Origin of the sequence: Mesorhizobium sp. B2-3-11 (assembly GCF_006442215.1) — a bacterium.
Classification (GTDB): domain Bacteria; phylum Pseudomonadota; class Alphaproteobacteria; order Rhizobiales; family Rhizobiaceae; genus Mesorhizobium; species Mesorhizobium salmacidum.
Genome location: NZ_VFVS01000005.1, coordinates 57,672 through 281,790, shown reverse-complemented (window position 1 = coordinate 281,790; position 224,119 = coordinate 57,672). Strand labels below are relative to the sequence as shown.

Sequence of the window (224,119 nt, the reverse complement as noted above, 5' to 3'; positions counted from 1 at the left end):
CTGGCCGTGCCATGAGCGGCCGCCACGCTCACCGACAGCGTGTGCGTGTCGCTGGTGTCGACATCGCTGAAGGTGACGGTGCCCGATGAGGTGCGGGCGGCGGCGTTGTCATCGCCTTCCGAAACCGTGCCGTCGTCATGCGCCGTGATGGTCGGCTTGTCGTTGGTGCCGGTGATGGTGATAACCACATCGCGGGTGACAACACCGCCATTCTGGTCGTCGAGCGTGACCGTATAGGTCTCATGCACAACCTGGCCGGCCGCGAGCTTGTCGAGGGCCGAATCCGCAGCAGTGAAGGTCCAGGTGACCAAGCCGCCGGAGCCGGTACCGGTGGTGTCGGTGGTCTTGACCGCGTTGAGCGAGCCGAGCTGGCCGCTATAGTCGGTGCCCTTGAACACCGCCGAGGCCAGATGCAAGTCGGTAAGGTCGACGTCGCTAAATGCCATGGTGCCGGTCGCGGTCTCGATGGGTGTGTGGGCATCCTCGGTGACGGCGCCGACAAGCGTGGCAGCGCCAATCACCGGCTTGTCGTTGGTGCCGGTGAACTGAATAGTGGTCGTAGCCCAGCTCAGCGTGCCGTTGCCGAGTTGAACGGCGTAAGTTAGCTTGTCGGTAAGAACCTGGCCCTGCGCGAGTGACTGCAACAACGTGTTGATATCGGCGGTGTTGTAGTGAATCGTGCCATCGCTGGCTATCCAGATCTTGGCGCCCAAGAGGCTTGTGTCGGTTGTTCCGAGGGCTCCCCCACTATCGGTGGAATATGTCGCGTCACGCGTGAGCAGTTCTGCTGGGGCATATATCTTCGTCGCGGTCGTCGGACTGTCGGCGTTGTCGATGGAGTAGAGCTGTTTGGCTGCGCCACCCAGATCATTCGCCAAAACATTCAGGACAAGGACCCCAGTTGCATCTTCCGAATAGAGGAAGGTGTCGTCCTTTGCCTGCGGTGTATTGGAGAACGACGTCGTTGTGCCGCCGGCACCGGTGATCTGAGTAGCCATTTTCAACCCCTGTTTCTGTAGCAGACGCCCCAACGCCTGTTTGTTGATAGTCCTGTACGACCACGCTCTGTCCGAGCATCGATCCCAAAGTCGCCACGCAGCTGGGCCGGAAGCGAGTGCGGCGCACCATCAGCGAGCGCGCCGACAAGAAGTGCCGGCTGGAGCTTGCGGATGATGATCGCTTGATGGCGGCTGCGACGACGTTGGTCGCAGCGCTACGTCTCCCAACCCAATTGCATCGTCTAAAACGTCGGTTTCCGATCAAGAGATTTTAGACAATGCTTATATTAGGAGATTATTAACCCTATGACACTGGAAACGTCAACGTCGTAGTTGCAAAACAGTTAATAGTTAAATGTTGAAGCAAAGCCACGGCGGCGGAAGCCGCGCCCCTCGTTGAGAAAGCGCATCGAAGAACGTGTGACGCCTGTCCTATCAGCAACAATCACCACTCGCACCCAGGCAGCTACAGAGAAGGCCGAGCGAGAGAACTGACATTCTCACCGACGCCATGGAGGTGAGTTTAGGCTCTCTCTCAGCGTCTGCAGGAACCCGTTCGTCCGACCGCTGCGTCCTTGGCGGGCATGAAGCAGTGCAGCCACGTGAGTCGGCGGCGACGACCAGCGCGGGGAGCATAGCCCGCAATCTCCCTGCGCCAGATCATCAACCACATTCCACTCGCTTCGCACCATGACTATACGATGGCGATCAGCGGGCGCCGCCCTTTAGCTGCGACAACTATAAGCTCCGTCCGGCTTCCTTACGCGGCGCCGGCCTGAACGCCCTCCTGTTCGAGGTGAAATGCGCACCCTAGACAACTTAAAGGCAGAGACAATTGCAGTTTGGCCTACTGCGTTTGATCCAGCATAGCTGCAGAAAGCTGTACGTTGCTTCGATGCTGGTTCCCGGTTAGCGGATGGTGCGGAGCCCGCCCGCATCCTCGGCTGACCTATCCGAGAGTCTGACTGGCCAGAGCATAAGTTACCGGTGTAGCTGCACAGTCGACCGCAAAATCGGCGAGGCGTTTGCCCATCGACATGGTCAGCACCGTGTCGAAAACCGGCATTCCGCTGTGCGCCAGAAAGGCGGCGAATTCGCCGCTTCCCATATGCGTGTCCACCCGAAGGAAACTGCCCGAATGATCGGCGATGTGCGGCCGGACCACTGCGATGGCATCGGTATCTCGCTCCGCTAGGACCGGACCGATGACATGGCCGCGGCCGAAGGGCCGGCAGAGAGCGAAGGCCTTGAGCGCCCCGTCGCCGAAGAGCCCGTAGCCAACAGATTGTTCGAACAGCTTTTCGACAAGTGCCGCTCTATGCACCCCGAAACCGACCGCATCGAGCGCGATGATCGCCGGCAAGTGCTCGGCCAGCAGCCGACGCACCTCGCCACACTCCCTGTCTATTCCAGCCGCCGTGGCGGCGCGGGCAATGCCATGGCAGTGGTAGACGGTCTTCTCCGGCCTGAAGTCGAGCGAAAGATAGAGCCGCTTTGCCGCCCGGGTCGCATTGAGGCGCAAGTCGCGCCCGACCACGTTGTCGAAGACCCGCTTCATCAGCCACTGACCGGCTCCCAGCGTCTGTAGCCGCGGCGAGGTGATGACCATCCCTACCGTCGCGAAATCGTGGCCATGCGGGAACCACATGGCTGAGCCGAGCACCCGGCCGATCTCGTCGAGCGCAACGATCCCCCGTCCCGATTCGCGCAGGAATTGCCAGTCCTCGGCGCGATGCGGCCATCCGACGGATAGAGAGTGCGCGTGCAACCGGTCGAGTTCGACGCCTTCGATGTCGCCGATCCGCATCGAGAAGGCATCGATTTTCAAGCTTCCGGACGGCTTCAATTCCATGCCTCTGAAACATTGCCGATATGGAGAGGTCCCACAACGGCCTACCCTTCCCCTGCCGACGCTAACCAATCGGATCAATATGATCTGTTCGAAAGCCCGGCGCCAACGCAAGATTCAACTGAAACACTTCCGCTTTCGGCACGCAATCGCGAAGGAACGCTGACATTCTCGACCGTATCGGCCCGACGAACCGGAATGCCAAATGCCCAAACCCCAAAATACCTTGAGGTCTGGAATGGACGTCTTCGACATCCTCGGCCGTCTCGTCGCCTTTCCATCCGTGGCCGGCAAGCCGAACGGGGACATTGCCGGCTGGATCGAGGCCTATCTGGCGGAACAGGGAGCGAAGGTCACCTTGCTCCCGGGGCCGGAAAGCGACCGCTCCAATCTCTTTGCCACGATCGGCCCCGTAGATGTCCCCGGCTATATCCTCTCGGGCCACATGGACGTCGTTCCCGCTGGCGAGCCGCAGTGGAGTTCATCCCCTTTCGTGCTGCGTCCGGACGGCGAACGCCTCTACGGACGCGGCACCACGGATATGAAGGGCTTTCTTGCCGCTGCGCTGGCGGCGGTGCCTGCCCTGTCGCGGCTGCGCCTTGCGAGGCCGATCCACCTCGCCTTCTCCTACGACGAGGAGATTGGGTGCCGCGGCGTGCCGCATCTCATCGCCCGGCTTCCCGACCTTTGCGCAAAACCGCTCGGCGTCATCGTCGGCGAGCCGAGCTGCATGCGCGCCGTGCGCGGCCACAAGGGCAAGGCGGCCGCCCGCGTCACCATCAAGGGACGCTCCGGCCATTCCTCGCGGCCCGATCTCGGACTCAATGCCATCCATGCGATGTCCGAGGCGCTGAGCGCGGCTGTCAGCGAAGCCGAGCGACTGACGCACGGCCCGTTCGATCCAACCTTCGAGCCGCCCTACTCCTCGCTGCAGGCGGGTGTGGTGGCGGGTGGACATCAGGTCAACATCATTCCCGACACCTGCACGCTGGACCTGGAGGCGCGCGCCATACCTGGCGTCGATCCGGCGCGCCTGCTCGCGCCGGTCAAGGCGCGGGCCCAGGCCCTTGCCGCGAAGGGGTATCTTGTCGAGTGGACGCCGATGAGCGCCTATCCGGCACTGTCTTTGTCACAAGATTCAGGCTTGGTGGCTTTGCTGAGCCACCTGACCGGCGAAGCACCGCTCGCCGCCGTCAGCTATGGTACCGAGGCTGGGCTCTACCAAGCCGCCGGCATGGATGCGATCATCTGCGGTCCTGGCGATATCGGCCGCGCCCACAAGCCGGACGAGTATATTCTCGCCAGCGAACTCACTGCCTGCCAGCTTATGATCGAAGCGCTGGCTGTGCATTGCGCCGCCTGAAGGGGAACCGGATGACATTCCTGTTCAATTCCGATGCGCGGCGCGGCGCGATCTTTGCCGAAGCCTTCGCCAAGGAACTGCCCGACCTCCCTTTCGCGATGAATGCCGCGACGGTCGATGCCGACGCGGTGCGTTATCTCATCACCTGGACGGTGCCGGATAATCTCGCCCGCTACCGGAACCTGGAGCTCCTGTTCTCCCTTGGTGCCGGCGTCGACCAGTTTCGCTTCGATGCGGTGCCCGCGACGGTGAAGATCGTGCGCATGGTCGAGGAAGGCATCGTGCGCATGATGCAGGAGTACGTATCGCTGGCCGTACTTGCGCTGCACCGCAACCTGCCCGCCTATCTGGCGCGGCAGCGGGCCGGTCAATGGCTGGATATCCCGCAGATCCAGGCCGCCTCGCGCCGGATCGGCGTGCTCGGTCTCGGGCAGCTCGGTCAGGCGGTCCTCGACCGGCTGAAACCCTTCGGCTTCCCGCTCGCCGGCTGGAGCCGTTCGCCGCGTCAGATCGACGGCGTGACCTGCCACCATGGCGAGGTTGGGCTGGAGACGATGCTGGCGGCCAGCGACATATTGATCTGCCTGCTGCCGCTGACCGAAGACACGCGCGGATTTCTCGATGCCGATCTGTTCGTCAAATTACCGGAGGGCGCGGCTCTCGTTCACACAGGCCGAGGGCCGCAGCTCGACCATCAGGCGCTTGTCGCCGCGCTCGAGAGCGGCCACCTTTCGGCGGCGATAATCGACGTGACCGATCCCGAACCGCTGCCCGCGAACCATCCGTTCTGGTCGCATCCGAAGATCATCCTCACCCCGCATGTCGCGAGCGTCACCCAGCCGGAGACCGCGGCACGCGCCGTTATCGACAACATCCGGCGCCACCGTGCCGGCCTTGAGCCGATCGGGCTCGTCGACCGGTCGCGCGGCTATTGAGGTCCAACCAGAAAGGCCATCCCTTGTCCCTGCTCAAGACCGTCGATACCAACCCAACCTTTTCGCCGCGCGAATCCAGGGCGCTGCCAGAGCGGCTGATCGCCGGCGACCCTGCCTTCAAGACCTGGGCGCAGGATGTCGCCAAGGGCGATCTCGTCCGTACCGGCGTCTGGGAGGCGACGCCGGGTGAGACGCGCTCGATCAAGGGGGAGACTTTCGAGTTCTGCCACATTCTCTCCGGCGTGATCGAGATCATACCGGACGCCGGCGAGAGGGTGACCTACCGCGCCGGCGACAGCTTCGTCATGAAGCCCGGCTTCACCGGCGTCTGGAAAACCATCGAAACGGTGCGCAAGATCTACGTGACCGTCGGATAGCGAGGCACGTCCCCGCGCGAAAGATTTTGCCGTCCCTCATCCCTGGCACGCAACATTCGTCGGTGGCGGAACGCCGAACAGCGCATGCTGCGTGGCGCCACGCGCTAGGCTCCATCCGGTGCCGCAGAGTGGTTGTCGATGAGCCTGAGCTTCGATCCCGATACAATTCCCCTCCCCGTCGGCCATTTCATCGGCGGGGAGTTGATTCCGGCCGGGGGCGGGATAGAAATGCGTCGCCCATCGGACGGCAAATCCTATACTGACTGCCCCGTAGCCGGCCCCGACTTGGTCGAGCGTGCAGTGGAGAGCGCCAAGGCGGCACTGAAGGCCAGCAACTGGAGCGGCGTCCGGCCGCGTGAGCGCACCAAGGCACTCCAGGCCTGGGCCGATCTGATCGAAGCGGAAGCGGCAACGCTGGCCAGGATAGAGGCACTGAGCTCGACCCGACCCGTCGGCCAGCTTGTCGCTGGCGATATCGCGATCACCGCCGAGCAGATCCGCTTCTTCGCCGAGTTCGCCGACAAGGAAGGCAGCGAGCTTGTGCCGACCGACGATGCCAGTCTCGGCATGATCATGAGCGAGCCCTATGGCGTGGTCGGCGCGATCACGCCCTGGAACTTTCCCATCTCGATGGCCGGATGGAAGCTCGGTCCGGCACTGGCCGCTGGCAACGCGGTTGTGTTGAAGCCGTCGGAAATGACGCCCTTCTCGGCCGTCTATCTGGCGCAACTCGCCGTGAGGGCCGGCCTGCCGGCGGGACTGATCAACGTGGTGCTAGGCGATGGGCCAACCACCGGCGCGGCGCTGACCGGCCATCCCGACATCGCCAAAGTCTCCTTCACCGGCTCGACCCGCGCCGGCTCGGCGATCATGGAGAATGTGGCCCGCACCGGCGTCAAACCAATGACGCTGGAACTCGGCGGCAAGAGCCCCCAGCTTGTCTTTGCCGATGCAGATCTGGACAAGGCGGCGGCAGTGATCGCCGGCAGCGTCACCTTCAACGCCGGCCAAGCTTGCGTCGCCGGCACGCGCCTGATCGCCGAGAAGAGCGTGGCCGACAGGCTGACGGCCGCGATCCTGCAACGGATGAAGATGGTGCGGCCGGGCCCCACCTGGGACGACGCGACGCAGTATTCGCCAATCATTTCGGAACGGCAGCGGGCGCGTGTCGACGGCATCGTGCAGGCTGCGGTCGAAGCCGGCGGCGTATGCCTGACCGGCGGCGGCGTCGTGGACAGCCCCGGCTATTTCTACCAGCCGACGCTGATCGCTGACGTGGACAAGGCCAATCCCGCGATCGTCGAGGAAATCTTCGGCCCGGTCCTGACCGTCCAGACCTTCGAAACCGAGGAAGAAGCGCTGGCGCTGGCCAGCCATCCGATCTACGGGCTGGCTTCCGGCCTGTTCACGTCAGACCTGTCCCGCACCGTACGCTTCGCACGTAAGCTCGAAGCCGGCACCGTCTGGGTCAACCGCTACAGCCGCTCGCGCGACCATATCCTGCCAACCGGGGGCTACAAGCGCTCCGGCATCGGCAAGGACCTCGGCCGCGAAGCCTACCTCGCCAATCGCAGGACCAAGAGCGTCCTGATCAGCCTCTAGAGAGATGCCGATGAAGTCCTATTCGATCGCCCTGATCCCCGGTGACGGCATCGGCCCCGATGTGACCGCCGCCGCCTGGTCCGTGCTGCAGACGGCGGCCAAACATGCCGGCTTTGCACTGGCCGGAACCGAATTTCCCTGGTCCTGCAAATTCTACCTGGATACCGGCCGTATGATGCCGGAAGACGGCATCGAAACAGTGCGCGGCTTCGACGCCATTCTTCTCGGCGCCGTCGGCTGGCCGGCGCAAGTGCCGGATTCGGTCTCGCTGCACGGCCTGCTGCTGCCGATCCGCAAGGCATTCGTGCAGTACGCCAACATCCGACCGCATCGCCTGCTGCCGGGCGTCACGGGACCGCTGCGGGCCGAAAGCTTCGACATATTGTGCATCCGCGAGAACACCGAAGGCGAATATTCGGGCGCCGGTGGGCGCGTGCATCAAGGCACGTTGGACGAGGTGGCGGTGGAGACCTCGATCTTCACCCGCGCCGGCGTCGAGCGCATCCTGCGCTTCGGCTTCGAGCAGGCACGGGCGCGGCGCGGCAGACTGGCCTCCGTCACCAAGTCCAACGCGCAAAAATATTCCATGGTGTTCTGGGACGAGATCACGCGGAAGCTGGCAGCGGACTATCCTGATGTCACTGTCACCAGCTATCACGTCGACGCCCTCGCCGCGCGTATGATCATGGCGCCCGAGACCCTCGATGTGGTCGTCGCCTCGAACCTGTTCGGCGACATACTGACCGACATCGGCGCGGCGATCCAGGGCGGGCTCGGCTACGCCGCCTCCGCCAACATCAATCCTGACCGTTCGGCGCCGTCGATGTTCGAGCCGGTGCACGGCTCTGCGCCCGACATCGCGCATCTCGGTATCGCCAACCCGATCGCTACCATCTGGTCCGGCGCGATGATGCTCGAACATCTCGGCGAAACAGCCGCCGCCGGTCGAGTTATGAAAGCCATCGAAGCGACTACCGCGCGCGGCATTGGCACCATTCCCGGCAAGGATCGAACGGAGACCATCACGGCCGCCGTCAACGCCGCTCTCACCTGATTGCAAGGTCGTTTCCGATGAAAAGCCTGAACGATAAAAGTCTGTTTCGCGAAGCCGGCCTGATCGGCGGCAAGTGGGTTGCTGCCGGCTCCTGCAAGACGGTCGATGTACTCGACCCGGCGACCCAGTCGGCAATCGGCACAGTGCCCGACATGGCCGGTCCGGAGACCCGTGCAGCGATAGAGGCCGCCGCATCCGCCTATGTGGATTGGAGGAAGAAGACCAACGCCGAGCGCGCCGGCCTGCTAGAGGCCTGGCATGGGCTGATGCTTGCGCATCTGGACGATCTCGCGCTGATCCTGACGACCGAACAGGGCAAGCCGCTGGACGAGGCCAAGGGCGAGATCCGCTACGGAGCCTCCTTCGTCAAATGGTTCGCGGAAGAAGCGCGCCGCATCAACGGCCATACCATCCCCTCGCCGACGCCAGACCGCCGCATCATCGTGCTGAAGGAACCGGTAGGCGTTTGCGGCATCATCACGCCGTGGAACTTTCCCAACGCAATGATCACCCGCAAGGTCGCGCCGGCGCTGGCCGCAGGCTGCACCGTGGTCATCAAGCCATCCGAGTTCACGCCCTATTCGGCGCTGGCCCTCGGCCTGCTCGCCGAACGGGCGGGCATCCCTGCCGGCGTCATCAACATCGTCACCGGCATGCCAGCGGAAATCGGCAACGAAATCATGGCCAATGAGACGGTGCGCAAGATCTCCTTCACCGGCTCGACACGGGTCGGCTCGCTGCTGATGCGCGGGGCCGCCGACAGCGTGAAGCGGCTCAGCCTCGAACTCGGAGGCAACGCCCCCTTCATCGTCTTCGACGACGCCGATCTCGACCTAGCCATCGAGGGCACGCTGGTCTCGAAGTTCCGCAACGGCGGCCAGACGTGCGTCTGCGCCAACCGCATCCTCGTCCAGACCGGGGTCTACGAGACCTTCGCCGCGAAGCTCTCCGCCCGCGTCAACGCCATGACGGTGGGGCCGGGCACACAGCCCGGCGTCGTCATCGGACCGATGATCAACATGGCGGCGGTCGAGAAAATCAACCGCCACGTCGCGGACGCGCTCGCCAAGGGTGCTGCGATCGTCACCGAGAAGCAGGCCCTGCCGAAAGGATCTCAGTATGTCGCGCCGCTCGTGCTGACGGGCGCCACAAAGGACATGCAGCTTGCCGGCGAGGAAACGTTCGGCCCCGTCGCGCCGCTTTTCCGCTTCGAGACGGAAGAGGAAGCGATCGCGCTGGCCAACGGCACACCCTACGGACTTGCCTCCTACTTCTACACCGAGAATTTGAAACGCGCCTGGCGCGTCGGCGAGGCGTTGGAGTTCGGCATGGTGGGCTTGAACACAGGCTCGGTCTCGATGGAGGTGGCACCCTTCGGCGGCGTCAAGCAGTCCGGCCTCGGCCGCGAAGGCGCGCAGGCCGGCATCGAGGAATATCTCGAGCTGAAAAGCTTCCATATGGGCGGGCTGGGCTAAACCCTATCCGCCGGATCAGTGGTCACTGGATCCGGTCGAGCGCCTTGTAGTAGAGGCCAACCATCGGCAGGAACCACGGCTTGCCTGAATAGCCTGGAATGGCAGGCCACTCGAGCCCCTTCAGCGGATTGCGGTCCTCGCGGCCAAGCATGGCATCGGCCAGGATCATGCCGAGCTGGGTGGAAAGCTGCGCGCCATGACCGGAATAGCCCATCGCGTACCACACCCCGTCATGGTAGCCGGCGCGCGGGAAACGGTCCTTGGTCATGTCGACCAGCCCGCCCCAGCAATAGTCGATCTCGACCCTGGCGAGCTGCGGGAAGATGGCCGCCAGGCTTGCCCGCAATATCTGACCGCTCCTGGCGTCGGAGCGCTGGTCCGACGTCGCCGAGAAGCGTGCGCGGCCGCCGAAGATCAACCGGTTGTCGGGCGAAAGCCGGAAGTAGTTGCCGATGTTCATCGAGTTCACGCACGTCCGGTTGCCCGGCATGGTCGCGGCGATCTCGGTGTCGCTCAAGGGCTGCGTGGCGATGATGAAGCTGCCGACCGAAATGATCCTGCGGCGGAAATAGCCGAAATTCGGCGTCGTATAGGCACCGGTCGCCACCAGCACGGCGTCGGCGCTGATGCGACCCCGCGACGTGGTCAACTCATGCCGCTTGCCGGCCTGCTTGTGATTGGTCACCGCAGCGTTCTCGTGGATGACGGCGCCGTGGCGCGCGGCTGCCGTGGCGAGACCCGCCACATAGCGGCCCATATGCATCATGGCGCTCTTCTTCGACAGCATCGCGCCATGGAACGGCGAGCCGATCTCCGATTTAAGATCGGCCGCTGACAGCAGCGCCGTATCCGGATCCACCTCGGAATGGATCGCTTCGAAGTTGCGGGCGATCGAATCAAAATGCTGCGGCTTAGAGGCTAGCTTCAGCTTGCCGGCGCGGCGGAAGTTGCAATCAATGCCTTCCTCGGCGACCAGCGCCTCGATGGTGTCGACGGACTCGTCCAGCGCCCGGTAGATCGCGATCGCGCGTTCCTTTCCGAGTTCCGCCTTGGCCGAGAGGTAGCTGTGGGCAAGTCCGTTGTTTAGATGTCCGCCATTGCGCCCGGATGCACCCCAGCCCACGCGCTCCGCTTCCACCACCACCACCTTGGCGCCGGCCTTCGCCAATCGGCGGGCGGCGGCGAGTCCGGTGAAGCCGCCGCCGACGATGGCGGCATCGTAGTGACCCTCGACCGGGCCTTGCGCCGCGCCGGCAAAGATGGTGACAGTGTCGTGCCAGTAGGAGACCAGCTTCATCGGCAATCCGCCTGTTTTAGAGACCGACCACGCCTGGAAGGCCCGAAATATCCGGTATCTCGACATAGCCATAATAGGGGTTGGCTGGTTCGTGGCCGCGGTTGACCCAGACCTTGTTCTTGATGCCGAGATCGTGCGCCGACATCAGGTCGTAGCGGAACGAGGACGAGCAGTGAAGGATATCGTCCGGGCCGCAGCCCAACATGTCGAGCATGTACTCGAAGGCTTTGAAGCGGGGCTTATAGGCCTGCGCCTGCTCGGCCGTATAGACAGCATGGAAGGGCGCGCCGAGCTTTTCGACATTGGACATGATCTGCGCGTTCATCGCGTTGGACAGGATGACCAGCGGAATTTCCTTGGCGACCTTCGCCAAGCCCGCGGGGACATCGGCGTGAGGTCCCCATGTCGGCACGCGCTCATAGACCATCCTGGCGTCGTCCGGGCTGAAGGCGACGCCGTTGCGCTTGCAAGCGCGCTCGAGCGCATTGTGGACGACGTCGGCATAAGGTTTCCAGTCGCCCAGAATCTCATCCAGCCGGTACGCCGCGAAATTCTTGATGAACTCCTGCATGCGCGGCTCGTCGAGCCGGCTGCCGTAGAGATCGCGCGCCGCTTCCGCCATCTGGAAAAAGGTCAACGTGCCGTAGCAGTCGAAGGTGATGTATTTGGGCCTGAAGGAAGCCATGTCCGTCGATCTCCGGTGGAAGCACATCCGCGCTGGGATGTATTTCATCATAGAGCGGCAGGCGGCGACCCACCTGACCGAAATAGGCCTTCCGAAAGCAGAAAGTTCCGTATCCGCCATCCGGTTTGGCACGCTGTGGCATCTGGCGTGCCGATTGCGGCGCCGCGCACGGCGTGAGGCGCCCCCGCCGTGGATGACGCCAGCACAAGATGCGGCGCACCGCTTACGCTACGGCGAAAGATACTGTCGAAGCCAAAGCCTTCAGATGATCTGCGGCGCGCCGATGGTCGAAACTTGTCGTCAGACGGAAGGATGCCTCATGCTGCAGGGCGACATCGAACTCCGGGCCTTCGGGCCCGACCATATCGAGGGAGCCGTAGTGCTTTCTCGCCAGGAGAATTGGCCACATCGCCCGCAGGACTGGCAGATGGCGCTGCAGCTCTCGAACGGCGCGGTTGCGCTCGACGATCAGGGCCGCGTCACCGGAACTATCCTGGTAACGCCCTACGGCGCAGATTGCGCCATGATCAACATGGTGATCGTCGACAGGACTGTGCGCGGCAAGGGGCTTGGGCGCCGGCTCATGGATCGGGCCTTCGCCCTTGCCGGTGACCGTCCGCTGCGGCTCGTCGCCACAGCGGACGGCATGCCTCTTTATGAAAAGCTCGGCTTTGTGCCGTCCGGTACGATCCGGCAACATCAAGGTAGCGTTGCCAAGCTTGGTGCGCAGGGCGGCGTGGAAGCTGCGGACGCCGCCGATCTCCGGGAAATCAAGGCGCTGGACCGCGACGCCTATGGCGCCGACCGTGGAGCTCTAATCGATGCGCTGGCCGAGCGCGGCCAATTCGCCGTCATCCGCCGCGACGGCGCCATCGGGGCCTATGCCGCGATCCGGCCGTTCGGACGCGGCGAGGTGATTGGTCCAGTCATCGCGGGAAGTATCGACGAGGCAAAGGCCCTGATCGGCTTCTTCGCCGCCGCGCGCGCCGGTGCCTTCCTGCGCGTGGATACCGGCAGCGGAACCGGCATCGCCGGCTGGCTCGAGGAAATCGGCCTCACGCATGTCGGCGGCGGCGTAGCCATGGACCGTCCGCCCAAGACGGTCGCGGAACAGGCCAGGCCAAAAATTTACGCCCTCGCCAACCAAGCGCTAGGATAGTCGGAGAACAACAATGCTCGCCAATTCCCTGATCGAACTCGATCGCGCCCATCTCATCCACCCAGTCTCTTCATACCGTGGTCATGAGGCGCACGGCGTGCGCGTGTTGAAATCGGCGAAGGGCGCGACCGTGACCGATGCGTCCGGCCGGCAACTTCTCGACGGTTTCGCGGGGCTGTGGTGTGTCAATGCCGGCTATGGCCATGACAGCATCGTCGAGGCGGCGGCCCGGCAGATGCGAGAGCTTCCCTACGCCACCGCCTATTTCGGCCTCGGCTCTGAGCCGGCGATCCGCCTCGCCTCGGAACTGGCCGAGCGCGCGCCCGGGGATCTGAACCACGTCTATTTTACTCTTGGTGGATCGGACGCGGTCGACAGCACGATCCGGTTCGTCCGCTACTACTGGAATGCCAGGGCCGAGCCAAAACGCGATCAGTTCATTTCCATCGAGCAGGGTTATCACGGCTCGTCGGTGGTTGGCGCGGGCCTGACCGCCCTGCCCGCCTTTCACGCCGGTTTCGGCATTCCCTTTGAATGGCAGCACAAGATCCCCTCCCCCTATCCATACCGCAACCCTGTCGGCGAGGACGGCAACGCAATCATCGCCGCATCGCTCGCCGCGCTGAAGGCCAAGATCGAGGAGATCGGGCCGGAGCGGGTCGCCGCCTTCTACGCCGAGCCGATCCAGGGTTCGGGTGGCGTCATCGTTCCACCGAAAGGCTGGATCAAGGCCGTGCGCGAACTCTGCCGGGAGTACGGCATCCTGTTCATCGCCGATGAGGTGATCACCGGTTTCGGCCGCACCGGGCCCCTGTTCGCCTGCACGGAGGAGGACATCGTTCCCGACTTCATGACGACGGCGAAGGGCCTGACCTCGGGCTATGTTCCGATGGGCGCGGTGTTCATGGCCGATCATGTCTACGACGTGATCGCCGACGGCGCGGGCGCTTCGGCGGTCGGCCACGGCTACACCTACTCCGCCCATCCCGTCAGCGCCGCCGTCGCGCTCGAAGTGTTGAGGCTCTATGAAAATGGGCTTTTGGAGAACGGCATCAAGGCCGGCGCACGCCTGATGGCGGGATTGAACAGCCTGAGCGACCATCCGCTCGTCGGAGAGGTGCGCGGCCGCGGCATGCTTGCAGCGGTCGAACTGGTGACTGACAAGCAGATGAAAACACCGCTTCCCGCGTCGGCCATGCCGGCGCGGCGGGTCTTCGACAGGGCGTGGGACAATGGCCTCATCATCCGTGCCTTCGCGCATGGGGTCCTCGGCTATGCGCCGCCGCTGTGCTGTACCGACAGCGATATCGATGCGATCATCGAGCGCACGCGCCGAACTCTCGACCAGACGCTGGACGATCCAGACGTCCGCCAGGCCATGGCATGACGAGCGACGAATTTTTCGCATCTCGAAATATCGCCGGCGCAGACGATTTCGCAATTTTGTGCCGCGCACTCACGCCTTTTCGGCGAATCCAGCGCGGGGGAAGTGCCAGACTGCTGAGAAGACAAGGCCAGAAAGCCCGGATTTCCAGGCCTTCAAAAGAGACCGACGCCCCGGACAGCACGGAATTTTGTTCTGTCCAACACGTGCAATTCGGCCGCATGCAGAGGAGACCCAGTCTTGGCCAGGGGCTTTAGCGAGTTCAAATACATGACCTTCGATGTCGTCGGCACGCTGATCGACTTCGAAGGCGGGATCACGACCTGCCTGGCGGAAATTGCCGCCGAGGCCGGCGTTTCGGTCGATGGCGAGGAGGCGCTGGCCCTTTACCGGCAGGCCCGCTACATGCCCGATGCGAGCCTGTTTCCCGACGATCTCGTGCGTGTCTACACGGTCATCGCGCCGCGTCTCGGCCTCCCTCCCGAGGAGAAATACGGTGTGCGCCTGCGGGACTCCGCCCGTGCCTGGCAAGGCTTTGCTGACAGCGCGGCGGCATTGGCGGACCTTGCCAAGTCGCACAGATTGATCGCCATGACCAATGCCCGGCGCTGGGCGCTCGATCATTTCGAGAAGCGGCTCGGTTCGCCCTTCTTCGCCACCTTTACGGCCGATGATACTGGCATCGAGAAACCGGACCCGGCCTTCTTCCAGAAGGTTTTCGATTTCGTGACCTCCCGGGGCGACAGCAAGGACGACATCCTGCACGTCGCGCAAAGCCAATACCACGACATCGGCATATCCCGGGCGCTTGGCATGACCAATTGCTGGATCGAGCGCCGGCATGCCCAGAAGGGTTACGGCGGCACGATCGAGCCCGAGCGTTTCACCGCGCCTGACTACCACTTCACGTCAATGGCGGCCCTTGCCGCCGCCGTGCGGGAAAGCCTGAAGGAACGAACCTGAGCCCAAGCCCGGAAAGCCGCAGCAAGACGAGCATCCCGGAAAAACAAACAGAAAGGGGAATGATATGACCGACAAGATAACGAACTGGACCAGCGCAGACGATGCCATGGCCGAGAATGCCATTCGGCGGGGCGCGAGCCGCCGCGAACTCCTCAAGATGCTGCTGGCCGGCGGCGCCGCGATTGCCGCGGGCAGCGTGGTGCTTGGCCGTGCCACCAATGCCGTCGCCGCCACGCCGGTCTCCGGCGGCAGTTTCAAGGCAGCCGGCTGGTCGTCCTCCACCGCCGACACGCTCGACCCGGCAAAGGCGTCGCTGTCGACCGACTATGTCCGCTGCTGCTCGCTCTACAACCGCCTGACCTTCCTCGACAAGGATGGCAAGACGCAGATGGAGTTGGCCGAAAGTTTCGACAGCAAGGACGCCAAGACCTGGACCGTGAAGCTGCGCAAGGGCGTCACCTTCCACGACGGCAAGGACCTCACCGCCGAAGACGTCATCTTCTCGCTGAAGCGCCATCTCGACAAGGCGGTCGGCTCCAAGGTTGCCAAGATCGCCGCGCAGATGACCGGCTTCAAGGCGGTCGACAAATCGACCGTCGAAATCACCCTCGCCGATCCGAATGCCGACCTTCCGACCATCCTGGCATTGCATCACTTCATGATCGTGGCGGATGGCACCACCGACTTCTCAAAGGGCAACGGCACCGGCGCCTTCGTGCTGCAAACGTTCGAACCGGGCGTGCGGTCGGTCGTCTCCAAGAACAAGAACTACTGGAAATCCGGCAAGCCCTACCTGGATTCGTTCGAGTTCATCGCCATCAGCGACGACAGCGCTCGCGTCAACGCCCTGCTTTCCGGTGACGTCAACTTCGCCGCCTCGATCAATCCGCGCGCGATGAAGCTCATCGGCGGCCAGCAGGGCTTCGAACTGTCGAAAACCACCTCGGGCAACTATACGGACCTCAACATCCGGCTCGACATGGATCCGGGCAATAAGGCCGACTTCGTCGCCGGCATGAAATACCTCGTCAACCGCGAGCAGATCGTCAAATCGGCATTGCGCGGCCTCGGCGAAATCGGCAACGACCAGCCTGTCTCGCCGGCGAACATCTTCCACAATGCCGACCTCAAGCCGAAGGCCTTCGACCCGGACAAGGCCAAGTTCCACTTCCAGAAGTCGGGCCTGCTCGGCCAGTCGATCCCCGTGGTCGCCTCCGATGCCGCGACGTCGTCGATCGACATGGCGGTGATCATCCAGGCCGCCGGTGCCGATATCGGCATGAAGCTCGATGTCCAGCGCGTCCCGTCCGACGGGTATTGGGACAATTACTGGCTCAAGGCGCCGATCCATTTCGGCAACATCAATCCGCGCCCGACACCCGACATCCTGTTCTCGCTCCTCTACGCCTCCAACGCGCCCTGGAACGAAAGCCAGTACAAGTCCGAGAAGTTCGACAAGCTGCTCGTCGAGGCGCGCGGCTCGCTCGACCAGGCCAAGCGCAAGGAAATCTATGGCCAGATGCAGACCATGGTCTCCGAGCAGGCCGGCACCATCATCCCGGCCTACATTTCCAACGTGGATGCTCTCTCCAGCAAGGTGAAGGGTTTGGAGGCGAACCCACTCGGTGGCATGATGGGCTACGCAATGGCGGAATATCTCTGGCTCGAAGCCTGAGAGGCGCCTGCCAGGGACCGGACAGCCGGTCCCTGGCACTATTGCGCAACATGGCTTGGCCGAACGCAACCGCAGGAGCGCTTCCATGACGTCTGGGGTTCTAAACCTCGTGCTGAAGCGGCTGGCAATCGCGGTCGTTACACTTCTGATCGTCCTGTTCGCCGTGTTTTTCGCCACCAGCATGCTGCCTGGCGACACCGCGTCGATTCTGCTCGGCCAGGCGGCCACCCCCGAAGCCGTCGCCGGCCTGCGCGAGGCCATGCATCTCAATGATCCTGCAATCCTGCGCTTCCTGCGCTGGCTTCTCGGCCTGCTCCACGGCGATCTCGGCACTTCCTATGCCAACGAGATGCCGGTCGCGGCGCTGATCGGCGGGCGCTTCGTCAACACCATGGAGCTCGCCGGCATCACCACGCTGCTCTCGGTGCCCCTAGCGCTGACGCTCGGCATCACCGCCGCCATGTTGCGCGGTTCGCTCTATGACCGCACTGTCACCATTCTTGCGATCGGCGTCATCTCGGTACCGGAATTCATGGTCGCGACCCTCGCGGTTTTGCTTTTCGCCGTTTATCTCAAATGGCTGCCGGCGCTGTCCTCGGTCAATGAGGCGCATACGCTGACCGACATCGTTCGCATCTATGCCATGCCGGTGATCACGCTGACCTTCGTCATCTCGGCTCAGATGATCCGCATGACCCGCGCCGCGGTGATCGAAACGCTGTCCACGCCTTATGTCGAGATGGCGCTGCTCAAAGGCGCCTCACGCGGCCGCATGGTGCTCAAGCACGCACTTCCCAATGCGCTCGGGCCGATCGTCAACGCGGTTGCGCTGTCGCTGTCCTATCTGGTCGGCGGCGTCATCATCGTGGAGACCATCTTCAATTATCCCGGCATCGCCAAGCTGATGGTCGATGCGGTCGCGACCCGCGACCTGCCGCTGATCCAGAGCTGCGCAATGATCTTCTGCCTCGGCTATCTCCTGCTCATCACCGTCGCCGACATCATCGCCATCATGTCCAACCCAAGGCTGAGGTGACGATGGCACGCGTGGCGGCTTCCCGACGGTCCTTGCTGGGCCACAGCTACAATCTCGTGGGCGTAATCGCCTCGCTGGTCATCCTGGCGTGGACGCTGATCGCCATCTTCGCACCCGCCATCATTCCCCATTCGATCGGCGACATTGTCGACGACGATTATTTCGGCCCGATGCGTCGCGGCCTATGGCTCGGCTCGGACTATCTGGGGCGAGACATGCTCTCGCGGGTGCTGATGGGTGCGCGCTACACCGTCGGCATATCGCTCGCCGCCGTCTGTATCGCCTGCTTTTCTGGCGTCGTGCTGGGGATGATCGCGGCCGTCACCGGCGGCTGGCTCGACACCTGCCTCAGCCGCTTCCTCGACGCCATGAACTCCATTCCAAGCAAGCTGTTCGGCCTTGTGGTGGTAGCCGCGGTCGGCTCGTCGATCCCGGCGCTGATCCTGACGCTCGCCGTCATCTACATACCGGGCGCCTACCGCTTCGCGCGGGCGCTCGCCGTCAACATCAACACCATGGACTTTATGACCGTCGCTCGCGTCCGCGGCGAAAGCACCGCCTATCTCATCGGGTCAGAGATCCTGCCCAATATCATGCGCCCGGTGCTGGCCGACTTCGGCCTGCGCTTCGTCTTCATCGTGCTATTGCTGTCCGGTCTGTCCTTCCTCGGGCTCGGCCTGCAACCGCCGCTCGCCGACTGGGGCGCGCTGGTGCGCGAGAACATAGGCGGCCTGCCCTTCGCGGCTCCCGCCGTCATCGTTCCCTCGCTGGCGATCGCCAGCCTCACCATCAGCGTCAACCTGCTGATCGACAACCTTCCGCAGAAGATCAGGGACAGGGACGCATGACCAATCTCGTCGAGGTCAGGAATCTGCGAATCGAGGCGACGACCGATGCCGGTCGTGTTGTCGAAATCATCAAGGGCGTCAGCCTCGACATCGCCGACGGCGAGATCGTCGCCCTGATCGGCGAGAGCGGCTCCGGCAAGACGACGATCGCGCTCTCGCTGATGGGCCATGCGCGACCTGGCTGCCGGATTACCGACGGCGAGATCAATGTAAACGGCAAGAACATGGCCGCACTTACCGAAAAGCAGCGCGCCAGGTTGCGCGGCACCGATATCGCCTATGTTCCGCAAAGTGCCGCCGCCTCCTTCAACCCCTCGTCCACCATCATGGAGCAGGTGATCGAGGTTACGCGCATCCACGGGCTGATGGCGCCCGAGCAGGCACGAAAGCGCGCGGTCGAGCTGTTCCGGGCGTTGTCGCTGCCGGACCCGGAAGGGCTTGGCGCCCGTTATCCGCACCAGGTTTCAGGAGGGCAGTTGCAGCGGCTGTCGGCGGCGATGGCGCTGATCGGCGATCCCAAGCTGATGATCTTCGACGAGCCGACGACGGCACTCGACGTGACGACGCAGATCGACGTGCTGAAGGCATTCAAGTCGGTCATGCGGGCTGGCGGAATAGCGGGTGTCTATGTTTCCCACGACCTTGCTGTCGTCGCCCAGATCGCCGACCACATCGTGGTGCTGAAGGGCGGCGAAGTGCAGGAGACCGGCACCACGGCCCAGATTCTTTCGGCCCCCCGGCACCCCTATACGCGCGAACTGCTGGCTGCCTTCGAGCCGAAACCGCGGCAAGCACATGCGGACGCGGATGCCGGCGCGAAGCCGTTGCTGCGCATCGACAATGTGACGGCCGGCTATGGCGCGGTGCGGGATGATGGACTGCCGGTCATACGCGCTGTCGATTCCGTCAGCCTGGTCGTCGAGCAGGGGCGCAATCTTGGCGTCATCGGCGAATCCGGCTGCGGAAAATCGACGCTGGCGCGCGTCATCGCCGGCATCCATCCGGCGGCGGCCGGCGACATCGTCTTCGAGGGCAAGCAACTGGAGCGCGCCGCAGGCAAACGCAGCCAGGACCAACTGCGCGAGATGCAGATCGTGTTCCAGTATGCCGATACCGCGCTCAATCCGGCCAAGCCGGTGGAGGACATCATCTCCCGGCCGTTGGCCTTCTATCACGGGCTCGACCGGCAGGCGCGCTCGAAGCGCGTCAACGAACTGCTCGACATGGTTCGCCTGCCAAGGACGCTGCGCTACCGTCGCCCGTCGGAGCTCTCGGGCGGCCAGAAGCAGCGCGTGAACTTCGCGCGCGCCCTGGCGGCCGGACCCAAGCTCATCATCTGCGACGAAATCACCTCGGCGCTGGACACGGTGGTGGCGGCGGCCGTGATCGAACTGCTCAAGGAGCTGCAGAGCGAGCTGGGCCTTTCCTACATTTTTATCAGCCACGACCTCTCCGTCGTCGAAGCAATCTGCGACGAAATCATGGTCATGTACAATGGCGAGCGGGTGGAGCAGATCACGCCCGACGGACTGAAAGCGCCCACCCACCCCTATTCGAAGCTTCTGTTCTCCTCCGTGCCCAAGCTCGATCCGACGTGGCTCGATGGCCTCGTCCGCGACCCCGAACTGGTAAGCCAGTACGGCCATCGCTGATTACAAGGGAAACAGGCTGGGCAGCGGCATGTGTGCTTTGACAATGGGAGACTTCAGCACCACGAAGCTAAAACACTTGTCGATGCCGATATCCATGTCGGTGAGCCGCTCCACGGTCGCCTGATATTCGGCAATCCCACCCGTGACGAATTTCAAGAGGTAGTCGTAACGGGCGGAAACGCGATGGCATTCGACGGCCGCGTCAACCTTATCGACGGCGGCAAGGAAACGCGCGAAGTCGATCTGACGATGTTCTTTAGCGTGACTTCCGTGAAGACGGTGAGCGTCCGTCCCAGCTTTGCGATGTCGATCTGCGCCGAATAGCGCACGATATAGCCTTCAGCCTGCAGCTTCTTTACCCGCATCAGGCATGGGCTGGGGGAGAGACTGACCAGTTCCGCCAGCTCCACATTTGTGATGCGGCCGTTCTTCTGCAGCTCGTACAGAATCTTGATGTCGATCCGATCGAGTTTCATGGGCCTTGTCTACAATTGCGAGCAGAGCCGGTAGGCCTCATAGATCGACGAGTAGATGTCCCTGCTGGCGACCGCGTCTCCTATGCGGTGCAGGACGAACGATCCGGCAGCTTGGGAACCATTGTCCCCGTCCGTTTCCGTTCCCATCATCAGCGCTATGTCGGTGACTCCGTTGTTGACGGAGCTCGCGCGCAATTCCTGGTAGGTATCCTCCATTGGCACGGTGCCGCGCTCGACAATGAGTTGGGCGGCGGTCATTTCCATCTCCGCACCGGTGAGCTCATGCCGGAACGTGGCGGCGATGCCGTTGCCCTGGCGCGCTGCTTTGACCAGGCGCACATCGCTGACGATGCGGATGCGGCGTTCCGAGGCGCGTTTGCGAAAACTCACCCTGTCCGGATAGGGCGTCTCGATCGCCAGCGTGTCGTCCGCCATGGCCAGGCTGACCAGGCGCCCCGGACGGGCAAGATGCAGGGCGCAGGAAACTGCCGACTGGCGTCCGGTCTCATCGTAGATGAGCACGTCGTCCTTCGCCGGCACGACCCCGGTCAAGACATCCCAGACGCTGTCGCAATGTTGGGCGCCCTCCAGCCATTCCATGTCCGGAATGCCGCCGGTGGCGATGATGACCGTGTCCGGTCTCTCGGCGAGGACGATCGCTGCGTCCGCATAGGTGTTGAGGCGGACTTCGACGCCCAGGCGATCGAGCTCACCGGTACGCCAGTCGACTATGCCGATGAGATCTTTGCGGTCGACGGCAGCGGCCGCGACGAGCACCTGCCCACCAAGTCGCGCCCCGGCTTCGAGCAGGCTCACTCTGTGTCCGCGCTCGGCGGCGACCCTTGCCGCTTCCATCCCTCCCGGACCACCGCCGACCACGACCACACGTTTCAGCGTTTCAGCACGCAGGATGGTATGGCTGATGATCGTTTCATGGCCGCTGGCCGGGTTGTGGATGCACTGCACCTTCTTGTACAGGCAGTAGGATGCGCCGACACACGGGCGAATGCGTTCTTCTTCGCCGCGCATCACCTTGTTGACGATGTGGGGGTCGGCAATATGCGCCCGGGTCATGCCGACCAGATCGACAAGGTTTTCGCGGATCGCGTGGCGGGCCGTGGCCACATCCCTGATGGCCGCCGCGTGGATGACGGGCAGCCTGGTTTCTCGTTTGAACTGCCCGACCAGCGGCAGAAACGGCGCGCTCTTGGTGAACATGCCGGGCATGTTCTGCTCGGCCAGGGACAAATCGGTGTCCATGCGGCCGAATATGCAGTTGAAGAAATCGATATGGCCTGCCCGCTCGAACAGCCTGGCGAAGGCCAGGCATTCCTCGAAATCCGACCCGTCCTCGACCGCCTCGTCGATCACGAACCGGATGCCGACAGCGAAATCGTCGCCCACCGCGCGGCGGATCGCCTCGTGAACCATCAGGCCGAAGCGCGCGCGGTTTTCGAGTGAACCTCCGAAGCCATCCGTGCGTCTGTTGGTTCTGCGCGAGAGGAATTGCCCGATCAGATGGCCGGCGGTGACGGTTTCGACGCCGTCCAGACCGCCGTCCACGCAGCGCCTTGCCGCACTGGCGTAGTCCCTGACGATCCTGTCGATGTCGGCTGCGTCCATCTCCTTCGGAAAATTCCGGTTTCGCGTCTCGCGAACGCGTGACGGCGCTACGGGCGGCAGCCAGTTCCCGGCATAGGCGGTGGCGCGCCGGCCAAGATGCGAAACCTGGCACATGACGACGGCGCCGTGGCGGTGGATGCGCTGCGACAGCGACTGGAGATGAGGCACGACGCGATCGCTCGAAAGGTCCAGCTGACCGCCGCCCCAACTGGAGTCGGGCGAGGTCATGGCCGAGCCGCCCGCCATGGTCATCGCAAGGCCGCCATGCGCTTTCTCCTCATGGTAGCGCTGGTAGCGCTCCAGCGGCAGGCCGCCATCGTCCAGCATCGAGGCATGACTGGTGCTGACGACGCGGTTGCGGAGCGTCAGACCCTTGAGCCGAAACGGCTGAAGCAGTGGATCGCTGGATGTGCTGCCTGCTTGAGATCCCGCTACCTTCACGTTCTGCTCCGCCCCATTCATAAGGGTTATAGTTCGCCATTTCCAGGATTGCGGAAAGCTTGAAAATTGTTGGGGTGGTTATACGCTGGGCGTATGGCTGGATTTGCAAAACTCGTTCCTTCCGCGCGCGGACTTCTCGTTTTCGAGGCTGCTGTCCGGCTGGGCAGCTTCACGGCCGCCGCTCGCGAGTTCAACGTCACGCAACCGTCGATCAGCCGCAGCATTGCGCAGCTCGAGGCCGATTTCGGTGTGCCTCTTTTCACGCGGGGTCCAACGGGATTGGCCCCGACTGCAGAAGGACGTGCCCTCCATTCGGCTGTGCGGGAGGGATTTGACGGCATCGCTGAGGTGATCCGGAGGATGAAGCAGAACAGCGCTGCAAAGCCGGTGGTGACCCTTTCACTTTCGAGTTCTCTGGCAACCTATTGGTTCGTTCCCAGGTTAGGGGCATTCAACACGAGATTTCCTGACGTCGACCTGAGGTTCGAACTGATCGCGGGCGTTTTGCGAGGACCAGCCGAGAATGTCGACCTTGCCACGAGAATCCTGGCCGATGACGACACCCACTATCACCACTGGGCATTCTCGCCGGAAGTCATCGTTCCGGTATGCAGCCCATCCTATTTGTCGGCCCACGGTCGGTTGATCCATGCCGGAACCGGGGAAGGTCATGCGCTGCTTCACCTGACCGACGCCAAGGAGCAGTGGCTGGACGCATGGGGCAGTGTGGCGGACCGCAAGACCAGCAGGGCAAAGTGGCTCGAATTCTCGGACTACGCGGTCGTGCTTCAAGCCGCCATGAACGGGGAAGGCGTAGCGCTCGGCTGGCTCAGCAACGTTTCAAGGGCGTTGCTTCAGGGAACCCTTGTCCCGGCCTCGGACAGACAGATCAAGACGGGCCGGATCCATCAGCTGATTGCACCGCGCTCAAGGCCGGTACGGCCTGTCGTCTCCGACATCTGCGGGTGGATGATCGCCGAGATGCAAGCCGAATTGAAAGCGCTGCACCCGATATTGCGGCCGGACACCTTGTAGCGGGCGACAAGCGCAGCGCGCTCGTCGTTGACTACCTCGGAAACAGGCTGGGCAGCGGCATGTGCGCCTTGACGATCGGGGACTTCAGCACCACGAAGCTAAAATACTTGTCGATGCCGATATCCATGTCGGTCAGCCGCTCCATGATTGTCTGGTATTCGGCGATGCCGGAGGTCACGAACTTCATCAAATAGTCGTAGCCACCCGACACAAGATGACATTCGATGACCTGCTCGATCTTGTCCACGACGGCGAGAAAACGTGCGAAGTCCACCTGGCGGTGGTTCTTCAACGTGATCTCGGTGAAGACTGTCAGTGTCTGGCCGAGCTTGCCGATATTGACCTGCGCGGAATAGCCTCCGATATAGCCCTCCGATTGCAGTCTTTTGACCCGCATCAGGCATGGGCTCGGCGACAGATGCACCAGTTCGGCCAATTCCACGTTCGTGATGCGGCCGTTCTTCTGCAGTTCGTGAAGAATCTTGATATCGATCCGATCGAGTTTCACGGGTGGCCTCCGAGGAACCGTGCCGCAGCACAAAATGCTGCCCTGCTGATGACGGTCGACACTATCACAGCCCGCTGGGCTGTCCATCCGAGTGGACGCCGCTTGAAACGCAGGGACTCCCGATTCTAACGCGACTGACGGAATAAAATTCTGCTACGGCTACAAGTGCAGCAGCGGCTGCCTGCGCAACACGCTAGATTGGCGCTTCACGGCAGGGAGAACCATGCGCACGCCGCTGCAGCAAATCGAAACGACTGAGCAACTGCCGCAGTCCGCGGACGCGGTGGTGATCGGCGCCGGCATCGTCGGTGTCTTTACGGCCTATTACTTGGCCCGGCGCGGTCTGAAGGTCGCGCTTGTCGAAAAGGGGCGAGTCGGCGCCGAGCAGTCCAGCAGAAACTGGGGATGGTGCCGCCAGCAGAACCGCGACGCCCGCGAGCTGCCGATGGCAACAAGAAGCTTGGACCTGTGGGACAGCTTTGCGGCGGAGAGCGGTGAAGACACCGGGTTCCGGCGCTGCGGCCTGCTCTATCTCAGCAATGACGAGGCGGAACTCGCCGGTTGGGCGCGTTGGCGTAATTTCGCCAAAACCGCTGGAGTTACCACGCACATGCTCGACAGTGCCGAGGCCACAGCGCGGGGCCTCGCCACCGGCCGGAGCTGGAGGGGCGGCGTCTTCTCGCCGACCGACGGCACCGCCGATCCGTCGCGGGCGGCACCGGCAGTGGCCCGCGCCATCATCAAGCGTGGAGGCGCCGTCCGCCAGAATTGTGCCGCGCGCGGTATCGAGGTCGAGGGCGGGCGCCTGAGCGGCGTAGTCACCGAAAGCGGAACGATCCGGACGAAGCTGGCGGTCCTGGCCGGCGGCGCGTGGGCGTCCTCCTTCTGCCATCAGTTCGGCTTCCGCTTTCCTCAGGCGTCGATCCGATCCTCCATCCTGTCCGTCTCGCCCGGCGCTGAGGGCCTGCCGGATGCGCTGCATACCGCAAACATTTCGGCCACGCGTCGCGGCGACGGCGGCTACACGCTCGCCATAAGCGGACGCGGCCGCGTGGACGTCACGCCGCAGCAGCTGCGCTTCTCGTCGCAGTTCCTGCCCATGTTCCTGAAGCGGTGGCGAAGCCTCGCGCCCGGCGGTCTGCAGGGTGTGCGCTCGGGCCACGAAACGCTCCGGCACTGGCGGCTCGACCAGCCGACGCCAATGGAGCGGATGCGCATCCTCGATCCGGCCCCGGACCAGGCGACCATCCGCCTGACCCACGCCCGAGCGCTCGATCTGCTGCCGGCACTGCGCCAGACCAGGATCAATGCGGCCTGGGCCGGCTACATCGACAGCACGCCAGACGGCGTGCCCGCTATCGGCGAGATTGATACCGTTCCGGGTTTCTTCCTGGCTGCCGGGTTCTCGGGACACGGCTTCGGCATCGGGCCCGGCGCCGGGCACCTCGTCGCCGATCTGATGACCGGGTCGGAACCGGTCGTCGATGCGACATCCTATGATCCGCGCCGCTTCGATGGTTCGGTCTGGGGCAAAGTCGCCGACTTCTAGGATGTGATCCATGCCGACATCCGGGCCAGGCATTGGCAATCGCATCAGTGCTCCCGGAGAAACGCGCCGACAGGCGTTGGTCGGACAGGGGCCTGCGCGCGAAACCGGCCAACTGCATCTGGCGCGCAGCCGGCTCGTGCCGCGACGAGTTCGACGGCGGCCAACTGGCAATAGCGTCCCTGGCATCGGCCCATGCCGACGCGCGACAGCGATTTCACCCTGTTTGCTTCGCCGCCGCCAAAATCAACATTTTCGCGCACATCTCGGGCGGTCACATTCTCGCAGCGGCAGACGACCGCATCGTCGGGGAGCGCCCGCGCCATCGCCGCTGGCCAGGGAAAGGCGGAAGCCAAGCCGCAGGCAAAGCGCTCGAGCCGTGCAAGCTCCCGCAGATCGGCCGCGCTGGAGGGCGCTGGAAATCCAAGATCGGCAAGGCACGCCGCTGCAGCCAGACGCCCGGCGATCTCCGCCCCGTCCGCTCCCAGAAGACGAGCCCCATCGCCAGCCAGATAAACGCCGTTGCCAGCCCGCCCCATCTGGTCGGTCTTCGGCAGCCATTGCCGCCACCGCTCGTCATAGGTGAAGGCGCATCCCGCCAGGTCGGACAGATGCGTCTCCGCCCGCAGGTGCCAGCCCATGCCTATCGTGTCGCATGGCGTGAGGTGCTGCCTTCCGCCGGCGTCGCGCCAACACATCGCCGTGACGCCTTGCCCGTCGGTCTCGATCCGCTCGAGCGTCACGCCCGCATGGTAGCGGCCGCCGAGCCTCGCCCGCATGGCCAGGCCGCGCAGCGCGACCAACGGCCGGGCGGCAAGTCCAGAGAATCCGCGCATTTGCTGGCGCCAGGAAGAGGTATCCAATACCGCCGCCACATCGGCTCCAGCCTTGACAAGCTGGGCGCCGACCAACGTCAGCAAAGGCCCCGATCCGATCAGGACGATCCGCTGCCCCAGCGCCACGCCCTGTGCCTTGAGCGCGATCTGTGCCGCACCGAGGCTGTAGACTCCGGCGCTCTGCCAGCCCGGGACCGGAGCGACACGGTCGGATGCACCGGTCGCAAGGATCAGGCGGTCATGGAAGAGCACCGGCACGCCCCCCTCACCCAGCACGTGCAGCCGCCCCTCTTGCACGGCGATGACCGAGCTTCCCGCGCAATGGGTAAGCCGCCCCTCTGCGCACAGCCGGTCGAAGAGCGCATGCAGTGCGCTGGCCTTCGCCGCCTCCGACCCGTAGAGCTGCTCCGGCGTGCGGGTGAACCCGTCTGGCGGGCGCCGATAGATCTGTCCTCCTGCACGCTGCGCTTCGTCGATCACCACCGGGTGGAGTCCGGCCTCGACCAGCGTTGCCGCGGCCCTTATGCCGGCGGGGCCGGCGCCGACGATCACGATCCGAGGCGGCGGGGTCTCGCTCACAGCCAGCTCTCCGATGGCATCGTGCGCAACCGCATGCCTTCGCCGAGAAGTGTCGAGCACGCCCGCAGGCGCGGTCCCTCGTCCTGCCAGACCCAGCAATCCTGGCAGGCTCCCATCAGGCAGAAGCCAGCGCGCGGCTCGGCTCCGAACTCGGACTTTCGCAACACGTGCCCTGACGCCAGCATGGCGGTCAGCACGGTGTCGCCCGCCAACGCACTACACCTGTGTCCGTCGACATAGAAATGCACCTCTGCCCGGTCGAACTCGGCCAGTCTGACGATGCGGCCGGCGGTGATCATTCCGCCGCCTCTCGCACCGTGCCAGGACGAGGCAGTTCGGGGAAGCGCTCGCAGACAGCATCGAAGGCCGCCTGGACGCCTTCCGGTCCCCCGCGCCCCTTCATGCGGCGGAAGACCTCCGTCTTGGTGAAGAACCGCCAATGGATCGGCAAATCCCCCAGTATGGCAGTGAGCCGGTCATAGGCGTCCGGCGTCCACTGCGCTTCGTAGCCGTCGCGCTCCGGACCGAAATGGAAATGGCCGGCGACCGGCCCCTGCCGCGCGCGCAGTTGCTCCGTTGCCTGCTCGTCGATCTCGCCGCCGCGGATGACGACGCCATAGTCGCGTTCGGCAGCTGCCGTCGAAACGTAGCCGCGCCGCACATCCTGTGCGACCCGCCAGGGTTCACGTTGACGTGGGTCGCCGCGCCCACCGCCTCCGGCGGAGCGGATCTCGAGCACATCGCCGGGCTGCAGCACAGTGGTGTCGATGTTGCCCAGCCGCCGTTCGTGCTCGGTCCCCGGATTGACGATCATGTCCGACAGGCCGGCCGCCTTGCCGCCCAGCACGCCCCAGGGACGGAAGAAGCTGCGGTCGCGGTTGCGGGCCGTGATCCTGGAATCAGGGGCAAAGACGCGGAAGGCCATCTCGGTCGCCAAGCCGCCGCGCCAGCGGCCCGCGCCGCCACTGTCCCTGGCGAGCCCGTATTTCACGAATTCGACCGGGGTCTCGGTCTCGGTGATCTCGATCGGCGTGTTCTTGAGATAGGCGGCATCGGCGCCCGAGCCATTGGTGCCATCACGATGCGGCATCGCGCCGCCGCCACCCACCACGGGATTCACCGCCGTGATGACGGTCCGGTAGGTGCGCTCGTCCGTGGTCATGACGTTAACGATGCAGTTGTTGCCGGCCGGTGCCGCGGGCAGGCGTTCAGGCATCACCTGCGAGAAAGCGCCGAATATGACCGACCGCAGTCGGGCGCAGGTGAGCGAGCGCATGCCTACGGCGGCGGGGTGTACCGGATTCAGCACGGAACCCCGGGGCGTGATGCAGGTAAACGGCCGGGTCAGGCCGGTGTTGAGCAGGATCTTGGGGTTGAGGGTATAGAGCACGTAGTAGACCCCCACCAGCAGCATGGTGTGTCGCGGGTCGCCGCCGGAAGGTACGTTGAGCGAGGAGCCGAGCTGCGGATCGGAGCCGGTGAAGTCGAGCACCGCCGCATCGCCCTTGATCGTCAGCGTCAGCTTCAGCCGGCACGGATTGGCCTCGACGGAATCCTCGTCGGCATAATCGGCGAACTCCCATGTGCCGTCGGGCATGGAACGCAGCACGTCGCGCGCCTGCGCTTCCGCCTGGTCGAGAAGCGCAGAAACGCCTTCGATGAAGCCGGCCTTGCCGAACTTTCGTACCATTGCCTGGATCTTGCGCTCGCCGGTGTTGAGCGCACCGACCAGCGCTTTGATGTCGCCGATGTTAAGGTCGGGCTTGCGCACATTGGTGCTCATGATCCGCAGGATCGACTCGTCAATGATGCCCTTATTCACCAGCTTCATGGGCGGAAAGCGGATGCCTTCCTGATGGATTTCGGTCAGCGCCCGGCTGAGCGAAGCCGGCACCGCGCCACCCATGTCGGTGTTGTGGATATGGCCACCGGTCCAGGCGACGATGTCGTCGTCAACGAAGACTGGCTTCCACAGATGCGTGTCTGGCGCGTGCGTGGCGACGTGGCCGGAATAGGGATCGTTGGTGAAGGCGACATCTCCCGGCCGATAGTCGTCGACCATCGCTATCGCGCGGCGATACGAAAGCCCCGGGTACCAAGTGGCACCGAGTTCCATCGGCACGGCGAAGGTCGCGCCTGAACGGTCCATCAGCATCACCGTGAAATCCTGCGTCTCCTTGACGAAAGCGGAGTGCGCGGTGCGGTGCAGCGTGTGCGCCATGTTCTCGGCGGCCGCGCGGGCATGGTTCGCCAGAACCTGAAGGTTTGTCCGGTCAAACATGGCGTCACTCCGCGAAGGTCAGCAGAAGGTTGAGATGGCGGTCGACCCTTGCCTGCGCTCCGGCAGGAATGGCGAAGGTGGTGTCTTCCTGAACGACCACGGCAGGCCCGTGGAACGTGCTGCCTGGCACGAGGGTCTGCCGGTTGTGGAGGTCGACGGTCTCGACGCTCGCGCCCGTGTAGACGGCAAGACTGCGCGCCGGGATGGCCTGTGCGTCGATCTCGTCGGTCTCCGGGAGGGAGAGCTTCGGCCCCGCGCCCACTGCGGACAGCCGCACGTTTACGAGCTCGATCTCGGCATCAACGTCGTGGAAGTCGTAGAGCTGCTGATGGGTGAGATGGAAGGCCTGCGCGATGGCGGCCGCATCACCATCTGCCAACCATTGCGGCGACAGGACAACCTCGATCTCATAGCTCTGCCCGACATAGCGCATGTCGCAGGAGAAAATGAGATCCGCGGCCGCGTCGTGCCCCTGCGCCGCAAGCCAGTCGCGCCCCTCTTGCGCCAGCGCCTCAAAGGCCTCGTGAATTCCGGCGAGCGACACGCCCGAGAGCGGGGTGAAGATGGTGCGAATGAAATCCCCCCGCAAATCCGCCACCAGTCCGCCGAGCGCCGACACCACGCCGGGGCGGCGCGGCGCCATCACGCGCTTCATGCCGAGTTCGCGGGCAAGAAAAGCGCCGAGCATCGGCCCGCCACCGCCGAAAGGCATCAGCGTGAAGTCGCGCAAGTCGACGCCGGCGCGCGAGGCGAGCTTCTCGACCTCGACGAACATCTCCGACACCGCGATATCGAGGATCGCCTGCGCGGTCTGCTCGATGGGCCGGCCGAGCCGAGTGGCAAGCTCGGAGACCGCGCGATGCGCCAGGCCGGTATCGATACTGAGCTGGCCATAGGCCATCTCGCTGTGACCGAGCCATCCACACACCACCATGGCGTCCGTCACCGTCGGCTTGTCGCCGCCACGGCCGTAGCAGGCCGGTCCCGGCGTCGAACCTGCCGATTCCGGTCCGACCCGCAGCACCCCCTGCGCATCGACACTGGCGATCGAGCCGCCGCCGACTCCGATCGAGCTGACCGACACGGAGGGGATATGAAGTGGAAATTCGCCGATCAGCTCGCCGGTGCCGAACTGCGCCTCGCCGCCGATGATGAGCGCGAAGTCGGCCGAGGTGCCGCCGATGTCGAGGGTAAGAACTTTGTCTTCGCCTGCCTGACGCGCCAGCCACGAGGCGCCGATGACACCGGAGGCCGTTCCCGACAAAAGCATATTCACGCAGGCGCGCTTGCCCTCGGCAGCGTTCATCAGTCCGCCATTCGACTTCGTCAGCATCGGACGCGCCGGCACGCCACGGCTTTTCAACCGCTGTTCCAGCGCCGTCAGATAGCCGCAGACGCGCGGATGCACATAGCCGTTGAGGATGGCGGTCGAGCTGCGCTCGTATTCGCGGATGACCGGCCAGACCTCGGCCGAGGAAAAGACGAAGAGGTCGGGTGCAAGACGCGCGATCGTCGCCTTCACTGAGGCTTCCTGAGCGGCATTGCGCCAGGAATGGAGGAAGGACACGATGATGCCTTGCGCCCCGTTCGCTTTCGCCACTACCACCGCCTTTTCCACCGCCTCCATGTCCGGCGCCCGGGATTCGCTCCCATCGGCACGCATGCGGGCCGGAATGCCGAAAACCATGTCGCGCGAGATCAGCGGCTCCGGCCGTGCGCAGAACAGCGAATACATGTCCGGCATGCGCAGCCGCGCCATCTCGATGACGTCCTCGAAGCCGGCATTGGTGAACAACGCGAGCGATGCGCCCTTGCGCTGGATGATCGTGTTGATGCCAACCGTCGTACCGTGCACGAAGCGCGTCATACGGGCAGGATCAAAGCCTTCGCGTTCGGCCAGAAGCGTGAGGCCCGTCATAAGCTCGGCGCCCGGATCGTCCGGCGTCGTCAGCACTTTCAGCGAGGCGACGCGACCGGAGCGCGCTTCGAGCGCGCAGAAGTCGATGAATGTGCCGCCGATATCGACGCCGACCTTCCAGTCGGTTTCGTTCCGCGCCTCGTTGGCCGCGATGACACCATCCATGATGCGTCCCTTCCTGTCTGCCAACCAAAGCTGACACGACAGGATGGCAATGGTCCAAGACGTATGGAGAGGAATGATATAAGTCTTGCTTATGACCTGACACCGCCCAGCACGACGGAACAAGCGGCCCGGATCTGGTCGCGCATTATCTCATCGGCCCGCGAGAGAGCGCGTGTGCGCGACGTCAGCAGCGCGATCGGAAATTCCGGCCCATTCGCGAGCGGCCTGACGGCAAGCCCGGCAAACTGATGCCAGGGCAGCAGCGCGTCGACCAGGGCGACACCCAGGCCGGCCTGAACGAAGCCGACCGCCGAGATGGAAACATCGATTTCGAGCGATGGCGAAAGCGCCAGACCTTGCGCGCGGGCCGCGTGGGCCAACTCGTCGGCGGGGCGGGTGTTTCCGCGATAGGATATCAACTCTTCCCCGGCGAGATCGGCGAGGGTCAACTCGGTTTTTCCGGCCAATGCATGCCCGGCGGGCAGCAGGCAGGCGAAGCCGACGCTGCCGATCACCTCTGCGTAGATATCGGGAGGCAGCCGGTCGTCCAACGCCACGCCGAGGCTGGCATCGCCGGCGCGCAGCATGTCGACGATCGCGGCGATCGGCGCGCTATGGGAACGCAGCAGAATATCGGGATGCTGCGCGCGGAAGCTGGTGAATGCGCGCGGCAAGATAGCCATGGCCGGCGGCGGCGAGGCCGCGACCCGCACCAACCCCGTCCGGCCCAAACGCAGGTCGGTGGTCTTGCGGCGCAAGCCTTCCAGTCCCGCCGACAGCCTCTCGGCATCGGCGAAGATCTCGAGCGCCTCCGGGGTCGGCCGCAGGCGGCCCTTCACCCGCTCGAACAGCGTGAAGCCGAGTTCATCCTCGGTGTGGAGCAGGATCTGGCTGAGCGCAGGCTGGGAAATGTTCAGCGTCCGCGCCGCGGCGGTCACGGTGCCCGCGCGCATGACGGCGATGAACACTTCGAGCTGACGGGCACGCATTGCCACTCCATAGGCTTAGCTTATGGTTGTTGTCCAAACCCATCTTTGACGCAATGACGCGGTGCCGACAAGATCGGCGCCTTCAGGGATTGTTCGCTCCGCGCGAGATGAAGATGACATTTGGTCGAATAGCCATCATCTAGCTCTTTGTTGGAGCATGATCTCCTGGACAAACGGAAACCGTTTGTCCGAGAAAACCGGTTCCCACTTTTCGGGATCATGCTCTAGGGAATAACCATGGATGTGATCGTGCTGGGCGGTGGGCTGATGGGGACGGCTTCGGCCTATTTCCTCGCCCGGCGCGGCGCGCGCGTGACGCTGATCGAGCGCAACCGGGTCGGCACTGGAGCGACAGTCGCCTCCTTCGGCAACATCCGGCGCACGGGACGCCATCTGTCCCAGCTTCCACTCGCCCACCGCTCGCTCCGACTGTGGGGCGAAGCCGAAAAGATGCTTGGCCGCGACGTCGAGTTCCGTGCCACCGGTCATGTCCGACTGATCTTCGATGAAGGAAGCCTTGCCGACATGCGGGCCTATGCCCAAGCCGCGCAGCCCTGGGGCCTCGAGCTGGAAGAACTCGGCCCACGCGAGATTAGCGCCCGCTTTCCCGGCCTCGGCACCGACGCGATCGCCGCGTCATTTTCTCCGCATGACGGCAGCGGCAATCCGCGGCTGATCGCGCCGGCCTTTGCCGCGGCGGCCCGCAGACTGGGGGCGCAAATCATCGAGGGAGCCGAGGTCGAGAAGATCACCTATGCGGGCTCCGGTTTCCTTATTACCAGTTCGAAGGGCTCATTCGCCTCCGAGTGCCTGCTCAACACCGCCGGAGCCTGGGGCGCGCGCATCGCCGCTGAGTTCGGCGAAGAAGTCCCCCTCGACGCCCGCGGCCCGCAAATGGGCGTGACCGAACCGCTGCCGCATCGGATCCTGCCGGTGGTCGGCATCTGGACGCGCGATAAGGACCATGGCGCCTATCTGCGCCAGGTCGAACGGGGCAATATCATCTTCGGCGGCGCGGCCGAAAGGGTCGCGGTGGACCTCGATCCGGGCCACGCGGTCGCCGACCCCACACGCCTCCCCATGCAGTTGCGCGCCGTCGCGCGGCTGCTCCCGGCAATCGCGCATGTCTCGGTCATCCGCACGTGGTCCGGCTGCGAGGGCTACGTCAGGGACATGCTGCCGGTCATGGGACGCTCGGCGACGACACCCGGCCTGTTCCACGCCTTCGGCTTCAGCGGACATGGCTTTCAGCTCGGCCCGGGTGTGGGCGACACCATGGCCGAGCTCATCGCGACCGACCGTTGTGAAACGCCACTCGACGATTTCAGGATCAACCGCTTCAGCGCCGCCTGAAGGATTACAGGGCTCTGATAATCCTAGGACACGGCGACATAAATCACCCGGCCCCCTGGTAGTCTTTGTGACCAGCATCTCGATAAGGGCGGGTGCTTTCGAGAGGGCATCCAGTCCATCATGGACACAAGTGTGGCTGCCAGGGCAGACGGCGGGTCATCCCCTGCAGGCCCTAAAGACGGGTGATGGTACTTTTCTCGGACCTTGAGTCGCGTACGAAAAGTACCGTCAAAGGTACCGTCAGGTTGATCTTCCGCAATATCGCCACCTCAGACGATTTTGTGGAGAAATCTCACAAAATCATTAGCTTGAGCAAATCAACGGTCCAATTGATGATGCAGGCCGATGGTGACTAAATACCCTGGAGAGGATTTACTTTTGTTTTCAATGCACTGGATCGTATGGCGGCGTAATTTCGGCGGCGTTCGGATCGGCCTGAATCATTCCCACTCGATTGTGCCAGGCGGCTTCGAGGTCACGTCGTACACCACACGGTTGATGCCGCGCACTTCGTTGATGATGCGGGTGGCGGCGGCACCTAGGAAGGCCATGTCGTAGTGATAGAAATCAGCCGTCATGCCGTCGACCGAAGTGACTGCACGCAGCGCACAGACGAATTCGTAGGTGCGGCCGTCGCCCATCACGCCGACGGTCTGCACCGGCAACAACACGGCGAAGGCCTGCCAGATCGCGTCATAGAGGCCAGCCTTGCGTATCTCGTCGAGATAGATGGCGTCGGCCTCGCGCAGGATCTCCAGCTTCTCCCGGGTGATGCCGCCAGGGCAGCGGATGGCAAGACCGGGGCCTGGGAACGGATGGCGGCCGATGAAGCTTTCGGGCAGACCGAGCTCCTTGCCTAGCGCCCTCACCTCGTCCTTGAACAGTTCGCGCAACGGCTCGACCAGTTGCATGTTCATGCGCTCGGGCAGGCCGCCGACATTGTGGTGCGACTTGATCGTCACCGACGGGCCGCCAGTGAAGGAGACGCTTTCGATGACGTCGGGATAGAGCGTGCCTTGTGCCAGGAAATCGGCGCCGCCGAGCTTCTTCGCCTCGTCCTCGAACACCTCGATGAACAGCCGGCCGATAGTCTTGCGCTTCTTTTCCGGGTCCGACTCGCTCTCCAGCGCCGAGATGAATTTGTCGGAGGCATCGACCAGGATCAGCGGCAGATTGTAATGCTGGCGGAACATCGCCACCACACCGGCGGCCTCCTCCTTGCGCATCAGGCCGTGATCGACGAGAATGCAGGTCAGCTGGTCGCCGACCGCCTCGTGGATCAGAAGGGCGGCGACCGAGGAATCCACGCCGCCCGACAGCGCGCAGATGACCTTGCCCTTGCCGACCTGTTTGCGGATCGCCTCGACCGCGTGTTCGCGATAGGCGCGCATCGTCCAGTCGCCTTCGATGCCGGCGATGTTGTGGACGAAATTCCTGAGCAGCCGGGCGCCGTCGGGTGTGTGCACCACCTCCGGGTGGAACATGATGCCGTACATCCTGCGCTCGACATTGCCGAAGATGGCGAAAGGCGAGCTTTCCGATTTGCCGAACACCTCGAAGCCCGGCGGCAAGGCGATGACGCGATCGCCATGGCTCATCCATACCTGATGGCGCTGGCCGGTCGCCCAAAGCCCTTCGAACAGCGGACTGTCCTTCTCGATCTCGACGAAGGCGCGGCCGAATTCGCGATGGTTGGAGCTTTCGGCGACGCCGCCCATCTGCACGCACATGGCCATCTGGCCGTAGCAGATGCCAAGCACCGGCACACCGGCGTCGAAGACGATCTGTGGCGCGCGCGGGCTGCCGATGTCCGATGTCGAGGCGGGGCCGCCGGACAGGATCACAGCCTTCGGATTGATGCGCTTGAACGCGGCTTCGGCCGACTGGAACGGCACGATCTCGGAAAACACGCCGGCCTCGCGGATGCGGCGGGCGATGAGTTGGGTAAACTGGCTGCCGAAATCGACAATCAGGACGGTGTCGGTGTGGTTGGCTGTCGTCATGGCGAGCCTTTAGAGAAAGAAACGAGTCGGCGCAATGGGTTGCGCGGTCGCGCCGCTCACTTCGGCCCCGATGCTCCTGCCGATGCGTCGCCCCGCGCCGCGTCAAGTGTGCGCAAGGCGTCCATAAGCGCTGCGAATCGCTGCTCGCCGATGCGGTCGATATAGCCGCGCTCGATCTGAAGCTTGATGCGGTCGCCGTCGCGCAAGGCATCCAGACCCTTGCGGGTATAGCGCACAAGCTTGCCGCGCCCGTCCCGTGGATCGGGCAACCGCTCCAGCACGCCTTCCGCCTCCAGACCGTCGAGCAATTGCTGAACCGCTTGCTTGGAGGTGGCCGCGCGCTCGATCAATGCCGACTGGTGCGTGCCGTTGCGGGGGATGTGCCCGAGCAGCCCGGCGCGCGCCTCGCTGAACCAGGCGTGGCCGGCGGACCGCATGGCGGCAGCAAATTCCACCTGCCAGGCACGGCTCGCCTGCCATAGCCGCCAGCCGACATGATCCGGCGACGCTTCGGTTTTTTCGTCAAGCTGCTTGACCATTTATTCCAGACTCCATATAGTCAAGATACTTGACGATATTCATCCCGTCGAGGCTCTTTCGAAACGCGAACCCATGGACAGGTATAATGACGATACTGAACAGGGACACGCTGGCCATTATCATGGTCGGAACCACGCATGTCGTCGACATGGGCGGCAAGCACGCCTTCGTCCACTATGAAACTGAAGATCGGGCGCACATGCTCCTACCGGACGGCACACGCTTGCACGGACTTTGGGCGCTGCTGGACGACGGCTACAAGGTCGAATGGAAAGACGGCCCCGCCGGCGCGTGGAAACTCGATCATACACCGGGAGCGATCGATTATATCGACGCGACAGGCGCCGTGCGCGGACGCGTCTCACGCATCGATTTCGGCGATCCGCAGCGCCTGGCCGCTTGATCCGAAGAACAGTCAGCCCTCGAGCAGGCCGCCACCGATCGCCCGTTCGAGCGACTCGATCGCCACGGCCAGCTTCTCGTCGATGACGTGCAGATATTCCGTCCAGTTGTTGACATGGCGCAGATCGGCCGAGCCGTCGGAAATGCCGCGCAGGCCGATCAGCGGCACGCCGAACAAGTGGCAGGCGCGCAGGCAGGCGAAGGTCTCCATGTCGACCATATCGGCGTCGATCACGTCATAAGCGGCACCGGTGACGATCGCGCCGCCGGTCGAGAGCGTGGCGCTTCTGATACCTGGAATAACGAGAGGCAGTGGCACCGTCACCGGCAGGTCGAGGAAAGGCGTCGCGCCCTTCTCGAAGCCGAGCGGCGAAGCGTCCATGTCGCGATAGCTCACCGAAGCTGCCTGATAGATTTCAGCCTGTTCCAGCTTGCGGCTGCCGGCCGAGCCCAGCGAAACGACCAAGTCCGGAAGCGCTCCTTCGGCCTTCAACGCCGCGAGCTCGGCGCCCAGCCTGACGCCGGCCTCGACCGGACCGACTCCGGTCATCAGCGGCGTGAACAGGTTTTTCAGGTGCGGGCCGTATTCAGCCTCGACCGCCATGACGAAGAGAACGGATTTGCCCGACAGACGTGCCACTTCAACGGTCATGACGACCCCGACCCCCATTTGTTGCGACCACGGAAGGGAAAGGAGGCAACGTGCCCTCGCTGCCTGCCGGCCCTTCGCTATGGCTCCGTGCGTTCGTCGGACGAAAAGCCCATTCAGGGGGGTTTCGTCCGCTGCGCAGACCTCTCCTCACCCCGCGATACCGTCGCGACCAACCATCGTCATCATCGTGCCGGTCATGGTGGCGATCAGCTTGGCCTCGCCGTCGGCGGCGAAGGCATAGGCCTGGCCGTCGGCAACGATGATGGTGCGGCCGGGTTTGGTCACCGAACCGCGGAACAGAAAGCGTTCGCCCCGGCCCGGCGCCAGAAGGTTGACCTTGAATTCGATGGTCAGCACGCCGGAATTCTCAGGCATGAGCGAGAATGCCGCATAGCCGCAAGCCGAGTCCAGCGCCGTCGAAATGACGCCTGCATGCAGGAAGCCATGCTGCTGGGTCAGCGCCGCCGAATAGGGCATCTCGATCTCGATTATGCCGGGTGTCACCAAAGTCAATTCGGCGCCGATCGTCGCCATCGCCTGCTGGCGTGCAAAGGACGCCCTGACGCGATCTTCATAGTCTGGAGCCGGTACGATCTTCGCTGCCATCGCCGTTGCCTTCGTTTGTCTGGCAAAGCTTATTGCAGAGGGATCGGCGGCAGGCAATCTCAATTGCTGCACTGCAACAATTGGTCTCGTAGGCCGTCACCGGCCGAGTGGCCGCGAACTGCCGGCGGATGCGGCAGGGCTCAGTTGGTCCGGCGCAGCGCGCAGAAATAGAACCCATCAGTGCCGCTCAGCGCCGGCGACAGGGAAATATCGCCGCCAGCGCCGATCCGCGCCGCTGCTTGGTGGCCCGGAAAACGGCCGTCCCAGAGAGCGCGGTGATCGACCGGGGCAAAGCCGCTGCTGCGCTCACGAAACGCCATGACCTGCTCGCCATTCTCCTCGTCGAATACCGAGCAGGTGATATAGACCAGCAAGCCGCCGGGTTTGACATACATCCTGGCGGCATCGAGGATCGTCGCCTGCTCGCCCTTGCGGGCGTCGAGCTGTCTCTGTGTCAGCCGCCATTTGGCATCGGGACGCCGCCGCCAGGTACCGCTGCCGGTGCAGGGGGCATCGACCAGCACGATGTCCATGTGACCGACCAGCGGGGCAAGCTCGGCCGGCTTGGTGGCGACCTGCACATTGCGATTTTCCGAGCGGCGGATGCGGTCGAAGATTGGCGCCAGCCGCGCCTTTTCAGCATCGTGGGCAAAGATCTGGCCGTGATTGTCCATCGCCGCCGACAGCGCCAGCGTCTTGCCGCCGGCGCCGGCGCAGAAGTCAAGCACCTGCATGCCGGCCGTCGCGCCGGCAAGCGCTGCCGCAATTTGCGACCCCTCGTCCTGGACTTCGAACCAGCCTTTCTGGAAGGCCGGCTCGGCCTGCACGTTCGGGTGTCGGCCATCACCGTCGATCGGCGGGATGCGGATACCGTAGGGTGCGATCCGTGCGACACTGGCACCGGTCTGCTCCAGTTCGGCCAAGACCTTGACGCGATCGGCTTGAAGCGTGTTGACCCGGATGTCGAGCGGCGGACGCGTGGCCAGCGCCGCGCCCTCCTCGACCCATGTCTCGCCAAAGGCCCGTTCGAAAAGCGGTTCGCACCAATCGGGTATGTCGGCGCGAACCGCGGGCGGCGCGTCGGCAAGCCGGCGTTCCGCGATTGCCTGGAGTTCCGTGGCGCTGAGCAGCGGCGGCGCGAACTTGTCGCCTTCGAGCGCGGCGTTGAGCGACTGCCCCGTCTGGTTCCATTCAAGCAACAGCGCCCCGAAGCCGATGGCGCGCGGCGTGTCTTCGCCCAGCAACCAGCCGGCAGAGCGCTTGTGGCGCAGCGCGTCGTAGACGATGTTGCCGATCGCGGCGCGATCACCACCGCCGGCGAAGCGATGTGACAGGCCCCAATCCTTCAGCGCGTCGGCCACCGGCCGGTGACGCCGGCCAATGTCCTCCAGCACTTCGATAGCCGCAGCCAGCCGTCCGCCCAGTCGCATTCGTCATTCCATCAAATCGAGCACATTATCTCGGTCTGCTCTTAGAGCCTTTCACGTCCGGATTGAACCCCGCTCGGTCTCGCCGCGAGTGCAAGCTGGCCATGGTCGGCAAACCTGTCCGATCAGTAAATCTTCACGGCGGTTAGCAGTAGGCAAACCAGTAGATGCAAGATTTCTAATGTTCTTAACTGGCGCCCGCAAGGACGGCGTACGGTGCTACAGCTCTGCTTTCCAAGTTTTTCGGTTGGGAATACTCTTGCCGCCATGATTCGCGGCGCGGAAACCGTGGACCGGCGGATCGTCACGAGGAGAGGGCAATGAAGACTTATCTGGCGGAAGTTCTAGGCACATTTCTGTTGGTATTCATCGGTACGGCGTCCGTGGTGACGGGCGGCTTCGGCGGCGCGCTGCCGCTTGGCCAGGAAGGCATCGGCCTAGCATTCGGCATCGGCCTCATCGCGGCGGCCTATGCGATCGGCCCGATTTCGGGCGCGCATCTCAATCCGGCGGTGACACTCGGCGTCTTCCTTGCCGGCCGGCTGCCGGCCAAGGACGTCATCCCCTATTGGATCGCCCAGATCATCGGCGCCATCATTGCCTCGCTGGCACTGTGGATCATCGTTTCCGGCCAGACCGGCGGCCACACAGGCGGCTTCGGCGCGAATGGCTGGGACGAGACGAAATGGGGCATGAGCTCGGCGTTCCTGTGGGAGCTGATCGGCACCTTCACCTTCGTCACGGTAATCCTCGGCGTTACCGCTGAAAAGCACTCGACGGCTTTTGCCGGTCTGGTCATCGGCTTGACGCTGGCCGGCATTCACTTCGCCATGATCCCGGTCACCGGCACCTCGGTCAATCCGGCGCGCTCCATCGGTCCGGCGCTGTTCACCGGCGGTGCCGCACTCAGCCAGCTCTGGCTGTTCATCGTCGCGCCGTTGATCGGCGGCGCCATTGCCGGAGTCGTCGCCAAGGCGCGTATTTTCGAGAAGGATTGATTGCCGGAGCTTGAATGCAAAAGGCGCGGGCTACGGCCCGCGCCTTTTTTGTACGACTTTGAGTTCGGATCAGGCGGCGATATCAAACCGGTCGGCGTTCATCACCTTGGTCCATGCCGCGACGAAATCCCGGGCGAATTTCTGCCCGGCGTCCGCCGATCCGTAGACTTCGGCCAAGGCACGCAGCTGCGCATGCGAGCCGAAGATCAGATCGGCGCGGGTGCCGGTCCACTTGACGGCCTTGGTCCTGCGGTCGCGCGCCTCGTAGATCTCTTCCGCGCCCGGCTCGGAGCCGGCAGCCGGATCCCACACCGTGTTCATGCTGAGCAGGTTGACGAAGAAGTCGTTGGTCAGCTTACCCGGCCTGTCGGTGAACACGCCATGCTTTGACTGGCCGGTGTTAGCGCCGAGCACCCGCAGGCCGCCAACAAGCACCGTCAGCTCCGGCGCCGACAGGCCCAGCAACTGCGCCCGGTCGACCAGCATGGCTTCGACCGACATGGGCTGTTTGCCTCTGACATAGTTGCGGAAGCCGTCGACTTTCGGCTCGAGAGCGGCAAAAGAGTGGACATCCGTCTGTTCCTGCGAGGCATCCATGCGGCCGGGCGTGAACGGCACCTTCACGTCGTTGCCGCCATCCTTCGCAGCCTTCTCGACGGCCGCGACACCACCGAGCACGATCAGGTCGGCAAGCGAGACCTTCTTGCCGCCAGCGTTGAACTCCTTCTGAATGCCTTCGAGCTTGGCAAGCACCTTCACTAGCTCGGCCGGCTGGTTGACGTCCCAGTCCTTCTGCGGTGCCAGCCGGATGCGGGCACCGTTGGCGCCGCCGCGCTTGTCGGAGTTGCGGAAGGTCGAAGCCGAGGCCCAGGCCGTCGAGACCAGTTCGGAAACCGACAGGCCGGAGGCCAGGATCTTGGCCTTCAGCGATGCGATGTCCTGGTCGCTGACCAGTTCATGGTCGACCGCCGGGATCGGATCCTGCCAGATCAGCTCTTCCTTCGGCACCAACGGGCCGAGATAGCGAACGACCGGGCCCATGTCGCGGTGGGTCAGCTTGAACCAGGCGCGGGCAAAGGCATCGGCGAACTGATCCGGATGTTCGTGGAAACGCCGTGAGATCTTCTCGTAGGCCGGGTCGGCCCGCAGGGCGAGGTCGGTGGTCAGCATGGCCGGCGCGCGACGCTTTGAAGGGTCGTGCGCATCGGGCACCGTGCCGGCACCGGCGCCACCCTTCGGCGTCCACTGATGGGCGCCTGCCGGGCTCTTCGTCACTTCCCATTCGTAGTTGAACAGGTTGTCGAAGAAGTTGTTGCTCCACTTGGTAGGCGTCGTTGTCCAGGTGACTTCGAGGCCCGAGGTGATGGCATCGCCGGCAATGCCCGACGCATACTTGCTCGACCAGCCGAGGCCCTGCGCCTCTATGCCGGCGCCTTCCGGCTCGGCCCCTACCAGCGAGGCATCACCGGCGCCATGGGTCTTGCCAAAGGTGTGGCCGCCGGCGATCAGCGCCACGGTTTCCTCGTCGTTCATCGCCATGCGAGCGAAGGTTTCGCGGATGTCGCGCGCGGCGGCAATCGGGTCCGGCTTGCCGTTCGGGCCTTCCGGGTTGACGTAGATCAAGCCCATCTGCACGGCCCCGAGATGGCCACGAAGCTCACGGTCGCCCGAATAGCGCTCGTCGCCAAGCCACTTGGTCTCGGAGCCCCAGTCGACGTCCTGCTCCGGCTCCCAAACGTCGGCGCGGCCACCGGCGAAGCCGAAGGTCTTGAAGCCCATCGATTCCAGCGCGACGTTGCCCGTGAGGATCAACAGGTCGGCCCAGGAAATCTTGCGGCCGTATTTCTGCTTGACCGGCCACAGCAGCCGGCGCGCCTTGTCAAGATTGGCGTTGTCAGGCCAGCTGTTCAGCGGCGCAAAACGCTGCTGGCCCGCTCCGGCCCCGCCGCGACCGTCGCCGATGCGATAGGTGCCGGCGCTGTGCCAGGCCATGCGGATGAAGAGCGGCCCATAATGGCCGAAGTCGGCCGGCCACCAGTCCTGCGAATCCGTCATGACCTTATGCAGGTCCTTGACCACCGCATCGAGGTCGAGACTCGCGAATTCCTTGGCATAATCGAAGTCCTCGCCCATCGGGTCCGACAGGTTCGACTGCTGGTGGAGAACGCCGAGGTCAAGCTGGTTCGGCCACCAGTCACGGTTGGTCCGGCTGGCGGATCCATGCGCAACAGGGCATTTGCCCGCGCTGTTGTCGTCGGTTTTCGCGTCCATCTCTCACTCCAATTTTGCCGAGGTTTGATTTTGCCGAGGTTGATTTTTGCCGAGATTTTGGGGCAGCCAGCGGCCCGCGCCAATCTGGAACCACCCAGACTAGGCCACACTGACGATAAAAACAAATTGCCTTTCCTGTTTATTTCGATAGGATTTTCTTATGACAGGCTTGACTGCATGATCGGATTGACAGTTCGCCAGATGCATTATTTCGACGCGCTGGCGCAGACGCTGCATTTCGGGCGTGCGGCGAAACTTGCAGGTGTCAGCCAGCCGGCGCTGTCCTCCCAGATCGCAGAAATGGAGCAACGGCTGAACTGCCGGCTGTTCGAACGCGGCGGCAAGTCGGTGCGCATGACGGACGAAGCGGTCGCCCTGTTGCCTCGCATCGAGCGCATCCTGGCTGACATACGTGACGTGGAAACGACGGCCCGGCGCGGCCGCACCGCCATGGAGGGACGCTTCCGGTTGGGCATCATCCCGACCGTCGCGCCCTATCTTCTGCCGCGGGCCTTGCCCGAACTGAAGAAGCATTTCCCGGCCCTGCTGCTCGAACTGCGCGAGGCGGTCACCACCTCCCTGGTCGAGGACACCGCATCGCGAAAACTCGATGCCTTCATCGCCGCGCTTCCGCTCGACCATCCCGGGCTGATCACCGAAGCGCTGTTTCCCGACCGGTTCTTCCTGGCCGTGCCATCAGGCGATCCGGCCTTTGCCTCGCCGCCGGTTCCGCCTGAGAGCCCGGCGCTGGAAAGACTGATGCTGCTGGAAGAAGGCCATTGCCTGCGCGAACAGGCGCTGGCCGTCTGCGGCAATGTGCGGCCGGTGGCAATGGCAAGCTATGGCGCGACCAGCCTGACCACGCTTTTGCAGATGGTGGCGCACGGGCTCGGCGTCACTCTCATCCCCGAAATGGCGGCGGGCCCTGCCGGCACTATCTCCGATCTCAAGATCGTGCCGTTCCAGGAACCGATGCCGCAGCGCATGATCTGCCTAGCCTGGCGGCGCAACAATGCGCGGCACGGCGAATGCGTCGAACTGGCGAAGATCATCCGGGGCCTCGGTGCGGTGATGCTGGTGGCGTGAGAAGCGAACAACCCCGCGCCGGACCGTTCGCGCGTGCGAGAGCCGGGCTCGGCGCAGGGCCATCGGAGATGCGGAACCGACGACGTCAACCTGTCAGGGTATCGCGATGCCGGCATGGTGACTTCCCAACTGCCAGAAGGGTAGCCGAAACCGATCACGCTCCGCTTCGACGATATGGAAGCCCGCCGCCCGGATCAGCTGCAATGGGTCGCGGTTGAGATGGCAGCCGCCGGCGAGCCGGCCCCACAGCCGGTTCAGATGCTCCTGCCACCGGCGGCAACGCGGCCCTTCGGCCTGGCCGTGCTCGATGAAGATCAACCGGCCCGTGGGCTTCAGGATGCGCCGGATCTCGGTCAGCGCCACCTCAGGGTCCGGAATGGTGCAGAAGGCATAGGTGACGACAACCGTGTCGGCGAAGCTGTCGGTCAAGGGCAGTCTTTCACCGCTGGCCCGGATACAGTCGACATCGAATGGCAAGGAACGGGTCTTCGGTTCGGCCAGACCCAGCATCGTGCCGTCGGGATCGACGCCGACCACCCGTTTCACCCTGCCGGCGTCGTAATAGGGAAGGTTCAGGCCGGACCCGAAACCGACCTCGACCACAACGCCCCCCGCCCGCGGGATCAAGCGCCTTCGCATATGCGCGAAGGCGCTGGCCGAACAGCCGGCGTGGACGAGGTAGGGAGCAATGCAACGCGCGTACCAGGAGAGACAGGATTGGCACATGCTTCAGCCTCCTAGCCGGGTGCTGGCGGCACCGGAAGGGATGCCTCCGCCGGCAACGGGCCCTGATGTGCAATGGTGGATGGGAGTATTGACCAGTGACATTTCTCGCCCCAAGGGAGTCTCATGATCGGGCCCGATCGGCCCGACGTCGTGGGGATGGATAGAAGGCCGGCGTCCCCTCAACGTCCCTGGATGGCGGTGGTCGGATCGATGGAGCGATTGGAATTCCGATTTCTGGGTTTTCCGGAGTTCCGCTTGAACGGCCGGCGGGTGGAACTCGCCCTGCGCAAGGCGGCAGCCCTCCTCATCTATATCGCCGAGGCCAGCGGGCCGGTGGCGCGCGAGGTCGCCGCCACGCTTTTGTGGCCCGAGACCGACGACCAGGCCGCACGCGCCCGCCTTCGGCGGACACTCTATAAAATCCGCATCGCGTTCGGCAGTGCGATCATCGCCGCCACAGGCGGCTCCCTCAGCCTGCACCCAGCATTGTCCGCCGAGATCGACACCAGGGTTTTCGAGCATGCCTGCAATTCCGGCTCTCTCGACGCCGCAGCCGATATCTACAAAGTCGACTATCTCGCCGGCTTCTCGCTGCCGGACTGTCCGGAATTCGAAGAATGGGTCTTCTTCCGGCGGGAGACCTTGCGCGGCCGCTTGGTGCAAACGCTGGAGCGGCTCGTCGAAGCCAAGATCGCTGGCGGCGAGCCGCGCGGCGCGATCGTTCATGCGACGCGGCTGGCGGCACTCGACCCCCTGAGCGAAAGCGCGCACCGCCACTTGATCCGTGCCTACCTGGCGGCAGGCGACAAGGCGGCGGCGGAGCGTCAGATCGAGACGTGCATCCGGCTGTTGCGGGACGAACTCGGCGTAGCGCCGAACCCCGCCACGCTGGCCATGCTGCGCGAGCCAACTCAGGACACCACCTTGGACGTGCCCAGAACGCGCTATGTCGCGGTCGACGGCATCCACATCGCGTACCAGATCGTCGGTAGCGGCCCGACGGACATCGTGCTCGTTCCCGGCTTTATTTCGCATGTCGAGCGTATCTGGGAAGACCCGGGCTGCCGCGCCTGGCTGACCGCGATTTCGCGCCTGGGTCGCCTGATCCTCTTCGACCGGCGCGGCATGGGGCTTTCCGACCGCGTGGGTGCCCGTCCCACAGTTGAGGCGACGGCGCAGGATATTCTGGCGGTCATGAATGCGGCCGGCAGCCGCCGGGCTTTGCTCGTCGGCGCGTCGGAGGGTGGGCCGGGCTGTATCCGTTTTGCGGTCGAGCATCCCGATCGGCTGACAGGCCTTGTCCTGTGGGGCTCGCTTGCGAAAGGCAGCCGCGCGCCTGACTATCCCTACGCCTTGACCGTCGCGCAGTATGATCTTTGGAAGCAACGCCTGCTCGCGGGCTGGGGTGGCCCGGCGGAAATCGAAACCTTCGCCCCAAGCCTCGCTGGCGACCGTCAGGCAAGGACTTGGTGGGCCGGATTGCTCAGGGCGGCCTCCAGCCCGGGCGCGGTCGCGGGCCTGCTCGAGGCATTACGGGACGCCGATGTCCGTCACCTGCTGGCAAAAGTCTCCGCCTGACGATGGTCCTCCACCGTTCCGGCGACCGCGCCGTGCGCATCGAGGCCGGGCGGTTCCTCGCGGCCAGGATTCCCGGCGCGCGGTTCATCGAGGTCGACGGCGACGACCACTGGTTCTGGGTCGGCGACGAAAAGATGCTGCTCGACAGCGTCAGCGCGCTGGTGCGACGCGGCTGATCCGGCCTCACGCCGTCTTTTGCGTCACCAGTCCCAGCTCTTCCACCATCGCCTGACGCATCAGGAATTTCTGCGGCTTGCCGGTCACCGTCATCGGCAATTCGGTGCGGAAGCGGATGTGGCGCGGCACCTTGTAGTGGGCGATCTGGCCGGCGCAGAATGCCTTGATCTCCTGTTCGGTGGCGACCTGGCCGGGCTTGGGCACGATCCAGGCGCACAACTCCTCGCCATATTTGGCGTCGGGAATGCCGAAGACCTGGACTTCCCGCACTTTGGGATGGCGGTAGAGGAATTCCTCGACCTCTCTGGGATAGACGTTCTCGCCGCCACGGATGACCATGTCCTTGACGCGGCCGACAATGTTGCAATAGCCCTCGGCGTCGATGGTGGCGAGGTCGCCGGTGTGCATCCAGCCATCGCTATCGATCGCCTCGCGGGTCTTTTCGTCGTCGTCCCAATACCCCTTCATCACTGAATAGCCGCGCGTGCAAAGCTCGCCCGGCGCGCCGACCGCAATCGTGGCGCCATCGGCGTCGATGGCCTTGACCTCGACATGCGGATGGATGCGCCCGACCGTCGAGACGCGCTTTTCCAGGGGATCGTCAACGCTGCTCTGGAACGAGACCGGACTGGTCTCGGTCATGCCGTAGGCGATGGTCACTTGCGCCATATGCATCAGCGACACCACCTTCTTCATCACCTCGATCGGGCATGGCGAACCGGCCATGATGCCGGTGCGCAGGCTGGATAGATCGAAGGATGAAAAGTCCGGATGGTCGAGCATGCCGACGAACATGGTCGGCACGCCATAGAGGCCGGTGCAGCGTTCCTGCGACACGGCTTTCAACGTCAGTCCGGGATCGAAGCCTTCGCACGGGAAAACCATGGTCGCGCCCTTCGACACGCAACCCATCGTGCCCATCGACATGCCGAAGCAATGATAGAGCGGCACAGGGATGCAGAGCCGGTCTTCGACGGTAAGCTTGATGGCCGAGGTGACGAAATTGCCGTTGTTGACGATGTTCAGATGGGTGAGCGTCGCGCCCTTGGGTGCCCCTGTCGTGCCCGAGGTGAACTGGATGTTGATCGCATCGCCCGGCTTCAACCCCTCCGAGATGCGGTCAAGACTGTCATGCTCGTCGCGCCCAGCCATGGCCAGCACATCGCCGAAATTGAACATGCCTGGCGAGTTCTCCTCGCCCATGCGGATGACGATCCTGAGCGCCGGCAACTTGCTGGCCTTCAGTTTGCCCGGTGTTGCCGTGGCGATCTCCGGCGCCAGCGTCTCGATCATGCCGAGATAGTCCGACGTCTTGAAGTTGGCCGCCGTCACCAAGGCCTTGCAGCCGACCTTGTTGAGCGCATATTCCAGTTCGGTCAGCCGGTAGGCGGGATTGATGTTGACCAGGATCAGGCCGATGCGGGCGGTGGCGAACTGCGTCACCAGCCATTCCCACCGGTTGGGTGACCAGATGCCGACCCGGTCGCCCTTCTGGAGACCAAGTGCCAGGAAGCCGGCGGCCAGCGCATCCACCGTGTCCGACAGTTCGCTCCAGGTGAAGCGCTTGTCCTGGCCGACAAAGACGGCGGCATCGAGCGTGCCGTGTTTGCTGACGGTGTCGGAGAAAAGTGCTGGAATGGTCTTGTCGAGCAGCGGCACGCCGCGATCGCCCGAGACATGCGCCCTGCCATCCACGGGCGCGATAAAGACGCCGCCAGCACGCGCGCCTCGGCCGCGCAGATTGGTGGCGTTCTTCAGCTCGTCGAGATTGACCGGCATCGCTGTCTCCTCCAAGACTGGCCGAACCTATCAGCCTGCCGGGATGCTGGAAATCCCGTCGATGGTACTGGAGCCCCCTCCCTGAAGGATCGCTATGCGATCGCTGCCGCCATTTTCGCGACGATGTCGCGCAAGACGGCTTCGTCGACCGCGGCACGTGTCTTCCTCGAGGCCACAAGGCAGGCCTGCGACTTCAGCACGACGCCATCGCCCAGCACCTTGAGATGGTTGGCGCGCAGCGTCGAGCCCGTGCTGGTGATGTCGACGATGACGTCGGCAAGGCCGGCCGCCGGCGCGCCCTCGGTGGCGCCGAGGCTCTCGACGATGCGATAGACCTGGATACCGTGTTTGAGCGAAAAGAACTGCTGCGTCAGCCGCCAGTATTTGGTGGCGATCCTGAGCCGCCGGCCATGACGCTGGCGGAAATCGGCTGCAACGTCGTCGAGATCGGCCATGGTATCGACATCGAGCCAGATCTCAGGCACCGCGACCACGACATCGGCATGGCCGAAGCCGAGGCGGGCGACGATCTCTGCCCGCGCTTCCCAGTCGGCGAGATTTTCCCGCACAAGGTCCTCACCGGTAATACCGAGATCGACCGCGCCCTGGCCTATTTCGCCCGATATTTCGGAGGCCGACAGGAAAACCACTTCGACATTGTCCAGGCCCTCGACGCGGGCGTGATATTTGCGCTCGTCGCCGGGCAGGCTGACGGCGAGGCCAGCCTTGGCCAGCACCTCCAGGGCCTGCTCCTTGAGCCTGCCCTTCGACGGGATCGCCAGTGTGATCATGATGCCGCCCCCCGCAACGCCTCGATGCGGTCGAGCCACACCGAGAAGCCGACACCAGGGATCGCGGTCTTGGCGCCGAGCAGCGTCAGCAACCTGTCATAGCGCCCGCCACCGGCGAGGGGACGCTCGCCATTGGCGACCGCGATTTCGAAGACCACACCCGTGTAATAATCGAGCGGACGGCCGAAAGCGGCGTCGTAGCGGATTTTTCCCGAGGGCAAGCCATGCGCCTCGATCGCCTTGGCGCGGGCCGAGAATTTTTCCAGCGCGGCGCCCAGCGAAAGTCCGGCGCCGGCGGCGAAGGTTTCCAATGCGTGGGCTGCGCCATCGAGCGGCACGTCGATCGCCAAAAAATTCTTCAGGGCAGCGAAGGCCTCGTTCGACAGCCGCACGCTGCGCAACTCGGCTTTCTCGATCAGCCGCCGCGCGATATCCGACGGCGCGCGCCCGGCGGATGCCGACAGGCCAGCCTCTTCCATGCCGCCGGCAATGTGCTGGGAAAGACCGTCCAGATCGCCGTCGAGAACAAGCGCCGCGACTGGACCGGAGAGCTGGCCGTTGCGCGGCGGGTTGGCGAGATCGGCGAGTGCGGCCTCCAGCATCGGCGCCGAGCCGAAGGCGCGGGCCAGCCGCATGCGCCAGCCGCGCGGCAAGCCGAGCGCCGCCAGAACCGCCTCGAAAATCGCCTGGTCGCCAAGCGTGACGGCCAGCGGCTGGCCGGGCAGCACCAGCGATAGCAGCGCATGCGCGTCGGCCACCGAGCGGGCATCGGCTTCGGCCGTGTCGCGGTCGCCGAGATCCTCGATGCCGGCCTGGAAGAACTCATTGCCGCCCTCGCGGCGCTGGCGAAACACTTCGCCGAGATAGCAATAGCGGCGCGGCGTGCCGGCCTGGCTGGCTATGTGGTCGAGGCAGACGGGAATGGTGAATTCGGGCCGCAGGCAGAGCGTCTGCCCGGTCTCGCTTTCGGTGAGGAAAATGCGCCGGCGCAGGTCCTCGCCGGCCATGTCGAGGAACGGATCGGCCGGCTGCAGCACCGCGACTTCGACGGCATGTGTGTTGCGCGCAGCGAAGAGTGTGGTGATGTCGGCTGATATGGCGGGGTAGCGGGAGGTCATGGACAGGATGGGCGCGACGCGCCACCCTTCACACGATCGGCAGCCTGCGCCGCCAAAATTTTCTTCACCTCGGCGACCAGTTCGCCTTCCGCCACCGTCACCTGCGCCGGGCGCGCGGCGCGCCATTCGGCGTTATCCGTGATCTCCGCCGACATGCGGGCGCCTTCGATCAGGTCCTTGATCTGCAATTCGCCTTTGGCGCGCTCGTCGCCGCCCTGGATGACGGCGATGGGACAACCGCGCCGGTCGGCATATTTGAGCTGCGCTTTCATGCCGGCACCGCCGAGATACATTTCGGAGCGGATGCCGGCGGCGCGCAATTGCGAGACCATCTTCTGGTAGCGGCCGAGACTTTCCGTGTCCTTGTCCATGACCAGCACGACAACCGGCGCAATCACATCGGTGCTGTCGAGCTTGCCGAGATTTTTCAGCGCCGTCATCAGCCGGGAGACCCCGATCGAAAAACCGGTCGCCGGCACCGGCTCGCCACGGAAGCGCGAGACCAGGCCGTCATAGCGGCCGCCGCCGCCGACCGAACCGAAGCGCACGATCTGGCCGTCCTCATTGGGGATTTCGGCTAGAAGCTCGGCCTCGAAGACCGGGCCGGTGTAATATTCCAGGCCGCGGACGACAGAACGATCCATGGCAATGCGGTCCTCGGCATATCCGGCGGCCCTGACCAGGGCTTCGATCGTCGCGAGTTCGCCAACGCCCTCCTGGTAGACCGCGTTCCCGCTGACGCTGGCATCCTGGCCAGCCTGCGTATTGCGCGTGGTCGCCAGAAGAACGGCCTCGGCTTGCGTGTCATTCAGCCCGGCGCCCTTGGCGAAGTCGCCCTCGCCTTCCTTGCCACCGTCCCAGCGCCCCGGCCCAAGCAGAAGCCGGACCCCTTCCGGACCGAGCTTGTCCAGCTTGTCGATGGCACGCAGCACCGTCAGCCTGCGCCCGACATTCTCGTCACCGCCAAGTCCGATCGCCTCCAGCACGCCGTCCAGCACCTTGCGGTTGTTGACGCGAATGACGTAGTCGCCGCGCTTGATACCGAGCGCTTCCATGACGTCGGCCATCATCATCGCCATCTCCGCGTCCGCCGCCACGCCCGGCGTGCCGATCGTATCGGCGTCGAACTGCATGAACTGGCGGAAGCGGCCGGGACCGGGCTTTTCGTTGCGAAACACCCAGCCGGATCGGTAGCTGCGATAGGGTTTCGGCAGGCGCTCGAAGTTCTCGGCGACGAAACGCGCCGTCGGCGCGGTCAGGTCGTAGCGCAGCGACAGCCACTGGTCGTCATCGTCCTGGAACGAGAAAACACCTTCGTTCGGCCGATCCTGGTCGGGCAGGAATTTTCCCAGCGCATCGGTGTATTCGATCAGCGGCTGGTCGGCCGGCTCGAAGCCATAAAGCTCATAGACCGAGCGGATCGTCGCCATCATCTTCTCGACGGCGCGAATGTCTTCGGCGCTGCGGTCGGCAAAACCGCGCGGCAGCCGCGCTTTCGTCTTTTCCGATTTGTCGGCCATGGGATTCGCCCGGTATTTCGTGTTGCTGAAAGCTTAACAGCGTTGCGATTTTCGCAACGGGCGTGTCCTAACCGAAGAGGCCCTATGCGGCAAGGCCGGCGGCGGGCACGGTATCCAGGCGTGCGAGGGGCACGCGCGGGCGTTCTCCGAAACAAGCACGCACCGAAATGGAAACAATCCCGCCATCAGCCCGGCATCGTGCCGACACAATCGCGGCCGACATAGCATACCGACACGAAGGGGTTCGGGACATGACCAGCGCAACGACATTCCATGCCAACGGCGAAGCCGGTGAATTGCCGGCACGTCTGCGCCCGGCGGGCATCCATGCACCGAAAATGATTGGCCAGGCGGCCGGACCGTTCGATGTACCGGCCGACACCGGCAAGGATCCTTCCCTGCGCGACGCCTTGGTGACGGGCCTGCTGGTGATCTATCCGACAGTGGCTGCCGTGGCGGCGATCGTCGCCGGGCTGTTCCTGGCCGGTGCCAACGGCACCTGAACTGCCCGTAGCTATTTCGGCCGTTTGAAAGCCTTCCGTTCCTTCTCGACCTCCTTGCGGCACACACACCCCTCGAGATGATCGTTGACCATGCCCATGGCCTGCATGAAGGCGTAGACCGTGGTCGGGCCCACGAAGGTCCAGCCGCGCTTCTTCAGGTCCTTCGATATCCGCACGGAGACCGCGGTGGTCGGGTTGGCGCGCAGATGGGCGAGGTCGACGGTTTGCGGCCGTTCCTCCCTGCCGGGTTCGAACTTCCAAAACCAGGCGGCCAGGGAGCCGAACTCGTCGACCATTTCGCGGGCGCGTTTGGCATTGTTGATGGTCGAGACGATCTTGCCGCGATGGCGGATGATGCCGGCATTGCCGAGCAGGCGCTCGACGTCCCGTTCGGTGAAGGTGGCGACCTTGTCGAAGTCGAAGCCAGCGAAGGCCTCGCGAAAATTCTCCCGCTTGCGCAGAATGGTCAGCCACGACAGGCCCGACTGGAACCCTTCCAGGCAGATCTTCTCGAACAGCCTGCGGTCGTCGGCCACCGGCCGGCCCCATTCATGGTCATGGTAATGCAGATAGTCGGGCAGATTGCCATGCCAGAAGCAGCGCGCGACACCGTCAGGACCGGCAAGCAGGCCGGTTTTTTCATTGTTCATCCTGAAAATTCCATCCGTTAACACGCTTCCGCGCTGTCTTTACCGTGGCTTTACCAGATTCCTGAACCCGGCGGTAACCACACCAAAGGGTTTACTGACAGAACCGCATTTTACGCATTCCGATTCATGTTTCGGTTGCTGCTCGCCGCCAATGATCGCGCAAGCCGGGAGCGTTCTCGCCCGGTGTATTAGACGATCAAGGTGCGTTCCCGATGAAGAGAGTTCTGTTTCCCTTGCTCGGCGCCGTGGCTGTGTTTGCCGCCGGCGTCACACCCTCAACCGCCGGCGACCGCTATGCCGACAGACCGCCGGTGATGGTGAGCCCCGACCTTTCCGCGCCCTGGGTGCTGCAACTCGGCCATGCGCCGGGTATCGTTCGGCAGAACCGACAGGCCGCGCAGCCGCGCCAGCGCACCGCGCAGCCCGACCGCGTGCAGACGGCCGCCGTGCAGGCCCCGGCCAAACGCATGGTCATGCGCCCGCAGATCAATCCGGTCTACCTGCCGCAGGAAGTCGCCTATGAAGGCGCCCAGAAGCCGGGCACCATTGTCATCGATACCACGCAGAATTTCCTCTATCTGGTCGAGAAGAGCGGCAAGGCGCGGCGTTACGGCGTCGGCACCGGCAAGCCCGGCTTCGAATGGTCGGGCACGCACAAGATCACCAACAAGCGCGTCTGGCCGGACTGGCGTCCGCCGGCGGAGATGATCAAGCGCGAGGCGGCCAAGGGCCGCTACCTGCCGACCTATCTGGCCGGCGGCATGGAAAACCCGCTCGGCGCGCGCGCGCTTTATCTCGGCACCACCGAGTACCGCATCCACGGCACCAACCAGCCCTGGACGATCGGCGGCGCGGTGTCGTCGGGCTGCATCCGCATGCGCAACGAGGATGTCGTCGACCTCTATGAACGGGTCAATGTCGGAACGACTGTCGAAGTGATATAGTGATAGCGAATCAGCCGGTTAAGCAGTGTTGAGCAGTTTTTGACGCACTGTTGCCCTCAAGTCATAGCGCACTTTTGGAAGACGTGCTTAGACTGGCAGCGAGTTAACGGGGGACGGGCCGTGTGGGGATACGGCCAGTCACGAGAGGGCAGCGCGGGTAACCGGGCTGCCCTTTTCGTTTCACGGTGCGACAGGTCGCCCCGAAAGCACGGTGTTTCGTTTTCGGGGCTGATTTCCGGACCATGCTCTGCTATTGCAGTGCACAATTTCCCCACCAAAGGTTCGAACTATGTCCCCGTCCGACGACAGCCGCTATCTCAAGGGCGGGCCGGTTGCCCAGCGCATCATCGCCGCCGTGCGCGAGGACGCGGCCATTGCCAAGGCTGAGGGTTTCCCGCCCAAGCTGATCTCGATCACCGTCGGCGATACCGACGCGGTCGATGTCTATGTGCGCAACCAGCGTGCGAAGGCACAGCTCGCCGGCATCGATTTCGAGGAACGGCGTTTTCCCGCCACCATCACCGCAGGTGAACTCGAAGCAGCCATCCACGGCCTGAATGCCGATCCGCGCGTCACCGGCATCATCATCCAGCGGCCGGTTCCCGCGCATATCCCGATCAAGACGCTGCAGGCGGCCGTGCATCCGCTGAAGGACGTCGAGGGCATGCACCCGGCCTCGATCGGCAACATCGTCTACAACCAGCTCGACCTCGCGCCCTGCACCGCGGCGGCCTCGGTCGAACTGCTCAAGGAAACCGGCCTTGATCTCAAGGGGCTTGAAGTGGTCATCGTCGGCCATTCGGAAATCGTCGGCAAGCCGATCGCTTTCCTTCTAATGAGCGAAGGCGCGACCGTGACGGTCTGCCATCACATGACGCGCTCGGTTGCCGCCCATGCGCGGCGCGCCGACGCGCTGTTCGTCGCCGTTGGCAAGCCCAGGCTGATCAAGGCCGACATGGTGAAACCAGGGGCGGCCGTCATCGATATCGGCATCAATTCCGAAATTGGGCCTGATGGCACGAGCCGCATTGTCGGCGACGTCGACACCGAAAGCGTACGCGAGGTTGCCTCCTGGATCACACCTGTGCCAGGCGGCGTCGGCCCGATCACGGTGGCGATCCTGCTGCGCAACACGATGGTGGCGCTCAGCCGCCAGCGCGCGCTTTATGAAGCTACCTACGGCACGGCGGGCAGGCTCGCGGCCGAGTAGCGGTGGGCCTACCTACTCCGCCGCCACCAAGCTTTCTTCCAGAACGCCTTCCGGCTTCGGCCCGCCATAAGCCCAGTCGAGCAGCTTGATCGTATGCACCACAGGCATCCTGGCGGTGGATGCGATCTGCGTGATGCAGCCGATATTGCCGGTGGCGACGATCGAGGCGCCCGTCGCCTCGATATTTTTCACTTTGCGATCGCGCAGCCTGGCCGAAATCTCGGATTGCAGGATGTTGTAGGTGCCGGCCGAGCCGCAACAGAGGTGCCCCTCGCGCGGCTCGCGCACGTCGAAGCCGGCCTTGGCGAGCAGTTCCTTCGGCTGGCGGATGATCTTCTGGCCGTGCTGAATGGAGCAGGCTGAGTGATAGGCAACGACCGTGCCCGGCTTGCGCACCGGTTCAGGCAGATCGATGGCGGACAGATACTCGGTGATATCCTTGGCCAGCCCCGACACGCGCGCGGCCTTGTCGGCATAGGCCGGATCGAGCCGCAGCATGAAGCCGTAATCCTTGATCGTCGTGCCGCAGCCCGACGCGGTGATGATGATGGCGTCGAGCCCGCCTTGCTCGATGGCGCGCGTCCAGGCATCGACATTCTGCCTGGCCGAGGCAAGGGCGGCTTCTTCCCGCCCCATGTGATGAACCAGTGCGCCGCAGCAGCCCTCGCCCGGCGGCACCACGACCTCGACGCCGAGCCGGGTCAGCAACGAGATGGTGGTGTCGTTGATGCCGGGATCAAGCACCGACTGCGCGCATCCGGTAAGGATGGCGACCCGGCCCTTTTTCGTCCCCTGCCCAGCATGGACGCCCGGCAAGGCCATCGGCGAGGCCGCCGGGATCGACGCCGGTGCGAGCTTGAGCATCGCGCCGAGAGGCTTCAGCGCCGGAATTTTTTCGAACAGATCGATGAAAGGCTTGCCCAGCCTGGCCAGCTTGAGCGCGGCGCGGAAGCGTTGGGGATAAGGCAGCACGAAGGCCAGCATGGCGCGGGTCAGCCGGTCAAGCAGCGGCCGCGTGTAAGTTTCCTGGATATGAGCGCGGGCATGGTCGACCAGGTGCATGTAGTTGACGCCCGACGGGCAGGTGGTCATGCAGGCGAGGCACGACAGGCAGCGGTCGATATGGGTGACGATCTCCTTGTCGGCGGGACGGCCGTTCTCCAGCATGTCCTTGATCAGATAGATGCGCCCGCGCGGCGAATCGAGTTCGTTGCCAAGCGTCACATAGGTCGGGCAGGTGGCGGTGCAGAAGCCACAATGCACGCATTTGCGCAGGACCTTTTCGGACTCCGCGACATGCGGATCGGCAAGCTGGGCGGGCGAAAAATTGGTCTGCATCTCTGATGTCCTAGGCCATGCGGCCGGGATTGAGGATGTTCTTCGGGTCGAATTCCTGCTTCAGCCGCTGGCTGAGCGCCGCCAATGCCGGCGCCTGCGGCTCGAACACCGGCAGAGCCGCCCGATGGGAAGGGGTAGCGCGCACCAGCGTCGCATGGCCGCCGCCATGTTTCCTCAGAAGCCCGCGCAGCAGAGCGGCTTCGGGATCGCCCTCCTCCATGCGCAGCCACACCAGCCCGCCCTGCCAGTCGTAGAAGGCGCTGACGGCGGCCTGCATGCGCAGCGTCAGAACCATCTGATGCCCCTGGGCGGGCATCATCGAGACCCGCCAGACCGGCTTCTCGCTGCCATCGACGAAGGGCCGGCAATCCCTCATATCGCGCCAGATTGCCTTGGAGGTCTCCCTGGCAATCTCCTCCAGCGGCCCGGCCTTGCCGAGCAGTGTCCTCAGCGCGGCGATACGATAGGCGACGGAAGGACCAAAGCCCTCGACGCGCAGCAGCGTGGCGGCATCACTGCCGAGCGTGCCGCCGGCAACACGCGCGGCGATGCGCTCCGGCAGGTGGGCGGCACTCGACACTTCGGCGCTGGAACCAAGCGCCAAGGCCATGGCGGTGCAGGCGGCATCATCGAGCAGGCCACGAACGGCGAGCGTGACTTCGGTCTCGGCCGCTGGCAGCACCTTGAAGGTGACGTCGGTGAAGACGGCCAGCGTACCCCAGCTGTTGGCCATCAGCTTCGACAGATCGTAGCCGGTGACGTTCTTGACCACGCGGCCGCCCGACTTGAAGGCTTCGCCCCGGCCGGAAACGACATTGATGCCCAGGATATGGTCGCGCGCGGCGCCCGCCTTCAGCCGGCGGGGACCGGACAGGTTGGCGCCGAGCACGCCGCCAATGGTGCCTTTGCCCGGCTCGCCACCGAGCAACGGACCGTAGTCCATCGGCTCGAAGGCAAGCTGCTGGCCCTTTTCAGCCAGCAGCTTTTCGATCTCGGCCAGCGGCGTGCCTGATTTGGCCGACAGCACCAGTTCGGCGGGCTCATAGAGGGTCACGCCCGAGAGTTTCGACAGGTCGAGCGTGTGCTCGGTCTGCAACGGACGACCGATGCCGCGCTTGGAGCCGCGGCCAAGGATTTCGAGCGATATTTCCTCTGCCGCCGCCCAGGCAACGGTGGAGAGGACTTCATCTGAGGTGGTGGGGGTGAAGGTGGTCATATTCGCACCTGATTCCTCCCCCCGCTTTGCGGGGGCGAGGAACCCGAGTTCTGCGGCCCCATCATCTCAAAACCTCGGAATATCGGGAAATGCCATCTGGCCGCGGTGCACGTGCATGCGGCCGAGTTCAGCACAGCGACGCAGTTGCGGGAACACCTTTCCGGGATTGAGCAAATGGTTGGGGTCGAAAGCGCATTTGACGCGCATTTGCTGATCGAGGTCGACCTGGTTGAACATTTCCGGCATCAGGTCGCGCTTCTCGACCCCGACGCCATGTTCCCCGGTGAGCACGCCACCGACCTTGACGCAAAGCCGCAAAATGTCGGCGCCGAAGCTTTCCGCCTTGTCGAGTTCGCCCGGCACGTTGGCATCGTAAAGGATCAGCGGATGCAGATTGCCGTCGCCGGCGTGAAAGACATTGGCGACGCCGAGACCGTATTTTTCCGACAGCTCGCGCATGCCGGCCAGCACGCGCGGCAACTCCTTGCGTGGGATCGTGCCGTCCATGCAGTAATAGTCGGGCGAGATGCGGCCAACGGCGGGGAAGGCCGCCTTGCGGCCGGCCCAAAAACTCAGCCGCTCCTGCTCGGACTGCGAGATGCGGCACATAGTCGAGCCGTTGCGGATGGCGATCGCCTCGACCGCGGTGATGAGATGATCGACCTCCACGCTCGGACCGTCGAGCTCGACGATCAGCAGCGCCTCGACATCGAGGGGATAGCCGGCATGGACAAAATCTTCCGCCGCATGGATCGCCGGCCGGTCCATCATTTCCATGCCGCCTGGAATGATGCCGGCGCCGATGATGTCGGCGACGCACTGGCCGCCCTGCTCGCTGGTCGGAAAGCCGATCAGCAGGGCGCGCGCCGTCTCCGGCTTCCTCAGGATGCGCACGGTGACCTCGGTGACGACGCCGAGCAGACCTTCCGAACCGGTCATGACGCCGAGCAGATCATAGCCCTCGGCGTCAAGGTGGCCGCCGCCGAGCCGCACCACCTCGCCATTCATCAGCACCATCTCGATGCCGAGCACATTGTTGGCGGTGAGGCCATATTTCAGGCAGTGCACGCCGCCGGAATTCTCCGCCACGTTGCCGCCGATCGAGCAGGCGATCTGGGAGGATGGATCGGGGGCATAGTAAAACCCGTCCTGCTCGACGGCGATGGTGATGCCGAGATTGGTGACGCCGGGCTGGGCGACGACGATACGGTTGGGAAAATCGATCTCGAGGATGCGGTTGAACCTGCTCATGACGAGCAGCACCGCGTCCTCCAACGGCAGCGCGCCGCCCGACAGCGAGGTTCCGGATCCGCGCGGCACGACGCGAATGTTGCGGTCGTTGCAGTATTTCAGCACGCGCGAGACCTGCGCCACCGTCTCGGGCAGGACCACGACCAGCGGCACTTGCCGGTAGGCGGTCAGGCCATCGCTTTCGAAGGCTCGCATTTCGTTGGCGGCGTCGACCACGCCCTCGCCCGGCACGATGATGCGCATGTCGGCGACGATTTCGTTGCGCTGGCGCAGCGTCCCGGCGTCTGGCTTGGGCATGGCAAGGCCGGACATCGGCGCTTCCTCCACTCGACTGGTAAAAATGATTTACCAGCTAGCGGCATTTGTTGCAAACCCTCCTTTGGTGGCATCCGGGCGGCGAACGCGGGCAAAGCTTCCGCAGCGGCAATCTGCCGCTGCATTTCTATTGCGTTCGAAGCATGCGCGGACTATTCGCCCGGATGTTTCGCCGGCTCGGAATGCATCCGTCGCACCCTGCGCACGCCCCACCAGACCAGCAGGACGGCGAACGGCACCGAGGAGGCGGTGACGACCTCCGGCGCGAAGGTGTGGCCAAAAACCGATGCGCCCTTGGCGACATAGCCGATGAGGCCGACCACGTAATAGGAGACGGCGGCGACCGAGAGGCCTTCGACGGTCTGCTGCAGGCGCAGTTGCAGGCGGGCGCGGTTGTTCATCGAGGCGAGCAGGTCGCGGTTCTGCTTCTCGACCTCGACATCGACCCAGGTCCGCAGCAGCGTGGTGGCACGGGTCAGCTTCCGCGACAGATTGGCCTGGCGCTCCTCGACCGAGCGGCAGGTGCGCATGGCTGGCGCCATGCGCCGCAGCAGAAAGCCCGCCCAGGTGTCGTAGCCCTGGACAGGCTCCTCATCCAACGCCTCCAGCCTTTCCGTGACGATGCCGTCATAGGCGCGGCTGGCGCCGAAGCGGTAGAGGCTGGAAGCGGCATCGGCCTCCAGTTCGGCGGCAAGCTCCGTCAGGCCGGCGAGCAGCGTCTGGTTGTCGCGCGTCTCGGCGACCTTCATTTCCAGCGTCGTCTGCGCCAAGCGGTCCTCGATGCGGCGAGCGCGGCCGGACAAGGTGAGCGCCAGCGGCAGGCCGAGCATGGCAAGCGTGCGGTAGGTTTCGATGTCGATCAGCCGCTGCGACAGCGCGCCGGTGCTGGCCGGAGTGAGACCACGGTCGAGCACCAGCATGCGGGTCATGCCGTCGCCGTCCTGGCGGAAGTCGGTGACGATGGCCGCGCTGCCGCGTTCGACCAGCGAGTGACAGAGGCTGGTCGGATCGAAGCCGGCGATCAGCCTCTCGTTCGCCTGCGTCCATTTGCGGATCTCGAGCCGGATACCCGAGATGACGGTTCCCGGCGGTGAAAAGCCGTTGCCGAAAGGCGAATCCTCTTGCCCCCGGCCGTTCTCGGCCAACGGCCCTTCCCAGAGATAGGTCGAGAATTCCGTGTGCCGCTCCCAGCGCAGCGTGCCCTTGCCCCATTTCATCGCGTGGTGGCGGGCATGACGCTCGGGCGCGGCGATGCCGAGGCGGCGTGACAGTTCCGAAAGCACGGCATGGTCGACCGCGGAGCCGCCTTCGGTCATGAAGGAGAGTTGGACGAGCACGCGCGGCTTCTCGACCAGCGGATGCGGGCGGGCATGAACCTCGCCGAGCGCGCCGGGCCGGCCTTCATGCGCCGGAAAGCCCAGGACACTGCCTTGGCTGCGCGGCTGGAATTCAAGATTGGACGTCTCGTCCGACACGTCTGGTCCCCCTGGTTTCGACCCTTCGTGCAATGGCGTCCTCTTGCGGCAATCGGCGAGGGACGTAAACAGCAAAGTTTAGCCCGAGGCGATATGCCGGCGCGACGCGGAAATCGACCCGATGAGACGAATTGGATAAATAATTTGACCAGTTGGCGACGGAGGCATTAATCTGCGCGACATCATTCCGTTCTCCAGGCGCTTCCTTTGGGCGACATTTTCTCCAGGATCGAGCATTCGCGCACCGCCGACGAGGTGGTGCAGCAGATCGAAAGCCTAATTCTCGAAGGCGTGCTGCGCACCGGCGACCGGCTGCCCGGCGAGCGCGAGCTGGCACGCCAGTTCGATGTGTCGCGGCCCATTCTGCGCGATGCGCTGAAGGCGCTCGAAGGGCGCGGCCTGCTGTCGACACGTCCGGGCGGCGGCACCCACGTCGCCGACATTATCGGCCAGTTGTTCACCAAGCCGGTGGCGGACCTGATCTCGACGCATCGCAAGGCGGTGGCCGACTATCTGGAATACCGCCGCGAGATCGAAGGCATAGCCGCCGAATATGCGGCGCGGCGCGCCACACCCGAGGACCTTGCCCTACTCGACCGCATCATGGCACGCATGGACGAGGCGCATCGCACCGGCGACTTCGACGACGAAGCCGAGATCGACGTCGAATTCCATCATGCGATCTGCGAATGCGCGCACAACATCCTGCTCTTGCACACGCTGCGTTCCTGCTATCGGCTTTTGTCGGAAGGCGTGTTCCAGAACCGGCTGCTGGTGTTCACAGTGCCCGGCGCGCGCGAGGCGCTGCTGGCGCAGCACCGGGCGATCCACACCGCGGTCAAGGCCGGCGATCCGGCCGGCGCCCGCCAGGCGGCAATGGACCACATGACCTATGTCGAGCGTTCGATGGCGGAAGCCGAGCGCAGCGGCGACTGGCAACGCGTGTCGCGGCTGAGGCTGAGGCAGCGTTCGGAAGCCGGCGACAGCGAACCAGCGCGCAGGCGCTCCTAGTCAATTCGACCAAGCGGGGACCATCATGAGCGAAATTCTCACCATCGCAGACCTCAAGGATCTCGCGCGCCGGCGCGTGCCCAAGATGTTCTTCGACTATGCCGACTCAGGCGCCTGGACCGAGAGCACCTACCGCGCGAACGAGGAAGACTTCCAGAAGATCAAGTTCCGCCAGCGCGTGCTGGTCGACATGAGCAACCGCTCACTGGAAACGACCATGATCGGCCAGAAAGTGTCGATGCCGGTAGCGCTGGCGCCGACCGGCCTGACCGGCATGCAGCATGCCGACGGCGAGATGCTGGCAGCGCAGGCGGCAGAGGAATTCGGCGTGCCGTTCACGCTCTCGACGATGAGCATCTGCTCGATCGAGGATGTCGCTTCGGTGACAAAGAAACCGTTCTGGTTCCAGCTCTATGTACTGCGCGACAAGGACTTCGTGCTCAATCTGATCGACAGGGCGAAGGCGGCGAAGTGCTCGGCCCTGGTGCTGACGCTCGACCTGCAGGTCCTCGGCCAGCGCCACAAGGATGTTCGCAACGGGCTTTCAGCGCCACCCAAGATGACGCTGGCCAACATAGCCAACATCGCGGTGCGGCCTGGCTGGTGGATGGGCATGGCTGGCACGAAGCGCCGTACCTTCCGCAATATCGTCGGCCATGCCAAGGGCGTCGGCGACGTGGCTTCGCTGTCGTCATGGACGACGGAGCAGTTCGATCCGCAACTGTCGTGGAAGGACGTCGCCTGGATCAAGGAGCGCTGGGGCGGCAAGCTGATCCTCAAGGGCATTCTCGACAAGGAAGACGCACTGATGGCGGCCAAGACCGGCGCCGATGCGATCATCGTTTCGAACCATGGCGGGCGGCAGCTCGATGGCGCGTCATCGTCGATCATGGTGCTGGAGGAGATCGCCGATGCGGTTGGCGACAGAATAGAAGTGCATATGGACGGCGGCATCCGCTCCGGCCAGGACGTGTTGAAAGCGCTCTGCCTCGGCGCCAAGGGCACCTATATCGGCCGACCATTTCTTTACGGCCTGGGCGCGCTCGGCAAGGAAGGGGTTACCAAAGCGCTGGAAATCATCCGCAAGGAGATGGACATTACGCTGGCTCTGTGCGGAAAGCGTCTGGTCACCGACATGGGCAAGGACCAGCTCCGGCGCTAAGTCCGTGACATCTGACCACGGAGATATCAAGACCTTGGCGGAACCCGGCATCCATTTCCTCGACGCACGCGGGCCGGCCGGCGTGCGTCTCTACGCGATCGGCGACGTGCATGGCCGGCTCGACCTGCTGGCCGCCATGCACGGCCAGATCAAGGCCGAGATCGCGAAGGACCTGGTTGCGGACTGGCGCATCATCCATCTTGGCGACTATGTCGATCGCGGACCGGACTCCAAGGGCGTCATCAACTTTCTGATCGAAGCGCGCGAACGCGATCCGCGAAACATGATGCTGGTTGGCAACCACGACATCGGCTTTCTCGACTTTCTCAAGACACCCGATCCCGAAGGGCTCTTCATCCGCTTTGGCGGTATCCAGACCGCGCAATCCTATGGGGTGACGATCAGCAACGGCAGCGGCGTTTGGTTCGGCAAGGCGGAATCAGCCATGCGCAAGGGCCACCAAGCCCTGCTCGAAGCCGTGCCGCAAAGCCATGTTGACTTCCTGCGATCGTTGCCGTTCTCGGTGACGTCAGGCGACTTCTTCTTCTGCCATGCCGGCATCAGGCCAGGCATTCCCCTGGATAATCAGAACCCGCAGGACCTGATCTGGATCCGCGATGTTTTCCACGACCACACCGGCCTCTTCGCCAAGGTCGTGGTGCACGGTCACACACCAGTCCCGGAGGCGGAAGTGATGGCCAACCGCGTCAATGTCGACACGCTTGCCTGGCAATCAGGCATGCTTACCGCGCTCGTTGTGGACGGCGTGGACAAACGCATCCTGGAAATGTCGATAAAAGAGCCTTGAGGGCCTCGGCGCCCGAGGGTGTGACGGATGCCCTGGCTTAGCGCAGGGAGGCGGTGACGCCGTAGCCGTCGACGGCGTTGTGGTTGTTGGCCGCATCGGCGGCATAGATACCAAGACCGCAAAGCACGATGGCGGACAACATGGCAAAGGACAGAAGCGCTGCTTTCACGGAGGTCATCTCTTGTTGAGCCTTCTGCATCTGTGCACGAGGCGGTTACCAATGCGTTGAAAAGGACAAATCGCTTCAAAGTTTCCACGATTTCGCGCTTCTAGGCGTGTTCCGTATCGATGGTGTGTCGCGCGGGTCACACAAAAGGTTCATCCCGGTTGCACAGCCGACATAGAGCGCGCGCCTTCTAGGATGACGGCCGGACACAAGCCAAGGATGAAAGGGGTTTTCCCAGACGGATTCATGGCCGCGTGCCAATTATGTCACGCAGAACGCGAGGGATGGACGCTCAGGCTGTTTCGAAATTCGCTCTGACAGCCTCTCAGATCGTCGCCACCCAGGCACGGGCAATGGCGAGACCAGCAGCATCGGCGTCAGGGCCATTGCGGGCCATTTCGCCATCGAGCCTGCCGGCCCAGTCGGGATGGCGCGCGGCAATGATCGGCGCGAAGGAGGAGCTCCAGTCCTTCACCATCGGCCGGTCAGCTTCGAAGTGGAACTGGAAGCCGTAGACGGCGCGGCCGAGGCGAAACGCCTGGTTTTCGGCGACATCGTTGCCGGCGAGCCGCACGGCGTTTTCGGGCAGCACGAACGTGTCGTCGTGCCATTGGAAGATCGGGAACTTCTCCGGCAGCTCAGCCAGCACCGGATCGGCCCTGGCGTCCGGCGTCAGCGACACGCCGCGCCAGCCGAATTCATTGGCGCCGCCGATGCGGTTCTCGCCGCCAAAGGCACGGGCGACGAGTTGGCCGCCGAGGCAGATGCCGAGCACGGCGCGGTCCTTGCCGGCAAAATCGCGGGTCAGTTCGAGCAGCGCCGGAAAATAGGGATATTCTTCGTCGGCCAGCGCATTCTGGCCGCCGCCGAGCACCACCATGGCATCATGGCCGGTTGCGTCCTGTGGCAGCGGATCGCCCTTGTAGGGGAGGCGCACATCGAGATCGGCACCCGCTTCCGCCAGTGCCGCGCCGACCTGGCCGAGCCCGGTATTGTCGTAGTTCTGGACAACCAGCACACGCATCGAAAACCTGCTGACATGAAAAAGGTGCCGCGAGCGATATCATGACGCCGGCATTTCAGCCAAGATACGGGCGCGCGGAGAAAACTATGCCACTGCAGAACCGGGTCGATCCGTTCGGCGCCATCCACGCCGTGCCGGAGCGCGGCCTGTTCACCGGCAATCGCGGCATCATCCATGCCCCCGCGACAAAGACTCTCCTGAAAAAGCGCTGGGCGCTTCAGGCCTGGATCATCTGCGTGTGCCAATTCCGCAATGTGCGGCGCGAGCCGATGGGCCGCAACCGGGCCGGTGGCAAGGCCGGCTGGACCGAATTGTTCTTTCTCGACGAGGTGACGGCGCTCGCCGCCGGGCATCGCCCCTGCTTCTTTTGCCAGCGCGCACGGGCCAAGGATTTTGTCGGGCGTTTCGGCCAAGCCTTCGGGATTGCCGAGCCACGCGCGCCGCGGGTCGACAAGCGACTGCACACGGAGCGGCTGGCCTCGAGCGGCAAACGGCCTGTAGTCACAATGGACGCGCTTGCCCGCCTGCCCGATGGCGCGATGATCGCAGCTGGCGGCAACGCCTATGCCCTGCGCCATGGCAAGGCATTGCCATGGGCTTTTGCCGGATATGGCCCGCCGACCAGCCTTGATCGGTTCGAGGACAAGACGCTTGTGCTGCTGACCCCGGAAACGACGCTTGCCGTCCTGCGCCATGGCTTTCAACCCGTGTGGCATCCTTCCGCCAAGGCTTGACGCCGGCGGCCGCCTCGCCCATTCCTCGGCCATGCGCGCCAACTACAAGATGCAACGTCTGTTCGTGCCCGATGACCTCGGACCAGACATCGAGTTCGAACCCGGCCAGCAGCAGAGCCATTATCTCCTGCATGTGCTACGGCTCGCCGAAGGCACCGAGATCCTTGTTTTCAATGGCCGCGACGGCGAGTGGTCGGCGGCGATATCAGCGAAATCAAAGCGGTCGGTGCGGCTGAAGGTACTGGCACCGCAAAGACCGCAGCCGCCTTTGCCGGATCTCATCTATTGTTTCGCACCGCTGAAGCAAGGCCGGCTCGATTATCTCGTGCAGAAGGCGGTCGAGATGGGCGCCGGCATCTTGCAGCCGGTCATCACCCAGCACACGCAGGTGGCAAAACCGTCGATCGATCGCCTGCGCGCCAATGTCGTCGAGGCCGCCGAACAATGCGGCATCCTGGCGGTGCCGGAGGTTCGCGAGGCGGAAAAATTCGAGCGCCTGCTGACCGGGTGGGACAAGGAAAGGCGGCTGATCTTCTGCGACGAGGACGCCTCGACCAACAACCCGTTGCCTGCCTTGCAGGCGGTAAAGGAGAAAAAGCTCGCCCTGCTGGTCGGGCCTGAGGGCGGCTTTTCCGACGAGGAGCGTAAAATGTTGCGGGCGCTCCCCTTCGTGACCGCCATTCCGCTCGGGCCGCGTATCCTGCGCGCCGACACGGCGGCCGTGGCGGCGCTTGCGGCGATGCAGGCAACAATCGGCGACTGGTAGGACGTTGTCTCTCGCAAGAGGTGCTTGCGGGCAGTAGCCTTCAATTCCTCTTGACCTGTGGCTCAGGATTTTTCGCTTGATCGGCTACTGACATTTCGTCCATTTAGCGCCGGCGGTGGTCCAACCGCCTTTGAGGGCTTGACAATGGCGCGCGACACAACCGATTTCCGGCCCATCGAAGGCGTAGACGAGCTTGTCGAGCACCTGGCCGAAGGCAACAAGCCGCGTGAAAAATGGCGCATCGGTACCGAGCACGAAAAATTCCCGTTCTATGTCGATGGCAACGCACCGGTGCCTTACGGCGGCGAGCGCGGCATCCGCGCCATCCTAGAAGGCATGCAGAACAAGCTGGGCTGGGATCCGATCATGGATGCCGGCCGCATTATCGGTCTGGTCGAGCCGACCGGCCAGGGCGCGATTTCGCTTGAGCCCGGCGGACAATTCGAGCTCTCCGGTGCGCCGCTGGAGTCCATCCACCAGACCTGCCGGGAAGGCAACGCCCACCTGGCGCAGGTGCGCGAGATCGCCGAGCCGATGGGCATCCGCTTCCTTGGCCTCGGCGGCAGCCCGAAATGGTCGCTGGCCGAGACGCCGAAAATGCCGAAGTCGCGCTATGAGATCATGACGCGCTACATGCCCAAGGTCGGCACCAAGGGCCTCGACATGATGTACCGCACCTGCACGATCCAGGTGAACCTCGACTTCGAGAGCGAGACCGACATGCGGCGCAAGATGCAGGTGTCGCTGAAATTGCAGCCGCTGTCGACGGCGCTGTTCGCCAACTCGCCCTTCACCGACAGCCGGCCGAACGGGCTGCAGAGCTGGCGCGGCGACATCTGGCGCGACACCGACAACCAGCGCTCCGGCCTGCTCGAATTCTGCTTCTCGCCGGATTTCGGCTTTGCCGACTATGTCGAATGGGCGCTCAACGTGCCGATGTATTTCGTCATTCGTGACGGCCGCTATCACGACATGACGCACATCACCTTCCGCCAGTTCATGGCCGGGGCCGCGCGTAACGAAGTGCCGGACGGCCTGCCGACGATGGGCGACTGGGCGAACCATCTGTCGACTTTGTTCCCCGACGTTCGGCTGAAGCGTTTCCTGGAAATGCGCGGCGCCGATGGCGGTCCCTGGCGGCGTATCTGCGCGCTGCCGGCCTTCTGGGTCGGGCTGCTTTATGACGAGGCGGCACTCGACGCAGCCGAGGCGTTGACGTCGAGCTGGACCTACAAGGAAGTGCTGGCCATGCGCAACGCCGTGCCGGAGCTCGGTATTTCCGCACCCTTCCGCAACACCACGCTGCGCGAAATCGCGCGCGACGTCATGGCCATTTCGCGCACCGGGCTTAAGAACCGCGGCAAGAAGAATCGCGACGGCTACGACGAAACCTCGTTCCTCAACACGCTCGACGAGGTTGTGGCGCGCGGCACCACCAGCGCCGAGGAGATGCTGTCGGCCTATCACACGCGCTGGGGCGGCTCGATCGAGCCGGTATTCATGGAATATGCCTATTAACCCCTCGCATTGACGAGCGGCAAAAGCGGCTTCAATCGGGCATTGAAACGAATTAGGCTCTCTTTCGAGGATTTCCCGGAGGAGAAGCCGATGCCCACCTTGTTCGACATGCTGACGCAGGCCCAGAACGGCAATGGCATGCAGGCGCTTGCCCAGCAATACGGGCTTTCGCTACAGCAGACACAGGCGGCGGTCGCCGCACTGTTGCCGGCCTTTTCACAAGGGTTGCAGCGCAACACCGCCGATCCCTATGGGCTCGGCGCCTTCATGACGGCGATGGCAAGCGGTCAGCACGCCAAGTATTTCGAGGACGCAACACGCGCCTTCTCCCCGCAAGGCGTCGATGAAGGCAACGGCATTCTGGGACATCTGTTCGGTTCGAAGGACCTGTCGCGCGCCGTGGCCAGCCAGGCGGCGCAGGCGAGCGGCGTCAGCCAGCAGGTCCTGCAGCAGATGCTGCCCGCGATCGCCTCGATGGTAATGGGCGGACTGTTCAAGCAGACGACAAACCAGTTGACAGGCGGCCAGATGCAGGCTGCGGGAGGCTTCAGCGGCGGCAACAACCCACTGGGCGAAATCATCGAGCAGATGATGCGGCATGGCGGCATGCAGGCACCGGCGCCACAACAGCGCCAGGCACCGCCGCCTCAGATGGACAACCCGCTCGGCAAGGTCTTGCAGGACATGTTCGGCGGCGGCTCAGCGCAACCACAAAGCCAGCCGCAGCCGGCACCCGATCCCTATGGCGATAATCCGCTCGGCAAGGTGCTGCAGGATATGTTCGGTGGCGGCGCGCCGCAACAACCACAAGGTCCATCCCAGCCACAGCAGACACAGAGCCCCTACGGCGACAACCCGCTGGGGAAAATCTTCGAGGAGATGCTGCGGCAAGGCGGCGGCGACGGCTTCGGTGGCATGCCGGGCGGGCAGCCGGCGCCGCAACCTCAGGCACCGCAACCGCAGCAGCGTCAGGCACCACAGCCGCAGGCCAATCCGAGCGGCCGGCCAAGGAACCCGTTCGACGACATTTTCGGCAGGATGTTCGAAACCGGCGCCCAGCAGCGCGACGAGTACCAGAAGGGCGTGGAAACGATCTTCGACCAGTTCAAGCGCGACATGGACCGGCGGTAGCAGTTCAAACGTCCGAGACAAATCCATGAGCAAACGGCTGGAGCAGATGCGCCGCAATATCCGGAAACTCGTAACATTCATCGACGAGGCAAAGAGACATGACGGACAGACTTGAATTTCCGGTCATCATCGCGCCGCTTGCGATCGAGGACGGAGGTGGGTTTTCAGCCCTTGTACCAGATCTTCCTGGTTGCATGAGCGACGGTGAGACTCCCGAAGAGGCCATCGCAAATGTTCAAGATGCCATAGCGTCCTGGATAGAGGCCGCGCATGATCTCGGCAGATCGATACCAAAACCATCGCGAAAGCTGGCATTCGCCTGAGCAAAAAAGAAAAGCCCGGTCCTTGGGAGGACCGGGCAGCGTGCAGGCAGGCCGGCGGGGAACCGGCAGGGAGTGGGGAGCCTGCATGAACCTTGGTCGCGCTGAACCGCAAAAAGGTTCAACGGGACCGAAACTCGGCAATCAGGCCACCTTGCGGGCGATGTCCTCGATCGTTTCCACGCGATCGCTGGCGATTTCACGCAGGATTGCCGTCGGGTCGCGGCCAAACGGCACGTCGATTGCGACATGCAGGTCGGCGCGCGTCAGGCCGATGTCGGCGAGCTCGGCGTCCGACATCTCGCCAAGGCGGTAAAAGGCGCGGCGATTTTTCCAGGCGCGGTAGACGTTGGAGACGGTGTTGGCCACGCGCGTCGCAACGGCCGGACGCGAGGTGATGCGTGAGGTCTCGGTGGCGAAATCGATCGTGGTCATGTCGGTCTCCTTCAGACTCGAACGGACGAAACCCGACGATCGGCGCTGATGACAGCGGCCGTTCCGGCTTCGATTCACATGCCTTCATGTGGACAATGCCAATTTGCCATCGACCGATTGATTAATCCAACGAATGTTTTTAATCTTTGGCATCAACACCAGTGATGGATCACATCGATGAAAGCGCCGCTCGATCTGGATCAATTGCAGACCTTCATCTCGATCGCCGACACCGGCAGCTTCACCCGCGCAGCGGAAGAAGTGCACCGCACCCAGTCGGCGGTGTCGATGCAGATGCGCCGGCTGGAGGAACGGATCGGCAAGCCGCTGTTCGAGAAGGAGGGGCGCAGCAACAGGCTGACGGAGGAAGGCGACAAACTGCTCTCCTACGCAAGGCGGCTGCTTTATCTCAACCGCGAGACGCTCGCCGCCTTCGACGACCAGCGGCTCGAAGGCACGATCCGCATCGGCACGCCGGACGACTATGCCGACCGTTTCCTGCCGGAGATCATGGCGCGCTTCACCCGCTCCAATCCGCGCGTCGAACTGACCGTCATCTGCGAGCCGACGCCGGGGCTGGTTGAGCACATCAAGCGCGGTAATCTCGACTTGGCGCTGGTGACGCACAATGATGTGCGCGGCCAATCGGAGGTGGTGCGGCGTGAACCGCTGCTGTGGGTCTCCTCGGCCAACCATGCGACGCATGAACAGGAGACGCTGCCGATGGCCTTCGGCCGGCCGAACTGCATCTGGAGGCGCGCCGCCGTCGACGTGCTGGACCAGCAGAACCGCGACTACCGCATCCTGTTCACCAGCTTCTCGGCGACCGTGATAACCGCGGCCGTGCTATCCGGCCTCGCCATTTCGGTGCTGCCGGAATGCGCGCTCAGGCCCGGCATGCGGGTGCTGGGCGAGGCCGACGGCTTCGGCGCCCTGCCCGACTGCCGCATCGGCATCATGCGTGGCCAGACCTCGCGGCCGGAGATCGTCGATGCGCTTGCCCGCCACATCTCCGAAAGCCTGGACAACATCTCCGTGCCGCTCGGCGAGGAGACGGGGACGTTCGATTTCGCGGCCCTCGCCTTCGCCAAGATGAAGCGGAGCAAGTCGAACCAGATTCTGCCAGGCTGGTAGGATGCGCGTCATGAATATCGGGACTGACATGGCCGCCTTGACGTCGGCGCTCAACCAGCCCCCAATCGGCCGATGAGCGAAGCAGTATCCGAATCACGCACCAACGCCACCGAATACACGGTGAGCGAGATTTCGGGCGCGCTGAAGCGCACGGTCGAGGACGTCTTCGGCAATGTGCGGGTGCGCGGCGAAATCTCGGGCTATCGTGGGCCGCATTCCTCCGGCCATGCCTATTTCGCGCTGAAGGACGACCGCGCCCGGCTCGACGCCGTGGTGTGGAAAGGCACGATGAGCCGGCTGAAATTCCGCCCCGAGGAAGGGATGGAGGTGATCGCCACCGGCAAGCTCACCACCTATCCCGGCAAGTCCAACTACCAGATCGTCATCGACAATCTGGAGCCGGCAGGTGCCGGGGCGCTGATGGCTCTGCTGGAGGAGCGCAAGCGCCGGCTACAGGCTGAAGGGCTTTTCGACGCCGGCCGCAAGCGCCGGCTGCCGTTCATGCCGTGCACCATCGGCGTCGTCACATCGCCGACCGGCTCGGTTATCCGCGACATCATCCACCGCATCAAGGACCGCTTTCCGCTGCATGTGCTGGTCTGGCCGGTACGCGTGCAGGGCGACACGGCGAGTGCGGAAGTGACCAATGCCGTCACCGGTTTCAACGCACTGGCGTGGGACAGCCCCATCCAGCGCCCCAATCTACTGATCGTCGCGCGCGGCGGCGGCAGCCTGGAAGATCTGTGGGGCTTCAACGACGAGGCGCTCGCCCGCGCAGTCGCCGCCTCCGACATTCCGGTGATTTCGGCCGTAGGGCATGAAACCGACTGGACGCTGATCGACCTTGTCGCGGATGTGCGGGCGCCGACACCGACGGGCGCGGCCGAAATCGCCGTGCCGGTGAAGGCTGACCTCGAAGCGACGCTGGCCAGCCTCGGCGCACGGCTCAAGGCCGCGGTGCTGCGCAATTTCGAACGCAAGCGTCAGGCAGCCCGTGCGGCGGCGCGTGCGCTGCCCTCGCCCGATCAATTGCTGGCGTTGCCGCGCCGGCGCCTGGACGAGGCGACATCGAGGCTCGGTCGTGGCCTCATGGTTTCCACCGAGCGCAAGCGGGCACGATTCTTCGCCGTAAAATTGACGCCGGCAATGCTGTCGCAGCGGATTGCCGAGGCGCGGCGCACCAACGACCGTAATCTTTTGCGCGCGCAAGGGGCGCTGCGCACCCTGGCGAGAAGCCGGCGCGCGGAGCTCAATCGTGCCGCGGACCAGTTGCCAAAATGCGCCAAGGCCTCGTTGCAGCGGCACAGACAGCAACTGGCTTTGCTGCAGGGCCGCATCACGATCGAGCCGACAGTCCGGCGGCAACGTGTGCAAGGGGATATACTGACGGCTTTGACGAGACGCGGCGGTCAGGCGATGCTGCTCAGGCTGGAGCGGTTGCGCGGCCGCATCATCCAGGCCGACCGGCTGATGGCGACGCTTTCGCACAAGGCCGTCCTGGCGCGCGGCTTCGCGCTGGTTAAGGATGCCGACGGCGCCGTCATCAAGCAGGCCGCCGACGTGGCGTCTGGGATGGCGCTTTCGCTGGAGTTCGCCGATGGCACGGCAGATGCGGTGGCAACCAGCGGCGCGGCGCGGCCAAAGCCCGCTGCAAAGGCCCCAGTTGCCAAGGCTAAAGAACCCGGCAATCAGGGATCCTTGTTCTAAGAGCATGACCGACAATCCGCACCATCTGGCAACGCCGTCCGGCAAGCCGCGCGCGCGAAGCTTCAATATCGGCTTCGACGGAACGCCTGGGCCGTTCAACGCGATCACCGACGTGCCTAGCGTCGCGGCCGGCTATACGACGCTGATATCGGGCGATGGTCCGCTTGTCGTCGGCAAGGGACCGGTGCGCACCGGTGTCACCGCGATCCTGCCCAGGTCGCGCGCCGAGCTGGCGACGCCGGTCTTCGCCGGCATCTTCAGCCAGAACGGCAATGGCGAGCTGACCGGCTCGCACATCATCGAGGAAACCGGCGCCTTCAACTTCCCGATCACCATCACCAACACGCATTCCTGCGGGGTTTCGCGTGACGGCACGCTGCGTTGGATGAACCAAGTGCTGCCGGCGGCCGTCGACAGCGCCTGGGGCTTGCCCGTGGCAGCGGAGACCTATGACGGGTTTCTCAACGACATCAACGGCCACCATCTGACATCGGAGCATGTCGCCGAAGCCCTTGACGCCGCCGCCAGCGGACCGGTCGAGGAAGGCAGCGTCGGCGGCGGCACCGGTATGATCACTTTCGGCTTCAAGGCCGGTTCCGGCACGGCCTCGCGCATCGTCGCATGGCAAGGGCGCTCCTACACAGTCGGCGCCTTCGTGCAGTCGAATTTCGGCAAGCGGCACAATTTCACCATTCGTGGCTTGCGCGCCGGTTCCGAACTCACCGAACCGGCGATCCGCGAAACCACGTCGCGTGCGGAAAAGGGCTCAATCATCGCCGTCGTCGCGACCGACGCGCCTTTCCTGCCGCACCAGATGAAGCGGCTGGCCCGCCGCGTGCCGCTCGGCGTCGCCATGACCGGCGGCTTCGGCTACCACAGTTCGGGCGACATTTTTCTCGCCTTCTCGACCGCCAATCCTGCCGCTGCGCGGGGGCTGACTGGCCGCATCGCCAGCGCCGATTTCATTCCCGATGTGGACATCGACCCGTTCTTCGATGCCGTGATCCAGACTGTGGAGGAATCGATCCTCAACGCTCTTGTCGCCAATCACGACATGACCGGTCGCGATGGCAATTTCGTGCCTGCCCTGCCGAAAGCGTGGCTCAAAGAAAAATTTGGCTGAGAAGGGTACCAAAGACGAAAACGCGGGCCGAAGCCCGCGCATTCAGACAGGGTTGCCCCTGAAAATCTATTCCGCGGCCTTGCTGGAAGCCTGCTGGCTTTCGTCGGCCTCGGCCGCTTCCTCTAGCCGGGAAGCGATGAGTTCCTGGATGTCGCCGACTTCCTCCTGGATGTCCTCCAGCGGTATGCCGACCTCGGCCGCCTTGGCGGCGCATTCCCTGGCCAGTGTCTCGGCCTGCTTCTCGATCCTGGCCGGGGACTGGCAATGGACCTTTTCGCCGATCCATCCCCGCAAGAATTCGATCGCGTGTTCACTCATACTGCTATTCCCTTGCGGCAAAGCCGGTTGGTAATCCTAAACGTCTGCATCCCGTAAAGGATGCATGTTCCCATTCGAGCCGAGTCGCGGCCGGACGGCAAGCCGAAGCCGTCCAGGGTCCACAGAGCCGAAGGAATTCGAGGGGTGAAGAACATTTTCTGTTTCTGAAAGACCGTACCGTTGGCGGGATCTGCCCGCTCCAAGCAATTGCTTCTACCTTTTACGGCTTCCAGTCCGTTTCGCATCTCAATGGCTGTCGCTACAGCCGCCTTATGACGTTGCGCTTCAAGGCGCGAGCCATCGAAGCCGCCGCTATATAGTGATATCCATACACTATGTCGACTCTCCTCAAGGCCCGTGCACAGGAGCCATGCAAAAGTCGCATGGATCGCTGATCCGGTCAGAAGTTTTCGACCCACGGCCTGAGTTCCATTTCCCAGGTCCAGGCGCTGCGGTGCTGGCGGTGGATGGCGAGATAGGCCTCGGCGATCGCATCCGGCGATAGCCGCCGATCCTGCGGTTCGGACTCCTGTCCGGACGTGGCCGAGGCAATGGCGCCGTCGATGATGAAATGCGCGACGTGAACGTTCTTGGGCGCCAGTTCACGGGCCATGGACTGCGCCAGCCCGCGCAATCCGAATTTGGGCATCGCAAAGCCGGCGGAGCCGGCAAAACCCTTCACGCTTGCCGTTGCTCCGGTGAAGAAGATCGAGCCCGCCCCTTGAGCGATAAGCCGGCGGGTCGCCTGCTGGCCGACCAGGAACCCACCATAGGCCCCGACAAGCAGCGCCTGACGAACCGCCTCGGGATCGAGTTCGGCCAGCGGACCGCGGGCGCGGCCGCCGGCGTTGAAAACCACCAGGGAAAGCGGGCCAGTTTTGTCGGCGACATCGAACAGACGCTCCACCGACGTGGCGTCGGAGACATCCGTTGCCACGGCTTGCGCGCCGGTTTGCGCCTGCAATGCATCGAGCTTCTCGATATCTCGGGCGGCCAGGACAATTTGGAACCCTTCCCTGGCGAGAAGACGCGCGAGCGAGGCGCTCAAGCCGGAGCCCGCCCCGGCAATGACGGCGACATTGGATGTCATGAGACCTCTCCTTCTTCCACCAATTGCAATGGCTGGCAGATGTTGAACTCTGCCGGATCCACGCCGCACCGGCAACGCGCACGGCGGAAAGAAAAATGGCCGGGCGCGAAAACGGCCCGGCCAAAAGAAGGTCATAACCTTCAGAGGGGAACACCGTTCAGCGAAATGGGAGGAAAACACCAAACGGATTTGTCATTCTGAACCGATCCTTGCACGGGCACGACAAATGATTTTCTAAAATCGGTCCGAATTACGAAAAATTCGGTTCGTTCTGTATCAACTGGCTCAACCCGCTCCGGTTCCCGGCTGAAGCAGGTCCGCGTAATGGCGGCGCGCGACGTCAGGGTGCGAGCGCAACCGGCTTTTCAGCACATTGGTGCCGACATCGCGAAACAGCGGATTGTCCGGATCGCTGGCCGGCCCGCGCGCCTGCGCCGCCAATTCCTCCGGCAACTGGAGCAGCGGTATCGTCGCATCGAGCTTGGCGCTGAAGAAGAACGGCACCGAAATGCGCTCGATGCCGGCTGGCGGCGTCACGACGCGATGCACGGTCGCGCGCAAATAGCCGTTCGAGGCCAGTTCGAGCAATTCACCGATGTTGACGACGAGCGTGCCGGGAATGGGGTTCACATCCACCCAGCGGCCATCATAGTCGACCTGGAGTCCCTTGTTGTCATCCTGGAGCAGCAGAGTCAGGAAACCGCCATCCTTGTGCGCGCCGACACCTTGGTCGCCGCCGGTCGCCTCGCGGCCGGGGTAGCGCACGATCTTCATGCGATGGTTTGGTGAGTCTCGATAGATCGGGTCGAAGGCATCCTCGGGTTGCTCGAGCGACAGCGCAAAAGCTTTCAGCAGCCGAATCGCCACCGCTGTTGCCTTGGCCTGCCAGGCAAGCAAGGCCGGTTTAAGCTCCGGCAACGCAGCCGGCCATTGGTTCGGCCCCTGCAGCCGCGTCCAGGCAGGAATTCCCGGCCCTTGCGCTATGGGTTGGCGCTCGACGCCGATGTCGAGCTGTTCGCGCCAATCGGCCTTGCCCTTGGTCAGCTCGCCGCCGGCGCGCGTATAGCCGCGGAACTGCGAGGACTTGACCATCTCGATCGCGAGCTTGTCGGCCTCGCCCAAGGCAAAGAAGCGGCGCGACGCGGTGAGCACCTCGCTGATCTCCACCCACGAGATGCCATGCCCAGCCAGATAGAAAAAGCCGATGTCGCGCGAGGCGGAACGCAGATCCGCCAGAAACGTCCGGCGTTCCGATGCGCCTTGTTCAAAGTGGCTCAGATCAAGCACGGGTACTATTCTGGGCATATCAGGCTCCTTTCCTGGTTTTCTGCGGATGTTTGCCCATCCGCAAACCAGGACTGTTGGACTTGCGTGCACTCTCGGCGGTCACAACGCCAGCAATGCCTGCAAGTCTCATCGACTCCAGATTGCCAAGAAAGAAACGATCGGCCCTTCGAAGCCGCCGCGACGAACAATTTTTCCCCGCGCGCCGGCAAAGCTGACAATGGCCGCAATCATTCAGCAGGATGCGGATCGCCGCAACTGCGCACGGCCTCTGCCCTATTGGGCTGCCCTGAGCAGCATGCCGAAGAGGTCGCGTGGCTCGTCGGGATCGGCCAGCATGTCGAGCTCCTGGCAGAGGCCGGTCGAGATCAGTTGATTCCTAACATAGTGCAGCGCCGAAAAGTCCTCGATGGCGAAGCCGACCGAATCGAACAGCGTAACCTGGCCGGCATCGCGCCGGCCCTTAACGGCGCCCGTGATCACCTGCCACAACTCGGTCACCTGATGATCCGGCGCAAGCTGCTGGATCTCGCCTTCGATGCGCGTCTGCGGCGGGTATTCGACGAAGATGTCGGAGCGCAGCAGGATGTCGCGGTGCAGTTCCGTCTTGCCCGGACAGTCGCCGCCAACGGCGTTGATGTGCACGCCCGCTCCGACCATGTTGTCGGTCAGTATGGTGGCATATTGCTTGTCGGCGGTGACGGTGGTGATGATTTCGGCGCCCTCGACCACCTCCTGCGCGGTAGTGCAAGCGACCATGTCGAAGCCGAGGCCGGCGAGGTTGCGGATACATTTTTCGGTCGCCGAACGGTCGATATCGTAAAGCCTCAGCCTGTCGACGCCGAGCAGTGCCTTGAAGGCCAGCGCCTGGAACTCGGCTTGCGCGCCGTTGCCGATCTGTGCCATGCAGCGGGAACCGGCCGGCGCCAAATGCTTCGCGGCAAGGGCCGACATGGCAGCCGTGCGCAGCGCGGTCAGGATGGTCATCTCGGACAGCAATACAGGATAGCCGTTGTGCATGTCGGCCAGCATGCCAAAGGCGGTCACGGTCTGGCGGCCCTCGCGCATGTTCTTGGGATGGCCATTGACATATTTGAAGCCATAGACCTCGCCGTCGCTGGTCGGCATCAGTTCGATGACGCCCTCGGCGCTGTGCGAAGCGACGCGCGGCGTCTTGTCGAACAGCTCCCAGCGGCGGAAGTCATCCTCGATATAGCCGGCGAGTTCGATCAGAAACCGCTCGACGCCGATCCTGAGCACCAGCTTCATCATATGGTCGACACTGACGAACGGCACGATGTTGAGATTGGGAATCATCCTGTTTCCTTGCCGGTGCGCCGGTCAGTCCTGGCGATGCGCGTTGTACGCGTTCATCATCGCTGCGAGCACCGGATCGTCTTGCTCCAGCGCGTTGATCGCGCCGGCCGGTCGTACAGGCGCTCATCCTGCCTCATCTTGAACTTGGCTTGGAGACATTCGATCGGTGGGGCTAATCCGTGGATGTGAGGTTTGCGCCGCTTCATGCCGGTACCGATTCCCGCATGCGCCAGCGGTCCCTTGGCTGCTTTCCGTCAAGCTAAGGCTACTCTTCCAATTATGTCAACACCTCTTCATTATTGACCTTAATTAAAATCTCTGTAATAAACTCGACACAACGAGGCTGGGAGCCCAAGAGGCATTTTCGGGGAGGTCAATGGCGATACGCGATGTTCTGATGCGCGGGGATCTGGCGCTGACGCCATCAGAGGAGAAGATCGTCCGGCTGCTGTTGACGGACTATCCGACCTCCGGCCTTGGCACCGCCTCGTCGCTCGCGCGGCGCGCCGGCGTCAGCGATCCCACCGTTGTCCGGCTGGTGGTCAAGCTCGGCTATGAGGGGTTTCCGGATTTCCAGGCAAAGCTGCTTGCCGAGGTCGAAGCCAGGCTGCATTCGCCGCTGTTGATGATGGAGACCAAGCGGCAAAGCGATTCCAGCGACAGCGCGGTGCTGGCCTATCTCGATTCCGTCACCGCGGCTCTGCAGAAGACTACCGCCGCGACACCGGTCCAGACCTACGAGCGGGCCGCCCGCCTTTTGATGGAGGCCAAGGGCGAGATCGTGCTGGTCGGCGGCCGGTTCAGCCGCCACATCGCCGGCATGCTCGCTGGATATCTCGTGCAGTTCCGCACTGGGGTCAGCGATCTCGGTATGCTCTCTCCGCAGGCATTCGACACGCTGGCCGACCTTGGCCGCCGCGACGTGCTGGTCGTCTTCGACTATCGCCGCTACCAGCTCGATGTGATGGCGTATGCAAGGCAGGCGGCGGCGCTCGATGTACGCATTCTTCTGTTCACCGACCAGTGGCTGTCGCCGATATCCGATCTTGCCGAAGTCACGATCGTCAGCCCGCTCGAAGTCGCCTCACCCTACGACACGCTGGCGCCGGCGATCGCACAGATGGAGGCGTTGACCGCCCAGATCGTCTCCACGCTGGGCGATGACGCCCGGGCTCGCATCGAAAGGATCGAGAAAGTGCGGCACGCCAATGCGGTGACGCTCGACAGCGATGCGGAAGAGAAAGGCGCGCGTCAAACAGTTGGACCACGCAAGACACCCGGACCCAAAGCAGCAAAGCAGGACGACAAGGCATGACCCAAGCCCTACCCAAGCGAGACGAAGCCTTCCGTGCCGGCGAGACGGCGCTGCTGCTCGTCGACATGCAGCGCATCTGGCTGGAGCCGGGCGCAGACCCCTCGCATCCGGAGCGCGGCCCCGACCATTATTTCTACCGGCAAACATCCGCGCAGACGATCCCCAACCAGGAGCGCCTGCTGGCGGCGGCGCGTGCCAATGGCGTCGAGGTGCTGCACACCATCATCCAGAGCCTGACCGAAGACGGCCGCGACCGCTCGCTTGACCACAAGCTGACGCCGATCCATGTCGCGCCCAGCCTCCCCCAAGGCCTGCCGGTTGCATCGCTGACGCCGGTCGGCGACGAGATCATGCTGCCGAAAACCTCGTCGGGCATCTTCAACTCGACCAACGTCGACTACCTTCTGAAAAACCTCGGCATCCGCTACCTCGTCGTGGTCGGCGTGCTGACCGACCAGTGCGTGGACATGACGGTGCGCGACGGCGCCGACCGTGGCTATCTCGTCACCTGCGTGTCGGATGCCTGCGCCACCATCACCCAGGAGCGCCACGACATCGCGCTGAAGGCCTTCGGCGGCTATTGCTGGGTCACGGATACCGACACAGTAGTCGACCGCTTCACCGCTTTGGGAAGAACTGCATGACATCGACCGTCGAGCCCCTCGTCGCTGTCATCACGACAGATCTCTCCGCCATCACACGGGGTCGTTTCGTGGCCGAAAGCAGATTGCAGAAGACCGCAACAACCGGTGTCGGCTGGCTGCAGGCCAATCTGTCGATGACGCCGTTCAATTCGATCGTCGATCCCAACCCCTGGGGCTCGTCCGGCGACCTTCGGCTGATCCCGGATCTCACCGCGCGCTTCCGCACCGAACGGACGGGATCGGCGACGTCGTTCGACATGGTGGCCGGCGACATTGTCGAGCTCGACGGCAGTCCGTGGCTCGGCTGCACGCGGACCATGCTCCGGGATGCGCTGGCGGAATTGAAGGCGGCCACCGGCCTTTCCGTCATTGCCGCCTTCGAGCACGAATTCCACATTGCCGACGGCAGCTTCGCGCCGGCGCATGCGATGTCCTTTGCCGCGCTGCGCCGCACCGATCCGTTCGCCCCCAATCTGATGGCGGCACTCGAAGAGGCAGGCGTTAGCCCTGAAGTGGTCATCGCCGAATTCAGCAATGAACAATTCGAGGTGACGCACGAGCCGGCCGATGCGTTGACGGCGGCCGACCGTGCCGTCGCCATTCGCGAAATCACGCGCGAAGTGGCGCGCAATGCCGGCTGGCGCGCGAGCTTCGCCCCCAAGATCGCGCCCGATGCGGTCGGTAATGGCGTGCACATCCATTTCAGCTTCGTCGACGAAGCCGGCAAACCGTCAACTTACGATCCGGCGTGTCCTGGCGGCCTCTCCGCCAAGGCTGGCGCTTTCTGCGCCGGCGTGTTGCGCCATCTGCCTGGGATGACCGCCATGACGGCGTCGAGCGTGTCGTCCTTCTATCGCCTCAAGCCGCACAGCTGGAGTTCGTCCTACACCTGGCTCGCCGATCGTGACCGCGAAGCGTCGCTCCGCATCTGCCCAACGGTGACGATCGGCGGACGCGATCCGGCACGGCAGTACAATATCGAATACCGGGCAGCCGACGCCACCGGCAATCCCTATCTGTCGCTGGCGGCGATCATCCGCGCCGGGCTTGAAGGGCTGAAGGCGAACCTGCCATCGCCGCCGCTGGTCACCGGCGACCCGACGCTGATGAGCGAGGCGGAACGGGCGGAACTCGGTTTGGTGCGACTGCCCGAGACCTTGCCGGCGGCGCTGGATGCGCTTCTGGCCGACAAGACCGTTACGGGATGGTTCGCCCCGATCTTCATCGAGACCTTTGTCGGGCTGAAGCGGCATGAAGCCGAGCGCCTGGCCGGCCTCGATCCAGCTGCTATCTGCGATCTCTACCGGACGCTTTATTGATGACTTCGCAGGCCGAAAAAGACTCGCCCCCTCAAGGAGATTGGCCGGAAGCCGTCGAGGTTCTCAACGAGCACGGCCGTTGCGACATCGTCCTGCTGTGCGAGCATGCGTCCAACCACATGCCGGCGGAGTACGGCCAGCTCGGGCTCGATGCCAGCCATCTGCAACGCCACATCGCCTGGGACATCGGTGCCGCGGAGGTGACGCGCCTGTTGTCGGCACGGCTCGATGCACCGGCCTTTCTCAGCGGCTATTCCCGACTATTGATCGATCTCAACCGGCCACTCGGCAGCCCGGGCAGCATTCCGGTGCTGTCGGAAGACACCAACATTCCCGGCAATGTCGGCATTGATGAGGCGGAACGAACTCGACGCGCGGAAATCATGTTTTCGCCGTTCCATGAGCGGGTGGCAGCACTTCTCGATCGCCGGATGGCTGAAGGCAGGCCGACGCGGATCGTGACGATGCATTCCTTCACGCCGGTGTTCCTTGGCATCGCGAGACCATGGCATGCGGGCGTGCTGCATGCGCATGCAGCCGATCTCGCCGCAGCGATCCTTTTTGGCCTGCGCACCGACGCGGCACTCAATGTCGCGGCCAACGTACCTTACGTGATCAGCCGTGACGCCGATTACGCCGTGCCCATCCATGGCGATGATCGCGGCATCCCTGCTGTCCTTGTCGAAATCCGGCAAGACCTGTTGTCGACACGGTCCGGCATCGAGGAATGGGCGGACCGGCTGGCGGCGGCACTGCCTGCACATGAAACGGCGACAGCTTCGTGAGCAATCAGCCCGCGCGGACGTGACGCCGCGATCATCGCGCAGGCCGGCAAGCTGCGCTTCTCGCCATTCGGCCCGGCGCTCTCGCTTCGTCGGGGAGGAAGCCTCGGCTCACACCAGCCACTCCTTGATCGCCGGGCGGGCGAGCACCGCGCGCATGCGGTCCTCGGCATCGGTGACCGCCAGCGCCATCGGCGCGCGGGTCGGGCCGCAATCGACGCCGATAACGCGGAAGGCCGCCTTCATGCCCGGCAGCACGCCGGTCGCCAGCAGTGCCTCGACGAAATCCTGCGACACCATCTGCAGCGCCTTCGCCCGTGAAAGATCGCCAGCGCGGACCGCCTGGTCGATCGCTACGTAGAGCCTGCCAAGCAGATTGTAGGTTGTGCCGATGCCGCCTTCGGTGCCGAGCATGCCGGCGGCGGCATAGATCTCATCGAAGCCGTAGTAGAAGAGCTTTTGCGGCTGCCGCTTGCGCAGCAGGGAATATTTGAACAAGTCGGTGGAAGTGAACTTGATGCCGACGACATTTTTGAGGTCGAGCAGCCGAACCAGCAGGGGAAGCGGCAGCGGCCGGCCGGTGCGCAAGGGTATCTCGTAGACAATAAGCGGCAGGTCCGTCGCCGCCGCCAGTGCCTGGTAATAGCCGAAGACTTCCTCGTCGGAGAACGGGTAGGAATGCGGCGGCAGCGCCGACAGAGCGTCATAGCCAAGCTTCTGCGCCTGCCGCGCCAGACGGATAGAATCGCGCACGTTCGGCATGCCGACATGGGCGATCAGCTTGACGGCCCTTGAAGTCGCGCTGGCGAAGGCCACCTCTTGCTGCGCCAACAATTCGTCCACCGTCAGCAAGCCGGATTCGCCGCTGCTGCCACCGACATAGAGACCGGCCAGACCCTGGCGCAGCACATAGTCGTTAATGTTGCGCTGGCGTTGCGGATCGAACTCGCCGGCATCGCTCAGTCCGGTCATCAGGGCGGCATACATGCCCGCCAATTGCTTGGTCATTGGGATCCTCGGTTTTCCAGATTTCTCATGATGCGGCTTCGCCAGCGTGGTGGCAGGCGACGAGATGCTGGCCGGTGACGGCGGAGCCGAAATCGCGCTGTGTCGGATCGACCTTGGCGCAGATCTCGGTCGCCAGGGGGCAGCGCGGATGGAAATGGCAGCCGGGCGGCGGCTTCGACGGATCGGGTACGCCACCGCCAAGCACGATGCGCCGGCGCGTTCCGCCCGCCTTGGGATCAGGCACGGGAATCGCCGACAACAGTGCGCGCGTATAGGGATGCAATGGTGCGCCGAACACCGCTGGCGTCGTGCCGATCTCGACGATGCGGCCGAGATACATCACCGCGAGGCGGTCGCTGAGATAACGGACCATCGACAGATCGTGACCGACGAACAGATAGGTCAGGCCGAGGCGCGCCTTGAGGTCGTCGAGCAGATTGACGATCTGCGCCTGGATCGAGACATCGAGCGCCGAGATCGGTTCGTCGGCAATGATGAATTTCGGATTGGCGGCAAGCGCGCGGGCAATGCCGACGCGCTGGCGCTGGCCGCCGGAGAGCTCGAACGGATAGCGGTTTCGCAGCGCTTCCCGGAGACCCACCAGCGCCAACAATTCGCTGACGCGCACGTCACGCGAGGCGCGGGTGCCGATCTTCTGCGCACGCAGCCCTTCGCCGATGATGCGGCCGACGGTCATGCGCGGGTTGAGCGAGCCGAACGGGTTCTGGAACACCATCTGCATGTCGCGGCGGCGCTGCTTCAGCTCTTCGCCCGTCGCGCCCGCATAGTCCCTGCCCTCGAACACGATGCTGCCGGCGCTAGGGCGCTCCAGGCCGAGCACGGCGCGGCCGGTCGTCGACTTGCCGCAGCCGCTTTCGCCGACCAGCGCCAGCGTCTCGCCGCGCATCACCTCGAAGCTGACGCCGTCGACGGCATGCACCGCGCCGACCTGCCGTCGCAGGACTCCGCGACGGATCGGGAAATGCACTTTGAGGTCCGTCACGGTGAGCAGCGGTTCCTGCTTCGGTGCCGTCACGGCGGGCTTGCCCGCAGCGGCTGCGCTCATGCGCGGCACTCGCTCCACCTCCCGCCAGCGCCAGCACGCGGTGGTATGGCCGGCGCCCACAACTTCCAGCGGCGGCTTCTGCTCGCGACAGCGCGCTTCGGCATAGTCGCATCGCGGCGCGAAGGCGCAGAAGGTCGGCGCCAGTGTGACATTGGGCGGCGCGCCCTTGATCGGCACCAGCCTGGTGTTTGCCGCCGCCAGCGACGGGATCGAGTTGAGCAGGCCGATCGTATAGGGATGCTTGGTTGCCGAAAACAAATCGTCGACCGGGGCGCTTTCGACGATCGAGCCGGCATACATCACCGCGACACGATCGACGAAGCCGGCGACCAGGCTGAGGTCGTGGCTGATCCAGATGATCGCCATGCCGAGCTGCTTCTGCAGGCCCACGACCAGTTCCACGATCTGCGCCTGGATGGTGACGTCGAGCGCCGTCGTCGGCTCGTCGGCGATCAGGATCGACGGCTTGCACACCAGCGCCATGGCGATGCCGATGCGCTGCAGCTGGCCGCCCGAGAACTGATGCGGAAAGGCGCGCATGCGCTGCGGCGCGTTGGCGATGCCGACCAGCGCCAGCATGTCGAGCGCCTGGCGTTCGGCCTCGGCCTCGTTCAGGCCCTGGTGCTCGCGAAGCGCCTCGGTCAGTTGCAGGCCGATGGGCAGCACCGGGTTCAGCGACGACATCGGATCCTGGAAGATCATGGCGATATCGCGGCCGCGTATCCGGCGCAGCTCGCTGTCGGGCATGGCCAGCAGATCGCGGCCACGAAACAGCGCGCGGCCAGCGGTGACGCGGCCGGGCGGCTTGCGAATCAGGCCCATCAACGTCTGCACGGTGACCGACTTGCCGGAGCCGCTCTCGCCAACGATCGCCAAAGACTCGCCCTCGGCAAGCTCGAAGGAGACGTCGTTGACGGCATAGACCGAATTGCCGCGCGGGCCGAACTCGACGCTCACCCCCTGCACGGAAAGCACGGGCTGTTGCCCCGGCGCCGGCGCGGCCTTGCCGCGGGCGAGCGTTTCCAGGCCGGTCACTTGCCGCCCCCGCCCATGATGTGCTGCGGGTCGAGCGCATCGCGCAGGCCATCGCCGACGAAGTTGATGCTGAGCACGGCCATGGCGATCATCGCACCGGGCGGGATCCACATCCAGGGCTGGCTCTCCAGGATCGACAGCGTGCGCGCGTCGCGCAGCATGTTGCCCCAACTGGCGGCCGGCGCCTGCGCGCCAAGACCGAGGAAGGAGAGCGAAGCTTCGAGCAGGATGACGGTCGCGACGTCGAGGGTGATCGCCACCAGGATCGGGCTCAGCACATTGGGCAGGATATGTTCGAGGATGATGATCGAGGGCGAGGTGCCGAGCGAGCGCGCGGCCAGGATGAACTCCTGGTTGCGCAAGGCCAGGATCTCGCCGCGTGTCAGGCGGGCTATGGACGGCCAGCTCAGCAGTCCGATCACGACCATGGTGTTGAAGATGCTGGGCCCGACGACCGCGACGAAAGCGATGATGATGACCAGTCGCGGGAAGGTCAGCACCATGTCGACCAGGCCCATCAACAAGAGGTCGACCTTGCCGCCAAAATAGCCGGCGACGCAGCCGATGAAGATGCCGATCGCGGCCGAGATCGCGACGGCGACGAAGCCGACCGTCAGCGAGATGCGGCCGCCATAGAGGATGCGGGCGAAGATGTCGCGGCCGGTGCCGTCCGTGCCCAGCCAGTGGATACCGCCGGGCGGCTGGTTGCGCCCCCTGAGGTCGATGTCGTTGGGTCCGTAATGGGCGATCAGCGGCGCCAGCACGCAGGCGAGCACGATGATGGCAAGCATGATCAAGCCGAGCGTGGCCAGACGGTGGTTGAGGAAGCGGCGCGCCGCCTCGCCCCACAGGCCGCGCGAGGCGCCGGCGGCGATCGTCATATCGGCGGCGGTGGCGTCAGTCATAGCTTACCCTGGGGTCGAGCACGCTGTAGACGATGTCGGTGGCGAGATTGGCCAGCATGACGATGATGGCGGTGATCAGCACATAGCCCATGATCACGGGGCTATCCCTGTTCACCACGGAATCGATGAACATCAGGCCGATGCCGGGCCACTGGAAGATGGTCTCGATCACCACCGAGCCACCAAACAGTGTCGGCAGTGCGAGGCCGAAGACAGTGACCAGCGGGATCAGCGCGTTGCGCAGGCCGTGGCGCAGCGTGACGGTGCGGGGCTTGAGCCCCTTGGCCTTGGCGGTGCGCATATAGCTCTGGTTCAACACTTCGAGCATGCCGGCGCGGGGATAGCGCATGAAGATCGCGGCGCGGAACAAGGCAAGTGCTGCCGCCGGCAAGATCAGGTGCCTGAGATTGTCGAGGAGCGAGAAGTTTTCACCAGCCGTGGAAATGCCCGACGACGGCAGCCAGCGCAGCTCCAGCGCAAAGACGTAAACGAGCAAAAGTCCCATGAAGAAGTCCGGGATCGAGACGCCGACAAAGCCGGCAAGCGTCAGCGAATAGTCGGTGAGCTTGTATTGCCTGAGTGCCGAGAGCACGCCCAGCGTGGTGCCGATGACGAAAGCGACGAGCAGTGCGACACCCATCAGCTCCAGCGTCATCGGCAACCGCTCGACGATGATGTCGCCGACACCGCGGCCATTGACGAAGGAGCGGCCGAGATTGCCGTGCAGGATCTGGCCGATCCAGTTGAGGTACTGGACATAGACCGGCTGGTCGAGGCCGAGTTCGCCGCGCCGCATGGCGATCAGCTCCTCGCTCAACGGCGCCTCCGCGGTGATCATCGCCAGCACCGCGTCGCCAGGCATGGCATGCGCGATGGCAAAGACGATCACGGTAACGCCGAACAGCACCGGGATGCTGAGCAAAAATTTTCGCACGAGATAGCTGAGCACCGGCCTCTCCTAGGGCTGAAGGCGGTTCTGAGACAATCGATCGTGAGGTTCGCTCAGAGCCCCACGACCGGCAGGGATATCCGCGGCTATTTCGCCACCTCCCACTTCTCGACTTCGTTGTAGACCGGGTGATTGAAGATCACGAGTGGCTGTTCCTTGAAGTGCTGCGCCAGGCCGACGATCCGGTTGTTGAAGGCCAGCGGCCGCACCTCGTTCCAAAGCCAGGCCTTGGGCAGGTCCTGATTGAGGATGCGCGAGGCCTCCTGATAGCTTGCGGCGCGCGCGGCGCGGTCGTTGGACTCCAGCCCCTTGTTGAAGAGTTCGTCGACCTTGGGGTTGCAGTAGCCCATGGCGAGCGGCTTCGCGCCGCAGACGACCAGAGGCGAGCCAAGCGAGGGATCGAGCCCCATGCCTTGCGCGAAGAAGCCCATCTGGAAGCTGCCGTCGGCATAGATCTGGTTGATCGCCGCCGGATCGAGCAGGCGCGGCTGGATGTTGACGCCGACGGCGGCCAGATAACTCTGGATGGCGGTGACGGTGTCGACGTTCATCTGATCGGAATAATAGTAGATGAAGTCGACCGGCTGGCTCGCATCCCAGCCCGCGTCAGTGAGCAGCTGCTTGGCCTTGTCGGGATTGTAGTCGTAGGGTTCGAGGTCCTTGGCGCGCGCCCAGTCTTGCGGGAACAGCGTGTTCAGGAGTTCGCCGGCGCCCTGCTTGACCGTCTCGACGATCGCCTTGCGGTCGATGGCATAGAGCATCGCCTGGCGCACGCGCACATCGGCGAAGCGCTTGTTCTCCAGGTTAAATTGCAGATAGGTCGGCAGGCCGGCGGAGAATTTCGGCAGCACGGTCAGATAGTCGAGCCTCTGCAGGCGGGGCAGTTCGGAGATCGGCACGCCGCCGCCCTCATAGGACATGGCGTCGATCTCCTGCGTCTCCAGCGCGGCGATGATCGGCGGCACATCCTTGTAGATCTGATAGATGATGCGGTCGAGCTTGGGCGCGCCAAGGAAATAGTCGGGATTGCGGTCGACTTCGACATACTGGTCGCTCTCATACTTCTTCCAGATGAACGGGCCGGTGCCGACCCGGTTGACCCAGAAGGCATTGCCCTTGATGTCGGCGGGCGCGACCTTGCCCAGAATGTGCTCGGGAAAGATGCTGATGGCGATGAGTTGCAGCTCGATCCAGAGCGGCTTGGCGCTGTCCAGTTCGATCTGCACGGTCGTATCGTCCACCGCCTTCACCCCGGCAAGCGAGGTGGCCGAGCCATCCTGGAAGGCCTTGTCTCCGGTCACGGCGGAGAGCTTCTGCGACCAGGGCGAACCGACCTTCGGGTTGGCGTAGAGGTTGAGGCTGAACACCACGTCCTTGGCGGTGAAAGGCATGCCGTCATGCCATTTGACGCCATGTCGCAGGCTGAAGACATAGGTCTTGCCGCCGTCGGGCGTCTTCCAGCTTTCGGCCAGCATCGGCTGCACGCCGTCGCCCGTCCACTTTATGTGGACGAGGCCCTGCAGCACGGTCTCGTCGAGCCGATGACCGCAGGTGGTGTGCAGCGTGCCCATCTCGATACAGCCGGTGCGCATGGCCGAGCGGAACGTGCCGCCTCCTTCGGCCTTCGCAGCGCCTGCGGCAAGCATGAGCGCCAGGGCCGGCAAAAGGCTGATCAGAAATCGTCTCATGGAATTCTCCTCCCTTCGATTGTGTCGGTCGGTCGCGGCTGACGTCGGAGCGCGCGTTCTCGCGGTCGCCTGGTCGCGGTTTCGCGTCCAGTCGCTCATTGGCAAGTAGCGACCTCCTCCTACCCCTCGGCCGCACCGCGCCTCAGCGATCCACAGCTCCTTGCCTGTGCTCGCTTGCAGCGATTGGTCTAATAGCTTAAAAGGTAGACCATGCACAATATGCCCGTCCGAAAAAAATTATCCGACGAGGTCCGTCTCCGCCTGGAGGCGATGATCAGGGATGAAGTTTATCCGGTCGGCGCTTCGCTGCCGTCCGAGCGCGAACTGATGTCGATGTTCGATGTCGGGCGTCCCTCGGTACGCGAGGCGCTGTTTGCGCTGGAGAAGATGGGCCTTGTGCGCATCAACAGCGGCGAGCGGCCCAAGGTGACGCGGCCGACGCCGAAGAACATGCTGGAACAGCTGACTGGCACCGCACACCTTTTGATGGACCAGCCCGACGGCATCGGCCATTTCGAACAACTGCGGCTGTTCCTCGAAGTCTCGATCGCGCGCCATGCCGCCGAGATGGCGACGCAAGCGCAGATCGATGCTCTGGCCGCCGCGCTGGCCGAAAACGAACGCGCCATTTCACGCGCCCGCGCCTTCGCGGTCACCGACGTCGCGTTTCACCGCGTGCTGACCGCGATCCCCGGCAATCCGATTTTTCTCGCCGCGCACGAAGCGCTGGTGGAGTGGCTGATCAACCAGCGCATCCACATGGCCAACACCGAGCTCGAAAACCGCATCAGTTTCGCCGGGCACAAGGCAGTCTTCGAAGCCATCGAGCGGCACGATCCGGAAGCCGCCGGCCAGGCGATGCGCGAGCATCTGGAAAACGCCCGGCGCAAGTTCAATCCTCGCCAGGCGAAACCAGATTAGCCCTCTCGTCGAACCTGTACACCGGACGAGATCTAAAGCGATGGTCCCATCTGGATCGGGCTGCCGTCGCTGAATCGGGATTGGCGGAACCTATGAAGGTTATGTCCAGTCTCGTTGCCCTGGATCAAGTCGGACAGGACGCGGCCCATGCCAGGGCCAATGCCAAAGCCGTGGCCGCTCATCCCTGTCGCGATGACGAGACCCGGAACCGCAGCAGTACGATCCACGACAGGCACGACATCCGGCATCGCATCGATCATGCCGGCCCAGCTTGCCCTGAGCGGTACCGCCTCGAATTGTGGGAAAAGCCCCCTGAACTCTCGATCGATGGCGCGAAGCGCCTTGGGCTCCGGGGCAGGATTGAGAACGCGCATCCGTTCGAACGGGCTTTCCTTGTCCGCCTCCCATTTGCGTGGGGTAGACCAGCTGTCCGGATATGCACGAGGCGCCGCCAGCAGGTAGCGCGTGCCGAAAGGATTTGCTTTCAGGGCGGGCAGGTATTTCGGTGCGTGACGCAATGCATCCGGCCCGACATAGAGCAGGTGGCTGCCTCCCGCCGCCAGCGTGTATCCGCCGTCCTTTCTACGCCGGAAGGCGATGTGTTCGTCCGCTGCGGCGCCAGCATGGACTTCCGGCATCGGCGCGGTCGCCGCGACGGTCGTGCGGACACTGAGCTGCGGGATCGAGACGCCGTGCGCGCGCAGGAACAGCGACGTCCAGGCGCCGCTGGCGACAAGCACGTTCGATGTGGCGATGCGGCCTTGTTCGGTCCAGACACCGCTGATGCGCCCTGCGGAGATATCGAGCATGCGTGCCGCACAATTCTCGATGATGGTGACGCCCTGGCGGGCGGCCAGGCGGGCAAACGCCGGCACCGCGACCCAGGGCTCGGCACGCATGTCCGATGGAGTGGTCATGGCGCCCTTGAAGGGGCGCGACATGGCTGGGATCAGCCTGGCGGTCTCACCCCGGTCCAGGAGACGCGTGTCGACGCCATGGGCCTCAGCGATCTTCAGGAACTTGGCGAAATCGGCCATCTCCTTGTCGGTCCGCGCAAGATAGGTCACGCCGGTCTGCGTCAAGCCTATGTCCTCGCCGCACTCCTGGGCCAGTTGGCGCCAGAGACGCTGCGCTTCGATGACGATGGGCAGTTCGTCCGCGTCGCGGCCCTGCTGGCGGATCCAACCCCAATTGCGCGAGGACTGCTCCGCGGCGACACGTCCCTTCTCCAGCAAGGCCACCGGTATATTGCGCCGCGCCAGGAACAAGGCCGCGGTCACGCCGATGATGCCACCGCCGATAATGACCACATCCGACGTCTTCGGCAGCGGCGCCTGAAACTGGATCGGACTGGCTTCGGTGAAAGGGAAGATCGTCAAAGGATTGTCCTTTTTCACAGGCATGGCCGCGCGCCGATGGCTGGTTCGGGTGGCGCGAGGTCGCGCGCTTCTATGGGAAACTGACCAGGCGTGAAGTGCATCGACGAGCACTACACGACCGGTCTCGAAAATTTGCGTGCCAGCTCAATGAAATTGTTGACCACCCGTCGAGGCCGCTTCTCGTCGCCGCAGCCAGCCCTCATCGACAATCGGGAATTAGGCTCGGGGATGCCGGACAGGGTCAGCCTCGGTGTGACCTGTCGCGACATTCCTGCTGAAGATCGCACACGATGGCTTATCGCCCTAAGACTTCAGGCGAGCCCGAACCGCTCTACGGCACGCATGATGCCGCGCAATTCGGCGAGACCTTTCAGCCGGCCGATAAGCGAATAGCCGGGGTTGATCTTCTTCTTGCCGATGTCGTCGGCGAGCAGATGCCCATGATCCGGCCGCATCGGGATTTGCCAGTCGGCCCTGCCTTCCCCGCGACGGCGCTTCTCTTCCTGCATCAAAGCGAGGATGACATGCGCCATGTCGGTGCCACCCTCCAGATGCTCAGCCTCATAGAACGAGCCGTCTTCCTCGATGGTGATGTTGCGCAGATGAACGAAATGGATGCGGTCAGCGAATTCCTTGATCATGGCGACGAGGTCGTTGTCGGCGCGCGTGCCGTAGGAGCCGGTGCAGAACGTCAAGCCATTGGCCGGGCTGTCGACCGTCGCGAGGATGAAGCGCGCATCCTCTGTCGTGGAAACGATGCGCGGCAGGCCATAGAGCGAGAACGGCGGATCGTCGGGATGGATGCACATGCGCACACCCTCCTCTTCGGCCGCCGGGATGATTTCGCGCAGGAACCAGGCTAGGTTGTCGCGCAGTTCCTTTGGCCCGATCGCATCGTATTCCGCCAGGGCCTCGCGGAAACTGTCCCTATTATAGCTGCGCTCCGTCGCCGGCAGGCCGGCGATCAGGTTGCGCTCGATCTGGTCGATCTGCTCCGGCGTCAGCACCTTCAGCCGCTTCTCGGCTTCGGCGATACGCGCCGGCGTGTAGCTCCGCGCGGCATTCTTGCGCTGCAGGACAAAGAGATCATAGGCGGCAAAGTCGATAGCGTCGAAACGCAAGGCATAGCCGGTCGTCGGCAGCCGGTAGGCCAGGTCGGTGCGGGTCCAGTCGACCACCGGCATGAAATTGTAGCAGATCGTCCGGATGCCGGCCCTGGCGAGCACGCGGATACTGTCGCGATAATAGCCGGCATAGCGCTCGCGCTCCGGCGTGCCTATCTTGAAGGAATTGTGGACCGGAATGCTCTCGACAACCGACCAGGTCAGCCCAGCCGCCTCGATGATGCGCTTGCGCTCAAGCACATCGGCCTCGGGCCAGGCCCTGCCGTCATAAATCTGGTGAAGCGCTGAAACCACGCCGGTGGCGCCGGCTTGTTTGACATGTTCAAGCGTCACCGGATCATCGGGACCGTACCAGCGCCAACACTGTTCCATTGCCACTTCCTTTTTGCGAGAGACCGGCAACCTATTGTTTGATCATGATGAGTGTCAAACTAAGAGCCGGTTTCGATAACGAATGAAGGAGCTTCCGCGATGAAGGATTTTGACGGCAAGGTGGCATTGGTGACAGGGACGACCGGTATCGGCCTGGCAACTGCCAAACGCCTTGCGGCGGGGGGTGCCGCGATCGTCGCCTGCGGCGTCGATCGGGAAGCCAATGCCGCCATGCAGGAGAGCCTCGCCAAGGCCGGAGCGAGCGTTCTGGTGCGGACGGTGGACGTCTCGGTTTCCGACCAGGTGCGCGAGGCGGTCGCGGCCGGCGTGGCGAAATTCGGCGGCATCGATGTCATCGTCAATTCGGCGGCGGTGCATCCCTATGGAACGGCGACGACGACCGACTGGGAAACCTGGAACCGGGCGATGACGGTCAATGTCGGCTCGATCTATCTGACCGCCCATTTCGGCATCCCGGAAATGATCAAGCGGGGCGGCGGCGCCATCGTCAACGTCGCTTCGGTGCAGGGCTTCGCCTGCCAGCAAAACGTCGCCGCCTATGCCACGACCAAGGGCGCCATCCATACACTGACACGTTCTCTGGCGCTCGACTATGCCGCATCGGGCATAAGGGTCAATTCGGTCAGCCCAGGCTCGATCCGCACACCGATTCTCGAAAAGGCCGCACGTGGCGACGGCGGCAGCGACGCAGATGTCGAAGAAGCCTACAGGCGGTTCGGCGCGGCCCATCCGCTCGGCCGTATCGGCGAGCCGGAGGAGGTGGCGGAGTTCATAGCGTTCCTGTGTTCGTCGAAGGCCGGCTTCTGCACCGGCGCGGACTATAAGATCGACGGCGGCCTCACCGCCGGCATCGGCGTGAAGTAGCGCCATGAAGGCCGGACTTGGGCTCTATCTGGGGTGGTGGCATTAACGCATTCAGTTCGGAACAATCTTTTTTGGCCGAAGTTTTACCCCTTGAAGGGACGAACTCTCCGAAGGAGATTTCCTATGAAACATGTTCTCATTACCAGCATGCTTGCGATCGGGCTCGGCTGCGGGACGGCGATGGCCCAGTCGCAGCAGCCCGCCGACAGCCAATCAGGAGCGGACACAAATTGCGCTTCCGGCACGACCAACTGCCAGAAGGGCTCCAAGATGAAAGAGCAGGCACAGGGTACCAAGTCCCAGACTGATCAGCAGGCTCAGGGCAAGGCCAAGGTCAAGACCGACGAGCAGGCCCAGGGCAAGGCCGGCGCCACGACCGACCAGCAGGCTCAGGGCAAGGCCAAGATCCAGACCGATCAGCAGGCCCAGGGCAAGGCCGGTACCAAGACGGACCAGCAGGCCCAGGATAAGACCAAGGTCCAGACCAATCAGCAGGCCCAGGGCAAGGCCGGCACCACGACCGACCAGCAGGCCCAGGACAAGACCAAGGTCCAGACCGATCAGCAAGCCCAGGGCAAGGCCGGCACTACGACGGACCAGCAGGCCCAGGGCAAAGCGTCCACGCAGGACAAGACTTCGACCGCTTCCATTAACAATGTGACGGTTGAACAGAAGACCCAGATCACTCAGGTAATCCGGGAAACCAAGGTCGAGCCGGTAGCCAGCGTCGACTTCGACGTCTCGGTCGGCGTCGAAGTTCCGCGGCACAAGATCAGGCTGCATCGTTTGCCGGCCCGCATCGTCAAGCTCGTCCCGGCGTACGAGAGCTACGAGTATTTCGTCCTCGCCGACGGCCGGATCGTCATCGTCGATCCGGATACGTACAAGATCGTGCTGATACTGACCTAAAGCAATTCCCGGAAAGTGCGTAGCGGTTTTCCCGGGAAAAGCACGTAGCGCTTTCCCTAGGGAATTGCGTAAAAACAAAGAGGTAGAGTACGAGATCATTCAACCCGCCCCGCCGTACGCGGGTCGGGTTGAGCGCTATGGGCAGATGATGCGGAAAGCTTCCTCGTGCAGGCCTCAGCGCATGCTCAGGGATTCCGAGGCCGCAATGTCCGCAAGGTAATCGAGTAGCGATGCTCGGCAAGCGGCGGGATGCTGTGCTCCCATTGCGACCGCGAAGGGCCCGTCATGAGATAGGCCGATCTCGGCTCGACCGTGATGGTCTGGCGGTCCCATCCAGACCCATTCTTGCGTCGAAGGCGAAAATCGCACGGCGCCAGCAGCGAAACGCCCGCGACGTCTTCGAAATGAGGCTTGTCGCGGTGCCAGCCGATGCCGGCGCCGGGCCGGTATTCATTGATCAATACCTGCGCGAAGGCTTCGGTGGGCCGGCGCGCAAAGGTCGCGACCTGCTCGCGCAAGGGCAACAGAAAATCAGGTATAGGCGGTGCGTCGACGACCTCGCGCCGGTCATAATCGTAGCGAAGGCCAAAACCGACGACACGCCGGTTTGCCAGATAGCCGTGGAAGTCGAAGGGTCTGAAGGGCAGTCCTTCAAGATGCCGGACGAGGTCGATTTCCTCTTGCGGTGTGATCAGTCCGGGCTGGTAGGCGAAACCCTCCGGGAGATCGTCCTGAACGGCACCGAAGAGATCATACTGGGCCACACGGCCGGCTGTTTTCGGTTTGAGCGGCGACATTGTGCCTAGATGGTGAAGGCCAGACCGCAAGGCAATACAGGGAACCGCGCTTGCTTGCTTCGGACACATCTCAACACCGGCGCAATGGAACGCTGGGACGGCGTGAAAGTTTAGGCAACGGCGGTTCCGTCGGGGGCCGCCGGACATGTTCCAGCCTTGGAGTGCCGGATGCCGCGCGTTGAAACCGGGGCCTGCTTTTGCGGGGCGATTGCCGCCGCCATGGACGGTGAGCCCTTCTGGATATGCTACGATCACGATGACGATTGCCGTCGGGCGATCGGCAGCCCGCTCACCATCTGGGTCGGATATCGGCCGAGCCAGTTCCGCCTTTTGAAGGGAACGCCAAAGGCTTTCTCCAGGACGCCGGGCGTTGTCCGCACTTTCTGTCCCGAATGCGGGAGCTCGATAGGCTATAGCGACGAAGGCCTGCCGGACGAGCTCTACCTGACAATCGGGTTCTTCGACAGACCCGAAGGGCTGCGGCCACAGGCCCATGCCTATTGGAACCTCAGACTGCCGTGGGTCGACTTTGCCGACAAGCTGCCGCGTATCGATCGATATTCGAGGAAGCGCGACAGGAAGTTCGGCAATCCCCGCGACAGGTAGCGAGGTCGGGTGGCGGAACGGAACCGCACCATGCCTGGCGGGTTTATGTGGCTGAGCCGTCAGGTGCCAGCATGCCGTCGACCGCGATCCGAAACACGCAATACGATCCCGCGACCAGGACGCTCTCCGTCTGGTTCGTGCCGAGCGGCAACCGCTATGACTATGAGGACGTCGCACCGGCAACCTACGCCGCGTTCATGAAGGCTTCCTCGAAAGGCCGCTTCTTCAATGAATTCATTCGGGACCGTTACAGGTACCGTCGCGTGGCGTGATGCGGCGCCAGCGGCCCGTCATGCCTTGTTGTTCTGCTCGGCGAGCATCTGATCCGGCGCCGGCTCCCAACCAAAGACACTGCGGCCGCCAAGCAGATGCGACTGATCGAATTCTCCGGCGACAATTTCCTTAAGGCTGGGACCGGTGACGTATCGCTCGACCTGCCGCGACTGATCGTCGAGCCGCCTCAATGCACCGATTTCCTCTTCGCGACCAAGCCTGGCCTTTTGCACGGCGGACTTCAGCACGCCGATCGTCTCGTCATAGACCTTGAGCGGAACAGGGAACGGATGCCTGTCCTTGCCGCCATGCGCCAGCGAAAAACGGCCCGGATCCGAAAACCGGCAAGGCGCGCCATGCACCACTTCGGCAACGAGGGCCAGCGCCCGCACCGTACGGGCGCCCACACCAGGAACAAGGAGAAGCTCGGCGAAATCGGCGGGACCTCGCTCGGCGGCCGCGGCCATGTTGCCGTGAAGGCGATGCATCACGACATCGCTTTCGCGGACATCATGGTGAGCCGGCATGACCAGATGCGGCAACAATGGCTGCGCCGGAGCCGGTGCGGTGCAGGGTTCCAGGGCGGCGAGTTCTCGAAGGATGCGGTCCGGCCCAAGATCCTGGAGCAGATCAAGCTGTCCCTGGCGCGAGGCCTCGGCGCGCCGGTCGGTCAAATTGACGATCTCGCCCTGGTTGGCGCCTTCGATGGCGGCATGCGGCTGGTCTACGAAACTCTTCAAACCTTCGGACAGCCAATGATAGCGCCGCGCCACCTTGCTGTCGCCGTTCATGCCTTGCTGCACCACCACCCAGTCGCCATCGTTGGTGACGATGAAGCCGTGCAAATAGAGGTCGAAACCATCCTGAACGGCGGCGCTGTCCACCTTGGCGACAAGCCGGCTGGCGGTTGCCAGGCGCGCACCGTCGAAGCCGATACGCTCGCCGATTGCGACAAGTTCATGCGGAGTTTTGCGCGAATGCGCACCACGGCCGCCGCAGACATGAATGCCGAGTTCGCCCGACAGCGGCGTGAGACCGCGTTTCAAGGCGCCGACAACGCTGGTCGTGATGCCGGAAGAATGCCAGTCCATGCCCATGACGGCGCCGAAGGACTGGAACCAGAACGGATGCGCAAGGCGTCGCAGCAATTCATTGCGGCCATAATGATGGATGATCGCCTCGCACATGACGGCGCCGAGACGCGTCATGCGATCGCCCAGCCATTTCGGCACACGGCCGCCGTGAAGGGGAAGATCAGCACTGCCCGATCGTTGCGCCACGTTTGCCTGCTCCTATGTCCGCGAATCTCAAACAAATAGGTATCCTGGACCGGGCAAGGAAGCACTGAATGCTCGCACCCGGATGGCCGATGAGCCAGACCCTGCTCGGTCCGGTCACGAGAGCAACGGCGCTCTGCTATCTCACCACGCGCTTCTCGAGCTTGCGGGCAAGAGTGCGCCGGTGCAGGCCAAGCCGGCGAGCCGTTTCGGAGATGTTGAAGCCGGTTTCGACCAGCGTTTCGTGGATGCGCTCCCATTCCAGGTTCTTGATCGAGGTGGGCCGGCTGGAAAGCGGTACGGAAACATCGCCCTCGGCACGGCCGAAGGCGGCTTCGATGTCATCGGTGTTGGCGGGTTTCGCCAGGTAATGGCTCGCGCCGAGCTTGATTGCCTCGACAGCGGTGGCGATGCTGGCAAAGCCCGTCAGCACGACGATCCTGGTCGAAGCATCGCGGGCGCTGAGCAGCTTGACGCACTCCAGCCCGGAGCCGCCAGCCCCAAGCTTGAGATCGACGACGGCGTAAGCCGGAACAGCTGTTTCGAGGGCGCTGAGCAATGCATCCCGGTCGTGGCAGACGACCACGTCGTAGTTGCGCTTTTCGAAGGAGCGCTTCAGCGTTTTCGCGAAGGTCGCGTCGTCCTCGACGATAAACAGCGATCGATCAGGCCTCACGATCATCTCCATCGGTCAGCGCCGCCAGCGGCAGCGAAAGGATAACACAGGCGCCCTGCTCCACGTTGCGCGCCGAAAAATCGCCGCCCAGTTTCCGGACCACGTTCATGACGAGGAAAAGACCAAGACCGCCGCCTGGCCGTCCCTTGCTCGACATATAGGGTTGACCAAGTGCTGCCAGAATACCCTCGTCGAAGCCCGGCCCGCGATCGCGCACGGAAATCACCAGCTTGTCGCCCTGCCGCTCGGCAGTGACGCCAACCCAATCCTGCGATGCTTCCTGAGCATTGTCGAACAGGTTGAAGATGACCTGCTTCAGCGCCGTGTCGGACACGATCTGCTCGTCCGGGTCGAAATCGTTCTTGTATTCCAGCTTGGATGGCTGGCGACTGGTGCGCCATTCCTCGACCAGATCGTCGAGGAAACCGCGAATCGTCGTGCGTATCGTTCCCTCGCCCCTCGCCTGGCCGGAAGACATCAGGATCCCGGACACGATGCGCTTGCAGCGCTCGATCTGCGCCTGCATTTCGGCCACATCGGCCGCCAGTTCGCGGTTGCGCGCAAGGGTGCGCATCTGGCGCCAGTCGGACAGGATGACGGATATCGTGGCAAGCGGCGTGCCGAGTTCGTGCGCGGCGCCCGAGGCCAGCAGGCCCATGCGCACGATGTGGTCCTCCTCGGCCGAGCGCTGGCGCAGATCGGCGAGATAGGCGTCGCGCTCGCGCAGATTGCGGTCGATGCGCGTCATGAAGATCACGATCAGTCCGGCCGCCAGCACGAAGCAGATGAACATGCCCCTGATATGCAGGGACAGGAGATCGCTGCCGCCATGATGCGGGATCGCGATCGGCTGGAAGAGGAAGATGAGGAAGACGAAGCAGGCCGAGGCAGCCGCCACGAGGATCCAGGTAAACCTTGGCGTCAGCAATGCGGCGCCGAGCGTGATCTGCAAGAGGTAGAGCGATACGAACGGATTGGACGCGCCGCCGCTCAGGTAAAGCTGCGTCGTCAGTGCCGCCATGTCGAAGATGAGCGCGACGAAGAGTTGGGTGTTGCTGATGGGCCTGATACCGCGCAGGACCAGCAGGCTGAAGATGTTGAGGCCCACCAGGAAAAGCACCACGCCGGCCATCTCCGCCAGCGGCAGTGGGATATCGAACCAGTATTCCGTCGCCAGAATGGTGAGCACCTGACCCGCCACCGCCAGCCAACGCAGCTGGATAAGCAGGAACAGGTTCTTCCTGTTTGTCGTATCGGTATGCGATACTGCCCCGTTCTTGCCGGCAAGGGATGCCGCCACCAGGGATTTGTCATGGCGATGCGCTTGCGTGGGGACGCTCATCTCGCGGGTCCTTGCCGCCGGCGGCGGCCGATCATCGGCCTGGCCAGGGCAATGGCGAGCATCGCAGCGAGCGTGAACCAGGTCAAAGCGTAGACCAGGTGGCTGTTGCGGAAAGTCACGACGGTCAGCCCGCCGCGCGGCCAGCCCTCTATGCCGGATGCTTCCGCATCGACGAAATAGGGAGCGACATTGGTCGTCAGGCTGCGCGCGGTTGCGATGGCTGCGACGTCTCGCGAATACCAGCGATTGCCCGTGGCGTCGTTCTTGCGCAGAAAGCCGCCGCCGGGTTCGCTCATGCGCAACAGCCCGTCAACGACGACCGGCGCGGTTAGGCGGCCCCTCTCCCGCTCGAACTCAGCCTTGCGCTCCTGGGGAATGAAGCCGCGGTTGACCAGCACCACGAAGCCATGGTCGGTTCGCATCGGCGTCAGGACCCAATAACCGCCGCCAAGCTCTGTCACCGCCTGCACCAGTGTGTTGGCGTCGCCCAGATAACGTCCCGCCAATCGCACATGACCATACTCGAAACCGGCAGCGGTGATGCCGTTCCAGTTCTCCGGGCCAGGCGCATCGACAATCGGGGCATGAATGCGTTGGTCGACACGGGCAATCAGGTCGAGCTTCCAGATCCGCCTTTCCAGCTGCCATATGCCGAGCCCGACAAACACCAGCACGCCGAGAAGTCCGAGCAGCACAAGGCCAAGGCGCGACGCGGACGATCCGCCGGCGCCCTCTAGCGGGACGGGACGTCCGATCGCCTCGATGGTTGTCCTCCCAGGGCCCGCCGCCAGGCTCATGGCATCTCACGCATGTCGTGTAGCCCCGGCATCATGTTGGCGTTGAGATGGTACATCACCCAGAGCGAGCCGGTCAGCACGATGACGACCAGGATCAGTGTGAAGATCAGCGCCAGCATCGACCATCCGCCTTCCGAGCCGGTGTTCATATGCAGGAAGAAGATCATATGGACCACGATCTGCACGACCGCGAAGGCCATGATGACGATGGCCGTGGCCTGCTTGTTGTCGATGGCGCCGGTCATGACCAGCCAGAATGGAATGGCGGTCAGGATCGCCGACAGGACGAATCCGGTCAGATAGCCCCGGAACGATCCGTGTGCTGCTCCACCATGGGCGTGGCCGTGGCCCTCGGCATGATCATGAGCGCTCATCGCAACATCCCCATCAGATAGACGAAAGTGAAGACGCCGATCCAGACGACGTCGAGGAAGTGCCAGAACATGCTGAGGCACATCAACCGGCGGCGGTTCGCCTCGATGAGGCCAAATCTCGCGACCTGAACCATCAGCGTCACCAGCCAGACGGTTCCGAAGGTGACATGCAGACCGTGGGTGCCGACCAGCGTGAAAAAGGACGACAGGAAGGCGCTGCGCTGCGGCGTGGCGCCTTCATGGATCATGTGCGCGAATTCGTAGAGCTCGATCGACAGGAACGCCAGGCCGAACAGGCCGGTCACCGCAAGCCAGGCTTGCGTCGCCGCGACACGGCCCTTGTCCATGGCCAGCATGGCGAAGCCATAGGTGATCGAGGACAAGAGCAGCATGGCGGTGTTGACCGCCACCAAATCGAGGTCGAACAGGTCCTTGGGAGCCGGCCCGGCCGCGTAGTTGCCGCCAAGCACGCCATAGGCGGCGAACAGCATCGCGAAGATCAGGCAGTCGCTCATCAGATAGAGCCAGAAGCCGAGCATGGTGGAGCCGCCTTCGGCGTGCGCATGCTCTTCTTCCAGATGGAAGACCGGTTCGGTGCCGGCCGTGATTGCCGTCAATGTCATGCTCAAACCCTTAGCCTTGAGCGGCGAGGAGCGTCGTCCTCGCCTCCTCCGTCTGCGTGACTTCGGACGCCGGAATGTGGAAGTCGCGGTGATAGTTGAAGGTGTGGCCGATCGCGGTGGCGATGAGGCAGACGAAGCTCAGCGCCGCCAGCCACCAGATGTACCAGATCAGGCCGAAGCCGAGCGCGACACTGAAGGCGGCCAGGATAATGCCGGTGCCGGTATTGCTTGGCATGTGGATCGGCTTGAAGCCGGCAAGCGGCCTGATGTAGCCGGCCTGCTTCATGTCATACCAGGCATCGTTGTCGCGAATGACTGGCATGAAAGCGAAATTGTAGGCAGGCGGCGGCGAAGAGGTCGACCATTCGAGCGTGCGGCCGTCCCAGGGATCGCCGGTCGTATCGGCAAGCGCCTCGCGCCTGCGGATGGAGACGAAGATCTGGATCAGGAAGGCAGCGATGCCGCAGGCGATCAGCACCGCGCCGAACGCGGCGATGACGAACCATATCTGCAGCGAGGGATCGTCGAACACCCGCATGCGGCGCGTCACGCCCATCAGGCCGAGGATGTAGAGCGGCATGAAAGCGAACCAGAAGCCGACCACCCAGCACCAGAACGAGACCTTGCCCCAGAACGGATCGAGCCTGAACCCGAAGGCCTTGGGCCACCAGTAGGCAATGCCGGCGAACAGGCCGAACAGCACGCCACCGATGATGACATTGTGGAAGTGGGCGATCAGGAACAGGCTGTTGTGCAGCACGAAATCCGCCGGCGGCACGGCAAGCAGCACGCCGGTCATGCCGCCGACGGTGAAGGTGAGCATGAAGGCCACCGTCCACATCATCGGCAGTTCGAAGCGGATACGGCCCCGGTACATTGTGAACAGCCAGTTGAAGATCTTCGCTCCGGTCGGGATCGAGATGATCATCGTCGTGATGCCGAAGAAGGAATTGACGCTAGCGCCGGAGCCCATTGTGAAGAAGTGGTGCAGCCAGACGAGGTACGACAGGATGGTGATGACCACCGTGGCGTAGACCATCGAGGTGTAGCCGAACAGGCGCTTGCCGGAGAAGGTCGAGGTGACCTCGGAAAAGACGCCGAACAGCGGCAGGATGAGGATGTAGACTTCCGGATGACCCCATATCCAGATGAGGTTCACATACATCATCGGGTTGCCGCCGAAGTCGTTGGTGAAGAAGTTGGTGCCGACATAGCGGTCGAGCGCCAGCAGCGAGAGCACCGCCGTCAGTACCGGGAAGGAGGCGACGATCAGCACGTTGGTGCAGAGCGACGTCCAGGTGAAGACCGGCATGCGCATCATCGTCATCCCGGACGCGCGCATCTTGATGATCGTGCAGATCAGGTTGATGCCTGACAGCGTCGTGCCGACGCCGGCCACCTGCAGCGCCCAGATATAGTAGTCGACGCCGACATCGGGACTGTAGCCGATGCCGGAGAGCGGCGGATAGGCAAGCCAGCCGGTGCGGGCGAATTCGCCGACGAACAGCGAGGCCATGACCAGAATGGCGCCGCCGACTGTCATCCAGAACGAGAAATTGTTGAGGAACGGAAAGGAGACGTCGCGCGCGCCGATCTGCAGCGGCACGACGAAGTTCATCAGTCCGGTGACGAAAGGCATCGCCACGAAGAAGATCATGATGACGCCGTGGGCGGTGAAGATCTGGTCGTAGTGATGTGAGTTCAGGTAGCCCTCGGAGCCATTGAAGGCGATGGCCTGCTGGAGGCGCATCATGATTGCGTCCGAGAAGCCGCGCAGCAGCATGATCAGGCCCAGCACCATGTACATGATGCCGATCTTCTTGTGGTCGACGCTGGTGAACCATTCGCGCCAGAGGTAGCCCCATAGCTTGAAATAGGTGATCACGCCGAGAAGCGCGATTCCGCCGAGCGCCACCGCGACGAAGGTGGCGACGACGATGGGTTCGTGCAGCGGCAGCGAGTCCCAGGTGAGGCGGCCGAAGATGAATTTGGTCAGCGTATCGGGCATCGGCGGTCTCTCACAATTCACGCCGCAGCAGGCCGACGGTGGGCGTATCCGCCTCGGCGCTACGGCTGTCTGTCCCTGGCCGGAGCAGTCCCGCCCCGCGAAGCGGGGACAGGTTCTTCGCCGGCCAATAGGTCGGCCAGGAATCGCGGGAGGCGCGCGAGACGGCAGCGGCCTCTTCCGCCGTGCAGATGCTGGCGACATAAGAGGGATCGTTTCCGAACACCGCGCCGCGCCGGGCGAGCTTGTCGTATTGCAGCGGCAAGGTGTTGCGCGCACCCCCAAGACCGAGACCACCCTTGGCGTCGATCGACATCATCTCGTTCATGCACATCTTGCCGCGCTCGACGCATAGATTGAGGATGGCGCCATAAAGGGCGGGATCGACGGACGCGTAGTGCCGGACCGGTTCGTTCTCGCTCGGCTTTTCGAGTTCGAGGTAACTGTCGCGGTTAAGCGCCGCCGACGCGGTCCTGGTCTGTGCCACCCACTGGTCGAAGGCCTGGTCGGACAGGCCGTGGAAGGCGAAGCGCATGCCCGAAAAGCCGGCGCCGCTGTAGTTGGCGGAGAAACCGCTATAGGTGCCCTGCCGGTTGATGACGGCGTGCAGCTTCGTCTCCATGCCCGGCATGGCATAGATCTGGCCGGCAAGGGCTGGAATGTAGAAGGAATTCATCACCGCCGACGAGGTGATGCGGAAATCGATCGGCTGGTTGACCGGCGCCGCCAGCTCGTTGACGGCGGCGATGCCGTAATCCGGATAGATGAACAGCCATTTCCAGTCGAGCGCCACGACCTCGACCCTGAGCGGCTTGTGAAGCTGGGTAACGGGCTGGCCGGCTTCGATCCGGTCGATCCGGCGGTATGGGTCGAGCAGGTGGGCGCCGAGCCAGGTCAGCGCGCCAAGGCATATGATGATCAGCAGAGGGGCTGCCCAGATCACCAGTTCCAGTTTCGTCGAATGATCCCAGTCCGGCGCATAGGTCGCCGAGGCGTTGGATTGCCGGTAGCGCCAGGCGAAAAAGACAGTCAGCGCCATGACCGGCACGATTATGACCAGCATCAGCAGGGTCGAGACCACCAGCAGGTCGCGCTGCTGGGCCGCGACATCGCCCGCCGGCGCGAGCACGACCATATCGCAGCCGCTCAACAGCCCGGCCAGGAGAAGCAGAAGCAAGGCTCCAAATCGTTTCATCAGACGCTGCCCTCGATAGACCGCCGCAACGCGTTGGGATGTTGCAGTGCGGTATCGATCAAGGGCTACTGCCGGCGGCGGCGTGGTGACATTGGACAATTTGTCCAATGCCCAGCCGGGGTGGGTCTGGCACAGTGTGCAGCGCACAATGGGATTGCCGCAGTTGGGCCCCAAATATTTCATTCCACGCGGTGACGACGGACAAGATGGCTCATACTTCGACTGGCGAAACAGACAGCGGGCTGATCGGCTCGGACCACGGCCAGGTCAGCGCGGGCGATATCGCGGTCGGCGTGATCGTCGGCAGGACGTCGGAATTCTTCGATTTTTTCGTCTATGCGATCGCGTCCGTCATCGTGTTCCCCAAGCTGGTGTTTCCAACGCATGATCCGCTCGTCGGAACGCTGTACTCCTTCGCCATCTTCGCGCTGGCCTTCATCGCCCGTCCATTCGGTTCCGTTCTATTCATGGCCGTCGACCGCGCCTACGGTCGCGGTGCGAAACTGACGATCGCGCTGTTCCTGCTCGGTACCTCGACCGTCGCCATCGCGTTCCTTCCCGCCTATGGCGATATCGGCGTGCTTGCGATCTGGCTTCTGGCGCTGGCCCGCATCGGGCAGGGCGTGGCGCTTGGCGGGACGTGGGACGGCCTGCCCTCGCTGCTGGCGCTGAACGCGCCGCGGAACCGGCGCGGCTTCTACGCCATGATCCCGCAACTGGGCGCGCCGATCGGCCTCATCGTGGCCAGCGCCCTCTTCGCCTTCTTCGTGGCCAATCTGTCGGCCGACGACTTCCTTGCCTGGGGCTGGCGCTATCCCTTCTTCGTCGCCTTCGCCATCAATGTCGTGGCCCTGTTCGCCAGGCTGCGCATTGTGGTGACGCCCGAATTCTCGAAACTGTACGAGAGCGGCGACCTGCAGCCGACGCGCATAAGGGACACGATCAGGGCCGAAGGCCGCAACGTCGTCGTCGGCGCATTCGCGCCGCTGGCGAGCTTTGCCCTGTTCCACATGGTGACGGTGTTTCCGCTCTCCTGGGTATTCCTGTTCACCAATGAGGGACCGGCACGCTTCCTGGCGATCGAGGCGGTGAGCGCGCTGTTCGGCATCGCCGCCATCGTCGCGTCGGGCCCACTTGCCGATCGTGTCGGACGCCGTGCGCTGCTCGGCGGTTCGGCGATCGCCATCGCGACGTTCAGCGGCTTTGCCCCGCAGCTTCTGGATGGCGGTACCGTTGGCGAGATCCTGTTCATGGTGCTGGGCTTCATCCTGCTGGGGTTGAGCTTCGGGCAGTCGTCAGGCGTCGTCGCATCGAGCTTTTCGCGACACCATCGCTATACCGGCTCGGCGATAACCTCGGATCTCGCGTGGATGTTCGGCGCCGGCTTCGCGCCGCTCGCAGCTCTGCTGCTGGCCGGCAATTTCGGCCTCATCGCGGCGGGCGCCTACCTGCTCTCGGGCGCGGCCTGCACCTTGCTTGCCTTGTGGATTGATAGACGGCGTTCGGCCGCGGACCGTCCGGTCGATTGACACTATAAATGGCGAGAAGGGTCAGCGAGCATCGCCGGAGCCGCTGCCCTGCCGGTCAGCGGAACATCGAACCGCCATCGACGTCGAGCGCCGCGCCCTAGACGAAGCTCGCGGCGTCGGAGCACAGGAACAGGATCGCGGCAGCCATAGGAAGGCTCGCCGAATACCCGGCGCCGTCACGCTCCTCCATGTCGAGTTGGAAGGGGGCCAGGGCGGTCTGATCTGCCGCGCCCCTGGCGTTCTATTCCGCCTATTCCGCCGCCAGTGCGGCGACTTCCCGCCGAAACGGCAAGGCGTCGCCGATGTCGGGTTCGTCCAGCTCGCGAGCGAAGCGATGGCCGGCATAGGTTGCCCAGGCGATGGGTCCCGGTGCTTCGGCATCGCCGATGACCTTGACCGAACGGATGCCGGCGTCGGCCCACTCGCTTTCCCGGGCCTTGAGGTTGCGCCAAACGGCGTCGTCCTGATTGCGCGACGTGACAAGTACGACGGCATCGGCCGTCAGATCCTGTTTCGCGCCGGTGTAGACGCAAGCCGTCACGACACCGCCCGAAGCGATACTCGTGGCGGTCCTGTTGAGCACGATATCGACCCCGAGTTCAGCCAGGCGGCGGTGAATGGCCCCTTGCTCCAGCGTGTTGCGGGTCCAGTCCGAGACATAGGCCGATGGCGTCACCAAGGTCACCTTCGTTCCCCGACGCGCCATCAGCTCGGCGAGAACGCCGCCCATGTAATAGTGGTCGTCATCGAACAGCACGACGTTGCCATCTGGAACCTTGCCGGCCATCAGATCGTCGGGCGTAAGGACCGGCATCGCGGCGTCGATCGGCATCGGCACGACATGGGCACGCGCGACGCCATCACGGCGCCAGGTCGATCCGGTGGCGATGGCGATGTTCTGGAAGCCGAAGGACAGGATGTCATCCGCCGCCAGCCGGCTTTCGAAATAGATGTCGACATCAGGCATCTGGCCGAGCTGATACTGCCGATAGTCGCGCACCCTGCCCCAGGCCGACAGGCCTGGAAGTTTGCTTTCGCGCGCCACACGCCCGCCGAGTTCGGTGCCGGCTTCCGCGATGGCCACTTTATAGCCGCGCAGGCCAAGCGCACGGGCAGCCTCCAGTCCGGCAGGCCCGGCGCCGACGATCAGCACGCTGTCGCTGTCGCCCTTGGCCTGCATGCGCTCCGGATGCCAGCCCTTGCGCCATTCCTCCATGAAGGTCGGGTTCTGCGTGCAGCGCGAGATCGACATGGTCATGTCGCCGGTGATGCAGATGTTGCAGCCGATACATTCGCGGATGTCCTCGATGCGGCCCTCCTCGACCTTCTTCGGCAGGAAGGGATCGGCGATCGACGGACGGGCGCAGCCGATGAAGTCGAGCGTTCCCGACCTGATCATCCTGACCATCACGTCAGGCGAAGTGAAGCGGCCGACGCCGACGACCGGCTTCGAGGTGAGCTTCTTGATGCCCGACACCAGGCTTTCCTGCGCCGCCTCGTCCTTGAAACGCGACGGGCCCGAGCAATCCTCCCAGGCGCCATGCGCGAGATCCCACAGGTCGGGCAGTTCGGCATGCATCTCGATTATGTCGCGGACTTCCGAATTGGCGAAGCCGAGTTCGCCGATCATCTCGTCCAGCGACAGCCTGAGCGTCAGGCCGCACGTGTCGCCGATCGCGTCGCGCCCTTCTTCGATCAGCTCGCGCATCAGCCGCGAACGGTTTTCCAGCGAGCCGCCATATTCGTCGACGCGCTGGTTGGTGGCGGTTGACAGGAAATGCTGGATGATGCCGAAGCCGTGCGCGCCATAGAGGCATACCAGGTCGAAACCCGCCTGCTTCGCACGTTTGAAGGCATTGCGGTGCCAGCGGCGCAAATCGCGAATATCCTGCTTGTCCATGGCGCGCGCCTGAACCGGATCGTTGGTGAAGGTGCGGATCGGCAACGCCGATGGGCCGCGCGGCACCTCCTTGCTGTAGAGGTTGGGACCGTTGATCCCGGAATAGGCGAGCTGGATGCCAGCCAACGCGCCGTGCTCGTGCATGGCCCGGGCCATCTTAGCCAAAGCCGGAATGTCGGCGTCATCCCATAGCCGCAGTTCGATGAAGGGCGTGATCTCGGAAGTGTGGTGCATTTCCGTCTGCTCGGTGAAGATGACACCCCAGCCCCCTTCGGACTTGACGCGGCGCATCTCTGCCGCGGCGGACGGATCGCGATAGCCGCCGCCATTGCAGTGCGGAACCTGATAGAAGCGGTTCTTGGCCGTCACCGGGCCTATCTTCATCGGCTCGAACAGGATGTCGTAGCGTGGGTCGCGCATGGTGTTTCCTCCGGGCCGGCTCGGCACTCCCGGTGCTGCCGAAACTACTCATAAATTGGAGCCGGCGCGGGAAAACTACGGATTTCTTCTGTGCCGATTAGGACGCGCCTAATCGCGGCACTGGGGCGGATTAGTCTGTGTTGAACCGGGGCTGAGCGAAATGCGACTTCAGAGCATCGGCGGCATGATGCTAGACAGCCAGGACCCTACAGAGAGACAGAAAATGGACACTATCAGGATCTTCGAACGGCTGATCGCTTTCCCGACGGTGAGCCGCGACTCCAACCTCGACCTGATCGGCTATGCGGCCGACTTGCTCGAGGCGAGCGGCGTTGCCTGCCAGATCGTCCACAGCGCGGACGGGCACAAGGCCAACCTCTTTGCCACCATCGGCCCGGCCGACAGGCCCGGTGTCATGCTGTCCGGCCACACCGATGTCGTCCCCATCGACGGCCAGAACTGGACGCTGCCGCCTTTCGAAATGACCGAGCGCGACGGCAAGCTTTACGGACGCGGCGCGGCGGACATGAAGGGTTTTGTGGCCTCCGCGCTCGCCGCCTGCATCAGGGCTTCCAAGATGGCGCTTCGGACGCCGTTGCATCTGGCGCTCTCCTATGACGAGGAGGTCGGCTGCCTGGGCGTGCGCGACCTGATCGAAATGCTGAGCGCGGCGCCGCAACGCCCGCGGCTGTGCATCGTCGGCGAGCCGACCAACATGCAGGTGGCGACCGGGCACAAGGGCAAGCTTGCCGCTCGCGCCGTCTGCAGGGGACGCGAAGGCCATTCGGCGCTCGCCCCACTGGCGCTCAATGCCATCCACCTCGGCTGCGATTTCGTGCGTTCCTTGCGTGACGAACAGGAACGATTGGCCCGCGACGGCGCCCGCGACGGGGACTACGACATCCCCTACACGACGGTTCATGTCGGCAAGATCGATGCCGGCGTCGCGCTCAACATCGTGCCCAACCTCTGTCAGGTCGATTTCGAGATCCGCAACATTGCCGCCGACGATGCCGCCGGCATTCTGGACAGGCTGCGCGACGCCGCGGCACGCATTGCTGAGGACGCCGTTTCGATCGCGGCCGAGGCCGCAATCGAAATCGAGATCACCAACACCTATCCGGGCCTCGACACGCCGGCCGCATCGGAGGCGGTGGCCTTCGTCAAATCGTTGACCGGCGCCAATGACACGATGAAAGTCGCGTTCGGCACGGAAGGCGGATTGTTCAGCCGCGATCTCGGCACGCCTGCCGTCGTCTGCGGACCTGGCTCAATGGCGCAGGGACACAAGCCGGATGAATTTGTCAGCGTCGAACAGCTGCGGCGTTGCGACGGGATGCTGGACAGATTGCTCGAACGGCTCACGGACGGCTGGCCGTCGTGATCCGCACGGCAGCCCTTACTTCACGATGCGTTCGGTTCCGAAGACGCCCTGCTCGACGACGAAGCGACGACAGTGGTCGATGAACGCCTGTACCGTCAGCGTGCGATGATCTGCGTTCGGCAAGGCAATTCCTATCGTGAGCGGCCTGAGGTCCCCCAGCAGAGGCACGAAGACAAGCAATTTGCCGTCCGGCGACATGGTGTTGAGCGGCCGCATATTGGCGATGCCGTAGCCGAAGCCGTTAGCGACCATCGAGCGCATCACGGCGATGTCGCCGGTGCGCTCGACGATCTTGGGCCGCAGGCCCCTGGGCTGGAAAGCCGACAGGAAATATTCCCTGCTGTAGGGCAGATCAAGCAGCACCATCGGCTCATCGACCAGCTCCTCGGGCGTGATGCCTGCCCTCGCCGCCAGGCGATGCGCGGCCGGCAACATCACATAGGCCGGCAACTGCATCAGCGGCTCGAAGGTCATGTCCTGCGACAGTTCCAGATCGTAGGTCAGCGCGGCATCTATCTCGCCACGCTGCAGCATCTCGAACAGTTGCCCCTGGTTGCGCTCGAATTGCCGGACGCGCACATCGGGATAGGCATCCTCGAATTTCTTGCGCAGCGCCGGCAGCACGATCTGCGCGAAAGTGAGCAGGCAGCCGATCGCCAGCGGTCCGCGCACCTTTTCGGCGATATCGCCGGCAATGTCGTGCAGCGCGTCCGCGTCGTTGAGCAGGCGCGCGGCTTCCTTGAGGAACAGGCGCCCGCCTGCCGTCAGCGCCAGCGCATGCGAATGCTTGCGCACGAAAAGCTGGACGCCGAACTCGGCTTCGAGCTGAGCGATCGACGCCGAGATCGACGGCGGCGAGACATTCACCTGCTCGGCCGCCTTGGCGATCGAACCCGCTTCGCCAACGGCGACGAAATATTCAAGTTGTCTGAGCGTGAAGCGGAGCGGCATGGTGGCTATGTTGCCGGTTTGCAGCCGGTGATCAAGTCGCGGCCGCTTCTCTATACTTGATCCAGGTGGTCTTCAGCGCGGTGTATTTGTCGAGCGCATGCCGCGACAGGTCGCGTCCGAAGCCGGACTGCTTGAAACCGCCAAAGGGAGTCATCGGGCTCAGCGCATCGACAGTATTCACGGAAACCGTGCCCACGCGCAGTCTTTCCGCGAGGCGATGCGCCCGCGACAGGCTGTCGGTCCACAGCGATGCGGCCAAGCCGTAGACGCTGTCGTTGGCGATGCGAAGCGCTTCGTCTTCGGTGTCGAAGGCGATCACCGACAGGACCGGACCGAATATGTCGTCGCGGGCAAGCGGGTCGTCGGGCGAGACGTCATCGAAGATCGTGGGCTGCACAAAACTGCCGCGCCCGTCGACGGCGACCCGGTCGCCACCAGTCACCAGCCGTGCCGACTTCTTGCCGCCATCGATGAAACGCATGACGGTCGCGGCGTGGCGCGCGTCCACCATCGCACCCATCCTGGATGCTGGGTCGAGCGGATCGCCGGGCTGGGTCGCCGCTGCCCGCCGCACCAGTTTCTCGACCAGCGCATCCTTGATGCCGCGCTCCACCAGAAGCCGGGAATTGGCCGAGCATACCTGCCCCTGGTTGAAGAAGATGCCGAAGGCGGCCATGTCGGCGGCCGCATCCAGATCGCCGCAATCGGCGAACACCAGATTGGGGCTCTTGCCACCGGTCTCCAGCCAGACCTGCTTCATGTTCGATTGGCCGGAATATTGCAGGAACATCTTGCCGACAGCGGTCGATCCGGTGAAGGCAAGGCAATCCACGTCCCTATGGCGGCCAAGTGCCTGGCCGGCCGTCTCGCCGAGGCCGGGCACCACATTCAAGACGCCCGCCGGCAAGCCCGCCTCCATGGCGAGCTCGGCCAGCCTGAGCGCCGAGAAAGGCGATTGCTCGGCGGGTTTCAGCACCACCGAATTGCCCGCGGCCAGCGCGGGCGCGCATTTCCAGGTCGCCATGTCGAGCGGAAAGTTCCACGGCACGACGGCGCCCACGACCCCAAGCGGCTCCCGCCGTACCAAAGCGAGGTCACCCCGGCCCGTCGGCGCCACCTCGTCATAGATCTTGTCTATCGCTTCTGCATACCACTGGAAGATCGCCGCCGATCCCGGCACGTCGATGGTCGCGGCGTCCTTGACAAGCTTGCCCATATCCAGCGATTCCAGCAGCGCCAGTTCCTGCAGGTGCTCGCGCAGCAATTCCGCCAGCCGCAGCAGCACTTGCTTGCGATGCTGGGGGCTCGCTCGCGACCAGACGCCGGCTTCGAAGCTGCGGCGCGCCGCAGCGACGGCAAGGTCGATGTCCTCTTCGCCGCAGGAGGCCACCTCGGCGAGCGTTGCTCCCGTAGCCGGATTGATGCTGGTGAATGTTCGGCCTGAGCGCGCGGGCATCGTCTTGCCGTCGATGAAAGCTCCGTCGCGAAAACGGATCGCCGACGCCTTGGCGATCCAATCCTTATGACTGAGTTCGCTCATGCTGGCTCCAGATTGTCGGGACTACTCGTCACCGGGAACGCCGTAGCTCGGCGCGCCAGACGGATTGAGGGCGCGCGTGACATAGTCATCAAGCTGGGGCTTGTAGATATCCCACAGCGTCGCCAGCTGCTCGATCGGACACTCCTCGCTCCAGTCGCAACGCAGGTCGGCGACGGGCCATGAGACATTGCGCACCAGTTTCATGCCGGCGGAGCGGACAGGTCCCGCCTCGCCGCCGGCCTCGAGCGCCGCTCGCATGGTGGCGATTAGCCGGTCACCGATGTCGCCTTCGGAGGCGAGAAAGGCATCCACCATGGCTTGCGGAACCCTATCGCTGGCAAGCAGGTTGCCGCCGCAGGCGACGTCCTCGCCGCGCGCCTCGGCCCAGATGCCGAGCGCTTTCGGCCCCGAATGGATTGCGCTGCCGCCGGCCGCGTCGACCGCCAGAACCTGCCGGTATTCGCTGAAAGCGGCCGTACGCTTCAGGATCGCGACGGCCTCAGTGGCGGAGGCGCCCCGCGCCATCAGCTCCAGCGCTCGTGGCCCGAGCGCCGGGTCCGTGACGTTCTGGCTGGCAACCGCCCCGACGCCCGCCTGCGCATAGGCGCAGCGGGCCGCCACCGCCGGAGATGACGAGGATACCGCCACTCCGAACATGCCGGTGCGCCGGCACCGTGCGACGATGGAGAAGGTCATGGCGCTCAGTCCGGGCTGATGGTTGCGCCATCATTCCGGATGATGGCTGTGTCATCATCCGGAATTACGGCCGTGCCGTCGATCTCGACCAGCCATTCCGGCCGCGCCAGGGCCGACACGACGAGGCCGGTCGAAACCGGATGCACGCCTTTGATGTATTCGCCCATCGTCCGGTAGACGGCTTCGCGATGGCGCACATCAGTCAGGTAGATCACCACCTTCACCAGATGCTCCATCGTCCCGCCGCATTCCTCGATGAGCTGCTTGATGTTCTGCATGACCTTGTGGGTCTGATCGACCGGATCGTGGCTCTCGATGGTGTTGGCGGTGTCGAGATCCTGCGGACACTGGCCGCGCAGATAAATCGTGCGGCCGCCCCGCGTGATGACCGCCTGGCACAGATCGTTGTCGAGCTTCTGCTCGGGATAGGTATCCTTGGTATTGAAGGTGCGAATTCGCGTATGCGCCATGTTGGTCTCCATCAGGTCGGGCTCGCAGCTGTCGTCGGCTTTGGTCAGGCGTCCACGGCCTCGCGCTTCGCGGCGGCATGGTAGGCCAGATATTTGCGCTGCGTCGAAATGCGGTCGGCCACGTGCTTGGCGTCGTGCCATACGCCCCAGATGAAGCTGGAACCTCTTCGCGACTGCCAGGGCAGCCCCAGGAAATAGATTCCTGGCTCGATCGAGACGCCGCGGTGGTGCCTGGGCCGGCCCTTCTCGTCAAAGGCGTCGACCTTCAGCCAGCTATAGTCGGCGGCAAAGCCCGTCGCCCAGATGATCGCCGCTATCCCGGCCTTGGCCAGGTGCAGTTCGCCGATCGGATTGGTCATGCATTCCGGATCCGGTTCGACCCGGCGGGCAGCGGGCTCTTCCGGAAGGTCCAGACCGTTGCGCGCGACATAGGCGTCGGCTTCATCCAGCAGTGACATCAGGCTGGCGTCGCCGCGAGCGACGTTTTTCGCAAGATCAGGCGCGAAGCTCATCAGCCCGTCCTGGTAGGTCCTAGTCATGCCGACCAAGGTAAGCCCCTGCGCCGCCAGCCGGCGGAAATCGATCGTTTCACCGCCGCGCGCGCCGCTCACCGCGATCGTGACATGTTCCGTGCCGGGTCCTGGGGTTTCGAGGTCCCATTTGCCGAGAACGCCCAGCCACCAACAGAAGTCGCGCCCGCGATAGGCCCGCGGCGGGCGGTCATGCGGGCCGACCGAAAGATAGACGCGCCTTCCCGCGCGCTGGAGCTCGTCCGCGATCTGCACGCCCGATGATCCCGCTCCGACCACCAGCACACCGCCCTTTGGCAATTTCGCCGGATTGCGGTACGCGCTGGAATGGATTTGCAGGATGCCAGCCTCCTCAGGGACAACAGGCGGAATGACGGGGATCTGGAACGGTCCGGTGGCGGCAACGACGCTGTTGGCGTCGATCACGCCATCGGACGTCTCGACGCGGAAGCCGGGCCGACCGACATTTCTTTGCACGAGTTTGACTTCCACGCCGCTGCGGATCGGCGCATCGATCTGCTTGGCGTAAGCGACAAAATAGTCGGCGACCTCGTCCTTGGAGGGAAAGCCGTCGGGGGCCGTCCGCGGAAACTCCATGCCCGGGAAGCGATCGTGCCAGGCCGGGCCGTTGGCAACCAGGGAGTCCCATCGCTGCGTGCGCCAGCGCTCGGCGATGCGGCCACGTTCGAGGACGAGATGAGGCACTCCGCACTTGCTCAGGTGCTCGCTCATGGCCACCCCCGCCTGGCCGCCGCCAACGACAAGCGTGTCTATCGTCTCAACCGACATGCCCAGTCCTCTTCTGACCATTCGACAGCTCCCGCCGCACGGGATGAAACCGATTTCCGGCGGCTGGCGGATGCAGCCCCGGGTGATCCATTTCACCGTGTTCCAGACAGGCCGCGTGTCATCCGGTCATCTCGTTATTGGCGCTCACAAGTAGCAGCACGTGCCGGTGGGCGCCCATAACGAATCTCCGAAGTCACGCGTAACCATTTCCGAATTTCTCACGCCGATAGACGCATCTACAGTTTCAGCGGTCGGACCCGCAGCGCCGCACGATGTGGCGGGCGAAGCCGGGCATGTGTCGGCACGGAACTGGTTGCGGAACAGGATGCGCTACCGCAGCGGCCCGTTCGGCAATGCCTCGAGCGCCGGCATCCTCGAGGGGCTGGCATGAAGACCGAGAGCTATGATTACATCGTCGTCGGCGCGGGGTCGGCGGGCTGCGTGGTGGCCAATCGGCTGAGCGCCGATCCATCGGTCAGGGTGTGCCTGATAGAGGCCGGCGGCAGTGATAACAGCCCGCGGGTAAGGGTGCCGGCAGGCATTCTGTCGCTCTATGGCAACCCGAATTACGACTATTGTTTCGTCGGCGTGCCGCAGCCCCATCTCAACAACCGCAGCATTCCGGTCAACCGGGGCAAGACGCTGGGCGGATCGAGTTCGATCAACTCGATGGTCTATATTCGCGGCGCCGCGGAGGACTATGACGAATGGGCAGCGCTCGGCTGCGCCGGCTGGGCCTACAGCGACGTGCTGCCTGTGTTCAGGAAGCTGGAGCGCAACCTAATCGCCCAGGACCCGCGCTATCACGGCACGGACGGCGAGCTTATGGTCGACAATCCGCGTGATCCGAACGTGCTCTCCGGGATATTCGTCAGGGCTGGCGAACGTGCCGGCCTGCCCGCCAACGAAGACTTCAATGCAGAGAGCCAGTTCGGCGTCGGGATCTACAACGTCACGCAGAATCGGGGCGAGCGCTTCAGCAGCTTCACCGCTTTCATGCGTCCGGTCCTCGATCGCAGGAACCTGACGCTGCTCAGCGCATGCGAGGTGATCGACGTTGTCATCGCCGAAGGGCGCGCGACTGGACTGCGCGTGCGCCATGATGGCCCGCAAAAAATATTCGCGGCCAGCCGCGAGATCGTACTATGCGCCGGGGCCATCAACTCGCCCAAGATCCTGATGGCGTCCGGCATCGGCCCCGCGGACGAGCTGCGGCAAATCGGCATCACGCCGGTTCTCAACCTGCCGGGTGTCGGCAAGAACCTGCAGGACCATGTCGACGGCATGATCACCGTGCGCTCCAGGAGCACCAGGACGCTCGGCCTGTCGCTTGCCAACCTGCCCCGCATCATGGCAGCGCCCTTCCAGTATTTCGCGCGGCGAAAGGGGATGCTCACCACCAATTATGTTGAGGGCGGTGGCTTTGCGAGAACCAGGCATGCGAACGGCCTGCCCGACATTCAGTTCCACTTCGTGCCGGGCTATCGCAGCCATCGCGGCAGGCTCATCGAATATGGCCACGGCTACGCCATTCATACCTGCGTGCTCAGACCGAAAAGCGTGGGTGAGATCAGATTGTCACGGGACAGTTCTCGCCGCGATGTTCTCATCGACCACCGCTTCTTCGCCGATGAACACGACGCCATGGTGCTTGTCGAAGGCATCAAGATCGCGCGCAAGATCCTCGCCGCATCCGAGTTCGATCCGGTGCGTGGAAAGGAAATGCTTCCGGGCAAGAATATCCGCAGCGACGACGAGATCCTCGCTTATCTGCGCGCCGAAGCGTTGACCGTCTACCACCCCGTCGGGACCTGCAAGATGGGGACGGACGCGATGGCGGTCGTCGATCCGGCGACGCTGAAAGTGCGAGGCGTGGCTGGGCTCCGGGTCGCGGATGCGTCAGTCATGCCGAAGCTGATCGGCGGCAACACGAATGCGCCAAGCATGATGATCGGACAGAAGGCCTCGGAGATGATCCTGGGCTCGGCGCATCACGGCGAAAGGTAGGGTCCGCCCCGCCTTTCGAATGGGTCCGCTCGACGTTTGGTAGCACGCTGTTTTCCCAAAAACCGCCGCAGACCCTCGGGTCGAGCCCGTGGGCATGCGTTTGGGCGACGTGCATCAATGATCCTCGTCGATCTCGTCGTGCAAAAGGCCAAGGATGCGCCGCTTGAGCGCGATGAACTCGGGTTCGAGGATCACGTCCATAGAGCGCGGCCTGGGGATGTCGACCTTGATCTCGGCCTTGATCTTGCCGGGCCTGGCCGTCATCACCAAGACGCGATCGCCCAGGACGAGCGCCTCGTCAATATCGTGGGTAACGAACAGCACCGTCTTTTGCTGCCGCTCCCAGACGCGCAAAAGCAGTTTCTGCATGGTGCCGCGCGTCTGGCTGTCGAGAGCGCCGAAGGGCTCGTCCATCAACAGAACGGCCGGATCGTTGGCAAGGGCGCGTGCGATCGCGACGCGTTGCTTCATGCCGCCGGAAAGCTGGGCGGGGTAGTGGTCGGCAAAGGGCGCGAGGCCGACTTCGTCTAGATACTGGTCGACGATCTGCTTGCGCCGCCCCGCCGGCAGGCCCTTGCGCTTGGGCCCATATTCGATGTTGGCACGCACCGTGAGCCAGGGAAACAAGGTGTAGCTCTGGAACACCATGCCTCTGTCGGGACCGGGTTCGATCACTTCGCGGCCATCGACCTTGATGCTGCCCGAAGTCGCGTCATTGAGGCCGGCCGCAAGGTAGAGCAGGCTGGATTTGCCGCATCCCGAAGGGCCGACGATCACACAGAATTCGTTCTTGGCCACCTTCAGCGACACATCGTCCAGTGCCAGCACGCCGTTGGCGTCGCCGTAACGCAATGTCACGTCCTCGATTGACATCGTCGTGCCGGTCGAGCGCGGATCGCCGGTCGTCGCGGCCGAGCCGGCCAGATCATTCGCCTTGATGGTCTCGCTCATTGCTACCCTTGATCCGACCGCGGTTTGCGAGGTTGCGTTCAACATCAGGATGCCCATGGCGCGACCCTCGCCCGGATAATGCGGAACGCCGTGTCGGTGACAAGGCCCAGAAGCCCAATCGCGGCGATCGCCATGAAAATCACATCGACCTGGAAGCCTCGCATCGCCTTCAGGCTGATATAACCGAGACCGCTGGACGCGGCGACGAGCTCGGCCACGACCAGATAGGTCCAGGCCCAGCCCATGGTGACGCGAAGCGTGTCGAGGATGGCTGGAAGCGCGGCCGGGAAAATGACGTGCCACACGGCTTCGCTGCGCTTGGTGCCCAGAGTGTAGGATGCGTTGACCAGGTCCCTGGACACACTGCGCGCACAGTCGGAAATCATCACCAGCTGCTGGAAAAAGGTGCCGAAGAATATGACCGCTATGCGCTGTTCGATCCCGATGCCGATCCAAAGGATGAACAGGGGCACGAAGGAGGTCACGGGCAGGTAGCGGATGAAATTGACCAACGGCTCCAGGGGCGCTTGCACCACCCGGTATGTCCCCATCCACAATCCCAGCGGCACCGAGATCAGCGAGGAGACGATGAAGCCCAGGATCACCACCTTGGCACTGGTCAAGGTGTGGTAAAAAAGGCTGCCGTCCAGAGACATGCGATAGGTCGTCTGCAGCACGGTTCCAGGCGTCGGCAGGAACATGTTCGGCACGACGCGGCCATAGGACAGCAGGGCCCAGCCGCCGATCACGACCACCCACATCACCAGCGCGAGTGTTGTTGCCGTGCTGGCTGGAATGTTGGCGAATGGGGTCGTCAGGCGTGTCCACGCCGTCCGCCTTTGTGCCATGGGATGGCCTCCGTTGATGTTCTGAAGCGCGAAGCTCGGGCCTGCCGGGAAATCGGGGGCGGTCCAGGCGGACCGACCCCGGTTTCTCGAAGGCTCACTGTTCCCTGATGAAATCGGTGTCGAGGATGGTTTTCGCGTCGATCGTCATCTTGAGCTTGCCGGCCTTGCCCCAGATGTCCTGCGCGAAGTTCACCAGTTCGGACGCCTCGCTCTTCTGCGGCGTGCCGAAGAATTCCAGGTTACGGTCGCGGTCATAATAGCGCACGCCCTTGGCGCCGGCCGCGAAATCCTCGGGCTTTTCAAGATAGCCGCCAATGCCCTTGGCCATGATCTCATAGGCTTTTTCCGGATTGGTCTTTATGTACTCGACCGCCTTGTAATAGCCCTTGACGAGGGCCTTTACGTCCTCGGGATGCTTTTCGATGAGATCGCATTTGAGGGCGATCACATCCACGATCAGGCCAGGGGTGGTCGTCGAATCGATCAGCACCTTTCCCTTGCCGCCCTTGCGGACTTCGGTGAGATGCGGCTCCCAGGTCACGGCGGCGGGAACCTGGCCGGCGATGAAGGCGGTCGCCGCGTCATCGGCGGTCATGTTGGTGATGGTGACGTCGTCCTCGGTCATGCCTTCTTTTTTCAAGAGCACATTGAACCAGAATTCGGAAACGGAGCCCTCGTTCAAGGCCACCTGCTGACCCTTCAGATCCTTGAGCGACTTGATGTCGGGCTGCGTGACGACACCATCACCGCCGTGGCTGTCGTCGAGCGCCAGGACGTATTTGAAACAGAGATCGTCCGAGCGGTACTTCATCAGCTCGTCGACCGTGGAGGCGGCGCCATCGAGATCACCACCGGCGACCGCCGCCATGTAAAGAGCTGATTCTTCTATGACCTTCAGGTCGACATCGACGCCGGCCTCCTTGAAGTAACCAAGGTCGCGGGCAAGAAACAGCGGCCCGTAGCCCACCCAGGTCGTCATGCCAAGACGGATGGCGCCGGCGTTGGCAGGAGCGGCGAGCCCCAGGCCCAGCAAGCCTGCGCCGACCGCGCTCATCAGGCAGTTTCGAAATGTCTTCATTGTTGTGGTTCCCCTATGGCTGTTGCCGGCATCGGCCTCATTCTAGCGGCGTATGCCGGCTCTTGTTTTGGCAGCCGCTCTTGTTTGGGCGTCGCCTCCCAAGCGAGCCTTGCGTGTTCTAAGGTCCGCAAGAGAGCATTCGGGCCGGATCGCAAAAAGAAGTCTTTTTCTGCCCATTGCTTCGTCGAAACCGAAGCGCGGTCGATACCCAATCGGCTGCCTGGTTCTGGCCCCTCTTGCCGGTCTATTTCCGCCGGCTCCGTCAACGGAAGCGGCCTCGATGCCATGGCGCTCGGAACCGACGAGCGTCCCGTGCGGGAACTCGCTCCTGCAAAAGGACAGGAACCGACGCCGGCGGCCGGCGTTTTGCTGCCGCATGGACTTGCCGCACCGCGAAACCAGGGAGCGGTATTGGTGCCTGAAGGCTGCGGCTCGCGGGGGCAAGGCGGAGATGGATGCCATGAGTATTTTCTATCGGGCGGCCAAGATTGCGGAGCAGGCCCATGCATCGCAGCACGACAAGACAGGAGGCCCCTATATCGATCATTGCCGTCGGGTGGTCGACGCTGTCGAGACGATGGACCAGAAAGTCGTCGCCTATCTGCACGACGTTCTGGAAAAAGGCGAAGGCTGGAGCCGGACCAGGCTTGAAGAGGCGGGCTTTGGACCGACGATCGCCGCCGCGGTCGACGCCATGACGCGCAGAGACGGCGAGGACTATTTTACATTCGTGCGGCGGGCTGGATCGAACCCATTGGCGCTGCCGGTAAAACGGGCTGATCTGACCGACAATATCTGGCAATCGCGGCAGATCGGAGCACCCACGGCCAAATACGAAGAGGCGTTGCGCATTCTTGATGACGAGTTCACCAGGTGACAGGCGCCCGGATGCTGACGGCAATTGAGCCATGGTGTGCGGCATGCGCCGATGCCGTAGCCCGCGATTTCGGGCAAGACGTGTGGATTACGCGAGCCAGCCGGTTCGGTTATTTTCGTACAGATGTTTTATCGTGACACGCCGGGCGGGTGGTTTTATGAATCTGGAGATCGATCCGCGTCCGGCATGCCTTCTGGCGCAATGCCTGATCGCCTTCGGGACGCTTCGAGACCAAGGTGACGCCCATGCGGGAATTGCCGAAAGACATTGACGCCGATGTGGTGATCGAAATCAGCAGATTGCTGGACGACAGCGCGCTTTTCGTGCCTGTCCGGGTTCATGAACTCACAGCAAGGGTAAGGCAGAAAGTGAAGACGGGTTTGCCGGATCGTTCGATCGAAGAGCTGATCGTGGAAATGGCCTCCTTGCGTCGGTTGGCCATGGCCTTTGAGCTGCCCGGATCGGAGAATGTGGTGGAAATTCCACAGCGGCTCCTACGCTGACCGATCAAGGTCACGCGCTTCGTTCGGCAGTCAGGATAAGCGATGCCCGAACACCTGGGCGCCCGCGTCATTGCACACCTTTGATTTTGACCAGATCGCGATCCGGCATTTCGTCGCGAGCGACATCCATCAATAACGAACCTAGATGAGCAGCCTTGGGCTCAATTTGCGGTACTGCCCTCGTCAAAAAGCTGAATGCCCCGCACAGCAGCTTTCTTGGTGATCAAGCCTTTCAGATCGGCATCCGATCGCTCTGTGCCGGTCCGCTTCCGCAGGATCGCTATGGCGGCTTGCATCGACGGGAAAGGGCTGTCCTGCAACTCATCGAGAATGGCGTCCACCGACGTGGCGACATTGGTCGGTTCGGGATTTGTCGACATGGCCGTTCGTCCGTCCGACTCGCCGCCCATATCGGCGTGGCAGGTATTTAGAAGCGCTTGATTTGATGGCTTTTCACTGTACGATTTTTACCAAGTCGTGCCAAGATCATCACGCGCCTTGCCTGCGCATACAATCCGAAAACGGCTACCGAGGTGCGGCAGTCACGCGCCAGACGGTGTTTCCAACATCGTCCGCAATCAACAAAGCACCGGCCTTGTCGACAGCAACGCCCACGGGCCGCCCATGTGCCTTGTTGTCATTGTCAAGGAAACCGGTGACGACGTCCTGAGGCTTGCCGTCGGGATGACCTCCATTGAACGGTATGAAAACGACCTTGTAGCCGTTGAAGCGCTTTCGGTTCCAGCTGCCATGTTCGCCGACAAACGCGCCGTTGCGATAGGATTCGGGCAGATTGGTGCCGGTGTAAAATGCCAGGCCCAGGGGCGCGACATGAGAACTCAGTGCATAGTCTGGGGGGATCGCCTTGGCGACCAGGTCCGGCCGCCGCGGCATCACCCGCGGATCGACATGCTGACCATAGTAGCTGTATGGCCAGCCATAAAACGCGCCGTCCTTGACCGAAGTCATGTAGTCGGGAACCAGATTGGGACCGAGTTCGTCGCGCTCGTTGATAACGGCCCAAAGGGCTCCGCTCTGCGGCTCCCAGCTCAAACCGTTGGGATTGCGCAGCCCGCTTGCGAAAATGCGCGAACGGCCTGTCGCCCTGTCGACCTCCCAGATGGCGGCGCGGTCCTTCTCCGCCTGGATGCCGTTCTCCGTGATGTTGCTGTTGGAGCCGACCCCGACATAAAGCAGCGATCCGTCCGGGCTGGCGACGAGAGACTTGGTCCAGTGGTGATCGATCGGACCGCCGGGCAGCGGCGTAAGCACGGTGCCAGGGGCGGTGATCTTGGTATCGCTTGGCGTGTAGGGATAGCGCACGATGGCATCCGTGTTGGCCACATAGAGGTCGTTGCCGACCAGAGCCACGCCGAAGGGCGAATTGAGATGGTCGAGGAAGACGTTCTGGAGATCGGGCACACCATCGCCGTTCGTATCGCGCAGCAAGGTTATGCGGTTGCTACCCTCGGTGCCGCCGCCTCCCGTCGCCATGGACTCGATCCAGCCCATGATCAGGTCCTTCGGGCGTTTGATAGCGGCGCCGGGCGGCGCCACGGACTCGACCACCAGAACGTCACCGTTCGGCAAGGTGTAGAGCGAGCGCGGATGCTTCAATCCCTTGGCGAATGCCTGGATCTGCAAACCCTTCGCAACCGTTGGTTTCTCGTCCTGTTTCCAGCCAATGATCGAAGCGACATGCATCGGCGGAACAAGATATTGCGTCGGTTCAGGCAGTGTCGGGTTCGGCCCGACCTGGCCGCTTGGGTCTGGGTCGTCGTCGCTACAGGCAGGCAATGCCAGAAGCGATCCGCACAGCAGACCTAACCCCACGGCACGCCGGATGTGTCTGTCGGAAACCTGCATGGCGCTCATTCGACCACCTCCCCGGGAGCGCGGCCCGTGCTCCATCGCAGCAGCCACACGAGAAGCAAGACGATCACGGCCGCTGCGGAGAGGATGAGCCCCGTCGGCACAACCGACGTCCAGGCATCACGGCTGTGCACCAGCGCGTTGAAGAACGAAAGGACAAGAACTACCAGGCTGCCGAGCAGATAGACCCAGCGCACTGGGAACATTCGACCGGTGAAGAGATCAACAAGGGCCGCAATTACCGCAAGCGCTCCCATCACCAGACCGGCTAACAACAGCCATGCGGAAAAATCGGTCCACATCATCTCCGCGGTCCGCCAATAGGCGAGGTCGGTCAGCAGCGTGCCGATGAAACAGGCATTGGCGATCGCCATTGGCGCCCGATAGATCGGGCGCCTGGTGACCACCGGCATCGATCGGGAATTGACCATGGATTTCTCCGCCCTGCTCCAGATAGCATCTGGGGCTCCAAACAAACCTGGAGTTGAGATGTTCCGGGAACAGTTTGCGTTCAAGGACTTGTGATTGCCTGACCGGTGTCGGCTATGAGCAGCGCCGGCGAGGTGCCGGCATGCGAAGGGACTACGGCTAACGTCGGCAACGTGACGGGGTAACGGCGCTCGGCCAGCGGCGGGAAGTTATGTTCTATCCCGAGAGTGCGATGCGCCAGGCTTGCGTGGCACCCCATCGGCGCAGACAAAGTTCAGCTTCGTACGTTTCTTACCAACAATTTGACCTTTGTTGTCGACCATCCCTTGATCACTAGATTGGCTAGGCGGCATCCCCATGCCGCAATGGCCGACGCGAGCTTAGGCAATGTGCCGTCAAACGGGCATTATCGCGTCGGCCATTCCCGCACCACAATCCGGCCTACCAACCCCGGCAATGGTGGCGGTCAGGTGGGCGGACGATCCTGCCTAGAAGGGTTCTTTGAACCGAGATCTCCGACCAGCCGACGGTATTGCAGTTCGGGAGGGCCGTAAGAGTCCCGTGCCAGCGTCATGAGACCTTTCCGATCCCGGATCGTGATTTCGCCGCGGCGGGCTCGGATGTAGCCATGGCTCTCGATTGTCTGAAGCCCCACGGTGACCCCCGGGCGCCTGACGCCCAGCATGACGGAAAGGAACTCGTGGGTTATCATAAGCCTGTCACCGACGGTCCGGTCGCTGCACATCAGAAGCCATCTCGCCAGCCGGACCTCAAGACTGTGCCGCGCGTTGATCGACGCGGTGTAGCTCGTCTGGATGTGGAGATACTGGACGTAGCGCAACAGGAACGGCCGTAAGGTAGGGCTGTCTTCCAAGGCTTCGACGAATGGCGCGGCGCTCATCCGCAGCGCTTCGCTCGTCGACTGGACGTAACAATCGAAGCTTGCCAGCTCGTCGCCCATGATCAGCGCCGAACCGGTCATGCCCTCAAAGCCGATTATTCCCACTTCTGCTTCCGCCGTCGCCGAAGCCTTGGCCACAACCGATGCGATGCCACTCTCCAAGAAATAGACCGCCTCGATCTTTTGGCCTTCGTTCTCCAACGGTGAGCGCAACTCCAGGAAAACACTCTTGAGATGTGGCCGCAGCCGCTCGAAATCGTCCGCGCTCATCCGGCGCAACAACTCGCTCCTGGCCTGCAGAACCTTGTGATCCACGAGATGCTCTCCACTTGGGCAAGAGCACTAGGATCTCTCGGCCGGCCGCGCCCCTCGAACGACGGTGGCAAAACATAGACTGTCCCACCCGGCCAGCACTAGGCGGGCGGCCGTGTCGGTATGAAACCGACAGTAGCTGCTGTGGACAAATCGCAGGTTTCGTCGGCTATCGATCCTTCGCCAGAAGGCGAGCTTCCCTGAGGATCGAGGAGCGGTCGAACCCTATCAACGATACTATGTCACGTATCTGCTGTTCGGTAGCGCCCGATTCCCGGGCAAGTGTACGCACGGCTTCGGCCGCTAGACCGGGGCGCTCAGGGTCTTTCGCCATGACATCCTAGCCTCACCCTGGGCAGGAGTGCGATGGTCGCTCCCAAGCGTCAATGCCCATACTGTGCTGCTGACGACCCCCTTTTTGTACGCCTTCGGACTGAACTTGGCGAATCAATTCGAACCGAGCCCGTTCTGGCGGTTTAACCGTGCCTGGTTGTCTTCGCCCAGAAGCTCTTTGCAGATGACATTCGCCGATTTTCAATCGGCATCAGCTCGGTGTGCAGTTCTGCTCCGAGGTGACGCGAATTTCGGACTGCAATGTCAGCCGGTCTCGGCAATATTCAGCACGGCGTCGATCTCGGCCATCACCGCTGCCGGCAGCGGCCCTTTTTCCAGCGCACCGAGATTGTCCTCGACCTGCTCGGGCCGCGTGAAACCGGGAACCGGCAAGGCAATTGCCGACTTGGCGAGGATCCAGCCGAGCGCGCCCTGGGCAAGCGTGCGTCCGCCCGAGGTGAGCAAGTCGCGGATTGCCGCGAGCCTTGACAGATAGTGCGGGTTGGCGGCGCCATCCCTGAAAAACACCATCCATTCGGCATTCCCGCCGCGCACGTCATCGGCGGGCAGCTTCATGGCCGGCGTGTATTTGCCGGTGAGCAGCCCCATTGCCAGCGGCAGCCGGCTGAACGAGACGAGGTTCTCGCGCGCCGCAACGGCCATCAGCTCGTTTGCCGGGGTAAACACATTGAAGTCATTCTCCACAGCCACGAAACCCTCGCGCGGCGCGTAGGCGGCAAGCCGTTCGTGGTGATCGGTGCTCCAGCCGAAGCCGCCGATCTTGCCCTCTTGGTGCAGCAGGCCGAGCGTATCGAACACCTCGCCGGCGCGCTCGATCGGGTACTCGTTGATGTGCAGCAGCGCGACGTCGATACAATCGCGCTTCAGCCGCTGCCGCGAATTGTCGATCGAAGTCCGGATCGCCGCGGCAGAGGCATCCTCGGGAGCGATCTTGCGCGTTTCGGGATCGCCGAAATAGCCGACCTTGGTGACGATGAGCGCTTCGTCCTTGCCCTTCAACGCCCGCCCAAGGATCAGCTCGGCATTGCCGGCGCCATAGGCGGCAGCCGTGTCGAACACTCGCGCGCCGATGTCATAGGCCATCGCCAACGCGGCTTGCGACCTGACGTCGTCGACCTCGCCATAGATGGTCGCCGTGTCATGCCAGCGCGCCGCGCCACCCGCCGCCCAGGTGCCGATGCCGATGCGCGGTACCGAGCGGCCATCCCAAAGCTTCATCATCTGCATGCCCGCCTCCATTGGCTCAACGACGCAGGCCGGCGTAGCGGGCACGCTCGCGGATTTCTTCGCGAGAAATGCCGGCATCCGCCAGCGTGCTGTCAGGGACATGCCGCAAGCTCGCAAGCGTCTGGCGATAGGCAAGCCAGCGGGCGAAGCGGTGTCGAAATTCATGCAACATGATCGTCTCCTTTGGCGCGCGGAATATCCCTCGCGCGTGGCTGATCGAAAGCGCAAAGCATCCGCGCCAAGCGCCTGCGCGATCGAAAGGGTTGCGCTGGCTTCTTGGCCAGCCGAGGCGCTTCTCATTGTTCCGCCAGGCAGGATTGTCCAACACCTCCAATGCCCGCATACTTGCGTGCGACGCCCGCTTCGCGCTACAGCCACGGTCGCAAGGAGTCTTTCATTTCTGCAAAATGGATATCGGCTGGGACGATCTGAGGTTATTTCTAGACGTTGCGCGGCTTGGTGGCTTGAGCGCGGCGACGGCAACCACGCGCCTCAGCGCGGCCACCCTTGGACGACGCGTCACCGCGCTCGAAAAGCAGATCGGCGAACCGCTGTTCGTGCGTCAGCAGACCGGCTACCGGCTGACCCCGGTCGGTGAAGAACTGCTGCGGCGCGCCGAAGATGTCGAGGCAGCGATGCAGTCGCTGACCCGCTGGCGGGAGGGAAGCCTGCCTGATCGCATTGTCCGCGTCTCGGCCGGGCCATGGACCTCGGCCTTCGTTTGCGCCCATATCGGCGATATCTGGACGGTCGATGACGGCATAAGGGTGGAGTTCGTCACCACCACCGACAGGGTCGATATCGGACGCCGTGCCGCCGACATCGGCATCCGCAGCGAGCGCCCGACCGAACAGTGGTTGGCCGGTCGCCAGAGCGGCAAGGTCGCCCACGCCATTTATTCCGGACGCCAGCTGATCAACGGCATCGCCGCCGGCTTGTTTGTCGGCGTCACCGGCGAAGGAGCAAACATTGCTTCGGCGCGCTGGCTGCAAGCCCATCATGGCGACCGCATCGCCGTGCGCGGCAACAACAGCCATTCGGTACGCGAACTGGTGGCCGCCGGCGCCGGCCTTTCGATTTTTCCGTGCTTCGTGGGTGACAGCGATCCGCGGCTGGTTCGCGTCGCTCAGCCTATCGCCGAACTCGAAACCGACCAATGGATCGTTACCCATCACGAGGAACGTCACTCCCCGCCGGTACGAAAAGTCGCCGACCGGATTACCGCCTTGATGCGGGCGCACCAGCCGCTGTTTCGCGGCAAGACGCCGATCCGGTAAGGCCAGCACGATGCCTCGGCCGCAGGAAGCCGTCAGGGTCTTGCGCTTCGCGATGTCTTCCCAGGCGTCATTTGCAGCACAATAGACAGCACAAAATGCGCGATCGCGTGGGATTTCGACATACGCGGCCGGGTTAGACAGTAAATTCAACTAATTAACGGAAACCCGATGGTACCGTTGGCTGGGATCGAACCAGCGACCTCCGGATCCACAATCCGGCGCTCTAACCATCTGAGCTACAACGGCACGTCTTAACGTTGGTAGCGGGATCGAGGTGGAAGGTTCATTCTCCGCGATCCGCTCTGTCGTTCGGCGATGCGTCCTTACGGGCTTATGAATTCTAATTCAAGGCTTTTGCAAAGCAAAGGCCACTTCCCCACAGCGGTGCACCTTTCGCCGGGCAAAGAAAAAGGCCGGCGGGAGGAGGTGCCGGCCTTTTCCTGTTACGAGCCAGCGGGAGGAGGTGCTGGCTGGTCACCCCGGAGGTGAAGGGAGGAGGTTCCACCCGCCGGGTATTCGCTTGACCGTCACTATCTCACATCTATTTGTCCGACAAAATGCGACCTTTTGTTGCATCCGCGGACGATGCGCAATTATTAGGCGGCCTTGATTTCCTTGATCGCCTTCTCGAAGGCGGTCTTGATCGGCTTCGAGACATCCTCGGCCGCCTTGGAGGCAACAGCCTGGAAGTCCTTGGCCTGCTCGACGGTCAGCTCGACGCGCTTGCGCAGGAAGGCGGTCTGCAGCTCGACGACTTCCGACAGCGACTTGGCGCCGATCAGGGCTTCGAGATGCGAGAAGCCGGCCTCGGCGTTGGCGCGCAGCGCCGCGATGGTCTTGAGCGACAGATCGCTGGAAACAGTCTTGGCGGTTTCATAGCTCGACTCCAGGGCCTTCTGGGTCTCCTCGGCGCCGGTCTTGAGCTTGGCGTAGGCCTCTTTCGACTGCTCAACGCCCTTTTCGGCGAAAGCGCGCATCTGGTCGGTGGCCTTGGAAGCGTCGAAGCTCGGGAATTCAACGTTTTCGATGGTCTCGGCAGTCTTGGTCCTGGACATTTTCCATCCTTTTCAGCGGCAGCGGCTTTGACAGAAAGCCGTCTCGTTCATGTATGATGGCAATATAAAGGCAATTTTTGTGCATTGCAATATCATTGTTGCAGTGCACAAAAAAATATTTTCGGCCGTTAACCAAACAGCCAAAATTCAGCCTTTGCACGTTCTGGCTTGTGGACCTTCGTGGCTGCGGCTTTTATTAACAAAGCGTTAACTGCAAATTCGCCGCTCCGTGAGGGTTCGCCAAGCGCATGCCGTCCGAATATTCCTTCCTTGACGTCGCCGTACTCGACGCGGTCCGCCAGCGGTTTGCCGCCGGCGACGCGATCGCGATCCTGTCGGTGGACCTCGAGCAGGTGATCTGGGCCAATGGGCCGGGCGCCGCCATCTTCGGTTATCCTGATATCGAAGCGATCATCGGCGCCTCGGCGCGGCTGCCGCTGATCGCGCGCCGTCAGATCATGGCGACCAGCAGTTTCCCGCAGATCGGCAGCGATCGCTCGATCACGGTGCGCCTGGCGACCGGCGTGACCAGCCGCGCCGTCGGCTTTCTTGCCAGTGCCGTGACGCTGCCCGATGGCGAGAATGCCATCATGCTGGCCGTGCCGGCGGCGCAGACCGGCTCGCGCAGTGCGGCCGAGATCGCCAGCCGGGCGATCAGTGGCTTGACCGAAGACGGCCATTTCATTGCCTTCATCGATGCCAAGGGCAATATCGAGTCCGCCTCGGAGGGATTTTCGGCGCTCGGCATCCAGCCCGCGACACTGGCGGCCCTGGTGGCCGACGTCGCGGCAGAGGGCGAGCGCATCGTCAAGCGCCTCGTTCCCGGCGGCAGGACCTCCTACCCGGCGGGCCTCGCCCGGCTGACGCCGGAGCGGCATCTATTGGTGGTGATCGACGAGGATCAACTGGAGGACAGCGCATCTGGCGCGGCGGCTTCGGCGGACGGCTTGCCCGCGGCAACGGAAAACCCTGCCAAGGAGATTGGCGGCACAATGGAGGCGGCGGAAACCGCCGCTGTAGAATCCGGGTCTCGGCAGGACAAGCAGCCGACAGCCGATGTTTCGCGGACAGAGGCGGTCGAACAGCCGACGGCGGCCAAAATGGAACAGGAGCCCGCCCCTTCCGAGCCCGTCGCTGGCGATATGCCGGAACAGGCAAAGCCGGAGATCGAGGAGCCGGCCGCGCCGGCACCGGTCGCCGCCGACAATGACCAACCGGCGGGCACGCCGGCACAGCACGATCATTGGTATTTCAATGCCGGAGAAGACGACGCGGAACCGAAAAGCGTGGCCGAGGCGGCCGGCACCGAGGCTTCGGCGGACAGCGTGAAGCAGGACGAGGTCGCCTCCCCGGCAGCTCCGACTACAGCTTCGGCCACCCGGACGATAGACCGCTCGGCGGCACCGATACGTTTTGTCTGGCGTACCGACGCCGAGGGCAAGTTCAGCGCGCTGTCACCGGAATTCGCCGATGTCGTCGGTCATCCGGCCGCCGACGTGATCGGCCGACGCTTCAGGGATGTCGCGGCGGCTTTCGGCCTTGATGCGTCCGGCGAGATTGCCGGCCTGCTGGAGCGGCGCGACACCTGGTCCGGCCGCTCGGTGCTGTGGCCCGTCGTCGGCACCGACCTGAAGGTCCCGGTCGACCTGGCGGCATTGCCCGTCTATGGCCGCAGCCGCGCCTTCGAAGGCTTCCGCGGCTTCGGCGTAGCGCGAACCGGGGATGCGGTGGTCGATCCGGAAGCGATCGGCATGGCATTGGTGCCCAATGGCGAGATGCCGGGGGCACAGAAACCGGAGGCCGTGGAGACACTGCCTGAGGAGCCGAAGGCTGAAGAGCCAAAGGCATCGGATCCGTTCAAGGGCGAAGTGCCGGCGCTGACGATAGTACCCAAACCGGAGCGGCGCTTCGCCGACAAGGTCATCCGGCTGGCCGAACACCGGCAGCCGGCCAACGACAAGGGGCTGTCAACGCTGGAGCGCAGCGCGTTCCGCGAGATCGGCGAGCGTCTGAAGAAAGAAAGTTCCACGGCAGAGCCGCCGGCGGCCAAACCAGCCGAGCCGGCAAGGCAAGCGGAACCAGGTGCCGGAACAGGCTCTTTGCCGGAGCCGCACGACGCGACCAAACCCGCGACCGATACGAAACCGCCGGTGGACATCGCCACCCCGGATGCCGAGCCAACAAATTCGACCCAGGAACCAGTGACCGGCCCGGCGCATGAGATGGCAGCGCCCGATGCTGAAGACAAGCCGGGTGCGGGCGAACCTTCCCCGGGCGATGCCGAGGATCAGAGGGATCTGGCGCGGCTCGACGGTGCGCAGCCGGACCAGGTCGAACAACAGGCGCCGAGCTCCGAATCCCCGCCGCCGAGGGCTTCGGGCTCCCTGCTCGACTATGCCGATAAGGAGGACGAGCCTGCCCGTACCGCCGACGGCAGCGACGAGGCGTCAGCGCCCGAGGCACAGGAGATAATCGGGGATGGCGAGGCGGCAGCGCAGGCAGGACCTGCCAAGGCACCGCCGGCCGATGACGACAGCATGACGTCAGACGATTTTCGCGACGCCGAGGACGATGAGGACTGGGCCGGCGAGGAAACGATTGCGACCACCGGCGGAACCGGCGGCAGGCATGAGGCGACCGAGACATTTGCCGAGCGGCCGCGCCTGCAGGTGCCGCCGCTCAAAACCGAAGGGTTCATGCCGTCGGCTTTTTCCGCCGGCACCGAAAACAAGACGCCGGATACATCGCTGCTCGGCAAGCTGCCGGTGCCGCTCATCATCCATTCGGGCGACCAGTTGCACTATGCAAACGAGGAATTCCTCGATCTGACCGGGTACGCGACACTGGAGGACCTGGAGGATGCGGGCGGCCTCGGCGCTCTGTTCGCCGACCCTTATGCCGATGACGACGCCTCCGATGGCAGCGACCGGGCGCTGCGGCTGAAGACGCGCGATGGACAGGAATTCCCTATCGACGCCATCCTGCGCTCCGTGCCCTGGCGCGACGGCAAGGCCCTGATGCTGGTCGTGCGCCGCTCCGGCGAGGATGATGCGCCTGTGGCCCTGCACGTGATCGGCGAGGAGCCAACGCAGCCCGATATTTCAGAGCTCAAGGCACGCATCGCCGAGATGCGCACCATCATCGACACCGCCACAGACGGGGTCGTGCTGATCGGCAGCGACGGCACCATCCGTTCGATCAGCCGCCCGGCCGAAGCGCTGTTCGGTTTCGACAGCGACGAGGTGACCGGCAAGCCGTTCGCCTCGCTGTTTGCGATCGAGAGCCAGCGCGCGGCGCGCGACTATCTCACTGGCCTGTTGGAGCCTGGCGTGGCGAGCGTCTTGAATGATGGCCGCGAGGTGATCGGCCGCGAAGCACAGGGGCGCTTCATCCCGCTGTTCATGACCATCGGCCGGCTGCCCAACGACAGCGGCTTCTGCGCCGTGGTGCGCGACATCACGCAGTGGAAGCGAGCCGAGGAGGACCTCACCCAGGCGCGTGCGGTGGCCGAACGCGCTTCCTCGCAGAAGACCGATTTCCTCGCCCGCATCAGCCACGAGATTCGCACACCGCTCAACGCCATCATCGGTTTTTCCGAACTGATGGTCGACGAGAAGTTCGGGCCAGTCGCCAATGACCGCTACCGCGACTATCTGCGCGACATCAACCGCTCGGGCAACCACGTGCTCGATCTGGTCAATGACCTCCTGGACATCTCGAAGATCGAGGCCGGCCAGCAGGAAATGGCTTATGAGGCGGTGTCGCTCAACGATACGCTGGCCGAAACCGTGGCGATGATGCAGCCGCAGGCCAACCGCGAACGGGTCATCATCCGCTCCAGCTTCGCCTCACGGCTGCCGGAAGTGGTGGCCGACCTGCGCAGCGTGCGCCAGATCGCGCTCAACATCCTGTCCAACGCCGTCCGCTATACCCAGGCCGGCGGCCAGGTGATCGTCTCGACCGCCTACGAGACCTCGGGCGATGTCGTCATGCGGGTGCGTGACACCGGCATCGGCATGAGCCAGTCCGAGATCGAGCAGGCGCTGAAGCCATTCAAGCAGATCAACGCCCTGAAGCGCGGGCGCGGCGACGGCACCGGCCTTGGCCTGCCGCTGACCAAGGCGATGGTGGAAGCCAACCGTGCCCGCTTCACCATCAATTCGACGCCCGGCGAAGGCACGCTGGTGGAGGTTGCGTTCCCCTCGACCCGGGTGCTGGCGGAATAACAAGCCCAAAAGAAAAGGCGTCCAAAGGACGCCTTAAGAGATGAGATTGCTGTCACAACGGGGGCTTGAGCTGAATTCAGATCCTCGGGGGCTGAGGAACGGGATTTCTCCCTCAAGTTACATCCGACTATCGAGGCCGGGCCTTAACAAGTCCTTACCGGGTCGCCAAAAAATTTACGAATGTGTACCACTCGTGAAATCTAGGTAAATTCGCGCGACATATTTCGTTAACCATGCCGGTCACTCGGCGAGTTGCGGCAGGTTCCTGAACAGTTCCAGCGCTTCCGGGTTGGCGAGCGCTTCCCTATTTTTGATGGCACGGCCGTGCACGACGTCGCGCACGGCGAGTTCGGTGATCTTGCCCGACTTGGTGCGGGGAATATCCGATACGGCGACGATTCTGGCCGGAACGTGGCGAGGGCTGGCGCCGCTGCGTATCTTGGCGCGGATGCGTTTTTCCAGGTCTTCGTCCAATTGGACACCCGCGGCCAGCCGCACGAACAGCACGACGCGCACGTCATTGTCGAAATCCTGGCCGATGCACAGCGCTTCCAGGATTTCCGGCATCTGTTCGACCTGATTGTAGATTTCCGCCGTGCCGATGCGCACGCCACCTGGATTGAGCGTCGCGTCCGAGCGGCCGTGGATGACCATGCCACCATGATCGGTCCATTCGGCGAAATCGCCATGACACCAGACATTGTCGAAACGCTCGAAATAGGCCGCCTGGTATTTCTTGCCGTCGGGATCGTTCCAGAAGCCGATCGGCATGGACGGGAAAGCCCTGGTGCAAACCAGTTCTCCCTTCTCCTGCCTGACCGGCTTGCCGTCATCGTCCCAGACATCGACGGCGAGGCCGAGGCCCGGCCCCTGTATCTCCCCGGTCCAGACCGGCTCGATCGGCACGCCGAGGACGAAGCAGGAGACGATGTCCGTGCCTCCGGAAACCGAGGCCAGATGCACGTCCTTCTTGATGCCGTCATAGACGAAGCGGAAATCCTCGGGGGAAAGCGGCGACCCGGTGGAGGAGATGGCGCGCACCGTCGACAGATCATGGCTGCGGATCGGCTTGAGGCCGGCCTTGCGCACGGAATCGATGAACTTGGCCGACGTGCCGAAGAAGGTCATCTTCTCGGCATCGGCGAAATCGAACAGCACGTTGCCGTCGGGGTGGAAGGGAGAGCCGTCATAAAGCAGCAGCGTGGCGCCGGAGGCCAGACCCGATACCAGCCAGTTCCACATCATCCAGCCGCAGGTCGTGAAATAGAAGAAGCGGTCGCCGTCGCCGAGGCCGGCATGCAGCCGGTGTTCCTTGACATGCTGGATCAGCGTGCCGCCGGCCGAATGGACGATGCATTTGGGAATGCCGGTGGTGCCGGACGAAAACAGGATGTAGAGCGGATGCGAAAATGGCAGCCGCTCGAAGATGACGGGTTTGACGGCGAAGGGCGACAGCGCCTCCTCCATCGCCACCGCCTTGTCGATGGTATCAGCAACATCGGCGGAGGTGCCGAGATAGTCGACGAGCAGGACCTTGCGGACGCTGCCGAGCTTGGCCGCGACCGCCTTGACCTTGTCGGCGACCTCGATCGCCTTGCCATTGTACCAATAGCCGTCTGGCGCGATGAAGATGACAGGTTCGATCTGGCCGAACCGGTCGAGCACGCCCTGCTCGCCGAAATCGGGAGAACAGGATGACCACACCGCACCGATCGAGGCGGCGGCCAGCATGGCGGCGACGGCTTCGGGCATGTTGGGTATCATCGCAGCGATACGGTCACCCTTCTTCACCTTGAGCGACAGGAAGAGCTGCTGCAGGCGCGAGACCAGGCCGTGCAGTTCGTTCCACGACAGCCGCCTCTCGACCTTGTCCTCGCCGCGGAAGACGATTGCCTCGCCGGCACCGGTTTTTTTCAGAAGGTTCTCGGCGAAATTCAGCGACGCGTCGGGGAAGAAAGAAGCGCCGGGCATCTTCTCGCCATCGAGCAGCAGTCGTTCGCCCTTGTCGCCTTCAAGACCGCAGAAATCCCAGACAAGATCCCAGAAAGATTCCCGGTTCTCGACCGACCAGCGGTGAAGGTCGGCGTAGGATGAAAATGGACTGCCGGTATTCGCTGCCGCAACCTTCATGAAGACGGTCAAGGGCGAGGCATCGATCCGGTCTTGCGTCGGGGTCCAGAGCGGTACTTCGCCAGCCATGATCGATCCTCCCAAGGTCGTCATCGCTTATGCATATCGCAGCGCAGCAGAGCAAGATTTTGTTGGGCTGACGCGGTCAGGTGTGCGCAAATGCCATCGCCGGGCCATAAAGACTTGAAATGCGTCAGCCCTAAGTCGTAGTGACGACAGGGGTTACACCCGTCGGACGATCGTTTTTGTCGGAATGGAAGCATACGGGGCTATATGCCATCATCCTTGATCCGCCGCGGAGTATGGGCGATCGGCGCTGCCGCGATCGTCATCGCTCTGGTGGTCGCGGCCCTGCCGCTGATTGCCTCGACGCGGATCGTGCGTGACCGCATCGCCTGGGAATTGAGCGCCTGGAGCGGCTTTCGGGTTGCCATCGAGGGGTCGCCGCGCATCGAGGTCTGGCCGAAATTCCGCGCGATCCTGACCGATGTGACGCTGTCGAAGTGGACGGATGCCGATGCGCCGCCCGTCGTCGAAGCCGAACGGGTCGAGGTCGACCTCTCGGCGATGGCGGCATTGCAGGGCGATGTGGTGTTTTCCACGGCACGGCTGGTGCGGCCGACGATCCGGGTCCAACGCACGGCGGGCGGGCTATTCCTGCCCACGGCGCCGACCGGCGGGCGCATCGCGCGCTCCATCGACGCGGCCCGTGGCCTGGTCAACGCGGACCCCGCCAAGCCCGACCTGGACAAGCTGCCCGACGACACTTTCGGAACCGTGGAGTTCAGGGATGGCCGCATGGTGGCGTCCGTCAAAGGCAAGGATGTGGAGATCCTGAGCAGTCTTAGCGGCCAGGCTACTTGGGCGGCGATGAACAGCAATGCGACATTGTCCGCGACCGGGATCTGGCGCGGCGAAAGTGTGACCGTGGATGCCGCCTCGCCGAGACCCCTGGTGCTGTTTGCCGGGGGCATGGCACCCCTCACTTTGTCCTTCAAGGCAGCGCCCGCCACCTTCTCCTTCGACGGCACGGCCAACATGTCCGAAAAAGCCTATTTCGATGGCCAGGTGAAATTCGCGGCGCCCTCGCTGCGCCGCGTGCTGGAATGGTCGCAGACCGGCATCGCGCCGAGCGCGGCGATCGGCTCGGTCAGCATTTCGAGCAAGGTCACGGCGTCGGCCGGCCGCGTCAAATTTGAAAACACGGCGCTGGCGCTGGACAACAACCCGGGCATGGGCGCGCTGGACCTGGCGCTTGGCGAGACGCAACCGGTGATCTCGGGCACACTTGCCTTCGACACGCTCGACCTCAGGTCGTTTCTGTCCGCCTTCACGTCGCTGGGACCGGCGAGCAGCGGCGAGCCGGGTCAGGTCGACACGAGTTTCGCCGATCGGGTCAATCTAGATCTCAGGCTGTCGGCGGCCCGTGCCACGGCGGGGAGTATCCAGCTTGCCGATGTCGCGGCCACCGCCCAGGTCAAGGACGGTCTTTCCGTCTTCGACATCTCCGACGCCTCGGCTTTTGGCGGCAACATCCAGACCAGCCTTCGTTTCGACCGAAAACCCGAGGGCACCCAGGTCGAAATCCGGCTGCTGGCCTCCGACGTCGATGGTGGCGCGTTCGGTACCGCGGCCGGGATGACCCGGCTGGTGCCGGTCGGCACCGGCACCGTTTCGGTCATCCTCAAGGGACCGGGAAGGACCTGGGATTCGATCTTTGAAAACGCCGACGGCTCGGTCTCGGCGACCTTCGGCCCTGGCGCGCTCAGCAAGTTCAACCTGCCGGCCTTTCTCAAGCATACCGAACAGGGCGGCTTCTTCGCGCTCGACGATGTCTCGGACGGGACGCTGCCCATCGATGGCGCCGAAGTGAAGGCAACCATTTCGAGAGGTGTGGCCAGACTCGACAAGGCGGAGGCCAATTCGGCGAAATACAAGATCTGGCTTTCCGGCATCGCATCCTACGCAGGACGCGGACTGGCGCTGTCGGGCGGCGTCATCCAGCCGGATCAGCCAGCAACGCAAAAGAACGGCCAGCAGGGGCCCAACCAGTCGTCGTTTTTCGTCGGCGGAACGTGGAGCACGCCGTTCATTTCACCCATCAGCCGTGGCGTTTCGGGCGAATAACGCCTTGCGCCCGAAGCGCCGCTCCTAACCGCGTTGCGCGGCCCGCTCATCAAGCTGCCGCTGCACCTCGCGCCGCTTGTTGGCGACCGAAGCGATGATCACGCCAACCGTGACGATCGCGATCAGGAGGGTGCAGGCGGCATTGATCTCCGGCGTCACGCCGAGGCGGACCTGGCTGTAGATCTTCATCGGCAGCGTGGTGGCGCCAGGGCCCGAAGCAAAGCTGGCGATGACCAGGTCGTCCAGTGACAGCGTGAAGGCCAGCATCCAGCCGGACACGATCGCCGGCAGAATGACTGGCAGCGTGATCTGGAAGAAGGTCTTCACAGGCGGTGCGCCAAGATCCATGGCGGCTTCTTCCAGCGAGCGATCGAAGCTGACAAGCCGCGACTGCACGACCACCGCGACAAAGCACATTGTGAAGGTGATATGCGCGAGGATCACGGTCGTCATGCCGCGATCCATGCCGATGGCGACAAACAGCAGGAGCAGCGACAGGCCGGTAATGACATCAGGCATGACCAATGGTGCGAAGATCATGCCGGAGAACAGGACCCTGCCCCGGAAGCGTGTGTAGCGGGTCAGCGCCAGGGCCCCCATGGTGCCGAGAACCGTGGCCACCGTCGCTGAAATCAGACCGACGCGGATGGTCACCCACGCGGCGTCCATCAGGCCCTGATTGTGGAACAGCGATACGTACCATTTGGTGGAAAAGCCGCCCCAGACTGTGACGAGCTTGGACTCGTTGAAGGAGAAGACGACGAGCAGCACGATCGGCAGATAGAGAAAGGCAAAACCGAGCGTGATCGACGTGATGTTGAAGCGGCTCCAGGTGGTGTTCATTTGTCCTGCTCCTGCGCGCGGGCCTGGGCATGCTGGAACAAGACGATCGGTACGATCAGCAGCAACAGCAGGATGACGGCAACGGCCGACGACACCGGCCAGTCACGATTGGCGAAGAACTCGTTCCACAGTGTCTTGCCGATCATCAGCGTCTGCGAGCCGCCGAGCAGGTCGGGGATGACGAATTCGCCGACGGCCGGGATGAACACCAGCAGGCAGCCGGCAATGACGCCGGGCAGCGACAGCGGAAAGGTGATCTTCCAGAAGGCAGCGGTCGGCGGACAGCCGAGATCCTTGGCCGCCTCGATCAGGGAGTAGTCCATCTTTTCCAGCGACGAATAAAGCGGTAGCACCATGAACGGCAGGTAGGAATAGACGATGCCGATGAAGATGGCCGTGTAGGTGTTGAGGATCACCAGCGGCTGATTGATGACGTGCAGCGACAAGAGCAACTGGTTGAGCAGGCCCTCGGGCTTCAGAATACCGATCCAGGCATAGACGCGGATCAGGAACGACGTCCAGAACGGCAGGATGACCAGCATCAGCAATGTCGGGCGGATCGTGGCCGGAGCGCGCGCCATGCCATAGGCGATGGGATAGCCAACCAGCAAGGTCAACCCCGTGGAGATGGCAGCGATGACGACGCTGGTGAGGTAGGCCTTGAAATAGAGTGCGTCCTGCGTCAGCCAGACATAATTGTCGAAGTTGAGGTCGCGAAAGCCGGCGAAGAAACCGGAAACGCCGTCCCTGAAATCGAGCACCGGCGTATAGGGCGGCATGGCGATAGCCGTCTGCGACAGCGAGATCTTGAAGACGATAACGAAGGGGATGAGAAAAAAGAACAGCAGCCAGAGATAGGGAACGATGATGACGAGCCGGCTGACGAAGCCGGCACCCAAACGCGTCAGGAACGGATTGGCGGCAGTCGATGGCGCAGCGGCATCGGCGACGGCGGTATTGGACATGCCCGCCCCTACCTTGCCAGCACGACGCCGGCGTCGGGCCGGAAGGACACCCAGGCACGGTCGTTCCAGGTCAGCGGATCCTCGGTCACACGAGCCGCGTTCATGGCGCTTGCCCGCACGATCTGCCCGTCATCCAGCCTGACGTGATAGACGGTCATGTCGCCGAGATAGGCGATGTCGTAAACCTCTCCCTCCAGCGCGTTGACGGCATCGGCCGGCTTCTTCGACGAAACCCTGATCTTTTCCGGCCTGATGGCGAAGATGATGTCGGCGCCTGTTGCGGCGGCGCCATTCTCGACGACGATCTGGGCTCCGGTCGCGCCGGTGATGTGTGTTGTCTTGTCGGTGCGCTCGGCAACCTTGCCCTCGAACATATTCACGTTGCCGACGAAATGAGCGACGAAGCGCGACGTCGGAGCCTCGTAAACCTCCGCCGGTGTCGCAACCTGCATCACCTCGCCCTTGTCCATGATGGCGATGCGATCGGCCATCGTCATCGCCTCTTCCTGGTCATGGGTGACGACGACGAAGGTGAGACCAAGCTCCTGCTGCAGATCCATCAGTTCGAACTGGGTTTCCTCGCGCAGTTTCTTGTCGAGCGCGCCGAGCGGCTCGTCGAGCAGCAGCACCTTCGGTCGCTTGGCGACCGAGCGGGCAAGCGCGACGCGCTGGCGCTGGCCGCCGGAGAGCTGGTGCGGCTTGCGCTTGGCGAACTGCTCGAGCTTGACCAGCTTAAGCATGTCGGCGACGCGCTTTTCGATATCGGGCTTCGGCATGCCCTCCTGCTTGAGGCCGAAGGCGATGTTGTTCTCGACCGTCATATGCGGGAACAGGGCATAGGACTGGAACATCATGTTGACCGGCCGGCGATAGGGCGGAATGCCGCGCAGATCCTGACCATCGAGCAGGATGCGACCGGCTGTCGGTTCCTCGAAGCCGGCAAGCATCCTGAGCAGCGTCGACTTTCCGCAACCCGAGGCGCCGAGCAACGCGAAGAATTCACGCTCGAAAATGGTCAGCGACAGATTGTTGACGGCGGTGAAGTCGCCGAACCTCTTGGTGACGCCGTCGAACTGAATATATGGCTTGGCCTTCGGGTCGTTCCATGGCGCGAAGTCCCTGCGGATGCTGCCAAGCGATTTCATATCCCCACTCCGTACTTTTTATTCCTCAAAAGAAATCGACCCCGGCAGTTGGCTGCCGGGGTCGCGTCGGATTGCCTACTGGCCGGTGACGATCTTGGTCCAGCTGCGCGTGATGATGCGCTGCGTCTTGGGATCGTAAGGCTGGACGGTATAGAGCTTCTGCAAGGTCGCGGCGTCCGGATAGACCGAGGGATCGTCGAGCAGCGCCTTGTCGACGAACTGCTGCGATGCCTTGTTGCCGTTGGCATAAAGGACATAGTTCGACGACTTGGCGATCACTTCCGGCGTCATCATGTAGTTGATGAATTCAAGCGCCTCGGCGACGTGCGGCGCGTCGGCGGGGATCGCCATCTGATCGAACCACATCTGGGCGCCTTCCTTCGGCACGGAATAGCCGATTTCCACGCCTTGCTTGGCCTCGACCGCGCGGTTGCGAGCCTGGAACACGTCACCCGACCAGCCGACCGCCAGGCAGATGTCGCCATTGGCAAGTGCGTTGATGTATTCGGACGAGTGGAACTTCCTGATATAGGGACGGACCTTGAGAAGAGCTTCCTCGGCCTTGGCGATATCGTCGGGCGAGGTGCTGTTGGGGTCCAGACCGAGATATTTCAGCGCCGCCGGCAGGATGTCGGATGGAGAATCCAGCACATAGACGCCACAATCCTTCAATTTGGCCAGGCTGTCCGGATTGAAGAAAGCATCCCAGCTGTCGATCTTGTCGGTGCCGAGCGCTGCCTGCACTTTCTTGGTGTTGTAACCGATGCCGACCGTGCCCCACATGTAATTGACCGAGTATTCGTTACCGGGGTCGTATTTGGCGGTGCGCTCCGTAACTGTATCCCACATGTTGGCGAGGTTCGGCAGCTTCGACTTGTCGAGCTTCTGAAACACACCGGCCTGGATCTGGCGAGCCAGGAAATTGCCGCTCGGCACGACGACGTCGTAGCCGCTGCCGCCGGCGAGCAGTTTGGTTTCGAGGATTTCGTTGGAATCGAAGGTATCGTAAACGACCTTGATACCGGTCTTCTTGGTGAAATCGTCGATGATCGAACTGTCGATATAATCCGACCAGTTGAAGACGTTGACGACGCGGTCCGCGGCGTGACCGGCGGGCGTCAAAAGCGCCAGAAATACCGAGGTTGCCGAAAGCCAGAGCGCTTTGCGGATCATGCTATTCTCCTTTGGTGAGTGTTCCATTGCCGGCGCGTCGCGACATGCCGCGCTGCCGGGCATTTTGCTTCAGACTATTGAGCTTTCCAGAGGCCGACAAGCGCCATCCGGCACGCCGCCTGCGGCAACCCGGTCGTTCGGGGCGGGAAGGAATTGCGGTGCCGTCAGAAGCTTTCGCCGCCGCGCGGAGAGAGATACAAGAATGTGGTCCGGTCTCGATCGAGCCGCCGGGGAGACTTGGCAAGATAAGCCTGTCTTGTTGTTGCCGTAGTCCCAGCCTGCCCGGGCGGCAGCGACATTGTCAATGGGCAAAGCTTCGGCGCCGGCATCAATTAGGCGAAGGCACTCCGGTGACCCCAGCCCGCTGCGGCCGCGCCTGGCGCTTGAATTCCAGCCCAATATGGACAAGCAGCGCCGTGACCACCACCGCGCCGCCGATCATGGTGCGCCCGGACGGCACCTCGGAATGGATGAGCCAGACCCATATCGGCCCCAGGATCGGCTCGAACGTGCCGAGCAGTGCCGCGATCGCCGCCGGGATCAGGCGCGCGCCGGTGGCGAAGAAAGCAAGGCCAAGGCCGAGATTGACCACGCCGAAGACGAAGAGAAAGCACATGTCACCGGCCGACACCATGAAGGTCGAGGCTTGCGAGGCAGCCAAGCCCGCCGCCAGGATCGTGCCGAGACAGGTCGCCGGCGTCATGCGCACGCTGGAGAAGCGCCGGGTGATGACGGTGGCGATCGAGAACATGAACGCGATCAGCAACGCAAGTCCATCGCCTATGGGCGAGACGGCACCATCCAGTGATTCCGACACCATGATGGCTACGCCGGCGATAACGGCGGCAATGGCCATCCAGGTCGCGACGGTTACTCTTTCGCGAAACAGTGCCCAGGCAAACAAGGCCGCCAGGAGCGGCACGCCGGCCTGCATCAAGAGGATGTTGGCGACGGTTGTATAGGCAAGCGCCACGACGAACGAGGTCGAGGCAATGGCGAAGCAGAATCCCACAGCAATGCCTGGCAAGCCCATGTCCCGGAATGACTTCACCATGCCGCGCCAGCCGTCACGCCAGACCATGAAGCAGAGCAGGAAGGCGGCGGCCCAAACGGAACGCCAGAAAATAACCGTCCAGCTGTCACCGGCGCTGATGAAGCGAGCGATGGTGCCGCCGAAACTCCACATCAGCGCTGACAGGAAGACCAGAAGCATGCCGACGCGTTCGTCGCGCAGCGAGACTGTCGAGGTAGCAAGGCCGGTCGATGCAACAAGGGTCGGAGATGATGCTGTGTCTGTCATGGGCGCGACTGTCGAGCTTTTGTGGACGGGACGATGCGCAAGGGACGACAAAAAACTACTCTGTTCACGTAACGCAAAGACTTAAGCCGCGGGTGATCCAGAGACCGGCGACGATTGTGGCACCTTTGCCGCAGCGTTACTGAAAATCGAACGCGCTCAGGCCGGTCACCATCTCGTCGAGGCCGAGGGGTCGCGTCACCGGCGGCTCGGCGCGCGCCAGGCAGCCGACGCGCTCGCAAAGCCGGCAGGCCGGGCCGACAGGCGTCGCCGCGATGGTGCCTGCCCCCACCTTCGCGCCGACTGCCGCGCCAGGCAGCACCGCGCCATAGACGATGTCGTCGCGAAAGCCGATGTCGCAGCCGAGTAGCAGTGCCGTGCGGCGCGGGCGTTCGGAGAATGCGCCTTGCGGCCCCTCCAGCGTGCGGGCGATGCACAGGAACTCGGCGCCATCAGGCATTTCCACCGCCTCGACGAAGACCTGACCGGGCTGGGTGAAGGCGACATGCACGGGAAGCTTCGGACAGCCGCCGCCAAAGCGGCTTTGCGGAAAGCCCTGGCTGCCGGCCTTGCGAAAGCGGTTTCCTGCATTGTCGACCTCGAGCATGAAGAAGGGCACGCCAGAAACACCTGGCCGCTGCAGCATGGTCAGCCGGTTTGCCGCCTGCTCGAAAGAGACACCAAAGCGCGAGCGCAGGACTTCGATGTCGTAGCGTGAGCGAACGGCCGCCGCGTGGAAAGGCTGATAGGGCATCATCAGCGCGTGGGCGGCATAGCGGCCGAGTTCGAAGCGGGCAAGGCGGCGCGCCTCGTCCGTGGCCAGCCTCAGCGCCTGGATCTCGCCGGCGATCGCGACGGTCATGCGGATCAGGCAGGCCTCCATCGCGACTTCACGCAACTGGTCGAATGGTGACAGGCGCTCGGACAGGAACAGGCGCTGCGAGTGGCGGTCGTAGCGGCGGCGCCAGTTCGGCATGGTGGCGACCGGCAGAACCTTGACCACAATGCCATATTCGCGCTTCAGCCATGCCTTCAATGCGCCAAAGAGGTCGTCGCCGGGATCCAGCACCGACGTGAACGCCTCGGCCTCTTCCTCGAGCGAGGAAAAATGGTTCGGCCGCCGCTCGAAAATCTCGCGCACCTCGTCGATCGGCAGGCGGGCGCCGGAGAGCGCTGTCGTCCGACCCTCGCGCGCCAGAAGCTCGTTGATGTCGGACAGCCGCTCGGCCTGCTCGCGATAGGCGCGGAACAGTTTTATCACCCCGGCGGAGGCATTGGGTGCCGCCTCGGCAAGCTCGATCAGTTCCTGATCTCCCGGCAGTTCGCCAACCAGCAGCGGATCGGTGAACACCTCCTTCAGGGCAGCGACCGATCCCCTTGCCTCGCCCTGAAGGTCGTGCGGATCGACCTTGTAGACGGAGGCCAGCTTCAGGATCAACTGCACAGTCAGCGGCCGCTGGTTGCGCTCGATCAGGTTGAGATAGGACGGCGAGATGCCGAGCCCCTCGGCCATTGCCGTCTGGGTCAGGCCCTTGGCGTTGCGGATGCGGCGAATGCGCGGCCCGGCGAAAATCTTCTGATCAGCCATCGACTATCCTTGACAGGAATTTACACGACATCAGCCGCGATCCCAGCCTGCTTGTCTTTACAGGATTGACAAATTTACAGTGCCTTCCTGTCAAACACAACACAGATTTTCCCTTATGTCCGGCGAGGTTTCCTGATTTTTGTGGCTCATTTTGCGTCGCAATGTAAATTCAGTCACATAGAAGTGCCCCCGACAACTGGCGCGCGGACGTCGTGCAGAAACCCTTCGGAGCGAACCAATGACTGATTTTTACAACCTCGTCCCGTCGGCGCCTGAAGGCCGCTTCAACGGCATTGAACGTCCCTATTCGCCGGAGGATGTGAAGCGGCTGCGAGGTTCGGTGCAGATCAGGCAGAGCCTTGCCGAAATGGGTGCCAACCGGCTGTGGAAGCTCATCCACGAGGAGGACTTCGTCAACGCATTGGGCGCCATGTCCGGCAACCAGGCGATGCAGCAGGTGCGCGCCGGGCTGAAGGCGATCTATCTGTCGGGCTGGCAGGTTGCCGCCGACGCGAACACCGCCTCGGCGATGTATCCGGACCAGTCGCTCTATCCGGCCAATGCGGCGCCCGAACTGGTCAAGCGCATCAACCGCACGCTGCAGCGCGCCGACCAGATCGAGACCTCCGAAGGCAACGGGCTTTCGGTCGAGACCTGGTTCGCGCCGATCGTCGCCGACGCGGAAGCCGGCTTCGGCGGCCCGCTCAACGCCTTCGAGATCATGAAGGCGTTCATCGAGGCGGGTGCCGCCGGCGTCCACTATGAGGACCAGCTGGCGTCGGAGAAGAAGTGCGGCCATCTCGGCGGCAAGGTGCTGATCCCGACCGCGGCGCATATCCGCAACCTCAACGCCGCGCGACTCGCGGCCGACGTGATGGCCACGCCCACCCTGGTCGTGGCGCGCACCGACGCGGAAGCGGCAAAACTGCTCACCTCCGATATCGATGAGCGCGACCAGCCCTTTGTCGACTATGATGCCGGCCGTACGGTGGAAGGCTTCTACCAGGTCAGGAACGGCATCGAGCCTTGTATCGCACGGGCCGTTGCCTATGCGCCGCACGCCGACCTGATCTGGTGCGAGACCTCGAAGCCCGACCTGGCGCAGGCCAAGAAATTCGCGGAGGGGGTGCGCAGGCACCATCCAGGCAAGCTGCTCGCCTATAATTGCTCGCCGTCGTTCAACTGGAAGAAGAACCTCGATGACGCGACGATCGCCAAGTTCCAGCGGGAACTGGGCGCCATGGGTTACAAGTTCCAGTTCATTACGCTGGCCGGCTTCCACCAGCTCAACTACGGCATGTTCGAACTCGCCCGCGGCTACAAGGCGCGGCAGATGTCGGCCTATTCCGAGTTGCAGGAAGCGGAATTCGCGGCGGAGGCCAATGGCTATACCGCGACCAAGCACCAGCGTGAGGTCGGCACCGGCTATTTCGATGCCGTCTCGATGGCGATCACCGGGGGCCGGTCATCGACCACCGCCATGCATGAGTCGACCGAGCACGCGCAGTTCAAGCCGGCGGCGGAGTGAGTTCGCCAAAAAAGACGACCAACAGAGGAAACGCCCGAGAGGGCAAGGACATAGGAGACGACCAATGGCATCGATAAGCCGCGTCAAGGAACGGGCAGAAGAGCAATCGACCACGATGAGCGTCGACCAGCAGGCGACGATCCGCATGCTGGCCAACGATCTGCACAGGCTCAACCAGTCGGTGATGAAGGCGGTGGAGGCGGGCGTCTCGGTGGAGCTCGTGCGCTCCGCAAGGCATCATGGCGGTGACGGCAATTGGGGTGACCTTTTGATCCCGGTCATCGTCACGCAACAGAGCCATGGCTGATCCGAAATCGTCTAGGCGGCCTTTCACCTGCGCAATGAATGCGCAGGTGAATTTTATTTTTACGCAACCAAGCCATGGACAGAGCAGTACAGTACTGTTGCTTTGAATCCACTGTTACGGAGGACGCCTCCAGGTTCTTTTATTTCAACTTGACAAGGGTGCGATCTCACGCCAATTGTCGCCCAGATTTCAACTCTGCATTGAAATGGGGGCGAACTTCTTGGCCGACTTGGGTGCCCAGTGAACCGCGAGAGCGAGACCGCAAAACATGTGAATCTGGGGACCCGGGATTCAAGCACCAACACGATCCGCGATCTCTCGCGGGTGCTTGTTGTCGGGAAATCGCCGATCAACCGGGTCGTCGTATCGAAGATCGTCGAACGGTCCGGGCTCAGGCCAATCTCGGAACCGCCTGATATCGCAGCGAAAACCTTGCGGACGCTGGTGCCGGGAGCGATCGTCCTCGATGGTGGCCCCGACAACAAGGACTGCGACAATCTGATGCCCGGCATCGAAATGTTGCGCCGGACTTCGGGCAAATCGCTTCCTCCCGTGATCCTGCTTTCAACCAAGAATGGCACGCCGGAGAGCCTTGGCCTGGCGAAAGTCGTCGACGTGGTAGTGGCAAAGCCGATCACGCCCGAACGGCTGCAACCGGTGATCGATCGCCTGATCAACCGCTGAGACAATTCCGGGACAGTGGTGCCGCGGTTTTCCGCCCGGATTTATTCAAAAAGCAAATAATCGCAGTCGCGATCAGCTTGGCTTCGCGATGCTTTCTATCAGTTCCGGCAATTGACCGAGATCCGATATCTGGCGGAAACGCGGCTCTGCGACTGGCGCCTCGACATGTTCAAGCACCCAGGTCAGTTCGTGCGGGACATGGACACCCCAGCCGCCGGCCTCGATGGCGGGCACCACGTCCGACTTCAGCGAATTGCCGACCATCATGCTCCTCGCCGGGCCGTCGCCATGGCGGTTGAAGAGGCGCGCATAGGTCGCGGCCGTCTTGTCGCTGACGATCTCGACGGCATCGAACAGATCGCCCAGCCCGGAGCCGGCCAGCTTGCGCTCCTGATCGAACAAATCGCCCTTGGTGATCAGCACCAGGCGGAAGGTGCCGGCGAGTTTCTCGACCGTCTCGCGCGCATAGGGCAAGGGCTCGATCGGATGGCCCAGCATCTCGCGACCGGCGTCGAGAATCTCCGATATGACCGAGGCCGGCACGCGCCCGTCGGTGACCTCGATCGCCGTTTCGATCATCGAGAGCGTAAATCCCTTAATGCCGAAACCATAGATCGCAAGATTGCGCCTCTCGGCCTCCAGCAGTCGCGCCGAGATCTGCTTCTCCTCGCCATGATCGGCCAGCATGGCGGCAAAGCGCTTCTCCGTCATGCGGAAGAATTGTTCGTTTTGCCAAAGCGTGTCGTCGGCATCGAAGCCGATCGTGGTCAGTTCGCTGCTGGTTCGCATCACCGGCTTCTCGAATGCGGGAAGACACCAAACCTAAGCCGAGCGGCGGGCGGTTTTCAACCTGCAACGGAAAATGCCGGCGGTGGCTCCCTTCCCTTCCATCGCGCGGCACGGCTATACTCCGAAATCCGCAACTCAATCTGGTGAATGATGCCGCCTGCAAAAAAGGAAGTCCGTCCGTCGAGCCGCGGAGGACGGGCGCGCACGCCTGCCTTTGTGAAAAACCTGCGTGGTGTGAAGAACTGGAAGGAAGTCAGCGATTGGCTGGAATGGCGCGGCATCGAGGATATCGAATGCATCACACCCGATCAGGCTGGCGTGGCGCGCGGCAAGATGATGCCGTCGAAGAAATTCACCTCCAACACTTCGCTGGCGCTGCCTTCGGCCGTCTTCATGACGACGATTTCCGGTGGCTATCCAGAGGACGGCAACGGCTTCCACTACCCTGAAGACGACGGCGACCTCAAGCTAATGCCGGATTTGTCGACATTGACCGTGGTGCCTTGGGAAGAAGACCCGACGGCCGCCGTGATCTGCGACCTCGTCCACCAGGACGGCCGCTCGGTCGAGTTCACACCGCGCAATGTGCTGAAGCGCGTCCTTGCAGCCTATGACAGGCTTGGGCTGAAGCCGGTCGTGGCGCCCGAGATCGAGTTCTACCTCGTGCGCAAGAATCCGGACCCGGACTATCCGTTGACCCCGCCCGTCGGCCGCTCGGGCCGCGCGATCGGCGGCGGCGCCGGCTATTCTATCGCCGGCGTCAACGAGTTCGACGAACTGATCGACGACATCTACCATTTCTCCGAAAGCCAGGGGCTGGAGATCGACACGCTCATCCACGAAGAGGGCGCCGGCCAGCTCGAGATCAATCTGCGCCATGGCGACCCGATCGAACTTGCCGACCAGGTGTTCATGTTCAAGCGCACCATCCGTGAGGCGGCACTCAAGCACGAGATCTACGCGACCTTCATGGCCAAGCCGATCCAGGGCCAACCGGGCTCCGCCATGCACATCCACCAGTCGATCGTCGACAAGAAGACGGGCAGGAACATCTTTTCGGCCGAGGATGGTTCCGAAACCGAGGATTTCTTCCATTTCATCGGCGGCATGCAGAAGCACGTGCCGAACGCGTTGGTGATGTTCGCGCCCTACGTCAACTCCTACCGGCGGCTGACGCAGGCGGCGTCGGCTCCCGTCAACAACAAATGGGGCTACGACAACCGCACCACGGCGTTCCGGGTGCCGCGCTCCGACCCCGCGGCGCGGCGCGTCGAGAACCGCATTCCGTCCTCCGACGCCAATCCCTACCTGGCGCTGGCAGCCTCGCTCGCCTGCGGGCTGATCGGCATCACCAGGAAGATCAAGGCCGAGCCGCCCGTGCTGACAACCGCCAACGCGGACGAGATAGACCTGCCGCGCAGCCTGCTCGAAGCCGTGGACCTGTTCGAAGGCGACGAGGAACTCTGCGCGTTGCTGGGCAAGTCCTTCGCCGCCACCTATGCCGCGATCAAGCGCGCGGAATTCGAGACGTTCATGGAAGTGATCAGTCCGTGGGAGCGGGAATATCTGCTGCTCAACGTCTGAAGAGGCGAATAGCGAATAGAAACAATATCGGTTTTTTCCGCTACTTCTCTTCTATTCCTTCCAAACTCCCTCGAGTCTTCGCCACATCATGCCTTATCAATCCCCAATCTCCCCTGGCCGATCCTGGTATGAGGACACGGCTGGGCAACGGCCTGAATATCCGGCGCTCGACGGCGACCGGATCTGCGATGTCGTCATCATCGGCGGCGGGTTTACTGGCCTGTCTGCAGCGGTTTATCTGGCCAAGGCTGGAGCGGACGTGGTGCTGATCGAGGCGCATCGCTTCGGCGATGGCGCTTCGGGACGCAATGGCGGCCAGCTTGGCACCGGCCAGCGCGCCTGGGCGGAGGATCTGGAGGCCGAATATGGTCTTTCCCGCGCCAAGGCGCTGTTCGACCTTGCCGAAGAGGCCAAAGCCCACCTGCTTGACTTCGCCGCCATCCACCAGATTGATATCGACTACATGCCGGGCCAGCTTTCGGTTGCGCACAAGCCGCGCTATGTCGACGACTACAAGGCCCATGCCGAGATCATGGCCGGCCGTTTCTCCTACCCGCATATCTCCTTCATGGATGCGAAGGAGACGGCGGAACGGCTGGGCTCGAGCGCCTATTTCGGCGGCACGCGCGACACCGGCACCGGCCATATCCATCCGATGAAGCTGGTGATCGGCACCGCGCGGGTGGCGGCACAAGCCGGCGCGCACCTGTTCGAAGGAACGCCATCGACCGGCATCATATCCGCGGGGGGCAAGGTCAGGGTTTCCACGCCGAGAGGGACGATCTCGGCGCAGAAATGCCTGATCGCGGTCAATGCCTATGGCGGAACGCTCGAGCCGGTGAGTGCCGCGCACATCATGCCGATCGGATCCTTCATCGGCGCGACAATGCCGCTGGGGTCGGAATCGAAAGTGTTGCCGGGGGGCGAATCGGTCGATGATTCCCGTTTCGTCGTGCGCTATTTCCGCAAATCCAGGGATGGCCGGCTGTTGTTCGGCGGACGCGAGATCTATGGCGTCAACGATCCGAAGGATATCCACATCCATATTCGCCGGCAGATCGCGGAACTCTATCCGGCGCTGAGCGATGTCGAGATCACCCACGGCTGGGGCGGTTATGTTGGGATCACGGTGCCAAGAAAGCCGTTCGTGCGCGAAGTGATGCCGAATGTGATCTCGGCCGGCGGCTATTCGGGTCACGGCGTCATGCTGTCCAACTTCTTCGGCAAACTCTATGCCGAAACCGTCACCGGCAACCGCGACCGGCTGAAGCTGATCGAGGAATTGAAAATTCCGCCATTTCCTGGCGGTCGCCGGTTTCGGGCGCCGCTGCTTTTCCTCGCGCTCAACTGGTTTGCGCTGCGGGACAGGATCTAATGCGTCGTGCAAAAGTGATCTGCCTGGGAAGAACGACGCGCATCAAAACAAGATCTAAAAACGCGTTGTATAAGTCCGTTTCCACGCGACGTGCTTTAGGCAGGATTGGATGGCCTTTATCCCATGCGATCACGATCTCATGTAATATTGTAATATCCATGTAACATTTGTTGCCCGGGCGACACATTGCGGAATTGCCGGCGAAGGCGCAGAATCCTTGATAATGGCGTACTGATGCCACAATCGCGGGCGAAAGGTCCGCGTCTGGGCGATTGTTCGGGGATTGTTGCGGGCCTGCCCGCGTTTTGGGACCGATGCTGATCGAACGCATGATTTGCGATATCTGATCGAAAGAACACCGGCCCGCTTATGGAGGTGGCGAGAGTGAGAGAGCCCTTCAGTTTCGGTGCTCCGGAACGTCGGCGCTTTGCCATGCAGTTCGGCTATGACATGCGCCCGTCATTCTGGCAGGGAGTCCGTTCGAACTCGCACCTGGTCATTGCCGCGGTCGGTACCGCCGCTCTGCTTGGCGTTGCCGCGGTGGCACTCTGGCTGGCATTGCCGACCAGCGAGAGGCAAGCGGTCGCCAGCCCCGAGCAGAGCATTCCGAGCATTCCGGTGAAGACGACGAAAGTTTCCCCTTCGGGAACTACGGTGACAGCGGCTGCCGTGACACCGCGGGTAGAGCGCAAGTCCAGCCAGGTCCCACCGACCATGGTAGCGGCGGCGGGCAACATACAAGCGCTTGCGGCCAACGATCCTCGCTGGACCGGGGCACAGCAGAAGGCTGCTGCCGCGGCAGCAGATCCCGATCAGGCTGCCCCCAGCCAGGTAGCCAAGCAGCCTGAGCCGACGCCTGACAAAACAGCGGCAGCATTCGCCCAATCGTCTACTGATACCGATGCCACCGACGAGCTTGCCAAAGTTGCCGCGCCGAGCCCACCTGCGAACAGCAGCAATCCCGATGGCGCGCAGACCGCCGCCATTCCGGAGACGCAGCCGCAAGTGGCGGACCAAAAACCCGCAAATGCACAAGACGAGGACAACGCAGCCAAAGCGAAGCCGCGCATGGCGGCGGCAGTGGGCAGCGGCCGTATTCTAAGGACTGTGACCATGCGCAGTGCCCCAAAGAAGGGCGCAACCCCCATCGGCTCGGTTCCTGCCCGGACTTCAGTGCAACTGATAGGCTGCAAGAAGTGGTGCGAGATCGTCTACAACGGCAAGCACGGCTGGGTGTACAAGAGCTACGTCAAGCCCGGCGCGTAATATCCGAACATCGCCGCATTCAGATGCAGCGGCCGCCATCGACCTCCAGCGCCACGCCGGTGATGAATGCGGCCTCGTCCGAAGCCAGCCATAGCGCCGCATTGGCGATATCGAGCGGGGTCGACAGCCGCCCGAGCGGGACCGAGGCGCGGAATGTCTCGCGGATCTCGGGCGTGTCGGCGCCCATGAATTTCTCCAGCATGCCGGTCTCGCCGGCAACCGGGCAGAGGCAGTTGACGCGGATATTTTTGGGCGCGAGCTCCACCGCCATCGACTTGGTGGCGGTGATCGCCCAGCCCTTCGAGGCATTGTACCAGGTGAGGCCGGGCCGAGGCCGCAGGCCAGCGGTGGACGCCGTGGTCAGGATGACGCCGCCGCCCTGCCGCTCCATGATCGGCACGACGGCAAGCGCAGCGTGATAGATCGCCTTCATGTTGACTGATGTGATCAGGTCGAAGGTTTCCTCGTCGACCTTGAGCATGTCGCCATTACGATGGGTGAACCCGGCATTGTTGACCATGATGTCGATGCGGCCGAAGGCGCTTTTGGCCGCATAGACCATCTCGTCGAACTCGGAGCGCAGCGAAACATCGGTCTGCGTCCAGATCGCCGCGTCGCCGATCTCGCCTGCGACGCGTTCCGCCCCCTTGGCGTTGAGATCGGCGACAACGACCCTGGCGCCCTCTTGCGCGAAGCGCTTGGCCATGCCTTCGCCGAAGCCTGATGCCGCACCGGTGATAATGGCGACCTTGTTTTCCAGACGCATGCGTTTACCGCTCCTTGGGTTCATCGCGCAGCTGCACGAGAGGGCTGACAGTCCGGCCGGTGCCGCGACGGATACAGCGCCGATTTCTCCCTTACAGCATGTCGCGCCGAATAGGATTCGCCGACCTGCTGTAAGCTTCTGATTTTATGCGTGTCGTTGTCCCGCAACCGAGGACACTTCCGGGCGACACGCATTAGCTTTCGTCACATTCACGTTCTATGCTGCAACTGCGAAAGCTTCTGGAGTCTTCGTTCACCGACAAGCCTCCAGGTGGCGCCAGTGTCAAGCGTACAGGTGGACCGAATCAATATCCAGCGATTGGTCCTCGATGTGACAGCATGGCACTGGAAAATTTAAATCGATTAGAATAAATCAGCCGCGTACTCGCGACCGGCGTCAAAGCGGACAGACCATGACCAGCCAGATCATCCCCGTCGACCCTTTCGACTTCATCATCTTCGGCGGCACCGGCGACTTGTCGGAGCGCAAGCTGCTGCCGTCGCTCTACTATCGGCAGCGCGACCATCAATTCTCCGAGCCGACGCGCATCATCGGCACGTCGCGCTCGAAAATGAGCGACGAGGAGTTCCAGGCCTTCGCCAGGCAGGCGATTTCGGACCATGTCAAACCGGCCGACATCGATGCCAAGGAGTTGAAGACCTTCCTGGCGCGGCTTTCCTACGTCCCGGCCGATGCGACGAGCGGCGCCGGCTTCGACAAGTTGAAGAAGGCAATTGGCGAAAGCGACCACATCCGCGCCTTCTACCTGGCCGTGGCACCGGCTCTGTTCGGCGATATCTCGCACAAGCTCAAAGAGCACAATCTGATCACGCCGAATTCGCGCATCGTGCTGGAGAAGCCGATCGGCCGCGACCTCGCCTCGGCGCAGGCGCTCAACGACCTAGTCGGCGACGACTTCCACGAGAGCCAGATTTTCCGCATCGACCATTATCTCGGCAAGGAGACGGTGCAGAACCTGATGGCGCTGCGCTTTGCCAATGCGCTCTACGAGCCGCTGTGGAACTCCGCCCATATTGACCACGTGCAGATCACCGTCGCCGAAACCGTCGGCCTGGAAGATCGCGTCACCTATTACGACAAGGCCGGCGCGCTGCGCGACATGGTGCAGAACCACATGCTGCAGCTGCTTTGCCTGGTCGCCATGGAAGCGCCTTCGTCGATGGACGCCGACGCCGTGCGCGACGAGAAGCTGAAGGTGCTGCGGGCGCTGAAGCGCATCAACGGCAACGAAGCGCCGAAGCACACCGTGCGTGGCCAGTATCGCGCCGGCGCGTCGGCCGGCGGCCCGGTGAAAGGTTATGTCGAGGAACTCGGCAAGGACAGCAACACCGAGACCTTCGTTGCCATCAAGGCCGAGATTGGTACCTGGCGCTGGGCAGGTGTTCCGTTTTATCTCAGGACTGGAAAGCGGCTGGCGACCCGGGTTTCGGAAATCGTCATCGAGTTCAAGCCGATCCCGCATTCGATCTTCGGCGACAGCGGCGCGGGGCCGATCTTCGCCAACCAGTTGGTCATCCGGCTGCAGCCGGACGAAGGCGTCAAGCAGTTCATCATGATCAAGGATCCAGGCCCGGGCGGCATGCGGCTGCGCCAGATCTCGCTCGACATGAGTTTCGCGCAGTCTTTCGACGGCCGCGCGCCCGACGCCTATGAACGGCTGATCATGGATGTCATCCGTGGCAACCAGACCCTGTTCATGCGTCGCGACGAGGTGGAAGCCGCCTGGAAGTGGATCGACCCGATCCAGAATGCCTGGGAAGGCGCCAAGCAGGAAGCACAGGGCTATACGGCAGGCACATGGGGGCCGTCGGCCTCGATAGCGCTTATCGAACGCGACGGGCGGACATGGCACGAGAGCAATTGAACAGCACCAGCTATAACTGGAATGCCTTTGCCGACCGTCCGCAGCTGGCCTCGGCGCTGGCTGCAAAGGTGGCCGATCGCTTAACGAGGGCGATCGACCGGCGCGGCACGGCGTTGCTGGCTGTCTCCGGCGGCACGACGCCGGCAAAGTTCTTTGCCGATCTCTCCGCGGCGCCGATCGCCTGGGACAAGGTGATCGTGACGCTGGTCGACGAACGCTTTGTGCCGGCCTCCTCGCCGCGATCCAATGCCGGGCTGGTTGCCGCGATCCTGCTGCAGAACGCGGCCAAGGCCGCCCGTTTCGTTCCGCTCTATCACGAGGCGGCCGGCATCGAGGATGCCGCGACATCCGACGATGCGGCACTGCGATCCCTGCCCTGGCCGCTCGACGTCGTGGTGCTCGGCATGGGACCAGACGGCCACACCGCCTCGTTCTTTCCTGACGCCGACGATCTGCCGAAGCTGCTCGACCCGGCCTCCGACAGGATGATCCTGCCGGTCCACGCCAAAAGCGCCGGAGAGCCGCGGCTGACCCTGACGCTCGCCCGCATCATCGATGCGGATTTCCTCGCCTTGCACATAGAGGGCGAGGACAAGCGCGTCGCCTTCGACAACGCTGTCGCGCCCGGACCGCGCAAGCCGATCCGCGCCGTGCTCGACGCATCGCCCAAACCCGTGGAGGTTTTCTGGGCGCCCTGATTTCAAGTTTACAAATGGTCCCGGCAACGGCGGGAGGATGTTTCCGGGACCTCGGCTGAAAGGACCTGATGCCATGACCGCAAGACGCGATATCGAAGCCATCACCGAGCGGATACGCCAGCGCTCCAAACCGGGCCGAGAGCGCTACCTGAGCCGTATCGCCGAAGCGTCGAACCAGACCGCCAACCGGTCGGTGCTGTCCTGCGGCAATCTTGCCCACGGCTTCGCGGTGTGCAGCCCCTCGGAAAAGCTGGCGCTCGGCGCCGACAAGGTGCCCAATCTCGGCATCATCACCTCCTATAACGACATGCTGTCGGCGCATCAGCCCTTCGAGACCTTCCCCGCCCTGATCAAGCAGGCCGCGCACGAGGCCGGAGGCATCGCCCAGGTCGCAGGCGGCGTGCCGGCGATGTGCGATGGCGTGACACAAGGCCAGCCCGGCATGGAGCTGTCGCTGTTTTCGCGCGACGTGATCGCCATGGCAGCCGCGATCGGCCTGTCGCACAACATGTTCGACGCCGCCGTCTATCTGGGCGTCTGCGACAAGATCGTGCCGGGACTGGTGATCGCCGCACTCACCTTCGGCCATCTGCCGGCGGTGTTCATCCCGGCCGGGCCGATGACGACAGGCCTGCCCAATGACGAGAAGGCCAAGGTTCGCCAGCTCTATGCCGAGGGCAAGGCAGGTCGCGCCGAACTCTTGGAAGCCGAGTCCAAGTCTTACCATGGGCCGGGCACCTGCACCTTCTACGGCACGGCGAACTCCAACCAGATGCTGATGGAGATCATGGGCCTGCACACGCCGGGCGCGTCCTTCGTCAATCCAGGCACGCCGCTGCGTGACGCCTTGACCCGCGAAGCGACGAAGCGGGCGCTGGCGATCACCGCACTCGGCAACGCCTATACGCCTGTCGGCCGGATGATCGACGAACGCTCGTTCGTCAACGGCGTCGTCGGCCTGCACGCCACCGGCGGCTCGACCAACCACACCATCCACCTGATCGCCATGGCGGCGGCCGCCGGCATCGCGCTGACCTGGCAGGACATTTCCGATCTCTCGGAAGCTGTGCCGCTGCTCGCGCGCGTCTATCCGAACGGCCTTGCCGACGTGAACCATTTCCACGCGGCGGGCGGGCTCGGCTTCCTGATCCGCGAACTGCTCGACGAAGGTGTCCTGCACGAGGATGTGCAGACGGTGTGGGGCGAAGGCCTGCGGCCTTATGCCGTCGAGGCAAAGCTCGGCGCCGACGGCGGCGTGGTGCGCGAGGCTTCGCCGCGCATAAGCGGCGACGAAAAGGTGCTGGCGCCGTTCAAAAAGGCATTCCAGCCGACCGGCGGCCTCAAGGTGCTTTCAGGCAACCTTGGCCATGCCGTCATCAAGACTTCGGCCGTCAAGCCGGAGCGGCGCGTCATCGAGGCGCCGGCCAAGGTGTTCGACAGCCAGCAGGGGCTGAACGACGCCTTCAAGGCCGGCACGCTCACCGGTGATTTCATCGCCGTCATCCGCTTCCAGGGGCCGAAGGCCAACGGCATGCCGGAACTGCACAAATTGACCACCGTGCTTGGCATCCTGCAGGATCGCGGCCAGCGTGTCGCGCTGGTCACGGACGGACGCATGTCGGGCGCCTCCGGCAAGGTGCCGGCGGCGATCCATGTGACGCCGGAAGCGGTCGAGGAGGGACCGATCGCGCGGATCCATGACGGCGACGTCATCCGCCTCGACGCCGATGCCGGCACGCTGGAGGTGCTGGTGCCAGGGACCGAGCTCGCGCTGCGCCGCACGGCCGAAGCCGACCTGATCGGCAACGAGTTCGGCTTCGGCCGCGAGCTGTTCGCCGGTTTCCGCCAATTGGTAGGGCGTGCCGACCACGGCGCCGGTGCGTTCGGAACCGCCTGACGCATTCTGTACGGCATGAAAAAGGGGCGGCTCGTGGCCGCCCCTTTTTGCTGGTCGAAATCGCGACCCTTATTGCACCGTCAATTCAACCCGCTCGCCAGCCTTCACGGTCACGGTGCCTTCCTTCTTGCTGTTGTCCGGCTTCTCCGAGACCACCGCGTAGTCGCCCGCCGCTATCGCGGCCTGATACTTCTCGTCATAGGCGTAGCCGATCGACTTGCGATTGCCATTGATGTCCTTCTTCGTCTCGAAAATCTCGATCTTGGAGGTGCCGGGGGCCGTAATAGCCAGCACGCCGGCATCCATGGCGACCTTGAGGTCCTGGAACTCGCCGGCCTTGACGCTGAAAGGCTGTTCCACGACCGCGAGGTCAACCGTCGCGATCAACACATAGTCATCCGGCGGCAGGTCGAACTTGCTGTCGGGGCCATAGGCATACGTGACCTCGTCGCGGGTGCCATCGATCTTCTTCTTGGCCTTGAGCACCTTGAAGCCGATGCCTGAACCATCGGCCTTGTCGCCTCCGGCCGCATAATATGCGTTGGCAAGGACATGGCCGACGCCGACGATAATGTCCTTGTCGATCACCGTGCCGGCAGCGAGCGGAATCGTTTCCGTGACCACGCCCTGTCCGATCGTGACGGTCACTTTCTCGTCGCCGGCCGGCAACACGACTTTCGTGTCTCCATAATAGGTCGGGGGGTTGCCGACGCCCGGATAGGCGATCACGACAGCCGCCCCGCTCACGACATCCGCACCTTGGCTGGGACGCGGATGCAGGATAAGCGTGCCGGCATTCAAGGTGAACAGCGGCTTGTAGACTTGGCCTGCCTCGATCCTGACCTTCCGCTCGACCTTGGCTTCGCCGTCGCGCGCGACGATGATGTAGTCGCCCGGTTCCAGATTGGCTTTGTAGTCGCCGTATTCGGTGGTGATGTTGTCGCCGCGCGTGCCGTCCGATTTGGCCTTATAGACTTCCCAGGCATTGCCGTCGGTGACGGGATCGCCGCCCTCGGCCAGCACAACGGTCGGCATGAAATTGAACTCGGACTTCGCCGGCTCAGGGGCTGGTGCCGGTGCTGGCTCGAGCGCTGGTGCCGGGGCCGCCACAGTCTCGACCAGCGCTTCCTGCAGCGCCTTCTCGTCGGATGCCTGGATGTATTTGCCGCCGGTGTTGTCGGCGAGGCAGGCGATCTGCTTGCCTTCGTCGGCGGTCAGGCCGAAGCCGACGACATCGGCGGTGAAATCGACGCCGGAGGCTTCGAGTTCCTTGCCAAGCGCACAAGGATCGCCGCCGCAGGTTTCGAGCCCATCGGTAATGAGGACGACGGTCGCCTTGTCCTCGGTGTATCTCAGCGCTTCGGCCGCCTTCTTGACGGCTGCCGTCAGCGGCGTCTTGCCGAGGAACTTCATACTGTCGGCGGCCGCCGAGATGGCGCTTGCCGAGCCCGCCTGAGGCGGCACGATAAGCTGGATGTCGTCGCAGCTGCCTTTCTCACGATGGCCATAGGCCATGAAGCCGATCTCGTCGGCGGCGGGAACCGATTGAAGCACGGTCCTCAGCGATTCGCGGGCGATTTCGAGCTTGGGCTTGCCATCGATCTGCGCCCACATCGATCCCGACGCGTCGAGGATGATGATGACCTTGTTGGCGGCAAAGCCGAATGTCGTCGTCGACAAAAGGAGGATCGCCGCAGCGAAGCTCCGCGCAAGTATCGCCATCGAAATCTCCTGAATAGCCACCCGTCCGCCGGCTGAAGCTATTTGAGCGCGTGCCGGGACACAAGCCACCGCTGTAACGAAGCTTGCATGGGCTCTGCGCACTTAATTCAGTATGTGGTGCGGCGCTCTTCCGAGGGCGGGCGGCCAAATTGCAGCCGATAGCTCTGGGCAAAATAGGAATGCGAGGTGAAGCCGGTCGCGATCGCCACGTCGAGGATCGGCATGTTGGTCTGACGCAGCAATTCGCGGGCCCGCTCCAGCCGAAGCCGCATATAGTAGCGCCCGGGCGTGACGTTGAGATGGCGCAGGAACAGCCGCTCCACCTGGCGCACCGAAAGGCCCGCCGACTTGGCGAGCTGTACCGCCGACAGCGGCTCGTCGAGATGGTCGGCCATCAGTTCGACGATGCGCCTGAGCTTCTCCGACTTGCCCGTCAGGTCACGCTCCGGCCCGACGCGCTGGCGGTCTCCGGCGGAGCGGATGCGCTCGTGCTGAAACTGGTTGGCGACGCCATTGGCGAGGTTGGAGCCGAAATCGCCGCGCACGATCTCCAGCATCAGATCGATCGAGGTGGTGCCGCCGGCGCAGGTGTAGCGCTTGCGGTCGATCTCGAAGACATTGCCCGTGCAGTTGATGTCGGGAAAGCGCTCGACGAAGCCGGCGCGGTTTTCCCAATGGATGGTGCAGCGATAGCCTTCGAGCTGGCCGGCCTCGGCCAGCAGGTAGGATCCGACCGACAAAGCACCCAGCGCGTTGCCGCGCCGGCCCCAGCTGCGCAAGGCCGCCAGAACCTTGCTCTTGCCCGGAAATTCCGTTGTCAGGCCGACCGAGACGAAGAGTATGTCGACCGGCGGCAGATCGGCGACGGCGTAGTCGATCTTGAGCGGCAGGCCGTTGGAGGCCATCACCGGATCGCCATCGGCGGACACCGTCGTCCAACCGTAGAAATCGCGACCGAGCAGGCGGTTTGCCGACCGGAACGTGTCGATCGCGGCGGCCAGTGAGAACATAGAGAACTTGTCGACCAGCAGGAAAGCGAACTGCCGGCCTCCTTGAACGGGATCATTCGTGACCGGCCGTTCCGGGGAAATAGTGGGATTCGGCAAAGCTGCGGCTTTCAGGGTCAACCCGGGCTCAGAAGGAAGGCCGCTTCAATCCGGCCGCAAGGTAGGCCGAAGCTAACGTATTGGCCATCAGCATGGCAATGGTCATCGGCCCGACACCGCCGGGCACCGGGGTAATCGCGCCCGCCGCCTTGGCCGCTTCGGCATAGGCGACATCGCCGACGAGACGCGACTTACCTTTGCCCTTCTCGGGCGCGGGAATGCGGTTGATGCCGACATCAATGACGGTGGCGCCAGGCTTGACCCAATCACCCCTGATCATTTCCGGCCGGCCAACGGCGGCGACAAGGATGTCGGCCGTGCGGGCAAGCTCCGGCAGGTCCTTGGTGCGGCTGTGGGCGATGGTGACGGTGCAGTTGGCGGCAAGCAGCAGATTGGCCATTGGCTTGCCGACGATGTTGGAGCGGCCGACGACGACCGCGTTGAGGCCGGACAGGTCCTTGCCGCGCACGCGCTCGATCAGGAGCATAGAGCCGGCGGGCGTGCAGGGAACGAACGCCGTGTCGAGTTCGCCGGTGCCGAGCTTGCCGACATTGATGAAATGGAAGCCGTCGACATCTTTCTGCGGCGCGATGGCCTGGATGATCTTGCCGGCATCGACATGGGCGGGCAGCGGAAGCTGGACCAGGATACCGTTGATGGCCGGGTCGGCGTTGAGCTCGGCGATGAGCTTGAGCAGTGCCGCCTCTGACGTCTCGGCCGGCAGCGTGTGCTGAAGCGAGTGAAAGCCGCATTCCTTGGCGGTGCGGGATTTGGAAGCGACATAGACCTGGCTCGCCGGATCCTCGCCGACGATGACCACGGCCAGACCTGGCTTTGCCTTGCCCTTGACAACCAGCTCGGCGGTCAGCGCCTTGACCGATCGCACCACGTCTTCGGCAACGCTCTTTCCGTCAATCACTTCGGCCATGGACCACCCTCAATGTCGTTCCGCCCAACGCCGCTTTCGAGAACATAATGCAGCGGCGCAGGCAATCTGCAGCGCGGCATTGTCACGAAAATACAAGCTCGCAATCCCGTCAAAGCGCCTTCCCATGCCGTTTACGCGAAACCGGCACGGTTTTGTTCGGCCTCCGCTACCTATCTGGTGGCTCAGAAGTAGCGGCGACGGGTGCGGCTTTCCGTGAGTTCGCGGACCGCTTCGTGGAATTCGCGCAGGCTGGCGCGAATCTCTTCGACCGATGGTTGTTCGCCACCCTCCTTGACCGGGATCGGCCTCGCATGCGGGGCGGCTGGTGGCTGCGTCGGAGCGGGCGACGGCGGGTACGGCATCTGCGCCGCATAGGGTCCCGCCGTGGCTTGCGTATGACCCGCCTGCGACCAGGGCTGCGCCGGAGGATAGCCCATCGGCTGCGCATAGGGGGAGGATGGCAAGGGCGGAGCTGGATGCAGTCCCCATTGCGGCATCAGGGGCGAGCGCGAGGGCGACGCCATTTGCCGCCCATACCCGGCCTCGGGGCCTGGCTGGAAAGGCGACTGCGAATAATCCAGGCCGGCCGCCTGCCGAGGTCCGAAACCAGGCTTCGGATACGTAGGGAATATCGGAACGTTGGGCGGCCGTCCGTTGTCGGCGAAGGCGGGTAGGCCGAACTCGCTGGACAGGTCGTCGGCTTCGGCCGACGGCTTGCGGGACATGGCCTTGCGCAATCTCGATATGAGTGCGCCGATCCTCCCGGGGCTTTCGTCCGTACCGCCATTGGAGGACGGGCCGGCTCTGCCCGTTGCGCGGGATCCGGTTGCATCATGAGCGCGACCCGCCGCTGGAGGTTCTTCCGGTGACAGCCTTGCGCGCGGCATATCGGGTGGCAGATCGCTGGTGCCGATCTGTCCCCGCGAACGCCAGGCGTCGTCGGCTTCAAACGGCTGCTCCTCGTCAGGGGGGAACCGCGAAGCCTCACCGGCGACAGACTGCGGCGGGCTCGCCTTCGTCTTGCGCCGGGAACGGGCCAGGCGATGTCGGGTGGCGGCATCCTCGCGCCATGAGGGGTCCGCGCGGTCTCCTATCGACACCAGCGACGCGTCGTCCTCGCCACGCAAGGCCTCGCCAAGCGCCAGCAAGGAGCGCTCGCGCTTCCAGTCCTCACGGTTTTTCCTGTCGACCATTGTCGTGGAGCTTACTCTTTAGTCGCTTGGCGGCGGCGGTCGGCCATTCATTAAGCCACGCTAAACAGGCATGGGAAACAAAAGGTTAATTTGCGGAGGATGATGGCAGGAATTCACGCCATGTTTGCGGTAACTTTCAACACATCTGAAAGCTTCAGAATCGTGCTGATGGGCATCCCTGCCCTTTGCGTGGCGACCTATCTCATCGCACAGTTGCGCGACTACATGCGCATTCCGCTGCGCAAGGAGAACATCTATCTCGGCGATTGCTTCATGATGGTGGTGCTGTTCACCGCACTCAACGCCCATCGAGGTGCGCATGCCCGTCCAGCGGTCCTGAGAGGGCTTCCCCACCGATCCGCGAGCGTCTATGTCATGGCCTTTCCTAGGAGGGCTCTCGATGACGATCAGGCTTGTTCTCGCCGGCTGCGGCAATATGGGTTACGCCATGCTCTCGGGCTGGTTGAAGTCTGGCAAGCTTGCACCCTCGGCGGTTTTCGTGGTCGAGCCCAATGGAGACCTGCGCCAGCGCGCGGCGACTCTGGGCTGCGGCACGGCGGCGGAAGCCGGAGGTATTCCGGCGGATGCCGTGCCTGAACTCGTCGTCATCGCCGTGAAGCCGCAGGTGATCCGTGACGTCACCGCCGCCTACAAGCGCTTCGGCGACGGCCGCACCACTTTTGTAAGCATCGCCGCCGGCACGCCCGTCGCTACCTTCGAGCAGGTCCTGGGCAACCGTGCGCCGATCGCGCGCTGCATGCCCAACACGCCGGCTGCCATCGGCAAGGGCATGATGGTGGTGTTTTCCAATCCCCTGGTTTCCGGAGACATCAAGCGTTTCGTCGCCGACCTCTTGTCGGCCAGCGGCAAAGTGACCACCATCGATGACGAGAGCCTGATGGATGCGGTGACCGCCGTGTCCGGATCGGGTCCGGCCTACATCTTCCATTTCATCGAGGCACTGACCGTTGCCGCCGAGAAGGCCGGGCTCCCGACGGCAACCGCCAAGCTGCTTGCCATGCAGACCGTCTACGGCGCCGCATCGCTCGCCGCCGAAAGCCGCGAGGATCCGGGTGTGCTGCGCCAGCAGGTGACCAGCCCCAACGGCACGACGGCGGCCGCGCTTGGCGTGCTGATGGGCGAGGACCGGCTGACCAATCTGCTCACGCAAGCGGTGGAAGCGGCGCGACTAAGGTCGATCGAACTGGGCAAGTAGAGCGAACATCTCGCTAGGCGAGATCCGTGTGCGAAAAGTCGTTGCCTTTGTAGAGCAACGCCGAGCGGTGGCTCTTTGCGCAGGCGTAGGATAGGCAATCGGCAAGATTGAGCTGCGCGGGATGCCCACGTCCCTTTCCATAGTCCGAAAACGTCCGGATCGCCAATTTGGCATCGCCGGCGTCGATCGGCACAATTTCGATTTCGGCCTCGCGCAGAAACGCCTCAATCGCCATTTCCGCGACCACCGGTTCGACAGCAAGCATCGTAGAAAGCCGCATCGACGCTTCGAGCACAACCAGCGCGGACGTAATCTTGTGAGGTGCAGCCGCGATCCGATCGCTCCACTCGCCGGCATCCCCCTCTCCCGAAAGAATTGCGACGATTACGGAGGTGTCGACGAACATCAGGGATGTCCCCACAGCATCTCATCTTGCAGCCGGCGCAGCGCAAACAACCTGGTCGTCTGGTCGGGCGCTGCATTGTCGGCGGTCAGCAACTCGCCTTTCCTGACCGGTTTCAGCACCTTGCCGCCCTCGAGCAGGCCGACCGGGACGGCATGTTGGGCGCGGGCTTCGCCGACGGTCATGGTCCAGGAGCGATAGCAGGTTTCGCCGATCGCATCGAAGGTCTCGCCAGCGGCGAGATCGCGCTTGGCGACGGCGCAGACCTCGGCGACCGGCCTCGGCAGCGGCACCATGTCGGGCTTGCCGAACAGCACGATGCGGGCCGCTGTCAGCGGCACTTCCAACGAGGTCAGGTGATATGGTCGAAACAGGCTGTAATAGGGGCCATGGCCGATGTGCAGGTCATCCATGCGCTCGATGATGCGCGGATGCGTCGCCTCGACGATGACGAAGACACCAGGCGCCACACCCTTGCCGATCGTGTAATCGACAACGCCCTTTTTCAGCAGGAGGCCACCGTCCTCGCGCGGGATCAGCACCTTGACGAGGTCGTCGCGGTCGGCCTTGGGGCCGTGCATGCCAGGCACGTCGGGCACCAGTCCGGTCGCATTGGCGATGGCGCACATCTCGACCATGGTCTTGGAGCCATCGACGAACTCGACCAGCATGCGCGGGTTCATGTTGCGGCGGGCCGCCTCGTCGCGATAGTCGTCGGGCACGGCATCATGGTTGAGCGGGTTGTTCTTGCCCTTGCCGGCCGAGACGATGGTCAGGCCGAGTGCGGACGCGAACTCGATCAGTTCCATGCAGCTTGACGGCTCGTCGCCGGCGCCGACCGAATAGACGACGCCAAGCCGGTCGGCCTGCTGCTTGAGATAGCAGCCGATGGTGACGTCGGCCTCGACATTCATCATCACCAGATGCTTGCCATGCTCCATCGCCATCAGGTCGAAATCGGCGGCAACGCCGGGTTTTCCCGTGGCGTCGGTGACCACGTCGATCAGTGGATTGGTCACCAGCATCTCGTTCGAGGTGATGGCGATCCTGCCGCTTTCGATGGCGTCTGTGACTTTCGATGCGGTGTCGGCTTCGACCGCCATCGCCTCGTCGCCATAGGCGATGCGGATGGCGTCACGCGCGGTGTGCGGGCGCCGGGTCGAGACGGCACAGACCGAAATGCCCGGCATCAGCATGCCTTGCGTGACCAGGTCGGTGCCCATTTCGCCCGAGCCGATGACGCCGATGCGCACGGGGCGGCCCTCGGCGGCGCGTCTGGCGAGATCGCGGGCAAGTCCCGTCAAAGCGACATTGGTCATGCAGGGAATGTCCACAGCTTCTTGATTTGGGGCCGAATTAGCAGGGACCGGTCCCCTGTGCCAACGAAACCACTCGCGACCGGCGATTTCCAAGGGAATCGCCGGGAAATCCGCATTCGCCGCGAATTATTGGCCCAGGGTTGCGAATTGACATTGTCGTGACGGCTTCAAACCACCCTGACGTAGCTCGTCATGCCTGATTTCTGATGCTCGATGATATGGCAGTGCAGCAGCCAGTCGCCGGGATTGTCGGCGACGAAGCCCAGGCTCACCTTCTCATTGGGTTGGATGAGATAAGTGTCCGAAATCAACGGCTGCACCGGCCGTGTCGAGGATGACAAAACCTTGAAGCTCATGCCGTGCAAATGCATCGGATGCGATTGCGGCGTCAGGTTTTCCATGTCGACGATGTAGCTTTTGCCGAGCTTCAGTTCGGCCAAGGGCGCAGTCGGATCGGGCGTATCGCCCGGCCACGGCACTTTGTTGATGGCCCAGAAACTGTAGCCGAGCGAGCCGCAGATGCTGTCGCTCGGGACGTTCTCCGCCGTCGCGCTGAGCGACAGCGAAATATGCTGGGCAGTGGTGAGATCGACCTCGGCCACCGGATTGGCCTCCAGCGGTGCGAGATCGCGGCTGTCGCGTTTGAGGGAAGCTCCAACCGCGCGCAGCGTCGCCAAGGCTTTCGGCTTGGTGCCCCTGACGTCCCGCAAGGTCACAAGCGCGCCCTCGTTGTCGGGCATGCGGACAGCGAGTTCCAGACGCTGACCGGGTCCGATCAATAGGGCGTCGGGTGCAAACCGCCGCGGCACCGGGTTGCCGTCCAGCGCGATGACATCAGCTTCGGCGCCGTCGACGCGAAAGGCGTAGATTCGGGTGACATCGGTGATTGCAACGCGCAGCCGCACCAACCCGCCGGCCGGCGCGTCATATTGTGGCTGGTCGAGCCAGTTCGCCGTGCGCACCGTGCCGTAAGTGCCGGTCCTGGCCGCATCGCGCGGTCGGAACTGGTCGATGAACTGAGCGTCGTCGCCAAGGCGCCAGTCGCGCAGGTTGAGGACAAATTCGGCGTCGAATTTCGGATCGTTCGGGTTTTCGACCACGATCACACCGGTCAGGCCGTGCCCCATCTGCTCCAGCGTGTTGCAATGCGGATGATACCAGAAGGTGCCGGCGTCGGGCGGCGTGAAGGCATAGTCGAAATGGTCGCCGGTGTAGACGTAAGGCTGCACCAGGAAGGGCACGCCATCCATCTTGTTCGGCAGGCGAATGCCGTGCCAGTGGATGGTTGTCGGATCGTCGATGGCGTTGACTAGGCGCGCGCCAAAAGGCTCGCCCTTTTTCATCCTGATCACCGGCGGCATGCCGGCATTGCCGTAGGTCAGCACATCCCTGGTCTGGCCGACATCCATCAGATTGGCCTGGATTTTCGCGGTCCGCAGCACCATCGGCTCAGGCGCGGACGCCGCCCGGCCGCCAATCCTGCCGATCGCGGCAAGCCCGAGCCCGCTCGCGCCAGCAAACGCTGCCGTTTTCAGAAGTGCGCGGCGTGTGAGTACGGCCATCTGACGCTCCATGGGGGGCAGACGATTGCCCCGGAATCCCTGGGGCAATAGCAGGGAACGATCCCTCCTTGCCAATGAAACCTGCCGAGCGCAGGACATGCCGGCGTCAACTCGGCCGGCAGGGCATGCCGGAATTCACGATGGCGGCTGGTCGGTGGCGTAGGTTGATCATCCCGGTAAGGCAAAAGAAACAAACGCCATGGGCAATCCACGGATTCCGGCGCGTGCCTTCATTCGCCTGCTAGCGACGAATAGCCTCGAAGCGCCAGCGCAACGAGTGGTCGATTCGGGAATAATCTGGTGCTGCGAGAGAGGATTGAACTCTCGACCTCTCCCTTACCAAGGGAGTGCTCTACCACTGAGCTACCGCAGCCGCCGATGGCGGGCTTCTGCCATATCGAACCGGCAAGCGCAAGGCCAAGAACAACGCTTCTGTGAAAGCCTTTGCCGGATAGCTTTCCATGACATGGCGGCGCCACAATGTTGGCTATCCCTGAATGGCGGGTTGGCTGGTCGCCAACCGGGGCGGGATGATGAACGACAAGACAAATCCACCGAAAAGCAGCGAAACAACCCGCAAGAGCCGGCTCGCCGAACAGTTGCGCGCCAATCTGCAGAAGCGCAAGGCGCAGTCGCGCTCGCGCCGCACAGGTGAGGCCGACCAACGGCCCGACGGGCTCGGCGCGGCCAAGGAAATGAAGAAAGATTAACTCAAATCGGCCACTCTTGGGCCGGGGTGCGCGAATCCTATTTCTTGAACCACATTGGTCAATGGTCTAGACGGGCCGATACACTCAAACGATTGAACCGGCCTTTTCTGGCTGAGAGGGACATTCTCTAATGGATCGCATCAGAATTGTCGGCGGCAACAAGCTTGCCGGAAGCATTCCGATCTCGGGCGCCAAAAACGCCGCTCTGCCGCTGATGATCGCCTCGCTTCTGACCGACGATACGCTGACACTCGAAAACGTGCCGCATCTGGCGGATGTCGAGCAACTGATCCGCATCCTCGGCAATCACGGCGTCGACTATTCGGTCAATGGCCGCCGCGAGAAGCAGAATGAGGGCTATTCGCGCACCATCAACTTCTCCGCCCGCAACATCGTCGATACCACCGCCCCTTACGAGCTGGTGTCCAAGATGCGCGCCTCGTTCTGGGTGATCGGGCCGCTGCTGGCCCGGATGGGCGAGGCCAAGGTCTCGCTGCCCGGCGGCTGCGCCATCGGCACGCGTCCGGTCGATCTGTTCCTCGAAGGCCTGCAGGCGCTGGGCGCCGATATCGATGTCGATACCGGCTATGTCATCGCCAAGACCCGGAATGGCCGCCTCGTCGGCAACCGTTACGCCTTCCCCAAGGTCTCGGTCGGCGCCACCCATGTGCTGATGATGGCGGCATCGCTCGCCAAGGGCGAGACGGTGCTCGAAAACGCCGCTTGCGAGCCCGAGATCGTCAACCTCGCCGAATGCCTCAACGCCATGGGCGCCAGGATTTCCGGCGCCGGCACGCCGACCATCACCATCGACGGCGTTGAAGCGCTGTCGGGCGCGCGCGTGCGCGTTATCCCCGACCGCATCGAGACCGGCACCTATGCCATGGCTGTGGCGATGACCGGCGGCGACGTTGTGCTCGAAGGCGCGCGGCCGGAGCTGCTGCAGACGGCGCTCGACGTGATTTCCCAGACGGGCGCGGAGATCACGCAGACCAATTCCGGCATCCGCGTGAGGCGCAATGGCGCCGGCATTTCGCCGGTCGATGTGACGACGGCGCCCTTCCCGGCCTTCCCAACCGACCTGCAGGCGCAGTTCATGGGCCTGATGACCATGGCCAAGGGCAAGTCGCGCATCACCGAGACGATCTTCGAAAACCGCTTCATGCACGTCCAGGAACTGGCTCGGCTCGGCGCCCACATCACGCTTTCGGGCCAGACGGCGATCGTCGACGGCGTGGCGAAGCTGAAAGGCGCGCCGGTCATGGCGACCGATCTTCGCGCTTCCGTCTCGCTGGTCATCGCTGGCCTGGCGGCCGAAGGCGAGACCACGGTTAATCGCGTCTATCATCTCGACCGCGGTTTCGAGCGGCTGGAGGAAAAGCTTTCCAATTGCGGCGCGGTGATCGAGCGTATTTCGGCTTAACGATCCACGGTCGCTTGGCGAAATCATCTGCGAAGCGTCCTTCTCCCGCCACTATATGGGGGAGAAGTGCCGGCAGGGCCGATGAGGGGTGCGCAAAACCTGAGGCAATTGCCTCTGGCAGCATTCTTGGCGCGGTTGCACCGATCGGAAAGACCGCCTAACAGAAAGGCTGGTTGCCAACCTCTAGGTATGAAATCCGCATGGTCTTAAAACTCATCGCGCTCGACGACCAGGATCTGAGCATCGTCTCGGCCCATCTCCAGGACGCCGTGATGAAGGTCTCGGACCTCGAATTCCTGCCCAAAGCCAAGCGTTTCGTGCTGACCATGAACCGTTTCGTGTGGGAAGCCAAATCCGGCCTGTTTCGCCAACATAATGAGCGACGGCAGGCCGTGCTGCATTTCGACCGGGTGCTGGGCGCCAAGACCAACGGCATCGCGCGCGACAAGCCGGCCGAAATTCTCTCCCTGCTGGCGATCAGCTTCATCGAGATCAGCAAGCCCGCGGGCATCGTCGAACTGATCTTTTCGGGCGGCGGCACGATCATGCTCGATGTCGAATGCATCGAGGCCCGCCTTGCCGATATTGGCGGCGCGTGGGAAGCCACGTCGCGCCCCATACACAGGGCTTGAGCATACGATGGCCATCACGCTTCGCCAGTCCGACGCCGATTTCGAGCAGCGTTTCGCCGCCTTTCTCCTGACCAAGCGCGAGGTATCGGCCGATGTCGACGCCGTGGTGCGCGACATCATCGCGCGCGTGCGTGCCGAGGGCGACGCGGCACTGATCGACTACACGCAGAAATTCGGCGGAGGCGACCTCGCCGAGCTCGGCGTTGCCGTCTCGGCGGAACACATCGCCGGCGCCTATGCCGAGGCCGATCCGGCCACGGTCGAGGTGCTGAAATTCGCGCGTGACCGCATCCGGTCCCACCACCAGCGGCAAAAGCCGCAGGACGAACGCTACACGGATGCCGACGGCGTCGAGCTCGGCTCGCGCTGGACCGCGATCGAGGCGGTCGGGCTCTATGTGCCGGGCGGCACGGCAAGCTATCCGAGCTCGGTGCTTATGAACGCCGTGCCGGCCAAGGTAGCCGGCGTCGAGCGCATCGTCATGGTCGTGCCGGCACCGCACGGCATCGTCAACCCGCTGGTGCTGGTGGCGGCGGATATATCAGGCGTCTCCGAAATCTACCGCGTCGGCGGCGCGCAGGCGATCGCGGCACTTGCCTATGGCACGCAGACGATCAAGCCGGTGGCAAAGATCGTCGGCCCCGGCAATGCCTATGTCGCCGCGGCCAAGCGGCGGGTGTTCGGCACTGTCGGCATCGACATGATCGCCGGGCCGTCGGAGGTGCTTGTGGTGGCCGACGGCGGCAATGATCCGGAGTGGATCGCGGCGGACCTGCTTGCCCAGGCCGAGCATGACGTGTCGTCGCAGTCGATCCTGATCACCGACAACCCGGCTTTCGGCAAAGCGGTTGAACAAGCGGTCGAACGCCAGTTGCAGAGCCTGTCGCGCGCGGAAACGGCGGCGGCGAGCTGGCGCGATTTCGGCGCGGTGATCGAGGTCGAAACGATCGAGGCGTCGCTGCCGCTGGTCGACCGTATCGCCGCCGAACATGTCGAACTGGCCATCGACGATGCCGAGGGCTTCCTCGCAAGGATGCGCAACGCCGGCGCGGTTTTTCTCGGCCGCCACACGCCCGAGGTCATCGGCGACTATGTCGGCGGCTCCAACCATGTGCTGCCGACGGCGCGCTCGGCGCGCTTCTCGTCGGGCCTTTCCGTGCTCGACTTCGTCAAGCGCACCTCGGTCCTGAAGCTCGGGCCGGAGCAGTTGCGCATGCTGGCACCGGCGGCGATCGCACTCGCTCAGGCGGAAGGGCTCGACGCGCATGGCCGCTCTGTCGCCATACGTCTGAACATGTAGGCCGGCATGACGGGCCACGATCAAACCCGCGCAAAACTGATCGATGTCGAACTCGATGAATCGATCGGCCGTTCGACGCCCGATGTCGAGCATGAACGGGCGGTGGCGATCTTCGACCTGATCGAGGAGAACAGTTTTAAGCCTGTCAACGACAGCGGTACAGGCCCTTACCGGCTGAAGCTGTCGCTGGCCGAGTCCCGCCTGGTCTTTGCCGTGGCGCGCGAGGACGGCGCCGCCGTCGTCACCCACATCCTGTCGCTGACGCCGCTCAGGCGCATCGTCAAGGACTACTATATGATCTGCGAGAGCTACTACGACGCCATCCGCTCCTCGACGCCGAGCCACATCGAGGCGATCGACATGGGCCGCCGTGGCCTGCACAATGAGGGCTCGCAGACGCTGATGGATCGGCTCTCCGGCAAGATCGACATCGACTTCGACACGGCGCGACGGCTGTTCACGCTGGTCTGCGTGCTGCACTGGCGGGGCTGATCCTGGTCGCCGGCGCCCTGCCCCGCTCGGTCCTGTTCCTGTGCGGCATGAATGCCGTGCGCTCGCCAATGGCCGAGCAGCTGGCGCGCCGGATGCTTCCCGCTACCATTTTCGTCGCCTCGGCGGGTGTGCGCGCCGGCGAGCGCGACCCGTTCGTCGATGCCGTGCTTGCCGAAGACGGTCTGACGCTGGGCGAACGCCATCCACGGACGCTGGACGATCTCGAGGACGACTATTTCGACCTGATCGTGACACTGGCGCCGGAGGCGCACCATGCGGCACTCGAACTCACCCGCTCGCTTGCCGTCGAGGTGGAATACTGGCCGACGCCGGACCCGACCGGTGCCGACGGCACGCGTGAACAGATCATGGCAAGCTATCGCGACGTGCGCGAGCGGCTGAAGTTACGCATAAGCCGACGTTTTTTGCTTCCCGAAGCAAAAAACGCGACGGATTAAGCGTGTTCACAAGCGCACGATTATCATATAGGTTCCGCCGAAATTCCGGCTGGAGTCGGATGATTTCAGGTCCTGTCCGACCTGAAATCATCCGACTCTAGGTCAAAGAAGTAGAGCGTGATGTCGTCGGAAAACCGCTTCACACTTTTCGGCATCATGCTCTAGGCGCCGGAACTGTCATCCAAGCAAAGGTATCGAATGCCGAAGGAAGAAGTCCTCGAGTTTCCGGGTATCGTCACGGAATTGTTGCCCAACGCGATGTTCAGGGTAAAGCTCGAAAACGAACACGAGATTATCGCCCATACGGCCGGCCGCATGCGCAAGAACCGCATCCGCGTGCTGACCGGCGACAAGGTTCTGGTCGAGATGACGCCATACGACCTGACCAAGGGCCGCATCACCTACCGTTTCAAGTAAGATCAAGACCCGAGCGCGATGAGCATTTTGCATAAGCTGGTGCTTGCCTCGGGTTCGCCGCGTCGCATCGAACTCTTGCAGCAGGCCGGCATCGAGCCGGACCGCATCCTGCCAGCCGATATCGACGAAACGCCGCTGCGTGCCGAGCATCCGCGCTCGCTGGCCAAACGGCTGTCGAAGGAAAAGGCCGAGAAGGCGTTCGCATCGCTGAAGGCCGAGACCGACTATGCGCCAAGCTTTGTGCTGGCGGCCGACACGGTGGTCGCCGTCGGGCGACGCATCCTGCCCAAGGCCGAGACACTGGATGACGCCGCCAACTGCCTCGGGCTGTTGTCCGGCCGTTCGCACCGGGTTTATTCCGGCATCTGCCTGATCACGCCGGGGGGCAAAATGCGCCAGCGGCTGGTCGAGACGCGGGTGCGTTTCAAGCGGCTGCCACGCGAGGAAATCGACGCCTATGTCGCCTCGGGCGAATGGCGGGGCAAGGCCGGCGGCTATGCCGTCCAGGGTCTCGCCGGCTCCTTCGTCGTCAAGCTCGTCGGCTCCTACACCAATATTGTCGGCCTGCCGCTCTATGAGACGGCGGCGCTGTTGTCGGGCGAAGGTTTCAAGACCCATCAAAACTGGTTGTCCGCGCGACCATGAGCGCGGACGACAAAGTCACGCCACTGCGGCCCAAGCGCCCTTGCCCCGAATGCGGCAAGCCGTCGGCGCGCGAGACCTATCCGTTCTGCTCGACGCGCTGCAAGGACATCGACCTCAACCGCTGGCTGAAGGGCGCCTATGTCATCTCCGCTCGCGACGACGAGGAAGAACCGGACGCCGACGAGCCGAAATGAAGCCAGGGCCGAAATGAAGCCAGGGCCGCCGGTCAGGCGGCCTGGTTCTTGCGATCACCACGCGCCCAGGCCGGAAGCCAGTCGCCGTGGGCGGCCAGGAGATCGTCGACCAATGACCAGATTTGGTCGAGGTCGAGTTCGGCCGCCGTGTGCGGGTCCATCATCGCCGCGTGATAGATGTGTTCGCGGTTTTCCGTCATCAGCGCCCGCACCGTCAGTTCCTGCACGTTGATGTTGGTACGGATCAGCGCCGTCAATTGCGGCGGCAGGTCGCCTATATAGGTCGGCTGGATGCCGGACGCATCGACCAGGCACGGCACTTCGGCCGCGCAATCGCGGGGCAGCGAGGTGATGCAGCCATTGTTGCGGACATTGCCGTAGATCACCGACGGCTCACCGGTCCAGACCGAATTCATGATCGAGGAGGCATACTCCTTGGACTCCTCGACCTCGATACGTTGGGCCGAGCTATACGCCTGCGCCTGGTCCTTCCAGCGCTCGATCTGCTCGATGCAGCGCTTGGGGTATTCATCGAGCGGAATGCCGTATTTCTCGATCAAATCGGGGCGGCCGTCCTTGATGAAATAGGGCGTGTATTCGGCAAAATGCTCCGAGCTTTCGGTGACGAAATAGCCCAGCCGCGTCAGCATCTCGTAACGCACCTTGTTGGGGCAGCGCGGGTTCCAGCCGGGCTTCGGCGCGCGGCCTTCGCGATAGGCGCGCACGAGATCGGGATAGAGGTCGCGGTAGGATCCGTCCGGCTGGCGATGCTCGAACTTCAGGTAGAAGGCCATGTGGTTGATACCAGCCGAGCGGTAACGAATCTCGTCGTAAGGAAGGTCGAGGTCGTGCGCCAGTTCCATCGCCGTGCCTTGCACCGAGTGGCACAGCCCGACCTGCCTGATCTCGGGATATTTCTCTGAGATCGCCCAGGTGTTGATCGCCATCGGGTTGACGTATTGCAGCATGATCGCCTGCGGGCAGACTGCAAGCATGTCCTCGCAGATCTTCCACAGATGCGGCACGGTCCTCAGGCCCCGCATGATGCCGCCGACACCGAGCGTATCGGCGATCGTCTGGCGCAGCCCGTATCTCTTCGGCACCTCGAAATCCGTGACGGTGCAGGGCTCATAGCCGCCGATCTGGAAGGCGACGACGACGAAATCGGCGCCCGCCAGCGCCTTGCGCTGGTCCGTGTAGGTCTCGGCCTTCGCCTTGACGCCGAGTGTGGCGATCAGCTTGTTGACGACGACGGCGCTTTCTTCCAGCCGCTGCGGATTGATGTCCATCAGCGCGATCGTGGCGCCCGAAAGTGCCGGGCGCTGCAGCACGTCGCCGACGATGTTCTTCATGAACACCGTCGAACCGGCGCCGATGAAAGTGATCCTGGGATGTCTTGCCAATGTAACCTCCGGCATGTGTTCAGGCCACGTCGAAAGCGGCCCTGACGAGCCGTTCGGTGTAGGCGGTCTTGGGATTGGTGAGGACCTCGTCGACAGGGCCCTGCTCGACGATCTTGCCGTGCTGCATGACGATGACGCGGTGGCACAGCGCGCGCACCACCTTGAGGTCGTGCGAGATGAAGAGATAGCTCAGACCACGCTCGTCCTGCAGCTTGCGCAGCAGGTCGATGATCTGCGCCTGGACGGAGAGGTCGAGCGCCGATGTCGGCTCGTCGAGCAGGATGAATTCGGGTTCGAGTGCGATGGCCCGCGCAATCGCGATACGCTGGCGCTGGCCACCGGAGAACTCATGCGGAAACCGCGACAGGATATCGCCCGGCATGCCGGCACTGACCAGTGCCTCGCGCACCCGCTCGACCCGCTCGCGCCGTGTCGCGCCGATGCTGTTGACGATCAGCCCTTCCTCGATGATCTGGCCGATCGTCATACGCGGGTTGAGCGAGGAGAACGGATCCTGGAAGACGATCTGCATGCGCGAACGCAGCGGCCGCATCTCGCCTCGCGACAGGCCATGAATAGGCTGGCCATCGAAGCGGATCTCGCCGCGTTTGGCGTCGGCCAACCTCAGCAGCGCCTGGCCGAATGTGGTCTTGCCAGAACCGGATTCGCCGACCAGTCCCAGCGTCTCGTGGCGGCAAAGCTTGAGGTCGAGGTCGTCGACGGCAACCAGTTCGCGCCAGTCCGGCTTCAGGAACGTTCCATGGCGCAGCATGAAGCAGACGCGCACGCCGTTCGCCTCGAGGATGGTGCCGCTGCCCTCGGGCAGCGGTTGCGGCCGGCCGCGTGGCTCGGAGGCAAGCAGCCGCTGGGTGTAGGGATGCCGCGGAGCGGCGAAGAGCCGTTCGGTGACGTTGTGCTCGCACATTTCGCCATGCTGCATCACATAGACGTAGTCCGAAAACTTGCGCACCACGGTGAGATCGTGGGTGATCAGGATCACCGCCATCCGCAGCTCTTTCTGCAGATTGCGGATCAGGTTGAGGATCTGCGCCTGGACCGTGACATCAAGCGCGGTCGTCGGCTCATCGGCGATCAGCACGTCGGGATCGTTGGCGAGCGCCATGGCGATCATCACGCGCTGCCGCTGCCCGCCCGAGAGCTGGTGCGGATATTGTTTGAGCCGCGCTTCGGGTTCGGGGATCTGCACATGCCGCAGCAACTCTAGCGCCCGCGCCCAGGCTTGCTTGCGGCTCACCTTGCGATGCACCCGGATTGCTTCGACGATCTGGCTGCCGACCGTATAGATCGGATTGAGCGAGCTCATCGGCTCCTGGAAGATCATCGAGATGCGGTTGCCGCGCAGCTTGCGCCGGGCGCTTTCGGAAAATTTCAGGATGTCCCGCCCATCGTAACAGATGCTCGATTTCGGCGACACGGTGGCGCGGCGCGACAGCAGCCCCATGACGGTGCGCGCCGTCACCGACTTGCCGGAACCGGATTCGCCGACGATCGCGATCGTCTCGCCGCGATAGAGCTGAAACGAGATGTCCTTGACCGCCTCGACGACACCGTGTTCGACCTTGAAGGCCACCTCGATGTTGCGGGCATCGATGACGGGCTCTCCCTGGCGCCCATCATGGTCAAGGCGGAAAGCTGGTGCGAAGGGCTCGGCGAGTACAATGGTCATCCCGGTCCCTCAATACGGATCGACGGCATCGCGCAGGCCGTCGCCCAGCGCGTTGAAGGCAAAGACGGTGACGAGCACGAAACCGACCGGCGACAGGATCCAGGGATAAGTGCCGATGACCGAATAGGTCGCGGTGTCCTGCAGCATCAGGCCCCAGGAGATCAGCGGCGGCTTGACGGCAAAACCGAGGAACCCGAGGAACGATTCGAGCAGCACCACCGTCGGGATCGCCAGCGTCACGGCGACAATCACGTGGCTCATCACATTGGGAAAGATGTGCTGCAGGATGATGCGCCGGTCTGTCGCGCCGACCGCCATGGCGGCGCGCACATACTCTATGCGCGCCAGCGCCAGCGTCTTGCCGCGCACCTCGCGCGACATCTGCGCCCAGCCCAGCGCCGACATGACGATGATGACGAAGGCGAGGAACACATTGGTCGGCGCGGTGACCGGGATCAACGTCGTCAGCGCCAGGTAGAGCGGCAGTTGCGGGAAGGCGAGCACCAGTTCGACGAAGCGCTGCATCCAGACGTCGAACCGGCCGCCGAAATAGCCGGAGACCATGCCGACGGTGGTGCCGATGACGGTGATGATGAAGACGACCGTCAGCGCGATCATCAGCGAGACGCGCGAGCCGTGGATGGCGCGCGACAGCACGTCGCGGCCGAATTTGTCGGTGCCGAGGAAATGCACCGGCTGGCCATCCGTCGAGGCGAAGAAATGCCGGTTCGCCGGTATCAGTCCGAAGAGCTTGTACGGTGCGCCTTCGACGAAGAAGCCAAGCAGCCTCGGGTGGTCGTAGTCGGGGCCGACGATGGGCTGGAAAGTGACCGGATCGAGGTCGGCCGAATCGGACAGTGCATAGACCCTCGGCCGCGCGACGAAATTGCCGTCCTTGTCGTGGAAGGACGGCAGCTGCGGCGGGGCGAAGCCGACATCGGTCGCCTTCGGGTCCATCGGCGCCAGGAATTCGGCGAATACGGCCATGACCAGGAGCAGCACGACCAGCCAAAGCCCGGCCATGCCGGTCCAGGAGCGCTTCAGCCGGCGCCAGACAAGCGCCATGTAGCTCTCATTGCCGCGTGCGGGCGCCACTGTGGCTCGCTCGGCCGGCAGTGGCGGTGGTGAAGGATCTCGTGCCAGCATCTAACCCTCCCCGAACTGGCGCACGCGCGGATCGAGCAGGACGAGCAGCATGTCGGCGATGATGTTGCCGACGATCAGCGTCGCCGACAGCACCATCATGAAGGTGGCGGTGACATAGACGTCGCCGACCGCCATCGAGCCGACGATCGCCGGACCGACGGTCGGCAGCGCGAAGATGATCGCCGTCTCGATCTCGCCGGTCAGCATATAGGGCAGCACCACGCCCTGATACATGACCAGCGGATGCAGGGCATTCGGCACGGCGTGGCGCATCACGACGGCGCTACCGGTCAAGCCCTTGGCCTTGGCCGTCTCGACATATTGCGCGTTGAGCGTATCGAGCAGATTGCCGCGCATGACGCGCATATTGTAGGCCAGGCCGCCGAAGGTGGCGATCGCCACCACCGGCCAGACATGCTTGACCAGGTCGACGAACTTCGCCCACGACCATGGCGCGCCGCCATATTGCGGCGAGAAGAATGAGCCGATCTCCGAGACATTGAACTGGAAGACCAGGAGATAGACGATGATCAGCGCCATCAGGAAGCGCGGCACCGTCATGCCGAGGAACGAAATCGCCGACAGGGTCGAGTCGATCCAGGTGTATTGCCGGGTCGCCGCCCAGATGCCGAAGGTGATGCCCAGCACCGAGGCGAGCAGATGGCAGACCAAAGCCAGAAGCAGCGTGCGCGGCAGGCGCTCGCCGACGACGTCGGCCACCGGCTTGTTGTAATAGAGGCTGTAGCCGAAATCACCGTGGGTGACGATGCCGCCGATCCAGTTGAGATACTGGACGGGCAGCGGCTTATCGAGGCCGTGCTCGACGCGATAGGCCTGAGCCTGAGCATCAGCCTCGGCGAAGGAGGCTCCGCCCTGGTTGATCAACTGCGAGCGGATGTAATCGGCATAGTCGCCAGGCGGCGCCTGGATGATGGCAAAGGTGACGAGGCTCAGAATGGCGAGAACCGGTATTGCCGACGCTATACGCGTGAGCAGGAATCGCAGCATGGGCGGTCCGCTTCCTCATCTCGCCGGACGCTCCTTGGGGGCGCTCGGAGGGTTGGTTTGTCCCGGCCGCGCCCGCGGCGCGGCCGGGTCTCTCTCAGTCAGGGGAGGTAAACTTACATCGGACCCTTGTCTCCAGGCTTGCCGGGAAGCTCTTCCGGGAACAATTCGTATTTGGCCTGCTTGTCGGCCGCGACGAAGACCCGTTCGCGGATGATGGAATCCTCAGCCCAGTTGAACATGAAGATCGGCGTGCCTTGCGGAATGTTCGAGAAGCGCTTGTTGATGATCAGCGCGCCGGGATATTCCGTCAGGCCGATATTGTAGACGTGTTCGGTCGAGATTTTCTGGAAGTCCCGCATCAGACTGGCGCGCTGGTTATTATCCGCCGACGAGACGAACTTGTTGACAATGTCGACGAGATCCTTCTCGAAAGGCATCAGATCGACCTCCCCGCTTTCCGGCGCGCGGTGATCCCAGCTGGTCTTGGGGCCAACTGGAGCGAGCTGCACGGTGTTCTGCACCACTGAGGTCAGCTCCTGCTCATTGCGCCGGATCAGCCAGTCGAAACGGCCTGAATATTGCGTGGCATCGCGCTGGGTACCGTTGAGCCCGTTGAGCACGATCCGCAGACCAAGCTTCTCCATCTGCGCGACCACGCCTTCGGCGAGGCTTTTGTCGGTGGTGTAGTCGTTGTTGACCAGCATCACGATCTCGACATTCTTGCCGCCGGCGGTACCGGCCGGGAAGTTGACGAACCCATCGCCGTCAGTGTCCTTCAGGCCGGCCTTGGCGAGTTCGGCTTTGGCGCCCTCGAGGTCGAAAGGATAGTAGACGGTGGATTTGCGGTCGTAGAAGCTGGTGCCCGAGGAGAGGCCGCCAGGATAGATCGCGGTGAACGGCCCCTTGACGAGGGAATCGCCCAGCGCCTTGCGGTCAAGCGCCATGGTGACGGCCTTGCGGAAATCCTCGTTGCGGTTCAGTTCGCGGATCGCCTGGCCGCGCTCGTCCGGATTGCCCCAGCCATTGGCGGAAAAATTCACGCGCAGGTTATAGCCGATGAGGCGCGGGCCGAAGGCAAGGCGCGCCGGCGCATTCGCTTCCGCCGCGCGCTTCAGAGAGGCAACGAAGTTTTCCGGCTGCTCGAGATTAGAGAAGTCGCCTGCGCCGGCGACCGCCTGAACGTCCCGGTCGGCCCAGGTCGACAGCTTGTAATGCAATTCGTTGAGATAGGGCAGCTGGTTGCCCTTCTCGTCCACCTTCCAATAATAGGGATTGCGGCGCATGACGATGATGTCGTCGGCCCGATATTCGACCGGCACCCAGGCGCCCATGACCGGCATGTTCATATACTCCGGCGGGAAGGCGTTCTTGAACTGGTCGTAGGTGTTCTTCGAATATTTCGGGTGCTGCGGTTTCAAGATATGCGAGGGACCGGGGCAGAAGGTGCCATAGGCCATTGCGTAGAGGTGCTGTTTCGGGAAGGCGTCCTTGAAGGTCCACTCGACGGTGTATTCGTCGATCTTCTTGAGCGTCGTGCCGACACCGAAGGTTTCCTGGGTGGCGCCGTTGAGCGGCGAGACGTTGGGATCCATGACCTCGTCGTCCCAGTAGAACATGACATCGTCGGCGTTGAATGGCACGCCGTCGGACCATTTGGCACCTTCGACGAGATGCATGGTCAGCTTGTGGCCATCAGCTGACCAATCCCAGCTTTTGGCGAGGTTGGGCAGCGGCTCGGTATCCTTCGCCTCGACCTGGAACAGCGGCGCGGTGCGCGTCAGGCACTCGGAAAGGCCGATGTCGATGCCGCCCCAGCCTTGGGTCTGGCCGGCGCCGTAGTTCCAGCCTTCCGGCCGGCCGCCGATGACATGGCGCATCGTATCGCCGTAGACGCCGACGCCGTTCGGCATGTTGCCCGTCTTGAAGACAAGCGGCTCCTTCGGCAGCCTTTCCTTGACCGGCGGCAGCTTGCCGGCCTTGACGTATTTTTCCGTCACCCAGCCGGGCTCGTGATACTCGGGCAGCGCCTTGAACTCCAGGATGGAGTCGCGCGCCACGTATTTGATCTTGCCCTCCGCCGGAAACGTCGCCGGCACCGGCGGGACGGTCGGTTCGGAAGCGAAAGCGTTGAGCGCTGGAACGGAGACGCTCAGCGCCAGTCCAGCGGCAATGCCAATGCTGCGTAGGTTCCTCATTACTGTCCTCCCTCGTGTTCAGACGTTTGCTGCTGCTCGTCTTGTCTATGTCTCTATGCAATCCGGACGGAGAACCGCTTCACACTTCTCCCGTGATTTCTCCGGGCGGCTGACTGCGGTGGACCTGCCTCCCGAGGGTCCGCCGCCGCGCCCGGTTTTCAGACAGCCTGTTTCAGCGCGGCCTTTTCTGCCCGCAGCTCCTCGATCGAGCGCACGTTCCGCCGCGCGGCACCCGCCCATTCCCGGGTCTTGACTGTGGATTTCGACAGCCGCTCTTTGGCCGCAGGAACCGCGTGGGCATATTGCGGCAACCATTGCGCCTGGGCGACGACCATTTCGTCCACCATCTGCCAGACCTCCTCCGGCGTCGACACGGCGCCGACCAGCGGGTCGTGCAGCACGGCAAGCTTCAGAAGATCGATGTCGCCAGAGATGGCGGCATGGACCGACATGCGCTGAACGTTGATAGAGGCCATGCAGGTGACGGCACAGGCTTCCGGCAGTGTGATGCCGGCGGCCATGTTGATGCCGAAACGGTCGACGAAACCGGGCGATTCGATGATGGCGTCGCGCGGCAGATTGGTGATCACGCCGTCATTCTTGACGTTGAAGTGGCCGCGATAGACGCGGTTGGTTTCCAGCGCCTCCAATATGTGGCTGGCATGCTCGTTGGAGCGCTTTGAGGCGTCGATCGGCTTCGATGCCGCTTCGAGGAATTGCGGATATTCGGTCTCGAACCAATTGCGGGTTTCCGTGGAATAGCGGAGATAGCCGCCCGTTTCGCCATGGATCCAGTCCGACATGTCGATCCAGCGCGTGATCTCGTCGGGGCGCTTGCGGTACCAGGGCAGATATTCGGAAAGATGCCCGTTGCTTTCAGTCGAATAGACGCCGAAACGCTTGAGCACATCGATGCGAAGCTTTTCCTGCTGGGAATAGACCGGGTGCGCCTCGAAGGCGGCGACTAGCTCATCTTTGTCGATCTTTCGGCCGTTCAGCCGCAAATCGATGAACCAGGTCTGGTGGTTGATGCCGGAACAGACATAGTCGAGTTCCCGCGGCGATTTCGCGCCCAGCACCGCGGCGATCTGTTCGGCGCCGTGCTGGACACCATGGCAGAGGCCGACCGTGTCGACCTTGCCGTATTCGATCGCCGCCCAGGTGTTCATCGCCATCGGGTTGGCGTAGTTGAGGAATTTGGCGTTGGTGTCGGCGACTTCGCGGATGTCCTTGCAGAAATCGAGGATCACCGGAATATTGCGCTGGCCGTAGAGGATGCCGCCGGCGCAGATCGTGTCGCCGACACACTGGTCGATACCGTATTTCAAGGGAATGCGGATATCGTCGGCATAGGCTTCGAGGCCGCCGACCCGCACGCAGCTGATGATATAGCGAGCGCCCTCGATTGCCTTGCGGCGGTCGGTTGTCGCGGTCACCCTGGTCGGCAATCCGTTCGCCTCGACGATCCTGTCGAGGATCGCCTTGATCATCCCGAGATTGTGCTCGCTGAGGTCCGTCAGCGCGAATTCGATGTCCTTGAATTCAGGCACGCAGAGAATATCGGTGAACAGCTTCTTGGTGAAACCGACGCTGCCGGCGCCGATAATAGCGATTTTGAAACTCATCACCTTCACCTCGATCCATTCGAATGCTAGGCAAGGAGCAGCAAGGGAGGAAGACGGCCACACGCCTTGGCGTGCAAGCCATTCAGGCCGGAATCCGGCTTTCTCTCCTCCCGCCCGCTCCTCGATCGCGGGTTATTCGCGTTCTTCGAGGCGGGATTATGCGCATATTCGCGGGCGCGGCCAGAGAAGGATTATGCTTTCAGGGGTAATTTTGTGCTGCGGGATTTGATCGCCAACGGACAGTCGATGCGGACGGTCTCGCTACCGCGCGGCCGCCAGCGCCTGCATGCCATGCCGACAAGCACGGGCTATGAGGTGCGCGAGGACGTGACCTATGACTGGGACGGGCGAAAGCGCGGCCAGACACCATTCACCGTACTGCAGCATACGATCAGCGGCACAGGCCGGCTGCGCTACGAGAACCGCGATTACCGCCTGCAGACGAACGACACGCTGCTGGTGCTGGTGCCGCACAACCACCGCTACTGGCTGGCCAGGGACGAGCGCTGGGAATATTTCTGGATCTCGATGAACGGCGAGGAGGCGTTGCGCATCCACAAGTCGATCCTCGACGTGTCGGGACCGGTCTTTCGGCTGCAGCCGGCGACGATCGATCATCTTGCCGATTGCAGCCTGCGTCTCATCAAGGGGGCCGCTTCGCCAGGTGCTGCTTCGGCGATCGCCTACGAGGCGGCGATGGCGCTCTATGACGATGTGTTCGGCTCGCATGCCTTTGCCGAAAAGCAGAGCGCCATGCAGCCAGTCATCGATCACATCAACGCCAATCTCGACAAAGCCCTGCCGGTGGCGGACCTCGTCCAGATCAGCGGGCTCAGCCGGGCTCATTTCTCGCGCTGTTTCGCCGAGAGCGAGGGCCTGCCGCCCGCCGAGTTCGTACTGCAGCAGCGGCTGCAACGGGCCGCGAAGCTTTTGACGAAAGCGGACTTCCTGCCGGTAAAGGAGGTCGCCATCCTGTGCGGTTTCGAGGACGCGAATTATTTTTCGAAGGTCTTCCGCCGACTCTACGGCACGACGCCCAGCCAATTCCGCACGACCGGCATGTATGCCAGCTTGCGAACCCCGGCCAGGCGCGGCGTCAGATCGTCGGACGACGAGACCTGACGCCGCTTGGGGCCGTTTTTTGTCAGGCCGCGTGCAGGCTGCCGCCGTCCAGCCACTCGAGTTCGGCGGGCGAGAGCGCGATGTCCAGCGCCCGCAGACTGTCGTCCAGTTCGCCAAGCGTACGCGGCCCGATCAAGGGGATCGATGGGAAAGGCTGGTTGAGCACATAGGCCAGCGCAATGTGGATCGGGCTTTTGCGCAGCCGGGCGGCGAGCTCGATCGCGCGGTCGCGACGACCGAAATTGCGCTCCGAGTACCAGACCCGCACCAGTTCCTCGCTGTCCAGCCTGTCGCGCCCGGCGCGGTCGGTGAAGAAGCCGCGTCCCTGGCTCGACCAGGCAAAGTTCGGCATCTGCCTGGATGTCAGCCAGGCCTTCCAGTCATCGGTGGAGGAGGTGACACAACCAGCCCAGATCGGCTCCAGCATTTCGGCCAGCGAAAAATTGTTGGAGAGCACGCCGGGCTTCTGCTTGCCGGTCCGCTCGGCATAAGCAATCGCCTCGTCCATGCGCTGCATCGTCCAGTTCGAGCCGCCGAAGGGGCCGCGAATGCGCCCGGCTTTGACCTCGCGGTCCATGGCATCGACGAATTCGCCGACCGGCACGTCCGGATTGTCGCGATGCATGAAATAGATATCGACATGGTCAGTCTGCAGGCGGTCGAGCGACTGGGCAAGCTGCTTGCCGATCACGTCGGGATAGCAGAGCGGCGAATGCGCTCCCTTGGCGATAACAACCGATTGCTCGCGCACGCTACGGTTCCTCAACCATTGGCCGAGCAGCGTCTCGGTGTAGCCGCCGCCATAGACATAGCCAGTGTCGAAGAGATTGCCGCCGGCCTCGAAAAAGGCGTCGAGCAGGATCGACCCGGAGGAGAAGGTGCGGAAATCCTCGAAGCCGAGCGCCACCACGGAGGCCGGCTTCGCCAGGCCCGGAATGGTGCGCTTGCCGATCGCGGTGCCGCCCGGGCGCAGGGGTCGCCCGGAGATGGTGTTGGTGCGCAGCGAGGCCTTCTCGATCTCATATTCCAGCCCGACCGCCGCGCGCCATCTGTCAAGCACGCGCAAGGTGCCGAGGCTGTCGGCCCAACCCATGCCCGGCCAGGCGAATTCCTGACGCCCGGCGCGGATCGCCTCGCCGGCGGCATCGACCTCGAAGGAATAGACATGGCGCTTCTCGTTGACGCTGATGGTCTCTTGCGCGCCGTCGGCACCGATCACGTCGATCCGGCCTGGGCCGACATCGCGGTCGCCGCCGGCGAACCAGAAGTCGGGCACCTCGACACGCCCCTTGGTGCCGAAGATGCGCAGGACATTGTCCTGGTTGAGCGAGATGCTGCAGGAAACCTCGGCAACGATAGCGCCGGGAAAATGCAGGACAGCGGAGGCCCATTCGTCGACACCGGATTGACCAAGATGGGCGGTGCCGGCGACCTTGTCGGGTTCGGCGAAGGGCGCTCCGATGGCGGTACCAGCAATCAGCCGCACCATCGAAACGGGATAACCGCCGACATCGAGGATGCCGCCGCCGGCGAGATCGTTGGCGTAGAGCCGGTGCCGCGGCATGAAATCAGGCATGGCGAAGCCAAAGCTCGACTTGATCATCCTGATCTCGCCGATGACGCCCGACTTGATCAGGTCCACCAGTTGCAGCATCTGCGGATGCAGCCGGTACATGAAGGCTTCGCCGAGGAAGGTGCCGGCCTTGCGCGCCGCATGCATCATGGCGTCGGCCTCGAAGGCCGTCAGCCCGAGCGGCTTTTCGCAGAGCACATGCTTTCCGGCTTCCGCCGCCCTGATCGCCCATTGCGCATGGCCTGGATGCGGGACCGCGATATAGATCGCGTCGATCTCCGGATCGGCAAGAAGAGCGTCATAACCGTCGAGGATGCGGGCGCCGGGAAAGCTCTCGGCCAGTCCCGGCTTGTCGGGATTGCGCGCGCCGATGGCAACCAGTTTACCGGTGCGCGAACCGGCGACGCCGCCGGCAAAGGCCTTGGCGATGCCGCCCGGCCCAAGAATGCCCCAGCGAATGGGCGTTGATGCAGTCATGTCATTCTCCTTGCGGGCTGGGAAAGGGGCGGCCGGTCAGCGGAGCCGCATCCCTTTTTCGTCGAACAGGTAGGATTTGCGGATGGAAACGGTGACATTTGATGTCTCGGGGACCTTTGCCGCGTCGCGCTGGATCACCACGTCGTCGCCATGGGCCGTCCTGGCGTAGAGAAAACTCGTGCCGCCCAGGTGCTCGACCACGTCGATGGCGACCGTAAGGTCAGCGTCGCCTTCACCGGCAACGCCGAAATGTTCGGGCCGCACGCCGACGATGACCTTGCTGCCCGGCTCGGGCGCGACGCCTGTCAACGGCTGGACGACACGGGCCTTCTCCTCGCCCGCCAATTCGACCACAACGCCTTTTGCATCACGGCCGACAATGTGGGCCTTGATGAAGTTCATCTTCGGTGAACCGACAAAGCCGGCCACGAAAATATTGTCGGGATTGTCATAGAGTTCGAGCGGCCTGCCGATCTGCTCGATATGGCCGGCGCGCAGCACGACGATCCGGTCGGCGAGCGTCATTGCCTCGGTCTGGTCATGGGTGACATAGACCATGGTGGCGCCGAGTTCCTTATGCAGCCTTGAGATCTCGACCCGCATCTGGACGCGCAGTTCGGCATCGAGATTGGAAAGCGGCTCGTCGAACAGGAATACTTGCGGCTCGCGCACGATGGCGCGGCCGATGGCGACACGCTGGCGCTGGCCACCGGAAAGTTTCTTCGGGCGGCGCTCCATCAATTCGCTGATGCGCAGGATCTCGGCCGCGCGCTTCACCCGCCGCTCGGTGTCGGCCTTGGGGTTGCCGGTCATGCGCAACCCGAAGGAGAGGTTCTGTTCGACACTCATATGCGGATAAAGCGCGTAGGACTGGAACACCATGGCGATGCCGCGGTCGGCGGGCTCGACATCATTGACCACCTTGCCACCGATCGCGATCTCGCCGCCGCTGATGTCCTCCAGCCCGGCGATCATTCTGAGCAGCGTGGACTTGCCGCAGCCCGACGGGCCGACGAAGACGACGAACTCGCCATCGGCGATGTCGATGTTGGCACCGTGGACGACCTCGAACGCGCCGAAGCGCTTGGCGACATTGGTGAGAGTGACGGTTGCCATTCTGCTCCTTATTTGACCGCGCCGGCGGCGATGCCGGCGATGAAATGACGCTGCAGGAGCACGAAGACGATGAGCATCGGCACGGTCAGCATCACCGCACCCGCCATGATGCCGCCCCACGAAACTTTGGTCAGGCCGATCAGCGTGCCGAGCGCCACGGGTGCCGTCATCGAACCCGGCTGGCTGTTGATCAAAAGCGGCCAGAGATAATTGTTCCAGGAGGCGAGAAACAGGATGATGCAGAGTGCGGCCAGCATCGGCCGCGCCAACGGCAAGGCGATGAAGACGAAGATGCGCCACTCCTTGACGCCCTCGACGCGGGCGGCATCGAACAGATCGTCCGGCATCATGGAAAAGCTCTGGCGCATGAACAGCACGCCAAGCGAATTGAACAGCGGCGGCACGATCAGCGCCACCCACGTGTTGGCGAGCTTGAAGTCGCGCGCCACCATGATGAATTGCGGGATCAGCACCACCGCATAGGGCAGCGTGATGGTGCCCAGGATGATGGCGACGACGACGCTTTTGCCGAAGAACTGGTAGCGGGCCAGCGCCCATCCGGCCATCGAGGTCAAAAGCACCGACAGGACGGTGTAGGTCACCGCCACGCAAACGGAGATGATGATGGCGCCGACGAAGTCGGTGTCGCGCTGCAGATTGTTGAAATTGTCGATGAAGTTGCCGTGCGGCAACAGTTCGATGCCGGGGCTGAAGATGCCGTTGTCGGGCATGGTCGAGAACACCACCATCATCCACAGCGGAAACAGCCAGATCAGCGCCAGCGGCGTCAGGAAGAGGTGCAGTGCAATGCTTCGTTTCAGTCTTGCCGACGAGAGCGAACTCATTTCGGTTCCCTCGTCAGCCAAAGCTGCACCAGCGTGATCGCGATGGCCAGCCCCGCCATGGTGTAGGCGACGGCCGAGGCATAGCCGAAGTTGAGCGAGCGGAAACCCTGGCGGTAAAGCAGCAGGCCGAGCGTCTCTGTGCCGCCGCCCGGCCCGCCGCGCTCGGTGATCAGGAACGGCTCGGTGAACAATTGCATGGTGCCGATGATCGACAGCACGGCGCAGAAGACGATGACCGGCTTCAACAGCGGCAGGGTGATGTAGAAGAATTGCTTGAGCTTGCTCACCCGGTCGAGCGTCGCCGCCTCGTAGACATCATCGGGAATGGATTGCATGCCTGCCAGCAGGATAATGGCGTTGTACCCGGCCCAGCGCCAGGTGACCGCGATCATGATCAGCGCCATGGCCGGCGTGACATTGGAGAACCAGTCGACCTTCGGCAGGCCGATGCTGTTCAAGAGCTTGTTGACGATGCCGAAATCGAGGCTGAACATCAGCCGGAACACTGCTGAATAGGCGACCTCGCCGACGACGACCGGGGCGAAGAAGGCAAAGCGATAGAGGCCGCGCGCCTTGAGCAGCGGCGAATTCAGCAACACCGCCATCACCATGGCCAGGGCGATCATCACCGGAACCTGGATGACGAGGATGAGCAGCGTGTTCTTCAGCGCGTTGAAGAAGGCAGGGTCGCCGATCAGCCGGCCCCAGTTGAAGCCCGGTGCGAAGCGCCACGGCACGGTACGCGTCGCCTGGAACGAGATCAGGAACGAGGAGATGATCGGCCACACCCAGAAGATGGCGAAGATCAGGAGATAGGGCGTGAGGAAGCGATAGGCCGTGGCATTGCGGTTGCGCATCTTTTCTCCTCCTTCATCCCTGGTGTTGAAGACAAGCGAGCAAGTGGCGGGTCCAGGACGGCACTTTTGCCATCCCGGACCCCGTCCTGGGAGGTCAGGACTTGACAGGCAGCCCAGTCGCCGAGGCGATCTGGCTAGCGGCGTCGTCGAGTGCCGCCTTGGCGTCGGGGTAGCCGCCGGCGAGATATTTGGTCTGCACCGCGCGGACGATGATCTCGGCATCGCTCTGGAACTGCGTGCCGCGGCTCGGAACAACCTTGGGCAAGGTGCCCAGAATATCCTTCCACACCGCCTGGCCACCCCAGTAGGGCAGGCCCTGGCTGACATAGGGGTCGTTCAGGGCCGAGACCAGCGAGGGGACAAGACCGAACTCCTTCAGCATGGTGATCTGGCCTTCATTGGTGCCGAGCGTGTATTTCAAATACTCGTAGGCCGCTTCCTTGTTCTTCGACGCCGAAGTGATGGCGAGCGAGGAGCCGCCGAGATTGGCGGCGCGCGGGCCGTCCGCGGTCAGGCTCGGCATCAGGTAGACGCCCCATTTGCCGTTTTCGCCCGCCGATTCGGTGCGGATAGTGCCCTCGTACCAGCCGCCATAGACCTGGGTGGCGACGGCTCCGGCGGTGTTGTTGGTGATCTTGGTGCCCCAGTCGGCGGACGAGACGATGCCAGCGTCCTTCATCTCCTTGACCTTGGTCATGGCGTCGACGCATTTGGGCTGGTTGACCGTGATCGACTGGCCGTCCTCGGCGAAATAGGCGCAGCCCTGTTCGTTGGAGATCATGCGGAAGAATTCACTGTCGCCGTTGAAATCGGCATTGGTCATCGAGACCCCCGGATTGGCGGCCTGGATCTTCTTGCCGGCGGCGATGAAATCGTCCCAGGTCTTGATCGATGCCGGATCGACGCCGGCCTTCTCATAGAAGTCGCGGCGATAGAAGGCGGCGACCGGGCCGGAATCCCACGGCATCGCATAGGCCTTGTCGCCGACTTCGAGTTCGGTGCGCTTGAAATCGGGGAATTTCTTCTGGTCCTCCGCCGTATAGCCCAGCGTATGCAGGTCGACGAAACAGTCGGGGAACTGGCTCCAGTAATTCTCGGCCTCGCCATTCTCGATGGTGACGATATCGGGCAAGCCGACGCCGCCGGCCGCGCATCCGGCGATCGACTTGTCATAGGTCGGCTGGTTGCCGAGATCCTGGACCGTGACCTTGATGTCGGGATGCAGCTTGTTGAAGCCGGCAACCGTTGCTTTCAGGGATGAAGCGGCAATGTTCCAGCTCCAGATCGTGATTTCGCCGGATTGCGCGAAGGCCGGGGCGGAGCCCAGGGCAAGCGCTAGCGCGGCGCAGGACAGTGTGATGCGCATTGAAATCCTCCCATTTCATTTGCTCTCTCTGTGAGCGTGGCTAGACTAGGCACCGGTAAGGGCCTGTCCCTGACAGAGGGAATATGGAATTGGCGGAAAGTAAGATGCCCGACAGGCCGTTTTACCAGCCCGGCGCCAGCAGCGTTGAGGGTTTTCCGCTGGCGCTGCAGATGTTCCACACCAACCCGCTGGTGATGCTGAAGCCGCATTGGCATGCCCAGGTCGAGGTGAATTTCATCGTCCGCGGCTCCGTCCACTACCGCATGAACGAGCACGAAATATCGCTTTCGGCCGGCGAGATGTGCCTGTTCTGGGGCGGCCTGCCGCATCAGATGGACGATTTGAGCGACGACGCCATCTATGCCGGCGCGCATCTGCCGCTGGTGCATTTCTTTCGGCTGCACCTACCGGCGGACATACGCCATCGGCTGATGACCGGCGCGACGCTGGTGACCAGCGCCACCGATCAATCCGACAACGACAATTTCGCCCGCTGGAACCGCTATGCCCGCTCAGGCGATCCGGCCAAGGCCGAGCACGCCGTCAACGAACTTCTGCTGCGGCTGGAGCGGGTGCGGTTCGAGCCCTACCGGCTGGTGCCGGGAAACGCCGCCGGGCAGGAAGCGGGCAGCCCCTTCGATCAGCAGTCGTCGCGCAATGTCGGGCGCATGTGCGATTTCATCGCCGAGAATTTCCTCTACGACATCGATTGCGTGAACATAGCGGCGGCCGCCGACATCCACCCCAAATACGCCATGAGCCTGTTCAAGAAATCGACCGGCATGACGCTCAACGAATATGTCAACCTTCTGCGGCTGAGCTACGCGCAGGCGCTGTTGATGCATCAGGACGCCAATGTGCTGCGCGTGGCCATGGATAGTGGCTTCGGCTCGCTCAGCGCCTTCAACAAATCCTTCCGCAAGCTCGCCGGCATGACGCCATCCGACTTCCGCAAGGGACTGGCAAGCGCCAGATAGGCGGGCGCACGGCATGGAAACCAGCCCATCGGGCGGCATTTCTTTTCCTACAGGAAATCCACATCTGGGCGCTGGACAGGCCGGATTCCCATGCTATAACCCACGCGCTTTCAAGGGGTGCCTACGGTGCCTTTATGAAAATCCGGAGCACGAGTTTTCGTTAGCCGGAACAGGCCCAGATAGCTCAGTTGGTAGAGCAGCGGACTGAAAATCCGCGTGTCGGTGGTTCGAATCCGCCTCTGGGCACCATCCCCTCTTCTCTCGACATTCCTTTTCGCCGAAGCTCCTACGCCTGCATTTCTGCAAGCCTCTGAAATTGCTTATCTTTTCGCAAGAGAGGGCGCGGGCAGGCGCGTTTCGCGGAATTTCGGCGTATTTGGTCCAACGGAGCGCAGGGATGGTATTTTCGTTGGTATGGGACATCCTGTTGGTATCGAAACAGCCAAAGGGAGGTCTCACGAATGGCCCTTTCTGATGTGAAATGCCGAAACGCTCGCCCCGCTTCCAAACTTGTGAAACTATCTGACGGTGGCGGGCTGCAGCTATGGGTCCAGCCATCGGGAACAAGGCAATGGCGTCTCGCCTATCGGTTCGACGGGAAGCAGAAGCTGCTGTCTCTGGGCAGCTATCCTGTCATTTCTCTCACGGATGCGCGCCAAGCACGCGATGAAGCCAAACGCCTCCTCAAGGCTGGTACCGACCCGGCACAGCAGCGCAAAGTCCAGAAAGCTAGTTCGCCAAAAGACACCTTTCGTTCAATTTCAGACGAATATGTTGACAAGCTGAAGAAGGAGGGGCGTGCCGACCGGACGATCAGCAAGGTCAAATGGCTGCTCGACTTTGCCTATCCGACGATCGGCGACAAGTGCATTCGCGAGATCAATACAGCCACCATCCTTACCGCTCTTCGTCGCGTGGAGGTTCGCGGTCGATACGAGTCGGCCAGGCGCCTGCGCTCAACAATCGGCACCGTGTTTCGATTCGCAATCGCGACCGCACGCGCCGAGGCAGATCCGACGATCGCTCTGAGGGGTGCGCTCATCAGTCCGACGGTCACGCCGCGTGCAGCGATTACCGATCCTAAGGCCTTGGGCGGCTTGCTGAGGGCGGTCGATGCATTTGACGGTCAGCCATCAACCAGAGCCGCCCTGAAGCTGATGGCAATGCTGTTTCCCCGCCCCGGCGAGCTGCGCGCGGCAGAATGGGAAGAGTTCGATTTCGAAACCTCGGTGTGGATCATTCCTGAAGCACGCATGAAAATGCGACGGCCGCACCGCGTACCCCTTTTCAAGGCAGGCCATAAGCGTCCTGACTTCGCTTAAAGAAATCTCTGGTGGTGGATCGCTGCTCTTTCCTGGTGTTCGATCGGTTTCGCGTCCGATTTCCGACAACACGCTTAACGCCGCCCTTCGCCGCATGGGCTACGGCAAGGAGGAAGCTACCGCGCACGGTTTTCGAGCAACAGCATCAACTCTGCTAAACCAATGCGGAAAATGGCATCCGGATGCCATAGAGCGGCAGCTGGCCCACATTGAGAACAATGACGTTCGTCGCGCCTACGCCCGGGCTGAGCACTGGGAAGAGCGCGTCAAGATGATGCAATGGTGGGCCGACTATCTGGATGAACTCGAGAGCAAAAACTCGCGGGTGACCTCGATCGGGAGACGCGGCAAGCCTGCTGTCTATACGCCCCGCGAGGGTCCGTTTTGAACCCAAACAGCGACGGCTCCCCAAAGGCCGAGACATACCTCCCACCTCCGAAAATCATACAGAGGGTCAAGAAACGAAACTGGACGACCATATGGTGGGCCCGGAGGGTACAAGAAATTACAAGGAGATCAATGGTTTCGGATGGTCGTCGGCATCTCCCCAAATGAAGACGCCATCGAGCAAAGGACGCTCGTCGTCAGATTCCTGAAATGATCGTCCTGATTTCAGTTCTTTGATCTCATCATCGCGCCGCTCAAGCCGGCTTTCGAGATTGGCAATTCCGCTCGGTTAAGAAATAGCGGCCGACAACGAAGCCTCCGCTGCCAAAGAGAATTGCGAAGGTTGCAAAACGGTGTTGGATTGGCAAGCACCAGTGTCGCATTCGACCGAAAAAAGTCGATCAGGTCATGCATTTTGTAGGCCTCTCGAGGGGCGTCGAGGCAGGCAAATCTTGGCGCCTTACGTGCCCGGAACAAATAAGGAACACGGGAATGTCTCTGCCCCTGAACGTTAACCGGTCCCACGGCCAAAGGAGACGTCGACCAGGTAGTTGCAGTTCATAGATGTCCTGGTCACGACGATATTGATCACACGAAACGGCGGGTAGCGCGCTACTCGGCGCCGTGGTCGGCAGCGCTACGACCCCTCAGCGACGCGGCGGTGAACTCTGCCGCTACCAAGAGCACTACGGCCATATCTACCCGCATCCTGCGACGACCGCTGCTACGATGGCAATTATTCATTGAATTCGGAGCAGCGGGAAACCGGCGCATTCTGCGCCAGCTCCTTCGCGTTGTCATTCTTTTGTACGCTTTGCGGAATAGGAAGATTTTCCGGTGGGCTGGAGGAAGTCGAGAATGACAAGCCTTGCCGTCGCACTGGCGAACCGTGGAAAACAAACCGTGAAGCGGCTGCTTCGTTACGACAGTCGCAACTCGCTACGCATCCGCCAGATCGAGGCCTTCACCACATTCCTTGAAGCGGCCAACCGCAAATCGCGCGACTTGATTGAGATCTCGCCGGGCTGGAACCGCTACTGGCGCGCGCTTTGCCTACATTACCGTTCGGTCGATTTCCCCGATTTCGACATCTGCACCGATCGCACCGACCAACAATATTCCATGGTCATCGCCGACCAAGTGCGAGAAAGTTGCACGGACTAAATATCCTCCATCCCACGGCTTACTCGCGCCTGCAACAACCGATCTGAGAGGATAGCCAAATAGGCGATCGAGAGGCCGGCGATCAGGCCCATCCCGGCATCGGCCTTGCCGAGCGCGACATAGACCGCCTGCCCGAGATCGCGCGTGCCGACAAGGGCTGCGATCGCCAGCATCGACAAGGCGGCCATGATGGTCTGGTTGAGCCCCAGCATCACCACCGGCAGTGCCAGCGGCAGCTTGGCCTGCAACAATGTTTGGGTAGGCGTCGCGCCCATCTGCTCGACCGCCTCGATCACATCGACGCGCACATGCCGCAAGCCATGCTCGACGTAACGGATCGGCGGCACGATGGCGTAGAGCATGATGGCGATCAGCGCCGTGAACTCGCCGACCTTGAAGAACATCAGTGCCGGAATGAGGAAGACGAATTGCGGCATGGTCTGCAGTGCGTCGCAGATCGGCTTCAGAATGCGCGAGACGCGGTCGCTATAGGCAGCCCAGACACCAAGCGCACCGCCTATGACCAAGCAGAGCAGCACCGCCAGCGTACAGAGGTAGAGCGACTGGATGAGCTGGGGCCACAGCCCGTTGACCAGGATCAGGGTAAAGCCGGCAAGCGCGAAAAGGCCAAGCCGGATGCCCGCCACCTGTGCGGCAAGCAAGGCGATGCCGAGGATAAAGACCGGCCAGGGCAGGCCGAGGAAGCCGGTGAACAGGACCAGGCCCGCCGCCAGTGCGGCCACGCCGGCCCGCCACCCGAAGCGGTGCGCCGACAGTGCGGCGACGCCCAGGATCAGCGCGCAATATCCAGCCGTCATCGGCGGCGACAGCGCAAAACCCCAGAGTGCAGGCGTGGCGGCTCCCGAAATGCCGATCCTGAGCGGCAGCAACAGACAATAGAGGACGCTGTTGCGGATATCGTCGAAGAACCAGGCGTAGTCGCGGACCAGGCCGAGCAGCCATTGATTGACACCGCCGACCTGCATGCGCAGCCCGCCGGCTGGCAGCAAGGTCTCGACAGGCCACAAGACACGAATGGCTATCGCCAGCACGGCGGCAAGAAACAGGAATATCGCCAGCCTGCGACCGGTCATCCATGTCATGGCGGCGGTCGGTCCGGTCGGCCGTTCCCTGGCGAAGCCGATGGTCAGGCGATCGACGAGGATGGCGAGCAGTGCGATGACCAGTCCGGACAGAATGCTCTGGCCGAACTCGGCTTTGCGCATCGATGACAGCACCTCCCAGCCGATGTCCTCGAAGCCGCCAATGATGGCGGCGACAATGACCATCGAGAGCGCCGCCATCGTCGTCTGGTTGAAGCCGACGAGCATTTGCGGCAGCGCGGTCGGCACTTCGACCTGCCAGAATTGCTGGCGGCGCGTGCAGCCGCTCATCAGCCCGGCCTCGCTGATATCGGATGGCACGCGGTCGAGCCCGAGCATGGTGTTGCGCACCATCGGCGGCGTCGCATAGATGGCGCTGGCGATCAGCCCGACAACAGGGCCGAAGCCGAATAAAAGAAGCAACGGGATGAGATAGGCGAAGGCCGGCACGGTCTGCATCAGGTCGAGTGCGCCGAGCAGTGCGGGCCGCAACCCCGGTCTGCCATGACCCAGCACGCCAAGCCAAAAGCCGAGCACAATGGAGATCGGTACGGCCAGCAGCACCAGCGACAGCGTGCTCATGCTTTGCGGCCAGTAGCCGGCAAACAGGATGTAGGCGAGCGCCAGAACGGCGAAGACCGCCAGCCGAATGCCGCTCGATTTCAGCGCAAGCGCCGCGACCGCCAGCATCACCGCCGGCCACGGCAGCCATACCAGCACCAGGCGCGCGCCGCGCATGGGTGCATCGAGCACGGCGGAGAGGGCGCGGAATGCGGGCTGGACGACTGTCACGACCGTATCGGTGACCAAATTGATGGCCGGTGCGAACTGCAGCGTCCATTCCTTCGGAAATGTCACCAGCCAGGGGAAATCGGCCTTCAGCACGAGACATAATGCGGCCAGCACGATGAATGCGTACCAGGGTAGAAGCGCCGGCTCGATCGCGACCCTGGGCGAGGATCGAAACGATGCGGCTGGCGCGGTCATGGCCGTGTGCGCCTTTTCTGTTCCCGCTCCAACACGGCCAGCACGGAACCGGCGCCAAGCAGTCGTGGCGGACTGGCGCCCTCGCCCGGCACGGTGAAGGCGCCGATACCGGACGCCAGACGTGGGATCAGGTCCTCGAGGCTGGCGTCGGCAGCGATGCTCTCGTGCGGCATAGCGGCTCCGTTCGCCGGCGCCGCCAGATCGCCCGCCTTGATGACGCGCAGCAGCGGCATGTCCTCGGTGAACTGCGCCACATAGCCGTCGGCGGGATTGAGCACGATATCGGCAGGGCGGCCGATCTGAACGATCTTGCCGGCGCGCATGATGGCCAACCGGTCGGCCAGCCGGAAGGCCTCGGCCATGTCGTGGGTGATGAAGACGATGGTTTTCTGCAGCATGCGCTGAAGGCGCAGGAACTCATCCTGCATCTGCCGCCGGATGAGCGGATCGAGCGCCGAGAACGGCTCATCGAGGAACCACAATTCCGGCCCGACGGCGAGCGAACGGGCAATGCCGACGCGTTGCTGCTGGCCACCGGAAAGCTGGTGCGGAAAAGAAGTCTCGCGGCCTTCGAGACCGACCAGCGCGATCATCTCACGGGCGCGGGCTTCGCGCTCCTTCACCGGTTTGCCTTGGATCTTCAGCGGGAACGCCACATTGCCGAGAATGGTGAGATGCGGCAGCAGGCCGAAATTCTGGAACACCATGCCCATGGCGTGGCGGCGCAGTTCGATCAGTTCCTTACCGGAGACTTTGGAGAGGTCGCGGCCGTCGAGCAGTATTTCGCCGGCGCTCGGCTCGACCAGCCGTGACAGGCAACGCACCAGCGTCGACTTGCCTGAGCCGGACAGCCCCATGATGACGAAGATCTCGCCGGTGGCGACCTCGAAAGTGGCGTCGACCACGGCCGGCAGATGCGCTTCGGCACGCAGCCGCTCGGCCAGGACGTCGGGTTCGATGATGTAGCCGCGTGAATCGAAATAATAGGCGGGACGCCGCCCATAGACCTTCCACACGTTGCGGCAGGCTAGTTTTATCTCTCGGACCGCCGCGCTCATCGTCGGCCGCCCGCACCAAGCAAGCGTCCAGTTCCCGGATCATCGGGAACCGAGCGGCAGCTATCGTCAGTGCCCGGGCAAGGCATCGGCCGAGATCACCCCTTGGCCGCGTCGACCCAGGGTTTCCACACCGCTTCGTTCTTGTCGAGCCAATCCTTGACGACGGCGTCGAGGTCCTTGCCCTGCTTGTCGACCGCCAGCATCATCTTCTGCTGCTCGGTGGCATCCATCTTGAATGCCTCGAGGAAGGCATAGGCGGCAGGCCATTTGGCGCCGAAGCCGGACCAGACGATCTTGTCGACATCGGGTGGCGTGATGCAATGTTCGTTGGTCTTGTCTTTACAGGGCGGCATGGTGATCCAGCCGACATCGTTTTCGGCCAGCGCGTAGTGCGGCCCCCAGAACATCATCACCAGCGGCGACTTGGCGGCTTCCGAGGCCTCGAGTTCGGCGACCAGCGCGCCTTCCGAGCCGGCCGGCACGGCGGTGTACTGCATGTTGTTATCGGCCAGAATGGTCGCGGCCCGCGAACCCCAGTCGGCCGGATAGTCGAGGAAGCGGCCGTTGGGCGCGGTCTCGGGTGTCGACAGCGCCTGGATGCACTCCGGCTTGTTCAGTGCGTTCCAATCCGGCAGGCCAGGGCAGACCTTCTCCATGAACTTTGGATAAATCCAGCCCTCCCGCGTCTTCAGATCCAGCTTGCCGATGTCCTCGATCTTCTTCTCGGCCAGCACTTTCGGATAGATGTCGCCGACATTGTTCAGCCAGATCTCGACCGAGGCGCTCAGCGTGCCGTCGGCAAGGCCGGAGAATTGCGGGAAGTTGCCGGCGGTGACGTATTCGACCTTGTAGCCGAGCTTTTGAAGCAACTGCCCGGCGATGTGCGTAGACACATGCGATCCGGTCCATTCGAGCATGGCGAGCTTGATCGGCTCGTCCTTGGCGCCGAGATCGGCGGCTCTTCCCTGAGCGGTTACAGCAAGCAGAAGCGCCAGCCCGACGCCGGCGCCTTTCAAGGCAAGTGTTCTTGTCATGTCAGTTCCCCTGTCAGTTGGACTTTTTCATTCCTTACCTTTTGCCGACCTCCTCCCATGAAGGCCCGCACCCATCCAGCGCAGATGCTACCACAATGCTCCGCCGGTGATCTGTATGTTTTCCATGGTGATGCCCTTGGCGATATCCGAGCAGAGGAAGACGGCAAGTGCTGCGATCTCCTCCGGCTGCATCATGCGCCCCTGAGGATTGCCCTTCCTGAATTCATCCATGACCTCCTCGGCGCTGCGCCCCTTGCCCTCGCGCTCGACCACCTGCGCCACATTGCGGCGCATCAGTTCGGTCTCTACCCAGGTCGGGCTGATCATGACGCAGGTAACACCGTGCGCGGCGCCTTCCAGAGCCACGCAACGCGTCAGGCCGAGCAGGCCGGCCTTGGAGGCGCAGTAGGCCGGATTGTCCTTCCAGCCGACCGTAGCGGCGGTCGAGCCGATGTTGACGATGCGGCCCCAGCCGCGCCCGATCATGCCTGGCAGCACAGCGCGGGTGGCTCGGAAGGCGCCTGTCAGGTTGGTGTCGACGATCTTGTCCCACAACGCGTCGGAATGACCGCAGACGGGTTGCTCGGCCGTTGTGCCGGCGGCGTTGACCAGAATGTCGGCGGGACCGATCACGGCTTCAGCCTCGGCGGCGAAAAGGTTGGTAATCTCGCTGTCTCGCACATCGAGATGGGCGGCGTGAACCCTGGTGCCATGGACCGACAGGGCCGAACGCACGCGCTCGATCTCGCCGGCGCCGGGATAATAGGCGGCATCGGATTTGTCAGCGCCTGCGGGGGCGATGTAGGAGCCGACGGCGACGTTGGCGCCGGCCCTTGCCAAGGCGGTGGCAATCGCAAAACCCATTCCGGAGAACCCGCCGGTGACGATCGCGCTGCGACCGGAAAGGTTTGTCATCAGGCGAGATCTCCACAAGGTTTGGTGCGGGCGGCAAGGCCCGGCGGGAATTCACACGGCAAGATACCCTCCATCGACGACCATCTCGGAGCCAGTGACGAATTTCGATTCATCCGAAGCGAGGTAGAGGACCATGTAGGCGATGTCGTTGGGCTCGCCGAGGAAGCCGATCGGATGGCGTGACAGCGCTTTGGCCTTTTCCTGGTCGAGCGTGCCGAGATCGCGCAGATAGTTTTCGGTCTGCGGCGTCCAGATGTAGCCGGGGTGGATGGAGTTGCAGCGGATGCCGTAGCGCTGTTCGGCGCAGTGGACGGCGACCGCCTTGGTCAGCGTGCGCACGCCACCCTTGGAGGCGCAATAGGCGGCAAGTTCGGCCTCGCCGATGATGCCGTCGATGGAGGACAGATTGACGATCGAACCGCCGCCAGAACGCTTCATCAGCTTGATGCCTTCCTGGCAGCCGAGGAAGACACCGTCGAGGTTGATGGCCATGGTCCGCCGCCATTCGGCAATCGTGGTGTCTTCGATGTTTTTGGCAATCGCGATGCCGGCATTGTTGACCAGAACGTCGAGCCGCCCGAACCGCTCCTCGATCGCGGCCATGACGGAAGGCCAGTCCTCCGGCTTCGAGACATCGTGGCGAAGGGCCAGTGCGTGGCCGCCCGCCTTCTCGATCTGCCTCGCCGTATCGGCGGCAAGCGCCTCATCGATGTCGCTGACGGCCAGCGTCGCGCCTTCCGCCGCCAAAAGCAGCGCGGATGCCCGCCCGAGGCCGAGACCGGCCCCGGTGACGAGCGCTATCTTGCCTCCAACGCGACCCGTTTTTGCCATCAGCTTTCCTTGTTCATCGGCTCCAGCGGCTTGCCCAGCCAGTCACGGTAGAATCCTTCGAGGTCCGGTTCGAAATCGTGCACGATGGGATAGCCAGGTGCGGCAGCCTCCACCTCGTGCATCGTGCCGCATTGCGGGCAGATGAACTCGCGGATCTCCATCCATTCGGGATCCGGCAAATCGCTGTTGGGATAGATCTCGCGCAGCGTTTCCTCGGTGTTGCGCACGATGATCGACGCCTTCAGCTTCCAGTTCTTGCGGTAGTCGCCGAAGGAGTGGCCACACTCGCACCGGGTCACCCGCTCGTCGCCGCTCTGGCAGATGAACAGATGGTCGGAGACCGGCAGCAGGATCGGGTCCTTCCAGCCGACGCGATCCTGCAGCACCGCGACATATTTGAAGAAACGGTCGTCGTCCTTGTAGGCACTCATGACGCGGCGCGTCTGTGGCCAGGGCAGCGTGCCCGCAACCAGATCGGCGATGACTTCCTTGCTGTATGAGGTCATGGTCCCTTACTCCACGCCGAAGGCCGACCTGGCGTCGACATTCCAGAAGGTTGAAAAGTCCTTGGTGAAGCGCGGCGACAGCTTGATCGCGCTGGCGTACATCTTCTTCACCTCAGGTGCGAAGTCGGCCTTTTCGACCCGGACACGCTCCTTCGCGATCCACTCCGATACCGGCCTTGCCTGGGCGAGCCGCTTCGCGCGCATCTCGGCGCGATGGCGCTTGGTGGCCTCCAGGTTAGCGACAGGATAGCCCTCGGCATCCTCATCCAGCATGATGCCGAAGATACCCTCGGCCGCCTCGCGGGTGAGATAGCCGTTCTCGACATCCGATGCAGTCTTGATCGGATCGCGCTCCAGCACGTCGCCATAGCCGCCGCCGCCATTGTAGGAATGGGTGAAGACATCGCCTGTCTTGTGCGGCGCGGTGATGTAAGGGCCTTCCATCGTCACATGCTCGCCCTGCAACCGAACTTCGAGTTCCGACCGGTGAGGGTTGGTGCCGGTATGATGCGCCAGCGGCGCCCCTTTTTCAGCCAGTTCGAAGATGTTCGAGTCGCGCACGGCGCGATGCTTCTGGCAGGTCGGCGCCGGATAGCCGCCGCACATGCCGCCATTGTCGAAGACGCGCGAGGAATGCTCGGAAGTGACCAGCCTCAGGTGGTCGGTCTTGCTGACCAGCCATGTCGACAGGAAGGAGCAGCCGCCGCGATATTTGCCGGCGCCGCCCGAATTGGGAACGATCGAACGGCCGATATAGACCATCGGCATGTTCTGTTCCCAGATCTCGATGTTGCCCATGTCGGATTCCGGGTTCCAGCCGACATAAGCGGTGTCGAGCCCATCCTTGACGGCCAGCGCGCCGGACCCGGCGGCCGCGCATTCGAAATGCGCCATGCCGAACAGCGAGCCGTACTGGCTGGTGCCGCCCATCTCAATCATCGGGCTGTTGACCTGGCCGACGAAGGCTTCCTCGACGAAACCGCGGGCGATAAAAGAGCGCGACAGCAGCCGTTGGAACACGCCATAGGCCGGCAGCAGCAAAGCCCACGAGGTGGCGGTCGCCACCATCTCATTGTCGGGATTGGTCCAGGTGCCATGCGGCAGCTTCAGTTCGGTGGCCATCCAGGCGCCGTCATTGACCAGACCCTCGAAATTCATGTGCTGGGTCAGAGTAACGAACATGCCGCCGTCCATGCCGGCAGGCGTGCAGTTCATCGAGTGGTAACCCCAGGGCTGCGTGCCCTCGAAGTCCATGATGATCTTGCCGTCTGTCGTGATCTCCATCTCGATCGGCATATTGTAGAGCCAGTCCGGATCGCCGAGCGGCTGATAGCCCGGCTTGCCGGCGGTGACATGGCCATAGAAGGTGTGGCCGCGATAGATGCCGGGCACCGTCAACTGGCGTGTGCGGGCAAGTTGGGCGCGGCGGCCTTCCTCGATGAACTCCTTCGAGATCTTCATCCAGTAGTCGAGGCCGATCTCGTCGATCAGCGCCTTAACGCTTTCGCGCATGTCGATGCAGGAGGCGACCTTGGCCTTCTCGTCCAGCACCCAATAGATGGGCATGCGCAGATTGCGCTCGCAGCGGATCACATAATCGCGCCGCAACTCATCGTTCTGGCCGACCTTCTCGGCGCAGACGAACAGGCCCTCGGTGAAACGCTCCTGTGCCAGCGCCACGTCGCCGCCGGGCGTGATGCCGCCGGCTTCGAGTTCGTGGCAGACGGCACCGGCCCAGCCGACCAGCTTGCCGGAATGGAAGATCGGCACCACGTCCATCACGTCGGGCACCTGCACGGTGCCGATGAAGGCGTCGTTGTTGGCGAAGATGTCGCCGTCGACAATGCCGGGGTTTTCCTCATAGCCGTTTTTGATCATCCATTTGATGAACCGGCTCATCGTGTGCACATGCACCATGATGCCGTTGGAGAGCGCGATCGCATCGCCTTCCGGCGTGTAGATGGCGACCACCATCTCGCCGACCTCGCGCACGCCGGGCGAGGCCGAGATGCGGCGCGCCATTTCGCGTGCCGACACGCAGTAGGCGCGCAGCTTGGTGTGCAGCGTCTCGAATTTCAGCGGATCCTGGTTGCGCAGCGAAAGTTCCGTGATGCCGTCATAGCAGCCGGTCTCTTCCATGAGCCGTTCGGATTCGATCAGCCGCTCGCGGATGCGCAGGGCGGAAGCGGGTTTGTCCAGCATGGCGTTCGCCCCTTCTCAAGCGTGGGTGTAGTGCAGCAGCGTCCACTCATCGACATGGACACGGTCTTGCGGATGGACGACGAGCGTCGTGGCGGGGTGTTCGATGATGGCCGGGCCGATCACCTCGTGGCCGGGCTGGAGCAGGTCCATCTCGTAGAGATTGGCCTTGTGCCAGCGGCCGCCGATATAGGCCTCGCGCACACCCTTATGGGCCGACGCCGGGTCGGACTTGCCGAGGGGACGCTTGAGCAGCACCGGCTTGACCTTGTCGGCAGTGGCGATCAGTCCGAGCTCGGTGATCGAGAAGCCGGCCTCGCCGTAGCGCGACACGCGATGGTTGACCTTTGCGTAGACCGCCTCGAATTCGTCGATCACCTTGCGCATGTCGTCGGCCGAGTTGATGGCCGACAGCGGCGCCATCACCTCGACGTCCTCAAGCTGGCCGGTATAGCGCATCATAAGGAACGGCACGGTCTTGACCTTGTCCCTGCTATGGCCATCGGCGATCATCTCGTCGACCGCCGCCTTGGTGAGATCGTCCCAGATGCCGGTGACTTTCGTTCCGAAGGCCGCCAGCTGATCATCGCTCGCGCGTGTGCCGATGTCGATCTGCGTCGACACCGAATGCCGGCGCATGAAATCCGCCGTGGTGCAGCCGAAGGCGGAGAAGGCGGCGGCGAACTGGAAGGTGATGATGTCCTTGAAGCCGATGCCGCGCGAGCAGCCGGCCAGGTGCAGCGGACCCGAGCCGCCATAGGAGAGCAGCGTGAACTCCGACGGATGGATGCCCTGGCCCGAGATGACGCGGCGGAGCGCGTTGTTGGCGTCGGCTTCCAGCATGTCGATCATGCCTTCGGCTGCTTCCTCGATGCCGACGCCAAGCACGCGGGCGCATTTCTCCTCGAAGGCCTTGCGCGCCTTCTCGACCTGCAGCACGACCTTGCCGCCCAGGAAATAATGCGGGTTGAGACGGCCGAGGATGGCGTCGCAATCGGCGATGGTGGGTTCGGTGCCGCCCTTGGCGAAGCAGATCGGGCCAGGGTCGGAACCGGCGCTTTCCGGCCCGAGCGAGACCTTTTTCGTGAGCGGATCGACCTTGAGGATCATGCCGGCGCCGGCGCCGATCGTGTCGAGGTGCAGCGTCGGCACGTTGAGCTTGAAACGGTCCATCAGCGGCTCGTTCTCGATCCGCGTCTGGCCGCGCGTGATGACGCCCATGTCGAAGGAGGTGCCACCCATGTCCGAACAAATCAGCGAGTCGTTGCCGATCAGCTTGCCGACATAGGCCGCGCCTAGGATGCCGCCGATCGGCCCGGAGATCATCGTCTCGTGCAGGCGTGGATGATTGATCGAGGTCAGGCCGCCGAAGGAGAGCAGGGTCTGCACACCATACTTGAAGCCGTATTTCTTCGAGACGTCCTCGATGCCCTTGAGCTGCTTGCGGCCACGCGAGGTGGCGTAGGCCTCGATCAGCACCGAGTTCAGCCGCGATTGTTCGCGGATCACCGGGCGCACCTCATGGCTGGTGTAGACAAGGATGTCGGCGCCGGCAGCGGCGATCTCCTCACGGCAGATTTCGGCGATGCGCTTCTCATGCGCCGGATTGACGTGCGAGAAGACGGTCATGATGCAGATCGCCTCGACCTTGTCGGCGATCAGCCTCTTCGCGGCGGCATGCACCTCATGCTCGTAGAGCGGCAGGATGACGTCGCCGAACTGGTCGATACGCTCGGTGACGCCATGGGTGCGGCGACGCGGCACCAGCGGATCGGGATGGTGGTGAGTGACCGCGTGCAGCCGGTCGGCATAGGAATAATCCGCCCAGGCCTGCAGGCCACGGCCCATCAGGATCATATCCTCGAGGCCCTTGGTGGTGATCAGGCCAAGCTTGCGGCCGGTGCGCGACAACAGCGTGTTGAGCATGCCGGTGCCGGAGTAGAGCACCACATTGACGCCGGAGAAGAGGTCCTGCAGCGAGATGCCCCAGGCATCCGCCGCATCCTCAGCCGAGGCGAGGAAGCCTTCGGCCTCGTTCTTCGGCGTGGTCGCCGATTTGCCGATCTTGAAGTGGCCGTCCTGATCGACAAGGATGGTGTCGGTCATGGTGCCGCCGGCGTCGATGCCGATAACGATGGGATTGGTAGTGATCTGGTCCACGGGTCGCCTTCCCTTGCCGAGAGTGTCCACAGGCTAGATTCAACGGGCCAGATCGCGCCATATGCCTAAAGGCACAATGACGAGCGAAGACTCGTCGCCGACAAAGAGGCATGCGCATGGGCAACATCTGGGCGCCGCTCGCCAAAGCGATCGCCGCCACCGGCACTGACAAGCATGTCGATTGCCTGATCGACCTGATCGGCGCGGATATCGAGCACGACCTCGTCACGGTGACGCGCTACTCGACGACGCAGAAACCGGAATTCGTGAAGCACCGGCGCTTCTCGGATGAAATGGTCCGGCGCTATCTCGACAACTACTATGTGTTCGACCCGTTCTATGCCTCGTGGCGGCGCGAGCGCCGGCTGGGCATCATGCCGCTCAAGCGACTGGCGGATGAGGAGGCCAAGCGCGGCCAGTACATAGCCGGCTTCCTGGCACAGTCGGAAATCTGCGACGAGGTCGGCATCATGCTGGCCGATGGCGGCGACTGGTGCCTTGGCATCTTCCTCGATCGCTCGACCAGTTCGTTCAAGGAAAGCGAGATCGCCTTGCTGGACGAACGGCTGCCGGTGTTCGAAGCACTGCACGCGCTCGACATCAAGGCGCGCGGAGCCGAGTTTTCCCGCACCTCAGCGCCGACAAGTCCCGGCGCTTCACCGCGACAGAAACCGACAATCCCCGTTAGCCTGTGGCCGGAACTCTCGCTCAGGGAGAGGGAACTCGTGCAGCTCGTCCTGGCCGGCCACCCGACCGCCACCATCGCCGAGCGGCTCGGCATCACGGTCGGCACGGTCAAGAACCATCGCCGCCGCATCTACGACAAGCTCGACATCACCACTGAACGAGAACTGTTCCTGCAGTTCTTCCAGGATCACGAATCCGCCGCCTAATCACGGTCGATCTTGTAACCCCTGGAATCGAACTAGCAGCTGGCCGGCCGCCATAGGCGATCCAGACGTTGCGGCAGGCAAGCATGATCGGTCGCGCTTCCGTAATGGCAATGGCCCTCTTCCATCAAGGGCAAATCCCGACGACGTGCTGTCCTGATATTGCGGGTGCCAAGCTTGCCGCCTTATGCCCTCGTCGGGATTTTCATCTCAGGCTTTTGCCTTGGCATGACTCCGCGCAGGCTGCATGACCGCGCTCAGCAGCATGCCAGACAGGGCGCGCGCGGCTCATCGGGCTAGGACCTCGAACTGCCAAGATTTTTCACCTCGCTGTCGTAAGCCACCTAAAGTTCGGCCTTCACGCATCAGACGAATCTTTAGGGTGCGAAGACGCGCCTTTCTTAGCCATTTGGGCCCCCCGCATACAGTCCGCTTCTATCTGGCCTCTATCCTTAGATGTTTAGTCCCGGCATCTGGTGGAGCGGATTGAGTGTGAAGCGTTCGGGCTGAGTGGTCCACGCTTTACAAATGAATTCGTAGGGCGTGAGGCCCTTGAGGGTCTTGAGCCTGCGCGCAAAGTTGTAAGCCGTGACGAAGTCAGCAAGGTGCTGCCGGAGTTGGTCGTGGCTCTCGTAGTACAAGCGCTTGACGGTGGCATCCTTGATCGTCCGGTTCATTCGCTCGACCTGGCCGTTGGTCCATGGGTGCCTGGCCTTGGTCGTGCGATGCTCAATATCAATATCGTTCGTGGCGCAGGCATATTCGAAGGCATGAGCCCAGAAACGCTCGCCGTTGGCGATTGCCTCCTTGATGAGGGGCACGGCCGAGCCTCCGGCGCCCGGCGTGGTGAACTGGATGCCATTGTCGGTGAGCACGGTGTGGATCTTGTAGGGAACGGCTGCGATCAGCCGGAGCAGAAAGTCTCTCGAGACGGCGGTGGCACGCTGGGCGACCTGACGCTCGTCACATGGAACGACCACGAAGATCTAATAGCGAAGATCGACGATGCCCTTAGCATGCTCGGCATCGCTCCCGGCGACGGGGCGGCATTCGACCGCTCTCTCGGAATCGCGGCCAAGAAGTGGGACGGGGCCGAGGCATGGCAGATTCTCACGCCGACACGCATCCATGCCTTCGGCGCGGCCGAAATAAACCGGGTCGTCCAAGACCGTTACCGCAGCCGCGAGATCGCTAACGCGACTGACGCGCGGACGGTGTGGCCCCGTCCAATGGGCGAGCACGGCATCGTTATCCATGACAAGGTGATGCAAGTAGTCAACCGGCCGAAATGGCTGCCAAAAGGCACGGACGGCCTGGGCTTCGTTGCCAATGGCGAGATCGGGATCGTTACCCAGACATGGAAGAAGAAGGAGAAGGACGGGACCGACAAGGCCTACGTGGTGTTCTCGACGCAGCCCAAGGCCGAGTACCGCTACTTGAAGCCCGAGGTGGAGGAATGCCTTGAACTCGCGTACGCGCTCACTGTCCACAAGGCCCAAGGCAGCGACTTCGGCGCGACCGTCATCATACTTCCTCGCAGGGCCCAGACCCTATCCCGCGAGTTGCTGTACACGGCGCTCACTCGATTCCGGCAGCGGGTGATCGTGCTCGTTGAGAAGGACACTGCCATTCTCGACCAGCTGCGCAATCCCGCGTATTCGGAAACAGCCAGGCGCAGCACGTTTATGTTCGACCTCTTGATCGGCGACACGGCGGGCGACCTGCGATTACCCGAACGCTACCGGCCGGAAGGACTGATCCATCGAGCCGAGGACGGTACGCCGATGCGCTCGAAGAGCGAGGTGATCGTCTACGAGGTCTTGAAGGGCTTGGGATTGGAACCGCTCTATGAGCAGCGGCTGTACGCGCCCGGGAGCAACACGGATTACTGTTTGCCGGATTTCACAATCCAACACGCGGGACACACCTGGTACTGGGAGCACCTAGGCATGCTGGACCGACGCAAGTACCGCGAAGACTGGGAACGCAAGCAGGCCTGGTACGCACGGTGCGGCTATGCGGATTTGGTTCTGACATCGCGCGACCACCCCGGCGCGCCTGGAGGGGTGCTCTACGCGGACGAAATTCGCTCGCTTGCTTTGGCCCGGATTGTCAGGGGGGATCCGACTTCGTAGTAGGCAATGCACGGTCAGCGATGGTGGGTCAGTCCAACGCTTTGTTTCGAGAAATCGATCGGAGCGCGGTCTGCTTAAGAATTCGTCCTCAACAACGAGTGCTGAATCGTTCTCACACCACGCCGACTTGTCGTCGCTTCCGGTCGCTTAAGCACCAGTAATGGTCCAAGACTAGCGCACTTTCTGTTTGTCACTCCGACGCGAGGCCGGGAAGAACGGTCGTCAAGTCCGGCCAGGCCTTCGTCGAGGCTCGACCGCGGCCGGTGCGTACGTTGCTCAAGAACGCGACAACGCTCGGCTTCATCGACAAGAAGGTGGAGTAGACGGACACCGCCAGAATGACACTGGGCATCGGCAAAATTCGTGCTCCTCAAACAGATCCACTCGTGCGGGAATCCTTCAGGAACGAGAACGTTCCCGCCGGTGGTCGAATGCTTCCTGTCCAGTTTTCGGACGGAGGACTCGCTTGGCTTCCTTAGTCGGCATTGGAGGCCGTGCCGCAGGCACCCGCATCTTTAGCCAAGCCCTTTGCTGAAAGGCGTTTCGCAGTTCCCGAAGGTCTACGCAGGACGCTTGTCCCGCCTGCGGGCGACGGGCTGCCTATCGAAATGAGTCTGATGGGCGCCCTCATTTGCCGATGCCAACTTCAACGGTAGCGGCTTCAACCGTCAAGGATTCGACCTCGGCCACGATCTCCGTATACAGGTCGACGTTTAGCCCTTCTGCCATCACAGAAATCGCCAGCGTAGCGCGCCGTAGCATTCATTTTATTCTGCCCGCGATGCGATTTCCACCATTCACCGACAGGATAGACCGCGATATGGTCATGGCTGGCGAGGTCCATCCCATGACCTCGCCAAAGGTCGCAGTGCAGCGACCCAGCATTGGTCCCAGAAGCCAATAGCTGATTTCGCTTGTATTGTCGTTGCTCGCCTGCGCTTTGCATGATGTTTGCCGGATCTTCGTCCTGCGCCGCTTGCTGCTCGCTGAGTCGAGTGTGGAAGTCGTCTGGTGTCTCGGTACGCTTTTTCAGGTCAATGAGCGGTCTGGGCAGAGAGTCTTTCGCCGTATGCAAACCAAGACATGTGAAGACGACACAGCATGACAAAATTCAAACTGTTAAAATGCGATTTTCAGCGAATGGAGGAGTGCGGGGCGTTGCTTATTAGTGTATGCTTAAGTAGCCGACGCACCTAGGGGCCTACCGGGTGGCGTGATGTTTCCAGCGCTCGACGTTGCGGCAATCGAAGCCGGTCTGGTCGACGCAGCTGTTGATCAAACTCCGTTGGGATATGGGGCGACGAAGGAGAGGCAATGGTGCGCAACAACGTCGTCGCGATTTTTAGGTATCGCCGGCCGGGTCTCCGCATCCGGCCGCGAACGCTGTTTGCAACCGCCATCAACGTCCGCTGACTGTCATTGGGGCAATGCGGGGATCAGTCTTGGTACACCCAAAGCGAGAGCGGGGTTTTGAAGACGACTAAACTTCATTCCGACTTTTCGAGTGCTGGCTCACAGAGGACGAAAGCGAGCAGGAGCGGGTCATGGCAAACGTATCGTGGATTTTCGGTGCGACAGGGGATTGGTCGACCGCGGCGAACTGGGTGACCGGAACGGTGCCGACTTCGGCGGACGACACCTCGCTTGACAGCGTGCCTTCGGGCGCGGCGACGATCACCGGGGCGGCCGAAGCCAATTCGCTGGCCTTGGACAGCTCTTATCTCACCGACGGCGGGACGCTGACACTCGGAACCGCTCTGACCATGACGAACGGCTCCTATCTCTACTTAGATGGCGGCACCGTCGACGCCCCTTCCGGAATCTCCTTTGAAGACGACACCGCGTTAGACCACGTCGTCAATTCCGGCGGATCGAGCAGCATCGCAGGAGACGTGGGCGGCCATGGTGAGGTGGACATCAACGGGGGCAGCCTTGCCGTATCCGGCTCGATCAACGACTGGTACGTTTATGTCAATTCCGGCTCGATGACGGTGGCTGGCTCTGTGAACGACGTAATCACCAACGTTTATGGATCGCTGACGGTCGGCGGCTTGATGGATGGCTTCCTTACACATGTTTATAATTCCGGCTCGCTGACGGTCGATGGCTCACTGAGTGGAGCCGCAGCAATCGTTGATTCCGGCGGCTCGATGACCGTCGACGGCTCCGTGTCGGTCGGGATAGTAGTCAATGTTTCCGGCTCGATGACGGTCGGCGGCGCATTGAACACCGGGAACTCGTCATCCCATGTTTCCGGTTCGCTGACGGTCGGGGGCGCATTGACAGGTGGCGAAGTTGACATCGTCGGCGGCTCGCTGGAGATCGGCGGCGCGAGTTCCTCGCCGATCGTTTTCTCTAGCGGCGGCGGAACGCTCAGGCTCGACGCGCCGGCCGAGTTCACGGGCGCGATCACCGTCTCCGGCACCACTCCAACGCTCGACCTCGCCGGAGTGGCAGTCGGCGCCGTGTCCTATGACGGTTCGACGCTGACCGTGACAGAGAGCAACAACCAGCAGCTGACCTTCAGCGTTTCCGGCCGCTACGATCTCAGCGTCGACGCCGTGACCTTCAGAAGCGACGGAAACGGCGGAACGGATATCAATTGGGCGCCCACAGTTGCAGTCACGACCAGCAACGACGTCAATCTCGCGCAAAGCACCGCGACGATCACGTTCAGCTTCAGCGTCGCGCCGTCCGACTTCAGCCTGGAGCATGTCAGCGCGGTCGGCGGCACGCTGAGCGACCTGCAGCGGGTCGATGCGACGACCTACACGGCGCTGTTCACGGGCGCGGAGAGCACCGACATCAGCAATGCTGGCGTCACGGTCGACAACGCCTGGCATGATAGGTACGGCAGTGTCGGGGCGACGGGAGTGACGGCTCCATTCGTAGTCGACACGGTGAGCCCGACGGTGGCGGTATCGATCGACGGCAGCAACCTGACCCTGTCCAAGCGAGCGGGAACGGTCACTTTTTCCTTCAGCGAAGCGCCCGTCTCCTTCACGCTGGCGGATACCACCGCAATCGGCGGCTCATTGGGCAACCTGCAGAAAGTCAATGCGACGACCTACACGGCGACGTTCACCGCCGCCGCGAACACCCTGATCAACAATGCCTCGGTAGGCGTGGTCGCGAACAGCTGGCAAGAAGACAACGGCAATCCAGGGGCGGGGGACACCACAGCGAATTTCAGCGTCGACACGCTGGATCACTGGACCAACGCCGCGGGCGGAAGCTGGACCACCGCTTCGAACTGGGGGAACGGCGTTCCGGCGGCTGCTGTTGCAGCCGACATCGACCGAACCGGGACTTACGCGGTCACGATTTCCGGCGTGAGTTCCGCTTACGGGCTGCTCGTTAACGATGCTGGCGCGATCGTGTCGGACAGCAAGAACGGCGCTCTGACGCTTGCGGGGCAAGGCGGCTCCAATAGTGCGCTGACGATCTCGGCAGGCACTTTCGCGCTTGCGGGGGGCATCCTGGCTGCCGGGTCAATCTCGATCGCAAGCGGCGGCGCACTGCAGATATCGCAGTCCTATACGGGCACCGCGGCCCTGGCGGAGGCCATCACCAACAACGGCGCCATCACGCTGGCCAGTCCAACCGGGCAATCCAGCTTCGCCGTAAGCTTCAACGGCACGCTAGGCGGATCGGGAACCGTGACGGTTCAAGGCGGCGCAACCGCTGTGATCGGAAAGGCAGTCAGCGGCACAGGTTCGTTCACGCTGATGAAGAACGGCAGCCTGGAACTTGTCGCAGCGGATTCCGAGAATGTCACCTTCGCAAGCGGCTCAACAGGAACTCTCAAGCTCGATCATAGCCTGACGGCGCCTTTTGCGGGAAAGATATCCGGGTTGACGCCCAAGAACGCCATAGATCTTGCCGATCTTGCCTATTTGAAGCCAAAGAGCATGATCGTCACTTACACAGGGAACGCGACGGGCGGCGTGTTGACAGTGAGCAATGGGACGCAAAATGTCAGCCTCGATCTCCTCGGGGATTACACCCATTCCACCTGGACGCTGTCGAAAGACGCCAGCGGGGGGACGCTGGTGGTCGATCCGCCCGACCAAACTCCAAAGCTCGACCCGGATCTCGTCCCATCCAGCGCGCTTGATCTTTTGCAGGACACCTTGTGGGCGCATTCGGCTCTGGGCCTTGCGGGATACAGCGATGATATCCGGGACACGCTGGCCAGCGCGGACGCGCCCTATGGCCCAAACCTCGCACTGCTTGTGAACTATATGGCTTCCGGTTTCCCGTTGAGCAGTGACGGCTATGGCCATTCGTTGGTCAGTGGATCCGTCGCAGACGGGAACAACCAACACATGCTGCTCAGCCTACCCCAACACGGGTGAGATATATGACCAGCCCACGGGATTCGTTGGAACGAAGGGGATCTGAACACCAGCAGCGACGCTGAGAATGCCTTCAGGCCGGAAGCTCGGGCAGCGACGGCAACCCGGAAGGCACCGACACGGTCAACTGGAGAAGCCAGGCGCCCACAGCGAACGGGGAGCTTGCGTTGTGGTGCCTCCCTTGATGTTCTGATGTTCTTCCAAGCTTCACAGGGGCGCCCCGGTAAACCCGACTGGCGGTAGCAGTACAGTTTTCCAAAGTCAGAGGACCGGTATTTCTCCTCAATCCCATGAGGCCAAGGATCACCTTCCGCGCACGAACGGATTCGCAACCATTGTCGCGGCAGGAACACTCGATCCCGAAATGACCCTGCGGCAAATTGAACATCTTCGAAAAAGGGGCGCGCTTGTAACGCCAGGGCTTAGACGATCCCACATAGGCTCGTCACGAAAGACGAAAGACGGGTTCAATCACGACTGACAAAGCCGTCGCCAATGGCCTTCACCGTTCACGCAGGCTGTCGTGTTCATAGCGTAGGAGCGGCGAGAGGAGATAGTTCATCAGAGTGCGAGACCCCGTCTTTACCTCGACGACCACCGCCATGCCGGGTGTCAGTTCGACGAGGTTCTCGTCGATTCTCATCTGTGTCCGGTCGAGGGAAATCCGCGCCGTATAGACTAAATCCGGGCCCTTCGGCACGCTGCCGATCATCTCCTCAGAGGATGGTTTTTCTCGCTGCATTGAATCATGTGAAACTGTGAGCACCTTTCCCTCCAGGAGGCCGTACCGAGTGAAATTGAAGGTCTCTACCTTGATTGCAGCCACCTGGCCCGGTCTGATGAAACCGACGTCTGCGTTCGACACCTCAGCTTCGATTTCGAGGTGGCTGTCGGCGGGCACCAGGACAAGCAGCGGCTGTGCTGGCGTGACGACTCCCCCGATGGTGTGGACGGCGAGTTGCTGCACGTAACCGTCTATCGGAGCGGTCAGAATCTGTAGCTTGGTTCGCTCCTCCGCCTTGATGAGATCGTTGCGGATGCCTGCCGCCTTTCGCTCCGCCTCAGCGAGTTCTTCGAGAAGCGTGCGGCGATAGTCGGCATCAGCCTCTCGACGGCTCTCGGTAATCGCGGCGAGTGCGGGGTCGGCTTCATTATATCGGCTCCCGTTGATAGAGAGGTCCTGCTGCTGCTCGATCACCTGCTGCAGCGTTTCCAAATATGTCAGTCTCGAACCGAGCCCCCGGTCGACGAGCGCCTTATAGATCTCCGCGCGCTGCTGGACTACCGGAATGGTCGCGTTCAGTTTTTTGATTGATGCAGCAATGGTCTCGCGTTCGGCTCGCTTCTGCTCCTGCTGACGATCAAGGGATGCAAGCTTTGCCTGATGCTCTTCCACCTGCTTGACCAGGAACTGGCGTTGCATCGACACGAGATCGGGCGACGCCCCGGCTGGGGGATTGAAGTCACCGAGCGGGTCGGCGCTCGTGCTGAGGGCAGCGCGCAGCCGCGCAATCTCGAGTTGGAGCGCATTCAGATCACTGAGCAAATGATCTCGATCCGCCGCATTGATCGTCGGATCGAGTTCGATCAGCACGTCGCCTTTCTTGACCGCTTGGCCATCCTGAACATCGATGGCCCGCACGACTCCGGTTTCGAAAGGCTGGATGACCTTGGTCCGTCCGCCTGCGACGATTTTACCAGGAGCGGACGCAATGATATCGACCTTGGTTAGCGAAGCCCAGGCCAGTGCTGCGCAGAAGACGAGTCCAATCACGATCGCAATGGCACGGCCCAAGGGAGAGGGCGGGGTTTCGACGATCTCCAGCGCCGCCGGCAGAAACGCCAATTCGTATCGGCTTCGCTGAGCCGGCCCAGCCGGCAACGGAACGACGTTGCTACCGGACTTCATGGATTCCCGCCTGTAGCCGATGCAGCGACGCATAGCAGCCGCCGCTGTTGATCAGATCGTCGTGCGTTCCGTCCTCGACCAATCGTCCGCGCTCGATGGAGAGAATGCGGTGTGCCCGGCGCACCGTGGACAGCCTGTGCGCGATGATGAATACCGTGCGACCCTTGGCGATCTCGTTCATGTTCTCTTGGATGGTGCGCTCGCTGTCGTAATCGAGCGCGCTGGTCGCCTCGTCGAAGATCAGAATGCGCGGATTCGTGACCAAGGCGCGCGCGATCGCGATACGCTGGCGCTGGCCGCCGGATAGATTGGTGCCGCGTTCACCGAGGATGGTGTCATATCCCTCCGGCAACTCCAGGATGAACTCGTGCGCTCCCGCCATGGCGGCAGCCGCCAAGACCCGATCCATTCCCATGGCCGGATCGGCGAGCGCGATGTTGTCGCGGATCGTGCGGTTGAACAGCACGTTTTCCTGGAGCACCACGCCGATCTGGCGCCTGAGCCAAGTCGTATCCACCATCGTCAGGTCGACGCCATCAACCAGCACCCTGCCGCTCTCCGGCACATAGAGGCGCTGGATAAGTTTGGTGAGGGTGCTCTTGCCGGAGCCGGAGGGGCCGACGATGCCGACGATCTGGCCGGGCGGCACCGAAAAATGAATACCCTGCAAAACCTCCGGCCCATCGAGGCGATACCGGAAGCTGACATGCTCGAACGTCACTTCGCCGCGCATGGCCGGCAGCGCCGCCCGCCCGGGATTGAACGTCGGCTCGGGGGGGGTATTGAGGATGTCGCCCAGGCGGGCCACTGAAAGCCGCGCCTGGTGGAAGTCCTGCCAGATCTGTGCCAACCGCAGTACCGGCGCACTCACTCGTCCGGCCAGCATATTGAACGCGACAAGCTCGCCGACGGTCAGCTGGCCGGAGATGACCATTTGCGCCCCGAAATAAAGCACGGCGGCTGTCACCAGCTTATTGACCATCTGAACGGTCTGGCTTGCAGTGTTGCCGAGGCTCAGGACCCGGAAGCTCGCCGCCACATATCCGGCGAGCTGTTCCTCCCAACGCCTCTGCATCTGCGGCTCGATGGCTAGGGCCTTGAGGGTCTCGACACCGGTCACGCTTTCGACGAGGAAGGCCTGGTTCTCGGCTCCCCGCGCGAACTTTTCGTCGAGCCGCCGCCGAAACAGCGGCGTCGCTCCTGCGGAAATCACGATGTAGAACGGAAACGAACCTAGGACGATGCCAGTCAGTTCCAGCGAGTAGATGAACATCACCGCTATGAAGACCAGTGTGAAGAACAGGTCGATCACGAGCGTCAGGGCCGAGCTGGTGAGAAAATTTCGAATATTTTCGAGCTCACGCACGCGAGCAACCGAGTCACCGACCCTGCGCGCTTGGAAGTATGCAATCGGCAAGGCCATCAAATGCCGGAACAGCCGGGCCCCAAGTTCCACATCGATGCGGTTGGTCGTGTGCGCGAAGAGATAGGTGCGTAGGATACCGAGGACTGTCTCAAAGATCGCGATTGCGACCAGGCCGATGACCAGCACATCCAGAGTGCTCAAGCTCTGATGCACGAGCACCTTGTCGATCACGACCTGAAAGAAGAGGGGCGACACCAGCGCGAAAGCCTGCAGGAAGAAGGAGGCGACCAACACTTCGCCGAGCAGGTGGCGATACTTGTAGATGGCGCCGATGAACCAGGTGACGTCGAACCGCCGGGCCAAATCGGTCAGACCGGCACGTCGCGTCATCAGTACCAATTGCCCGTCCCAGACTCCCTCGAGTTCGATGCGGGTCATCAGCTTGGGGACCGGAGACAGTGGAAGCTGGACGATCGCTTTGTCGTCGCTGACCTTTCCGACCAGCAAGAAACCGCCCTCGCTCAGCGAGACAATGGCGGGCAACGGCGTGCGCGCAAGGCGATCCCAGTTCGTCCGCCGCGCTCGCACCTTAAGGCCCAGTTCCCTGGCACAACGGAGCATCTCCGTGATGCCGATCGATGACGTCGCGAAGCGGTGGCGAATCTGCTCCGGATCAGCCGGCACGCCGTGAAAGCGCAGCAGCATCACTAATGCGGCGAGCCCAGGATCACGGGAGCCTGTGTCTTCGGCCTGCCTTACCATTTCCATGGGAGTTGCATCCGAGCTAGGCCGATTCACGCGTGCTGTGGCTGAGTGAGCAATGCGGCGACTTGGATTGTCGGATCGCTGATCAGAGTACCTCCATGCCCATCGCTCGCTTCCGTAAAGCTTGCAGCCATATACTGGCCCAGTAGCGCAATCTGGGCGATATGGCTCCCGTCGCTGACGGCAAGGGTACCGCCCGTGTTGTTCGCATTCGCCACATATCCGAGGCTAGTGGTGTCTCCAAACGTTATGTCGGAAAGGTCGAGGAAGTTTCCTGGAGCAAGACCGCTGACCGTTCCTGTGTAATCCTGTGAGTCATCCAGCCGAAGGGTCCCGGTGGAGCCGGCGACGAACGTCACGTCTTCGTTCGATGCCGCGCCGTATTCGAGCTGCGACCCACCCAGGATAGTCGCGGTACCAGAGTCGTTGACAGCACCTGTGATGACGATGTTGCCACCGTCCGCCCGTAGTGTTCCTGTATTCTGGAATGGACCCGACAGGCTGAGCGTGCCGCTCTCGATGTCGACCGTGCCGCTGTTGTTGAACGCCGCCGTGATCGTCGAGGTCGCGGCCGAGCCGCTCTTGATGAATGTGCCTTGGTTGTTCACAGCGGCCGTGCTGCCATCGTCGTCGATGCCGAAGTTGTTGGTGTAAAGGTACAGGCCGCTGTCGGTCGTCTGGTCGTCGAACGTCGCCCCGCCGGCGACCGTCAGAGTTCCAGAGCCTGTGTCGCTTATCCCGGTTTGCGGATTGTAGCCATTCAGACCGAGCTGGACGTAGCTTCCCGTCGCCGTACTGGTGCCGCCGAGCCGCAGCGTGCGGCCGCCGTCCAATGCAATACCGAGGTCGGTGAACTCCGCACCGCCATTCGCAAGCGTCGTGCCTGTCCCACTCTGCGTCCCGCCAGAGAACGACGAAGTGCCGGTGGCGGTCAAAGTACCGCTGCCGTCAAGGAAGCCGCCGGTCTGGCTGAACGTGGCAGTCGTTGCCGTGCCATTGAAAGTTACGCTTCCGGAGATGACCGACAGGAATTGGGCGCTCACCGTGCCGTTAGCCGTTGTGGTGCCGCCGCTGAAGGTGGCATTTCCGGTGATGCTCGATGCCGCGTCGAGCGTGTGGGTGCCGTTGCTGAAGCGAAGGGTGCCAGCGCCGGTGTCACCCGGATCGAGCCTCGCCTGCGGCACGTGGCTGAGGTTCGGCGCGTCCGGGAACTTCTGCGTTTCGAGCGTGAAGCCGGCGAACTGGCAGTAGGCCCGGCCACCCTTCCCGACGACGGCCTCGCTCAAATAGCCGCCGGTGTAGAAATGCACGCCCGGCTCGGTCGTGTGTAATTCGAAGCCACGCCCGGAAGCGACGTCCCGCGCCCGCAGCACCGGCCGCAGGCGCCCCGGCTCCCCGCGTAGGCACCAATTGTGATCGTAGCCGCCGATGCCGCCCGCCAGGCGGCCGGCGCCTGCATTGGCAATCTTGCCAATGCAGGCGCCGATCGCGCGCGGCTCGCGGAAATCGAACGGCGTGCCGGCAACCTTGAGCACTTCCCCCGTTATGACAAGCTCGTCATCGACCGGCGTGTAGAAATCGGCCAGGATTTGCAGCTCCTGGTCGAGCACCGTTCCCGAGCCCTGCCCCGCCAGGTTGAGATAGCTGTGGTGGACGACGTTGCAGAGCGTCGGTCGGTCGGCCGTGGCGCGCATTTCGATGCGCACGCAATTGTCGTCGGTCAGCGTATAGGCCGATATCAGCCTGAGCGTGCCGGGAAAGCCCTCGTCGCCGTCAGGCGAGACGAGGCCAAACGAGACGCTGTTTGCGGCCCGGTCGAAATCGGCGCTCCAGACCCGCTTGTCGAATCCCCTGCTGCCGCCATGGAGGTGATTGGCGCCCTCGTTCGTCGACACCTGGTAGCCGATGCCATCGAGCACGAAGCGGCCATGGCGTATGCGATTGCCGAAGCGGCCGACCGTCGCGCCGAAATAGGTGAGCGTCTCCCGATACTCCGCCGCGCTGTCGAAGCCGAGGATCACGTCGGCGATCTCGCCCGCGGGCGAAGGCATGTTCATCTGGACGGCGGCCGCCCCCAAATCGGTCAGGACCAGCGACGCGCCGCGGGAATTCCTCAGCTCAAACAGGCTGACCTCCTGGCGGTCCAAACTTGCCCAACGCCTTTTCTCGACCACCATGCAGCCGCTCTCCTCTCTCGCTGTTGGCTTCGTTATTATACATTGTACCTTGACTAGGCAACACAATTATACAATCCATAACGCAACGCGGTTTCTTTTTGGAAAGGGAGGCGATATGTTCTACAATGTTGAACGACCCCCTTCATTTTCCGAGGAACTTTCGATGGCCGATTTTTCAAGACCGGAATCGCCGGAACCGCGCATACAGTCGCTTGCCCGGGCGGATGCCATCCTGTCCGCTGTCATGGCGCGCGCGGAACCGATCAGCCTCGGCGCGCTCAGCGATTCCGTCGGCCTCAACAAGACCACGATCTTCAACCTGGCCGAAAGCCTCGTCGTCCTCGGCTTCCTCGAACGGACCACGCAGCCGAAGGGTTATCGGCTAGGACTTCGCTGTCTCGAGCTCGGGCGCCATGTCGCCAAGACGCTGCCGCTCCTGGAGGTCAGCCGCCCCTCGATCAGGGAACTGTGCCAGAAGACGGGCGAGACCGTGAACCTCGCGGTCCCTTATCTGCACGAGGCGATCATCATCGAGGCGTTGCAGAGCCACCATGCGGTGCGGGCCACGGCCTATGCCGGCTCACGTTCCAACTATCATTCCAGCGCCTGCGGCAAGGCAATCCTGGCCTATCTGCCGGCGGAACAGCGGCAATGGCTCTACGCGACAGCCGGCTTGAGCCGGATGACCGAGCATACGATCTGCGACATCGACACGCTCGAGGCGGAACTCGCAACGGTGCGCGAGAAGCGCTTCGCGGTCGACAACCAGGAAAACGAGATCGGCGCCTACTGCCTCGCCATGCCGATCTTCGGGCCCTTCCATGAGATCGCCGGCTCGATCAGCGTGAGCGGGGTCATCCAGCGCATGACGCCGCAACTCATCGACGAGGTCGTGGCGCTGCTTCAGCAGCACACCAACGCCATTTCGCAATCGCTTCGCCCCGGGTCGCCCCCGGGCGGAGTCTGACACAAGGAAACCAAGATTCGCATGGCCCAGCCCCCTTTTTCGCTGCACGGAAAGATCGCGTTGATAACCGGGGCCGCGGCCGGCATCGGCCGGGCCACTGTGGCCGCCTTTTCGAAGGCGGGGGCGAAGGTGATCGCGACCGATCGCGATCCGTCCGGCCTTGAAAGACTGCCCGCCGGATCGGACGGCTTGCGGACGGCGGTGCTGGATGTGACCGATCCGGACGCGATCGCCGGGGTCGTGGCGCAGGCGGGCCCGATCGATATCCTCTTCAACTGCGCGGGCATCGTGCCGTCAGGGGCCGTCCTCGACACGACGCGCCAGGAATGGCAGCGCGCCTTCGACATCAACGTCACGTCCATTTTCGACATGTCGCGCGCCGTCCTACCTGGAATGATCGAGCGTGGCGGCGGCAACATCATCAATGTCGCCTCGGTGGTTTCGACGATCAAGACGGCGCCTAACCGCGCCGCCTACGCCGCCACCAAGGCAGCCGTCGTCGCGCTGACGAAATCGGTCGCGCTCGACTATGTCGGCAAGGGCATACGCTGCAATGCGATCTGCCCGGGCACGGTCGATACGCCTTCGCTGGAAGCGCGCATCGCGGCGACCGGCGAGGCGGAGGCGGCGAGGTGTGCCTTCGTTGCCCGCCAGCCCATGGGCCGGCTTGGCAGCGCCGAGGAAATCGCAGCCGCCGCCCTCTATCTCGCCTCCCCGGAGAGCGCATTCGTAACCGGACACGCGATGGTTATCGACGGCGGCTTCTCGCTCTGAAGGAAATCCACCACGAAACTGTTGAGATTCGGCACGGCGGGCGCCGAGTGTCGGGGGCTTGTCGATCGATCCGGAAAGATCCGCGACCTTTCCGGCCATGTCGGCGATATCGCCGGGCGAACCCTCACTGGAGCGCATCAAATGCGGCACGACGACGGCCGCCCTACTGTTCGGTGGCGGCCCCGACATCATGCACACCGGGGCACCAGAGCCCGCGCTGGCGCATCTCACTGCTATTGCCGACATGGGCGTGCGCGAAATACTCGCGGTTGGCCCGAACCGGCCGACATCGGCCCATGCGTACCGGACCTACACACGAAGCAGTCACGCCGAAACCATAGTCTTGCCAGCGGATCGCTGTTTCGCTTCCGGTGTTTTCGGCAAGCGAACTGGACAATTAATCAGTATACAACTTGTCGTACAAAACGCGGGATCTTGCGCGCGAAAAGAACGCCCTCCTTGTCCAGGACGGGCACCGCGAAGGCTCGATCACCGCCAATGCCGACAGGCTTGACCTGTTCGACGACCACTCCCTGTTGGCTCACTGCATCGAATTGACGGATGGAGACATTGCGGCGCTGAAACGCACCGGCGCGAAGGTCGCGCACAACCCGAGCGCATTGATGTCGGTGTACGGTCGTTGCCCCGCAACCGAGCTGATGGAAAGCGGCATTGTCGTGTCGCTTGGCACCGATGCAGCCGCGCCGGACCGCTCGTTCGACATGTTCCGCAACATGTTCCAGGCGCACCGCTATCACGCCCCGGCGTTTCAGGGACGACAGTGTCCTTCCTCCGGCAAAGTTGCTCGAGATGGCGACCATGGGTGGCGCACGAGCGCTGTCGATGGAAAGCGAGATCGGATCGCTGGAGCCGGGCAAGCGTGCCGACATCATTCTGGTCAACATGCGCCAACCGCACCTCTGGCCACCTGTGCAGCCGTCGCAGAGGCGCGCTTCGCGAACGGCGCGGACGTCGATACGACGATCGTCGACGGGTGCATCCTGATGCGCGGACGAAAGCTCGTCGACCATGACGAAGGTGCAATCCTGGATCGCGCCGGAAGGGCGTTCGGCCTGATGATGGAGCGCGCCGGCCTGGCATAGACGCGCATCGTGAGACAAAGATGAAAGGCTGCACAATGAGCGAAGACCTCCTCATCCGCAAGTCCGGCCGATGGGCGGCGCTGCGACGGATCTCTACATCCGCGACTGCCGCTTCGCGGAACCAGGCAACCCCGACACCACCGTTCGCGAGATCGACGGTCGTGGACAGATCGCCCTCCCCGGGGCTGGTCGAAGCGCACACGCATCTCGACAAGACGCTCGTTGGCATGGACTGGTTTGAAAACCGCGTCGGCCCCACGCGCAACGACAGGATCCTGGCCGATCGGAAGGCCAAGCGGGAACTGGGCATCGACGCGCTAAGGCAGTCAGCCAGACAGGTCCTGCAAACGCTGGCGTTCGGCGTCACGCATATTCGCAGCCATGTTGATGCGGATACCGAAATCGGCATCGCCAACGTCGAAGGCGTGATCGGAACGCGGGAAGCGTTCCGCTAACTGGTCGATATCCAGATCGTCGCCTTCCCGCAAAGTGGGATGCTGGGGCGCGAAGGCACGCTGGCGCGGATGGAAGACGCGACAAAAGCGGGAGCCGATATCGTGGGCGGTATCGATCCTGCAACGATCGAGCGGGATCCTGCGCGCCATCTGGACGCGATCTTCGCGCTCGCGAACAAATACGCTAAGCCGGTCGATATTCATCTGCACGAGCCTGGCGAGTTGGGCGCGTTTTGCGTGGAACTCATTCTGGAGCGGACCCGTGCGCTCTCCCTGCAAGGCCGCGTTATGGTGAGCCATGCCTATTGCCTTGGCATGCTGGAAGCGCAACGGCAGCGCTCATTGATCGATGCTCTGGCTGCTGCGGGCATCGCGGTCATGACCGTCGGCGGCCCTTCCGCACCGGCGGTTCCGCTTCGTTTGATGCGCCAATCGGGCCTGGTCGTGGTGTCCGGGGCCGATGGCATCCAAGGCACCTGGGAGCCCTGGGGCAGCGGCGACATGCTGGAACGAGCCAAATACCTGGCGCAGCGCAACGGCATGACCAACGATGCCGATCTTGAAGAGACCGCGCACATCTGCACCTTCGTCGGCGCCAAGGGGCTCGGCCTGACGCACGATGAACTCACACCCGGTTGCCAGGGTGACCTAGTGCTGATCGATACACGAACCTTGGCAGAAGCGGTTGCCATTACCCCCCAAAACCGCACGTTCATCTGTCGCGGTCGTGTGGTGGCGAGCGAAGGTATCCTGGCCTCGCCAATTGGGCGGTGACGATCAATGGATCGCCTGACCGACATCCGACTCACTCTGTTCTAGCTGGCTGAAGACCGCACACAGAAAGCGGCGCCCCCCGGTGATGCCGTCCCATTGCTTTCGGCGGCGATTGACCAATATTAGAGGCTTGATCGCCGGATCGACAATCCGTTTGGCGCAGGATTCCACCCTAAGCTCGTAACAGGCTGTAGATCTACCAGCCGACCCGCTTTCCGTCGAAAGTAAGGAACGAACCGCTTTCAACGATGGATGCGCGGTCGATTACATGGCGAAGCCCCTGGGCGCTTTTCGCCGCTGGCAAGACGGCTTTAGGGCCGCCCATGTCGGTTTTCACCCAGCCCGGATGAAGGGCCAGCACCACTATTTCGTCCACCTGCAGGTCGCGCGTAAGCTGCACGGTTGCCATGTTGAGCGCTGCCTTCGAGCAGCGATAGGCATAATCGTCATCGTCATCGTCGAGCAGCCCCTCGGTCATCGATCCGGCCCGGCTGCTGATATTGGCGACAACGGGCCTGGCCGCCAGCCGAAGGTTCGGAAGCAGGGCCTTGGCCATGAGGATAGGCGCCAGCGTGTTGGCGCCAATGACGTCGAGAAATGCCTTCGCTTCCAGGGCATCCAGTCCGGGCGCTGGACTGCGGACGGCGGCGTTGTTGACAAGCACGCTGATGGGGCGGCCGGCCAGCCGCTCGGCAAGGACATGGATCGACGCCGGATCGGCCACGTCCAGCGGCTGGAATTCCACGCCGGTCTCGAAACCGTCCGCCGGCAAGGCGCGGCCGCAGGCGATGACGTGCCAGCCGGTCCGAGCATATTGGCGGGCGAGCTCGCGGCCTAGTCCCCGTCCGGCGCCGGTGATCAGGACCGTACCTGGCTGCCCACGCTCAGCGGCCAAGTCCAGCTCTCCGCGCCGGCGCAAGGCGTTCCTGCCTGGCGATCGCGGCATAGATCTCGCCGGAATATTTCACGCGCCGTGCCTGCGTTTCGTAATCGACATGGGTGATGCCGAAGGGCGTGGTGTAGCCATAAGCCCATTCGAAATTGTCCATCAGCGTCCAGGCGAAATAACCCTTGACCGGCACGCCCTCGGCCGCGGCCTTTGCCACCTGCTCAAGATGGTCGACATAGTAGGCGGCGCGCAGATCGTCCCAGACACGGCCGTCGGCGCCAACCCGTTCGGGGCGCGTGGCGACGCCGTTCTCGGAAATGTAGATCCCCTTCGGGGCGTAACGGTCGTTCACGTAGCGCAGAATGTCGTACATCGAGCGCGGCCAGATTTCGTAGCCCACCGCAGAATAGAGCCCTTCCGGCTGCACGCGGCGATAGTTGAGCGGCGCCAGTTCCGTGCCTGCCGCGATCACCGAACGGCGGTAGATGTTGACCCCGACATAGTCCACCGGCGCGGCGATCAGTCTGTTGTCGTCGGCGTGGATCTCCGGCAGCAGGTCGCCGTAGAGGTCGAGCATGTCCTGTGGGTAGGCACCCTTGAAAACGGCGTCCAGGAACCAGCGGTTCTGCGCGCCGTCGAAACGCTGCGCCGCAGCGACGTCGCGCGGGTCGTCACTCGCCGGCTCAGCGACGTTGAGGTCGAAGACGATGCCCACGGAAGCGTCTGGCACTTCGGCGCGGATGGCCGGCACCGCCTTGCCGTGGCCAAGCAGCGCATGATGGCTTGCGGCGACGCCGCCTCTCGCGCCGTCGCGCAGGCCCGGCGCATCCTCGCCCGAGGCATGGCCCGACCAGCAGAAGGTCCAGGGCTCGTTGAGCGTCGTCCATTTCTTGACGCGGTCGCCGAAGTTGCGCGCGGCAAGGGCGGCATATTCGGCCAGTGCGTCGGAAGTGTCGCGGCTGTACCAGCCGCCCCGCTCCTGCAGCGCCTGCGGCAGATCCCAATGGTAGAGCGTGAGATAGGGTTCGATGCCGGTTTCGAGCAGGCCGTCGATCAGCCGGTCGTAATGGGCGATGCCCTTGGCGTTGGGCGCGCCTCGTCCCTCAGGAAGAAACCGGGTCCAGGCGAGTGAAAAGCGGTAGGCTCCGAGCCCCAGCGTCTTGAGCACGGCGATGTCGTCGCCCCAGCGCTGATAGCTGTCACAGGCGACGTCGCCGCTGGACCCGTCGATGATCACGCCCGGCACCTTGCAGAACCGATCCCAGATGCTCTCGCCCTTGCCATCGGCGGCCGGTGCGCCCTCGATCTGATAGGATGCTGTAGCCGCGCCGAAGACAAAGCCTTTCGGCATGATGAGGGAGGCGGCTCGCGCTTCGAGTTCTCGGCGCGCTTCATCGATGCTTGATGTCATATTTTCTCTCGACGGTGCTGACCAGGCTGGCCGCCGCCAGCGTCAGCAGGATGTAGAAGATGGCGGCGGAATTGTAAGGAGCGAACGGCAGGAAGCTTGCCGACTGGAATTCCCGCATGCGTTGGGTGATGTCGCGGATCGACAGGATCGACAGCAGCGAGGTGTCCTTCAGGATGGCGATCAGCTCGTTGCCGAGCGGCGGGATGATGATGCGGAAGGCCTGGGGCAGGATCACCAGCCGCGCCGTCTGCCAGCCGTTGAGGCCGAGGCTGCGCGCCGCCTCGAGTTGGCCGCGCGGGATAGCATTGATGCCGGAGCGGAAGATCTCGGCCAGATAGGCAGAATAGGCAAGCGCCATGGCGGCGATGCCGCGCGCAAGGTTCGGCGGGTCGAAGACGCCCTGCGTGGCGTCCTTCAGCGCGCCCGCCAGGGGCAGGCCGACATAGAGCACGATGACCAGCATCGGAATGCCGCGAATGGTGTCGACGATGAACTCCGAACCGATCGAGAGCGGATGCCGGCGATGGATGTGGCCGCCGAAAGTCAGCAGGCCGAGCACGATGGCAAGCACCGCCAACGTGATGCCGGATGCCTTGTCGCGGTCGCTCAGCGTGCTGGTTTGCCATAGCACCGGCAGGTCGGCCGGCACAGAGGCGGAACGCAGCAGCGCTGCGCTGACGTCTGCCTTCTTGGCGAGTGCATCGAGCGCCTCCGCCGCGCCCTTGAAGGTGCGCAGCGGGACCTCGTTTTCAGGGCCATAGGGAAACTGGCCGAAGCGCACGGCACCGATCATACCGGAAGGCGTGCCCGATATCACGGCGACCTTGCCCTGCAGGGTGCCGGCCAGCGTATAGGCCTGGCGTGGCTGCATCAGGAACCATGCGGCTGCGCAGGCCAGCAAGGCGGTGATGACGATGAAAGAGAGATCGGCTCGCTTGCTGTAATCGAGCTTGAGCAGGCCGACCCAGACCAGGCCTAGCAACGCCGCCAGAATATAGGCCGCGACCGCGGCGCGGATAGTGGTGGCGACGCCGGACGCGAAGGCCATCGGCGCCAGGAATAGGATGAAGACCAGCCCGGCGCCGTTGACCAGGCCGAGGATAAGGCGCCCAGCGCGGCGCTTGGCGCCGCCATTGTCTTGCCGACCGCCGGCCAAAAACAGGGCGAGCGCGACGATGGTCACGGCGAGGTAGACCCA

189 protein-coding genes, 3 tRNA genes and 6 pseudogenes (1 of these 198 running past the window's edge) are annotated in these 224,119 nt (G+C 63.1%); 87 read left to right on the top strand and 111 right to left on the bottom strand.

Features of this window, described 5'->3' with window-relative positions; all coding sequences use genetic code 11:
* Both FJ960_RS10125 and FJ960_RS10120 read right to left on the bottom strand, forming a co-directional pair.
* The coding region (locus FJ960_RS10125; protein WP_210243278.1) for a VCBS domain-containing protein at nucleotides 1–998 on the bottom strand (998 nt) is incomplete at its 3' end.
* Nucleotides 999–1,947: 949 nt separating this feature from the next.
* Complete coding sequence (locus FJ960_RS10120) at nucleotides 1,948–2,850, bottom strand: GNAT family N-acetyltransferase (protein ID WP_140504391.1); 903 nt, start codon at nucleotides 2,848–2,850, stop codon at nucleotides 1,948–1,950.
* Nucleotides 2,851–3,085: 235 nt separating this feature from the next.
* On the opposite strand from FJ960_RS10120, the gene argE (FJ960_RS10115) reads away from it, so the two are divergent.
* The 6 genes from argE (FJ960_RS10115) to FJ960_RS10090 all read left to right on the top strand — a co-directional run bounded on the left by argE (FJ960_RS10115) (nucleotide 3,086) and on the right by FJ960_RS10090 (nucleotide 9,653).
* On the top strand, nucleotides 3,086–4,210 hold the full coding sequence (gene argE, locus FJ960_RS10115; protein ID WP_140504393.1) for an acetylornithine deacetylase: 1,125 nt from the start codon (nucleotides 3,086–3,088) through the stop codon (nucleotides 4,208–4,210).
* Between the two features lie 11 nt (nucleotides 4,211–4,221).
* On the top strand, nucleotides 4,222–5,145 hold the full coding sequence (locus tag FJ960_RS10110; RefSeq protein WP_140504395.1) for a glyoxylate/hydroxypyruvate reductase A: 924 nt from the start codon (nucleotides 4,222–4,224) through the stop codon (nucleotides 5,143–5,145).
* Nucleotides 5,146–5,168: 23 nt separating this feature from the next.
* A complete protein-coding gene (locus tag FJ960_RS10105; RefSeq protein ID WP_140713581.1) occupies nucleotides 5,169–5,522 on the top strand; it encodes a cupin domain-containing protein in 354 nt (117 codons plus the stop codon).
* 138 nt (nucleotides 5,523–5,660) lie between these two features.
* Entirely contained in the window at nucleotides 5,661–7,124 is a 1,464-nt protein-coding gene (locus FJ960_RS10100; protein WP_140713579.1) for an aldehyde dehydrogenase family protein, read from the top strand.
* 10 nt (nucleotides 7,125–7,134) lie between these two features.
* Complete coding sequence (locus FJ960_RS10095) at nucleotides 7,135–8,178, top strand: tartrate dehydrogenase (RefSeq protein WP_140713577.1); 1,044 nt, start codon at nucleotides 7,135–7,137, stop codon at nucleotides 8,176–8,178.
* A 17-nt stretch (nucleotides 8,179–8,195) separates the two neighbouring features.
* Complete coding sequence (locus tag FJ960_RS10090; protein ID WP_140504401.1) at nucleotides 8,196–9,653, top strand: NAD-dependent succinate-semialdehyde dehydrogenase; 1,458 nt, start codon at nucleotides 8,196–8,198, stop codon at nucleotides 9,651–9,653.
* 22 nt (nucleotides 9,654–9,675) lie between these two features.
* Here the strand turns inward: FJ960_RS10090 and FJ960_RS10085 are convergent, their stop codons facing one another.
* Both FJ960_RS10085 and FJ960_RS10080 read right to left on the bottom strand, forming a co-directional pair.
* A complete protein-coding gene (locus FJ960_RS10085) occupies nucleotides 9,676–10,950 on the bottom strand; it encodes an FAD-binding oxidoreductase (RefSeq protein ID WP_140713575.1) in 1,275 nt (424 codons plus the stop codon).
* A gap of 16 nt (nucleotides 10,951–10,966) precedes the next feature.
* Nucleotides 10,967–11,635 (bottom strand): haloacid dehalogenase type II, encoded by a 669-nt coding sequence (locus tag FJ960_RS10080; RefSeq protein WP_140713573.1) that lies wholly within the window; start codon nucleotides 11,633–11,635, stop codon nucleotides 10,967–10,969.
* Nucleotides 11,636–11,954: 319 nt separating this feature from the next.
* Between FJ960_RS10080 and FJ960_RS10075 the strand changes: the two genes are divergently transcribed.
* The 7 genes from FJ960_RS10075 (at nucleotide 11,955) to FJ960_RS10045 (ending at nucleotide 20,352) form a co-directional block, all read left to right on the top strand.
* The gene (locus FJ960_RS10075) at nucleotides 11,955–12,794 is read left to right on the top strand and encodes a GNAT family N-acetyltransferase (protein ID WP_140713605.1); all 840 of its coding nucleotides are present in this window, start codon (nucleotides 11,955–11,957) and stop codon (nucleotides 12,792–12,794) included.
* A gap of 13 nt (nucleotides 12,795–12,807) precedes the next feature.
* Nucleotides 12,808–14,181, top strand: coding sequence for an aspartate aminotransferase family protein (locus FJ960_RS10070; RefSeq protein WP_140713571.1), 1,374 nt, complete (start codon nucleotides 12,808–12,810; stop codon nucleotides 14,179–14,181).
* Between the two features lie 237 nt (nucleotides 14,182–14,418).
* Nucleotides 14,419–15,141, top strand: coding sequence for an HAD-IA family hydrolase (locus tag FJ960_RS10065; protein ID WP_140713569.1), 723 nt, complete (start codon nucleotides 14,419–14,421; stop codon nucleotides 15,139–15,141).
* A 64-nt stretch (nucleotides 15,142–15,205) separates the two neighbouring features.
* Entirely contained in the window at nucleotides 15,206–16,816 is a 1,611-nt protein-coding gene (locus FJ960_RS10060) for an ABC transporter substrate-binding protein (RefSeq protein ID WP_140713567.1), read from the top strand.
* A gap of 85 nt (nucleotides 16,817–16,901) precedes the next feature.
* Nucleotides 16,902–17,852, top strand: a complete 951-nt coding sequence (locus FJ960_RS10055; protein ID WP_140713565.1) for an ABC transporter permease — start codon at nucleotides 16,902–16,904, stop codon at nucleotides 17,850–17,852.
* A 2-nt stretch (nucleotides 17,853–17,854) separates the two neighbouring features.
* The gene (locus tag FJ960_RS10050; RefSeq protein WP_140713563.1) at nucleotides 17,855–18,700 is read left to right on the top strand and encodes an ABC transporter permease; all 846 of its coding nucleotides are present in this window, start codon (nucleotides 17,855–17,857) and stop codon (nucleotides 18,698–18,700) included.
* Nucleotides 18,697–20,352 carry an ABC transporter ATP-binding protein gene (locus FJ960_RS10045; RefSeq protein WP_140713561.1) on the top strand — a complete coding sequence of 552 codons (1,656 nt, stop codon included), beginning with the start codon at nucleotides 18,697–18,699 and terminating at the stop codon, nucleotides 20,350–20,352. Before FJ960_RS10050 ends, FJ960_RS10045 begins: the two co-directional genes overlap by 4 nt.
* On the opposite strand, the pseudogene FJ960_RS10040 reads toward FJ960_RS10045, so the two are convergent.
* Nucleotides 20,353–20,828 (bottom strand): annotated as a pseudogene (locus tag FJ960_RS10040) (Lrp/AsnC family transcriptional regulator).
* A 9-nt stretch (nucleotides 20,829–20,837) separates the two neighbouring features.
* Entirely contained in the window at nucleotides 20,838–22,913 is a 2,076-nt protein-coding gene (locus FJ960_RS10035; protein ID WP_140713559.1) for an NADH:flavin oxidoreductase, read from the bottom strand.
* Between the two features lie 72 nt (nucleotides 22,914–22,985).
* Between FJ960_RS10035 and FJ960_RS10030 the strand changes: the two genes are divergently transcribed.
* Nucleotides 22,986–23,927: a LysR substrate-binding domain-containing protein gene (locus FJ960_RS10030; protein ID WP_140713557.1), complete on the top strand. Its 942-nt coding sequence runs from the start codon at nucleotides 22,986–22,988 to the stop codon at nucleotides 23,925–23,927.
* Nucleotides 23,928–23,958: 31 nt separating this feature from the next.
* Here the strand turns inward: FJ960_RS10030 and FJ960_RS10025 are convergent, their stop codons facing one another.
* Entirely contained in the window at nucleotides 23,959–24,435 is a 477-nt protein-coding gene (locus tag FJ960_RS10025) for an Lrp/AsnC family transcriptional regulator (protein WP_140504424.1), read from the bottom strand.
* A 223-nt stretch (nucleotides 24,436–24,658) separates the two neighbouring features.
* Between FJ960_RS10025 and FJ960_RS10020 the strand changes: the two genes are divergently transcribed.
* Nucleotides 24,659–25,984, top strand: coding sequence for an FAD-binding oxidoreductase (locus FJ960_RS10020; RefSeq protein ID WP_140713555.1), 1,326 nt, complete (start codon nucleotides 24,659–24,661; stop codon nucleotides 25,982–25,984).
* Nucleotides 25,985–26,028: 44 nt separating this feature from the next.
* Here the strand turns inward: FJ960_RS10020 and FJ960_RS10015 are convergent, their stop codons facing one another.
* From FJ960_RS10015 to FJ960_RS09995, 5 genes are all read right to left on the bottom strand, one after another.
* Nucleotides 26,029–27,396 carry an FAD/NAD(P)-binding oxidoreductase gene (locus FJ960_RS10015; RefSeq protein ID WP_140713553.1) on the bottom strand — a complete coding sequence of 456 codons (1,368 nt, stop codon included), beginning with the start codon at nucleotides 27,394–27,396 and terminating at the stop codon, nucleotides 26,029–26,031.
* The gene (locus tag FJ960_RS10010) at nucleotides 27,393–27,695 is read right to left on the bottom strand and encodes a (2Fe-2S)-binding protein (protein WP_140713551.1); all 303 of its coding nucleotides are present in this window, start codon (nucleotides 27,693–27,695) and stop codon (nucleotides 27,393–27,395) included. Before FJ960_RS10010 ends, FJ960_RS10015 begins: the two co-directional genes overlap by 4 nt.
* Nucleotides 27,692–29,677: a hydantoinase B/oxoprolinase family protein gene (locus FJ960_RS10005; RefSeq protein WP_140713549.1), complete on the bottom strand. Its 1,986-nt coding sequence runs from the start codon at nucleotides 29,675–29,677 to the stop codon at nucleotides 27,692–27,694. Before FJ960_RS10005 ends, FJ960_RS10010 begins: the two co-directional genes overlap by 4 nt.
* Nucleotides 29,678–29,681: 4 nt before the next feature.
* Nucleotides 29,682–31,760 (bottom strand): hydantoinase/oxoprolinase family protein, encoded by a 2,079-nt coding sequence (locus tag FJ960_RS10000; protein ID WP_140713548.1) that lies wholly within the window; start codon nucleotides 31,758–31,760, stop codon nucleotides 29,682–29,684.
* Between the two features lie 89 nt (nucleotides 31,761–31,849).
* Nucleotides 31,850–32,749, bottom strand: a complete 900-nt coding sequence (locus FJ960_RS09995) for a LysR family transcriptional regulator (protein ID WP_140713546.1) — start codon at nucleotides 32,747–32,749, stop codon at nucleotides 31,850–31,852.
* A 237-nt stretch (nucleotides 32,750–32,986) separates the two neighbouring features.
* Between FJ960_RS09995 and FJ960_RS09990 the strand changes: the two genes are divergently transcribed.
* Entirely contained in the window at nucleotides 32,987–34,102 is a 1,116-nt protein-coding gene (locus tag FJ960_RS09990) for an FAD-binding oxidoreductase (RefSeq protein WP_140713544.1), read from the top strand.
* 440 nt (nucleotides 34,103–34,542) lie between these two features.
* On the opposite strand, the gene guaA is transcribed toward FJ960_RS09990, so the two are convergent.
* Both guaA and FJ960_RS09980 read right to left on the bottom strand, forming a co-directional pair.
* Nucleotides 34,543–36,105: a glutamine-hydrolyzing GMP synthase gene (gene guaA / locus FJ960_RS09985; protein ID WP_140713542.1), complete on the bottom strand. Its 1,563-nt coding sequence runs from the start codon at nucleotides 36,103–36,105 to the stop codon at nucleotides 34,543–34,545.
* A gap of 56 nt (nucleotides 36,106–36,161) precedes the next feature.
* A complete protein-coding gene (locus tag FJ960_RS09980) occupies nucleotides 36,162–36,644 on the bottom strand; it encodes a MarR family winged helix-turn-helix transcriptional regulator (protein WP_140713540.1) in 483 nt (160 codons plus the stop codon).
* Between the two features lie 86 nt (nucleotides 36,645–36,730).
* Between FJ960_RS09980 and FJ960_RS09975 the strand changes: the two genes are divergently transcribed.
* A complete protein-coding gene (locus tag FJ960_RS09975) occupies nucleotides 36,731–37,048 on the top strand; it encodes a hypothetical protein (protein WP_140713538.1) in 318 nt (105 codons plus the stop codon).
* Between the two features lie 12 nt (nucleotides 37,049–37,060).
* Here the strand turns inward: FJ960_RS09975 and FJ960_RS09970 are convergent, their stop codons facing one another.
* The 3 genes from FJ960_RS09970 to FJ960_RS09960 form a co-directional block, all read right to left on the bottom strand.
* Nucleotides 37,061–37,699 carry a 5'-methylthioadenosine/S-adenosylhomocysteine nucleosidase gene (locus tag FJ960_RS09970; RefSeq protein ID WP_140713536.1) on the bottom strand — a complete coding sequence of 213 codons (639 nt, stop codon included), beginning with the start codon at nucleotides 37,697–37,699 and terminating at the stop codon, nucleotides 37,061–37,063.
* A gap of 147 nt (nucleotides 37,700–37,846) precedes the next feature.
* Complete coding sequence (locus tag FJ960_RS09965) at nucleotides 37,847–38,305, bottom strand: PaaI family thioesterase (RefSeq protein WP_027146613.1); 459 nt, start codon at nucleotides 38,303–38,305, stop codon at nucleotides 37,847–37,849.
* Nucleotides 38,306–38,445: 140 nt separating this feature from the next.
* Nucleotides 38,446–39,735: an RsmB/NOP family class I SAM-dependent RNA methyltransferase gene (locus FJ960_RS09960; RefSeq protein WP_140713534.1), complete on the bottom strand. Its 1,290-nt coding sequence runs from the start codon at nucleotides 39,733–39,735 to the stop codon at nucleotides 38,446–38,448.
* A 317-nt stretch (nucleotides 39,736–40,052) separates the two neighbouring features.
* Here FJ960_RS09960 and FJ960_RS09955 point away from each other — a divergent pair, with 317 nt between their 5' ends.
* Nucleotides 40,053–40,730, top strand: a complete 678-nt coding sequence (locus tag FJ960_RS09955; RefSeq protein ID WP_027146615.1) for an MIP family channel protein — start codon at nucleotides 40,053–40,055, stop codon at nucleotides 40,728–40,730.
* Nucleotides 40,731–40,799: 69 nt separating this feature from the next.
* Here FJ960_RS09955 and katG read toward each other — a convergent pair whose 3' ends face one another.
* On the bottom strand, nucleotides 40,800–43,001 hold the full coding sequence (katG, locus tag FJ960_RS09950; protein ID WP_140713532.1) for a catalase/peroxidase HPI: 2,202 nt from the start codon (nucleotides 42,999–43,001) through the stop codon (nucleotides 40,800–40,802).
* 177 nt (nucleotides 43,002–43,178) lie between these two features.
* Here katG and FJ960_RS09945 point away from each other — a divergent pair, with 177 nt between their 5' ends.
* The gene (locus FJ960_RS09945) at nucleotides 43,179–44,087 is read left to right on the top strand and encodes a hydrogen peroxide-inducible genes activator (protein WP_140713530.1); all 909 of its coding nucleotides are present in this window, start codon (nucleotides 43,179–43,181) and stop codon (nucleotides 44,085–44,087) included.
* A 93-nt stretch (nucleotides 44,088–44,180) separates the two neighbouring features.
* Here the strand turns inward: FJ960_RS09945 and FJ960_RS09940 are convergent, their stop codons facing one another.
* Nucleotides 44,181–44,813, bottom strand: coding sequence for a class I SAM-dependent methyltransferase (locus FJ960_RS09940; RefSeq protein ID WP_140713528.1), 633 nt, complete (start codon nucleotides 44,811–44,813; stop codon nucleotides 44,181–44,183).
* 255 nt (nucleotides 44,814–45,068) lie between these two features.
* Here FJ960_RS09940 and FJ960_RS09935 point away from each other — a divergent pair, with 255 nt between their 5' ends.
* Both FJ960_RS09935 and FJ960_RS30250 read left to right on the top strand, forming a co-directional pair.
* On the top strand, nucleotides 45,069–46,391 hold the full coding sequence (locus FJ960_RS09935; RefSeq protein WP_348642349.1) for an alpha/beta fold hydrolase: 1,323 nt from the start codon (nucleotides 45,069–45,071) through the stop codon (nucleotides 46,389–46,391).
* 2 nt (nucleotides 46,392–46,393) lie between these two features.
* Nucleotides 46,394–46,567, top strand: coding sequence for a hypothetical protein (locus tag FJ960_RS30250; RefSeq protein ID WP_348642348.1), 174 nt, complete (start codon nucleotides 46,394–46,396; stop codon nucleotides 46,565–46,567).
* 7 nt (nucleotides 46,568–46,574) lie between these two features.
* Here FJ960_RS30250 and FJ960_RS09930 read toward each other — a convergent pair whose 3' ends face one another.
* The 4 genes from FJ960_RS09930 to hisS form a co-directional block, all read right to left on the bottom strand.
* Nucleotides 46,575–48,347 carry an AMP-binding protein gene (locus tag FJ960_RS09930; protein ID WP_140713526.1) on the bottom strand — a complete coding sequence of 591 codons (1,773 nt, stop codon included), beginning with the start codon at nucleotides 48,345–48,347 and terminating at the stop codon, nucleotides 46,575–46,577.
* A gap of 92 nt (nucleotides 48,348–48,439) precedes the next feature.
* Nucleotides 48,440–49,138: an ATP phosphoribosyltransferase gene (hisG, locus tag FJ960_RS09925; protein ID WP_140713524.1), complete on the bottom strand. Its 699-nt coding sequence runs from the start codon at nucleotides 49,136–49,138 to the stop codon at nucleotides 48,440–48,442.
* A complete protein-coding gene (locus FJ960_RS09920) occupies nucleotides 49,135–50,256 on the bottom strand; it encodes an ATP phosphoribosyltransferase regulatory subunit (protein WP_140713522.1) in 1,122 nt (373 codons plus the stop codon). Before FJ960_RS09920 ends, hisG begins: the two co-directional genes overlap by 4 nt.
* On the bottom strand, nucleotides 50,253–51,776 hold the full coding sequence (gene hisS, locus FJ960_RS09915) for a histidine--tRNA ligase (protein ID WP_140504573.1): 1,524 nt from the start codon (nucleotides 51,774–51,776) through the stop codon (nucleotides 50,253–50,255). Before hisS ends, FJ960_RS09920 begins: the two co-directional genes overlap by 4 nt.
* A gap of 251 nt (nucleotides 51,777–52,027) precedes the next feature.
* On the opposite strand from hisS, the gene FJ960_RS09910 reads away from it, so the two are divergent.
* Nucleotides 52,028–52,279 carry a hypothetical protein gene (locus tag FJ960_RS09910; RefSeq protein WP_140713520.1) on the top strand — a complete coding sequence of 84 codons (252 nt, stop codon included), beginning with the start codon at nucleotides 52,028–52,030 and terminating at the stop codon, nucleotides 52,277–52,279.
* A gap of 11 nt (nucleotides 52,280–52,290) precedes the next feature.
* On the opposite strand, the gene FJ960_RS09905 is transcribed toward FJ960_RS09910, so the two are convergent.
* Nucleotides 52,291–52,929, bottom strand: a complete 639-nt coding sequence (locus FJ960_RS09905) for a DNA-3-methyladenine glycosylase I (protein ID WP_140713518.1) — start codon at nucleotides 52,927–52,929, stop codon at nucleotides 52,291–52,293.
* Between the two features lie 212 nt (nucleotides 52,930–53,141).
* Here FJ960_RS09905 and FJ960_RS09900 point away from each other — a divergent pair, with 212 nt between their 5' ends.
* A complete protein-coding gene (locus FJ960_RS09900; protein ID WP_140713516.1) occupies nucleotides 53,142–53,873 on the top strand; it encodes a L,D-transpeptidase in 732 nt (243 codons plus the stop codon).
* 289 nt (nucleotides 53,874–54,162) lie between these two features.
* Nucleotides 54,163–55,083 (top strand): bifunctional 5,10-methylenetetrahydrofolate dehydrogenase/5,10-methenyltetrahydrofolate cyclohydrolase, encoded by a 921-nt coding sequence (locus FJ960_RS09895; RefSeq protein ID WP_140504580.1) that lies wholly within the window; start codon nucleotides 54,163–54,165, stop codon nucleotides 55,081–55,083.
* Between the two features lie 12 nt (nucleotides 55,084–55,095).
* Here FJ960_RS09895 and glcF read toward each other — a convergent pair whose 3' ends face one another.
* The 4 genes from glcF to FJ960_RS09875 all read right to left on the bottom strand — a co-directional run bounded on the left by glcF (nucleotide 55,096) and on the right by FJ960_RS09875 (nucleotide 60,678).
* Nucleotides 55,096–56,421, bottom strand: a complete 1,326-nt coding sequence (gene glcF, locus FJ960_RS09890) for a glycolate oxidase subunit GlcF (RefSeq protein WP_140713514.1) — start codon at nucleotides 56,419–56,421, stop codon at nucleotides 55,096–55,098.
* 10 nt (nucleotides 56,422–56,431) lie between these two features.
* Nucleotides 56,432–57,637 carry a glycolate oxidase subunit GlcE gene (glcE, locus tag FJ960_RS09885; RefSeq protein ID WP_140713512.1) on the bottom strand — a complete coding sequence of 402 codons (1,206 nt, stop codon included), beginning with the start codon at nucleotides 57,635–57,637 and terminating at the stop codon, nucleotides 56,432–56,434.
* Between the two features lie 66 nt (nucleotides 57,638–57,703).
* A complete protein-coding gene (locus FJ960_RS09880) occupies nucleotides 57,704–59,200 on the bottom strand; it encodes an FAD-linked oxidase C-terminal domain-containing protein (RefSeq protein ID WP_140713510.1) in 1,497 nt (498 codons plus the stop codon).
* 155 nt (nucleotides 59,201–59,355) lie between these two features.
* A complete protein-coding gene (locus FJ960_RS09875) occupies nucleotides 59,356–60,678 on the bottom strand; it encodes a DUF3422 family protein (protein WP_140504586.1) in 1,323 nt (440 codons plus the stop codon).
* Between the two features lie 207 nt (nucleotides 60,679–60,885).
* Between FJ960_RS09875 and FJ960_RS09870 the strand changes: the two genes are divergently transcribed.
* Genes FJ960_RS09870 through FJ960_RS09860 form a run of 3 tightly spaced genes read left to right on the top strand, consistent with a single transcriptional unit; the run spans nucleotide 60,886 to nucleotide 63,659 of the window.
* Nucleotides 60,886–61,689 (top strand): FCD domain-containing protein, encoded by an 804-nt coding sequence (locus FJ960_RS09870; protein ID WP_140713508.1) that lies wholly within the window; start codon nucleotides 60,886–60,888, stop codon nucleotides 61,687–61,689.
* A gap of 25 nt (nucleotides 61,690–61,714) precedes the next feature.
* The gene (locus FJ960_RS09865) at nucleotides 61,715–62,851 is read left to right on the top strand and encodes an alpha-hydroxy acid oxidase (RefSeq protein ID WP_140713506.1); all 1,137 of its coding nucleotides are present in this window, start codon (nucleotides 61,715–61,717) and stop codon (nucleotides 62,849–62,851) included.
* Nucleotides 62,852–62,885: 34 nt separating this feature from the next.
* A complete protein-coding gene (locus tag FJ960_RS09860) occupies nucleotides 62,886–63,659 on the top strand; it encodes a metallophosphoesterase (RefSeq protein WP_140504591.1) in 774 nt (257 codons plus the stop codon).
* 37 nt (nucleotides 63,660–63,696) lie between these two features.
* Here the strand turns inward: FJ960_RS09860 and FJ960_RS09855 are convergent, their stop codons facing one another.
* Together FJ960_RS09855 and FJ960_RS09850 are read right to left on the bottom strand one after the other, a co-directional pair.
* On the bottom strand, nucleotides 63,697–63,837 hold the full coding sequence (locus tag FJ960_RS09855; RefSeq protein WP_023782442.1) for a hypothetical protein: 141 nt from the start codon (nucleotides 63,835–63,837) through the stop codon (nucleotides 63,697–63,699).
* A 313-nt stretch (nucleotides 63,838–64,150) separates the two neighbouring features.
* Nucleotides 64,151–64,849 (bottom strand): type 1 glutamine amidotransferase, encoded by a 699-nt coding sequence (locus FJ960_RS09850; protein ID WP_140713505.1) that lies wholly within the window; start codon nucleotides 64,847–64,849, stop codon nucleotides 64,151–64,153.
* A gap of 86 nt (nucleotides 64,850–64,935) precedes the next feature.
* Between FJ960_RS09850 and FJ960_RS09845 the strand changes: the two genes are divergently transcribed.
* From FJ960_RS09845 to FJ960_RS09825, 5 genes are all read left to right on the top strand, one after another.
* Entirely contained in the window at nucleotides 64,936–65,583 is a 648-nt protein-coding gene (locus FJ960_RS09845; RefSeq protein ID WP_140504595.1) for a hypothetical protein, read from the top strand.
* A gap of 31 nt (nucleotides 65,584–65,614) precedes the next feature.
* Entirely contained in the window at nucleotides 65,615–66,349 is a 735-nt protein-coding gene (locus FJ960_RS09840; RefSeq protein ID WP_140504773.1) for a 16S rRNA (uracil(1498)-N(3))-methyltransferase, read from the top strand.
* A 144-nt stretch (nucleotides 66,350–66,493) separates the two neighbouring features.
* Entirely contained in the window at nucleotides 66,494–67,867 is a 1,374-nt protein-coding gene (locus tag FJ960_RS09835) for a glutamate--cysteine ligase (protein ID WP_140713503.1), read from the top strand.
* Between the two features lie 90 nt (nucleotides 67,868–67,957).
* Nucleotides 67,958–68,998, top strand: a complete 1,041-nt coding sequence (locus tag FJ960_RS09830) for a DUF937 domain-containing protein (protein ID WP_140713501.1) — start codon at nucleotides 67,958–67,960, stop codon at nucleotides 68,996–68,998.
* 98 nt (nucleotides 68,999–69,096) lie between these two features.
* Nucleotides 69,097–69,321 (top strand): type II toxin-antitoxin system HicB family antitoxin, encoded by a 225-nt coding sequence (locus tag FJ960_RS09825; protein ID WP_140713499.1) that lies wholly within the window; start codon nucleotides 69,097–69,099, stop codon nucleotides 69,319–69,321.
* A 141-nt stretch (nucleotides 69,322–69,462) separates the two neighbouring features.
* Here FJ960_RS09825 and FJ960_RS09820 read toward each other — a convergent pair whose 3' ends face one another.
* On the bottom strand, nucleotides 69,463–69,753 hold the full coding sequence (locus FJ960_RS09820; RefSeq protein ID WP_140504600.1) for a DUF1127 domain-containing protein: 291 nt from the start codon (nucleotides 69,751–69,753) through the stop codon (nucleotides 69,463–69,465).
* A 177-nt stretch (nucleotides 69,754–69,930) separates the two neighbouring features.
* On the opposite strand from FJ960_RS09820, the gene FJ960_RS09815 reads away from it, so the two are divergent.
* From FJ960_RS09815 to FJ960_RS09805, 3 genes are all read left to right on the top strand, one after another.
* On the top strand, nucleotides 69,931–70,887 hold the full coding sequence (locus FJ960_RS09815; RefSeq protein ID WP_140713497.1) for a LysR substrate-binding domain-containing protein: 957 nt from the start codon (nucleotides 69,931–69,933) through the stop codon (nucleotides 70,885–70,887).
* A gap of 72 nt (nucleotides 70,888–70,959) precedes the next feature.
* Nucleotides 70,960–72,594 carry an exodeoxyribonuclease VII large subunit gene (gene xseA / locus FJ960_RS09810; RefSeq protein ID WP_140713495.1) on the top strand — a complete coding sequence of 545 codons (1,635 nt, stop codon included), beginning with the start codon at nucleotides 70,960–70,962 and terminating at the stop codon, nucleotides 72,592–72,594.
* Between the two features lie 4 nt (nucleotides 72,595–72,598).
* Entirely contained in the window at nucleotides 72,599–73,717 is a 1,119-nt protein-coding gene (locus FJ960_RS09805) for a P1 family peptidase (RefSeq protein WP_140713493.1), read from the top strand.
* 66 nt (nucleotides 73,718–73,783) lie between these two features.
* Here FJ960_RS09805 and FJ960_RS09800 read toward each other — a convergent pair whose 3' ends face one another.
* The 4 genes from FJ960_RS09800 to FJ960_RS09785 form a co-directional block, all read right to left on the bottom strand.
* Nucleotides 73,784–74,035, bottom strand: coding sequence for a DUF768 domain-containing protein (locus FJ960_RS09800; protein WP_027146174.1), 252 nt, complete (start codon nucleotides 74,033–74,035; stop codon nucleotides 73,784–73,786).
* A gap of 400 nt (nucleotides 74,036–74,435) precedes the next feature.
* The gene (locus FJ960_RS09795) at nucleotides 74,436–75,125 is read right to left on the bottom strand and encodes an SDR family NAD(P)-dependent oxidoreductase (RefSeq protein ID WP_140713491.1); all 690 of its coding nucleotides are present in this window, start codon (nucleotides 75,123–75,125) and stop codon (nucleotides 74,436–74,438) included.
* 285 nt (nucleotides 75,126–75,410) lie between these two features.
* Nucleotides 75,411–76,430, bottom strand: a complete 1,020-nt coding sequence (locus tag FJ960_RS09790; RefSeq protein WP_140713489.1) for an isopenicillin N synthase family oxygenase — start codon at nucleotides 76,428–76,430, stop codon at nucleotides 75,411–75,413.
* Between the two features lie 255 nt (nucleotides 76,431–76,685).
* Nucleotides 76,686–77,726, bottom strand: a complete 1,041-nt coding sequence (locus tag FJ960_RS09785) for an ornithine cyclodeaminase (RefSeq protein ID WP_140713487.1) — start codon at nucleotides 77,724–77,726, stop codon at nucleotides 76,686–76,688.
* 376 nt (nucleotides 77,727–78,102) lie between these two features.
* On the opposite strand from FJ960_RS09785, the gene FJ960_RS09780 reads away from it, so the two are divergent.
* Genes FJ960_RS09780 through FJ960_RS09765 form a run of 4 tightly spaced genes read left to right on the top strand, consistent with a single transcriptional unit; the run spans nucleotide 78,103 to nucleotide 81,789 of the window.
* Nucleotides 78,103–79,041: a MurR/RpiR family transcriptional regulator gene (locus FJ960_RS09780; protein WP_140713485.1), complete on the top strand. Its 939-nt coding sequence runs from the start codon at nucleotides 78,103–78,105 to the stop codon at nucleotides 79,039–79,041.
* Nucleotides 79,038–79,685, top strand: coding sequence for an isochorismatase family cysteine hydrolase (locus FJ960_RS09775; protein WP_140504614.1), 648 nt, complete (start codon nucleotides 79,038–79,040; stop codon nucleotides 79,683–79,685). Before FJ960_RS09780 ends, FJ960_RS09775 begins: the two co-directional genes overlap by 4 nt.
* Nucleotides 79,682–81,004, top strand: a complete 1,323-nt coding sequence (locus FJ960_RS09770; RefSeq protein WP_140713483.1) for a glutamine synthetase — start codon at nucleotides 79,682–79,684, stop codon at nucleotides 81,002–81,004. The genes FJ960_RS09775 and FJ960_RS09770 overlap by 4 nt, the downstream gene beginning before the upstream one ends.
* A complete protein-coding gene (locus FJ960_RS09765; RefSeq protein ID WP_140713481.1) occupies nucleotides 81,004–81,789 on the top strand; it encodes an N-formylglutamate amidohydrolase in 786 nt (261 codons plus the stop codon). The genes FJ960_RS09770 and FJ960_RS09765 overlap by 1 nt, the downstream gene beginning before the upstream one ends.
* A 108-nt stretch (nucleotides 81,790–81,897) precedes the next feature.
* On the opposite strand, the gene FJ960_RS09760 is transcribed toward FJ960_RS09765, so the two are convergent.
* The 5 genes from FJ960_RS09760 to FJ960_RS09740 form a co-directional block, all read right to left on the bottom strand.
* On the bottom strand, nucleotides 81,898–82,794 hold the full coding sequence (locus FJ960_RS09760) for a dihydrodipicolinate synthase family protein (protein ID WP_181165939.1): 897 nt from the start codon (nucleotides 82,792–82,794) through the stop codon (nucleotides 81,898–81,900).
* 25 nt (nucleotides 82,795–82,819) lie between these two features.
* Complete coding sequence (locus FJ960_RS09755; RefSeq protein WP_181174195.1) at nucleotides 82,820–84,895, bottom strand: dipeptide ABC transporter ATP-binding protein; 2,076 nt, start codon at nucleotides 84,893–84,895, stop codon at nucleotides 82,820–82,822.
* Nucleotides 84,892–85,800: an oligopeptide ABC transporter permease gene (gene opp4C / locus FJ960_RS09750; RefSeq protein ID WP_140504619.1), complete on the bottom strand. Its 909-nt coding sequence runs from the start codon at nucleotides 85,798–85,800 to the stop codon at nucleotides 84,892–84,894. The genes FJ960_RS09755 and opp4C overlap by 4 nt, the downstream gene beginning before the upstream one ends.
* Entirely contained in the window at nucleotides 85,793–86,749 is a 957-nt protein-coding gene (locus tag FJ960_RS09745; protein ID WP_140713477.1) for an ABC transporter permease, read from the bottom strand. The genes opp4C and FJ960_RS09745 overlap by 8 nt, the downstream gene beginning before the upstream one ends.
* Nucleotides 86,750–86,835: 86 nt before the next feature.
* Complete coding sequence (locus FJ960_RS09740; protein ID WP_181174194.1) at nucleotides 86,836–88,437, bottom strand: ABC transporter substrate-binding protein; 1,602 nt, start codon at nucleotides 88,435–88,437, stop codon at nucleotides 86,836–86,838.
* A 210-nt stretch (nucleotides 88,438–88,647) separates the two neighbouring features.
* Between FJ960_RS09740 and nanR the strand changes: the two genes are divergently transcribed.
* Entirely contained in the window at nucleotides 88,648–89,358 is a 711-nt protein-coding gene (nanR, locus tag FJ960_RS09735) for a transcriptional regulator NanR (protein WP_140713473.1), read from the top strand.
* Between the two features lie 32 nt (nucleotides 89,359–89,390).
* On the opposite strand, the gene FJ960_RS09730 is transcribed toward nanR, so the two are convergent.
* Together FJ960_RS09730 and uxuA are read right to left on the bottom strand one after the other, a co-directional pair.
* Nucleotides 89,391–90,737, bottom strand: a complete 1,347-nt coding sequence (locus FJ960_RS09730; RefSeq protein ID WP_140713601.1) for an FAD-binding oxidoreductase — start codon at nucleotides 90,735–90,737, stop codon at nucleotides 89,391–89,393.
* A gap of 311 nt (nucleotides 90,738–91,048) precedes the next feature.
* On the bottom strand, nucleotides 91,049–92,233 hold the full coding sequence (uxuA, locus tag FJ960_RS09725; protein WP_140713471.1) for a mannonate dehydratase: 1,185 nt from the start codon (nucleotides 92,231–92,233) through the stop codon (nucleotides 91,049–91,051).
* Between the two features lie 99 nt (nucleotides 92,234–92,332).
* Between uxuA and FJ960_RS09720 the strand changes: the two genes are divergently transcribed.
* Complete coding sequence (locus FJ960_RS09720) at nucleotides 92,333–93,118, top strand: SDR family oxidoreductase (RefSeq protein WP_140504628.1); 786 nt, start codon at nucleotides 92,333–92,335, stop codon at nucleotides 93,116–93,118.
* Nucleotides 93,119–93,241: 123 nt separating this feature from the next.
* The gene (locus FJ960_RS09715) at nucleotides 93,242–94,027 is read left to right on the top strand and encodes a DUF1236 domain-containing protein (RefSeq protein ID WP_140504630.1); all 786 of its coding nucleotides are present in this window, start codon (nucleotides 93,242–93,244) and stop codon (nucleotides 94,025–94,027) included.
* A 185-nt stretch (nucleotides 94,028–94,212) separates the two neighbouring features.
* Here FJ960_RS09715 and FJ960_RS09710 read toward each other — a convergent pair whose 3' ends face one another.
* Nucleotides 94,213–94,824, bottom strand: coding sequence for an alpha-ketoglutarate-dependent dioxygenase AlkB (locus FJ960_RS09710; protein WP_140713599.1), 612 nt, complete (start codon nucleotides 94,822–94,824; stop codon nucleotides 94,213–94,215).
* A gap of 168 nt (nucleotides 94,825–94,992) precedes the next feature.
* Between FJ960_RS09710 and FJ960_RS09705 the strand changes: the two genes are divergently transcribed.
* Nucleotides 94,993–95,430, top strand: a complete 438-nt coding sequence (locus FJ960_RS09705; protein WP_027144842.1) for a GFA family protein — start codon at nucleotides 94,993–94,995, stop codon at nucleotides 95,428–95,430.
* A 71-nt stretch (nucleotides 95,431–95,501) separates the two neighbouring features.
* Nucleotides 95,502–95,702 carry a KTSC domain-containing protein gene (locus FJ960_RS09700; RefSeq protein WP_027144841.1) on the top strand — a complete coding sequence of 67 codons (201 nt, stop codon included), beginning with the start codon at nucleotides 95,502–95,504 and terminating at the stop codon, nucleotides 95,700–95,702.
* A gap of 18 nt (nucleotides 95,703–95,720) precedes the next feature.
* Here the strand turns inward: FJ960_RS09700 and FJ960_RS09695 are convergent, their stop codons facing one another.
* The 8 genes from FJ960_RS09695 to cyoA form a co-directional block, all read right to left on the bottom strand.
* Nucleotides 95,721–96,983 carry a DUF763 domain-containing protein gene (locus FJ960_RS09695; protein WP_140713469.1) on the bottom strand — a complete coding sequence of 421 codons (1,263 nt, stop codon included), beginning with the start codon at nucleotides 96,981–96,983 and terminating at the stop codon, nucleotides 95,721–95,723.
* A 136-nt stretch (nucleotides 96,984–97,119) separates the two neighbouring features.
* Nucleotides 97,120–97,656 carry a response regulator transcription factor gene (locus tag FJ960_RS09690; RefSeq protein WP_210243277.1) on the bottom strand — a complete coding sequence of 179 codons (537 nt, stop codon included), beginning with the start codon at nucleotides 97,654–97,656 and terminating at the stop codon, nucleotides 97,120–97,122.
* Complete coding sequence (locus FJ960_RS09685) at nucleotides 97,646–98,998, bottom strand: ATP-binding protein (RefSeq protein ID WP_140713465.1); 1,353 nt, start codon at nucleotides 98,996–98,998, stop codon at nucleotides 97,646–97,648. Before FJ960_RS09685 ends, FJ960_RS09690 begins: the two co-directional genes overlap by 11 nt.
* Nucleotides 98,995–99,795, bottom strand: coding sequence for an SURF1 family protein (locus FJ960_RS09680; protein ID WP_140713463.1), 801 nt, complete (start codon nucleotides 99,793–99,795; stop codon nucleotides 98,995–98,997). Before FJ960_RS09680 ends, FJ960_RS09685 begins: the two co-directional genes overlap by 4 nt.
* On the bottom strand, nucleotides 99,792–100,169 hold the full coding sequence (gene cyoD / locus FJ960_RS09675) for a cytochrome o ubiquinol oxidase subunit IV (protein ID WP_140504642.1): 378 nt from the start codon (nucleotides 100,167–100,169) through the stop codon (nucleotides 99,792–99,794). The genes FJ960_RS09680 and cyoD overlap by 4 nt, the downstream gene beginning before the upstream one ends.
* Nucleotides 100,166–100,792 (bottom strand): cytochrome o ubiquinol oxidase subunit III, encoded by a 627-nt coding sequence (gene cyoC, locus FJ960_RS09670; RefSeq protein WP_140713461.1) that lies wholly within the window; start codon nucleotides 100,790–100,792, stop codon nucleotides 100,166–100,168. The genes cyoD and cyoC overlap by 4 nt, the downstream gene beginning before the upstream one ends.
* A gap of 10 nt (nucleotides 100,793–100,802) precedes the next feature.
* Nucleotides 100,803–102,800: a cytochrome o ubiquinol oxidase subunit I gene (gene cyoB, locus FJ960_RS09665; RefSeq protein ID WP_140713459.1), complete on the bottom strand. Its 1,998-nt coding sequence runs from the start codon at nucleotides 102,798–102,800 to the stop codon at nucleotides 100,803–100,805.
* Between the two features lie 10 nt (nucleotides 102,801–102,810).
* Entirely contained in the window at nucleotides 102,811–103,992 is a 1,182-nt protein-coding gene (gene cyoA / locus FJ960_RS09660) for a ubiquinol oxidase subunit II (protein ID WP_140713457.1), read from the bottom strand.
* A 206-nt stretch (nucleotides 103,993–104,198) separates the two neighbouring features.
* Between cyoA and FJ960_RS09655 the strand changes: the two genes are divergently transcribed.
* Nucleotides 104,199–105,521 (top strand): MFS transporter, encoded by a 1,323-nt coding sequence (locus tag FJ960_RS09655; protein WP_140713455.1) that lies wholly within the window; start codon nucleotides 104,199–104,201, stop codon nucleotides 105,519–105,521.
* Nucleotides 105,522–105,771: 250 nt separating this feature from the next.
* Here FJ960_RS09655 and FJ960_RS09650 read toward each other — a convergent pair whose 3' ends face one another.
* Entirely contained in the window at nucleotides 105,772–107,841 is a 2,070-nt protein-coding gene (locus tag FJ960_RS09650; RefSeq protein ID WP_140713454.1) for an NAD(P)-binding protein, read from the bottom strand.
* Between the two features lie 223 nt (nucleotides 107,842–108,064).
* Here FJ960_RS09650 and argE (FJ960_RS09645) point away from each other — a divergent pair, with 223 nt between their 5' ends.
* Nucleotides 108,065–109,225 carry an acetylornithine deacetylase gene (argE, locus tag FJ960_RS09645; protein WP_140713452.1) on the top strand — a complete coding sequence of 387 codons (1,161 nt, stop codon included), beginning with the start codon at nucleotides 108,065–108,067 and terminating at the stop codon, nucleotides 109,223–109,225.
* Nucleotides 109,226–109,240: 15 nt separating this feature from the next.
* Here the strand turns inward: argE (FJ960_RS09645) and FJ960_RS09640 are convergent, their stop codons facing one another.
* From FJ960_RS09640 to FJ960_RS09620, 5 genes are read right to left on the bottom strand one after another with little or no spacing between them, the layout of a single operon-like run.
* The gene (locus tag FJ960_RS09640) at nucleotides 109,241–110,176 is read right to left on the bottom strand and encodes a LysR family transcriptional regulator (protein ID WP_140504654.1); all 936 of its coding nucleotides are present in this window, start codon (nucleotides 110,174–110,176) and stop codon (nucleotides 109,241–109,243) included.
* A 31-nt stretch (nucleotides 110,177–110,207) separates the two neighbouring features.
* The gene (locus tag FJ960_RS09635) at nucleotides 110,208–111,716 is read right to left on the bottom strand and encodes an aldehyde dehydrogenase (RefSeq protein ID WP_140713450.1); all 1,509 of its coding nucleotides are present in this window, start codon (nucleotides 111,714–111,716) and stop codon (nucleotides 110,208–110,210) included.
* 21 nt (nucleotides 111,717–111,737) lie between these two features.
* Nucleotides 111,738–112,412 carry a DUF1028 domain-containing protein gene (locus FJ960_RS09630; protein WP_140713448.1) on the bottom strand — a complete coding sequence of 225 codons (675 nt, stop codon included), beginning with the start codon at nucleotides 112,410–112,412 and terminating at the stop codon, nucleotides 111,738–111,740.
* A 5-nt stretch (nucleotides 112,413–112,417) separates the two neighbouring features.
* Nucleotides 112,418–112,882, bottom strand: a complete 465-nt coding sequence (locus FJ960_RS09625) for a RidA family protein (protein WP_140713446.1) — start codon at nucleotides 112,880–112,882, stop codon at nucleotides 112,418–112,420.
* A 44-nt stretch (nucleotides 112,883–112,926) separates the two neighbouring features.
* Nucleotides 112,927–114,201 carry an NAD(P)/FAD-dependent oxidoreductase gene (locus tag FJ960_RS09620; protein ID WP_140713597.1) on the bottom strand — a complete coding sequence of 425 codons (1,275 nt, stop codon included), beginning with the start codon at nucleotides 114,199–114,201 and terminating at the stop codon, nucleotides 112,927–112,929.
* Nucleotides 114,202–114,588: 387 nt separating this feature from the next.
* Here FJ960_RS09620 and FJ960_RS09615 point away from each other — a divergent pair, with 387 nt between their 5' ends.
* Nucleotides 114,589–116,208, top strand: coding sequence for a GMC family oxidoreductase N-terminal domain-containing protein (locus FJ960_RS09615; protein WP_140713444.1), 1,620 nt, complete (start codon nucleotides 114,589–114,591; stop codon nucleotides 116,206–116,208).
* A 114-nt stretch (nucleotides 116,209–116,322) separates the two neighbouring features.
* Here the strand turns inward: FJ960_RS09615 and FJ960_RS09610 are convergent, their stop codons facing one another.
* The 3 genes from FJ960_RS09610 to FJ960_RS09600 form a co-directional block, all read right to left on the bottom strand.
* The gene (locus FJ960_RS09610) at nucleotides 116,323–117,081 is read right to left on the bottom strand and encodes an ABC transporter ATP-binding protein (protein WP_210241538.1); all 759 of its coding nucleotides are present in this window, start codon (nucleotides 117,079–117,081) and stop codon (nucleotides 116,323–116,325) included.
* A 122-nt stretch (nucleotides 117,082–117,203) separates the two neighbouring features.
* Nucleotides 117,204–118,007, bottom strand: coding sequence for an ABC transporter permease (locus FJ960_RS09605; protein ID WP_140504664.1), 804 nt, complete (start codon nucleotides 118,005–118,007; stop codon nucleotides 117,204–117,206).
* 94 nt (nucleotides 118,008–118,101) lie between these two features.
* Complete coding sequence (locus FJ960_RS09600) at nucleotides 118,102–119,085, bottom strand: ABC transporter substrate-binding protein (RefSeq protein WP_140713442.1); 984 nt, start codon at nucleotides 119,083–119,085, stop codon at nucleotides 118,102–118,104.
* A gap of 460 nt (nucleotides 119,086–119,545) precedes the next feature.
* Here FJ960_RS09600 and FJ960_RS09595 point away from each other — a divergent pair, with 460 nt between their 5' ends.
* Both FJ960_RS09595 and FJ960_RS09590 read left to right on the top strand, forming a co-directional pair.
* Nucleotides 119,546–119,962 carry an HD domain-containing protein gene (locus FJ960_RS09595; RefSeq protein ID WP_140713595.1) on the top strand — a complete coding sequence of 139 codons (417 nt, stop codon included), beginning with the start codon at nucleotides 119,546–119,548 and terminating at the stop codon, nucleotides 119,960–119,962.
* Nucleotides 119,963–120,207: 245 nt separating this feature from the next.
* Entirely contained in the window at nucleotides 120,208–120,465 is a 258-nt protein-coding gene (locus FJ960_RS09590; RefSeq protein WP_140504669.1) for a hypothetical protein, read from the top strand.
* A 161-nt stretch (nucleotides 120,466–120,626) separates the two neighbouring features.
* On the opposite strand, the gene FJ960_RS09585 is transcribed toward FJ960_RS09590, so the two are convergent.
* The 6 genes from FJ960_RS09585 to FJ960_RS09560 all read right to left on the bottom strand — a co-directional run bounded on the left by FJ960_RS09585 (nucleotide 120,627) and on the right by FJ960_RS09560 (nucleotide 125,732).
* Complete coding sequence (locus tag FJ960_RS09585; protein ID WP_140504671.1) at nucleotides 120,627–120,845, bottom strand: hypothetical protein; 219 nt, start codon at nucleotides 120,843–120,845, stop codon at nucleotides 120,627–120,629.
* Between the two features lie 145 nt (nucleotides 120,846–120,990).
* On the bottom strand, nucleotides 120,991–122,340 hold the full coding sequence (locus FJ960_RS09580) for a sorbosone dehydrogenase family protein (protein ID WP_181174193.1): 1,350 nt from the start codon (nucleotides 122,338–122,340) through the stop codon (nucleotides 120,991–120,993).
* Entirely contained in the window at nucleotides 122,337–122,768 is a 432-nt protein-coding gene (locus FJ960_RS09575) for a DUF2231 domain-containing protein (RefSeq protein WP_051442742.1), read from the bottom strand. Before FJ960_RS09575 ends, FJ960_RS09580 begins: the two co-directional genes overlap by 4 nt.
* Nucleotides 122,769–123,232: 464 nt before the next feature.
* Nucleotides 123,233–123,937 carry a Crp/Fnr family transcriptional regulator gene (locus FJ960_RS09570; protein ID WP_246672683.1) on the bottom strand — a complete coding sequence of 235 codons (705 nt, stop codon included), beginning with the start codon at nucleotides 123,935–123,937 and terminating at the stop codon, nucleotides 123,233–123,235.
* A 639-nt stretch (nucleotides 123,938–124,576) separates the two neighbouring features.
* Nucleotides 124,577–125,560, bottom strand: coding sequence for an aldo/keto reductase (locus FJ960_RS09565; RefSeq protein WP_246672681.1), 984 nt, complete (start codon nucleotides 125,558–125,560; stop codon nucleotides 124,577–124,579).
* A gap of 16 nt (nucleotides 125,561–125,576) precedes the next feature.
* Nucleotides 125,577–125,732, bottom strand: a complete 156-nt coding sequence (locus FJ960_RS09560) for a DUF1127 domain-containing protein (RefSeq protein WP_140713440.1) — start codon at nucleotides 125,730–125,732, stop codon at nucleotides 125,577–125,579.
* Between FJ960_RS09560 and FJ960_RS09555 the strand changes: the two genes are divergently transcribed.
* The gene (locus FJ960_RS09555; RefSeq protein ID WP_140713438.1) at nucleotides 125,731–126,837 is read left to right on the top strand and encodes a LysR family transcriptional regulator; all 1,107 of its coding nucleotides are present in this window, start codon (nucleotides 125,731–125,733) and stop codon (nucleotides 126,835–126,837) included. The two genes, FJ960_RS09560 and FJ960_RS09555, sit on opposite strands and share 2 nt — an antisense overlap.
* Before the next feature lie 169 nt (nucleotides 126,838–127,006).
* Here the strand turns inward: FJ960_RS09555 and FJ960_RS09550 are convergent.
* Together FJ960_RS09550 and FJ960_RS09545 are read right to left on the bottom strand one after the other, a co-directional pair.
* A tRNA-His gene (locus FJ960_RS09550) sits at nucleotides 127,007–127,083 on the bottom strand.
* Nucleotides 127,084–127,433: 350 nt separating this feature from the next.
* On the bottom strand, nucleotides 127,434–127,892 hold the full coding sequence (locus FJ960_RS09545; protein WP_140713436.1) for a phasin: 459 nt from the start codon (nucleotides 127,890–127,892) through the stop codon (nucleotides 127,434–127,436).
* Between the two features lie 248 nt (nucleotides 127,893–128,140).
* Here FJ960_RS09545 and FJ960_RS09540 point away from each other — a divergent pair, with 248 nt between their 5' ends.
* Nucleotides 128,141–132,118 carry a PAS domain S-box protein gene (locus FJ960_RS09540; protein WP_140713434.1) on the top strand — a complete coding sequence of 1,326 codons (3,978 nt, stop codon included), beginning with the start codon at nucleotides 128,141–128,143 and terminating at the stop codon, nucleotides 132,116–132,118.
* A gap of 240 nt (nucleotides 132,119–132,358) precedes the next feature.
* On the opposite strand, the gene FJ960_RS09535 is transcribed toward FJ960_RS09540, so the two are convergent.
* The gene (locus FJ960_RS09535) at nucleotides 132,359–134,317 is read right to left on the bottom strand and encodes an acetoacetate--CoA ligase (protein ID WP_140713432.1); all 1,959 of its coding nucleotides are present in this window, start codon (nucleotides 134,315–134,317) and stop codon (nucleotides 132,359–132,361) included.
* A gap of 204 nt (nucleotides 134,318–134,521) precedes the next feature.
* Between FJ960_RS09535 and FJ960_RS09530 the strand changes: the two genes are divergently transcribed.
* The gene (locus tag FJ960_RS09530) at nucleotides 134,522–136,375 is read left to right on the top strand and encodes an AsmA family protein (RefSeq protein ID WP_140713430.1); all 1,854 of its coding nucleotides are present in this window, start codon (nucleotides 134,522–134,524) and stop codon (nucleotides 136,373–136,375) included.
* Between the two features lie 24 nt (nucleotides 136,376–136,399).
* Here the strand turns inward: FJ960_RS09530 and FJ960_RS09525 are convergent, their stop codons facing one another.
* The 6 genes from FJ960_RS09525 to FJ960_RS09500 all read right to left on the bottom strand — a co-directional run bounded on the left by FJ960_RS09525 (nucleotide 136,400) and on the right by FJ960_RS09500 (nucleotide 143,386).
* Nucleotides 136,400–137,218: an ABC transporter permease subunit gene (locus FJ960_RS09525; protein ID WP_015316315.1), complete on the bottom strand. Its 819-nt coding sequence runs from the start codon at nucleotides 137,216–137,218 to the stop codon at nucleotides 136,400–136,402.
* A complete protein-coding gene (locus FJ960_RS09520) occupies nucleotides 137,215–138,183 on the bottom strand; it encodes an ABC transporter permease subunit (protein ID WP_140713428.1) in 969 nt (322 codons plus the stop codon). Before FJ960_RS09520 ends, FJ960_RS09525 begins: the two co-directional genes overlap by 4 nt.
* Before the next feature lie 8 nt (nucleotides 138,184–138,191).
* Nucleotides 138,192–139,328 (bottom strand): ABC transporter ATP-binding protein, encoded by a 1,137-nt coding sequence (locus FJ960_RS09515; protein ID WP_140713426.1) that lies wholly within the window; start codon nucleotides 139,326–139,328, stop codon nucleotides 138,192–138,194.
* A 75-nt stretch (nucleotides 139,329–139,403) separates the two neighbouring features.
* Nucleotides 139,404–140,501 carry a polyamine ABC transporter substrate-binding protein gene (locus FJ960_RS09510; RefSeq protein ID WP_140713424.1) on the bottom strand — a complete coding sequence of 366 codons (1,098 nt, stop codon included), beginning with the start codon at nucleotides 140,499–140,501 and terminating at the stop codon, nucleotides 139,404–139,406.
* A gap of 328 nt (nucleotides 140,502–140,829) precedes the next feature.
* Nucleotides 140,830–141,801 (bottom strand): DMT family transporter, encoded by a 972-nt coding sequence (locus FJ960_RS09505; protein WP_140713422.1) that lies wholly within the window; start codon nucleotides 141,799–141,801, stop codon nucleotides 140,830–140,832.
* 136 nt (nucleotides 141,802–141,937) lie between these two features.
* Nucleotides 141,938–143,386 (bottom strand): XRE family transcriptional regulator, encoded by a 1,449-nt coding sequence (locus FJ960_RS09500; protein ID WP_140713420.1) that lies wholly within the window; start codon nucleotides 143,384–143,386, stop codon nucleotides 141,938–141,940.
* A 238-nt stretch (nucleotides 143,387–143,624) separates the two neighbouring features.
* On the opposite strand from FJ960_RS09500, the gene aceA reads away from it, so the two are divergent.
* The 3 genes from aceA to FJ960_RS09485 all read left to right on the top strand — a co-directional run bounded on the left by aceA (nucleotide 143,625) and on the right by FJ960_RS09485 (nucleotide 145,905).
* On the top strand, nucleotides 143,625–144,914 hold the full coding sequence (gene aceA, locus FJ960_RS09495) for an isocitrate lyase (protein WP_140504696.1): 1,290 nt from the start codon (nucleotides 143,625–143,627) through the stop codon (nucleotides 144,912–144,914).
* A 64-nt stretch (nucleotides 144,915–144,978) separates the two neighbouring features.
* Nucleotides 144,979–145,221, top strand: a complete 243-nt coding sequence (locus FJ960_RS09490; protein ID WP_006202762.1) for a hypothetical protein — start codon at nucleotides 144,979–144,981, stop codon at nucleotides 145,219–145,221.
* A 270-nt stretch (nucleotides 145,222–145,491) separates the two neighbouring features.
* A complete protein-coding gene (locus FJ960_RS09485; RefSeq protein ID WP_246672679.1) occupies nucleotides 145,492–145,905 on the top strand; it encodes a response regulator in 414 nt (137 codons plus the stop codon).
* A gap of 72 nt (nucleotides 145,906–145,977) precedes the next feature.
* On the opposite strand, the gene FJ960_RS09480 is transcribed toward FJ960_RS09485, so the two are convergent.
* Nucleotides 145,978–146,694: an HAD family hydrolase gene (locus tag FJ960_RS09480; protein ID WP_140504700.1), complete on the bottom strand. Its 717-nt coding sequence runs from the start codon at nucleotides 146,692–146,694 to the stop codon at nucleotides 145,978–145,980.
* A 147-nt stretch (nucleotides 146,695–146,841) separates the two neighbouring features.
* On the opposite strand from FJ960_RS09480, the gene FJ960_RS09475 reads away from it, so the two are divergent.
* The 3 genes from FJ960_RS09475 (at nucleotide 146,842) to FJ960_RS09465 (ending at nucleotide 150,919) form a co-directional block, all read left to right on the top strand.
* The gene (locus tag FJ960_RS09475; protein ID WP_027144802.1) at nucleotides 146,842–148,278 is read left to right on the top strand and encodes a glutamine synthetase family protein; all 1,437 of its coding nucleotides are present in this window, start codon (nucleotides 146,842–146,844) and stop codon (nucleotides 148,276–148,278) included.
* Nucleotides 148,279–148,366: 88 nt separating this feature from the next.
* A complete protein-coding gene (locus FJ960_RS09470) occupies nucleotides 148,367–149,653 on the top strand; it encodes an FAD-binding oxidoreductase (protein WP_140713418.1) in 1,287 nt (428 codons plus the stop codon).
* A 384-nt stretch (nucleotides 149,654–150,037) separates the two neighbouring features.
* Entirely contained in the window at nucleotides 150,038–150,919 is an 882-nt protein-coding gene (locus tag FJ960_RS09465) for an SH3 domain-containing protein (RefSeq protein ID WP_140713416.1), read from the top strand.
* A gap of 19 nt (nucleotides 150,920–150,938) precedes the next feature.
* Here FJ960_RS09465 and FJ960_RS09460 read toward each other — a convergent pair whose 3' ends face one another.
* The gene (locus FJ960_RS09460) at nucleotides 150,939–151,685 is read right to left on the bottom strand and encodes an SDR family oxidoreductase (protein ID WP_140713414.1); all 747 of its coding nucleotides are present in this window, start codon (nucleotides 151,683–151,685) and stop codon (nucleotides 150,939–150,941) included.
* Between the two features lie 412 nt (nucleotides 151,686–152,097).
* Between FJ960_RS09460 and zwf the strand changes: the two genes are divergently transcribed.
* From zwf to edd, 3 genes are all read left to right on the top strand, one after another.
* A complete protein-coding gene (gene zwf / locus FJ960_RS09455) occupies nucleotides 152,098–153,570 on the top strand; it encodes a glucose-6-phosphate dehydrogenase (protein ID WP_140713412.1) in 1,473 nt (490 codons plus the stop codon).
* A complete protein-coding gene (gene pgl, locus FJ960_RS09450; RefSeq protein WP_140713410.1) occupies nucleotides 153,552–154,268 on the top strand; it encodes a 6-phosphogluconolactonase in 717 nt (238 codons plus the stop codon). The genes zwf and pgl overlap by 19 nt, the downstream gene beginning before the upstream one ends.
* A 73-nt stretch (nucleotides 154,269–154,341) precedes the next feature.
* Complete coding sequence (gene edd / locus FJ960_RS09445) at nucleotides 154,342–156,165, top strand: phosphogluconate dehydratase (protein WP_140504711.1); 1,824 nt, start codon at nucleotides 154,342–154,344, stop codon at nucleotides 156,163–156,165.
* Between the two features lie 69 nt (nucleotides 156,166–156,234).
* Here the strand turns inward: edd and FJ960_RS09440 are convergent, their stop codons facing one another.
* The 4 genes from FJ960_RS09440 to FJ960_RS09425 form a co-directional block, all read right to left on the bottom strand.
* Nucleotides 156,235–157,887, bottom strand: coding sequence for a VWA domain-containing protein (locus tag FJ960_RS09440; protein WP_140713408.1), 1,653 nt, complete (start codon nucleotides 157,885–157,887; stop codon nucleotides 156,235–156,237).
* A gap of 107 nt (nucleotides 157,888–157,994) precedes the next feature.
* A complete protein-coding gene (locus tag FJ960_RS09435; protein WP_032922464.1) occupies nucleotides 157,995–158,993 on the bottom strand; it encodes a GlxA family transcriptional regulator in 999 nt (332 codons plus the stop codon).
* A 28-nt stretch (nucleotides 158,994–159,021) separates the two neighbouring features.
* Complete coding sequence (gene folD, locus FJ960_RS09430; RefSeq protein WP_140504715.1) at nucleotides 159,022–159,921, bottom strand: bifunctional methylenetetrahydrofolate dehydrogenase/methenyltetrahydrofolate cyclohydrolase FolD; 900 nt, start codon at nucleotides 159,919–159,921, stop codon at nucleotides 159,022–159,024.
* Nucleotides 159,922–160,103: 182 nt separating this feature from the next.
* Nucleotides 160,104–161,114 (bottom strand): hypothetical protein, encoded by a 1,011-nt coding sequence (locus FJ960_RS09425; RefSeq protein ID WP_140713406.1) that lies wholly within the window; start codon nucleotides 161,112–161,114, stop codon nucleotides 160,104–160,106.
* Between the two features lie 162 nt (nucleotides 161,115–161,276).
* Here FJ960_RS09425 and FJ960_RS29800 point away from each other — a divergent pair.
* Nucleotides 161,277–161,420: pseudogene (locus FJ960_RS29800) on the top strand (O-antigen ligase family protein); the annotation flags it as partial.
* A gap of 94 nt (nucleotides 161,421–161,514) precedes the next feature.
* Nucleotides 161,515–162,330: a pyrroline-5-carboxylate reductase gene (gene proC, locus FJ960_RS09415; RefSeq protein WP_140713404.1), complete on the top strand. Its 816-nt coding sequence runs from the start codon at nucleotides 161,515–161,517 to the stop codon at nucleotides 162,328–162,330.
* A gap of 13 nt (nucleotides 162,331–162,343) precedes the next feature.
* Here the strand turns inward: proC and FJ960_RS09410 are convergent, their stop codons facing one another.
* The 4 genes from FJ960_RS09410 to FJ960_RS09395 all read right to left on the bottom strand — a co-directional run bounded on the left by FJ960_RS09410 (nucleotide 162,344) and on the right by FJ960_RS09395 (nucleotide 165,987).
* A complete protein-coding gene (locus FJ960_RS09410) occupies nucleotides 162,344–162,736 on the bottom strand; it encodes a type II toxin-antitoxin system VapC family toxin (protein WP_140713402.1) in 393 nt (130 codons plus the stop codon).
* Nucleotides 162,736–164,052, bottom strand: coding sequence for an NAD(P)H-dependent oxidoreductase (locus tag FJ960_RS09405; RefSeq protein ID WP_140713400.1), 1,317 nt, complete (start codon nucleotides 164,050–164,052; stop codon nucleotides 162,736–162,738). The genes FJ960_RS09410 and FJ960_RS09405 overlap by 1 nt, the downstream gene beginning before the upstream one ends.
* 167 nt (nucleotides 164,053–164,219) lie before the next feature.
* Nucleotides 164,220–165,614: a multicopper oxidase family protein gene (locus FJ960_RS09400; RefSeq protein WP_140713398.1), complete on the bottom strand. Its 1,395-nt coding sequence runs from the start codon at nucleotides 165,612–165,614 to the stop codon at nucleotides 164,220–164,222.
* A 298-nt stretch (nucleotides 165,615–165,912) separates the two neighbouring features.
* Nucleotides 165,913–165,987 (bottom strand) — tRNA-Thr (locus FJ960_RS09395).
* 124 nt (nucleotides 165,988–166,111) lie between these two features.
* Here FJ960_RS09395 and FJ960_RS09390 point away from each other — a divergent pair.
* The 9 genes from FJ960_RS09390 to yacG all read left to right on the top strand — a co-directional run bounded on the left by FJ960_RS09390 (nucleotide 166,112) and on the right by yacG (nucleotide 171,885).
* Complete coding sequence (locus FJ960_RS09390) at nucleotides 166,112–166,324, top strand: hypothetical protein (RefSeq protein ID WP_181166194.1); 213 nt, start codon at nucleotides 166,112–166,114, stop codon at nucleotides 166,322–166,324.
* 130 nt (nucleotides 166,325–166,454) lie between these two features.
* Nucleotides 166,455–167,747: a UDP-N-acetylglucosamine 1-carboxyvinyltransferase gene (gene murA / locus FJ960_RS09385; RefSeq protein WP_027146553.1), complete on the top strand. Its 1,293-nt coding sequence runs from the start codon at nucleotides 166,455–166,457 to the stop codon at nucleotides 167,745–167,747.
* A 200-nt stretch (nucleotides 167,748–167,947) separates the two neighbouring features.
* On the top strand, nucleotides 167,948–168,379 hold the full coding sequence (locus FJ960_RS09380) for a DUF2948 family protein (RefSeq protein ID WP_140504728.1): 432 nt from the start codon (nucleotides 167,948–167,950) through the stop codon (nucleotides 168,377–168,379).
* Between the two features lie 7 nt (nucleotides 168,380–168,386).
* A complete protein-coding gene (gene hisD / locus FJ960_RS09375; protein ID WP_140713396.1) occupies nucleotides 168,387–169,679 on the top strand; it encodes a histidinol dehydrogenase in 1,293 nt (430 codons plus the stop codon).
* Between the two features lie 6 nt (nucleotides 169,680–169,685).
* Nucleotides 169,686–170,171 (top strand): UPF0262 family protein, encoded by a 486-nt coding sequence (locus tag FJ960_RS09370; protein ID WP_140504731.1) that lies wholly within the window; start codon nucleotides 169,686–169,688, stop codon nucleotides 170,169–170,171.
* Nucleotides 170,159–170,629 carry a low molecular weight phosphatase family protein gene (locus FJ960_RS09365; RefSeq protein ID WP_140504733.1) on the top strand — a complete coding sequence of 157 codons (471 nt, stop codon included), beginning with the start codon at nucleotides 170,159–170,161 and terminating at the stop codon, nucleotides 170,627–170,629. The genes FJ960_RS09370 and FJ960_RS09365 overlap by 13 nt, the downstream gene beginning before the upstream one ends.
* Nucleotides 170,630–170,827: 198 nt before the next feature.
* Nucleotides 170,828–171,046 carry a translation initiation factor IF-1 gene (gene infA / locus FJ960_RS09360; RefSeq protein WP_006329283.1) on the top strand — a complete coding sequence of 73 codons (219 nt, stop codon included), beginning with the start codon at nucleotides 170,828–170,830 and terminating at the stop codon, nucleotides 171,044–171,046.
* A gap of 18 nt (nucleotides 171,047–171,064) precedes the next feature.
* The gene (locus FJ960_RS09355) at nucleotides 171,065–171,691 is read left to right on the top strand and encodes a Maf-like protein (RefSeq protein WP_140504737.1); all 627 of its coding nucleotides are present in this window, start codon (nucleotides 171,065–171,067) and stop codon (nucleotides 171,689–171,691) included.
* A complete protein-coding gene (gene yacG / locus FJ960_RS09350) occupies nucleotides 171,688–171,885 on the top strand; it encodes a DNA gyrase inhibitor YacG (protein WP_140504739.1) in 198 nt (65 codons plus the stop codon). The genes FJ960_RS09355 and yacG overlap by 4 nt, the downstream gene beginning before the upstream one ends.
* 32 nt (nucleotides 171,886–171,917) lie before the next feature.
* Here the strand turns inward: yacG and FJ960_RS09345 are convergent, their stop codons facing one another.
* The 6 genes from FJ960_RS09345 to FJ960_RS09320 form a co-directional block, all read right to left on the bottom strand.
* Nucleotides 171,918–173,288: an alpha-glucosidase/alpha-galactosidase gene (locus FJ960_RS09345; RefSeq protein WP_140713394.1), complete on the bottom strand. Its 1,371-nt coding sequence runs from the start codon at nucleotides 173,286–173,288 to the stop codon at nucleotides 171,918–171,920.
* Nucleotides 173,289–173,307: 19 nt separating this feature from the next.
* Complete coding sequence (locus tag FJ960_RS09340) at nucleotides 173,308–174,975, bottom strand: ABC transporter ATP-binding protein (protein WP_140713392.1); 1,668 nt, start codon at nucleotides 174,973–174,975, stop codon at nucleotides 173,308–173,310.
* 9 nt (nucleotides 174,976–174,984) lie between these two features.
* Nucleotides 174,985–176,121, bottom strand: coding sequence for an ABC transporter permease (locus FJ960_RS09335; protein WP_027146562.1), 1,137 nt, complete (start codon nucleotides 176,119–176,121; stop codon nucleotides 174,985–174,987).
* Complete coding sequence (locus tag FJ960_RS09330; protein ID WP_140713390.1) at nucleotides 176,122–177,129, bottom strand: ABC transporter permease; 1,008 nt, start codon at nucleotides 177,127–177,129, stop codon at nucleotides 176,122–176,124.
* Between the two features lie 113 nt (nucleotides 177,130–177,242).
* Nucleotides 177,243–179,324 (bottom strand): ABC transporter substrate-binding protein, encoded by a 2,082-nt coding sequence (locus FJ960_RS09325; RefSeq protein WP_140713388.1) that lies wholly within the window; start codon nucleotides 179,322–179,324, stop codon nucleotides 177,243–177,245.
* A 158-nt stretch (nucleotides 179,325–179,482) separates the two neighbouring features.
* On the bottom strand, nucleotides 179,483–180,949 hold the full coding sequence (locus FJ960_RS09320) for an alpha-glucosidase/alpha-galactosidase (RefSeq protein ID WP_140504749.1): 1,467 nt from the start codon (nucleotides 180,947–180,949) through the stop codon (nucleotides 179,483–179,485).
* 66 nt (nucleotides 180,950–181,015) lie between these two features.
* Between FJ960_RS09320 and FJ960_RS09315 the strand changes: the two genes are divergently transcribed.
* Nucleotides 181,016–182,071, top strand: a complete 1,056-nt coding sequence (locus FJ960_RS09315; RefSeq protein ID WP_348642347.1) for an AraC family transcriptional regulator — start codon at nucleotides 181,016–181,018, stop codon at nucleotides 182,069–182,071.
* Between the two features lie 22 nt (nucleotides 182,072–182,093).
* Here the strand turns inward: FJ960_RS09315 and FJ960_RS09310 are convergent, their stop codons facing one another.
* The 5 genes from FJ960_RS09310 to FJ960_RS09290 all read right to left on the bottom strand — a co-directional run bounded on the left by FJ960_RS09310 (nucleotide 182,094) and on the right by FJ960_RS09290 (nucleotide 188,305).
* Nucleotides 182,094–184,121 (bottom strand): aldo/keto reductase, encoded by a 2,028-nt coding sequence (locus FJ960_RS09310; protein ID WP_140713386.1) that lies wholly within the window; start codon nucleotides 184,119–184,121, stop codon nucleotides 182,094–182,096.
* 36 nt (nucleotides 184,122–184,157) lie between these two features.
* Nucleotides 184,158–185,237 (bottom strand): sn-glycerol-3-phosphate ABC transporter ATP-binding protein UgpC, encoded by a 1,080-nt coding sequence (gene ugpC, locus FJ960_RS09305; RefSeq protein WP_140504755.1) that lies wholly within the window; start codon nucleotides 185,235–185,237, stop codon nucleotides 184,158–184,160.
* Between the two features lie 8 nt (nucleotides 185,238–185,245).
* Nucleotides 185,246–186,082, bottom strand: coding sequence for a carbohydrate ABC transporter permease (locus FJ960_RS09300; protein ID WP_027146569.1), 837 nt, complete (start codon nucleotides 186,080–186,082; stop codon nucleotides 185,246–185,248).
* Nucleotides 186,079–186,939 carry a sugar ABC transporter permease gene (locus FJ960_RS09295; protein WP_027146570.1) on the bottom strand — a complete coding sequence of 287 codons (861 nt, stop codon included), beginning with the start codon at nucleotides 186,937–186,939 and terminating at the stop codon, nucleotides 186,079–186,081. The genes FJ960_RS09300 and FJ960_RS09295 overlap by 4 nt, the downstream gene beginning before the upstream one ends.
* Before the next feature lie 94 nt (nucleotides 186,940–187,033).
* Entirely contained in the window at nucleotides 187,034–188,305 is a 1,272-nt protein-coding gene (locus FJ960_RS09290; protein WP_140504757.1) for an ABC transporter substrate-binding protein, read from the bottom strand.
* Nucleotides 188,306–188,409: 104 nt separating this feature from the next.
* On the opposite strand from FJ960_RS09290, the gene FJ960_RS09285 reads away from it, so the two are divergent.
* From FJ960_RS09285 to FJ960_RS09265, 4 genes and pseudogenes are all read left to right on the top strand, one after another.
* Nucleotides 188,410–189,282 carry a helix-turn-helix domain-containing protein gene (locus FJ960_RS09285; protein ID WP_140713384.1) on the top strand — a complete coding sequence of 291 codons (873 nt, stop codon included), beginning with the start codon at nucleotides 188,410–188,412 and terminating at the stop codon, nucleotides 189,280–189,282.
* A 173-nt stretch (nucleotides 189,283–189,455) separates the two neighbouring features.
* Nucleotides 189,456–189,531, top strand: a tRNA-Phe gene (locus tag FJ960_RS09280).
* Between the two features lie 212 nt (nucleotides 189,532–189,743).
* Nucleotides 189,744–190,992 (top strand): annotated as a pseudogene (locus FJ960_RS09275) (integrase arm-type DNA-binding domain-containing protein).
* Between the two features lie 857 nt (nucleotides 190,993–191,849).
* Nucleotides 191,850–192,155: a hypothetical protein gene (locus FJ960_RS09265; protein ID WP_348642346.1), complete on the top strand. Its 306-nt coding sequence runs from the start codon at nucleotides 191,850–191,852 to the stop codon at nucleotides 192,153–192,155.
* On the opposite strand, the gene FJ960_RS09260 is transcribed toward FJ960_RS09265, so the two are convergent.
* The 8 genes from FJ960_RS09260 to FJ960_RS09225 all read right to left on the bottom strand — a co-directional run bounded on the left by FJ960_RS09260 (nucleotide 192,152) and on the right by FJ960_RS09225 (nucleotide 202,948).
* Nucleotides 192,152–194,245: an ABC transporter permease subunit gene (locus tag FJ960_RS09260; protein WP_140713382.1), complete on the bottom strand. Its 2,094-nt coding sequence runs from the start codon at nucleotides 194,243–194,245 to the stop codon at nucleotides 192,152–192,154. The two genes, FJ960_RS09265 and FJ960_RS09260, sit on opposite strands and share 4 nt — an antisense overlap.
* Entirely contained in the window at nucleotides 194,242–195,303 is a 1,062-nt protein-coding gene (locus FJ960_RS09255) for a betaine/proline/choline family ABC transporter ATP-binding protein (protein ID WP_140713380.1), read from the bottom strand. Before FJ960_RS09255 ends, FJ960_RS09260 begins: the two co-directional genes overlap by 4 nt.
* A 95-nt stretch (nucleotides 195,304–195,398) precedes the next feature.
* Complete coding sequence (locus FJ960_RS09250; RefSeq protein WP_140713378.1) at nucleotides 195,399–196,337, bottom strand: ABC transporter substrate-binding protein; 939 nt, start codon at nucleotides 196,335–196,337, stop codon at nucleotides 195,399–195,401.
* An 87-nt stretch (nucleotides 196,338–196,424) separates the two neighbouring features.
* Entirely contained in the window at nucleotides 196,425–197,252 is an 828-nt protein-coding gene (locus FJ960_RS09245) for an SDR family oxidoreductase (protein ID WP_140713376.1), read from the bottom strand.
* Nucleotides 197,253–197,303: 51 nt separating this feature from the next.
* On the bottom strand, nucleotides 197,304–198,083 hold the full coding sequence (locus tag FJ960_RS09240; protein ID WP_140713374.1) for a glucose 1-dehydrogenase: 780 nt from the start codon (nucleotides 198,081–198,083) through the stop codon (nucleotides 197,304–197,306).
* Entirely contained in the window at nucleotides 198,083–198,589 is a 507-nt protein-coding gene (locus FJ960_RS09235; RefSeq protein WP_140713372.1) for an acetone carboxylase subunit gamma, read from the bottom strand. Before FJ960_RS09235 ends, FJ960_RS09240 begins: the two co-directional genes overlap by 1 nt.
* A gap of 6 nt (nucleotides 198,590–198,595) precedes the next feature.
* Complete coding sequence (locus FJ960_RS09230) at nucleotides 198,596–200,791, bottom strand: hydantoinase B/oxoprolinase family protein (protein ID WP_140713370.1); 2,196 nt, start codon at nucleotides 200,789–200,791, stop codon at nucleotides 198,596–198,598.
* A 15-nt stretch (nucleotides 200,792–200,806) separates the two neighbouring features.
* A complete protein-coding gene (locus FJ960_RS09225; RefSeq protein ID WP_140713368.1) occupies nucleotides 200,807–202,948 on the bottom strand; it encodes a hydantoinase/oxoprolinase family protein in 2,142 nt (713 codons plus the stop codon).
* A gap of 110 nt (nucleotides 202,949–203,058) precedes the next feature.
* On the opposite strand from FJ960_RS09225, the gene FJ960_RS09220 reads away from it, so the two are divergent.
* Nucleotides 203,059–203,841, top strand: a complete 783-nt coding sequence (locus FJ960_RS09220; protein WP_140713366.1) for a helix-turn-helix transcriptional regulator — start codon at nucleotides 203,059–203,061, stop codon at nucleotides 203,839–203,841.
* 449 nt (nucleotides 203,842–204,290) lie between these two features.
* On the opposite strand, the pseudogene FJ960_RS09215 reads toward FJ960_RS09220, so the two are convergent.
* Nucleotides 204,291–204,794 (bottom strand): annotated as a pseudogene (locus tag FJ960_RS09215) (integrase core domain-containing protein); the annotation flags it as partial.
* A gap of 60 nt (nucleotides 204,795–204,854) precedes the next feature.
* Here FJ960_RS09215 and FJ960_RS09210 point away from each other — a divergent pair.
* Both FJ960_RS09210 and FJ960_RS09205 read left to right on the top strand, forming a co-directional pair.
* Nucleotides 204,855–205,973: an ATP-dependent RecD-like DNA helicase gene (locus tag FJ960_RS09210; protein ID WP_140713364.1), complete on the top strand. Its 1,119-nt coding sequence runs from the start codon at nucleotides 204,855–204,857 to the stop codon at nucleotides 205,971–205,973.
* 1,544 nt (nucleotides 205,974–207,517) lie between these two features.
* On the top strand, nucleotides 207,518–210,331 hold the full coding sequence (locus FJ960_RS09205) for an Ig-like domain-containing protein (protein WP_140713362.1): 2,814 nt from the start codon (nucleotides 207,518–207,520) through the stop codon (nucleotides 210,329–210,331).
* 502 nt (nucleotides 210,332–210,833) lie between these two features.
* Here FJ960_RS09205 and FJ960_RS09200 read toward each other — a convergent pair.
* Genes FJ960_RS09200 through FJ960_RS09190 form a run of 3 tightly spaced genes read right to left on the bottom strand, consistent with a single transcriptional unit; the run spans nucleotide 210,834 to nucleotide 216,548 of the window.
* Nucleotides 210,834–212,240, bottom strand: coding sequence for an HlyD family type I secretion periplasmic adaptor subunit (locus FJ960_RS09200; protein ID WP_140713361.1), 1,407 nt, complete (start codon nucleotides 212,238–212,240; stop codon nucleotides 210,834–210,836).
* Nucleotides 212,227–214,374, bottom strand: coding sequence for a type I secretion system permease/ATPase (locus tag FJ960_RS09195; RefSeq protein ID WP_140713359.1), 2,148 nt, complete (start codon nucleotides 214,372–214,374; stop codon nucleotides 212,227–212,229). The genes FJ960_RS09200 and FJ960_RS09195 overlap by 14 nt, the downstream gene beginning before the upstream one ends.
* 26 nt (nucleotides 214,375–214,400) lie before the next feature.
* Nucleotides 214,401–216,548 (bottom strand): aldose epimerase family protein, encoded by a 2,148-nt coding sequence (locus FJ960_RS09190; protein WP_140713357.1) that lies wholly within the window; start codon nucleotides 216,546–216,548, stop codon nucleotides 214,401–214,403.
* Nucleotides 216,549–216,711: 163 nt separating this feature from the next.
* Between FJ960_RS09190 and FJ960_RS09185 the strand changes: the two genes are divergently transcribed.
* The 7 genes and pseudogenes from FJ960_RS09185 (at nucleotide 216,712) to FJ960_RS29780 (ending at nucleotide 220,621) form a co-directional block, all read left to right on the top strand.
* Complete coding sequence (locus tag FJ960_RS09185) at nucleotides 216,712–217,515, top strand: IclR family transcriptional regulator (RefSeq protein ID WP_181174191.1); 804 nt, start codon at nucleotides 216,712–216,714, stop codon at nucleotides 217,513–217,515.
* 21 nt (nucleotides 217,516–217,536) lie between these two features.
* Nucleotides 217,537–218,289, top strand: a complete 753-nt coding sequence (locus FJ960_RS09180; protein ID WP_140713353.1) for an SDR family oxidoreductase — start codon at nucleotides 217,537–217,539, stop codon at nucleotides 218,287–218,289.
* Nucleotides 218,290–218,307: 18 nt separating this feature from the next.
* Nucleotides 218,308–218,415: pseudogene (locus FJ960_RS29795) on the top strand (2-hydroxyhepta-2,4-diene-1,7-dioate isomerase); the annotation flags it as partial.
* Nucleotides 218,416–218,702: 287 nt separating this feature from the next.
* Nucleotides 218,703–218,981, top strand: a pseudogene (locus FJ960_RS30145) (amidohydrolase family protein); the annotation flags it as partial.
* Between the two features lies 1 nt (nucleotide 218,982).
* The gene (locus FJ960_RS30140) at nucleotides 218,983–219,294 is read left to right on the top strand and encodes an amidohydrolase family protein (RefSeq protein WP_281406146.1); all 312 of its coding nucleotides are present in this window, start codon (nucleotides 218,983–218,985) and stop codon (nucleotides 219,292–219,294) included.
* Nucleotides 219,295–219,427: 133 nt separating this feature from the next.
* Entirely contained in the window at nucleotides 219,428–219,847 is a 420-nt protein-coding gene (locus tag FJ960_RS29785) for a hypothetical protein (protein WP_246672675.1), read from the top strand.
* Between the two features lie 39 nt (nucleotides 219,848–219,886).
* Entirely contained in the window at nucleotides 219,887–220,621 is a 735-nt protein-coding gene (locus FJ960_RS29780; RefSeq protein WP_246672673.1) for an amidohydrolase family protein, read from the top strand.
* 196 nt (nucleotides 220,622–220,817) lie between these two features.
* Here the strand turns inward: FJ960_RS29780 and FJ960_RS09165 are convergent, their stop codons facing one another.
* The 3 genes in view from FJ960_RS09165 to FJ960_RS09155 are tightly spaced (each overlapping or abutting the next) and all read right to left on the bottom strand, a layout consistent with a single transcriptional unit that may run on beyond the window.
* Nucleotides 220,818–221,516, bottom strand: a complete 699-nt coding sequence (locus FJ960_RS09165) for an SDR family oxidoreductase (RefSeq protein ID WP_246672671.1) — start codon at nucleotides 221,514–221,516, stop codon at nucleotides 220,818–220,820.
* Nucleotides 221,506–222,921, bottom strand: a complete 1,416-nt coding sequence (locus FJ960_RS09160; protein WP_140713350.1) for a GH1 family beta-glucosidase — start codon at nucleotides 222,919–222,921, stop codon at nucleotides 221,506–221,508. The genes FJ960_RS09165 and FJ960_RS09160 overlap by 11 nt, the downstream gene beginning before the upstream one ends.
* Nucleotides 222,902–224,119 carry the 3' portion of an amino acid ABC transporter permease gene (locus tag FJ960_RS09155; RefSeq protein ID WP_140713348.1) on the bottom strand. It continues 432 nt past the right edge of the window, so the window shows 1,218 of its 1,650 coding nt (coding positions 433–1,650); the start codon falls outside the window, past its right edge; the stop codon is at nucleotides 222,902–222,904. Before FJ960_RS09155 ends, FJ960_RS09160 begins: the two co-directional genes overlap by 20 nt.

What these genes read in the sequence shown, in the direction of transcription:
- FJ960_RS09480 (WP_140504700.1), bottom strand. Translation starts at nt 146,694, where the DNA reads ATGCGAACCAGCAGCGAACTGACCACGATCGGCTTCGATGCCGACGAC.
- FJ960_RS09965 (WP_027146613.1), bottom strand. Translation starts at nt 38,305, where the DNA reads ATGGCAGCGAAGATCGTACCGGCTCCAGACTATGAAGATCGCGTCAGG.
- FJ960_RS09545 (WP_140713436.1), bottom strand. Translation starts at nt 127,892, where the DNA reads ATGTCCAGGACCAAGACTGCCGAGACCATCGAAAACGTTGAATTCCCG.
- FJ960_RS09595 (WP_140713595.1), top strand. Translation starts at nt 119,546, where the DNA reads ATGAGTATTTTCTATCGGGCGGCCAAGATTGCGGAGCAGGCCCATGCA.
- FJ960_RS09780 (WP_140713485.1), top strand. Translation starts at nt 78,103, where the DNA reads ATGGCGATACGCGATGTTCTGATGCGCGGGGATCTGGCGCTGACGCCA.
- FJ960_RS09440 (WP_140713408.1), bottom strand. Translation starts at nt 157,887, where the DNA reads ATGGCGATACTTGCGCGGAGCTTCGCTGCGGCGATCCTCCTTTTGTCG.
- FJ960_RS09585 (WP_140504671.1), bottom strand. Translation starts at nt 120,845, where the DNA reads ATGTCGACAAATCCCGAACCGACCAATGTCGCCACGTCGGTGGACGCC.
- FJ960_RS09230 (WP_140713370.1), bottom strand. Translation starts at nt 200,791, where the DNA reads ATGCTGGACAAACCCGCTTCCGCCCTGCGCATCCGCGAGCGGCTGATC.
- FJ960_RS09880 (WP_140713510.1), bottom strand. Translation starts at nt 59,200, where the DNA reads ATGTCCGGCCTTGCCATGCCCAAGCCAGACGCCGGGACGCTGCGCCAG.
- FJ960_RS10120 (WP_140504391.1), bottom strand. Translation starts at nt 2,850, where the DNA reads ATGGAATTGAAGCCGTCCGGAAGCTTGAAAATCGATGCCTTCTCGATG.
- FJ960_RS09685 (WP_140713465.1), bottom strand. Translation starts at nt 98,998, where the DNA reads ATGAGCGTCCCCACGCAAGCGCATCGCCATGACAAATCCCTGGTGGCG.
- FJ960_RS09845 (WP_140504595.1), top strand. Translation starts at nt 64,936, where the DNA reads ATGCCACTGCAGAACCGGGTCGATCCGTTCGGCGCCATCCACGCCGTG.
- FJ960_RS09760 (WP_181165939.1), bottom strand. Translation starts at nt 82,794, where the DNA reads ATGACCAAGCAATTGGCGGGCATGTATGCCGCCCTGATGACCGGACTG.
- FJ960_RS09970 (WP_140713536.1), bottom strand. Translation starts at nt 37,699, where the DNA reads ATGACCGTTGAAGTGGCACGTCTGTCGGGCAAATCCGTTCTCTTCGTC.
- FJ960_RS10035 (WP_140713559.1), bottom strand. Translation starts at nt 22,913, where the DNA reads ATGAATGGGGCGGAGCAGAACGTGAAGGTAGCGGGATCTCAAGCAGGC.
- opp4C (WP_140504619.1), bottom strand. Translation starts at nt 85,800, where the DNA reads ATGACTGACGCCACCGCCGCCGATATGACGATCGCCGCCGGCGCCTCG.
- FJ960_RS09995 (WP_140713546.1), bottom strand. Translation starts at nt 32,749, where the DNA reads ATGCGTGCCCGTCAGCTCGAAGTGTTCATCGCCGTCATGCGCGCGGGC.
- FJ960_RS09770 (WP_140713483.1), top strand. Translation starts at nt 79,682, where the DNA reads ATGACATCGACCGTCGAGCCCCTCGTCGCTGTCATCACGACAGATCTC.
- aceA (WP_140504696.1), top strand. Translation starts at nt 143,625, where the DNA reads ATGACTGATTTTTACAACCTCGTCCCGTCGGCGCCTGAAGGCCGCTTC.
- FJ960_RS09210 (WP_140713364.1), top strand. Translation starts at nt 204,855, where the DNA reads ATGCTCGGCATCGCTCCCGGCGACGGGGCGGCATTCGACCGCTCTCTC.
- FJ960_RS10020 (WP_140713555.1), top strand. Translation starts at nt 24,659, where the DNA reads ATGCGCACGCCGCTGCAGCAAATCGAAACGACTGAGCAACTGCCGCAG.
- FJ960_RS09160 (WP_140713350.1), bottom strand. Translation starts at nt 222,921, where the DNA reads ATGACATCAAGCATCGATGAAGCGCGCCGAGAACTCGAAGCGCGAGCC.
- FJ960_RS09825 (WP_140713499.1), top strand. Translation starts at nt 69,097, where the DNA reads ATGACGGACAGACTTGAATTTCCGGTCATCATCGCGCCGCTTGCGATC.
- FJ960_RS09290 (WP_140504757.1), bottom strand. Translation starts at nt 188,305, where the DNA reads ATGCGCATCACACTGTCCTGCGCCGCGCTAGCGCTTGCCCTGGGCTCC.
- FJ960_RS09650 (WP_140713454.1), bottom strand. Translation starts at nt 107,841, where the DNA reads ATGCGCGACCCACGCTACGACATCCTGTTCGAGCCGATGAAGATAGGC.
- FJ960_RS10080 (WP_140713573.1), bottom strand. Translation starts at nt 11,635, where the DNA reads ATGGCTTCCTTCAGGCCCAAATACATCACCTTCGACTGCTACGGCACG.
- glcE (WP_140713512.1), bottom strand. Translation starts at nt 57,637, where the DNA reads ATGACCACCTTCACCCCCACCACCTCAGATGAAGTCCTCTCCACCGTT.
- ugpC (WP_140504755.1), bottom strand. Translation starts at nt 185,237, where the DNA reads ATGGCAACCGTCACTCTCACCAATGTCGCCAAGCGCTTCGGCGCGTTC.
- FJ960_RS09530 (WP_140713430.1), top strand. Translation starts at nt 134,522, where the DNA reads ATGCCATCATCCTTGATCCGCCGCGGAGTATGGGCGATCGGCGCTGCC.
- infA (WP_006329283.1), top strand. Translation starts at nt 170,828, where the DNA reads ATGCCGAAGGAAGAAGTCCTCGAGTTTCCGGGTATCGTCACGGAATTG.
- FJ960_RS30250 (WP_348642348.1), top strand. Translation starts at nt 46,394, where the DNA reads ATGGTCCTCCACCGTTCCGGCGACCGCGCCGTGCGCATCGAGGCCGGG.
- FJ960_RS09560 (WP_140713440.1), bottom strand. Translation starts at nt 125,732, where the DNA reads ATGTTGCATGAATTTCGACACCGCTTCGCCCGCTGGCTTGCCTATCGC.
- FJ960_RS09720 (WP_140504628.1), top strand. Translation starts at nt 92,333, where the DNA reads ATGAAGGATTTTGACGGCAAGGTGGCATTGGTGACAGGGACGACCGGT.
- FJ960_RS09405 (WP_140713400.1), bottom strand. Translation starts at nt 164,052, where the DNA reads ATGACCAATGTCGCTTTGACGGGACTTGCCCGCGATCTCGCCAGACGC.
- FJ960_RS09830 (WP_140713501.1), top strand. Translation starts at nt 67,958, where the DNA reads ATGCCCACCTTGTTCGACATGCTGACGCAGGCCCAGAACGGCAATGGC.
- FJ960_RS09255 (WP_140713380.1), bottom strand. Translation starts at nt 195,303, where the DNA reads ATGAGCGCGGCGGTCCGAGAGATAAAACTAGCCTGCCGCAACGTGTGG.
- yacG (WP_140504739.1), top strand. Translation starts at nt 171,688, where the DNA reads ATGAGCGCGGACGACAAAGTCACGCCACTGCGGCCCAAGCGCCCTTGC.
- FJ960_RS10000 (WP_140713548.1), bottom strand. Translation starts at nt 31,760, where the DNA reads ATGGATGGTGTCATCGCGGCCAACGAGGCGCGGAACGAAACCGACTGG.
- FJ960_RS09700 (WP_027144841.1), top strand. Translation starts at nt 95,502, where the DNA reads ATGCCGTCGACCGCGATCCGAAACACGCAATACGATCCCGCGACCAGG.
- FJ960_RS09610 (WP_210241538.1), bottom strand. Translation starts at nt 117,081, where the DNA reads ATGTCAATCGAGGACGTGACATTGCGTTACGGCGACGCCAACGGCGTG.
- argE (WP_140504393.1), top strand. Translation starts at nt 3,086, where the DNA reads ATGGACGTCTTCGACATCCTCGGCCGTCTCGTCGCCTTTCCATCCGTG.
- FJ960_RS09340 (WP_140713392.1), bottom strand. Translation starts at nt 174,975, where the DNA reads ATGACCATTGTACTCGCCGAGCCCTTCGCACCAGCTTTCCGCCTTGAC.
- FJ960_RS10090 (WP_140504401.1), top strand. Translation starts at nt 8,196, where the DNA reads ATGAAAAGCCTGAACGATAAAAGTCTGTTTCGCGAAGCCGGCCTGATC.
- FJ960_RS09180 (WP_140713353.1), top strand. Translation starts at nt 217,537, where the DNA reads ATGGCCCAGCCCCCTTTTTCGCTGCACGGAAAGATCGCGTTGATAACC.
- FJ960_RS10050 (WP_140713563.1), top strand. Translation starts at nt 17,855, where the DNA reads ATGGCACGCGTGGCGGCTTCCCGACGGTCCTTGCTGGGCCACAGCTAC.
- FJ960_RS09265 (WP_348642346.1), top strand. Translation starts at nt 191,850, where the DNA reads ATGACAAGCCTTGCCGTCGCACTGGCGAACCGTGGAAAACAAACCGTG.
- FJ960_RS09940 (WP_140713528.1), bottom strand. Translation starts at nt 44,813, where the DNA reads ATGTGCCAATCCTGTCTCTCCTGGTACGCGCGTTGCATTGCTCCCTAC.
- zwf (WP_140713412.1), top strand. Translation starts at nt 152,098, where the DNA reads ATGACCAGCCAGATCATCCCCGTCGACCCTTTCGACTTCATCATCTTC.
- FJ960_RS09235 (WP_140713372.1), bottom strand. Translation starts at nt 198,589, where the DNA reads ATGACCTCATACAGCAAGGAAGTCATCGCCGATCTGGTTGCGGGCACG.
- cyoB (WP_140713459.1), bottom strand. Translation starts at nt 102,800, where the DNA reads ATGCCCGATACGCTGACCAAATTCATCTTCGGCCGCCTCACCTGGGAC.
- FJ960_RS09740 (WP_181174194.1), bottom strand. Translation starts at nt 88,437, where the DNA reads ATGAGACGATTTCTGATCAGCCTTTTGCCGGCCCTGGCGCTCATGCTT.
- xseA (WP_140713495.1), top strand. Translation starts at nt 70,960, where the DNA reads ATGAGCGAAGCAGTATCCGAATCACGCACCAACGCCACCGAATACACG.
- FJ960_RS10075 (WP_140713605.1), top strand. Translation starts at nt 11,955, where the DNA reads ATGCTGCAGGGCGACATCGAACTCCGGGCCTTCGGGCCCGACCATATC.
- FJ960_RS09960 (WP_140713534.1), bottom strand. Translation starts at nt 39,735, where the DNA reads ATGCGACTGGGCGGACGGCTGGCTGCGGCTATCGAAGTGCTGGAGGAC.
- FJ960_RS09245 (WP_140713376.1), bottom strand. Translation starts at nt 197,252, where the DNA reads ATGACAAACCTTTCCGGTCGCAGCGCGATCGTCACCGGCGGGTTCTCC.
- proC (WP_140713404.1), top strand. Translation starts at nt 161,515, where the DNA reads ATGACGATCAGGCTTGTTCTCGCCGGCTGCGGCAATATGGGTTACGCC.
- FJ960_RS09285 (WP_140713384.1), top strand. Translation starts at nt 188,410, where the DNA reads ATGCCCGACAGGCCGTTTTACCAGCCCGGCGCCAGCAGCGTTGAGGGT.
- FJ960_RS09945 (WP_140713530.1), top strand. Translation starts at nt 43,179, where the DNA reads ATGATCGGATTGACAGTTCGCCAGATGCATTATTTCGACGCGCTGGCG.
- FJ960_RS10100 (WP_140713579.1), top strand. Translation starts at nt 5,661, where the DNA reads ATGAGCCTGAGCTTCGATCCCGATACAATTCCCCTCCCCGTCGGCCAT.
- FJ960_RS09580 (WP_181174193.1), bottom strand. Translation starts at nt 122,340, where the DNA reads ATGAGCGCCATGCAGGTTTCCGACAGACACATCCGGCGTGCCGTGGGG.
- FJ960_RS10005 (WP_140713549.1), bottom strand. Translation starts at nt 29,677, where the DNA reads ATGTTTGACCGGACAAACCTTCAGGTTCTGGCGAACCATGCCCGCGCG.
- FJ960_RS09635 (WP_140713450.1), bottom strand. Translation starts at nt 111,716, where the DNA reads ATGAGCGAACTCAGTCATAAGGATTGGATCGCCAAGGCGTCGGCGATC.
- FJ960_RS09705 (WP_027144842.1), top strand. Translation starts at nt 94,993, where the DNA reads ATGCCGCGCGTTGAAACCGGGGCCTGCTTTTGCGGGGCGATTGCCGCC.
- FJ960_RS09905 (WP_140713518.1), bottom strand. Translation starts at nt 52,929, where the DNA reads ATGAACAATGAAAAAACCGGCCTGCTTGCCGGTCCTGACGGTGTCGCG.
- FJ960_RS10060 (WP_140713567.1), top strand. Translation starts at nt 15,206, where the DNA reads ATGACCGACAAGATAACGAACTGGACCAGCGCAGACGATGCCATGGCC.
- FJ960_RS09630 (WP_140713448.1), bottom strand. Translation starts at nt 112,412, where the DNA reads ATGACCTTCTCCATCGTCGCACGGTGCCGGCGCACCGGCATGTTCGGA.
- FJ960_RS30140 (WP_281406146.1), top strand. Translation starts at nt 218,983, where the DNA reads ATGCAGCCGCGCCGGACCGCTCGTTCGACATGTTCCGCAACATGTTCC.
- FJ960_RS09800 (WP_027146174.1), bottom strand. Translation starts at nt 74,035, where the DNA reads ATGAGTGAACACGCGATCGAATTCTTGCGGGGATGGATCGGCGAAAAG.
- FJ960_RS09980 (WP_140713540.1), bottom strand. Translation starts at nt 36,644, where the DNA reads ATGGTCAAGCAGCTTGACGAAAAAACCGAAGCGTCGCCGGATCATGTC.
- FJ960_RS09640 (WP_140504654.1), bottom strand. Translation starts at nt 110,176, where the DNA reads ATGCCGCTCCGCTTCACGCTCAGACAACTTGAATATTTCGTCGCCGTT.
- FJ960_RS10045 (WP_140713561.1), top strand. Translation starts at nt 18,697, where the DNA reads ATGACCAATCTCGTCGAGGTCAGGAATCTGCGAATCGAGGCGACGACC.
- FJ960_RS09570 (WP_246672683.1), bottom strand. Translation starts at nt 123,937, where the DNA reads ATGAGCGCGGACGATTTCGAGCGGCTGCGGCCACATCTCAAGAGTGTT.
- FJ960_RS09795 (WP_140713491.1), bottom strand. Translation starts at nt 75,125, where the DNA reads ATGACATCCAATGTCGCCGTCATTGCCGGGGCGGGCTCCGGCTTGAGC.
- FJ960_RS09510 (WP_140713424.1), bottom strand. Translation starts at nt 140,501, where the DNA reads ATGATCCGCAAAGCGCTCTGGCTTTCGGCAACCTCGGTATTTCTGGCG.
- glcF (WP_140713514.1), bottom strand. Translation starts at nt 56,421, where the DNA reads ATGCAGACCAATTTTTCGCCCGCCCAGCTTGCCGATCCGCATGTCGCG.
- FJ960_RS09655 (WP_140713455.1), top strand. Translation starts at nt 104,199, where the DNA reads ATGGCTCATACTTCGACTGGCGAAACAGACAGCGGGCTGATCGGCTCG.
- FJ960_RS09910 (WP_140713520.1), top strand. Translation starts at nt 52,028, where the DNA reads ATGACCAGCGCAACGACATTCCATGCCAACGGCGAAGCCGGTGAATTG.
- FJ960_RS10010 (WP_140713551.1), bottom strand. Translation starts at nt 27,695, where the DNA reads ATGATCACCGCCGGCCGCATCGTCAGACTGGCCGAGTTCGACCGGGCA.
- FJ960_RS09295 (WP_027146570.1), bottom strand. Translation starts at nt 186,939, where the DNA reads ATGCGCAACCGCAATGCCACGGCCTATCGCTTCCTCACGCCCTATCTC.
- edd (WP_140504711.1), top strand. Translation starts at nt 154,342, where the DNA reads ATGACCGCAAGACGCGATATCGAAGCCATCACCGAGCGGATACGCCAG.
- FJ960_RS09930 (WP_140713526.1), bottom strand. Translation starts at nt 48,347, where the DNA reads ATGCCGGTCAATCTCGACGAGCTGAAGAACGCCACCAATCTGCGCGGC.
- FJ960_RS09370 (WP_140504731.1), top strand. Translation starts at nt 169,686, where the DNA reads ATGACGGGCCACGATCAAACCCGCGCAAAACTGATCGATGTCGAACTC.
- FJ960_RS09525 (WP_015316315.1), bottom strand. Translation starts at nt 137,218, where the DNA reads ATGAACACCACCTGGAGCCGCTTCAACATCACGTCGATCACGCTCGGT.
- FJ960_RS09590 (WP_140504669.1), top strand. Translation starts at nt 120,208, where the DNA reads ATGCGGGAATTGCCGAAAGACATTGACGCCGATGTGGTGATCGAAATC.
- FJ960_RS09815 (WP_140713497.1), top strand. Translation starts at nt 69,931, where the DNA reads ATGAAAGCGCCGCTCGATCTGGATCAATTGCAGACCTTCATCTCGATC.
- FJ960_RS09820 (WP_140504600.1), bottom strand. Translation starts at nt 69,753, where the DNA reads ATGACCACGATCGATTTCGCCACCGAGACCTCACGCATCACCTCGCGT.
- FJ960_RS10070 (WP_140713571.1), top strand. Translation starts at nt 12,808, where the DNA reads ATGCTCGCCAATTCCCTGATCGAACTCGATCGCGCCCATCTCATCCAC.
- FJ960_RS09425 (WP_140713406.1), bottom strand. Translation starts at nt 161,114, where the DNA reads ATGGTCGACAGGAAAAACCGTGAGGACTGGAAGCGCGAGCGCTCCTTG.
- FJ960_RS09555 (WP_140713438.1), top strand. Translation starts at nt 125,731, where the DNA reads ATGATCGTCTCCTTTGGCGCGCGGAATATCCCTCGCGCGTGGCTGATC.
- FJ960_RS09790 (WP_140713489.1), bottom strand. Translation starts at nt 76,430, where the DNA reads ATGCCCAGAATAGTACCCGTGCTTGATCTGAGCCACTTTGAACAAGGC.
- FJ960_RS09205 (WP_140713362.1), top strand. Translation starts at nt 207,518, where the DNA reads ATGGCAAACGTATCGTGGATTTTCGGTGCGACAGGGGATTGGTCGACC.
- FJ960_RS09355 (WP_140504737.1), top strand. Translation starts at nt 171,065, where the DNA reads ATGAGCATTTTGCATAAGCTGGTGCTTGCCTCGGGTTCGCCGCGTCGC.
- FJ960_RS09850 (WP_140713505.1), bottom strand. Translation starts at nt 64,849, where the DNA reads ATGCGTGTGCTGGTTGTCCAGAACTACGACAATACCGGGCTCGGCCAG.
- FJ960_RS09765 (WP_140713481.1), top strand. Translation starts at nt 81,004, where the DNA reads ATGACTTCGCAGGCCGAAAAAGACTCGCCCCCTCAAGGAGATTGGCCG.
- murA (WP_027146553.1), top strand. Translation starts at nt 166,455, where the DNA reads ATGGATCGCATCAGAATTGTCGGCGGCAACAAGCTTGCCGGAAGCATT.
- FJ960_RS29780 (WP_246672673.1), top strand. Translation starts at nt 219,887, where the DNA reads ATGCTGGGGCGCGAAGGCACGCTGGCGCGGATGGAAGACGCGACAAAA.
- FJ960_RS09990 (WP_140713544.1), top strand. Translation starts at nt 32,987, where the DNA reads ATGGATGTGATCGTGCTGGGCGGTGGGCTGATGGGGACGGCTTCGGCC.
- katG (WP_140713532.1), bottom strand. Translation starts at nt 43,001, where the DNA reads ATGGACGCGAAAACCGACGACAACAGCGCGGGCAAATGCCCTGTTGCG.
- FJ960_RS09380 (WP_140504728.1), top strand. Translation starts at nt 167,948, where the DNA reads ATGGTCTTAAAACTCATCGCGCTCGACGACCAGGATCTGAGCATCGTC.
- hisG (WP_140713524.1), bottom strand. Translation starts at nt 49,138, where the DNA reads ATGATCACACTGGCGATCCCGTCGAAGGGCAGGCTCAAGGAGCAGGCC.
- FJ960_RS09920 (WP_140713522.1), bottom strand. Translation starts at nt 50,256, where the DNA reads ATGACCTCCCGCTACCCCGCCATATCAGCCGACATCACCACACTCTTC.
- FJ960_RS09535 (WP_140713432.1), bottom strand. Translation starts at nt 134,317, where the DNA reads ATGGCTGGCGAAGTACCGCTCTGGACCCCGACGCAAGACCGGATCGAT.
- FJ960_RS09565 (WP_246672681.1), bottom strand. Translation starts at nt 125,560, where the DNA reads ATGCAGATGATGAAGCTTTGGGATGGCCGCTCGGTACCGCGCATCGGC.
- FJ960_RS09240 (WP_140713374.1), bottom strand. Translation starts at nt 198,083, where the DNA reads ATGGCAAAAACGGGTCGCGTTGGAGGCAAGATAGCGCTCGTCACCGGG.
- FJ960_RS09300 (WP_027146569.1), bottom strand. Translation starts at nt 186,082, where the DNA reads ATGAGTTCGCTCTCGTCGGCAAGACTGAAACGAAGCATTGCACTGCAC.
- FJ960_RS09520 (WP_140713428.1), bottom strand. Translation starts at nt 138,183, where the DNA reads ATGTCCAATACCGCCGTCGCCGATGCCGCTGCGCCATCGACTGCCGCC.
- FJ960_RS09260 (WP_140713382.1), bottom strand. Translation starts at nt 194,245, where the DNA reads ATGACCGCGCCAGCCGCATCGTTTCGATCCTCGCCCAGGGTCGCGATC.
- hisD (WP_140713396.1), top strand. Translation starts at nt 168,387, where the DNA reads ATGGCCATCACGCTTCGCCAGTCCGACGCCGATTTCGAGCAGCGTTTC.
- FJ960_RS10095 (WP_140713577.1), top strand. Translation starts at nt 7,135, where the DNA reads ATGAAGTCCTATTCGATCGCCCTGATCCCCGGTGACGGCATCGGCCCC.
- FJ960_RS09575 (WP_051442742.1), bottom strand. Translation starts at nt 122,768, where the DNA reads ATGGTCAATTCCCGATCGATGCCGGTGGTCACCAGGCGCCCGATCTAT.
- FJ960_RS10110 (WP_140504395.1), top strand. Translation starts at nt 4,222, where the DNA reads ATGACATTCCTGTTCAATTCCGATGCGCGGCGCGGCGCGATCTTTGCC.
- FJ960_RS09975 (WP_140713538.1), top strand. Translation starts at nt 36,731, where the DNA reads ATGACGATACTGAACAGGGACACGCTGGCCATTATCATGGTCGGAACC.
- FJ960_RS09615 (WP_140713444.1), top strand. Translation starts at nt 114,589, where the DNA reads ATGAAGACCGAGAGCTATGATTACATCGTCGTCGGCGCGGGGTCGGCG.
- FJ960_RS09900 (WP_140713516.1), top strand. Translation starts at nt 53,142, where the DNA reads ATGAAGAGAGTTCTGTTTCCCTTGCTCGGCGCCGTGGCTGTGTTTGCC.
- FJ960_RS09500 (WP_140713420.1), bottom strand. Translation starts at nt 143,386, where the DNA reads ATGGCTGATCAGAAGATTTTCGCCGGGCCGCGCATTCGCCGCATCCGC.
- FJ960_RS09955 (WP_027146615.1), top strand. Translation starts at nt 40,053, where the DNA reads ATGAAGACTTATCTGGCGGAAGTTCTAGGCACATTTCTGTTGGTATTC.
- FJ960_RS09195 (WP_140713359.1), bottom strand. Translation starts at nt 214,374, where the DNA reads ATGGAAATGGTAAGGCAGGCCGAAGACACAGGCTCCCGTGATCCTGGG.
- FJ960_RS09320 (WP_140504749.1), bottom strand. Translation starts at nt 180,949, where the DNA reads ATGAGTTTCAAAATCGCTATTATCGGCGCCGGCAGCGTCGGTTTCACC.
- FJ960_RS09605 (WP_140504664.1), bottom strand. Translation starts at nt 118,007, where the DNA reads ATGGCACAAAGGCGGACGGCGTGGACACGCCTGACGACCCCATTCGCC.
- FJ960_RS09835 (WP_140713503.1), top strand. Translation starts at nt 66,494, where the DNA reads ATGGCGCGCGACACAACCGATTTCCGGCCCATCGAAGGCGTAGACGAG.
- FJ960_RS09805 (WP_140713493.1), top strand. Translation starts at nt 72,599, where the DNA reads ATGACCGACAATCCGCACCATCTGGCAACGCCGTCCGGCAAGCCGCGC.
- FJ960_RS09620 (WP_140713597.1), bottom strand. Translation starts at nt 114,201, where the DNA reads ATGTCGGTTGAGACGATAGACACGCTTGTCGTTGGCGGCGGCCAGGCG.
- uxuA (WP_140713471.1), bottom strand. Translation starts at nt 92,233, where the DNA reads ATGGAACAGTGTTGGCGCTGGTACGGTCCCGATGATCCGGTGACGCTT.
- FJ960_RS09710 (WP_140713599.1), bottom strand. Translation starts at nt 94,824, where the DNA reads ATGTCGCCGCTCAAACCGAAAACAGCCGGCCGTGTGGCCCAGTATGAT.
- argE (WP_140713452.1), top strand. Translation starts at nt 108,065, where the DNA reads ATGGACACTATCAGGATCTTCGAACGGCTGATCGCTTTCCCGACGGTG.
- cyoD (WP_140504642.1), bottom strand. Translation starts at nt 100,169, where the DNA reads ATGAGCGCTCATGATCATGCCGAGGGCCACGGCCACGCCCATGGTGGA.
- FJ960_RS09515 (WP_140713426.1), bottom strand. Translation starts at nt 139,328, where the DNA reads ATGAAATCGCTTGGCAGCATCCGCAGGGACTTCGCGCCATGGAACGAC.
- FJ960_RS10030 (WP_140713557.1), top strand. Translation starts at nt 22,986, where the DNA reads ATGGCTGGATTTGCAAAACTCGTTCCTTCCGCGCGCGGACTTCTCGTT.
- FJ960_RS09220 (WP_140713366.1), top strand. Translation starts at nt 203,059, where the DNA reads ATGCGCATGGGCAACATCTGGGCGCCGCTCGCCAAAGCGATCGCCGCC.
- FJ960_RS09490 (WP_006202762.1), top strand. Translation starts at nt 144,979, where the DNA reads ATGGCATCGATAAGCCGCGTCAAGGAACGGGCAGAAGAGCAATCGACC.
- FJ960_RS09310 (WP_140713386.1), bottom strand. Translation starts at nt 184,121, where the DNA reads ATGACTGCATCAACGCCCATTCGCTGGGGCATTCTTGGGCCGGGCGGC.
- FJ960_RS09460 (WP_140713414.1), bottom strand. Translation starts at nt 151,685, where the DNA reads ATGCGTCTGGAAAACAAGGTCGCCATTATCACCGGTGCGGCATCAGGC.
- FJ960_RS09200 (WP_140713361.1), bottom strand. Translation starts at nt 212,240, where the DNA reads ATGAAGTCCGGTAGCAACGTCGTTCCGTTGCCGGCTGGGCCGGCTCAG.
- FJ960_RS09470 (WP_140713418.1), top strand. Translation starts at nt 148,367, where the DNA reads ATGCCTTATCAATCCCCAATCTCCCCTGGCCGATCCTGGTATGAGGAC.
- FJ960_RS09325 (WP_140713388.1), bottom strand. Translation starts at nt 179,324, where the DNA reads ATGAGGAACCTACGCAGCATTGGCATTGCCGCTGGACTGGCGCTGAGC.
- FJ960_RS09410 (WP_140713402.1), bottom strand. Translation starts at nt 162,736, where the DNA reads ATGTTCGTCGACACCTCCGTAATCGTCGCAATTCTTTCGGGAGAGGGG.
- nanR (WP_140713473.1), top strand. Translation starts at nt 88,648, where the DNA reads ATGCACAATATGCCCGTCCGAAAAAAATTATCCGACGAGGTCCGTCTC.
- cyoC (WP_140713461.1), bottom strand. Translation starts at nt 100,792, where the DNA reads ATGACATTGACGGCAATCACGGCCGGCACCGAACCGGTCTTCCATCTG.
- FJ960_RS09600 (WP_140713442.1), bottom strand. Translation starts at nt 119,085, where the DNA reads ATGAAGACATTTCGAAACTGCCTGATGAGCGCGGTCGGCGCAGGCTTG.
- FJ960_RS09715 (WP_140504630.1), top strand. Translation starts at nt 93,242, where the DNA reads ATGAAACATGTTCTCATTACCAGCATGCTTGCGATCGGGCTCGGCTGC.
- FJ960_RS09330 (WP_140713390.1), bottom strand. Translation starts at nt 177,129, where the DNA reads ATGCTGCGATTCCTGCTCACGCGTATAGCGTCGGCAATACCGGTTCTC.
- FJ960_RS09855 (WP_023782442.1), bottom strand. Translation starts at nt 63,837, where the DNA reads ATGACCTCCGTGAAAGCAGCGCTTCTGTCCTTTGCCATGTTGTCCGCC.
- pgl (WP_140713410.1), top strand. Translation starts at nt 153,552, where the DNA reads ATGGCACGAGAGCAATTGAACAGCACCAGCTATAACTGGAATGCCTTT.
- FJ960_RS29785 (WP_246672675.1), top strand. Translation starts at nt 219,428, where the DNA reads ATGAGCGAAGACCTCCTCATCCGCAAGTCCGGCCGATGGGCGGCGCTG.
- cyoA (WP_140713457.1), bottom strand. Translation starts at nt 103,992, where the DNA reads ATGAAACGATTTGGAGCCTTGCTTCTGCTTCTCCTGGCCGGGCTGTTG.
- FJ960_RS09625 (WP_140713446.1), bottom strand. Translation starts at nt 112,882, where the DNA reads ATGGCGCATACGCGAATTCGCACCTTCAATACCAAGGATACCTATCCC.
- FJ960_RS09400 (WP_140713398.1), bottom strand. Translation starts at nt 165,614, where the DNA reads ATGGCCGTACTCACACGCCGCGCACTTCTGAAAACGGCAGCGTTTGCT.
- FJ960_RS10085 (WP_140713575.1), bottom strand. Translation starts at nt 10,950, where the DNA reads ATGAAGCTGGTCTCCTACTGGCACGACACTGTCACCATCTTTGCCGGC.
- FJ960_RS09185 (WP_181174191.1), top strand. Translation starts at nt 216,712, where the DNA reads ATGGCCGATTTTTCAAGACCGGAATCGCCGGAACCGCGCATACAGTCG.
- FJ960_RS09540 (WP_140713434.1), top strand. Translation starts at nt 128,141, where the DNA reads ATGCCGTCCGAATATTCCTTCCTTGACGTCGCCGTACTCGACGCGGTC.
- FJ960_RS09840 (WP_140504773.1), top strand. Translation starts at nt 65,615, where the DNA reads ATGCGCGCCAACTACAAGATGCAACGTCTGTTCGTGCCCGATGACCTC.
- FJ960_RS09505 (WP_140713422.1), bottom strand. Translation starts at nt 141,801, where the DNA reads ATGACAGACACAGCATCATCTCCGACCCTTGTTGCATCGACCGGCCTT.
- hisS (WP_140504573.1), bottom strand. Translation starts at nt 51,776, where the DNA reads ATGGCCGACAAATCGGAAAAGACGAAAGCGCGGCTGCCGCGCGGTTTT.
- guaA (WP_140713542.1), bottom strand. Translation starts at nt 36,105, where the DNA reads ATGACGACAGCCAACCACACCGACACCGTCCTGATTGTCGATTTCGGC.
- FJ960_RS09190 (WP_140713357.1), bottom strand. Translation starts at nt 216,548, where the DNA reads ATGGTGGTCGAGAAAAGGCGTTGGGCAAGTTTGGACCGCCAGGAGGTC.
- FJ960_RS09335 (WP_027146562.1), bottom strand. Translation starts at nt 176,121, where the DNA reads ATGCTGGCACGAGATCCTTCACCACCGCCACTGCCGGCCGAGCGAGCC.
- FJ960_RS09390 (WP_181166194.1), top strand. Translation starts at nt 166,112, where the DNA reads ATGGCGGGTTGGCTGGTCGCCAACCGGGGCGGGATGATGAACGACAAG.
- FJ960_RS09865 (WP_140713506.1), top strand. Translation starts at nt 61,715, where the DNA reads ATGAGCGAAATTCTCACCATCGCAGACCTCAAGGATCTCGCGCGCCGG.
- FJ960_RS09475 (WP_027144802.1), top strand. Translation starts at nt 146,842, where the DNA reads ATGATGCCGCCTGCAAAAAAGGAAGTCCGTCCGTCGAGCCGCGGAGGA.
- folD (WP_140504715.1), bottom strand. Translation starts at nt 159,921, where the DNA reads ATGGCCGAAGTGATTGACGGAAAGAGCGTTGCCGAAGACGTGGTGCGA.
- FJ960_RS09895 (WP_140504580.1), top strand. Translation starts at nt 54,163, where the DNA reads ATGTCCCCGTCCGACGACAGCCGCTATCTCAAGGGCGGGCCGGTTGCC.
- FJ960_RS09250 (WP_140713378.1), bottom strand. Translation starts at nt 196,337, where the DNA reads ATGACAAGAACACTTGCCTTGAAAGGCGCCGGCGTCGGGCTGGCGCTT.
- FJ960_RS09785 (WP_140713487.1), bottom strand. Translation starts at nt 77,726, where the DNA reads ATGATTCCCAATCTCAACATCGTGCCGTTCGTCAGTGTCGACCATATG.
- FJ960_RS10055 (WP_140713565.1), top strand. Translation starts at nt 16,902, where the DNA reads ATGACGTCTGGGGTTCTAAACCTCGTGCTGAAGCGGCTGGCAATCGCG.
- FJ960_RS09775 (WP_140504614.1), top strand. Translation starts at nt 79,038, where the DNA reads ATGACCCAAGCCCTACCCAAGCGAGACGAAGCCTTCCGTGCCGGCGAG.
- FJ960_RS09680 (WP_140713463.1), bottom strand. Translation starts at nt 99,795, where the DNA reads ATGAGCCTGGCGGCGGGCCCTGGGAGGACAACCATCGAGGCGATCGGA.